Source organism: Streptomyces sp. NBC_00448 (genome assembly GCF_036014115.1).
Lineage (GTDB): Bacteria > Actinomycetota > Actinomycetes > Streptomycetales > Streptomycetaceae > Actinacidiphila.
Genome location: NZ_CP107913.1, coordinates 1,088,909 through 1,318,416, shown reverse-complemented (window position 1 = coordinate 1,318,416; position 229,508 = coordinate 1,088,909). Strand labels below are relative to the sequence as shown.

Here is a 229,508-nt window from a genome sequence, read left to right as displayed (position 1 = left end):
GTGCAGCGGTACGTGACGCCGACATGCTAAGCACGCGGTGGCACGCCCACCCACCTGCACAAAGGCCGGGAGCCCACAATTCCCCCGCAGTTCACCCGCGCGTCACCGTAAGGGTGCCCTTACCGACCTTCGCGGCTCGGCGCGGGCCCAGGTGACGTCACTTGCAGTACGGCACGACCGCCAGGTTCTGCACGTAGCGCGCGGAGACGTAACCCGCGCGGCCGTTGCCCAGCTTGTACCAGAGCTTGTTGCCCTCGACGTTCTGGCCGACGACCTTGCAGTGCAGCCAGATCACGGTGCCGGGCTGGAACGAGCCCAGGGAACGCGAGTTGGACGTGGCCATCTCGCGGATGGACAGCGGGAGACGCGAGATGACCTTGCCCTGCGGCTCGGCGGCGGCCTGCGCCTGCTGGCCGTTGGACGTCGGAGCGGCGGCGCTGGTGCCGGCGGCGGGCGTCGAACCCTGCGCGCCCTGTGCGCCCTGTGCGTCCTGCGCGGGCGCGGCCGGGGCGGCGGCCGCGCCGGTGTCCGTACCGGTGCCGGGCTTGGGGTCCGCCGCGTACGCGGACGTCGCGGCGAGCAGGCCCGAGCCCGCGATCAGCAGACCGGCGATACCGGTCGTGACACGGTGCTTGGCATGCGCTGAGTACATTGCTGCCTTCTTTCTGAAAGGTACTGCTCTCCCTCGTGCACCTCCTTCATGGCATGCCGTGCCGTCGAACCGGCCCAGGGAAACGGCTTGTCCACCCGGATGGAGTGTTATGCATCCCCCGGTTGGGTGGCGACGGGCTCGCGTGGCGTCACGTGCGGGGGCCTGGGTCGTTATGGCCCCCGCGTCCTGGGGCGCCGCCAGGAACGCGGTGATCCGGCGCGGTGCGGTGGGAGAAGTCCGGCACGCCTCGCCCGGCGCACCCCGCCCGACGCCCGCGCCCGGCGCCCCCGCCCTCTGCTAACTACAGGTCAGCACACCCGCGTTGTGCTTGGCGGTCAGTACCCGGTGGACGCTGTCGGCCACGTCGGAGCGGAACGAGGAGCTGGCCGTCATCCGGCTGAGCACCGCCGACGTCATCGGGGAGATGTCGCTGGGCTTCACGGTGAGGACCACGTCGCCGCCGGCCGCGACGAAGTCCACCGCGCGCTGGCCGGGAGTGCGGTCGGCGACCGCGGCGGCGTTGCCGAGGTCGTCGGAGATGACCGCGCCCTTGAAGCCGAGCTTGCCGCGCAGCAGCGTGCGGATCACGGCGGGGGAGAAGGCGGCCTGGTTGTGCGGGTCGATCCGGGTGTAGATCGCCGAGGAGACCATCACGAACGGTGTGCCCGCCTGGATGCCGGCCCGGAAGGGCTGAAGGTACGGGTCGGTCGTCGTGGTGACGGAGTCGGTGACGCCCGCGGTGAAGTCGGTGTTGCCGCTGGCCCGGCCAAGACCCGGGAAGTGCTTGATGGTCGGCACGACCTTGGCCTGCAGCATGCCGCGCAGGAACGCGGTGCTGTGCGAGGCGACGGTCGACGGGTTCGTGCCGTACTCCCGGTCCAGCTTGCCGATCGGCGCGTTCACCGTCACCTGGTTCGGCGGGACGGTGTCCGCGACCGGTGCGAGGTTCATGTCGACCCCGGCGGCGGCCAGTTGGCGCCCCCACGTGGCCGCGTTGCTCTGCAGCGTCGACGTGGACCACGTGCCCTGGGTCACCGCGCTCGGGATCGTGCTGAAGCCCGGCCCGTTGAGCACCTGGACCTGGCCGCCCTCCTGGTCGGTGGAGACGAACATCCCCAGCGACACGCCCCGCACCGGCGAGGCGAGGGTGCGGACCTTCGCGGTCACCGCCTTCACGGCGGTGGCGCCTGCCGTCGTGTGGCCCTTGAGGAAGACCGAGCCGGTCTTGCCGGTCGTGATCGCCTGCGACTCGCTGGTGGTCAGCCCGGTGCTGGTGACCGACGTCATGAAGAGCTGGCCGACCCGCTGGGCGTTCGTCATCGCGTTGTACGCCCGGTTCACGCAGTCCGCGGGCGCGGCCGTGGTCGCCTTCGAGGTCTTCGACGCCGGCGGCACCACGGTGGCGCTGTGCGACGCGCTTGCCGAGGTGCTGCTCGACGTCGTCGGCGCGCTGCTCGACTCCGACGCGGACGCGGACGTCGTGCCGGACGATGGCGTCCCCGACGAGTTGTGGCCGTTCCCGCAGGCGGCCACGGCCACCAGCAGGCCCGCCGCGAGCGCCCCCTGGCGGACACGTGCGGCGTACGACGCTCTCTCGGCGGGGGAATGTTGCTGGTGCTTGCGCACTGCGGAACCTCACCTCATGGGGCCGGTCGACGGAACAAGCGATCCCCACCCATGTTCCCCCAGTGACGCCAGTTGTCTCCCGGCGGTTCCCCTGACGAGGGCCACGCGAGTGAAAACGGACAGCTGCCGCAGGTTTTGAGGGTCTTGGGACGGTAGCTCGCGGGGGAGGTGCCGCAGTTGCTCAGGGGTGCGGGGAACGGCGCGAGCAACCGGCCGCCGGGCGGGTGGTCCGGGGACGGGCCGTACGGGGCCGGCGAGCAACCCACCACCGGGGGGTGGCCCGGGGGCGGGTCTTACGGGGCCGGCGGGGAGGTCGGGGCACCCGGCATCCGTTCGGAGTGGAGCGCCCGGTTCTCCAGGAAGCGGCGCTCCGCCGCTGTCGGGGCGAGCCGGAGGGCCTCGCGGTAGGCGGCGGCGGCCTCACCATGGCGGCCGAGCCTGCGCAGCAGATCCGCCCGGGTGGCGGGCAACAGGTGGTAGCCCCGCAGCGCGGGCACCTCCGCCAGCGCCTCGACCAGGGGCAGGCCCGCCGCGGGCCCGTCCGCCATCGCCACGGCCACCGCCCGGTTGAGCTCGACCACGGGCCCGGGCGCGAACCGGGCCAACTCCCCGTAGAGCAAGGCGATCTGCGGCCAGTCCGTATCGTCGGGGCGGGCCGCCGACGCGTGGCACGCGGCGATCGCGGCCTGCACCTGGTACGGCCCGGGGCGGCGTACCGCGAGCGCGGCGTCGAGAGCCGTCAGGCCCTCGTCGATCCGCCGCCGGTCCCAGCGGCTACGGTCCTGCTCCTCCAGGGGGACCAGGTCGCCGCGCGCGTCGGTACGGGCGGCGGCCCGCGCGTCGTGCAGCAGCATCAGCGCCAGCAGCCCGGCCGGCTCCGGGTCGTCCGGCAGCAGCCCCGCCAGCAGCCGCGCCAGCCGGATCGCCTCCGCGGTGACCCGGCGCTGGTCCAGCCCGTCCGCGCCGCCCGCGTACCCGGCGTTGAACAGCAGATACAGCACCGCCAGTACGGCGCCGGTCCGCTCCGGAAGCACCTCGCGCGGCGGCACCCGGAACGGAATGCCCGCGTGCCGGATCTTGCCCTTCGCCCGGGTCAGCCGCTGCGCCATCGTCGACTCCGGCACCAGGAAGGCCCGGGCGATCTCCGCCGTGGTCAGCCCGGTCAGCGAGCGGAGCGTCAACGCGACCTGTGCGGCCCGCGGCAGCGCGGGGTGGCAGCAGGTGAAGATCAGCCGCAGCCGGTCGTCCGGCACCGCGTCAGCGTCCGCCGCCGCGGCCTGGCCGGCCACCACCTCCTCGGCCGGCTCCGCGACGTGCCGCGCGTCCGGTTCCAGCCGGGCCGCCTCGCGCAGCTTGCGCGCTTCGTTGGAGCGGCGGCGCAGCACGTCCAGCGCCCGGTGCCGGGCCGTCGTGGTCAGCCAGGCGCCCGGGCGGTCGGGCACGCCGTCGCGCGGCCAGCGTTCGAGGGCCCGTTCGAAGGCGTCCTGCGCGCACTCCTCCGCCAGGTCCCAGTCACCGGTCTGCCCGATCACGGCCGCGACGACCCGGCCCCACTCCTCGGGCCAGGCCGCCGCCACCGCCGCGCGGGCCGCGCGGGACCGGTCGGCCCCGTCGGCCCCGTCGGTCCGGTCGGTCACTCCGTCCAGAACGGCCGCACCTCGATCATCCCGTACCGGGCCACCGGGTGCTTCGAGGCGACCTCGACCGCCTCGTCCAGGTCGGCGCACTCGATCACGTCGAAGCCCGCCATCTGCTCCTTCGTCTCGGCGTACGGGCCGTCGGTGAGCAGCAGGCCGTCGTCGCGGACGCGTACGGTCGTGGCGTCGGACGACTCGCGGGTGCGGTTGCCCATCAGGCGGACACCGCGGCGGTCCATCTCCTCCACCCACGGGGTGGCGTCCATCTGCTCGGGCGTCGCGTCGTATCCGTTGCCGTCGTGGCAGATCAGCAGCAGGTACTTCATGGCACATCTCCTTCGTGGCGCGGGCGCGGGGCCCGTCGGCCGTGTCGCGCGGGCGGGGTTCCGCCCGGTCACCCACACGACGAACGGCGGCGGCCCGTATCGACATCCGCGGCGACATTCGTGTCGAGTATCGCGTGACGAGCGGTGTCGCGTGCGCGGGCCCGCGTCCACGTCCGCGTCCCGCGCGGCGCCTCACGTGGTCTTCGGCGCCGCCCACGGCAGGGTCGAGTGCCGGTGCGGGAGAAGGCCGACGGCCACCACGACCAGCAGGACCGCCACGATCGGCAGCGGCACCGTCGGATGTCCGTGCACGATCAGCGCCGCGCCCGCCAGCGCCCCCAGGAACATGGCCAGCGCGGAGAGCAACCGCCGCCCCGCCTTGCTGTCGGCACCTCCGGCGAGCCGCGAGTCCGCCGCGATCCCGGTGAGCGTCATGGTCAGGACCGTGGTGGTCAGATCGGGCACCGCCAGACGGCGTACCACGGCGTTCTGCGACCCCATCGCGAGCCCGAGCAGCACCACCAGCACCGCCCGCTGCCCGCCGGTCGCGGGCAGGTCGAAGACCTCGGCAAGCGCCAGCGAGACCAGCACCAGCACCAGCTGGGCCACCGTGGCGACCAGCAGCAGCCGCGCCCGGTGCTCGGAGACCAGCCCGTACAGCCGCCCGCCGATCACCGCGCCCGCCACGAACGCGACCAGCGCCAGCACCGACGCGAGGATCGAGAAGCCCTTGGCACCGGCCAGCGAGAAGGCCAGGAACACCACGTTGCCGGTCATGTTGGCCACGAAGACCCGGCCCAGCGCGAGATAGCTGAACGCGTCCACCAGGCCGGTCACCAGGGTCAGTACGAGCAGCAGCGGCGGCAGCGGACCGTGCGGACCGGTGAGCGGCGGCGCGACGATCGCACGGATCTGACGGAGCGTGGTGCGCACGGCGTGAATCCTCCCGGGAGGCGTACCCGCCGCCCGCCGGGACAGACGGATCACGCGGGCAATGGCGCTCCCCAGCATGGTGGCCGCCCCGACCCGCCGGAAGTGGCGAGCGCGCGTGTCGTGCTCGCCGATGTGAAACTGACCGGCAAGGAGGTGATCTTCCATGGCGACGTCCGCTCCGGACCCGTCCCCGACCGACGGCCCCACCATCACCACCGACGTGCCGGCGAGACTCGACCGGCTGCCGTGGTCGCGCTGGCACTGGATGATCGTGATCGGCCTCGGCACCGTGTGGATTCTCGACGGGCTGGAAGTCACCATCGTCGGCAACATCGCCGGCCGCCTGTCGGAGCCCGGCTCCGGTCTGGCCGTCACCTCGTCGGAGATCACCGGACTCGCCGCCGCCCTGTACGTGACCGGCGCGTGCGTCGGCGCGCTCTTCTTCGGCTGGCTCACCGACCGGTTCGGCCGCAAGAAGCTCTTCATGGTCACCCTCGCGGTGTACCTGAGCGCCACCGCGATGACCGCGCTGTCCTTCGCGCCGTGGTGGTTCTTCACCTTCCGCTTCCTGACCGGCTTCGGCATCGGCGGCGAGTACGCGGCGATCAACTCGGCGATCGACGAACTGATCCCGTCGAAGTACCGCGGCCGGGTGGACCTGACCATCAACGGCAGTTACTGGCTCGGCGCGATCGGCGGCTCGCTGCTGTCCATCGTCGCGTTGAACACGAGCATCTTCGCCAAGGACGTCGGCTGGCGGCTGACCTTCGCGCTGGGCGTGGTGCTCGGCCTGGTCATCCTGCTGGTGCGCCGGCACGTGCCGGAGAGCCCGCGCTGGCAGTTCATCCACGGCTACGGCGACGAGGCGAAGGAACTGGTCGGCCAGGTCGAAGAGCGGGTCGAGGCGGAGAAGGGCACCCGACTGCCGCCCGCCGACCGCGAGATGACCATCCACCAGCGCAGGAGCATCGGCTTCGGCCTGATCGCCAGGACCGTGTTCCTGAAGTACCCCAAGCGCGCGACGCTCGGCCTGTCCCTCTTCATCGGCCAGGCGTTCCTCTACAACGCCATCACCTTCGGCTTCGGCGCGATCCTGATCAAGTTCTACGGTGTCAACTCCGGCCACACCGGCTACTACTTCGCGGTGATCGCGGCCGGCAACCTGTTCGGCGCGGTGCTGCTCAGCCCGCTCTTCGACATCGTCGGCCGGCGGATCATGATCAGCGGGACGTATCTGCTGTCGGGTCTGCTGCTCTTCGGTACCGCGTGGCTCTTCAACCGCGGCTCGCTGGACGCCACCACGCTCACCGCGTGCTGGTGCGTGGTGCTCTTCTTCGCCTCGGCCGGCGCCAGCAGCGCGTACCTCACGGTGTCGGAGATCTTCCCGATGGAGACCCGGGCGATGGCGATCGCCTTCTTCTACGCCATCGGTACGGCGGCCGGCGGCATCACCGGCCCGCTGGTCTTCTCCGACCTCACCTCCTCCGGGAAGGTCGGCGACACCGTGCTGGCGTTCTGCATCGGCGCGGCCCTGATGTGCGCCGGCGGCCTGGTCGCGGCGGTCTTCGCGGTCAACGCCGAGCAGAAGTCCCTGGAGGACATCGCCACACCGCTGTCCTCCGCGGGCCCGGCCACGCCGACGTCCACCGCCGGGCCGAAACCGTCGCACGGCGCGGCCTGACCCGGCCCCGTCCTACCTGATCGGCCCGGCCCGATTCCGCCTGACCTGACCGGCCGGGCCCGTACGGACGCGCGGCCACCCCTGCGCGGCTACTCCTGCGGGGCCTCCTGCCCGACCGGCAGCAGGCCCCGCTCGCCGAACACCTTCTTCGCCACGAACGTGGCGTTCAGTGCCTTCGGGAAGCCGCAGTACCCGGCGGAGTGCAGCAGTGCCTCGACGATCTCCTCCGGGGTGAGGCCGACGTTGAGCGCGGCGTTGACGTGCACGTCGAGTTGCGGCTCGCAGCCGCCGAGCGCGGTGAGCATGCCGAGCGTGACGAGTTGCCGGTCGCGGGGCGCCAGTTGGGGACGGCAGTAGATCTCACCGAAGCCCCAGGCGACCACCTGGTGGCCGAGTTCGGGGGAGATGTCCGCGAGGGAGTCGATCACCTTGGGGCCGGCCTCGCCGTCGATCCGCGACAGCGTCTCCATCCCGCGCTCGAAGCGCGCCTCGCGGCTCTCGGCCGGGGCTTCGGCCGGCGGGTTCGCGGTCGGGTTCGCGGTCGGGGACGCGGGCTTCGATCGGCTGTCCTGGTTCATGACCGGAAACCTAGGAGTTGGAGCACACTCCAGGTCGAGCGCAACACGGGAGCGCCGGAACCGGGGGCAACCGGGAACTTCGTGCACGGTCCCTTGTGGGCACCGTGGGCCCGTGCTAATTTCACGGCCAATCGAGCTCGTCGAATCAGTTCGATACTCGGCAGGTCGTCGAATCAGTTCGACGATCCGACTCGACGCCCGGTTCGCCGTACCGCCGGGCGCCACCCGCCGGGGCATCATCGGTCGAGCACCACCGGTCGAGCACGACCCCGTTCACCACCCGCCCTCACTCGCCCTCACCCGTCGAGCAGCACCCAGGAGCCGGCCCATGACGGTCACCATCGCGGACGTGGCACGCCACGCCGGCGTGTCCCGCAGCACCGTCTCGTACGTGCTCAGCGGCAACCGGACCATCTCCGCGGAGACCACCAAGCGGGTCGAGCGCAGCATCAAGGCGCTCGGGTTCCGGCCGCACGCCGGGGCCCGCTCGATCCGCACCCGCCGCACCGGCGTGATCGCCATGGCGCTGCCGATGGTGTACGGCCCGCACAACCAGGTGCAGATGCCGTACGTGTGGGCCGCGTTGACCGCGGCCCAGGACTGCGGGCTGAAGGTGCTGATGCTCACCGACGACGACGGCGAGGCGGCGATCCGCGACACCGTCGCCGGCGCGCTCGTCGACGGGGTGATGCTGATGGAGGTGCAGCGCAGCGACCCGCGCGTCCCGCTGCTGAACGAGCTGAAGTGTCCGGCGGTGCTGGTCGGGACCCCGGACGACCCCCACGGACTGCCGCGCGCCGACTTCGACTTCGCACTGGCCGCACGGGCCTGCGCGGAGCACCTGCGGGAGGCCGGCCACACCTCGGTCGGTTACCTCGGGCAGGCACCGGAGGCGTTCGGCCGGGACGTGGCGTACGCGATCCACGCGCAGGAGAGCGTCACGCACGCGCTGCACTCGCGCGGGCAGCGCAGCGTGTGGGCGGCGTGCGAGCCCGCGCCCGGGGGAGTGGTGCGGGCGCTGGACGACCTGCTCGCCCGGCAGCCCGACCTGACCGCGCTGATCGTCTACAACGAGCGGGTGCTGCCGCTGGTGATGGACCGGCTGGCCGGGCTGGGCGCCCGGGTGCCGGCGGACATCTCGGTGATCGCGATCTGCACCGACGACGAGGCCGAGCGGTGCAGCCCGCCGCTGACCTCGGTGTCGCTGCCCGCGGAGGAGCTGGCCCGGGCCGCGGTCCGGCTGCTGGCCCGCCGGATCGAGGGCGAGGAACTGCCGGGGGCGACCCTGCTGGCACCCGCGCTCAAGGTCAGGGCGAGTACCGGGCCCCGGCGCGACCGCGCCGTGGGGCCCTGGGGCGGAGCGCCCGATGTCCTGCCGGACGTGTCGCCGCGCGCGTCGTCGTCGCGGCTCCCGCCGGACGCCTCCTCGCACGTACCGCCGCACGACGCGGCCGGGTAGCGCCCGCCCCCTGCCGGCCCGCGCCGCCCGTACCGCACCGACCCGCCGCGGTCCACGGGCCGCGGCGCCGGGACCACCGCACCTCCGTACGATCGCGTCGCTCCGTCGCCGCGTCACCTGTCCGTGCGTCACCGCACCACCGCCTCCGCGCCACCGCCTGCCGGTGACGTACCGGAAGCCGCCGGTCCGTCACCTTTGTCGCTGTCGAATCAATTCGACAACCTGCCACCCTCTCGCGTCCTCCTCGCGCCGCGCCACGGGCTCGCAACAGAGCTGCCGGCCGAGCCGCCGAACAGTCGAAAGGCACGTCATGAGCCGCACCGTCCGCCTTCCCCGTACCTCCCGCGCGCCGGCCGGACCAGGCACGCTGGCCGCGCTCACCGCCGCCGCGGCCCTGGTGCTCACCGCCTGCGGCACCGGCACCGGCTCCGGCGGGTCGGGCGGCGGCTCCGACACGCTCACCGAGATCGACTACTACGACGCCGCCCCGCAGAACACCCAACTCCCCGCGATCCTCGACGAGTGCGGCAAGCAGGTCGGCGTCACCATCAAGCACCAGCAGGTGCCGCGCGCCCAGTTCCTGCCCAAGCTGCTCCAGCAGGCGTCGGCCCGCTCGCTGCCCGACCTCGCCCTCGTCGACAACCCCGACCTCCAGCAACTCGCCGCCACCGGGGGCCTGGTGTCGCTGTCGAAGGCCGGCCTGAGCACCGCCGGACTGTACCCGTCGATCGTCCAGGCCGGCCAGTACCAGGGCCAGACGTACGGCATCGCGCCGGGCGTCAACGGGCTCGCGCTGTACTACAACACCGACATGTTCAAGGCGGCCGGGCTCACCCCGCCCAAGACCTGGGACGAACTCACCGCGGACGCGAGGAAGTTGACGCACGGCTCGCGCTACGGAGTGGCGTTCAGCGCGATCGGCACCGAGGAGGGCGCGTTCCAGTTCGAGCCGTTCTTCTGGACCGCGGGCGCCGACCTGAAGAAGCTCGACTCGCCGCAGGCCGAACAGGCGCTGACGCTGTGGCAGAAGCTGGTCTCGGCCGGGTCCGCGTCGAAGTCCGTGGTCACCTGGACCCAGGCCGACGTCAACGACCAGTTCGGCGCGGGCAACGCGGCCATGATGGTGAACGGCCCCTGGCAACTCCCCACGCTCGACGCGAACAAGAAGCTGCACTTCGGCATCGTGCCCATCCCGGTGCCGAACGCCGCCGCGAAGCCGGTCACCCCGCTCGGCGGCGAGACCTGGACCGTCGGCCACAGCAACGCCGCACGCGAGGCGAAGGCCGTGAAGGTGGTCAAGTGCCTGCTCGGCCACGACGAGAGCGCCAAGTGGTCGAAGGACGCCGGCTACATACCCAGCAACCAGCAGGCCGCCGCCCAACTCGCCCACTCCGACCCACAGATGGCGGCGTTCGTGCAGGAGATCGGCACCGCGAAGGCGCGTACCACCGAACTCGGCACCGGCTACCCGAAGGTGAGCCAGGCGCTCGCCGACGCCATCCAGGCCGCACTGGCCGGCGGCACCAGCCCCGCATCGGCCCTGTCCCAGGCCCAGCGCACCGCCCAGAACTGAGGACGGCACCCATGTCCACCACCCTCCACCACGCCGGGGCCCGCCCCGCCGGTCCGGGCGCGGACCGGCCGCCGAAGCCGCGGCCGCGCACCGCGGGACCGGCCAGGGCCCGGCTGGCCGCGCTCGCCTTCACCGCGCCCGCCTGGCTCTACGTCGCCGGGTTCTACCTCTACCCGCTGGCCGGCAGCGTCCGGATGGGCTTCCAGAACTACACCGTCTCCTCCTTCTACACCGGTGTCGCGCCCTACGTCGGCTGGGCCAACTACCGCGCGGTCCTCCACGACAGCCACTTCGTCCGCACCGTGACCAACACGCTCCTGTTCACGGCCGGTTCGCTGCTCTTCCAGTTCTGCGTCGGGTTGGCGCTCGCGGTGTTCTTCAACCGCGCGTTCCCGCTCGGCGGGCCGCTGCGCTCGCTGCTGCTGGTGCCGTGGCTGCTGCCTCTGGTGGTCTCCGGCACCGCGTGGCGGTGGATACTCGACACCGACTCAGGGGTGCTCAACCACGCTCTGCTCGGCGCGCACCTGATCGGCCACCCGGTGCCCTGGCTGGCCAGCACCCATGACTCGCTGATCGCGGTCACCCTGGTCAACATCTGGGTGGGCATCCCGTTCAACATGGTCATCCTCTACGGCGGACTGCAGTCCATACCACGCGAGTTGTACGAGGCGGCCGCGCTGGACGGCGCGAACGCGTGGCGCAGGTTCCGGCACATCACGCTGCCGCTGCTGCGCCCGGTCACCGCCGTGGTGCTCACGCTCGGCCTGATCTACACCGTCAAGGTCTTCGACGTGATCATGATCCTCACCCAGGGCGGGCCCGCGGGTTCCTCGCAGACCCTGACCACGTTCGCGTACAACCTGTCCTTCCAGCAACTGGAGTTCGGCCGCGGGGCGGCCGTCGGGAACCTGCTGGTGCTGGTCGCGGTGGTCTTCGCCGCGGTCTATCTGCGGGCCACCCGCGAGCAGCGCAGGGCCGGCCGGTGAGCGCCGTGACGGGCCGCCGGGCCGCCCGCGCGCACCGCGTCCAGCCTACCCGCCGGGTGCCGGCGGCGGTCAACACGCTGGCCGCCGTGGTCATCCTGGGCGTGATGCTCTTCCCGCTGTACTGGCTGCTGAACGCGTCGCTGCTGCCCTCCACCGACCTGGTGAAGAGCTCGCCGACGTGGCTGCCGGTGCACGGCACCCTCCAGGGCTACCGGCGGGCGCTGTCCAGCCAGGGCGGCCACCTTCTGGTCAGCCTCGGGGTGTCCGCGGGCACGGTGCTGCTGGTGCTGCTGATCGCGGTGCCGGCGGCGTACGGCCTGGCGAAGCTGCGCGCCCCCGGCGGGCGGCCGCTCACCTTCGCCCTGCTGATCGCGCAGATGATCCCCGGCGTGGTGATGGCCAACTCCTTCTACACCGCGGCCAACCACCTGCGCCTGCTCAACTCGCCGCTGGCGCTGGTGCTCGCCGACTCCACGCTGTGCGTGCCGTTCGCGACGCTGATCCTCCAGACCGCGATGCGCGGGGTGCCGGCCGAGTTGAGCGAGGCCGCCGTCCTGGACGGCGCGGGCCGGATCAGGACGCTGCTGTCGGTGGTCCTGCCGGTCAGCCGCAACGCGGTGGTCACCGCGAGCCTGTTCTCGTTCCTCTTCGCCTGGGCGGACTTCCTGTTCGCGGTGACCCTCACGACCCAGGACGACCGGGCGCCGGTCACCGTGGGCATCTACCGCTTCATCGGCGCGCACCTGAGCGACTGGAACAGCGTGATGGCCACCGGGATCATCGCGTCGCTGCCCGCCGCCGTGCTGCTGGTCGTCGCCCAGCGCTATGTCGCGGCCGGCGTGACCAGCGGCGCCGTCAAGGACTGAGCCGCCGCCCCGCCACCACGCCGCCCCGCCGAGCACGTCACGCCCCGCCGCCCCGCCGAGCCCCGCCGTCTCGCAGAGCCCCCGCCCGACCCGTACCTGCGCCACCCCGAGGAGAACACCTTGCCGCCCGCGTTCACCCGCACCCCGCACCGCCTCCAGTGGCGACACGGCCACCACGTGCTGGAGATCGAGCCCTGGGGCCAGGACAGCGTCCGCGTCCGGGCGGGCATGCACCGCGTCGTGGACGGGCTGCCCGGCGCGCTCGACGAGCAGCCCGCGCCCGCCCCCGAGCCCTGCCGGATCACGATCCACGCCACCCACGCGACCCTCGTCAACGGCCTGCTCACGGTGGTCGTCAGCACCGGCGACGGCCTGGTCACCGCGCTCCGCACCGACACCGGCGAGGAACTGCTGCGCGAGCAGCCGCCGCACTTCTGGTGGCCCGGCGCCCGGCACTTCGAGGCCGCCGGCGCGGGCACCTACCGTATCGAGCAGCGCTTCGCCGCCTACGACGGGGAGCGGGTGCACGGCCTGGGCCAGCACGGCCACGGCCGGTTCGACAACAAGGGCACCGTGCTCGAACTCCAGCAGCGCAACGGGGAGGTGACCGTGCCGCTGGCGGTCTCCAGCCGCGGGTACGGCTTCCTGTGGAACAACCCGGCCGTCGGGCGGGTCGAGTTCGCCGCCAACGGCACCCGCTGGGTCGCCGACCGGGCCCGCCAGCTCGACTACTGGCTCACCGCGGGCCGCACCCCCGCCGACATCCTCGCCCGCTACGCCGACGCGACCGGCCGGGCGCCGGCCTTCCCGCGCTGGGCCTCGGGGCTGTGGCAGAGCAAGCTGCGCTACCGCGACCAGGCCGAACTCCTCAACGTGGCGAGGGAGTACGCCCGCCGCGGGCTGCCGCTCGGCGTGATCGTGGTGGACTACCTGCACTGGCGCAACCTCGGCGACTGGGACTTCGACCGCCGCGACTGGCCGGACCCGCGCGCCATGGTCGACGAACTGCGCGGCCTCGGCGTGGAGTTGGCCGTGTCGGTGTGGCCGTCGGTCAGCCCGCTGTCCGCGACGTACGCCGAACTGCGGGACGCCGGGATGCTGGTGGCCACCAACAGCGGCTTCGACGTGCACGGCGACTGGCCCGACCTGGAGGGCGCCCCCGAGGGCATCGGGGTCGCCTTCTACGACGCGACCGACCCGGCCGCCCGCGCCGTGCTGTGGAGCCGGCTGCAGGAGCACTACTACAAGCTCGGCATCCGGGCGTTCTGGCTGGACGCCTGCGAGCCGGAGATGCGCCCCGGCCACCCGCACAACCTCGCCTACGCGGCGGGAGCCGGCTCGGAGGTCGCCAACCTCTACCCGCGCGAGCACGCCCGAGGGGTCCACGAGCACCTCACCGAGCAGGGCGAGACGGAGGTGCTGACCCTGGTCAGGTCCGCGTGGGCGGGCTCCCAGCGGTACGGCGCCGCGCTGTGGTCCGGCGACATCCCCGCGACCTTCGCGGCGCTCGCCGACTCGGTACGGGCCGGGCTCAACGTCGCGATGAGCGGCATCCCGTGGTGGACCACCGACATCGGCGGCTTCCACGGCGGCCACCCCGACGACGACGACTACCGCGAACTGACGGTCCGCTGGTTCCAGTTCGCGGTGTTCTGCCCGCTGCTGCGGCTGCACGGCCACCGCGAGCCGCGCGAGTTCTCCGGCCCGATCGGCACCGGCGGCGGCCCCAACGAGATCTGGTCCTACGGCGAGCGGGCCGAGGCGGCGATGACCGCGGGGCTGCGGCTGCGCGAGCGGCTACGGCCCTACCTGCACGCGCAGTTGGAGGACGGCCGGGCGAGCGGGCTGCCGCTGATGCGGCCGCTGCTGCTGGAGTTCCCCGGCGACGCGACCTGCTGGGACGTCGACGACCAGTTCCTGTGCGGGCGGGACGTGCTGGTCGCGCCGGTGCTGCGGTCCGGCGAGCGCTCCCGCCGGGTCTACCTGCCGGCCGGCGCGGTGTGGACCCACCACGCGACCGGCGTCCGCCACCCCGGCGGAGCGTGGGTCACCGTGCCGGCCGCCCTGGAGTCCGTCCCGTTCTTCCTGCGCGACGACGCCGACCCCTTCGCCGACCCCTTGGACGCCGCAGGCTCCTTCGCGGAGCCCGTCACCGACCCCGTCACCGAGCCGGCCGGCCCGCCCGGGCCCGCCTGAGCGGCCGGCGCCCCCCTACCCACGCGGCGGGCCCGGACGCCCGGGCCCGCCGGGTGCGCACCTCACCGAACCGCCCACCCCCCACCGGGAGGACCGTATGCACCGCTCGACCGCACCTCGTCCGCCGACCGATCCGCGCCGCCGCCGTCGCCGCCCGCGCGGCCGGGTCCGGCTGCTCGCCGCGCTCGCCGTCCTGGCCGCGAGCGTGCTGGCCGCCGCCGCACTGAGCCCGGCCGGGGCGTCCGCCGCGCCGGCCGCCGACAGCACCGTCGGCGTCGACCTGTCCGCCCAGGGCGCCGCCCCCAACGGCGCCGGCGCCGGCTTCCTCTACGGGCTCAGCCAGGACGGCTCGGGCCCCGCGGACAACCTGCTGCAACCGCTGAAGCCCACGCTGTTCCGCGGCGGCGGCGCACGGATCGACGGCGGCGGCTGGCTCGGCGACGGCTACCGGGCCGGCAGCGGCTACCAGGTCCGACTGGACTCCGCCCTCGACCAGGCCCGCCGGGTCACGGCTGCCCCCTACCACGCCACGTACCACCTGCTCGTCTCCGACGTGTGGGGCGCCGACACCACCCAGCCGGCCTCCACCGTCTACCCGTGCGACAACGGCGACTGCTCCAACTGGGCTTCGTTCATCGACACGTTGGTCACGGACGTGCAGGCGTCCGGGGTGAACGTGTCGTACGACATCTGGAACGAGCCGGACGGCACCGGGTTCTGGCAGCGCGGCGTCAACAGCGAGCAGTACTACCAGATGTGGGACACCGCGGTCCGCGAGATCCGCCGGCTCCAGCCGTCGGCGCAGATCGTCGGGCCGTCCTACAGCGGCTACAACCACGGCTGGCTGGACGACTTCCTCGGCCGTACCAAGGCGGACGGCACCGTTCCCGACGTGGTGAACTGGCACTTCGGCGACGACCCCGCCGCGGACGCCGCCGACGCCCGCGCGCTGCTGGCCGCGCACGGCGTCAGCGGGCTGCCGCTGACCATCAACGAGTACCTGTTCTCGCAGCAGCAGAACTCCGGCTACACCGCGTGGTTCCTCGACCGGCTCGCCGCCTCCGGGGTCAGCGCGGCAGCCCACGCGATCTGGACCGACTGCTGCGGTGCCGGCACCCTCGACTCGGTGCTGTCCGGCGGTCAGCCCACCGGACAGTGGTGGGTCTACCAGGCGTACGCCCAGCTCAGCGGGAAGCTGCTGAGCACCACCGGCAGTGGCGGCATCGCGGTCGCGGCGAGCGCGGACGCGGGCGCGCAGCGGGCGTTCGCACTGATCGGCAACAACTCCGGTCAGGGCGGCAGCACCACCGTGGACTTCACGAACCTGTCCGCGACGCCGTACCTGGTCGGCAACGGCGCCGTGCACGTGACGGTGCGGCGCATCCCGGACCAGACCGCGCTGAGCGCGCCCGCCACGGTCTTCGACGGCGACGTCACCCCGGACGGCGGCACGCTGCACGTGCCGGTCACGCTGCTCGCCGGCACCGACGCGTACACCGTCACCCTCACCCCGGGCAACGGCTCCACCGGGCCGGTCACCGGCACCGTGACCGTGGACGGCAACGACACGGCGGCCGGCGACGTCGACCACTTCGGGTACGGGCCGAACTGGGGTGTCACCAACGGCGTCGCCGACATGTACGACTCCACCGCCAACTGGACCTACACCGCGGGCGCTTCGGCGACGCTGTACTTCACCGGCAGCAAGGTCGCGCTGCACGCGGTGCGCGATGTCGACCAGGGGCAGATGTCCCTGGCGGTGGACGGCGGCACCCCGGTGAGCGTCGACGACTACGCGCCGAGTCGCAACGCGTCGGGGGTGGTGTGGACCAGCCCGCAACTCGCCTCCGGCGCACACACGTTGACGATCATCAACACCGGTGGCCGCAACCCGGCGTCCAGCGGGACCAACATCGCGGTGGACAGCGCCGACATCAGCACGCCGTAGGGCGGGCGCTCAGATCCGGCGGGCGCTCGATCCGGCGGACGTGTGACGGCGTGCCGCGCGGATACGGCGGCCGCGGCCCGGACGGGGGGAAGTGCCGGGTCGCGGCCGCCGTGCCGCGTGGAAGGGGCCACGCGGCCTGTCGCGGTCGGTTCGGGGGATGCCACATGGGCTGCTCACTGCTGGACGAGCAGTCCCGCGCGCAGCTTCGCCACGATGCGGCTGAGCAGCCGGGAGACGTGCATCTGCGAGTACCCCAGCACCTCGCCGATCTGGGACTGGGTCATCTCCTCGCCGAAGCGCATCCGCAGGAGGGTGCGGTCGCGGTCGGAGAGCCGGGCGATCAGCGGGGCCAGGCTGCCGAGGTTCTCCACGAGTTCCATCGACGGGTCGCACTCGCCGATGGTGTCGGCCAGGGTGCGGCCCTCGCCGTCGGGGCCGGCGTCGGCGTCCGACCACGGCACGTCGAGCGACCCGGCGGTGTAGCCGTTGGCGGCGACCAGGCCGTCCAGCACCTCGGACTCGCCGATGTCGAGGTAGCCGGCCAGCTCGGCCACGGTCGGGTCGCGGTCGAGCAGCAGCGACAGGTGGTCCTTCGCCTTGCTCAGCTCGACCCGCAACTCCTGCAGCCGGCGCGGCACGTGCACCGCCCACGAGGTGTCGCGGAAGAACCGCTTCATCTCGCCGACGATGTACGGGATCGCGAAGGTGGTGAACTCCGTCTCGCGGGACAGGTCGAACCGGTCGATCGCCTTGATCAGCCCGATCGTGCCGACCTGGACGATCTCCTCGCGGTCGGTGGCCGGGCGGTTGCGGTAGCGGCCGGCGACGAAGTGCACCAGCGCGAGGTTCATCTCGATCAGGGTGTTGCGCGCGTAGCTGTAGGCGGGAGTGCCCTCCTCCAACTCCTGGAGGCGGTCGAAGAAGAGCTTCGACAGCACCCGTGCGTCCTTCGGCGCGACCCGGGTCGCGTGCTCGATCCACGGGAGGCCGCCGGGCGCCTGCCGCTGCGGCTCACCGGCCTGCCGGACGCAGGTCGCGGTCCCGTTGGTGCTGCTCGACTGCTGCGTGTTCGCGGTCACGTCATCGCCTCGCACTCCAAGGACGGTCAACCGCGCGCCTGCCCGCCGACCGCCGCCGTATTCCTGCTTTTTCCGGGGCGGTTCACCGACGAGGGCCGGCCGGGCCGCGGGTCCGGTCCGGCCGCGCCGCTCAAAGGTACTTCGGCAGCCACTCCAGACGGAGGGCCTCCTGGTGGGCGCCGCCGCCCTCATGGCCGTTGAAGTCGTAGACCTCGATGGTCTTGTCGTGGTGCCCGTAGGCGTTGAACGCCGCGAACACCGTGGAAGGCGGGCAGGTCATGTCCAGCAGCGCGGTCGAGAACAGCGCGGGCGCCCGGCCGCGGGCGGCGAAGTGCACGTTGTCGAAGTAGGCGAGGGTGGCGAACACCCGCTCGCGCTCCGGGCGGTGGGTGGACAGGTAGACGGCGATCTCGCGGTACGGCGGCGCGTCGGTGATCCGCGCCGCGCGCGGCAGGTCGCACAGGAACGGCACGTCGGGCGCGGTCGCGACGAGGTCGGGCACGAGGCCGCCGACCGCGATCGTGAGCGCGCCGCCCTGGCTGACCCCCGTCACCACCGTGCGGGCGGCGTCGGCCAGCGGGTGGGTGCGGGCCGCCTCCACCGCGCGTACGCCGTCGGTGATCACCCGCCGGTAGTAGAAGTCGTCGCGGTCGGTGATGCCCCGGGTGAGGAAACCGGGCGTGGCCGAGCCCGAGCCCACCGGGTCGGGGGTGTCGCCCGTGGACCAACTGCCGCCCTGCCCGCGGGTGTCCATCAGGAAGTGCGCGTATCCCGCCGACGCCCACGTCAGACGCTCGTGCGGCAGGCCGCGCCCGCCGCCGTATCCGATGAACTCCACGACCAGCGGGAGCGGTTCGCTCGTCCCGGCCGGCACGGTGAACCAGCCCTTGATCCGGTGGCCGCCGAAGCCGGAGAACTCCACGTCGTACGTCTCGACGGTCCGCAGCGCGGTCGCGACCGGCTCGAAGCGCGCGTCGAGGTCATGGGTGCGGGCCTGCGCCAGCGTGTCCGCCCAGAACCGGTCGAAGTCCGGCGGCTCGACCGCGTCGCTGCGATAGGTCCTGAGCTGTTCCATCGGCAGGTCGAACTGGGCCATTGGTACGTTCCCCTCCGCGGCTGGGCACCACACGTCCCGGATACGGTACTTGGCAGGGCCGGCCGTGTCCGCCCCGGGTCGTCGCACGTCAGAGGGTGCGGGCGGGCCGCGCGGGCGGGGCGCGTGCAGGGGCGGCCGCGGTGACCGCGGTGGCCGCGGTGGCCGTGAAACGGGCCGTACCCCCGGCGAGCGGGGGTACGGCAGGTGATGAGCGGGTCATGCCTTGGGACCGCGCTCAGGGGCGGGCCGGCCTTGGCCGGGGTCGGTGGTGCAGCCGCCCTTGCGGCAGTTCACGTCGGGGCAGGACATCTCGGATCACCTCTTTTCTGCCAGGTCGTCGGGCACACAGTCCAGGAGCAGTTTGTCCACCCGCCGGCCGCGCCACAGCGCGGCGCTGCGCAGCCGTCCGGCGGTGTGGAAGCCGGCCTTCAGGTAGGCGTTGACCGCGGTGGTGTGCGGGGCCAGCACCTCCAACCACACCGCGCTCAGCGACGCGATGGAGAACGCCCAGTCGAGAGTGAGTGCGGTGGCTTCGGTCGCGTAGCCCCGGCCGCGGTGCTCCGGGGCGATCACGAGGGTGAGTTCGGCGGTGTTGACCGCCTGGTCGACACTGAGCGCGGTGGTGCCGACCGGCACCGCGCCCTCGGTGGTGACCACCTCGAACAGCTGGTAGTGCCTCGAGGTGTGACTGCTCAGGAATCGGGCCTGGAACACCTCCCAGGACACCGGCCAGCGGGCACCGAAGCCGACGACCGTCGCCGGGTCGGTCTCCCACCGGTGGTAGTCCTGCATCATCTCTTCCCTCGCCAATGCCAGTGCCAACCGCTCTCCGGCGCGCAGTGGCAGAGGTGCGAGGGAGTGGGGGGTGGTCATCACGTGTCGTCTCTCCCATACGTGTGCCCGGAACCGGGGGGTGGCAGCCGTCCATAAAGCGTCATTCCGCAGCCGGTCCGCCGGGGCGGGATCTGCCGTATTGCCGCGGGCGCAGCGGGGTTGTGCTTGCCTGTGGGCACGTCCCAGTGGACCCACGAATACGCCGGCGCCCCATTCGTCAGTAAACGGCCGTTACGGTGATTGCGGGCGGTCATGGGTGGCAAACGGGTGGCAACCAGGGGCAAGAGGTGACAACGGGTCGACTGTGGCCGAATACGGGTCAACCGACACCCACCCGCACCGCGTCCGTGCGCCGGTTCACGTGCGGGCGCTCCCCCGGGCCTTCGCCGAACGGCGCGGGCGCCCCCGGAACCCGACCCGTCCACCGGGATAGCTCCGCCCGTTACCGGGGAAGGCAAGGAGCACGGTTGCCAACGGTCGGAGGTCCCCATGAAGGTCGCACTGCTGACCCGGGAGTATCCCCCGGACGTCTACGGCGGCGCGGGCGTGCACGTCGAGTTCCTGGCCCGCGAACTGCGCGCCCTGCTCGACCTCGAAGTGCACTGCTGGGGCGAGGGAAGCGCCGCCGGAGTGGTCCGCCACCGCGCGCCCACCACCCTCGACGGCGCCAACGACGCGCTGCGCACCTTCGCCGTCGACCTGCAGATGTCCGCCGCCCTCCAGGGACGCGACCTGGTGCACTCCCACACCTGGTACGCCAACCTCGCCGGCCACCTCGGCAAGCTCCTGCACGGCATCCCGCACGTGCTGACCGCGCACTCGCTGGAGCCGCTGCGCCCCTGGAAGGCCGAGCAACTCGGCGGCGGCTACGCCCTGTCGAGCTGGGCCGAGCGCACCGCGATGGAGTCCGCCGACGCCGTCGTGGCCGTCTCCGACGGCATGCGCGGCGACATCCTCGCCTGCTATCCGGCGCTCGACCCCGACCGGGTGCACGTGGTGCGCAACGGCATCGACACCACCACCTACCGGGCCGACCCGCGCACCGACGCCCTCACCCGGGTCGGCATCGACCCCGACCGCCCCTACGTGCTGTTCGTCGGCCGGATCACCCGGCAGAAGGGCGTGCCGCACCTGCTGCGCGCCGCCCGCGCGATCGACCCGGCCGCGCAGCTCGTGCTGTGCGCGGGTGCCCCCGACACCCCCGCCCTGGACCGGGAGTTCAGGTCGCTGTTCGACGAACTCAGCTCGGTGCGCGACGGCGTGCACTGGATACCGGCGATGCTGCCGCGCCCTGCCGTGGTGCAACTGCTCACCCATGCCGCGGTGTTCGTCTGCCCGTCGGTGTACGAGCCGCTGGGCATCGTCAACCTGGAGGCGATGGCGTGCGGCACCGCGGTGGTCGCCTCCGCGGTCGGCGGCATCCCCGAGGTCGTCGACGACGGCGAGACCGGACTGCTGGTGCCCTACCGGGAAGGCCACGCCGAGGAGTTCGAGGCCGGGCTGGCCCGGGCCCTGGACCGGGTGCTCGGCGACCCCGCGGCCGCGGCCCGGATGGGCGAGGCGGGACGGCAGCGCGCGGTCCGCGAGTTCGGCTGGGACACCGTCGCCCGCCGCACCGCCGACCTGTACGAGGCGGTCGTCAAGGCCGGCGCGGCGCCGTAACACGTGCCGCCGTAACGCGTGCCGCCGCGGACGAGGACGCGGCGCGCGAGGAGCGGTCGTACGGAGGCACAGGGTACGGCGAACGGTCGTAGGGAGAGCAGGCGTACGCGGGCACGGCGTACGCGGACACGGCGTACGGAATCGACTCATCACGACGAACAAAGGGGGCGCCGATGCGCGGTGGTGGACCTTCGGTCCTTGGCATAGTGCTGGCCGGCGGCGCGGGGAAGCGGCTGATGCCGCTCACCGCCGACCGGGCGAAACCGGCCGTGACGTTCGGCGGGACGTACCGCCTGGTCGACTTCGTGTTGTCCAACCTGGTCAACGGCGGCATCCTGCGGATCTGCGTGCTGACCCAGTACAAGTCGCACAGCCTGGACCGCCATGTCACGACCACCTGGCGGATGTCCAGCCTGCTGGGCAACTACGTGACGCCGGTGCCCGCCCAGCAGCGGCTCGGCCCGCGCTGGTACCTCGGCAGCGCCGACGCTATCCTCCAGTCGCTCAACCTCATCCATGACGAACAGCCCGACTACGTCGCGGTGTTCGGCGCCGACCACGTCTACCGGATGGACCCGCGGCAGATGCTGGACCAGCACGCCGAGCACGGCGCGGGCGTCACCGTCGCCGGGATCAAGGTGCCCAGGGCCGAGGCGTCCGGGTTCGGTGTGATCACCCCCGGCGCCGACGGGGTGCAGGTGGAGCGCTTCCTGGAGAAGCCGGCCGACCCGCCCGGCCTGCCCGGCGACCCCGGTCATGTCTTCGCCTCGATGGGCAACTACGTCTTCACCACCAAGGCGCTGCTGGAGGCGCTGCGCGAGGACGCGGAGGACCCGCAGTCCGTGCACGACATGGGCGGCAGCATCCTGCCCCGGCTCACCTCCCAAGGCGCCGCGCACGTCTACGACTTCGACGCCAACCACGTCCCCGGCGAGACCGCCCGCGACCACGGCTACTGGCGGGACGTCGGCACCCTGGACGCGTACTACGAGGCGCACATGGACCTCATCTCCGACCGGCCCGCCTTCAGCCTCTACAACCGTGACTGGCCGATCCACACCAACCCCGGGTCGCTGCCGCCCGCGAAGATCGGCGCCGGCGGCATCGTGGGGGAGTCCGTGATCAGCCCGGGCTGCGTGGTCCGCGGGCAGGTCACCCGCTCCGTGCTGTCACCGGGCGTCATCGTGGACTCCGGCGCCGTCGTCCAGGGCTCGGTTCTCCACCACAACGTGCGGGTCGGCCGCGGCGCCATCGTCCGCGGGGCCGTGCTCGACAAGAACGTGGACGTCCCGCCCGGCGCCACCATCGGCGTCAACCCCGAGCGCGACCGAGAGCTGTACACCGTCTCCGACGCGGGCGTGATCGCGCTGGGCAAGGGCAGCCAGGTGGGCTGACGGCAGGCCGCTCACGCGCTGCCGCCGACGGGAGCCGGCTCAGCCGGTCCGCGGGCCGGCGCCGTCCGCGTCGGAGCGGGGGGCGCCGGGCACGCCGGAGCCGCCGGAGCCGCCGGGTCCGCTCCCGGCGTCCCGGCGGCTGACGTCCACCGCGTGGCGGACGCGGCGGCGGACGTCGGCGACGGCGGGCGAGCCGGTGAAGGCGGCGGTCACCTCCAGCAGCCAGGCGGTCTCCGCCGCCACCGTCCCCGGCACCGGGGGCGGCACGGGTGCCGCGGGCGTCGGCCGCGGGGCGCCCGCCGCGTCGCACCGCCGTCCGGCCCGCTTGTTCTCCAGCGCCGCCGCGATGGTGGCCGCTTCGAGCACCGCGTGCCGGTCGCGGTCGCGGTCCTCGGCTTCGGCCTCGGCCGTCCACCGGGCGACATCGGAGTCGAAGTACGGGCGCAGCGCCAGATGGCCGTCGTGGATCTCGATCACCCGCCGGTAGAGGGCGAACTCGGCACGTGGCAGGCCAGGACGGCGGTCGGTCACCGACGGGTCGAGGGCGATCTGCGGCAGTTCGCGGTGCAGGGCCGACCACAGTGGTTCCAGCGCCCGGTAGCGGTGGTAGGCGCGCAGCCACCGCACGGGGGCGCCGAGGGCGTCGCCCCACAGCGTGGCGGTGGCGCCGCCGGTGGCGAGCAGCGCGGTGATCGCGCCCAGCGCGGAGGACACCATGTCCTCGCCGATGTCCTGGTTGCCGGTGCTCAGATCGGAGATCACGTCGTCCAGCGTCCACGCGGTCCAGGCGGCACCGAACGCGGCGGCGAGCATCATCAGCCGCAGCCCCGTCCGCAGCAGCCCCGGGGCGGTGCGCTCGACGTGGTCGGCGAGTTCCCTCGCCAGGACCAGCAGGCACCAGGCGCCGTAGGCGGCGAAGAGCGCGCTGTACGACGCCAGGGCCCACCGGTGGCCGGGGGAGACCGAGAGCTGCTCGCTCGTGGTGGCGGGGCGGGCCGCGAGGAAGAGGGCCACGGACGCCGCCAGGGTCGCACCGGCGGCCCAGACCTGGCGGCGCACCGCACGCCGTCCGGCTGTCGGGGACCTGAGGGCGTAGGCCACCAGCACGAGGAAGGCGAAGGCGGCCAGTTTCAGGTCGTGGGTGATCAGCCCGACCAGCGTGTCGAGGGTCGGATCACGCGACAACCTGTCAGTGACGGAAGGGGCGTTGAAGACCAGCGCCAGGCCCATGCACAGCGCGAATCCAGAGACGTGGCGCTGCGCGGAGTCCGCCCGCGCGCCGCGGGTGATCGCCAGCCGGTGGGCGCCGAAGACCAGGAAGAACGCGGCCCCGAGGAACGACAGCAGGTCAGCCATCGGCGCGGCCCGGCGCCGGGGCCTCCGGGATGCCGAACAGCCGCTCCAGCCGCGCCCGTTGGGGGTGGGGCGGCGGCGCCGGGCGGGTGCTGCCGGCCGCCTGGGCGGTGCGGGTCAGGATCAGGGAGGCGACCAACTCGGCCTCCTGCTCCTGCGGTTCGGTGTACACGGTGCGGCCGAGCACCCGCTGGACCAGGGACGCCGATAAGTGCGGCAGCAGGACCTGGGCGGCGGCCGACGCGGCGGGCGCGGTCTCGTGGTGGCCGCAGATCAGGTGGGCCGCCTCGTGCAGCAGGATGTGCTGCTGGTGCAGGGCGGTGGTGTCGGCCGCGTACACGATGCAGTCGGCGCGGTCGGTGGTGACCAGTAGGCCGCACGGGGTGTCCCGCGCGGAGGAGACCGGCACCAGCTCGATCGGACGGCCGCGGGTGCCGGCGAGCATCCCGACGAAGACGGTCGCGTCGAACGGGCTGGGCAGGTCGAGCGCGTCCACCGTCCGCCGGCAGCGCTGCCACATGGCCCGACTTCCGTCACTTCTGGTATGTCTCACACGCTGTCCCTTTGTCCGCCGGCCGGAACCGCGAGATCTCACGGAGGAGTTCGAGCACGCTCAGAGTTCGCGACTCGGTGAACCGCGCTCCCTGCGGGCGAGCACGTCGATCATGTCGCTGATCGTGGCCGCGTCTTCGGGGGAGAGGTTGACCGCGCGCAGCGCCATGCTGCGCACGCCGGCGTCGCGCAGCGCGCCGAGCAGCTCCAGCTCCTTGGTGATGGCGGCGCCCTGCTCGTCGTCGAAGAAGTATCCGACGGGGACGTCGAAGAACTGTGCCAGGGCTTCCAGATGGCGCTTGGTGGGATTGTCACGGCGCCCGGTGCGCAACTGCCACAGGTACGTCGCGGAGAAGCTCTCGCCGGTGGCCTCACGGCAGGCGCGGGCGACTTCCTCGTGGCTGTACGGCTCGCGGGTCGGGCGCCGGATGACCTGGAAGAGCGCGTCGATCTTGCCGGCAAGCGTGGAGGTGGAGTCGGAGCCGGAGTCAGCGGACGTGGCGGCCGGACCGCTCGTGGAACCCGCCGCCGAACTGCCCCTGGAATCGGCCGCGGTGGGAGTGTTCTCGCCCATCATCCGCCTCCCCCACGTCGTGCCGGCCAGGCTGGGGTACCCCCGCACCCGGGTTCATCCTAGCTGGTGCCCCCACGATCCCGGAATGGCCGGCAGGCGTGTGCCGGCCCATCGGCGGCGGTGCACCCGCTCCCGGCACCGCCGCCGACTGCCGTACGTGACAAGGGAGTCGCTGTCCGTCCGCCTTCCGGCGGCGGCCCGCTCAGACCGGCGCGGGCGCCGGCTCCGGCGCGCTCTCGGTGCGCCGCGCGGCGCGCAGCGCGGACGGCAGGCTCAGCGCGATGCCGGCCAGGGCGATCAGCCCCATGGTCCACAGCGCCCCGCGCACCCCGATCCAGTCGCCGAGCACACCGCACCCCAGCGCGCCGACCAGGCCGGCCGCCGCCAGGCACACCTGGAGCGCGGCCATCGCCCGGCCGAGCGTCTCCTCCGACATGTCGGAGACCAGTACGGAGCTGACGGCCACGTTGGCGATCGCGCCGAAGAAGATCGGCAGTCCGATGCCCATCGCCGCGCAGAACGCGGCCAGCGGCAGCGGCCCGGCGGCCAGCGGCAGCAGCATGCTGCAGACCATGCCGGCGGTGAAGGCGCCCAGCATCACCCGGCGGGCGTTGCGCCCCGGCGTCAGCACCCGTCCGGCGACGGCGGAGCCGGCCAGGCCCATCAGCCCCGACAGCGCGAAGAGGGAGCCGTACGCGGCGGTCGGCAGGTGGATCACCCGTAGCAGGAACGGTCCGGTGAGGGTGGTGACGCCGGCCAGCGTCGCGGCCGGCACGATGATGAACACGCCCAGCGCGCGGTGGAAGGCGTCCCCGGTGAAGACCCGCATGCCGGCCATGGCGCCGCGCAGCATGGTCAGCACCGAGGGCGCGGGGCCGCGTGGCACGAGATCGGGGGCGCGCATGGTCAGCAGGGCGGCGGCGCTGAGCGCGTAGCTCGCCACGTCGACCGACAGCGCGGCGGCCGCGCCGAGCACCGCGATCGCGGGTCCGGCCAGCAGGCGGCCGACGAGCGCGGCGCCGTACTGTCCGGCCTGGAGTCTGGCGCGGGCGCCCCCGATGCCGTCGGGGCCGACGAGTTGGCGCAGGTGCAGGAAGTACACGGCCGTGGAGAGGGTGGACGCGCCGCCCATGACGGCGCAGAGCAGGCCCAGCCAGAGCAGCGAGACGGCGCCGGCGGCCAGCCCCAGGGCGACCACGCCGACGGCCACCGCGCAGACCAGGTCGAGCAGGATCAGCGCGCGGCGCGGGTGGACGAGGCGGTCGGCGAGCGCGCCCGCGGGGAAACCGAAGAGCAGGATCGGGGCGGTGGCGGCGGCGCTGATCAGGCCGATTGCTCCCGCGGAGGCGTTGAGGTGCACCACGGCCACGACCGGCAGCGCGATCGCCGTGAAGACGGAGCCGAAGGCGGAGGCGGTCTGGCCGCACCAGTAGAGGTTGACGTCGCGGTCGACGGCCCAGCCCGAGCCGCCCGCCTTCGCGCTGTCCGTCTTCGTGCCGCCCGGGTCCGTGCCGCCTGTGTCCGTACCGGCGGCGCTCACGCCGTCCGTCGCCTCGCCCGCCGGCCCGGCGGCTCTCTCACGGCTCATCGGTGCACCTCACCGGGTCACGACGGGACGGGCGTACGCGCCGGCCAGCGCGTCCACGGTGAACAGCGGATCGGGCGCGGGGTCCAGGAGTTGGGTCAGGAAGAGCAGCACGCCCGCCGAGCCGCTCCACAGGTCGGCGCTGAACCGCATGAGCTGGTCGCCGAGGAAGCGGACGCCGGTCTCGTGCGGCACGGCGAACTTGAACAGCCCGCGCGCGCTGCGGATCGCGTCGGCCCTGGCCGCTTCGTCGCCCGTCGCCTCCGCGTACTCGGCGAGGCCGAAACCGAGGCCGGACAGCCCCTGGCACAGGCCGGGCATCACGGTGTACGTGGTGCGCATCGGGACCAGCAGCAGCGGCAGCGCCCGCGCGAGCCGGTCGTCGTCCACCACCCGCGCGTAGCGGACGGCGGTGTGCGCGACCGACGCGGAGCCGCAGTAGAGGTACGGCAGGCTGCGCTGGTCGGTGGCGGAGACCGGGAAGGCCAGGCCGGGCGCCTCGGGGTCGGTGGCGCGGTCGAGTTCGGCGTGCAGCAGCCGTACGCCGCGGCTCAACCCGTCGGCCGACCCGGTGACGGCGGCGAGCTGCTGGAGCATCAGGGCGATGCCGGTCCGGCCGTGCATGACGCCGGTGGCGTCGTCGGGGCCGAGGCACTCGGTGAGGTCGGCGTCGGAGGGCAGCGCCTCCGCCAGCTCCAGAGCCCGCTCGATGTGCGACGCGTCGCGGGTGCGGCCGTACATCGCCAGGTGGGCGAGGGCGACGCCGGAGGTGCCGCCGAAGAGCGTCGCCGACGACCCCGAGGTGATGAGGGGGTGCTGGTCCGCGACGGCGAGCAGGTCCCGCGCCTCGTCCAGCATGCCGTGGTCGGCGAGCACCCAGGCGATGCCCGCGGCGCCGGCGAACAGCCCCGGGGCCAGGCGCTCGACGCCGCCGAACGCGTCGTCGCGCAGCCGCTCCAGCGCCCCTTGCGGCAGTGCGCGGCCGGCCCGGGTCAGGGCGTGCAGGACGCCCGCGGAACCGTAGGCGAGGCACTGGGTGTTGCTGTGGTAGCCGTCGGCGATGGTGGGGAACACCCGGTCGGGGTGGGTCGGGTCGGCCATGGCGATCAGCGCGTCCGCGGTACGGTCCCGCAGCTCGGCGAGGTGCCGCAGCGGGTCGGCGGCCACCTCTGCGGGCGACGGGAGGGGCGTGACGCCCTTCACCGCGGCGCGCGGCTGGTGGAACCTGACGGCCTTGCGCCACAGCGGCTCCGGCAGCGGCGCCCGCTCCAGCAGGTCGGCGCGCAGGTGGGCGAGGGTGTCGGGGTTGCGCTGCGCCACCTGGTGGTAGGGCCCGACGAGCAGCAGGGCCAGGCCGGCCAGCCCGTACTCGTCGTGGATCAGCCGGTCGTCGCCGACGAGGTCGGTGGGGACCGCGTAGCCGGGGGTGCCCATCACCAGGATCTCGTCGGCGTCCGCGCGCTGGGCGGCCTCGAAGTCGACCAGCCGGATGCCGTCGTCCTCGTCGACCATCACGTTGCCGGGACTGACGTCGACGAAGAGGTAGCCGGCCGCGTGCAGTTGCTCCAGCGCGCTCTCGATCCGCGCGAGCACCTTCTCGCAGCGGGCGTAGTAGTCGCCGTACTCGTGGGGTGCGCGACCGACGCCGAGCATGGCGTGGTGGGCGACCATCCAGCGCTGGAGCGTCTCGCCCTCGATGAACTCGGTGACGAGGAAGTCGTGCTCCCACTCGCGGAAGTAGGCCAGCGGTTGCGGGGCCAGGCCGGGCGCCGTCTCGTGCAGCGCGGTCAACGTCGCCCACTCGGAGCGCAGTTGGTCGGGCGCGGTGGTCTCGCCGTGGGCGATGCCGGTGTGCGCGCGGGCCTCCTTGATGAACACCTGGCGGCCGGTGGCCTGTTCCAGGCCGCGGTAGGCGCCGCCGGAGTTGGTGAACTGCAGGGCCTCCTCGAAGACGTATCCGTGGAAGCTCACCGAACCCGCCTTGCGGGCCGACCCCGTCCTGCGTGCTGACCCCGCCTTGCGGGCCGGCTTCGCGCCGGCGGGGCGGCGCTCGGCGAAGGGGTCGGTGATGCCGGGCGGGAGGTGGAAGGACACGCCGCGGCGGTCCTCCCGGAGCTCGCCGTCGGCGCCGCGGACCAGCAGGGTGTGCGTGCCGTCGGCGTTGACCCGCTCGCGCGGCAGGAAGGCGCCGTAGCGGTAGTGGACGGTGCGTGAGTCCCGGTAGCGCCGGTCGGTGAGGATGAACGGGCCTTCCTCGTCGGCGAGTTCCGTGCGCAGCCGCTCCATGAGGGCGCGGGCTGCGGGGACGCTGGTGGGATACGCGGCGATGAACTTGCCGCTCTGCTGCCGGGCGGCCTGCTTCTGGTGCGTCCACCAGTAGAAGAGCTGGCCGGCCAGGTGCTTGAAGGCGACGTCCTGCGCGAAGCAGACGGCGGCGACGGTGTCGAGGACGTGCTGCTGGCGGCCGGGTCGCGCGGACACGTGCACCTTCCAGCCGTCCTCGACACCGCGCAACTGCCTTCCCCGGTGCCACATCGTCCAGATGCCGGACTCGGTCTCGGTCCAGCCGTCCGGTACCCGCTCGGGACGGTAGATCTCCCCGCGGTCGCGGGTGGTCTCCAGCGGTGCGTAGAAGTCTCGGTCCGCGACGACGAACGGGAACGGGATCATGGGCCTCTCCGGTACGGATCGACGGATCGACGGGGCGGATCGACGGGGCGGCCGGCCGGGGCGGCGGGCCGGCTTCGCGCCGGCGGGGCGACCTCGGGCGGGCGTCGGGCGGGCGTCAGCAGCAGACGATGACGCTGGTCGCGCTGAGCGAGGTGGGGACTGGGGCGGTCACGGACGTCTTGACGTCCATCCCCTGGAGGTCGAGCGGCCCCGCGAGGTGTGCCTCCACCTCGAACTCGCCCCCGTCGGCGGCTGGTTCGGGCGCGCTCTGCCCGTCGTCGGGCGTAGCGGAACTGGGCACTGCGGAACTGGGTTCTGCGGCATCGGCCATGGTCGACTCCTGTCGGTTCCGGGCCTCCGGACGGCCCGGGCGGGCCGCACCGGCACAACGCGTGTGTGGGTGGCGCGCCGCGAGGGCGCGCCACCCACATCGTCCGGTCAGGCGCAGGCAGCCAGGCTGACCGTGCTGCCGGGGGCCACCACCGGCGAGTTCACACCCATCTCCTGGAGGTCCAGCGGGGCCTCGGAGTGCGCCTCGACCTCGTTGTCGGTCTCGGTCTCGGCGGCGTTGTCCTCGTTGGTCGGGTCGACGGCGTCAGCCATGATCGTCTCCTCGTCTCGGCGGATGTGAAGCGTTGCTGGGAACGTCTCAGAAGGTAGGACCGGCGAATTCGGAACCGGTCTATCCGCGGTATGAGGTCGGTATCGCCGCAGTTCGGCGGGGGTTGGCGGCAACAGCCCCGAACGATGGGGACGTTGCCCTGTTCACCTGGGCGACATCGTCTGATATAAGTCATCCGGCTGATGTCATTCATCTCAGCTCACGATCCGCTGTCCGGATCAGCCGGTGGGAAAGGTGAAACCAGAAATGGCCGAACCAGCGCAAACCGCGCACGACAGCCTGCGGCTCACCGTCCTCGGTCCACTGTCCGTCGGCACGGCCGGCGGCCCTCTCCCGCTCGGTCCGCTCAAGCAGCGGTTGCTGCTGGCGATGCTGCTGTGCCGCCCCAACACCCCGGTGTCGCTCGACCTGTTGACCGACACCCTGTGGGACGGCAGGCCGCCGCGCACCGCGCGCAAGAACATCCAGGTGTACATCTCCGCGCTGCGCAAGCTGCTGGACCGGGTCGGGGCCGGCGAGCGGCTCGCCCATCACGCGGGCGGCTATCTGTTACGGGTGCGCGACGACGAGCTGGACGCCCTGCGCTTCCAGCGGCTGGCCAGGTCCGCCCGCGAGGCCACCGCGCAGGGCGCGTTAGGACCGGCGTCCCGGATGCTGCGCGAGGCGCTCGGTCTGTGGCAGGAACTCCCGCTGCGCGAGCTGCGCTTCTCGCCCGCCGTCAGATCCGAGGCGGAACGCCTCGACAGCCGCCACCTCCAGGTCTACGAGGACTGGGCCGAGGTCGAGCTGCGGCTCGGCCGCGCCACCGAGGTCGCCGAGACCGTGGGGGACCTGGTCGAACGCCACCCCGAGCGTGAACGGCTCCGCGCGGTCCAGATGACCGCGCTGTTCGACCAGGGCCGGCAGACGGAGGCGCTCGCCGCGTACGCCGGACTGCGCCAACTGCTCGCCGTCGAGTACGGACTTCAGCCCAGCGCCGCGCTGGAGACGCTCTACCGGTCGATCCTCGGCGGCGGTCCGCACGAGCCCGGCGGCCCCTTCGCCGCCTCCGGCGGGCGGACCGCGCCGCGCCGCGCGGGCGGCGCGCTGGGCACCCTCCTCCCGCAGGACCTGGCGGACTTCACCGGCCGCGACCGGCATCTGCGGTCGCTGCGCGGCCTGTTGGACGGCGAGCGGCGCCTCACCGTCCTCACCGGTCCGGTCGGCACCGGCAAGACCGCGCTCGCGGTGCACACCGCGCACGGTCTGGCGGCGGAGTTCCCCGACGGCCGGGTGCTGCTGCGGATGCGCGACGCGACCGGCCATCCGCGCCCGGCCGCCTCGCTGGTGACCGAACTGGCCCGGATGGCCGACCTCCCCGAACAGCGGGACGAGAGCGACGCCGACGAGGTCGCCGCCGCGTGGCGGGCCTGGCTGGCACCCCGCCGGGTCCTGCTGGTGCTGGACGACGCGGCCGACGAGGCGTCCGTGCGGCCGCTCGTCCCCGACACCGGCGCCAGCGCCGTACTGGTCACCGCACGCGCCCAGTTGGCGGGACTGGTGGCGGCGAACCGGCTGGAGCTGGCCGCGTTCGACCAGGCCGAGAGCCTCGAACTGCTGGGCCGGATCGTCGGGCACGAGCGGCTACGGTCGTGTCCGGAGGCGGCCGAAGGGATCGTGGCCGCGACCGGGATGCTGCCGCTCGCGGTCAGGGTGAGCGGCCTGAAACTCGCGGTGCGGCGGTACCTGCCGCTGTGCGAGTACGCCGAGCGGCTGGCCGACAGCAGGGCCGTCCTGGACGAACTGGTCGCGGGCGACGCCGACGTGCGGCCGCGGCTGGCGAGCGGATGGAGGGAGCTCGCCGCGGCGGACCAGGCCACGCTCTGCCTGCTGGCGGAGCTGCCCGAGGGGCCCTTCACGCTCCGCCAGGCCGCCGAGGCGCTCACCTGCGACCAGGACGACGCCCTGCACAAGCTGGAGTCGCTGATGGACGCGGGCGCGCTGCCGGCGCCGGACTGCGAGGTCACCGCGCACGCGGCGCTGTACGAACTTCCGCGGTTGGCGAAGGTCTACGCGCGTGAACAATCCCTTCGGCAGGCGCTGCACGTGCGACCGCTGCCCCGCGCCACCGCCTGAGGCCCGGGCGGCGGGCACCCGCTTCCGGACCGGCGGAGGTGGTCGGGAAGCGGGGGCCCGCAAGCGTGCTCCGGAAGCGGTGCCCCGCAAACGGTGGCCGCCGCCCGGTCGCCCACGGCTCCGAGCTGCGGACATACCGTTTCCATACCGTTTCCGACCTTGCCTCGAACCGCACCCGCCGACACTTCGGGAGGACGATGAGGGAGCGTGTGATGGAACTCGCCGAACTGATGACACTGCGTCCGCTGCCGGGCGCGGGACTGCTTCTGACCGTCACCGGCCGTTGCCCCCTGCACTGCGCGCACTGCTCCACCTCCGCCACCATGGCCTCGGGCGAGCCGGACGCCGCTCAACTCCGCTCCTTCGTCGGCACCTTCACCCCCGAGCAGCATCCCTCGGTGCTGATGATGACCGGCGGAGAGCCTTTGCTGCGGCCCGAGTTGGTCGCCGCGATCGCCAAGTCCGCGCGTACGGCGGGCACCAGGACCGCGCTGCTCACTGGCGCCTTCTTCGCCGGCCGCGTTGACCGCCCCGGGCAGGCCGCGGCCGTGCCGGAGCGGATCTGGCGGGCCGTCACCTCCGTCGACCACTTCTCGGTGAGCCTCGACGCCTTCCACGAGCGCGAGACCGGCCGCGCCCCCGTGTTCGCCCTCGTCCGGCGGGTGTTGGACGCCGGCATCGCCACCAGCTTCCACCTGGTCGGCGCCGGCACCGACGACCCGTACCTCGCCGACGTCACCGCGGACATCCGCCGCACCTTCGGCGACCGCGTCCCGATGCTCGTCAACTCGCTGCGCCGGGTGGGGCGCGCCGCCTCCTGGGCCACCGCCGACACCGCGCTGCCCGATCCGGAGCGGGCGCTGCCCTGCTCGATGGCCGCCTGGCCGGTCGTCGCGGCCGACGGCACGGTCGTCGCCTGCTGCAACCAGGACGTCGTCGACCGCAGACCCGCCCCCGTCCACCTGACGCTCGGCCACATCGGCACGGACGGCTGGCCGGCGATCCGGACCCGGGTGCTCGGCTCGCCGGTGCTACGGATGATCAGGACCGTCGGCCCGGCCAACCTCCAGCACCGGTACGGCGCCGCCGGGTCGGCCGCGGTGCGCCGCGGCTACTGCGAGGGCTGCCGCGCGGTCGGCGACGACCCCGCCGTGCTGGCCGCCGTGACCGCGGCCGGCGGCGGGCCGGCGGGCGCGCTACTGGACCGGTACGCCGCCCGCGGCCAGGCCGAGGCGGGCGCGGTCGCGCTGGTGCGGCGGCACGGCTGCGCGCCGTACGCCGACCTGGTCGCGCTGTTCGGAGCGGAGCGATGAGCGCCGGTACGGCGGTGTCCGCGAGCACGGCGCTGCGGGCCCGGCTGCGGCTGACCGCGCCCGCGGTGCGGTCCGCCACCGCCGCCATGTGGCGCTCGCCCGGACTCGTCCCGCGCTACGGCGGCTACCTGGCGGCGATGCACGGCGTGATCCGCGCGTCGGTGCCGCTGATGGAACGGGCGGTGCTGCGCTGCGCCGAAGTCGGTCCCGCGGAAACGGTGTTCGGCCCGGCCGACCCGGTGTGCGGGCCGCTCGCGGAGTACCTGCGGGGGCACATCGAGGAGGAACGCGGCCACGACGACTGGCTGCTGGCCGACATCGCCGCGCTGGGCGGGGACCCCGCGGTGGTCCTGGACCGGCAGCCGCCGCCCGTCGTCGCCCGGCTGGCCGGCGCGCAGCACTACTGGATCGAGTACCACCATCCCGTCGCGCTGCTCGGCTACATCGCCGTACTGGAGGGCAACGCGCCCGCGCCCTGGCTGGCGGACCGGATCGCCGCCGCCGGGGTGCCCGAGGCGGCGCTGCGCACCGTACGCGGCCATGCCGAGCTGGACACCGGACACACGGCGGCGCTCTTCGCCCTGCTCGACGAGCTGCCGTTGGACCCGTCCCTGGTGAACGCGGTCGTGATGAGCGCGCTGCACACCGTGGACGGCCTCGTCGAGCTGTTCGCGCACATCGGCCGGGCAGCGGAGCCGGATCACTCCAGGGAGAGGACGCACACGTCATGAGCGACGGGGCGGCGCAGGACCGGAACGGCAACGGCAACGGCAGCGGCAGCGGGACCGGGCGGGGCGCGGTCGGCGGCCACCCGGCCGACGACACCCTCGACGTGCTGGAGTCACACGGCTTCGGCGTCTCCGAACTCACCGAGGAGCAGCGGGACGTGCTGCGCGCGCTGAGTTCCGAGGAGCTGTCGATGATGCTCGACATCAAGGCGCGGCTGGACGAGGTGGGCCCCGAGGTGCAGGCCCACAGCGAGATCGCCGGAGGCGCGCTCTTCTGAGCCGCTCCACGACCAGCGGGAAGGGACCCGACCATGCGCTGCGCTGCGTGCGATGCCGAGCTTCCGTCCGAGGCGCGTTTCTGCCCGTCCTGCGGCACCCCGGCCGCCGTGCGGGCCCCGGGAGTACCGCAGGAGGAGCGCAAGGTCGTGACCGTGGTCTTCTGCGACCTGGTCGGATCGACGGCGCTGTCCGGCGTGCTCGATCCGGAGACGCTGCGCACCGTGGTGCTGCGCTACTTCGAGCGGATGCGGGAGTGCCTGGAGGAGTTCGGCGGGACGGTCGAGAAGTTCATCGGCGACGCCGTGATGGCCGTCTTCGGCGTCCCGGTGACCCACGAGGACGACGCGGCGCGGGCGCTGGCCGCCGGGCTGGCCATGCTGGACGCCGTGCAGCGGCTCAACGACACCGAGTTGGGGCCGTCGCTCGGCATCAGGATCGGCGTCCGGATCGGCATCAACACCGGCCCCGTGGTAACGGCGTCGGACGTCTCGTCCCGGCAGGCGCTGGTGTCGGGGGAGACGGTCAACGTCGCGGCGCGGCTGGAGCAGAACGCCGCCGAGGGCGAGGTGCTGATCGGCCCGGAGAGCCGCCGGGCCGCGGGGGCGAGCGCCCTGACCGAACGCGTCGGCCCGCTGCGGTTGAAGGGCAAGGAGGACGCGGTCACCGCGTACCGGCTCGTCGCCGTGGTCGAGGAGGAGCCGGAGGTCACCCGCCGCTTCGACGTGCCCTTCGTCGGCCGGACCCGCGAACTGGCAGTTCTGCGGCAGGCGTTGGGCACCGTCGCGGCCCGGGACGGCCGTGGCCCGAACCTGGTGACGGTGTTCGGCGAGGCCGGCATGGGCAAGACCCGGCTGATCCACGAGTGGCGCAAGCGGTCCGGCCGCGCCTTCAACTACGGCTCGGGGCGCTGCCGTCCGTACGGCGAGCGCGGCAGCCTGGCGCCGCTGGCCGACGCCGTACGCCAACTCCTCGACGAGTTCCCGGACCTGTGGCCGGTGCGGGCCGACGACTCCGGGGCGGTACGGGAGTTGGGCGGCGCCCGGTGCGCCGCGGCCGGCGCCGCCTCGTCCGATCCGGCCGCCGCGGAACGCGACGAGGTCGGCGCCGCGCTGGCCGTGCTGTCGGCCGGGCTGCTGGAGGACGGCACGCCGAACCCGTCGACGGACGACACCTGCGCGGCACTGACCGGCCTGCTGGGCGTGCTCGCGCGCAGCCGCCCGGTCGTGCTGGTGCTGGACGACCTGCACTGGGCGAGCGATCCGCTGCTTGCGGTGGTCGCCACGCTGTGCGCCGAACTCGCCGCCGCCGGCGTGCTGTTCGTCTGCGCGGCGCGTCCCGACCTGGCCGACCGCCGCACCGGATGGGGCGGCGGCGGGGCGCGGTCGCTGACCCTGCCCGGCCTGACCACGGCGGAGGCCGAGGCGGTGGCCGACGCGCTGACCGAGGTCGGCGCGCACTGGGACGGCGGGAGGAGCCCGGCCGGGACCGCTACGGCGGCCGGTGCCGGGGCCGGCCCTGGCGCCCTGGCCGGCTCCGCCCGGGGCGGCCGGGGTACGCGTGTGCCGCCGCAGGTCCTGGAGTCCGCCGGCGGCAACCCCTTCTACCTGGAGATGCTCATCGCCGCCCTCACCCAGCCGGACTCCGGGTACCGCCCCGACGGCGGCGGCGACCTGCCGACCACCCTTCAGGCGCTGCTCGGCGCGCGGATCGGCGCGCTCGGCCGCGCGGAGCGCGCCGCGCTGGACATCGCGGCCGTCGCGGGGCGGGAGTTCACCGCCGACGAGGTCGCCGACCTGGTGGCCGGCGACCGGGAGGGCGCACCCGGCGGCGCGCTGCACGCCACGGAAGCGCCGGCGGCGGAACCGGAGTCGCCGGCTCCGGTACCGGGGCCGGTCGGCGCGGCCCTCGCCCGGCTCGGCCGGCACCGCCTGCTGCGGCCCGCGGACCGGCCGCGGCCGGGCACGTACCCGCTGCGCTTCAGCAGCGGTCTCGTGCACGAGGTCACCTACCAGTCGATGGCCAAGCGGACCCGGGCGGAGCGGCACGAGCACGCCGCGCGGGCGTTGGCCGACCGGCTCGCGGGCGGGGCCACGCCAAGCGGCGGCGCGTCGGACAGCGGCGCCACGGGCACCGGACCTTCGGGCAGCGGCCCGTCGGGCGGCGCGCAGGACGCACCGCCCCGCGGCACCCGGCGCCTGCCGTCCGCCGAGGCGACCGCCGCCGTCGCCGGGCACCTGGAGCACGCCTACCGCTACCGCGCCGAGCTCGGCGTCCTCGGCGCCCACACCGACGAACTGCGGCTGGACGCCGTCCGGTTGCTGATCGACAGCGGTTCCAGGGCGCTTGCCCGCTCGGACCTGGCCTGGGCGGCGGGGCTGCTGGAGCGGGCCGTGGAGCTGGCCGCCGACGGCGAGCCCGAGTGGGCGGCGGCGGCCCGGCGGCTCGGCGACGTACTGCTGGCGACCGGCCGTACGGACGAGGGCCGGGCGCTGCTGCTGGGAGTGCTCGCCGCGGCGGACGCCGAACCGCGCGAGGCGGTGCGCCCGGTGGAGGCCGCGCACGCGCGGCTGGCCCTGGCCGCCGTGTCCGCGGCCCCCGACGGGAGCAGCGCGGGAACCGTCGCCCAATGGGCGCTGCCGGTCTTCGAGAGTGCGGGAGACGACCTCGGACAGGCGCGGGCGTGCATCCGGATCGCGCAGGAGCGGCAGTCGCACGGCCGGCACGTGGCGGCCGACGGCCTGCTGTCCCGGGCCCTGACGCACGCCCGCCGGGCAGGTGCGGAACCCGAACGGGCCCTGGCGCTGGGCGCGATCGGCGTCTCGCTGTGGCGCGGCCCGCAGCCGGTCCCCTCGGCGGTCGCCCGCAGCCGCGCGCTGCTGGCCGAGCACGGGGAGCAGCGCCCCACCGTACGGCTCACGCTCAACTGCCCGCTCGCCGTGCTGCTCGCGCTCCAGGAGCGGTGGGACGACGCGCACGCCTGCCTGGCCAGGGCCCGGCGGCTGGCCGGTGAACTCGCTTACGCCGAGGGCCGCGTGGTGCTGCCGCTGTTCGCCGCCGCCGTGGCGGCGCTGGCGGGTGAGGGCGGCCGGGCGCTGGACCTGCTCGACGAGGCCGACGGCGCCGCCGCGAGCCTCCAGGCCGACGGCCTGCGCGGGGTGGTGGCCCGGGAGTCGGCCCGGCTGCTGCTGGACGCCGGCCGCTACGGCGACGCGGCCACGCGGCTGGCGCGGGCCCCGGGCACGGCGGCGGCCGAGCCGGCGGACGGCGACCAGGCCGCCTCGGACACCGCCGACCTCGACGGCCTCCAGGCCAGGATCGCCGCCGCGCGCGGCAGCGCCGAGGAGGCCGAGGCGCTGGCCGCCCGCGCGGTGCGCACCGCGGCCGGCACCGACTCGCCCGTCCTGCTGGCGACCGCCTGGCTGGACCGGGCCGACGTCCTGCGCCAGGCCGGCCGCGCGGACGACGCGCGTCAGGCCGCCGCCCAGGCCGCCCGGCAGTTCGAGGCCAAGGGCCACCTGCCCGGGGCGCGGCACGCCGCCGGATGGCACCGGGTCCCGACATGAGCCGCCCGCCGCCGGGCCGCCGCACCCCGGCCCGCCGGACCCCCGGCCACCCCCGCACCGGAACGTGACACCGCCAGAACGCGAGAGGCTGCTGAATGACAACCGCCGAGCAGGGCGCCGGTCCCCGACTCACCTGGAGTCTGCGCGGCAAGCGCCCCGAGGACGTACTGGTCGCCGCGGACGGCGAGCGGCCGGCGCCCGACCGGGACTGGGCCGGCGCGCTGGGCACCGGCGTGCGGGTGTGCGTCGTCGACTCCGGGGTGGAGGACGGCCATCCGCTGATCGGCAGGGTCGACGGGGCCTGGACGGTCCGCAAGGACGAGACGGGGACCAGCGTCGTGGAAACCGACGCCACCGACACCTGCGGCCACGGCACGGCCTGCGCGGGCATCATCCGCAGAACCGCTCCGGAGTGCGAGCTGTACAGCGTGCAGGTGCTCGGCAAGGGGTTCGGCGGCACCGGCGACGTCCTGCTCGCGGGCCTGCGCTGGGCGATCCGGCAGGGCTTCGACGTGATCAACCTGAGCCTGTCCACCACCCGGCCGCAGTTCGCCGAGGAACTGCGGGTGCTCGCCGACGAGGCGTACTTCCGCGGCACCGCGATCGTCGCCTCCGCGCACAACACGCCGGTGGAGAGCTTCCCTTGGCGCTTCGCCTCGGTGATCTCGGTGGGCAGCCACCAGGAGGACGACCCGGAGCTGCACCTGTACAACCCGAGCCCCCCGGTGGAGTTCTTCGCCCCGGGCCAGAACGTGCAGGTGGCGTGGCTCGGCGGGGCGACGATCAGGACCACGGGCAACAGCTTCGCCACGCCCTACATCGCCGGGCTCTGCGCCCGCATCCTGTCCCGGCACCGCCGGATGACGACCTTCCAGCTCAAGAACGCGCTCTACCTTTCCGCGGCCAACGTCCAACTGGGCATCAGGGGTGCTTCGTGACACAGAGCAACGCAGAGACCGATCCGCTGTCGCAGGAGTTGATGCAGTCGGTGGTCGACACGGCCCGGGCCATCTTCGGCGCCCAGGCCAGTTCGGTGTTCCTGCTGGACGAGTCGAGCCACGAGCTGGTCTTCCAGGCCGTCTCGGGCCAGGGCGAGAGCTTTCTGGTGGGGCGGCGCTTCCCGGCCGAGAGCGGGATCGCCGGCTGGGTGGTCTCCTCGGGCGAGCCCATGGTCGTGGACGACCTGTCCCGCAGCGCCTCCTTCGACCGGGACTTCGCCGAGTCCACCGAGTACGTGCCCGACTCGCTGATGGCCGCGCCGCTGACGCACGGTGACCGGGTGCTGGGCGTGCTGGAGGTGCTCGACCCGGTGCCCCAGGCCAGGTCGAGCCTGAGCGAGCTGGACCTGCTGGCGCTGTTCGCCCGGCACGCGGCGGCCGCGCTGCGGGTGGTCGTGGACCGGGCGCGGCCCGCGGACGCCGGCTCCCTCGGCGGAGACGGGCGCGCGGCCGCGCTGCGGATGGCGGAGGACCTGCGGCGGCTGCTGGAGACCTCCGCCTGACCTGGACCGAGAGGTCAGCGCGCTGCGCGCCGACCGAGAGGTCAGCGCGCTGCGCGCCGCGCGGGACCGGTCACGGCACCCAGTTGAACGTGTCCGGGTCCGGGCCGGTCCGCTCGCCGCGGTCCAGCGCGCTGATCTGCGCCATGTCGTCGGGTGTCAGCTCGAAGTCGAAGAGCCGGAAGTTCTCCTCGACCCGGGAGCGCGTCACCGACTTCGGGAAGACGATGTCGCCGCGCTGCAGGTGCCAGCGCAGCGTCACCTGGGCCGGGGTGCGCTCCACCCGCGCGGCGATCGCGGTGATCACCGGGTCGCCGAGGACCTTGCCCTGGGCGATCGGGGACCACGCCTCGGTGGCGATGCCGTGGTCGGCGTCGAACGCGCGCAGCTCGTCCTGCGTGAGGTAGGGGTGCACCTCGATCTGGTTGACCGCGGGCACCACCGAGGTCTCCTGGAAGAGCCGGTTCAGGTGGGTGGTCTGGAAGTTCGACACACCGATCGCCCTGACCCGGCCGGACCGGTAGATCTCCTCCATCGCCCGCCAGGTCTCGGTGTAGTCGCCGACCGCGGGCAGCGGCCAGTGCACGAGGAACAGGTCCAGGTACTCCATGCCGAGGTCGTCCAGGCTGCGGGTGAACGCAGTGAGCGCGTCCCCGTAGGCGTGGAAGCCGTTGTTGAGCTTGCTGGTGACGAAGACGTCGGAGCGCTCCAGGCCGAACGCGCGGACGGCCTGTCCGACCTCCTTCTCGTTGCCGTACATCTCGGCGGTGTCGATGTGCCGGTAGCCGGTCTCCAGCGCGGCGAGCACCGCTTTCTTGGTGTCCTTCGGCTCGATCAGGTAGGTGCCGAATCCGAGCTGCGGGATCACCACACCGTTGTTGAGCGTGACATCGGGGATCGTGGGCGCTGAGGTCATGGTGCGCGACTTCCTTGCGTGGTCGGCGGTGCCGCGGGTGCTCTTCGGTTGTCCCCCCAAGGTCCCCCAAGGTCCCCGAAGGGCCCTCGCGGGTCCTCGAAGTCCTGGTGGCTCTGCGATGGCCCCCGGAAGTCCCCGAGGCCGCCGTCCGCCCGTCGCGGCGCCGGGCCGGCGTGCCGCCCCCGGTACCCACCGTAACGGCAGCGGCCCGGCCCGGCCCGCCGACGGCCGCCCGGCCGCCCGAGCCGCGGGGCAGTGCTCCCCTGGGCGCCGTAGCCGGTCACATGTGCGAACGCCCGGCCCTTTCGGCGCGCCCGGTGGGCCGTGGCGAGCGATGATCGGAGGATGAGGCGGATCGGCGGCGAAACGGGCGTGCCCGAGCTCGAACCAGAGGTGTTCGACCGTGCCATCGTTGCCGTTGCCCTGACCGCCGGTGACGAGCACCGGCTGGTGTACATCAACGAGGCGTTCCGCGCCCTGTTCGGGCCTCGGGAACTGGGCGCCCGGTCCGCGGACGTGTTCACCGAGCCCAGGGCCGCCCGCTTCCTGAAGATGCTCGACCAGGTGTACCGGGACCGGGCCGCCCGCCAGGTCACCGATACCCGCACCACCGACGGCACCGCGCCCGGCGCGCCCGGCCGCCGCCACTTCGTCTACAGCTGCTCCCCGGTGGTCTCCCGGTTCGGTCCCGGCGTGCTGGCCGTGGCGGTCGACACCACCCCGCAGGTCGACGCGGTGGAGGCCGCGCAGCTGCTCTCCGAGCAGCGGCAGAAGGCGTTGCAGCGGTACGAGGCGCTGATGTCCGCCGTCACGCAGATCGTCTGGCTGATGAAGCCCAACGGCGACATCACCGAGCTGGTCGGCGGCTTCGAGGACTTCACCGGCAGCCCGTGGCGGCCGGTGATCGACCAGGAGTGGCTCAGGGCGGTGCACCCGCACGACCGGACCCGGCTGGTGCGCACCTGGATCGACGCGTCCGAGGGGACCCCGTCCCTGTTCGTGTGCACGTTCCGGCTGCGCACCGCCTCCGGCGAGTACCGGCACGTGCAGTCCCGCGCCGTGCCGATCGAGCGCGGCGGGGTGCTGGTGGAGTGGATCGGCGCCACCGCGGACATCGAGGACCAGTGGCGCAACCGGCTGCGCGAGCGGCTGCTGGCACGGGTGGCCACCGTCACCGGCACCGACGACGTGCCCGACGCGTTCGCCGCCGTCGCCGCGGCGGTGGTGCCGGACCTGACCGACGCGTGCGCGGTCTTCATGCTGCCCTCGGCCGGCATCGGCGGCCCGCTCACCGCGGTCCGGGTGGCGTCCACCGCCCGCTCCGGCCTGCCGGACATGCCCCCGCTGAGCAACCAGCCCTACATCGTGGGCTCGGTCGCCCAGCAGGTGATCGAGAGCAGCCGCCCCAAGCTGCTGGTCTTCCCCGCCGGCGAGCCGCCCGACGGCGTGCTGTCGGAGATGTCCAGGAAGTGGCTGCGCGCGGCGCGGGCCACCAGCCTGACCTTGGTGCCGATCGTGATCGACTCGGCCGTGGTCGCGTTCGCCTGCGCGGCCGGCTGCGCGGACAGCCCGCCGCCCGGTTCCGCGGACCTCGCGCTGCTCGGCGAGATCCTGCACGAGGTGCGCGAGCCGCTGCGGCAGGCGGTGGAGCTGCAACGCACCCGGCACACCGCGCTGACCCTCCAGCGCGCCCTGCTGTCGGCGACCCCGCGGGTGCCCGGCGCCGAGCTGGCCGCGCACTACCAGCCGGCCAGCAAGACCGCGGAGATCGGCGGCGACTGGTACGACGCGCTGCTGCTGCCCGACGGCACCGTCACCCTCACCATCGGCGACATCGCCGGCCACGACCTGGACGCCGCCACTTCGATGAGCCAACTGCGCAGCATGCTGCGGGTGATCGCCTACGACCAGGACCATCCGAACAGCCCGGCCGAGAGCCTGTCCCAGCTGGACCGGGTGGTGGACGGCCTGAACATCGCGCCGCTGGTCACGGTGGTGCACGCCAACCTGGTGCCGCGGGCCGGCGGCCGCTGGCACGTGGCCTGGTCCAACGCCGGCCACCCGCCGCCACTGCTGCTGCCCGCCGATGGCGAGCCGCGCTACCTGCACGGCGCGGGCCCGGACCTGCCGCTGTGCGTGGCACCGTCGATGCCGCGCACCACCTGGCACCACGAACTGAAGAACGGCGACACCCTGCTGCTCTACACCGACGGCCTGATCGAGGTGCCCGGCACGGACCTCGGCGAGGGCATGGCGACGCTCGCCCGGATCGCCGAAACCGCCCGCGCGGAGGGGCTGACCCTCGCGGAGATCTGCGCCCAGCTGCTGTCGGGCGTCGGCAACCGCCGCGACGACGCCGCCGTGATCGGCTTCCGCCCGGTCCACCAGGGCGGCACCACCCCCGGCGCCGCGTGGGGCGGACCCCTTCTCGGCTGAACCGCCGCGCGGAACAGGGGCGTTGGGGCCGTGTCGGGCGGCGGCCGGCCAAGCGCGATCCCGGCCCGGTTCGTACGGTCGCGGCGGCGCCGTCTCACGCCCGGGTCGCCATCAGGACGCCCAGGCAGACCATGCTCACGGCGATCACGGCGTCGAGCACCCGCCAGGACCCGGGCCGGGCGAACGGGCGGCGCAGCAGCCGCGCGCCGAAGCCGAGGCCGCTGAACCACAGCACGCTCGCCGTGACCGCGCCCGCCCCGAACGGCCAGCGCGCGCCGCCGTAGGAGTTGGCGACCGAGCCGAGCAGCAGCAGCGTGTCCAGGTAGACGTGCGGGTTGAGCCAGGTCAGCGCCAGGCAGGTGAGGACGGCGGTGCGGGCGGAGGCGCCCGCGCCCTCGGCGGCGGAGAGCCGCTGCGGCCGCAGCGCCCGGCGGGCGGCCAGCACGCCGTACGTCACCAGGAACGCGCCGCCGATCCACCCGGTGGCGGTCACTGCGGCCGGCCAGCGGCGTACGACGGTGCCGACGCCGCCGATGCCCGCCGCGATCAGCACGGCGTCGGAGGCGGCGCAGATCCCGACCACCGCGGGCACGTGCTCCCGGCGGATGCCCTGGCGCAGCACGAACGCGTTCTGGGCGCCGATGGCCACGATGAGGGTCAGACCGGTACCGAGGCCCGCCAGGGCGGCGAGGAGAGCTGCGTGCATGGACCGAGGCTAGGAGCGGGCGGATCGTACAGGCCAGCTAATGATTCTTAGGTAGCATGAGGATTCCTTAACACCCTCCGTACGGCTTCCGGGCCGGACGGCGGCGGTGGCGGGCGGCGCCGACGAAGGCGCCGGCGCGGGCGGCAGGAAGTGGGGTGCGGGTCGATGGCGGGGCTTCCGCTGGACCAGGTGCGTACGCTGCTGGCCGCCGTGGACGAGGGCACGTTCGAGGCGGCGGCCGAGGCCCTGCACGTCACGCCGTCCGCGGTGAGCCAGCGGATCAAGGCGCTGGAGCAGCGCACCGGCCGGGTGCTGCTGCTGCGGACGAAGCCGGTGCGGCTGACGGCGTCGGGCGAGGTCGTGGTCCGGTTCGGCCGGCAGCTCGCGCGGCTGGAGCAGGACGCCGGCGCCGAACTCGGCCTCGGCGACGCACTCGGCCCCGCCACGTTGCCGATCGCGGTCAACGCCGACTCGCTGGCGACCTGGTTCCTGCCCGCGCTCGCCGAGGCCGCCGCCGACCGCGGCATCCTCTTCGACCTGCACCGCGACGACGAGGACCACACCGCGGCGCTGCTGCGCCAGGGCCGGGTGATGGCCGCGGTCACCTCCTCGCCGCAGGCCGTGCAGGGCTGCTCGGTGCGGGCGCTCGGCCGGATGCGCTACCGGGCCAGGGCCGCGCCCCGGTTCGCCGCCCGCTGGATCGCCGACCGTCCGCTGCGCGAGGCGCTGCCGGCCGCCCCCGTCATCGTCTTCGACCGCAAGGACGAACTCCAGGACCGGTTCCTGCGCGGGCTCGCACCCCGGCAGGCCCGCGCGGCCACCCGCGCCCGGCACTACATGCCTTCGTCCGAGGCGTATCTCGACGCGGTCGCCGCCGGGCTGGGCTGGGGCATGATCCCGGACCTGCAGGCCGGTCCCCATCTGGCGGCGGGCACCCTCGTCGAACTCGCCGCCCGCCGGCCGATCGACGTGCCGCTGTACTGGCAGCAGTGGAAGCTCGACTCCCCTGACCTGGCCGTCGTCGCGGACGCGGTGGGCCGGGCGGCCGCCCGCGAACTCTCCCCGACGACGGCAGCAGCGACGGCACCTGTGAAGGCGACGGCGACGCCGACGGCGGGCTGACCCGGGCCGGGCGGCACGGCCGTACGGCCCGGCCCGCGGACCCCTCGATCACCGCCGGGTCACGCGACGGCGCGGCCCCCGTCGACCGGGACCGTGGCGCCGGTGATGTACGTGGCGCGGGGCGAGGCGAGGAAGACCACCGCCGCGGCGATCTCCTCGGTGCTCGCGTGCCGGCTCAGCAGCGTCGTGGAGCCGAGCGCGTCGACCATCTCCAGCGGAGCGCTCTCGGTGAGCGTGGGGCCGGGGGAGACGCTGTTGACGCGCACCCCGGACGTGCCGAACTCCCCGGCCCAGGTGCGGGTCAGCGAGTTCACCGCGGCCTTGGTGGCGGCGTAGACGGAACTGCCGGGGAGCGAGATGGTCGCGGCCATCGTGCTGATGTTGACCACGCTGCCCTCGCCGCGCTCGGCCATCCGCGGCGCGATCGCGGCGGTGAGGAAGTACAGCGCCCGCACGTTGACCTGGAACATCGCGTCGAACGACGCCACGGTCTGCTCGGCGGTCGGGCTGAAGTCGAAGATGCCGGCGTTGTTGACGAGGATGTCGACATCGGCGGCCTCCTCGGCGAGCCGCCGGACCGAGTCGAGGTCGGTCATGTCGGCGGCGAAGAAGCGCGCCTTGCCGCCCGCGTCCTCGATCGCGGCGACCGTCGCCGCGCCGCGTTCCGCGTTGCGCCCGGTGACGATGACCTCGGCGCCCCCGGTGGCGAGTTGCAGGGCGACCTCCCGGCCGATGCCGGCGGTGCCGCCGGTGACCAGTGCCTTGCGGCCTTCGAACTCCATGGTGATCCGCCTGGTTTCTGTAGTGGTGTGCGCTGCGCGGTGCGCGGCCCGCGTGGACGTACGGGGTGCCCGCCGCCGAAGTCGTCGCCGCCGGTAAAGATTGGAGCGATGACTCCATTCTTGGCACAGAAGGATTGGAGTGTCAACTCCAGAAACCGGCGTGGCGCGCTACGCTGAGCGCATGAGCATCGACTCGCCTCCCGGGTCCGACCCGACGGCCCCCCAGCGGCTGACCCGCAAGGGCGCCGCCACCCGGGGACGCATCGTGGCCGCCGCGGCCGGGCTGATGCTGGAGCGCGGCGTGGCGGGTACCAGCACCGACGACGTGCGTGCCGCGGCCGGGGTCAGCACCTCGCAGATCTACCACTACTTCGCGGACAAGAACGCCCTGGTCCGCGCGGTGATAGCGCACCAGACGCAGGCCGTGCTGGACGCCCAGGAGCCGCTGCTGAGCAGCCTGGACTCCCTGCCGGCGCTGCGGGCCTGGCGTGATCTCGTGGTCGACCTGCAGCGGGAGCGGCACTGCCAGGGCGGCTGCCCGATCGGGTCGCTGGCCAGCGAACTCGCCGAGAGCGACGACGTGGCGCGCGGCGACCTCGTGGACGGTTTCGCCCGCTGGGAGGCGGCGATCCGGGCCGGTATCCACGCGATGCACGACCGCGGGGAGCTACGGCGCGACGCCGACCCGGACCAGCTCGCACTGGCTCTGCTCGCCGCTCTGCAGGGCGGGCTCCTGCTCACCCAGACCCGGCGCGAGACCGCCCCGCTGGAGGCGGCACTCGACGCGATGCTCGCGCACATCGCCGACCTGACGGTCCGGACCGACCGTCTGGGCTGAGGGCTGACGCTGACGGACGACGGTGATGGTCGACGGCTGGCGACGAGGGCTGACGCCCTTCGCGGGTGCGAGCCGGATCATGCGAGCGCCCCGCCCGCACCGGGGGCCGGGCAGGCAGGGCGGAAGGCTCGGCCGAGGCTCAGTGGTCCTCGGGGTCGTCGATCGGGCCGGGGCTGGTGAAGTCCGGACTGGAGAAGCCGGGGCTGGAGAACCCCGCCTCCTCGGGCACGAGGTCGTCGGCGTCCTCGGCCTCGTAGTCGGGGCCCTTGAACGGCGGCACTTCGTAGTCGGGCGGGGTGAAGTCGCCGATCCGGTCGCCGCCGGGGCTGGTGAAGTCCGGGCTGGAGAAGTCGGGACTGGAGAAACCCGGGCTGGAGAAGTCCGGGCCGTCGTCGTCCTCGGCTCCTCCCGCGCGCTTCGTCGCGTCGGTGCCCTCGGTGCCGTCCTGCGGTGCGTCGGTCATGGCCTCGGCCGTCCCCTCCTGGGCCGCCCGCCCGCGCGGAATGAACGCGCGTGCGCCGCGGTTGTCGCCCCTGCACCGTAGAGACTACGAGCAGAAAGGCGCCGCCATGAAGGTTCGCAACTCGCTTCGCTCCCTGAAGGGCCGGCCGGGCGCCCAGATCGTCCGCCGCCGCGGCAAGGTCTACGTGATCAACCGCAAGGACCCGCGCGGCAAGGCCCGCCAGGGCTGACCCCGGCACGTCCATCCGGCCGCGGCCGCCGCACCCGATCCGGGTCCCGGCGGCCGCGGCCGCGTGCTGCCCGGGCGCGCTGCCCCGAGCCCGCCCGGCCGCCTCCGCACGGTGCCGCGCGGCCGTGGGAGGTGGGTCGTCAGTGCCTGGTGATGGGGGTGGGAGGAGCGGGGCGCGGTGGGGCGTTCGGGGCCGCGGACAGGGGCGCCCGGAGGCCCCCGGATGTGGGAAAGTATGCCTGCCTGCGGTGCCGGACCGGCCCGCAGAACCGGGAGGACGTACGGGGCGTCCCTTGCCGGTGGGGGACGACCGGCGGGTACGGGCCCGGCCGGAGACTGCTCGGGGAGGGCGACCGGTGACCGCGGAGATCTACTTCAGCAACAACTACCGCGATCTGTGCCAGGAACAGGGCACGGGCGCGGGGTTCCAGTTCGAGTTCTCCTGCAACCGGTGCAACGACACCTGGCGTTCGCGGTTCGAGGCGTACACCGGCGGACGGATGGCCAGTTGGGTCGGCAAGGGCGTCAACGCGGCCTGGGGGATGCTCGGTCGGGCCGGCAGCGGCATGTCCACGGCGGCCGACGGCCTCGCCGGAGCCGGCTACGGCAGCGCCCGCGACGCGGCGTTCCAGCGCGCGATCAGCAACGCGGAGGGCCACTTCAACCGCTGCCCGCGCTGCACCGGTTACGTCTGCAACCGCTGCTGGAACGCCGGCCAGGGCATCTGCCTGACCTGCGCGCCCGACACCGCCGCCGAGGCGGTCGCCGCCCAGCAGCGCGGCCTCAACGACATGGTCTCCGAGCGCGCCTACGCCGCCGGCCAGAACTCCGGGCAGTCGTTCGCGGTGAACACCCCGCGCCAGCTGGTCTGTCCGCAGTGCAGCGCCGAGACCCACGGTTCGGCCTTCTGCCCCGGCTGCGGCCACCAGCTCGCGCAGCAGGACACCTGCGGTTCGTGCAGCGCCCAGCTCCCCGCGGGCGCGGCCTTCTGCCCGGACTGCGGCACCCGCCGCTGACGCGTTCCGCCCGCACCGCTCCGGCGTCGCACCGTACCGCCCCGGCGGTGCGGTGTCCTGGCGTACCGGGAGCGGCTCGGGGCCCCTGCACTGGTCCTGACCTGCGACGTGTGATGCTGGCGGCATGACTGATCGACACGAGGTCGCCGTCGTCCGCTGGCCTGACCGGGACCCGGGCGCGCAACCCCAGGAGGGGCCGGCCGAGCTGCTGGCGGCCTACCATCTGCGGACGCAGGCCGAGAAGGGCGAGGCCGTCGCCGGAGTGGACAACCTGCCGGAGCGCTACCGCGCCGAGATCGCCGACCCGGAGGCCGCCTTCGCCGCCGACGTCGTGCTGCTGGCACTGGGCGGCGACGCGGGGAACGCGGGCGACGCGGCGGTGGGCTGCCTGGTGGTGACCGACCCCGTCGAGGGCAGGGCCGAGATCAAGAGGCTCTGGACCGATCCGGCGTACCGCGGGCGGGGCGTCGCGTCCGGCCTGGTCCGCGCCGCCCTCGCGTGGGCCGCGCGGAGCGGTGTGCGCACCCTGCGGCTGTCGGTGTGGGAGTGGCGGACCGACGCGATCGCGCTGTACGAGCGGCTCGGATTCACCGTCACCGCGTCGTGGGACGAGCGGGAGCGGCTGGTCTGCATGGAACGCGCCGTCTGAGGACCGCCGCGGGCCGCCGCCGTGACGGTCCCGCCGTGGCCGTCCCGTCGTGACGGTCCGGCCGCGCACCGCGCCCACTACGCTCGGCGCCGTGACGAAGACGCCCGCGTACCACCTGGACCGGACCAGTGCGCTCTCCTTCGGCTCCGTCAGCGAGCAGTACGACCGGTTCCGGCCCTCCCCGCCGCCCGGACTCGTGGACGACCTGGTCGCGCGTGCGCCCCGCGACGCGCTGGACGTCGGCTGCGGCACCGGCAAGGTCGCCGTCGCACTGGCCGGCCGCGGGACGCGGGTGCTCGGAGTGGAGATCGACGCGCGGATGGCCGCCGTGGCGCGGGGACACGGACTGCCGGTCGAGCTCGGGGCGTTCGAGGCATGGGAGGCCGCGGGCCGCACCTTCGACCTGATCACCTGCGGCGACGCGTGGCACTGGATCGACCCGGCCCGCGGCGCCGGGAAGGCCGCGTCGCTGCTGCGGCCGGGCGGCACGCTCGCCCTGTTCTGGAGCTACCTGCTCCTCGCCGACGACGACGCGGCGCTCTTCCAGCGGCTCTACGACGAGCACGCGCCGCGGGCGAGGACGCACAGCTACCTCCCGCACCAGACACGGAGCGAACCCTTCGAGCCGATCGGGGAGTTCGAGCCGTTCGAGGTGCGGCAGTACCGCTGGGAGGCGACGGTGAGCGCCGACGACTGGGTCGGGCTCATCGCCACCTTCAGTGACCACCAGGCCCTGGACCCAGGGCAGTTGGCGGCCCTCCAGCGGGCGCTGCACGACGCGATCGAGGGGCTGGGCGGCGGCGTCAGGGTGTCGCGCGGGGTGCACGCGGCGTTCGCGCGGCGGCGATGACGGGGCGTACGCCCGAGCGCCGTGGCCCGCCGCCGGGGGCCGCGCCGGTGCCGGGGCCGAAGCCCCGGCGGCCGTCAGCCGCCCGCGTTGATGCGGGTCAACTCCTCGCGGGTGACGGCGGAGCGCGTGCTCGGGGCGCCCGGCGCGCGCATCCCGGCCAGGTGGATGTCCGTGTAGCGCTGCCAGGCGTCGGGCGTCACGGTGCCGCTGGTCTCCACCACCCCGCGCATCCCCCAGATCAGCGTCATCACGTCGCCGAGTTCGATGTGCGGGTCGATCCGGCCGGACGCCTTCGCCTGGTCGAGGAGCCGGTCGATCAGGTCACGCAGCTGCTCCACGCACGCGGCCTCGGTGCGCCCGATCAACTTGTGGGCGTAGCCGCGGTGTTCGCTCAGCCAGCGGCCGAAGACCCGTACGAACGCCTCGAATCCGGTGCCGCCGGGGTGGGAGAGCGAGGTGCGGGCCTGGCCGACCAGCTCGCCGAGGAGTTGCGCGGCGATCTCGTCGACCAGCGCCTCCTTGTTCGGGAAGCGCCGGTAGAGCGTGCCGACCCCGACCCCGGCGCGGGACGCGATGAGTTCCATGCTGGCGTCGGTGCCGTACTCGGTGAGGACCTCGCGGGCCGCGGCGATCACCAGCTGGTGGTTGCGCGCGGCGTCGCGCCGCATCGGCCGGTGCTGCGTGACGTGGTCGGCGCCGGCCGACGGGCCGGCCGCGGCCGGCGGCGCCGGGTGCTCGCCGCACTCGGCGTCGCGCGCGGCGCTGTCCGGTACGGAACCGTGCCCCGACTCGTGCACGGGGTGCTGCGCTGCCATCGTCCACTTCCGATCGTGCGACTCGTCCCGGTGCCGGCCCCTCCGGTGAGGGTGGCACCGGGTCCGCCGGCGCCGGACCTCACTCCGACGTGTCGCTCATGACCGTACCGCCAGGTACCGCCGTGAGCGGCGCGTGCGCCGGCTCGTTCTCCTCCGTCGAGCCCGCCACCAGCGTGCCGCGCCGGCTCACCGGGATCAGCAGCGCGGCGAGCGCGCCCACCAGCAGCGCGACGCCGAGCATCGCGAAGCCGTGGGTGTAGCCGGCCTCGCGCGGCAGGCCGTCGGCCGCCGGGTTGGAGGTGACGACGCTGGCCATCAGGGCCGCGCCGATCGAGCCGCCGATGGTGCGGATGTTGGCGTTCATGCCGCTGGCCACACCGGTCTGCTCGGCCGGCACCGCGCTCACGATCAGGCTCGACATCGCCGCGAAGGCCAGGCCGAAGCCGACGCCCATCACCGCGGTGGCGATGTACAGCTCCCAGGTCGCGGTGTGCGCGAAGGCGAGCAGCGCCATCGACACCGCGCTGATCACCGAGCCGAGCAGCACCACGGTCTTGCCGCCGATCCGGGCGGCCAGGGTGTTGGCGCCCAGGCCCACCAGGAACATCGCCACCGACATCGGCAGCAGGATCAGCCCGGACTGGGTGATGGACGAACCGAAGCCGTAGCCGGTGGACTTGGGGCTCTGCACGAACTCCGGCAGGAACGCGAAGACCGAGTACATGCCGACGCCGAAGAGCAGCGCCACCGTGTTGTTGGTCCACACCGCGGGGCGGCTCATCATCCGCATGTCGATCAGCGGCGTCGCCGAGCGGCGCTCGGTCTCGACCCACGCGACCGCGAGCACCACGGCGGCGACGATCAGGCCGATCACCTTGCCCGAGCCCCAGCCCCACACCGACGCCTGGCTGAGCGCGACGAGCAGTGCCACCAGCCACGCCGACAGCAGCAGCGCCGGCGCCCAGCTGATCCGGCCCGGGGTGCGGGTGCGGGTGGGCGGCACGAAGAAGAGCGAGGCCGCGGCCGCCACGATGGTCAGCACCATCGGCAGCCAGAACAGCCAGTGGTAGTCGAGCGCGTTCACGATCGGGCCGGCCAGCACGATGCCCAGACCGCCGCCAACCGCGACGAGCGAGGCGATCGCCCCGACCGCGCCGCTCATCTTGTCGCGGGGGAACTCGTCGCGGACGATGCCGAAGGCGAGCGGCAGCACGCCGCCGCCGACGCCCTGGATCGCCCGGGCGATGATCATCACCGTCACGTTGGTGGCCAGCGCCGCCAGCAGCGAGCCCGCGGCCAGCGCGACCAGGGTGGCCACGAAGACCGGCTTCTTGCCGACCATGTCGCCGATCCGGCCCATGATCGGGGTGAATATCGAAGCGGACAGCAGGTACGCGGTCAGTACCCAGGTGACCGTGTTCTGCGAGGTGTGCAGGGATGCCTGGATCGTCGGCAGGACCGGGGTGACCAGCGACTGGAGCAGCGCGTAGACGCTGACACTGGCCGCAAGCACCGCGAACGTCACCTGATGGTGCGTGCGCCGGGTCTCGGACGCCATGGAACTCCTTTGAACTGAAGAAAGAGAGTGCCTGAGTTCAGGAGAGCTCAGAAGAGGGCGCGGAACCGGAACTGGGGTTCCGCTAAAGACAGGATAAGCCAACGGGAATGACGGTTCCGTTTCGTTCCGGTGAGATCTCGCGCACATCGCGCCCCATCTGCCCCCTACGCTGGGCCGGGTGTTCTCCTCCCAGGGCCCCTCCGCGCGTGAACTCGCCGTCCAGGCACTGTCATCCGTCGAGCACGGCTACGACCTGCTCGCGCCGACCTTCGACCACACGCCCTTCCGCACCCCGGACCGCTTCCTCGACGCGACCGAGGCCGCGCTGAGGGCGTACGGGCCGTTCAGGACCGGGCTCGACGTGTGCTGCGGCACCGGCGCGGGCGTACGGGTGCTGGACGGGCTGTGCCCCAACGGCGTGACGGGGACGGACTTCAGCGCGGGCATGCTCGACCGGGCCCGGGCCGCGCACCCGGAACACGGCTGGGTTCGGGCCGACGCGCGGGCGCTGCCGTTCGAGACCGAGTTCGACCTCGCCGTCAGCTTCGGGGCGTTCGGGCACTTCCTGCCCGGAGAGCGGCCCGCGCTGTTCGCCGGGGTGCACCGCGCGCTGCGGCCCGGCGGCCTGTTCGCCTTCCCGATCGCCGCGCCGCCCCCGATCCGCTCGCCCTGGCACTGGGCGCTGACCGGCTTCGACGCCGCCATGCGGCTGCGCAACGCGCTGTGGCGGCCGCCCTTCGTGATGTACTACCGCACCTTCCCGCTGGAACCGGTACGGGCCGACCTCGCCGCCGCGGGCTTCTCGGTCGCCACCCTCGCGCTGGAGGAGTTCGGCCGGCGCCCCGACGGCAGCCCGCGCTGCCGGCTGGTGCTGGCCCGCAGGCTCGGATAGCCGGCGTACGGGCGGCTGCGTACCGGCGGCTGCGGGCGGGCGTTTTCCGGCGGCCGCGAGGGGTGCGGGGCGTGTGGGTGCGCCCCCGCCCCGCACCCGTCCGTCGTCCTGCGCTCAGGCCCGGCGGCCGCCGTCGACCGACAGGGCGGTGCCGGTGACGTAGGAGGCGTCCGGCGAGCACAGCCACACCGCCGCGGCGGCGACCTCCTCGGGCTCCGCCGGCCTGCCCAGCGGGGTCGCGGCCACCTGCCGCTCGGCAATCCGCGCACCGGCCGACGCGACGACACCGTCGAGCATGGGGGTCTTCGTCATCGCCGGGCACAGCGCGTTGACCCGGATGCCGTCCGGCCCGTAGTCCACGGCAGCCGCCTTGGACAGGCCGACGACGCCGTGCTTGCCGGCCACGTACGCCGGGGCGCCGGGGATCGCGTACAGGCCGCCGTTGGAGGCGACGTTGACGATCGCCCCGCCGCCGCGCCGCTTCATGGCGGGCAGTTCGTACTTCATGCACAGCCAGGTGCCGATCACGTTGACCCGCAGCACGTGCTCCCACTCCTGGACCGTCATCTCCGTCAGGACCCGTTGGTGTGAGGGGACTCCGGCGTTGTTGACCGCGAAGTCGAGCCCGCCGAACGTCGCCACGACCTGGGCCACGGCCCGCCGCACGGACTCCTCGTCGCCGATGTCGACGGCCACGGCCTCGGCCCGACCGCCCTCCCGCGCGATCAGCTCCACGGTCCTGCGGGCACCGTCCTCGTCGAGGTCGAGTACGGCGACCGCGGCCCCGCGCCGGGCGAACTCCAGCGCGCCGGCCCGCCCGATCCCGCTGCCGGCGCCGGTGACCAGCCCCGCCTTGCCCGCGTAGCCGCTCCCGCTCATGCCAGCGGCTCGTGGTTGGCCCAGATCGCCTTGTACGGATAGCGGCTCTGCCAGCGCCTGATGAGATCGACCGTCCCGGGCAGGGTGAAGGTCGCGTTGAGGGCGTCGAGGTCGGCCACGCGCAGTTGCAGGATGGCGCTGGCGACGGCCACCGGGGCATGGTCGTCGCCCGGGACACGGATGTGGTGCCGGGCCGCGACCGACTCGACCGTGCCGGAACTCGTCACGAGTTCCTCGAACTCCTTGATGTACGCGTCCAGCTCGCTCGCGGGAATCGGACTGTCGAACGCAACGATCATCGTGTGGTGAATCATGCCCCGAGTGAACAGGCACTTCTCGCGCGCGTCCAAGATCCATCCGTTCCCGATCCATGCCTGGTGGGAATGGATCGGGCGGTAGGCTTGCGGCATGGCCGAACTGGAGACACGCGAGCTGGAGTACTTCGTCGCCGTGGCCGAGGAACTGCACTTCGGGCATGCCGCGGCCCGCCTGGCGATCGCGCAGCCGGCGCTGTCCAAAGCTCTCCGGCGGCTGGAGTCCCGGCTCGGCGTGAAGCTGCTGGAGCGCTCCAGCAGGCACGTCGCTCTCACCCCCGCCGGTGAAGCGCTCCTGCACCACGGCCGACACGCGCTGAACGCCGTCAGCGCGGCTGCCGAGAAGGCCCGCCGGGCCGGCGACCGGCACGACCACCTGCGCCTGGTGATCAAACCCGGCGGCGACGGCAACCTCCTGTCCGGCATCCTGGCCTCCTACGCCGGCCGGCCCGACGCCCGCCAGGTGGACATCCTCTTCGGCGGAGCCACCGACCGCGCCGACCACGTCCGCGACGGCCGCGCCGATGTCGCCCTGCTGTACGCGCCGTTCGACGACATGACCGGCCTGGACCACGAAACCCTGGCGGTCGAGGGACGGGTCGCGATCCTGCCGCCGGGCCATCGGCTCGCCTCCCGCTCGGAGGTCACCCTCGCCGACCTCGCGCAGGAGTCACTGCCCCGCTGGAAGGGTGTGCGCTGGACCGGAGCGCCCGAGGCCCGGCCGGGGCCCGAGGTCGCGGACGCGGCCGAAGCCCTGCAGATGATCAGGCTGGGACGCACCATCGCGCTGCTGCCGCGCTCGCTGGCCCAGCCCCTGCACCCCGACCTCGTCTACCGGCCGGTGACGGACGCGCCCACGAGCGAACTCGTCCTCGCGTGGGCGCAGGACGACCGCCGCCAGCTGGTCGCCTCCTTCGTCGCCGCCGCGGCGGACGCGGCGAGGACGGCGTGAACCGGTGCGGGTCGCTGCGCGGGCGTTCCGGGGTCGGTCGGGCCGTCCTCAACGGGCTTCGCCCGTGCCCTCGTTCGGCCGGGCCGGGCGGCTGTGCCCCCGCTGATCCGGACGGATGGACAGCGGCGGACCGGCGCACAGCGCGTCGACGTCGGGAGAGATGACCTCCCGGGTGCGGCGGTCGAGGATGCCGTCGGCGGTCAGGCCCCGGCCGGTCCGGAAGGCGGAGACCGCCCTCCGCGTCGCCGGGCCGGAGTCGCCGTCCACCGAGCGGGTGGAGTCGTGTGCGGTGAGCAGGTACCGGGTGGCGGTCGTGGCACCGCCGCGGTGTGCGGGGCGGGATGGGCAGCGGGCGGTGCTGTGATGTGCCGTGGGCGGGCTGATCGGTGCGGGGGAACGCGGGCTGATTCGTGCGGGGGAACCGGGTCGGCTCCGGTGCCGGTTCCGGGACCGCTCGCCGTGTCGCCGGGCCGGAGTCGCCGTGCACCGAGCGGGTGGAGTCGTGTGCGGTGGGCAGGTACCGGGTGGCGGTCGTGGCACCGCCGCGGTGTGCGGGGCGGGATGGGCAGTGGGCGGTGCTGTGATGTGCCGTGGGCGGGCTGATCGGTGCGGGGGAACGCGGGCTGATTCGTGCGGGGGAACCGGGTCGGCTCCGGTGCCAGTTCCGGGACCGCTCGCCGTGTCGCCGGGCCGAATGCGCCGTCACCGAGCGGGTGGAGTCGTGTGCGGTGGGCAGGTACCGGGTGGCGGTCGTGGCACCGCCGCGGTGTGCGGGGCGGGATGGGCAGCGGGCGGTGCTGTGATGTGCCGTGGGCGGGCTGATCGGTGCGGGAGAACCGCGTCGGCTCCGGTGCCGGTTCCGGCAGGCCGGTCCGCAGCAGGTCCGGCCGCACCGCGTCCCCCGTGCGTGGGCAGGTCCCGAGGCGTTGGCTCGGCGCGCAGCGTGCCGTGCTCGGTCTTGCGGACGGCACGGGCGGGGCGGGGCGGCTCGGCGGCCCGGTCGTGCCGGCCCTCGCTCGTGCCGGGGCCGGCCGCCGTCTCCGCCAGGATCGCGCGGGCATGGTCGTGCGCGACCGGCCATCCCCTCCGTCCGGGCCGGAACGCGTCCGTGGCGCGCGGCCGGGATGCGTGAACCGGGTGGGGTGAACGGGGCCGTAGGGCCTGGTGTTTCGCCGGTCGGGCGGCCCGGTCGGGGCGGTCGCGCGCGGCGGACGGCGGGGCCGGGGGTTCGGCGCACACGTGTGCGGACCTGCGCGCATAATGCCCGGGTGACGACGAGTTCGCCGCTTCTCGCGGACATACCCGCCCGGCCGTGGCTCACCCCGGACACCGCGCGGTGGGCGGGCGCACGGGCGGGGCGGTGGGCGCATCCGCTGGGGCCCGCGCTGCTGCTCGTCGTCGGCGTGGTGGCGGCGATGGCGAACGCCCCCGATCCGGTGTGCACGCCGCAGGCGCCCTGCGGCGAGCAGTGGACCGACGCCATCATCACCATGCTGTTCTGGCCGCAGTTGTGGTGGCTGTTCGTGCTGCCCGAGGCGGCGGTGCTGTGCGGGCTGCTGCTCGTCGGCTGCATGGCCGACCCCAGCATCTGGGAGGGCGGCACCTCCCTGCGGATCGCCGACGCGGTCGTGGTCGCCGGGCTGTGCTGGGGACTGGCCGTGTCGGTAAGGAAGTTGGTGCTGCGGCGGGCCCAGCGGCGCCGGTTCCGCGAGGCGGCCGGAGGCATCACCGCCCGGGCCCCCGTCCTGGCGTGGACCGCGCGCCCGAAACGCGGCGCCGTGCGGTGGGTGGTGGGCGCGGCGATGTGCGCTGCGGCCGCCGCCTTGACGGTATCGATCGTCCAGGCCGACCGGGCGGACGACCGCGCCGCGCGCACCGCCCCGGCCGTGGACGCGCGTGTCGTGGCGTTCCACTCCGGCGAGGGCACCCTGGTGGTGCGGCTGCCCGGCCGGCGCCGGCACCACTTCGACGTCGAGGGCGACTACCGGAACCTCAGTACCGTACGGGTACTGCTGCCCGGCGGCGGCCGCGTCCTGCTGGCGGCCGAACCGTACGGGGACCGCGCCGACCGGCAGTTGCTCGCGCTCGTACTCGGCGGCCTCGGGGTGGTCGCCGTCAGCTCCGGGCTGGTGGCCGCCGGCCGCGCGGCCCGGCTGCGGCGCGGACCCGTGCCCGTGCTGCGGGTACTGGCCCGGGTGCGCGGCGGCAGCACGGAGGTCTTCGCCCACGACGACACGGCCGGCGCGCACGCGGTGCTCCACTACGCCCCGCACCACGACCCGCCCGCGCCGCTGCGCCAGGCGCTGATGTTCGCCGACGGCGCCGAGGGCGGCGAGTTGCTGCTGGCGGTCCGTACGGAGAACGGCCGTTGGTACGTCGACGCCTCGGCGGGGCCGATCCGGATCGGCGCGGAGGACGACCCCGACGAGGACGACGAGGACGAGAACGGCGCCGGCGACGCGGGAGCGGCCACGGCGGGCGGGGGCGACGGCGACGGCGACGGCTTGACGGTGAAGGAGCGCTGGGCCGCCGAGGCCCGCATCCAGGACGCGCTGGCCGCGATGCGGCGGCCGGGCGCGGCCCTTCCCACCCGGTGGCACGCGAGCGGGCTGTCCCTGACCGGTGCGATCACCATGTTCGCGGTGGTGCCGGCCGTCGGCTTCGGTTTCCTCGAGCACTCAACGTCGTGGCGGATCGTGTGGGCGGCTCCCGTCGCCCTGGCCGGGCTGGCGGGCCCGTTCGCCGTCCTGACCTGGCGGATCAGCGCCGACCCCGCGGGCCTGCGGGTGCGGCGCCACGTCGTCAGCCGCCAGGTGCCCTGGGAGCGGCTCGTCGGCGCCGACTATTCCGGCGGCGTGCTCACGCTCCGCCTGCGGCCGGCCGAAGGCCCGCTCCACGCGGGGCAGTTCCTCGACAGCAGCGGGGCGCACCAGGACGTCACCCTCGACCAGGTCGGCCTCGGCCGGCTGACCGCCCGGGCCGGCCGCCAACCGGCCGCCGAGCGCGCCGCGGCCGAGATCAGCGCGATGATCCGCGACCCGTCGCTCCGCCCCGCCGCCGCCTCCGACCGGCCGGCCGGCGGGCGTTGACCGGCGGGCGCCTCGAAACCGGCCCGCGGGCACGCCGGTCGGGCACGGCCGGGCGGCCGGGCGGCGGCCGGCCCGTCCACGGAAGGCGCCGGTCCTGACCGGTTCTGACCGTTCGCGGGCGGGCGGGGTCCGTATGCTGCCGCGATGCTGCATGTGGAGATCGACGGCGCGGTGCCCACCACGGCGCAGCTCCATCGGGTGGCGGTCGTCAACTACGGCCACTTCACCTCGATGCAGGTGCGGGGGAGCCGGGTCCACGGGTGGGAGCTGCACCTGCGGCGGCTACACGAGGCGTCGCGGGAGATGTTCGGGGCGTCGCCGGGCGCGGAACGCGTCGGCGAACTGCTGCGCCACGCGCTGGCCGGGGCGCCGCGCGAGGTGTCCGCACGGATCGCCGTCTTCGCCCGCGGCGGCGACGTCTCCGTGCCCACGGACACCCCCGACCTCGGCGTGATGGTGTCGCTGACCGACCCGGTCGCCGAGACGCGCCGGCCGCCCTGGCGGGTGCGCGCCGTGCCCTACCTGCGGGACGCTCCGCACCTGAAGCACACCGCGACCACGGGGCTCAGCCACACCCGGCGTGCGGCCAGGGCGGAAGGCTTCGACGACGCGCTCTTCACCGGGCCGGACCGGCTCGTCCTGGAGGGTTCCCTCTGGAACCTCGGCCTGTGGGACGGCGAGACCGTCACCTGGCCGCAGGGCCCGAAACTGCCGGGCATCACCGAGCAGCTCCTGACGGCGGGGCTGGGCCGCATCGGCGCGCCCGCCCGCACCCGGCCGGTGCGGGTGGACGAACTCGCCGGATTCCAGACCGCGTTCGCCTGCTACTCCTGGTGCCCGTCGCAACCGCTCGCGACCGTGGACGACATCGCCTTCGCGAACCCGCCGGCGGCGTACGCGCGGCTCGACGAGGCATGGGCCGCGGTGCCCTGGGATACGGTCTGACCTCCCCCCGAACGGCAGGGCCCCGCGGCGCCGCCCACCCGGCCCAGCGGCACGCTCATCCGCCCGACCGGGTCAGGCGCACCTCCTCCACGCGGGACGGCCGCAGCAGCACCGGGCCGAGCAGACCGGACATCTGCGGGTCGCCGTGGACGTTGGCGCCGGTGTTCGTCACCCGTACCCGTACGGAGTTCGCGCCGGCGTGCAGCGCGTCGGTCACGTCGAACCGGTAGGGCGCCCACAGCCGGGACGGCAGCGCGACGCCGTTCACCTCGACCTCCGCGACATCGCGTACGGCGCCGAGGTCGAGCGCCCACCGCCGTCCGGACAGCGTGGCCGCGGGAAGCGTGAAGGTCCGCTCGTACGACGCCGCGCCCGACCACGACGGGTCCAGCTCCGTCCACGAACCCAGCGGGCGGTCCGCCGCCGGTGCCCCGCCGGTGTCGAAGCGGAAGCTCCAGTCGCCGTCCAGCGCCACCGCCGCGAGCGGGTCGGTGACGTCCAGGCTTCCCGCGAAGCGGCGGCCCCCGTCCTGCGCGGTGACCCGGACCGTGCCCGGCGCCGTCACCTGGACCGTCGCCACCGCGGCCGCGCCGCGCACCCGCACCTGCCGCACCGGGACGTTCGCCGCGACCGCGTGCGCCGGATCACCCCCGGACGGCTGCCGGAAGACCACCAGCACCGCCTGCCCGGCCTCCAGCGCGAGCGGCACCGCCGTACCCCCGCCGCTCCGGCCGGGGAACGCCGCCGGGTGCCACACCCCGGCGGGCGCCGCCGCGCCGGTGTCCGGGTCGCAGACCAGCGGCACCCCGATCGCCGGGAAGACCGCGGTCGACTCCACCGCCGCCGCGTGCTCGTTGTTCACCAGGAACGACTCCTCGCCGCCCTGCGCCAGCCGCAGCACCCGCACCTCCGGCACCGCCGGCGTCAGGACGGCCGCCGCAGCGCCCGCCGCCACCACCCGTGCCGCCGCGGCCGGGGCGTCCGCCGCCCGCAGCGCCCGCTTCGCGCGGCGGCCCGAGAACAGCGCGGACAGCGCTCCGGCCAGGTCCGCGTCACGACCGGCGGCCTCCTTCGCCGGCAACTCGCCCACGGCCACCAGCGTGCCGCCGCCGTCCACGAACGCCGTCAGCGCCGCCACGGCCGCCAGCGACAGCAGGGGAGTCTCCGGCAGCACCGCCACCGTGTAGCGCCCGTGCCCGACGGTGAGCGCGCCGCCCGATGTCCGCGCGTGCTCGATCAGCGCCGGGTCGCCGGTCAGCGCACCCTCGTCCACGAAGTCGAAGTCGATCTGGCGGTCCTCCAGGGCGTGCACCGCGCCGATGAACGCGTCGTCGATCGCGGTCCGCTCCGGGCGGTCCTGGTACGCCTCGGCGGCCCGCTGCGGCTGGAGCAGCGCGGTCCGCGCCGCCGGGGTGCCGCGCGCGGCCTGCACCAGCCGGCCGATCCACTCGTTGAGCGGCGCCGACACGTTCCACCACGGGTTCTCCGGCTGGAACGGCGGCGCGAAGACGATGTCGCCGGAGTCGGAGAACCGCGCGTGCAGCAGCACCTTGTTGATGCCGCGCACCACGAACGCCCCGATCACCTGGCGGGTGAAGGACGGCGTCACCTGCCAGCCCGCGGCGCCCATCGCCTCCAGGTAGACCCGCTCCCGGCCCACCTGGTGGGCCGCCGACGCCGGCCAGCGCGGCAGGGTGCGGTAGTAGCCGCGCTGGAACTGGTCGGAGATCAGGTCGGTGCCCGGCACCTGCGCCCACTGGTGCGCGGTGTTGAGGTTGCCGGTGCTCTTGATCTGCTCGGCCGGACCGTACTCGTCCCACAGCGGATTGGAGATCAGCTCCAGGCCGTGCCGGCCGGTCCAGGTGCCGATCCCCTTGTAGTAGGAGTCGGAGAAGCGGTTGGACACGGCCCGCCAGAACAGCCCGCGCAACTCGCCGCCGTGCTCGCCGAGATCGGTGAACACGGCCGACAACACGGTGCCGATCCCGGCGGGTCGGGGCTTCCCGCCATCCTTTCCGGCGCCCTTTCCGCTGCCGTGCCCGGTGCCGCCGTGCCCGGCGCTGCCGGCGCCTGCCGCCGCGTCGCGGGCGAGCTCGCCGGCCAGCCGGTCGATCTCCGGGGCCAGCGTCGGCGACCACGGCACCTGCGCCCACTCCGCGGACGCGGACGCCACGAACGGCTCGTCGTCGGCGAAGCCGCGCAGCACCCCGCCGACCGCCCACGGGAAGCGCCGGACGTACTCGCCCGGCACGGCGTCCATGAACAGGCCCACCGCCTCGTCGTCCATCAGGTCCAGGTAGTCGCGCCGGCTGCCGCCGGAGTCGGCCAGCGTGCGCACGCTGAACACGTCGAGCTGCCACCGGCCTTCCGGTACCGTCCACACGGCTCCCGCGCCCACCGAGCCGGTCAGCTCCACCGTCCGCGCCACCGGGTCGCCGTCCGCGTCCAGCGGGCGGGCCGAGGCGGCGAACGTCTCGCCCAGGTCGGAGGGCACCGCGAAGTCCAGGACGGCGGAGGGGTCGTCGAACGCACCCGCGTACCACCGGCCGCCGTCCGCGCCCGTCACGGTCAGCGCGGCCCAGGACGAGCGCTGCGTCGCCGTCGCCCGCACCCCGACCGTCCCGGCGGGATGCGAACCGTCGGTGACCGGACCCAGATCGGTGCCGTCCAGCGACGGCGTGATCCGCTGCCCCTCGACGGTGACCTGGAGCCGGTGGTCGGCGCCGGGGTCGAACCCGGCCACCGCGGTGCCGGCGCGCAGCAGCGAGAACGCGCCGCCGGTCTGCCGCCACACGTCCACCCCGCCGTCGGCCCGCAGGTCCGCGAGGTAGCCGTTGTACGCGTCGGCGCAGCGGACCATCAGCCCCGCGGTGCCCGACTCGACGCGGACCGTGCCGGACACCGTGTAATCGCCCCAGCCGGCACCGTCCTTGAGCACGCGCACGCCGTCGTACGCGGCAGCGTCCACCACGAGCCGGCCGCCGGCGACACTGAGCGCGGCGGCGGCCAGCGGCACCCGGGCGCCTCCGGTCACCTGACTGCCGGTGTGCACCACGCACTTGGTGCGCAGGTCGGGGCGCGGCCGGTAGGTGCGGGTGCCGACCGTACCGCCCTCGGCCACGAGACCGCCGGCCCGGCCGCTGGGGAAGAAGTCGTCGTTGAAGAGCCAGATCCGCATGCCGTGCCGCTGGGCCTCGCGCAGGGTGTGCTCGACCACCGCGAACCAGTCCTCGGTGAAGAACGCCGGCTGGAGCGCGCCGGTGTCGAACGGGAAGACCAGCACCTCGCTGATGCCCTTGGCACGCAGATCGGCGAGCGTGGAGTCGATCAGGTCGTCGGTGACGGTGCCGTTCCAGAACCACAGGACCAGCGGCATGCTGTCCGCCGGCGGATCGGCGAACCGCCCCGTGGAGAACGCTCCGTGGGCGGCGCCGGGCGCGGTGCCGGGTGCGCTCGCGTAGGCGGGCTGCCAGAAGCTCCCCACGGTGCCGGCGGCCGCGGCGGCCGCCGCGACCTGCAGCACACGGCGCCGGGAGACGGGTGGACGGGCACTGCCGCCGGACGTCGGACAGCCGTCGTCGTTCATCGGATTCCCTCCGTGGAGCATGCGTCCGACACACCGGCCCCGCTCACCTGCGGCCCCGGATGTCCTCCGCCGGGCCGCCCTTCCCGGAGGACGGAATGAAATGATTCAAACGAATCGTCAGGGACGCTAGGGCAGCCGCCGGGTGGGCGTCAATGCTCGTGCGCGGATCGGTCGATCGGGTCGGTGCAGTTGGAGGCGTGTCGAGTGGTGTACGCCGCCCCGGTCCGGGCCGCCCGCTGCTGGACCGGGGCGGGGTGTGGTGGCGGTGGGAAGAAGGGTGAGGAATTGAACGATTCAGTGCGGTGGTGGGGGTGAGGTCCCGACGGGTGTGGGGCGCAGGGCGCGGGGGGAAGCGCGTGCGGGGGCGCCGCGTACGCGTCACGCCGGCGCCGTCCGGCCCGCGTTGCTCGGTCAGCCGCGGGCGGCGCGGGCGCGGAAGGCGTCGGCGATGTCCTGGCGCAGCAGGTGGCCGAATCCGGCGGTGCGCAGGCGCTGCGCCAACTCGGCTACGGTGAGGCCGAGTTCGGTGGCGGTGGCGCCGAATTGCCAGTCGCTGGCGGCCAGCCGGCTGAGCAGGTGGCCGCGCCGCACCTGGGCCTCGGACAGCCGGAACGTCTTGAGGTAGGCGACGCGCCCGTCACGCGTCGTGATCGCCTCGCCGATGTGGTTCTCCCGGCGCGGCAGGAAGGCCGGCAGGAACCGTTGGAGCGTGAACGGGCCCGCCCGGTAGACCCGTTGGGCGGTGTACTCCGCGTCCAGCAGCCCCGCGGCCATGGTGCCGTCGTGGAACTCCCGCCAGCCGCGCTCCTCGCGGGCGACGGCGGCGCGCAGTTCCGGCAGAGACCCGGGCTCGCCGAGCGCGGGCGTGAACTCGGGCACCGGCGAGCCGAACAGGGCGTACTGGTGGACGAGTTCGCCGTACAGGTCGAGCAGGAGGGTGTCGTGCAGGGCCCGGTAGTCCTCCGGGTGGGGCACCGCGAACACGGCGGCCGGCGCGTCCGCGACGTAGACCGCCGTCCCGCACTGCCCGGGGTGCACCTCGAAGATCCGCAGCGCGTCCTCGAGTCCGCTCACCTCGGCGCCGCGGTACGCCTCCTCCGCCCGCGGCGACAGCCCGCGCCGCAGCGCCTGCCGGGACCACTCCGCCCAGGCGATGGACGGACCGCCGAAGTGCAGGCTCAGATAGCCCTCCAGCGCCAGGTGCAGCGGCAGGAACCGCAGCCGGTGCTTCGCCTCGCGGCGGGCCGTCCGCCGGTGCAGGGTGAGCGGCACGCAGGAGACCGGCGGCTCGCCGCGGCCCTTGCCGCCCTCGCGCTCGCCCCGGCCCGGTGCGCCGCCGCCGTCGGGCCCGCCGCGCAACTGCGTGCCGTACGCGGCGGCCGGACCGGTGTGCCCGGTGTCGGCGCCCCAGTCCGCGACGAAGCCGTGCGGGATGTAGGAGGTGTACGCGGTGCGCGGGCCGACGGCCACCACGCCGTACCCGTCGCGGTACAGCTCGGCGTGCAGCCGCAGCCCCTCGACCGGCTCGGCGCGCAGCAGCGGTACGAGCCGGACGCCGCCCCACACCTGGGCGGGGCCGGGTTCGAGGCCGGCCAGGTCCAGCCGGAAGGTGCCGCTCATGCCGTGCCCCCGGCGGTCCCGGTCGCCCCGACGGCGGGCGCGGGCGGGACGCGCTCGGGCGCCGCCGCCAGGAACTCCGCGACCCTCGCGTCCAGGTGCGCCCGCAGCCGCGGCAACCCGGTGCGCCCGGTGGCGAACGCGGCCAGCTCGACCAGCGCCGGCAGGTCCTCCGCGTCGCGAATGCCCGCGGTCGGCACGGCGGGGGACAGCCGGCGCACCTCGAACTCCCGCGCGTCGTACACCGGGTTGAGGTGGACCACGTCGGTACGGCCGGCCGGGTCGATACGGGTGCGCCACACCCGCAGCACCTCCGCGGCCAGGCCCGGCGGCGCGTTGTCGAAACCGTCGGAGACCACCAGCAGCAGGTCGGGCCCGGTCTCCAGCGCGTCCAGCAGCCGGGCGCCGAGCGGGGTGGGCCCCTGCGGCCGGGCCAGCAGCGCGTCCGTACGGCCCGAGGTCCACAGCGCCCGGTACGAACCGGCCAGCGCCGCCAGCAGGAAGTGCGCGGCGAGCGCGACCGCCAGCGGCCGGCGCCGCTTCTGGCCGGACGCGTACGCGGAGTACGAGTCGTCGAGCACCGCCGTCACCCGGCCCCAACTCCCGGCCCGCGCACCGGCGGTACGGCGCGCGGCGGCGGTCAGGGCGGCGGTCAGCTCGGCCCGCCGCTCCACCCGGTCCGGGGCCGGCAGCCCCAGGACGTAGGAGGCGAGCCGGGTCAGCGGCATCCGGGCCAGGTCGGTGCGGACCGCCTCGGCGCCGGCGCGCCTGGCCGACTCCTGCAGGCGCAGCCGCTCCAGGCGGGTCAGCCTTGGCGCGATCCGCTCCAGGAACACCTCCCGGGCGATGCCGTGCCGCGCCGCGAACCCCTCCGCGACGGTGAACGGCAGCTCGTAGAGTGCCGCCTGCTCGTAGCGGGCCCGGCGGCGCGCGTCCAGCAGCGGGTGGCCGAATCGGGCGCGGCTGCGCGGCGCGAACAGGAACGGCCCCAACTCCTCGGTGGCCGAAGGCAGATGGGCGTGGCGCAGGGCGCTCTTCACCCCCGCGCGGTACTTCACCGCGTCGAACGCCGGGTCGGGCCGCGTGGCGAGCCAGTCCCGGATGATCGCCCGGGTACGGCGGTTGTTCACCCGGGCCGCGCGCAGCTCGGCGAACAGGGCGTACACCCGCTGCGGCGGGAGCAGTTCGAGCCGCCGGGCAATCAACGCGCCTTCGGTACGGCGCTGTTCGGGGCCCGCCTCGCCCGCGGTCTCCAGCAGGTGCCGGACGATCAGCGCCGCGTTGTGGTCGTTGACGCCCAGCGCGAGGGCGGCCGCGTACAACTCCCGGTAGTTGCCGAGCATGTACGCGTGCAGGAAGTCCAGGGACATCCGCTGCCGGTCCGCTCCGCTGTGGAACTCGCGCTGGCCGGTCGCCGTGACCGCCGCGTTCACGAACAGCAGCACGTCCTCGGCGGCCACCAGGCCCTCCGGCGCAGCCGGCACCGCGCACCCCCTCCATGGCGACGGACGCCGGCCGGGGTGTGAGGGCGCGAGCTGCGAATCATTGCTTTACAGGCAGGTTCCGGAAGTCGCACCGGAGTCCCGCGGCCGGCCCTCGTACGGTAACAGCAGGGGTCCGCGCGGCTCTCCCGCATTTCGCCCGGCTCCCGCGCCGGGTCCGCCCCGGGTCCGCGACCGCCGCACCGCCGCCGCACGACCGCCGGGGTCGTACGGGCGCCCGGGTGCGGGCTACTCGGCGATGAGCGGTGCGGGGGCCGGCGGGAACTCGGCCTTGCGCAGGCGGTACACCTGGAGCCGCAGGTCGTAGTACTTCTCGGTCTCGCCGACCCACTCCATGCCGACCCGCCGGGCGGTGGCGGCACCGCGCTCGTTGCGGGGGCGGACGACGGCGAAGATCTCGTCGGCGCCCGCCTCGAACGCGTAGTGCGCCACGGCGTGCCCGGCCTCCGAGGCGTACCCCTGGCCCCACGCGGTGGGGGCGAGCTGCCAGCCGACCTCCAGGTCCACGCCGTACGGGGGCAGCGGGAGCAGGGCCGCGCCGCCCACCAGCTCGCCGGTGTCGCGGCGGGTGACGGCCCAGCGCCCTGCCGGGGGCTCCATCTCCTCGCAGTTGGCCCGCCAGCAGCCGAGCAGGTCGCGCATCGCCTCGGTGTCCGGGGTGCGGGTCATCGCCGGGGCCAGCCAGCGGGTCACCTCGTCGGCGCCGTACACCGCCAGGGCGCCCGCGGCGTCGTCGTCCTGCCACGGCCGCAGGATCAGCCGCGGGGTCAGCACGCGTGCGCCGTCGACCTCGACGCGGTATTCGCTGTCGGCCACGTAACGCCTCCTGCGTGGGTGGGCCAGGGGTGGGTGGGCCGCCGTCCACCCGGCCGCCCACCGCGGATCGTAGTTCACCGCGCCGTGCGTGGTGGTGTGCCGTACAAGCAGCGTGTCGGGTGACCCCGAGCGTGCCACCCGGGCGGACCGTGCCGCCCGGGTGGACCGGGTGCCGTCAGCGACGTGCGTCGGACCGCTTGCGGTGCAGCGTGAACTTCTCGAAGACCGAGAGCTCGCCGGCGGGCTTGTCCACGTTGTAGTACGTGACGTGCAGGCGGGTGGTGTCGCCGGGGAAGCGGCCCGGGTCGACGGTGAAGGCCGCGAAACCGTACGGGTGCTCGATGTCGCGCACGCCCGTCCAGACCGCCTCCTCCTTGACGTAGGTCGGCGCGCGCTTGCCGCCTTCAGGACGGCTGTCGGCCACCGCCGTCAGGACCTTCGCGGTGCCGTCCTTGAAGAAGGACTGGTTGGTGGTGCCGGAGACACCGCCGCCGCCGAGCACCATGTGCACGGTGCCCAGGCCCGTGTCGATGTCGTCGGTGCGGGTGGACGCCGGGTTCGGGGTCAGCGTCTCGCTGCCGCTGACGACGCCGCGCACGGCGAGCGACCGCTCGTAGTTGTGCTCGTGCCCACAGACGACCAGGTCGACCTGGTAGCGGTCGAAGAGCGGGCCGTACTTGGCGCGCAGGCCCAGGTCGGCGCCGTTGGCGTCGGAGGAGGAGATCATCACCTGGTGCATGGCGACGACCACCCAGTCGATCTCGCGGTCCGCCCGGGCGGCCTTCAACTCCCGCTCCAGGAAAGCGAGCTGGCGTCCGCCGGAGTAGCCGTTGATGTAGAGGTCGCCGCCGTCCTGGAGGCAGTTGTCGTCGTTCTGGAGCACGATGACCCGCACCGAGCCGGCGGTGAACGCGTACCACAGGCCGGCGAGTTCGGCGTCGGTCTCGGTCGACGGCAGCGCGAAGTACGTCTGGTAGGCACCCAGTCCGATCGGGCCGTTGCCCGACTCGATCTCGTGGTTGCCCGCGGCGGGCATCCACGGCCGGAAGCGGGCCGAACGCGTGTTGTTGGTGAAGAAGTTGTTCCAGGTCCGCACCCGGTCCAGGTCCAGGTTGGCGTAGCACAGGTCGCCGTTGAGCAGGTGGAACAGCGGCGCGACCTGCTCGATGCCGGTGACGATGTCCTTCGTGGCGGGCGTGGAGTTGGCGTCCAGCGCCACGGTGCCGTCGGCCGCCCAGGTGACCTGCGGCGCCGACTGGTCGCCGAAGCTGGTGAAGGTCAGCGGCTGCCGGCCGCGCGGCGCGGTGGCGAAGGTGCCGCTGTCGGGGGTGGCACCGTCGTGCGAGACGACGTAGAAGTACTGCTTGCCGGGGGAGAGCCGGTTCAGTGCCGCGTGGTGGACGTAGACCTTCCGGCCGGACTTGCCGTCGGCGTAGACGCGGGTGACCGCGTCGGCGCCCGAGCCGAGGCCGTGGTCGAGCGTGCCGTACATCACCCGGGGCCGCTTCACCGGGGCGTCGGTCAGCCAGGAGACCACCATCTGGGTGGACGGGTCCTTGCCGAACGTCAGGTGCAGGCCCTGCACCGGCGGCGCGCCGCCTGCGTCCGGCGACGGGTGGAAGGCCGGGGCACCCGCCGGGGCACCTGCCGGCGCGCTGCCCGGGGCCGACGCGGCGGCCGGCGTCGCGGTCAGCAGCGGTGCGGCCACCGCGGCGGCACCCGCGGTGCCGAGCAGGCCGACCGCGGTCCGGCGGCCGATGCGCGGACCGGACGAGGACTCCGACGAGGACTCGGACGACGACGGCTCGGACGGGTCCAGCGGGTCCAACTGTGCGACCATCATGGCTCCTTGGCGCGGATGCGGTGCGTGGAGGTGCTGAGCGGTGCCGGTGCCACCGGTACGGCGCGGTGACATCGGGCAGACTCCCGCCCGGCGGCGACGGGCAGTTGAACGGCGCCTTGCCGGACGGCGACGGAACCCACGGTGACGGGCCGGTCGCGGCGCCCGGGGCGGGCTGTTCAGGACGTGGACGTGGTCACGGTGGCGGTGCGGTGGACGTGGACGCGGTCGCGTTGGTGGTGCGGAGGGCGTGGAGGTGGGTGAGGGTCTGGGTGGGGGTCAGGGCGGTGTCGCGTAGGTTGTCGTAGCTCTGGCGGAGTTGTTCGACGTCGTCGGGGTCGTCGGTGAGGTGGCCGGTGAGCGTGCTGTGGGCGTGGGCGAGGGGACGGCCGACGCGGAAGGAGAGGAGTTGGAGGGGGCCGTGGAGGACGCGCGGACCGCCGCCCAGCGGGAGGATGTGGAGGGCGACGGCGGGGTGTTGGGCGGCGGTGATCAGGTGGTCGAGCTGATCGGCCCAGGTGGTGGGGTGGTGAACCGCGTGCTGGAGCACGATCTCGTCGAGGATGGCGCGGTAGTGGACCGGCGGGGACGCGGTGGCGGTCAACCGGGCCTGCCGCAGCCGGAGTTCTTCGAGGCGGGCGTTGAGTGCCCGGAGGTGGTGGGGGCCGGTGGCGGCGAGTTGCTCCTTGGCGTAGGCGGGGGCCAGGAGGAGGTCGGGGATGGCGGTGAGGGCGTATTCCTGGATGGTGGTGGCGGTGGCTTCGAGGCTGGCGATGCCGCCGGCCGCGACCTGTTTGGCTTCACGTTTGGCCAGGTGCCACAGTCGGACCAGGAGGTCGCCGGTGTGGTAAAAGCGGTCCAGGGCGAGGGCGACGTCGAGGGTGCCCAGTCGTCCCCCGGTCTCCAGTCGGTGCAGGTAGGACTGTTCGTAGTGGCACTGGTCGGACAGTTCGGTGAGAGTGAGTCCGGCCTTCGCGCGCAGCACGGCGAGTTGGTGGGCGTACAGGGCGCGGGCGGTCGCCTCGCTGTTCGCGAACAGCGGCGCCGGAGTGCTGGGTTTCGTCACGTGGGCCTTCACCGGTGGGTGCCTGTGGAGCGGGACTGGTAGCCGGTCCAGTCGGAGCGGGCGGCGATGAGTGTGGGGCGGACCTGGTGATCGAGGCGGTCGGCCAGGGCGCGGAGACCGTCTGCGAGGTGGCCGAGTTCTTCGGGGCCGAGATCGGTGAGCCAGTACTCTCCGGCCAGGTGGAGGTTGGCGATGGGGATACAGGGTTCGGGGTCGGGTGCGTAGGGGTTGCAGTCGATGCTGGTGTGGAGGACTTCCACGGGCGTCGGGTGCCGTTCGGGGTTGGCGGGGGAGTAGACGCGCAGGATCTCTCCGGGGAAGCGGACGTGGTGGTTGATGTCGGCCAGGCGCGCGGCCAACTGGTTTGGGGGCACGTCGTGTTCGCTGGGGTCGGTGCTGGCCCAGGCCGGCAGATGGCCGATGGCGGTTTCGCCGGTGGTGGTGGTGATCGCCCACCGCCGGGTCGGCGTCGACTTCTGCGGGGTAGCGGGGTCGGGTAAGGCGCTGGATGAGGGGACCGCGTTCATGGTGCGGGGTTCCTGTTCGTGGTCGGGCGGTGGAATCGGAGGGTGGCGCGGCGCGGTCAGGCGTCGGCCGGCCTGGCCGGGGGTGCCGGATCGGGGGCGGTGAAGCGGCAACGGTCCTCACGCGCTCACCGCCACGACGAAGCTCGCGATGGCGAGCTGTCCCGTGCCGTGGGACGGCGATACCCAGTGGGGAGAGGGAGCGCGGCCCACACGAACTTTCCTTCGGGCCGGGTCAGCGCGGTGCCCCACTGCCCCTCGGAGAGACCGGCCACCACCTGGAGGCCGCGTCCGCCCTCGGCTTCGAGGGAGATGGGCTGCAGCACCGGGCGGGCAAGGCTCTGATCCCACACTCCCAGGTACAGGCGCGTGTTGGTCAGCCACAGGGTCAGGGCGCACCGCCGTACGGTCGACGGGCGGACCTGCCCGGCGTCGAACGGATCGGCGCAACTCCCCGCGTGGCGAACGGCGTTGCTCGTCAGCTCGGTGACCACGGTCGCAGCGTCGAACACCACGTCTTTGGGGAGCCGCCAGCGCGTGAGCGTGTCTCCGACGTGGCTCCGAGCGCGGCCGACGGCGGAGGGTTCGCACGCCAAGTCCAGCCTGCTTCGACGGAAACTGGGCGCCATGGCCAACACCTCTCACCGGTTCACGAGTTGAGGGGCGCACGCGGTGGTAACAGGAAATGACGATTACCGTACGCTGAGTTGCGAGCGCCTGGATGCAACTGTGAAGTATGAGCAACGTTTCTGGCAACCTGATCCGGAAAAGTTGGTTTCCGACTTGAAAATTGGCATATGCCAGCAACGTTGGCGGCGCTACCCTGCAACCGACACAAGAGAGGCAGGCCGATGGCGGAAGCAAGGCCCAACGTGCACCGACGCAGGCTCGGATCGGCCCTGCGGTCGCTGCGGACAGCCGCGGGACTCGGGATGGAGGAGGCCGCGGACCGGCTTGGCCTCGCGGGGAAGCCTGCGCTGAGCAAGATCGAGAACGGCAAGCAACGTGTCTCCGGCCTCGGTCTGACCGCCTTCTTCGAGATCTACGGCGTCGACTCGGAAGAGACTCGCACGAAGATCAAGGTGATGGCGTCCCTCGCGGCCTCGGGCAAGCGGACGAACCTGCTGGACGAGTACAAGGAAGCGATCCAGACCGACGAGTTCGAGGACTTTCTGCACCTCGAAGGGATGGCGTCGAAGGCCGAGTCCTACCTGACCATGGTGCCCGGCCTGCTCCAGACCAGGGACTACGCGGCCTCTGTCGTCGAGCAGAGTCAGCAGTGGCCGTCGAAGCGGGAGATCGCCCGCTTCGTGGATCTCCGCATGGCGAGGCAAGCGGTGCTCGCGCGCGAGACACCACTCAGCGTGTCCTGTGTCCTTGACGAGGCGGCGCTGCGACGCGTGATCGGCGACCCGGACGTGATGCGCGCGCAGCTCCAACGGCTCCTGGATGTGACCGAGGAGCACGCCCACGTAGTGATACAGGTGCTCCCCTTCGGGTCTGGCGCACACGCAGGCATGAACGGTCCGTTCCAGCTCCTACACTTCCCGGTGGGACCGCCGGTTGCCGTCATTGAGACGATGACAACCTCCGTCTACCTGGAGGAGGATGGGGACGTGGGCAGGTACGAGTCGGCCCTCGAATACCTCCGCTCCCGGTCCCTCGACGGCCCGGCCTCGCGCCGCTTCATCCACGAGTTGATCAAGGACTACTACGCATGAACAAGCAGGTCGATCTCACCAACGCCACCTGGGCCAAGAGCGACATGTCCAATGCTGGCAACAACTGCCTGGAGGTCGCCTTCGTGGACGGGGTGGTGGCGCTGCGCGACTCCGTGGACGTGGGTGACCCCGACGCCAAGGTCCTGATCGTCTCCCGTCGGGACTACGAGCTGTTCACAGCAAGCGTGCAGGCCGGACAGAAGGACCTGCTCGCCTGAGCACATGTCGGAGGCGCCGGCCCCCGGTTGTCCAACGGGGCCGGCGCTCACGTTCCGGCCCGAGCAGTGGCAGACCTTCGTGGACGCGGTCGTTGAAGGTCGCTTCCCGACCCTGGGAGTCTGACACCCCAAAGAAGCGTTGCCGGCTGTGCGTCGCACGTAGGCCCCTTCCTTTGGAGGGGGCCTCTTTGGCGGATGGGGGCGACGTGGACGGCGGAGGGGCCGCACGCCAGGTCGAGTCTGCTGTGACGCAACCGTCCTCCCGCACCCACCGCCGCACCTCCCGACGTGGTTGTGGAGCCCGAAGAACGTCCGGTTCGCGCCCGGACCGAACCGTCCCGTACCCCCGTAACTCGCCCCGACGCCCGGACACCCCCGTGCCCGCGCGCCCCATCAGCCGCCGCGGGCAGGGCTGTTCGCGGTCCGTACCTCGGCGCGCCACGCGGGCGACACCCGCCCTTCGCCGGCGCTCGGTGGTCTGGGACGGACCCGACCGGGCTGCCGCGACCGGATACCGCGGCACACCTCCGCCCCGAGCCAAAGAGGTCTCGCGAGCCATGACCGAACTCAACCGGCGCCGCTTCCTTCAGATCGCGGGCGCCACCGCCGGCTTCTCCGCGCTGTCCGGCAGCATCACCCGGGCTGCCGCCATCCCGGCCGGCCGCCGCACCGGCACCCTCGAGGACGTCGAGCACATCGTCGTCCTCATGCAGGAGAACCGCTCCTTCGACCACTACTTCGGCTCGCTGCGCGGGGTCCGCGGCTTCGGCGACCCCCGCCCGGTCACGCTGCCCAGCGGCAAGTCGGTGTGGCACCAGCCGGACGGCACCGGCGCCGGCGCGGGCGAGGTCCTGCCGTACCACCCGGACGCGGGGGACCTGGGGATGAAGTTCATCGAGGGCCTCAACCACGAGTGGACCGGCAGCCACGCCGCGGTCAACGGCGGCCGCTACGACCAGTGGATCGCGGCCAAGTCCGCCGCCACGATGGCCCATCTGACCCGCGAGGACATCCCGTTCCACTACGCGCTCGCCGACGCGTTCACCGTCTGCGACGCCTACCACTGCTCGCTGATCGGCGGCACCGACCCCAACCGCTACTACCTGTGGAGCGGTTGGACCGGCAACGACGGCAAGGGCGGCGGCCCGGTCGTCGACAACTCCGAACTCGGCTACGGCTGGACCACCTACCCCGAGCGGCTGGAGCAGGCCGGCGTCTCCTGGAAGATCTACCAGGACGTCGGCGACGGCCTCGACGCGGCCGGCGGCTGGGGCTGGATCGAGGACGCCTACCGCGGCAACTACGGCGACAACTCGCTGCTCTACTTCGACCAGTACCGCGACGCGAAGCCCGGCGACCCCCTGTACGACAAGGCCCGCACCGGCACGAACGCCAAGGCGGGCGACGGCTTCTTCGACGTGCTGCGCGCCGACGTCAAGGCCGGCCGGCTGCCGCAGGTGTCCTGGATCGCCGCCCCCGAGGCGTTCTCCGAGCACCCCAACTGGCCCGCGAACTACGGCGCCTGGTACATCTCCCAGGTGCTCGACGCGCTCACCTCCGACCCCGAGGTGTGGAGCAGGACCGCGCTGCTGATCACCTACGACGAGAACGACGGCTACTTCGACCACGTCGTGCCGCCGTACGCCGCCGCGCCCGGGCAGGGCGCCTCCACCGTCGACACCTCGCTCGAACTCTTCCCGGGCGACGCCACCTACGCGCCCGGCCCGTACGGCCTCGGCCAGCGGGTGCCGATGATCGTGGTCTCGCCGTGGAGCACCGGCGGCTACGTCTGCTCCGAGACGTTCGACCACACCTCGGTCCTCCGCTTCATCGAGCGGCGGTTCGGCGTGCGCGAGCCGCAGATCTCGCCCTGGCGGCGCGCCGTCTGCGGCGACCTCACCTCCGCGTTCGATTTCTCCCTCACGCACGACCGGCCCGCGCACCTGCCCGGCACCGACGGCTACCAGCCGCCGGACTCCGACCGGCACGACTCCTACGTACCGGTGCCGCCCGCCCACCAGGCGCTGCCCCGCCAGGAGAAGGGCTCCCGGCCGACCAGGCCGCTGCCCTACGCGCCGCGCACCGACGCCGCCGTGACCGCGTCCGACGCGCGGATCACCCTCACCTTCGGCGGCGGCACCGGCGCGGGCGCCTGCTTCCACGTCACCTCCGGCAACCGCACCGACGGGCCCTGGACGTACACCACCGGCGCGGGGCACACCGTCTCCGGGCACTGGGACACCGGCACCTCCGGCGGGGAGTACGACCTCACCGTGCACGGTCCGGCCGGCTTCCTGCGCGCCTTCGGCGGCTCCGCGCACCGCACCGGCGCCGAGGTGACCGCCCGGCACGACGCCCTCACCGGGCAGGTCGAGCTGACCCTCACCAACTCCGGGCACACCGACCTCCGCTTCACGGTCCGCAACGCGTACGACGGGAAGCAGCGGATGCTCGTGGTCCGGGCCGGGCGCCGCGAGAGCCACCGGCTGGACCTCGCGCGCTCCGGCCGCTGGTACGACGTGACGGTGCTGTCCGACCACGACCCCGCGTTCACCCGCCGTTTCGCCGGGCACGTGGAGAACGGCCGCCCGGGTGTGAGCGACCCGGCGATCGCGACGGTGTAGCCGGCCGCGCCGGTGCCGGGCCCGCCCCGTAAGGAGCCGGCCCGGCGGCTCTAGCGCCCGACCGGTCCGGCCTGCCCGGCGGGCTCGGCGCCCTGGGTGGCCGCCGCCGAGGGTTTCGGCCCGGCCGGGCGCAGGACGGTGAGGGCGATCAGGACCGCGGCGGCCAGCAGCGCGGCACCGAGCGTCAGACCGAGCGCGTAGCCGCGGTTGAGGGCTTCGGGTGCGACGCTCCCGCCGGTACGTTGCTGGGCCGCGGTGCCGAGCGAGGCCAGGCCGAGCGAGGCGCCGATCTGACGCGAGCTGTTGAGCAGGCCCGCCGCGGTGCCGGCCTCGCGGGGCGCGACGCCCGCGGTCGCGGTGGAGACCACCGGCCCGAGGCAGAGCCCGAAGCCGACGCTGGCGACGATCGACGGCCCGAGGACGTCGGTGACGAAGGCGCCGCCCGGGCTGATCAGGCCGAACCAGGCGAACCCTGTCGCGGTCAGCGCCGCGCCGGCGATCAGCAGGGTGCGTGGCGTGAACCGGTACCCGAGCTTGACGGCGAGCACCGAGCCGGCCACCACGCCGAGCGCGAACGGCAGGAAGTCCAGCCCGGTTCTCGCCGGTCCGGCGCCGAGCACGCGTTGCAGGTAGAGGGACATGAAGTAGAAGGCCGAGGACATCGCGGCGCCGACCAGGAGGTTGTACGCGTTCGCGCCGGCCACCGAGCGGTTGGCGAACAGGCCGAGCCGGATGAGCGGTTCGCGGGTGGTGCTCCGCTCGACCCGGAGGAAGGCGGCCAGCAGTACGGCGGCGACGGCCAGGGTCGTGACGGTCACCGGCGAGGACCACGCGTAGCGGTCGGTGCGGACCACGCCGAACACCGTCAGGCTCAGGCCGGTCGTGGCCAGCATGGCGCCGAGCACGTCCGGGCGGCCGCCGCGGGCCGCGGGGCGGTCGGCGGGGACGCCCCGCCAGGCCAGGGCCAGCGCGCCGGCGGCCATCGGCACGTTGACGAACACCACCCAGCGCCAGCCGGCGTACTGGGTGAGCACGCCGCCGACCAGGACACCGAAGGCGCCGCCCGCGGCGTTCGTCGCGCTCCACACCCCGAAGGCGCGGACCCGGGCCCGCCCGGTGGGGAACGTGGCGGTCAGCAGTGCCAGCGCGGCCGGCGCCAGGGCGGCGGCCCCGATCCCCTGGACGACGCGGGCTGCGACCAACTGGCCGGGGTTCTGCGCGAAGCCGCCGAAGAGGGAGGCGAGTCCGAACAGGCCGAGGCCGAGCATCAGGACGCGCTTGCGGCCGTACCGGTCGGCGGCCTTGCCGCCCAGCAGGAGCAGCCCGCCGAACGCGAGGGCGTACGCGTTGACCACCCAGGTCAGGCCGAGCGCGCCGAAGCCGAGGCCGGTGCCGATCCGCGGGAGCGCGACGTTCACGACCGACAGGTCGAGCGACACCATGAACTGCACGACGGCGACCACGGCGAGGGTGCGGCCTGGGCTCACCTCGGCGCCGGTGCGCGGTTTCGTGGGCCGCGCCGTTCCGGTGGCCGTCATGCGTCGGCCCGCCGGGTCGCTCGGCCGCGGGCGGTGCGGCGTGCCGCGGGAGGCAGCGGTGCGTCCGGTACGGCGGGCGCGTCCTGGACATCCGGGAGGGCCGGGCCGGTGCGCCCGGTGATCGGTGTGCGGGTCATGCCATGTCCGTCCGTCTCGCTCGTGGCGCCCGACCGCGGGTGGACGCCGCAGGGGTGTCGCGGCAGGGGTTCCGCGATATTTAGGAACATGTTCCGAAAGTACTCCGGACGGACCTCGGCTGTCGAGTTCGCTGGTGCGGGTCCGCGGACCCGCGGGTCGGAACCGCCGTTTCGCGGTGCGGGATCGTGGGGCGGCATGATGGGGCAGTGCCCCGAACCAACGCATCGCCCGGCCGTACAGGTCGGCCACCCGTCACCTCACGAGCGGAGATCCTGGCGGCGGCCCGCCGGCTCATCGAGCGGGACGGCTGGGAGAAGCTGACCGTCCGCCGGCTGGCGGCGGAGATCGGCATCGGGACCACGACCCTCTACCACCACGTGCGGGACCGCGAGGACCTGCTGGTCCAGCTCCTCAACGAGCACGTCGACCAGACCCTGCCGCCCGATCTGACCGGCGATCCGCAGGAGCGGATCGTCGCGGCGGCCACCGCGATCCACGACTCCCTCGCCGATTGGCCGTGGGCGGCCGAGATCCTCACCGTCGACGGCTTCCTCGGGCGCCTCGGCGAGCCGGCCCTGCGGGTGGTGGAGACCGTCGTCGCCGGGGCGATCGACTGCGGCTGCTCCCCGGTTCAGGCCGTCGACCTCTTCCGCGGCGTCTGGTACTACACCGTCGGCGAGATCCTCGTCCGGGCGCACTCCGCCCACCGGCGCGCGGACGGCGACCAGGCCGTCCGCCGCGACATCTTCTTCGGCGGTGTCGACACCTCCCGGCTGCCCCGGCTTGCCGCCGTCGGCGACCAGTGGCCGGCGCTGGCCGAGCGCGACACCTACCCCCAGGGCCTGAGGGCGTTCGTCGACGGCCTCCTCGCCCAGGCTGCGGCGGGCCCCGTGCCCAGGGCCTAGGAGGCTAGCGCGACCGGCCGTTGCGGCGGGCGTAGGCGACCGGGGTGACGCCGAGGTGGCGTTTGAAGTGGCGGTTGAGGTGGGCCTGGTCGTAGAAGCCGACGGCCGAGGCGACCGCGACCGGCCGCTCGCCGGCGAGGAGCAGCCGCCGGGCGCGGTCGATCCGCAGCCCGGTGAGGTACGTGTGCGGCGGCAGGCCGTAGGTGCGGGAGAAGCTGCGGATCAGGTGGGTGGGGTGGGCGTGCAGGAGCGTGGTGGCCTCGTCGAGGGTGAGGCCGTCGGCGATCCGGGCGTCGAGGAGTTCCCGCAGCCGAGCGGCGAGGCGGTCCCCCTCGCGGCCCGGGGGCCGTACCCGGTGGGCGTCGAGGTGGACCAGCAGCCGCTCCCGGACGAAGGCGAGCCGTGACTGCGCTTCGAGCGCGTCGTCCTGGTCGCGCAGGGTCCCGTGCAGCCGGTGCACCCTGGCGCGCAGCGCCGGGTCGCCGAGGATCGGGCCGGCCACGGCCTTTCCGGCCAGCCGGGCGGGCAGCACATCCGTGCTCAGGTACAGCACGCGCTTGCGGAAGCCCGCCGGGTTGACCGTCCGGCCGTCGTGCGGGACGCCGGGTGGAAGGAGGACGACCCGGCTGGCGTCCGTCGCGCCGTGGCGGGTGCGGTCCAGCGCGAAGTCGACCACGCCGTCGTCCAGCAGCATCAGGTCCCACGTGGTGTGGGTGTGCACGGGGTAGGCGTGGTCCGTGAAGTGCGCGTGCAGCACCTCCGTGATGCCCGGCACCCCCGGGCGCCACGCGTCCACCTGATGGATCTCGGGGCCGTCCACGGCACCCCCTCTCCGCCACACGGGTCAGGAACGTACAAGACCCCCACCGGCCGGTTCGGCCACCCTCAGCCCATGACCGACCCCACCAACCCTGCCACGTCCGGGCACGCAGCCGTGAACCTCGCGGCCAAGCTCGCTTCGTTCGACGAGCTGTGGGCGCAGCGGACCGTCGCCGACGTCAACGACTACGAGGTGAAGCTCGCGAAGCTGCACGGCGAGTTCGTCTGGCATCGCCACGACGACACCGACGAGCTGTTTTTCGTGATCAGCGGCCGGCTGACCATCCAGCTGCGCGACGGCGACGTGGTCCTCGGGCCCGGCGAGCTGTTCGTCGTGCCCAAGGGCGCGGAGCACTGCCCCCGCGCCGACGAGGAGACCGCCGTCCTCCTCCTCGAACCCGCGGGCACCTCCAACACGGGCAGCGCCCCCGGCCCCCGCACGAAGCTCCCGCTCCGGCTCTGACCCTCCCCCCGCCGACCTGCCCCGGCTCCCGGTCGAAGGACCCCCGCCGGTGGGTTTCAAGGGCCGCCGACGCCGAGCTCCTGACCGTCCCCGAGGTCATGGCACGCCTGAAGATCAGCCGTTCCACCGTCTACGACCTCATCCGCACCCACAGCTCGCCTCCAACACCATCGGCCGCGCCCGCCGCATCCCCACCCACGCCCTGTGTACACCCTCGTCCACACCAACTCGAACAGGCAGCCTGATGACCGCCCCCGACACCAACCCCGCCCCCAGCACCAGTTCTCGCAGGGCCCGCGCCAACGGCACCGTCTATCAGCGCAAGGACGCCGCTGGGAAGCCGCCGGCTACCTGCTGGCCGTCGGCGACACCCGCAAGTGTGTCCGCGTCTACGGCACCACCCGCAAAGACGCCCTGGCCAAGCTCACCGAGAAGATCGCCGCCAGCAACCGCGGCCTCCCCGCGCCCTCCGCGCAGGGCAGCCTGGCCGCGTACCTGACGTACTGGCTGGAGAACGTCGCCGTGCACCATCTGCGGGAGAACACCCACACCCGCTACACCGCCGTCGTCCGGCTGTACGTCCTCCCCGGCCTGGGCAAGAAGAAGCTCGCCAAGCTCACCGCCAAGGACGTCCGCACCCGGCTCAACCAGCTCCGCACCATCTGCCAGTGCTGCACACGCGGCACCGACACCAACCGCGACCAACCCCAGTGCTGCGCCGTCGGGAGGTGCTGCCGCAAGCGGCTCTCCCCGCTGACACTGGCCTACGTGCGCTCCATCCTCAAGTCCGCCCTGGAACACGCAGTCCGCGAAGAGGAGATCCCCCGCAACGTGGCCCGCAACGTCCGCACCGGCACTCCCCGCCCCCGCCGCTTCGAACCCCTCACCGCCGACGAGGCCCGCCAGTTCCTCACCGCCGTACGCGGACACCGGCTGCACGCCTTGTTCGAACTCGCTTTCCACACCGGACTCCGCAAGGGCGAACTCCTCGGCCTGCGCTGGGAAGACCTCGATCTGGCCAGCGGAACCGCCACCATCCACCGTTCCCTCCAGCGCACCCGCAGCCAGGGCCTGACCGTCCTGAACACCAAGACCCTCGCCTCCGAACGGCGCATCGCCCTCCCCACCGAATGCATCAACTCCCTCAAGATCCACCAGGAACGGCAGCAGGAAGAGCGTCAGGTACCCGGGACGGGCTGGACGGACAACGGGCTCGTCTTCACCACCTCGAAGGGCGGGCCGCTCGACCCCACCAACCTCACCCGCCGCTTCCGTCGCCTTCTCCACAGCGCAGGACTCCGAACGATCCGCTTCCATGATCTCCGCCACTCGACAGCCACCCTGCTCCTGGAACAGGGCGTCGACCTCGTCGTCGTCAAGGAACTCCTCGGCCGCGCCCACATCGGCGTTACCGCCGGCGTCTACGCCCACGTCCGACTCCGCCTCCAGCGAGACGCCATCAACACCCTCGGCAGAGCCCTCGACGGCCCGACGACCACCAAGGCCGAGAGGTCCGACGGCGACGAACCGCCACCTTGCGCTGCTGGCATCCGCTGACGTTGCCGTCAACTACTGCCGTCAGACACCGCACAGGCCCCACCGGAAGGTTCCGGTCGGGCCTGTAGTTCGCTATCGCTCACGACGCGATCACGGGCAGCGAGCCAACCTCACTCCCCCTCCGGGCGCCAAGACCCCCAGTAGAAGAATTCCAGCTGCCACTCACCGCCACCTTCAGACTCGATCGTTTCTGTCGCGTTCTGAAGATGCCACGACGTATTGACGAACAGGCGCAAATCCCGACCTGCAAGAACATCCGAGTTCAGAAGCCCCACGATCAATCGGCGCGGCTTCTCCTGGAACTCGGCAGACAGCAAGTCGAAGAACCCATCCCAGCCGCCACGAAAGTAGCCCGGGAAGTCAAGCTCTCGCCCAACAGCTAGAGAGGCGTCACGCTCCGATTGGAAGCGTGAGGCATCGACGCATCGGACCTGGAACCCCTGGCCCTCTATGCGACGTCCGACCGCGTCTCGGCCAGTCTCTGGAAGCAGATAGGGTGGGGCAGACATCCCTGGGATTACGCTAGAGATCGGTCGCCACTGCACGTTTCCTCAACCTTTCGCCAACTCCTCATCGAAGCCGGATGAAATTGTCGTAGTGATTGGAGGTGTAGTACACCTCACCCTTTCGCCCGAATACGAGACGCTCCGCCCCTCGATTTCCCGTCCCTCTACCGGAAGGCCAAACATCGCTCTCCGTGTAGTAGCCGAGCGGTCTATCTGGAAGCTGCCCATTTCCGTTGCCGTACTCTCCGGCCGGTCGACCTCTCCTGCCGCCCTGATGCGTCATGGCAGGCGGTCGCCCGTTCATGTCGTAGAAGTCAACAACCTCTTGGATTCGGCTCTGGGTTGCGGCCTTACTCTGCCCGAAAATCCCTTCCTTGAGCGGGGAGCCGAAGAGGCAGTTGCTGTTGTGAACCAGGACCGGCGTGGCTCCCGCCAGCACATAGTACGTGTGCAGGTCCGCGACGGTCAGGTTATAGGGTGACCGTGTGGCCGGTGTAGTTGCGGACCGTGTGGATTCGGGTGGTGGTGCCGTCCGGGAGGCGGAGGAGGTCGCCGGGGTGGAGGTCGGCGGCGTTGGCCCAGCGGTGGAGGGCGACGTCCCAGTAGGGGTGGTGCTGCGTCGAGGTGATGGTGTGGTTGGCGATGCCGACATCGGTGAAGTCGGTGTCGGTGAGGGTCTTGATGACCGCTGTGACCTTTTCAGGCTGTGTCTTCCCGGTGAGCGGGTTCGTGGCGACGACCTTGTCGCCGACCTTGACGTGGTCGATCCGCTCGCTGTTCCCGTCGGCCGACAGCACCTTGGTCTCGCCCGGGAAACTGTTGACAGTTACACAGCCCTCACCCTCCTTACCCGCTAGCGTCTCGGCCTCGTCACGGCCGAGATTCGCCTGCGCCTCCTCGATATCAGAAATGCCGGCATCGGGGCCGAGCATCTTCGCCACCGTTTCGACGGCCTTGGTCGCGAGAATATCCTCCACGACATCGGCAAGCGTGGGGATCTTCAGATCGACTTTGACGAGGTATTCGATCTGTTCCAACCGTGCAAGCCAGCCCATCACCTGGGCCGCCGCCGGCGGTTCGCCTAGGTGGGCGGTGGGGTCGTAGCAGTTGTAACTGCCGTCGATGCAGTCCTGCTGGATCATCTTGTAGAACTCGGCGCGGAAGCGGGAGAAGTCCTTGGTGTCGTTGCGGATCACGACGTTCGGGTAGATCTCCGTGTACCCGCTCTTCGTGAGAGGGTCCGACTTTCCCATGTCGAGGCAGGTGCGGTCACACTTCGCCGCAGGCGCGCACACACTGGCGATGTTGCAGGGCCAAGACTTTCCGGAGCTGCCGCCCGTGGCAGAGGTGGAGGCCGGGTTGCAGGGGGCGTCGCCGTTCTGGCCGCACTCCGAGCGCTGACCTGTGGGGTCGCTCTGGTTGACGGGATCGTTCGCGCCGTAGGCGTAGCCGTTCCACTGCTGGGGATCGGATGGGTCCAGTAGCGGGTCGGGGTCGAGGAACCGGCCGGTCAGCGGCTGGTATTCCCGGGCACCGAGGTTCGTCAGACCGGTGGCGTCGTCCTTGGTGCCGCCGACGAACCCGTGGTCGCCGGCCCAACTGGTGGGCTGTGTACCGCGCGGCACACCGAAGGGGTCGGCGGGGCGGCGCGATTCGGTCAGCGTGGTGGCATCCAGCGCGAGCGTCGCTGTGCCTTGGTCATCGGCAACCTGCCAGGTGCGCGAACCGGCTTGCACCACGGCGGTCAGGCCGTTCGGGAGACTGTATGTACGGGTGTCGGTGACGGAGCCGGTAGCGGTGTCGAGGACCAGTTCGTCGTCGCCGAGGTTGAGGGTGGTCTTTCCCGGGTCGTGACGGAGCAGTTGGTTGCCGTCGGCGTCGTAGACGTACGTCGTCCCGCCGCTCGTGCCGGTCTTGGTGTCGGAGGCGAGTCGACCCTCTGTGTCCCAGGTAAGTGTGGTGGTTCCGGAGGTGTCAGTGACCGCCGTCGTGTCACCGACGGCGTCGTACTGGAAGGCCGACGTGCCCGGGTTCCCCGGCCCGGTGCTGGTGGTGGACAGCAGGGCGTGGGGTCCGCCGGTACCGCCGCCGCTGTTCGCTGCCGTGGTCGGGGTGTTCTGCCGTCCGATGGCGAAGGCCTGAGTGGTGGAGATGTCTTTGGCGGTGTCGCCCGAGATGTCGTGCTGGACCTGACCCGTGCGGTTTCCGGTCTCATCATAGGAGTACGAGGTCCAGTAGGGCGCGGGGCCGCCGACCGTGGTCTTGCCCGTCGCCGCGCCGCTGGTAGGCGAGTTGTTCTTGCAGCTTCCCAGACCCGAGACCTTCGGCTGGGGCTCGGTGGATACCCCGCCGTTGTCGGTCCACGCGGTGGTCAGCCGGCCGAGGTAGTCGTAGCTGAAGCACTGCAGATCGGTCAGGGACGGGGTGTTGTCCGCGATGTTCTGGATCGCGGTCAGCTTCCCGGCCGGGTCCCGGGTGTAGGTGATCTGCTGGACCGCACCGGTACCCGCGGACTGCTTGTCCAGATAGGAGGAGAGCAGGTTGCCGGTGGACTGATCGTAGTTATCGGTGGCCACGATCTCGGTGCCCCACGGGTTGACCGTGGTGCGCACCGGTCGGCCGAACGCGTCGTAGTCCGTGGACAGGTCGTACTCGGTGGCGGTCGAACCGTAGCTGAGCAGGGCGCCGTTGACGTCGTAGCTGTAGTTGAGGGTCTCGGCAGGCAGGTCGCCACGGGCGTCCGTGTGGGTCGCCGAGACGTTGCCGGTGATCGGGTCGTAGATGGCCTGTGTCTTGTAGGTGCCGGCGAGCTTTCCCTCTGTCGAGGGGATGGTGACCGAAGTCCCCGTGGAGCGCCCGCCGATGTCGTACCCGAGCACCGTGCTGGAATACGGGTGTGCGGTGTCCCCACCGGTGTAGCTGTTGGACTCGGCCGGCTGCCCCTTACCGCCAGGGGCCGTGTCGTACGTCCAGGTGGCTTCCGGGACCTTCGTGGTCGACGGCGCGGTGGTGCTGTACTCAGCCGTCTGGCGTCCGAGGAGGTCGTAGTCGTAGGACAGCGTGATCTTGCGGGCGTCGGTGGTGGCGGCGAGTCGCCCGTCGGCGTCGTAACTCTTGGTGGTGGTGCCCATGTCGGGGTCGGTCTGGCTCGTCGGGCGGCCGCGCTGGTCGTACCGGTAGGACCAGGTGTCCTTGGTGGTGGAGTCGGTCTGCGTGTCGGGGTTGCCGGCCGGGGTGTAGGTGTAGGTGGTGACGTCGGCGTCGGATGACTTGCCGGTGGCCGTGGAGGTCTTGTACTGCCACGCCTGGGTGGTCCGGCCCGCGGCATCCGTGATGACCGTGGTCGGCGTCCCACCTGCGGGAGGAGTGGTGTCGGTCTCGTCCACGCCCGGGTAGGCGGTCGCGGTACGCCACTGCTCCTGCGCGTACGCGGAGAACACCGAGGCGACGGAACGGTCCTGGCCGTCGTAGATCGTGGCGGTCTCACCCGGCACTTCGTCGTCGTCGACGGCGAACAACGTGCTACCGGGCGGGGCGGAGTCGTCGTAGTAGGGAGAGTGGGTCTCCAAGGGCCGGCCGTGGGAGTCGTAGAGGGTATCGGTGAGTACTCGGCCGTGGTAGGCGGAGATGCCCGGGGTCGCCTGGGTCTGACGGGGACGTCCGAAACCGTCGAAGATCTGAACGGACTGCGTGTATCTCGCTCCGGCATCCACGGAGAGCGTGGAGGTCGTGACGGCAGAGGGGGCGTCGGTACCGTTCACCGCGTAGGTGTAGGTGATGTTGGGGTGGTCGGCCGTGGTCCGTCCGGGAGCCCAGACCTTGACCAGGCGGCCGAGGGGGTCGTACTCCTCGGTTGCCGTGTTTCCGTTGATGTCCTTGGAGGTCAACGGCAGGCCCCGCGCGGGGTCCATGGTGGTGATGGCCTGCCAGTCGGTGGTGCTCCCCGGGGCTGGGCTCTTCACCGTGATCGTGGTGGGCAGTTCACCGGTGTGCGCGGCGTCGTACTCCGTCGTGGTCGTGGCTCCGTGCGGGTGCTGCGTGTCAGTCGCGTTCGGGTCCGTGGCCGAGACGACGCGGCCGTAGTCGTCGTAGGTGGTGGCCGACGTGGTGACGTACACGGGTGTGCCCGAGTCGTCGTAGTGGTCCAACTCCTGTGCCGAGGAGATGTTGCCGCTCGCCGCGGCCGACCCGAAGCCTTTCGCGTCGTACAAGCTGCGTGAGTCGCTGACCGTGTTGTCCTTGGTGGCCGTAGCCGTGCACGCACCGGTGCCGGAGATGACCTTCTTCTCGTCCACCAGAGTGGTCAGCAGAGGGTTCGCGGAGGTGGCGTATGAGGTGAGGGTGCACTGCTCCGGTTCGCCGTCGGCCTTGGCGTCGACGCTGACAGCGAGGTTGCCGTGACTGGGGTCGGTCCGGGTCGTCGTCGTCGCGGTACGCCAGGTGCCGTCAGCCTTGAGGCCCCTGGTGGTCTGGACCGACGCGGTGGAGTCGTATCGGGCGACGAGGTCGGGCAGGTCTGAACCCCGCGCGTGTGTGGCGGTGGTGACAGGTTGAGAGCTGGTGTTGACCTGGTAGGTGGCGATGCTGCCGCCTGCCTTGTCGTAGGTGTCGGTCTCCAGAGTCTGGCCGGCCAGCCAGTCGGAGTCCGTGACGTGGTCTCCGAGCGAGTCGGTGAGCGACACCGATCGGCTGCCCCCGGAAGCGTTCCGGTCGCCTTCCATGCCGAGGTAATACACGGTCTTCGTCTGCGACTCGGGACCGTCCTGCCCGGAACCGGTCGTGGCCGTGACGTAGGCGTAGCCTCGGAAGTCACTCCAGGTGCGCGTTGCGGAGTCGGTCAGCTCGCTGTCGTCGTAGTGCCACGCGGCCGGGCCGTAGTCGTAGTGGGTGACCACTGCCGGCGAATCGGCCACCTTGTCGTTCTCGGTGACGGAGTCGACCTGGTAGCGGTTGAACCAGTCCGACTCGGGGCCTTCGGCCTCGTCCCGACCCGGCGGATACCATTTCACGTTGTAGCAGGGCATGGTGTCGGTGGCCGCGCTGGCAGGCATCTTGCCGCTGATCCTGGAGCAGGCCGCCGGCCTGAAGACGACCTGGATCTGCTCGCCGGTCTCGGTCGTGATGGTCTTCATGCGCGGGCGGTTGAAGATGGTGGGCGCGGGTATGAGGTTTGTTCCGTCGACGCGGTTGGGCAGTTCCTGCCACTCGAAACTGACCTTCGGCATCTGCTGGTCCGTCGCGCCGTCCTTCCCGGTTCGCTCGATGGAATCGAGCCACATCGACGGCTTGTTGCCGTCGTACGGGTCCGGAAAACTCTGGTTGAGCTGGTAGCTGTCGACGTCCTTCCACTTGCCTGCGGAAGCGACCTGGGTCGTGATCGTCTGCAGCCTGGTGGTGGTCCAGAACTCCACTCCGTAGTTCTTGCAGGTGGTGGAGCCCTTGTCGCAGTTCTCGTCGTACGGGACGTCCGGCCAGTGGGCCGCGTTGGAGGCGCCCAGGGTGGCGCCCAGACAGGTGAAACCGCCGGCGACAGAGCAGCGACCCTCCGGAGCAGGTGTGAAAGCCACTCGGTCGGCGGGCATCAGCGCGCCCTTCGCGGCCACCTGGTCCGCCAGCCGCTGGCCATAGTCGATCGTCTTGAGCGTGCCGCCCCGGACGTAGGAGGTGGGAGCCCCGTTACCGTTGTTCTGGCCGGCGCCGCGCTCGTAGTAGTTGGTCTCCGCCTGGTAGGTGTACGTGGTGAGATTCCCGTGGGCATCGACGGCATAGTCCAGGTTCAGGCGCCAGGCCATCTGGCACCAGGACGCGTCACCCTTGGTCTTGTCGTAGCAGGGGTCGCCGGAATTGGGCGAGTAGACCGGCTCGGTCCAGGCGGAGTTGGTCGCCGGGTCGCTCTGATCGCCGCCGGGCAGGTGGTTCAGGCCGAAGTAGTAGGCAGCCCCGGAGGACGTGCTCACCTTGACGTACTCGCCGTTCGAGGTGCCATTGGACGCCCCGGTGAGGAACTCCACCTTCGAACCGTTGTCGTCCCGTAGCCGCCAGGTTCCCGTTTTGTCGTCGCGCACCAGTTGGCTCGACTCGCCACCGAGGAGGATGGTCGCGTTGTAGCCGCCCCAGCACACATCGCTCGACCCGGCGATGCCGTCCTTGTCACAGGACTTGTAGGAACGCTCGATGTATCCGGGGCTGTAGTCCCACCCGTCACCGATCCAGGAAGCCTGCGCGTTCGTGGACGACGTCAGACCGTCCACGGACGAGGAGTCGTACGACAGCGCCACCGCGGGCGTGCCGCCGCCGATCGAGGGCGGCACCTGGATCGGATAGCTGTACGTGAAGCCGCCGTTGCTGGAGCCCGAGGTCCAACCGCTGCTCGGGTTCAGACTGGTCGCCGCGTAAGTACCTCCGCCGCCGGCCGGCGTGGTGTCGGCGGTGAGCACGACGTTCTCGGACGCTGGGGCACTGGAACCGGCTGTGGTACCGCTGCCTGCCGGTACCACCACATCAGCGACCAGGCGGTGCGTCGCCGGGTCGTAGTGCGACTCGACGGGTGTCTGCCGGGCGCACTCAGGTGAACCCGGAGTGGTCAAGGCGCACGACGGCAGTTCGACCAACCGGGACCGGGACGCCGCGTCACCGCCGAACTCGGCATCGAGACTGCTCACGTCGACACCGACCTCGACCGAGCCGGACGAACCCTTGGCATTGCGCGAGAGTGCCACCACCGGCCCTCGCTCGCCGAGTTCGGCCGCAGTGCCCTTCGGCAGGACGTCGATCCTGTAGGGCGTGCCTGCCGGAGCGCTCGCCGCGTCGGCCGCCGATCCTCCCGCCCTGGCCGACGACTTCGCCGACCAGCGCCGCCCCCTACAACCAGTGGCCCGGCTCCATCGCCGACGTCCGCACCTACCCCGCAGCACTGACCGCGGGAGAGGTCAACCACCTCTACACCACATCCTGAGACGCCAGGTCCCAGGGGTCTGTCGAAGGCGAGCGGATCGTGGTGCGCGTACAGATGCTGGTCTCCGAGTAGGCCCGCGTTGCAGCGCGGGTCGGGAGGACCCGCCCGTGCTCAGCCGCAGAGGTGCTGGGTGCGCAGGCCCGCAACGTCAAACAACTGCCTCCCCAAGTCCGCCCAGCCCGGTGCGACGAAGGCGATGCGGGCGATCTACAGCGCCGAGTACCGCGGACACGCCGAGAAAGGCGATCGAGGCGTTCGCGGTGACCCGACCCAGGGCGGACCACCCCGGGGGGTCGGGTCACCGGGGAGGCGCCTCGGAGAGGATGACCTGCTGGAGCACCCGCGCGGCCCGCGGCGGAGCCACATCGCTGCGGTGCGCGAGCGCGACGGTGCGCCGTAGGCCGGGGCGGGCCAGCGGCGTGACGCGCAGGCCGTCGCCGGCCCGGGCGGCCACCATGGAGGGCACCACCCCGATCCCGAGCCCGGCCCGTACGAACCCCAGCACCGCGTCCATCTCGCCGCCCTCGACCGTGAAGGTCGGCTCGAAACCGGCGGCGCGGCACGCGCCGAGCGTCAGGTCCCGCAGGTCGTACCCGTGCCGGAACATCACCATCGGCTGCCCGCGCAGATCCTCGATCCGCAGCGGCGTGGGCGGCGGGTCCGCGCCGACCGCGGAGACGGCGACCAGGTCCTCCTGGAACAGCTCGACCGTGGTGAGCGCGGGGGAGGGGCTGGGCAGCGGCAGCACCACCAGCGCGAGGTCCAGCGCCCCGCGGGCCAGCTCGCGGACCAGGTCGTGGGAGCCGCCCTCCTCCAGCAGCAGCCGGATTCCGGGGTGCCGGTCGTGGAAGGCGCGCAGCACCACCGGCAGCAGCCCGGTGCACAGGCTGGGCGTGGCGCCCAGCCGCACCCGGCCGCTGCGCAACTGCGCCAGCTCCAGCACCTCGTGCCGCGCGGTGTCCGCGTCGGCGAGGATGCGCACCGCCAGCGGCAGCAGCGCCTCCCCGGCGTCGGTGAGCGCGATGTTGCCGCGCGCCCGGCTGAACAGCGGCGCCCCCAGCTCCTTCTCCAGCGCCCTGATCTGCTGGGACAACGACGGCTGGGAGACGTGCACGGCCTCCGCGGCGCGGGTGAAGTGCCGCGCCTCCGCGACCGCCACGAAGTACGCAAGCTGCTGGAACTGCATGCCCTCAGCGTACGCCTTCATAGGCGTTCACTATGGAAACGAGCCAGATCATGTCTTGGACCACTCATCGGTCGGCGCCCTACCGTCGTGTCCATGGCATTGGCAACGCGGACATACCGGCGGCCGCCCACGCTGAAAACGGCCTGGGACTCCACCGTCGGCAAGAAAGCGGTCATGGCGGTGAGCGGGCTGGTCATGCTGCTCTACCTGGTCGCCCACATGCTCGGCAACCTCAAGATCTTCTTCGGCGCCGACGACTACAACGGGTACGCGCACTGGCTGCGCACCCTCGGCGAGCCCGCGCTGCACTACGAGTGGGCGCTGTGGATCATCCGGGTCCTCCTCGTCGTCGCGGTCGTCGCGCACGGCGTGAGCGCCTACCAGCTCAGCCGCCGCGACCTGCGGGCCCGTCCGGTCGGCTACGCCCACCGCAAGGCCCGCTCCAGCTACGCCACCCGCACCATGCGCTGGGGCGGAGTGATCCTCGCGCTGTTCATCGTCTGGCACCTGCTGGACCTGACCACGCTCACCGTCAACCGCAACGCCCAACCCGGGCACCCGTACCAGAACGTCGAGGCGACCTTCCACACCTGGTACGGCGACGTCATCTACATCGTGGCGATGCTCGCGCTCGGCCTGCACATCCAGCACGGCTTCTGGAGCGCCGCGCAGACGCTCGGCGCGGGCAACCACCGCCGTGACCGTGCGCTGAAGGTCACCGCCACCGGCCTCGCGGTCCTGCTGACGGCCGGCTTCATCGCCGTACCGGTCGGCGTCATGACCGGAACCGTCCACTGAGGGAGCCGAGTTGACCGACTACACCCGCTACGGCACCGGCGCGCCCATCGCCGACAGCAAGGCCCCCGACGGGCCGATCGAGGACCGCTGGGACACCCGCCGCTTCACCGCGAAGCTGGTCAACCCCGCCAACCGCCGCAAGCACACCGTGATCGTGGTCGGCACCGGGCTGGCCGGCGGCTCCGCGGGCGCCACCCTCGCCGAACAGGGCTACCACGTCGTGCAGTTCTGCTACCAGGACTCCCCGCGCCGGGCCCACTCCATCGCCGCGCAGGGCGGCATCAACGCCGCGAAGAACTACCGCAACGACGGCGACTCCATCCACCGGCTCTTCTACGACACCGTCAAGGGCGGCGACTTCCGCGCCCGCGAGTCCAACGTCCGGCGGCTGGCGCAGATCTCGGTGGAGATCATCGACCAGTGCGTCGCGCAGGGCGTGCCGTTCGCCCGCGAGTACGGCGGCCTGCTCGACACCCGCTCCTTCGGCGGCGTCCAGGTCTCCCGCACCTTCTACGCCCGCGGCCAGACCGGCCAGCAACTCCTGCTCGGTGCCTACCAGGCGCTGTCCCGGCAGATCGCGGCCGGCAACGTGGAGATCCATCCGCGCACCGAGATGCTGGACCTGGTGGTCGTGGACGGGCGGGCCCGCGGCATCGTCGCCCGCGACCTGGTCACCGGCGAGGTCACCACCCACCTCGCCGACGCCGTCGTGCTCGCCTCCGGCGGCTACGGCAACGTCTTCTACCTGTCGACCAACGCGATGAACTCCAACGCCACCGCGATCTGGCGGGCCCACCGCCGCGGCGCGTACTTCGCCAACCCGTGCTTCACCCAGATCCACCCCACCTGCATCCCGCGCACCGGCGACCACCAGTCGAAACTCACGCTGATGAGCGAGTCGCTGCGCAACGACGGCCGGATCTGGGTGCCGAAGGCCCAGGGCGACACCCGCCCGCCCGCCGCGATCCCCGAGGCCGAACGCGACTACTACCTGGAGCGGATCTACCCCTCGTTCGGCAACCTCGTGCCGCGCGACATCGCCTCCCGCGCCGCGAAGAACGTCTGCGACGAGGGCCGCGGCGTCGGCCCCGGCGGCCAGGGCGTCTACCTCGACTTCGCCGACGCCATCGCCCGGCTGGGCCGGCGCGCGGTGGAGGAGAAGTACGGCAACCTCTTCGAGATGTACGAGCGGATCACCGCGGAGAACCCGTACGAGGTGCCGATGCGGATCTACCCGGCCGTGCACTACACGATGGGCGGGCTGTGGGTGGACTACGACCTGCAGACCACCGTGCCCGGGCTGTTCGCGATCGGCGAGGCCAACTTCTCCGACCACGGCGCGAACCGGCTCGGCGCGTCCGCGCTCATGCAGGGCCTGGCCGACGGCTACTTCGTGCTGCCCGCCACCCTCAACGACTACCTCGCCCGCCACCCGGCCGCCGACCCCGTCGACGCCGAACACCCCGCCGTGGTCGAGGCGATGGCCGGCACCAAGGAGCGGCTGCACCGGCTGGTGAGCGTCGACGGCGACCGCACCGCCGACTCCTTCCACCGTGAACTCGGCGAGCTGATGTGGGAGTTCTGCGGGATGTCCCGCACCGAGCAGGGCCTGCGCAAGGCCCTGGAACGCATCCCGCAGATCCGGGAGGAGTTCTGGCGCCGGATCAAGGTGCCCGGCACAGAGGCAGAGTTCAACCAGTCCCTGGAGCGCGCCAACCGCGTCGTGGACTACCTCGAACTCGCCGAACTCATGTGCCTGGACGCCCTGCACCGCGCCGAGTCCTGCGGCGGCCACTTCCGCGAGGAGTCGCAGACCCCCGACGGCGAGGCCGCCCGCCGCGACGACGAGTTCAGCTACGCCGCCGGCTGGGAGTACACCGGCACCGGAGCGCCGCCCGTGCTGCACCGCGAAGAGCTCGTCTTCACCGAAGTCCACCCCACCCAGCGGAGCTACGCATGAGGCTCACCCTGCGCATCTGGCGGCAGAAGAACGCCGACGCCCCCGGTGCCATGACCGCCTACGAGGTCGACGGCGTCTCGCCCGACATGTCCTTCCTCGAAGTCCTCGACACCCTCAACGAACGCCTCACCCTCGACGGCGAGGACCCCGTCGCCTTCGACCACGACTGCCGCGAGGGCATCTGTGGCGCGTGCGGCGTCGTCATCAACGGCGACGCGCACGGCCCCGAGCGCACCACCAGCTGCCAGCTGCACATGAGGTCCTTCCGCGACGGCGACACCATCGACGTCGAACCCTGGCGCGCGGCCGCCTTCCCGGTCGTCCGCGACCTCGTGGTGGACCGCTCCGCCTTCGACCGGATCATCTCCGCGGGCGGCTACGTCTCGGTGCCCACCGGCGCCGCGCCCGAGGCACACGCCACGCCCGTGCCCAAGCCCGACGCCGACCGGGCCTTCGAGCACGCCGAGTGCATCGGCTGCGGCGCCTGCGTCGCGGCCTGCCCCAACGGCTCCGCGATGCTCTTCACCTCCGCGAAGGTCAACCACCTCGCCGCGCTCCCGCAGGGCGGACCGGAGCGCGAGAGCCGCGTGCTGGACATGGTCGGGCAGATGGACGCCGAGGGCTTCGGCGGCTGCACGCTCACCGGCGAGTGCGCCACCGCCTGCCCCAAGGGCATCCCGCTGCTCTCGATCACCTCGATGAACAAGGAGTGGCTGCGCGCCAACCGCCGTGCGGCGCGCAGCCGTTGATCCCGGCCGCCAGCGGCTGACCCCGGCGGTCAGCCGTTGATCCCGGCGGTCAGCCGCTGACGCTCGGCAGCCCGGTCTCCAAGTGGCCGCTGAACCGCTGCGACCAGCTCGGGTCGCTGCTGACCGTCACCGTCATGTCGTACCAGCCGTTGAAGTAGGCCACCGCGTTGAAGTAGTCGGCCACGTGCCCGCCGGCCGGGACCTGGTACGTCCAGGGGCCGTCGGTGCGGTAGTTGCCGCTGGTGATGGTGAACGTGACCGGTGCGGAGCCGTTGTTGGCGAGGTCGAACCAGAGCGCGAGCTTGCCGGTGCTGCTGGTGACGGCGTAGGAGGACGTGACGGCGACGTCCTTGCCCGGCGCGGTGGTGTCGCCCTGGAAGCGGCGCAGGAAGCGGTTGGGGCCGACCACGCTGAGGTCGTACTTCCCGTCGCCGTAGCCGGGGCCGCAGTTGAAGAAGTCGCTGGTGGCGCTGCCCGCGGCGACGGTGTACTGCCAGGGGCCGCCGCCGCGGTGGGCGTTGGCGTATGCGGCGAAGTGCACCGTGCGGGTCGAGCGGGCGTCGGTGTTGTCCATCGCCAGCCAGACCTGGGTCACGCCGCCGGAGTCGAACTCGATGTGGTCGAGGTTGGCGCCCGGCTGGTACGGCAGCGCGCGGGCCGGTCGGGTGCCGGACTCCTGCGCGGGCAGCGCGTTGGTCACCGGCGCCGGGTTGGGCAGCGGCGAGCAGGTGGACTCGCCGATCACGGCCGAGGTGTCGGGCAGCGAGGGCAACCCGGGCACCGGATGGGCGAAGTCGAACGCCGAGGTGAGGTCGCCGCAGACCGCGCGGCGCCAGGCGCTGATGTTCGGGCACGTGGCGGGGGTGCCCAGGGCCGCGGTCCAGGTCTCCAGGAAGCGCAGCACCGAGGTGTGGTCGAAGACCTCGGAGTCGACCCAACCGCCCCTGCTCCAGGGGGATATCGCGATCATCGGAACCCGGACACCGAGCCCGACGGGGGTGCCGGTCCAGAACTCGCCGGCGGTGCCGTCCACCGGGACCGGCGGCGGCACATGGTCGAAGAAGCCGTCGTTCTCGTCGTAGTTGAGGAAGAGGATCGAGGAGTTGTAGACGGCCGGGTCGGCGCCCAGCGCGTCGACGACCATGTGCACGAAGTGCGCGCCGTCGGCCGGTGTCGCGTACGGGTGCTCGGAGGAGCCCTCGTCGGCCACCACCCAGGAGACCTGGGGGAGGGTGCCCGCCAGGACGTCGGCCTTGATCGCTGCGGCGATGTCGTCCGGGGTCTTCCCGGTCACCTTGGGCACCGAGCCCATGCCCCGGTCGTGCAGCGGGGTGCCGGCGGCCGCGGAGGTGAACTGGGTGAAGTAGGCGAGGGCGTTGTCGGTGAAGTTGTCCGCCGCGTTCTGGTAGACCTTCCAGCTCACCCCGGCGTCCTGGAGCGCCTCGGCGTAGGTCTGCCAGCGCAGCCCCGACTCCGAGCCGCCGTCGTAGGCGGGGCCGCCGCTCCGGCCGTCCGGGTCGATCTGGCCACTCCAGTGGAAGGTGCGGTTGGGGCCGGTGGCGCTGAGCGTGGAGCTGAAGTAGGCGTCGCAGACGGTGTAGTTGTCGGCGAGGGCGTAGTGGAAGGGGATGTCGTCGCGGTTGAGGTAGCCGAGGGTGCGGACGTTGCCCTTGGCGGCGACCCAGCCGTCCATCCGGCCGCCGTTCCACGCCGCGTGCTGGTCCGCCCAGCCGTGCGCGAGGTCGCCGCTGCACTGCGCCAGCCGCTCGGGGTCGGCGCCGCCGGCCGGCTCGGTGGCGCTGAACTGCCACGGGTACTGCCGGCCGGCGCCGTTGGGCTGGTTGAAGACGCTGTAGCCGCCCGCGACCTGGATCGCGCTGCGGTCGGCGAAGCCGCGGACGCCCTTCAGCGTGCCGAAGTAGTGGTCGAAGGAGCGGTTCTCCTGCATGAGGATCACGATGTGCTTGGCGTCGGTCAGCGTGCCGGTGGCCGCCGGTGCCGCGGCCGGCGCGTCGCCGGGGGCGGCCGCGGCGGTGGCGTCCGCCGCGCCGCCGACGGTCGCCGCCGCGGCCGCTGCCGCCGACAGGGCCATGAACTTCCTGCGACTGACGTCATTCATGTGATCCGCCGTTCCGTTGGGTTGTGGGGTGCCTGGGACAGGGTGCATCACGTGGGACGGCGCCGAACAGGGTGCGTCGAACACGATGTCGGACCGCGGGCGCCCGACCGCGTGCGCCGGGCCGCCGGCGCCGGACCCGCGTGCCCCGGCCGCTACTGCGGCGTCACATAGGCCCCCGAGATCCCGCCGTCGACCAGGAAGGTGGACGCCGTGATGAACGACGAGTCGTCGCTCGCCAGGAACGCCACCGAGGCGGCCACTTCCTCCGGTTCGGCGAACCGGCCGAGCGGGATGTGCACCAGGCGGCGGGCGGCCCGCTCCGGGTCCTTGGCGAACAGCTCACGCAGCAGCGGGGTGTTGACCGGCCCCGGGCACAGCGCGTTGACCCGGATACCCTCGCGGGCGAACTGCACCCCCAGCTCCCGACTCATCGACAGCACGGCGCCCTTGGACGCGGAGTACGAGATCTGCGAGGTCGCCGCGCCCATCACCGCCACGAACGACGCCGTGTTGATGACCGAGCCCTTGCCCTGCCGCTGCATGTGCGGGATGGCGTACTTGCAGCACAGGTAGACGCTGGTCAGGTTCACCTCCTGGACCCGGCGCCAGGCGTCCAGGCCGGTGGTGAGGATGGAGTCGTCCTCCGGCGGCGAGATGCCCGCGTTGTTGAACGCGATGTCGAGCCGCCCGTACGTGGCGACCGCCGTCTCGTACATCCCGCGTACCGCGTCCTCGTCGGTGACGTCGGCCCGGACGAACAGGCCGCCGACCTCCTGCGCGGCGGCGGCGCCGGTGTCCGCGTCCACGTCGACGCAGACCACCTTGGCTCCCTCGGCGGCCATCCGGCGGGCGCTGGCCAGCCCGATGCCGCTGCCGGCTCCGGTGATCACGGCGACGCGGCCGTCCAGGCGTGGTGCGAGCGTCATGGGTTCATTCCTCCGTGGCGATGAAGACGTTCTTGGTCTCGGTGAAGGCGTCGAGTGCGTCCGGGCCCAGCTCGCGGCCGAGGCCGGACTGCTTGAACCCGCCGAACGGGGTCGAATAGCGCACCGAGGAGTGCGAGTTGACCGACAGGTTGCCCGCGTCGACGGCGCGCGCCACCCGGATCGCCCGCCCCACGTCGCGGGTCCAGATCGAACCCGACAGGCCGTAGGACGTGTCGTTGGCGATGCGTACGGCGTCCTCCTCGTCGGTGAACGGGACCACGGTCACCACCGGCCCGAAGATCTCCTCGGTGAACGCGCGGTCGTCGGGCCGTACCGGCGCCAGCACGGTCGGCGGGAACCAGAAGCCCGGGCCGTCCGGGGCGCTGCCGCGGAAGGCGACCGGGGCGTCCTCGGGCACGTACGCGGCGACCGCGGCGCGCCGGGCGGCCGAGATCAACGGACCCATCTCGGTGGCCGGATCGGCCGGGTCACCGACCCGCACCGCCCGCACCGCCGGTTCCAGTCGTGCCATGAAGTCGTCGAACACCGAGCGCTGGACGAGAATCCGCGACCGCGCGCAGCAGTCCTGCCCGGCGTTGTCGAAGACGGCGGACGGCGCGGTCGCGGCGGCCTTCGCCAGGTCCGCGTCCGCGAAGACGATGTTGGCGCTCTTCCCGCCCAACTCCAGCGTCACCGGCTTCACCTGGGCCGCGCAGCCCGCCATGATCTCCTTGCCGACCCGGGTGGAGCCGGTGAAGACGACCTTGCGGACGTCCGGGTGGGTGACGAAGCGCCGCCCCACGACGTCGCCCCGGCCGGGCAGCACCTCCAGCACGCCCGGCGGCAGGCCCGCCTCCAGCGCCAACCGGCCCAGCCGCAGCGCGGTCAGCGGGGTCAGCTCGGCCGGCTTGAGCACCACGGTGTTGCCGGCCGCCAGCGCGGGGGCCAGCGCCCACCCGGCGATCGGCATCGGGAAGTTCCACGGCACGATGACGCCGACCACGCCGAGCGGCTCGTGGAAGGTGACGTCCAGGCCCCCGGCCACCGGGATCTGGCGACCGGAGTGCCGTTCGGGCGCGGCGGCGTAGTACTCGATGACGTCGCGGACGTTGGCCGCCTCCCACCGCGCGTTGCCCAGCGTGTGGCCGGAGTTGGCGACCTCCAGATCCGCCAGGTGTGCGCGGTCGGCGTCCACGGCGGCGGCGAACGCCCGCAGCAGCCGGGCCCGGTCGGCCGGTGCCACCCGGCGCCAGGTCGCGAACGCGGCGCGGCTGCGGGCGATCACCGCGTCCGTCCCGGCCAGGTCGGCCATCGGCACGGTGCTGAGGATCTCCTCGGTGGCCGGGTTCACCACCGGCCACGGCTCGGCGGCCACGTCCGGTGCGGTGGTGTCTGGTCGGGGCATCAGCTGTCCACCCTGTCCTGGGAGCGGTCGATACGGTGAGCCGTGCGGGTGCGGGTGCGGGTGCGGCTCCGAGTACGGCGAGGCGTGCGGGTCCGGGCCCGGTGCCCGGAGCCGGCGGGACGACCGGCCGGACCGTACGCCCGAGCGGCCGGCGTCATGGCGCGCTTCCCCGGACTCCCCGGACCGCCGCCACGAACGCGGTGAACAGGCGCGGGTCGGCCGCGTCCGCCTCCGGGTGCCACTGGACGCCGACGGTGAACCCGCCGCCGGGCCGTTCGAGTGCCTCGACGGTCTCGTCCTCGCTCCAGGCCGCGGGCAGCAGCCCCGCACCGAGGGCGCCGACCGCCTGGTGGTGGTAGCAGGACACCTCGGCCGTCGCGCCGAGGACGCCGTGCAGGAAGCTGCCCGGCCGGGTGCGTACCGTCCGCCGCCCGAACGTCGCCGGGGCCGGCTGGTGCGCGCTGTCGCCGACCCGGTCCGGCAGGTGCTGGACCAGCGCGCCGCCGAGCGCGACGTTGAGCACCTGCATCCCGCGGCACACCGCGAGCACCGGCAGGTCCCGGTCGAGCGCGCCGGCCAGCAGGCCGAACTCCCAGGCGTCGCGAGCCTCGTGCGGTGAACCCGTGCGCGGGTGCGGCGCCGCGCCGTACCGCGCCGGGTCCACGTCGGGCCCGCCCGCGAGCAGCAGCCCGTCGATCCGGTCGAGCACGTCGCCGGCGCCGTCGGTCTGCGGCGGCAGCACGACCGCGGTGCCGCCCGCGCGGGTGACGGACTCGACGTAGGTGTGCGGGACGAGGGCGGCGGGCTGCCGCCAGACGCCCCAGGCGGCGTCGTCCAGGTAGCCGGTGATGCCGATCAGCGGGCGGCGGGGGCAGCGGGTCACAGCCGCTCGAATCCGCGGCGCCGCTCCCAGTCGGTCACCGCCCGGTCGAAGGCGGCCAGTTCGGTGCGGCCGGCGTGTACGTAGTGGCCGACCACGTCCGGGCCGAAGGCCGACTCGGCGCGCTCACTGCGCTCGAAGGCGTCGACCGCGTCGCGCAGGGTGGCCGGGACCCGCGGAGCTGCGGAGGCGTACGCGTTGCCGGTGAACTCCGGTTCCAGCGGCAGCTCGTGCTCGACGCCGTACAGCCCGGCCGCGACGAGCGCGGCCACCGCCAGATACGGGTTGACGTCCCCGCCCGGCACCCGGTTCTCGAACCGCAGCGACGACCCGTGGCCGACCACCCGCAGCGCGCAGGTGCGGTTGTCGCGGCCCCAGGCGATCGCGGTGGGCGCGAAACTGCCCTCGACGTAGCGCTTGTAGGAGTTGACGTTCGGCGCGAGCAGCAGCGCGAAGTCGGCCAGGCAGGCGAGCTGTCCGGCCAGGAAGTGCTCCATCACCGTCGAGAAGCCGTGCGGGCGCTCGCCCGCCAGCACCGGCCGGCCCTCGTCGTCGCGCAGGCTCAGGTGGATGTGGCAGGAGTTGCCCTCCCGCTCGTCGTACTTGGCCATGAAGGTGAGGCTCACGCCGTCCTGCGCGGCGATCTCCTTCGCCCCGGTCTTGTACACCGCGTGGTCGTCGCAAGTCGCAAGCGCCGGGCCGTACTTGAAGGCGATCTCGTGCTGCCCGGGGTTGCACTCGCCCTTCGCCGACTCGACGGTCAGGCCCGCGCCGGCCATCCCGTTGCGGATACGGCGCAGCAGCGGCTCGATCCGGGAGGTGCCGAGGATGGAGTAGTCGACGTTGTACTGGTTGACCGGGGTCAGCCGGTGGTAGTCGCGATCCCACGCCTGCTCGTAGGTGTCGCGGAAGGCGATGAACTCCAGTTCCGTGCCCGCGTAGGCGTGCCAGCCGTGCTCGGCGAGGCGGTCGAGCTGGCGGCGCAGCACCTGCCGGGGCGAGACGCCGACCGCGGTGCCGTCGTGGTGGGTGACGTCGCACTGGACCATGGCGGTCGCCGGGTGCCAGGGCACCATCCGCAGGGTGTCGAGGTCCGGCGCGAGCACGAGGTCGCCGTAGCCGCCCTCCCAGGAGGAGAGGGCGTAGCCGTCGACGGTGTTCATGTCGACGTCGACGGCCAGCAGGTAGCCGCAGCCGTCCGCCGCGTTCGGCACCACGTCGGACAGGAAGAAGTCGGCGGCGACGCGCTTGCCCTGGAGGCGGCCCTGCATGTCGGTCATCGCCAGCACGACGGTGTCGACGGCGCCGGCCGCGACGCGCTCGCGCAGTTCGTCGAAGGTGAGGCGGACGCTGCTCAACTTTTCTCCACATCGCTTGCGACGAGGTCGGACTCCTGGAGGCTGCTCTGCACCCGGGGGCCGGTGAACCAGCGCCGGGCCGAGACCAGCCACCACACCCCCGCGAAGCCCAGCACGACGGCCACCGCGACCGGGGTGTAGTTGAAGCTGAGGGCGGTGATCGGGCTGACGGTGGGAAGCATGAACAGCACGGTGATCAGTGCCGTCCAGCCCACCGCCACGGTACCGATCGGACGGCTCCAGCGCCCCAGATGCCACGGCCCGCGCACGAACGTGTCGCCCTGCCGGAGCCGGAGGTACACCGGGATGACGTAGGCGATGTAGAGGCCGATCACCGAGACCGAGGTGACCGCGGCGTAGGCGGTGGAGTTCCACAGCGCCGGCAGGCCGAGTAGGAACGCCCCGCCCGCGGCCAGCCACACGGCGCTGGTCGGCGTCTGGGTGCGCGGGTTGATCCGGTGCCACAGCCGCGACCCGGGCAGCGCGCCGTCCCGCGAGAACGCGTAGATCATCCGGGAGTTGGCGGTGACCGAGGCCATCCCGCAGAAGAACTGGGCGCCGATCACGATCAGCAGCAGGAGCTTGGCGCCGGTGTGCCCGATGGCGTCGATGAAGATCTGGGCCGGCGGCACCCCGCTGCCGCTGGTCCGCTCGCCGTCGTAGTCCTGGATGGCGAAGGTGAGGCCGAGCAGCAGGACCCAGCCGGCCACCAGCGAGACCACGATCGCGTTGACGATGCCGCGCGGGCCGGAGCGGGCGGCGTCGTGGGTCTCCTCGGTCATGTGCGCGGAGGCGTCGTAGCCGGTGAGGGTGTACTGCGCCAGCAGCAGGCCGAGCATCGCGACGTAGAACGGGCTGTGGAAGCCGGTGTCGTTGACGAACTTGCCGAAGACGAAGGACGCGGAGGAGTGGTGGTCGGGCACGAACACCAGCACGCCGACGATGATCAGCACGCCGAGCAGGTGCCACCAGACGCTGACGTCGTTGAAGAGCGCGACCAGCCGCACGCCCAGGGTGTTGAGCAGGCCGTGCGCCACGAGGATCACCGCGAAGATCTCCACGGTGTGGGCGGGCGTGGCCGACAGGCCGAACTGGAGGTCCAGCAGGGCGTTGAGGAAGGTGGCGGCGCCGTAGTCGATGCCCGCGGTGACCGCGACCTGGCCGAGGAAGTTGAACCAGCCGGTGAACCAGCTCCACGCCGGTGCCCGGGAGGGGGCCAGCTTCGCCGCCCAGTAGTACAGGCCACCGGCGGTCGGGTAGCTGGAGCAGATCTCGGCCATGGACAGGCCCACGCACAGGGTCATCAGCCCGACGACCGGCCAGCCCCAGGTGATGAGCGCGGGGCCGCCGGTGTTCATGCCGAAGCCGTACAGGGTCAGGCAGCCGGAGAGGATCGAGACGATGGAGAAGGAGACGGCGAAGTTGGAGAAGCCCGACATGGAGCGGGCCAGCTCCTGGACGTAGCCGAGTTCGCGCAGCCGCTGCTCGTCGGAGGAGGGGGTCGCGTCGCGGGGCGCGGGAATGTCGGAGGGCGCGGGGACGGCGGCGTCGGAGGGTGTGGGGGAGGCGTCGGTGTCGTCTGGTGGGCGGGGAACAGACATGGGCACCTTCTGGGGAGGTTGGCGTGGTCGGAGCACCGCGGGTGCGGCCGGGGCATCTCCCGAGCTGGTCAATGGAATGAAGCTGGTCCATTAGGTGGGAGACCGTCTCACTCCGCCAGGTACGCCGTCAAGAGCCTTGTCCGCGCCGGGTGTTGAACGGCCGGGACGCTCTCAGCCGAGGAAGCCGCGCAGCAGCGACGCGGTGGCGGCCAGGTGCTCCTCGGCCGCCCGGCGGGCCGTGGCCGGGTCGCCGCCGAGTATCGCCGCCACGATCCGGGCGTGCTGGGCCTGGGAGTGCTCGATGTTCCGCTCCAGCAGCGGGATCGCGTTGAGCAGGTCGTTGAGCCGCATCCGGGTGTCGGCGATGCTCGCGGCCAGCGACCGTGAACCGCTCAGCTCGGCGATCGCCAGGTGGAAGCGCGAGTCCATCTGCCGGTAGTCGACCGGGTCGCAACTGTGCGTGTCCCGCAGCCGGTTGTCCAGGTGGCGGCGCTCCTCGGGGCTGAGCGTGCGGCCGGCGGCGAGTTCGGCCGCGCCGATCTCCAGCGCCTGGCGGTAGGCGAGGGTGTCCTCCAGCTCGTCCGGCGCGCGCTCGGCCATCCGCCCCGGCCCCGGGCCGTCCTGGCCGCCGGCCCGGTGCAGGACGAAGGTCCCGCCGGTACGGCCGCGCCGCGACTCCACGTAACCGGCCTGCTCCAGCGAGCCCAGCGCCTCGCGCAGGGTCACCCGGCTGACGTTGAAGCGCTCCGCCAACTCCCTTTGCGGCGGCAGCCGTTCGCCCTGCGCGACCACCCCCAGCTTGATCACCTGGAGCAGCCGCTCGACGGTCTCCTCGAACGCGTTGCCGGCCCGTACGGGCCGGAAGAACGCGGCACCGCTCAGCGTGCCGGCACCGGCCGGCTCGGGCATCTCGCTCATGCGTCCCATTCTCCGCCCATCCGCCGCCCACGTGCCGCACCCCGGAACCGCCCGCAGTCGGCCGGGCCCGGCACCCGCCGCACCCCGAAGTTGCCCGCCGCCGGCCCGGCCGCGCGTCCGCGGGTACCGACCGTAATGGATCTTTTGCGGGCCATTGACGCCGGCTGGTGGCGCCTGGCCGGAAAAGCGGGAGAGTGCGGCCGGGCCGGATGCCATGATCTCCGCGTGGCGATACTCGACATCCTGGCCGGCAGCGCCGCCAGCGTCTCGCGGTTGTGCGCGTGCAGCGCGTCGAGCGACGGCACACCGGAAAGCCCGGTCGTCATCAGGTCGTTGGCGCCGCGATCGGCGGCCAGCATGCCGAAGACCGCGTCGAGGTAGCCGCACAGCCCGGCCCAGGCGTCCTCGGCGGTCCTGGCCCGCTCGCCCTGCTCCCGGATGCGCCCCAGCGCCTCTCGGAAGACCTCCTCCACCAGCGCGCCGTCCGGCCGCGGCGGAGGCGGGCCGGGCGCAGGGAGTCGCCCGAGCGGGTGACGTCGCCGCGGTGCTGCTGGGCGGTGCGGGCAGCGCGGGTGGTGAGAGCGGCGCGGGGGTGTGAGCGGCGGGAGCGGTACGGGCCGATGAGCCGCGCCGCGGACGGGGCTCCGCGGCGCCCGGAAAACACGTTGCCGCCGTCCGGCGGCTCTGCTGTGATCGGCCGGTAACCGAAACAGCACACCGACCCCAGGAGCGATGATCATGCGCGGTTCCGTCATGCCGGCTCAGTCAGGACACACCCCCGACCTCGAGGACATGACGCTTCGTGCAATCGCTCCCCTCGCTCAACCTCGGCATCTTGGCGCACATCGATGCCGGTAAGACCAGCCTGACCGAACGGCTGCTGTACGCCGCCGGTGTCATCGACGAGATCGGCAGCGTCGACCAGGGCAGCACCACCACCGACTCCCTCGCCCTGGAGAAGCAGCGCGGCATCACCATCAAGTCCGCCGTGGTGTCGTTCACGCTGCCCGGCGCGCTCGGCGGCACCGACGTCAACCTGATCGACACCCCCGGCCACCCCGACTTCATCGCCGAGGTGGAGCGGGTGCTCGGCGTGCTCGACGGGGCGGTGCTGGTGGTCTCCGCGGTCGAGGGCGTCCAGCCGCAGACCCGCATCCTGATGCGCACCCTGCGCCGGCTGCGCATCCCCACGCTGATCTTCGTCAACAAGCTCGACCGGCGCGGCGCCGACCTCGACCGGACCCTCGACGCCGTCGCGCACCGCCTCACCTCCGACATCGTCCCGATGGCCGGCGCCCGCGACCAGGGCACGCGGCAGGCCGCCGCGCTGCCGTACACCGCCGCCGACCCCGGCTTCGACGCCCGGCTGGCCGACCTGCTCTCCCGCCGCGACGACCGGCTGCTCGCGGCGTACGTCCGCGACGAGACGGCCGTCGACCACGCCCGGCTGCGCGCCGCGCTCGCCGAGCAGACCGCCGCCGCCGAGGTGCACCCGGTGTACGCCGGCTCCGCGGTCACGGGCGCCGGCACCGACGCGCTGATCGCCGGCATCGCCGAACTGCTGCCCGCCCGGCGCCCCGACCCGGCCGCACCGGTGGCCGGCACCGTCTTCAAGATGGAGCGCGGCGCGGCCGGCGAACGGATCGCCTACGTCCAGGTGACGGCCGGCACCGTCCGCACCCGCGACCGGCTGCCGGTGCACCGCGCGGGAGACGAGGGCGGTGAGGGCGGTGAGGTCGGCGCGGGCAAGGTCACCGCGATCAGCGTCTTCGACGCGGGCACCGACACCCGGCACGACAGCGTCCCGGCCGGCCGGATCGCCCGGATCTGGGGCCTGGGCGAGGTACGGATCGGTGACACCGTCGGCGCGGCGCCCGCCGGCCACGAGCGGCAGCGGCACTTCTCGCCGCCGTCGCTGGAGACCGTCGTCAGCGCCCGGTGCCCCGCCGAGCGCGGCGCGCTGCACGCCGCGCTGGCCCAACTCGCCGAGCAGGACCCGCTGATCGACCTGCGCCGGGACGAACAGCGCGAGGAGATCGCGGTGTCGCTCTACGGCGAGGTGCAGAAGGAGGTCATCCAGGCCACGTTGGCCGACGAGTTCGGGCTCGCCGTCGACTTCCGGCAGACCACCACCCTGCACATCGAGCGCCCGGTCGGCACCGGCGAGGCCGTCGAGTACAACGGGAAGGACGGCAACCCGTTCCTGGCCACGGTCGGCCTGCGGGTCGAGCTCGCACCGGTCGGCAGCGGGGTGAGGTTCCGGCTCGGCGTGGAACTGGGCGCGATGCCGTACGCGTTCTTCGCCGCGGTCGAGGAGACCGTGCGCCGGACGCTGGAGCAGGGGCTGTACGGCTGGCGGGTCACCGACTGCGTGGTCACCATGACGCACTCCGGCTACAGCCCGCGGCAGAGCCACGCCCACGCCACGTTCGACAAGAGCATGTCCAGCACCGGCGCGGACTTCCGCGGCGTGACCCCGCTGGTGCTGCTGGCGGCGCTGCGGCAGGCGGGCACCACCGTGCACGAGCCGATGCACCGCTTCCGCCTCGACCTGCCCGCCGACGCGCTCGGCACGATGCTGCCCGCGCTCGCCCGGCTCGGGGCCGCGCCCCACACCCCCACGGCGCGCGACGGCGGATACGAGCTGGAGGGCGACATCCCCGCCGCCCGGGTGCACGACCTGGAGCAGCAGTTGCCGACCCTGACCCGCGGCGAAGGGGCCCTGGAGAGCGCCTTCCACCACTACCGGCCGGTCACCGGCCGGGTGCCCGAGCGGCCGCGCACCGACCACAACCCGCTGAACCGCAAGGAGTACCTGCTCCAGGTGCAGCGCCGGCTGTCCGGGTTCGGCGGGAATGGCGGCTGACCGCCCGGGGTTGTCGAGAGAAGAAGCCCGGTCCATCCGTCTGGAGTTCTGGAGTCCTCATGGCACGCCCCGTCAAGACGCCCGGCCCCGACCACCCCATCACCGTCGAGCCGACGGCCGCCCGCGTCGTGGTGCGCGCCGGCGGCAAGGTCGTCGCCGACACCACCCGCGCCCTCACCCTTCAGGAGGCCGACTACCCCGCCGTCCAGTACATCCCGCTCGCCGACGTGGCAGCCGACGCGCTGACCCCCACCGACAGCAGCACGTACTGCCCGTACAAGGGCGACGCGTCCTACTACTCACTGGTCACCGGTGACGACACGATCGCCGACGCCGTGTGGACCTACCGCGAGCCGTACGACGCGGTCGGTGCGATCGCCGGGCACGTGGCGTTCTACCCGAAGCACGTCGAGGTCGAGCAGCTTCAGGACGCCTGAGCCGGCTCACACCGGAGCCGGCTCACGCCCGAGCGCGGTCAGGACGCCCGGGCGGAGGCCGCGCCCTCGGCGGTCGAGGTCCCCTGCTCTCCCTGCTGCCCGGTGCCGGGCTCCTCGCGGCCACCGCGCAGCAGGGAGGCGATCGCGGCCAGCACGGCCAGAGCCGCGCCGAAGAGGAAGACGATCGTCAGTCCGGAGTGGAACGGCCCGGAGATCAGATGCGGGAAGAACTCGCGGCCGGTCAGCGCGCGCCGCTGCTCCGGGGTGAGCTTCGGCGGCACCCCGCTCGGGCCGAGCAGGTGGGCGACCGGGTTCACCCCCAACTGGGCGGCGAACAGCGACGCGACCGGCGGCAGCGAGCCCGCCTGCGCGGCGGCGGCGTGCGGCACCCCGTTCTGCTGGAGGTGGGCGGTCAGGGTGTGCGGCAGGTTGCCGGCCAGGCCGGCGATCATCAGGGAGAAGAACACCCCGATCGACACGGCGGTGCCGGAGTTCTGGAAGGTCGCGCGCATACCGGAGGCGACGCCGCGCAGGTGCGCGGGCACGCTGCCCATGATCGAGGAGGAGTTCGGCGAGCCGAACATCCCGCTCGCGATCCCGTTGAGGGCGATCAGCAGCGCGAACACCCAGTAGTCGAAGTCGATCGGCACGCACATCAGCCCGACGAAGCTCGCCCCGAACAGCAGCGCGCCGGACGTGGCGAGCCCGCGTGAGCCGAACCGGTCCGACAGGTACCCCGACACCGGCCCGGCGAGGAGGAAACCCGCGGTCAGCGGCAGCATGAAGATGCCGGCCCACAGCGGGGTGCGGGAGTAGTCGTAGCCGTGCAGCGGCAGCCAGATGCCCTGCAGCCAGATGATCAGCACGAACAGCATGCCGCCGCGGCCGATGGAGATGGCCAGCCCGGCGAGGTTGCCCGCGGTGAACGCGCGCAGTCGGAACAGGCTGAGCTGGATCATCGGGGACGCGACCCGGTTCTCGACCAGCACGAAGGCCGCGAGCAGCACCACCCCGCCGATGATCAGGGCCAGCACCATCGGGTTCGCCCAGCCCATGGTGCGACCGCGGTAGGGCTGGAGGCCGTAGGTGACGCCGACCAGCACCGCGCTCAGGCCCACGGCGAAGGTGACGTTGCCCCACCAGTCGATCCGTCCGCCGCCGCGCCCGGCGGTCTCGCGCAGCCTGCGCCGCGCCCACAGGGTGCCGAAGACACCGACGGGTACGTTCACCCAGAACACCGCGCGCCAGTCCCACGTCGCGAGCAGCCCGCCGGCCACCAGCCCGATGAACATCCCGGCCAGCCCGGCGACCTGGTTGATGCCCAGTGCGAAGCCGCGCTGCTCGCGCGGGAAGGCGTCGGTGAGGATCGCGGCGGAGTTCGCGGTGAGCATCGAGCCGCCCGCGGCCTGCAGCAGCCGCCAGCCGATCAGCCACATCGCGCCGTGCTCGGCGTCGAACGGATCGAAGGACAGCAGCACGGAGGCGAAGGTGAAGAGCGTGAAGCCCGCGTTGTAGATCCGTACCCGCCCGTACATGTCGCCGAGCCGGCCGACGGTGACGACCAGGACCGCCTGCACCAGGCGATAGCCCATGATCATCCACAGCAGGTAGGCGATGTTGCCGGGGGCCAGCGGGTCCAGGTGGATGCCGTTGAAGATCGCGGGCAGCGCGATGAGGACGATCGAGCCGTCGAGGGAGGACATGAAGACGGCGGCGGTGGTGTTGGTGAGTGCCGCCCACTTGTAGCGGTCGCCCTCCGGTTTGGCGGCGGGCGCGGGCGCGGCGGCGCTCATCGGGCCGTCCCGTGGGTGCCGGTGCCGGTGCCGGTGCCGGTGCCAGTGCCGGTGGGGGTGGTGGAGCTGGTGTCCGCGTCGCCCGGCGGGTCCGCGTCGGGCGGTGTGACATGCTCGGCCAGCCGGAGCAACAGCGGTGCGGCCGTGGCGAGTTGGGCCAGCTCGGTGCGGTCGAACCGCGCGTCGAGGACGCCCGCGACCAGCTCCGTGCGCGCGCTGCGCTTGTCGCGCAGCACCTGCAGCCCGTCCTCGGTGACGGAGTACACCTTGCGCCGCCCGTCCTGCGGGTCGGCCGTCACTTCGACCAGGCCGCGGGCCTGGAGCGCCGCGAGGGTCGCGCCCATGGACTGCGGTGAGATCTGCTCCCGCCGGGCGAGTTCCGCGGAGGTCGCCGGTCCGCCGCGGTCCAGCCGCGCCAGGGCGGTGCGCTCGGGGCCGCTGGGCTCGCCCGGGCCCATCCGTATCTGGCGCATCCGCCGCAGCAGCAGGCCGAGTCCGTCCAGCAGGGCGGCGGCCGTGTCATGGGAGTTCGGTTCCTCGGTCACGAAAGTAAGGGTAACTGATAAGCCTGATTGATGAATATCCCCATCGGCGACCGATCCGGTCCGGGCGCGCCCAGGAGGAAGCCGGCCGGCGCCGAACGAAAGGGAGCCGAATGGAGCAGACCGGTCAGGAATCGAGAAGCGGGGGTCGGCGGACCGCGGATAGCTTCGCATCATGACTTCCATCGAATCCGTGATCATCGAGGCGGAGGACCCCGCCGCCGCCGAGAACTTCTACGCCACCGCCTTCGGCCTGGGCGACCGCATCCGCGTCAGGGCCGCCGAAGCCCCCACGACCGGCTTCCGTGGGTTCACGCTGTCGCTCACGGTGGCGCGGCCGGCCACCGTCGACGGCTTCGTCGATGCCGCGGTCGGCGCCGGCGCCACGGCGGTGAAGCCGGCCGCCAAGTCGTTCTGGGGCTATGGCGGCGTCGTCCAGGCCCCCGACGGGACGCTGTGGAAGATCGCGACCTCGGAGAAGAAGGACAAGGGCCCGGCCACCCGGGACGTCGACCAGGTCGTGCTCCTGCTCGGCGTCGAGGACGTGAAGGCGACCAAGGAGTTCTACGTCGAGCACGGCCTGACCGTCGGCAAGAGCTTCGGCCGCAAGTACGTCGAGTTCGCGGCGCCGTCGAGTCCGGTCAAGCTCGGGCTGTACGGCAGGGGCGCCCTCGCCAAGGACGCCGGCGTCGCCCCCGACGGCACCGGATCGCACCGCCTCGCCGTCGTCGGCGGTGACCGCGGCGCCTTCACCGACCCCGACGGCTTCGTCTGGGAGCAGGCCGCCTCGCGCTGAGGCGGCGGCCCGGCATCGAAGCCCCAAACCCCTGGAGCGCACGGGACGGGGGAAGGCAGACTGGGGCCCATGGGTGAGAACAAGAAGCTGATGCTGGCCGGCGAGTGGTACATCGCGGACGACGAGGAACTGGGCGCGGACTCCAGGCGGCGCGAGGAGCTGTGCCGGGTGTTCAACACGGCGACCGACCCCGAGCGGCGGCAGGAGGCGCTGCGCGAGATGCTCGGCTCCGTCGGCGAAGGGGTGGGCATCCGCCCGCCGTTCCAGTGCGACTACGGCAGCTACATCAGCATCGGCGCGCGTACCTTCGTCAACTTCAACGCGGTCTTCCTCGACGCGGCCCCGATCACCGTCGGCGCCGACGTGCAGATCGGCCCCAACGTCCAACTGCTCACCCCCACCCACGAGTTGGACACCGATCGGCGCCGCGCCGGATGGGAGAAGGCACTGCCGATCACCATCGGCGACAACGTCTGGCTCGGCGGCGGGGTGATCGTCTGCCCGGGCGTCACGATCGGCGCCGACACCGTGGTCGGCGCCGGCTCGGTCGTCACCAAGGACCTCCCGTCCGGCGTCCTCGCGGTCGGCAGCCCGGCCCGCGTCATACGCCGCCTGGCCGGCACCGTCGAGGCGTGAGCCGGGGCCGCGGCGAGGGCGCCCGCTGATGGACATCGAGGAGCAGGAGCTGACCGACCCGTACGAAGGGGTGCTGGTCGGCCCGCGCGGAGGCAGCGACGTCGGCGTCGTGGTCCTGGGCGGTTCCAGCGGGCGCGTCGAGCGGGAGCGGGCGCGGGTGCTGGCCCGGCAGGGCGTGCGGGCGCTGGCGTTGCGCTGGTTCGGCGGCCCGGGGCAGCCGCCGGGGATCTGCGAGATCCCGCTGGAGACGTTCACCGCGGCCGTCGGCCTGCTCCGGGCCGGCGGCGCGCGGCGCGTCGGCGTCCTGGGCCTGTCCAAGGGCGCCGAAGCGGCCCTGCTGACCGCGGTGTACGAACCCCAGGTGGACGTGGTCGTCGCGCTGTCGCCCACCTCGCGGGTCTGGTGCAACGTCGGCCCCGGCGCCGACGGCCGCCAGCAGCCGTACCGCTCGTCCTGGACGTGGCGGGGGCGCCCGCTGCCGTTCGTCCCGATGGACGACAACTGGGCTCCCCCCGAAGGGAGTTCAGGACCCGTCGCGGTCAGGGGCTGGTACGAGCTCAGCGAGCGTACGTATCCGCACCTGCTCCCGGCGGCCGACATCCCGGTGGAGCGCGCCCGGGCCGACGTGCTGCTCGTGGCCGGTGGGGACGACGCGATGTGGCCCTCCCTGCCCTTCGCGGAACGGCTGGCCGTGCGGCGCCGCGCGGCAGGCGCCACGGTGCGCCTGGTCGCCCGGCCGGACGCGGGCCATCGCCCGGTCTTCCCGGGCGAGCTCCCCGCCCGGCCCTCCCCGCACTTCGCCTACGGCGGCACCCCGCAGGCCGACGCGCTGCTGGGCGCTGTCGCCTGGCCGCACATCCTCGACGCCCTCCACGGCCCGCGCCCGGGTCACTCCAGGGCGCAGCGGTAGGACGTGGCCGGTTTGCCGTTGAGGGTCAGGGCGGCGACGGGGACGAAGCCGTTGTGTTCGAGGACGGCGCGCGAGGCCGGGTTGTCGTGGGTGACCCGGGCGCGCAGCGTGACGAGTCCGTAGGAGGTGGCGGCGAGGTCGCGTACCTCGCGCACCGCCGCGGTGGCCAGGCCCTGCCCGGCGGCCTTCTGCGCGATCCGGTAGCCCAGCTCCGCCGAGCCGTCGGCGTCCACCTCGATCAGGTTCACCCGGCCGACCACCTCGCCGTCCGCGGTCACCAGCACGTGCGGGTAGTCGGTTCCGGCGGCCTGGTAGGCGAGCAGTTGCGCGAACCGCGCGTCGAACTCGGCGAAGAACGCGTCCCCCCGGTCGGGCACCGATGTCGCGAAGTACGCGCGGTTCTCCCGCTCGAAGGCGAGCACCGCGGGGGCGTGGTCGGGGCGGAGCAACTGGAGTCGTGGGATGGGCATGGGTGGATGGGGGTGCGGCGCCGTGTCCGGCCCGGCCCCCGGCCTCCTCTCGTCTCAACGCGCCGGGCTGTCCGGGGTGTTCGGGTGCTCGGTGCTGGTCGTGCTGTCGGTGGTGTCTGCGCTCGACGTGCTGTCGGTGCTGTCGGTGCTGCCCGCGCCGCCCGTGTCTCCGGGGCTGTCGGGGCTTCGGGCACTTCCCGGGTTTGGGGGTGCCGGCCCGGTGGAGCCGCGCAGGACGAGTTGGGTGGCCAGTTCCACGTGCAGCGTGTCCACGGTGTGCTGCTCCAGCAGCCGCATCAGCAGGGAGACCGCCATCCGCCCCATCTCCTCCAGGGGTTGGCGGACGGTGGTCAGGCGCGGCACGGTGCTGCGGCTCAGATCGATGTCGTCGAAGCCGGTGATCGACAGGTCCTCCGGTACCCGCAGACCCCGCTCGTACGCCGCCCGCAGCGCGCCGACCGCGGCCTTGTCGTTGAACGCGACCAGGGCGGTGGGGCGTTCGGGAAGGTCGAGGAGTTCGCAGGCGGCGGCGTAACCCCAGTCGGCGGTGGGCTCGATGGAGCGGATCAGCTCGGGGGCAGGCAGCACCCCCGCGTCCGCGAGCGCCGAAGTGTGCCCGGCGAGACGGGACTTGCCGGCCAGCCAGTCGCCCGGCCCGCCGATCACCCCGATCCTGCGGTGCCCCAACTCCACCAGGTGCGCGGAGACGCTGCGGGCTGCGGTGAGGTTCGCCGCCGACACCGACGCGATGTCCCGGGGCAGCGGGGTGCGCGGGTCGATCACCACGAACGGGAAGTCCTTCGCGCGCAGCGCCTCCAACTCCCGCTCGGGCTCGGGCGGCACGATCAGTATCGCGCCGGCGATGCCCGGGTCGTCCGGCAGCCCGGGCAGGACCTGGGCGGTCCGCGCCGCGTCTCCCGCGCTGAGCACCAGGCGGCGCCCGTGCAGGTCCAGCGTCTCGGCGACCGAGGAGACGATCACCCCGAAGTAGTCGGTCAGGACGTACGGGCAGCGGACGTAGATCGCGCCGGTCGCGCTGCCGCGCCGGGCCGGGGCCTGCGCGCCCAGCCGGGCCACTGCCCGCCGCACCCGGCTCTCGGTGTCGGGCGCGACCCGTACATGTCCGTTCATCACCCGCGAGACCGTCGCGATCGACACGCCCGCCTCGGCGGCGATCGCCCGGACCGTCGCCTTGCCCCCGCTCGCGCTAGCCACGCGTTACACCCTCCCGTTTCACCCGCGCAGCCTAACGCCGTCCCGTATCAGCCCACCAGGCCTACGGCGGCGTTTCAACGCGTTACACGCGGCGGCGCACCGGGCGCCCCGTGGGCCCGTGCCGTGACCCTGGTCGTCCGGGGCTACGGGGAGGGGGGAGGGCCGGCCTGGCTGAGGTACGTGTGGATGCGGTCGCGCTCCCAGGCGCCGGCGTCGCCGTCAGGGTAGTGCTGGGGTTCGAGCCATTGCCAGAGCAGCGTGAGGACGTCGCGGACCGGGGTGCCGGGCCAGGGGGAGCGGAGCAGCACGTAAGGGTCGGTGAGCCGGTCCGGGCGGGTGTCGGTGAGGGTGCGGCGGTGGGCGGCCGGCCACGCCTGCGGCACCGTCGGGCTGCCGGTCAGCTCCTCCGCGGGGGCGAACCCCTGGGCGATGAGTTCGGCGGCGCCGGGCGGCAGCCAGCGCGAGCGGTGGACGGGGTCGCCGAGGTCGGCCCGGCGCAGGGCGGCCAGGGGCGCGCGGACCCCTTCGTCGACATCCTGGGCCGTGCGCTGCCAGGTCCGTTCGTGGGCCTCGACCAGCGCCTCGTCCGCACCCGCGAGGAACAGCTCCTCGCACCGCTCGCACAGCGCCAGCTCCTGCGCCCAGATGTGCTCCTTGCCGTACACCCGGTGCCGGGAGCGGTCCGGGTCCAACCGGTGCACCCACACGCCGGGCGACGCGGCGCACCACGCGCACCGCGGACCGTCGCCGTCGGGTTCGTACGCTCCGTGATCACCCATGTACCGACCCTACGACGCACCACCGACAGCCACCCGGCCGCCGCGGCGGCACGGCTGTCAGGCCGGTCGGGCCGGCTCCGCCGCCCAGCGGTCGGTGCGGGCGGTGACGTCCGCGAAGTGCTCGGCGATGGCGTCCGCGGCGGCGCCCGGGTCGCGGGAGCGCAGCGCGTCCAGGACCCTGCGGTGCTGGCGGACGACCTGGTCGTGGTCGGTGCGCGGCTTGCCGACCTCGTGTTCGAGCTGCCGGTACACCCCCCAGAACAGCGCGATGAGCTGGAGCGCGAGCGTGTTGCCGAGGGGCTCGTAGAGCAGTTCGTGGAAGCGCCGGTCGTGGTCGGCGCGGCCGGGCGCCCCGTCGGCGGCCAGCGCGTCCAACTCGGCCTGGAGGCGGTCGAGATCGGCGGCGGTCAGCTCCAGGGCCGAGCGCCTGATCAGCCCGCTCTCCAGCATCGCGCGGACCTCCACGATGTCGCGCAGCGCGCCGGGGTTCTCGCGGCGCACCGCGAGCCGGGAGTGGAAGAGCAGTCCGGGCGCCATGGACAGCACCTGCGCGGTGCCGACGTACGTGCCGTAGCCGTGCCGGATGTCGACGATGCCGAGCGCCTGGAGGCCCTTGAGCGCCTCGCGTACGGAGTTCCGGCTGACCCCGAGGGTGCGCATCAGCTCGGGCTCGGCGGGCAGCGGGTCACCCGGGTCGAGGTCCAGTTCGACGATCAGATCGGTGATCTGGTCCTGCACGGTGGGTCGCCGGCCTCGGGTCGGCGGCGAGATCTCCGGTACGGGGGGCTTGCGCTGCGCTGCCATGGCGCCTAGGTTACCTGGACCGTAGGACGTCGGACGTCCCACGTCCAACCTCACCGTTCACCCGCTCCCGAGGATGCGAGCCGCATGAGCTACTCACAAGCACCACCGCTGCGTTGGCGTGCGGAACTGTCCCGTCAGGACTGGAAGGCGTTCTCCGCGGCCTGGCTGGGCTACGCGATGGACGGCTTCGACTTCGTCCTCATCACGCTGGTCCTCACCGAGATCTCCCACGACTTCCACCTCTCCACGGTCACGGCCGCGACCCTGGTGTCCGCGGCCTTCGTCTCCCGCTGGTTCGGCGGCCTGGCCATCGGCGCGCTGGGCGACCGCTTCGGCCGCCGCCCGGCGATGGTGCTCAGCATCGCCCTGTACGCCGTGGGCTCGGTGCTCTGCGGCTTCTCCTGGGGCTACTGGTCGCTGTTCGCGTTCCGCATGGTCGTCGGCCTCGGCATGGCCGGCGAGTACGGCACCAGCGTCACCTACCTCATCGAGAGCTGGCCGAAGAAGCTCCGCAACACCGCCAGCGGCATGATCCTGTCCGGCTACCCGCTCGGCGGTGTGCTCGCCGCCAAGGTCTACGCGTGGGTCGTGCCGCACAGCAGTTGGCGGGTGCTGTTCTGGATCGGCGTCCTGCCCGTCGTCCTCGCCATCTACCTGCGCCGCAGGCTCCCGGAAGCCACCGAGTGGAAGGAGGCCGCCGACTCCGGCCGGCGCCCGGTCAGCGCCACCGCCGTCCTGTTCTCCGGCGGCCGCAGACGGCTGGTCAACGTGGTGCTGTGCCTCGCCGTCGCCGTCGCCCTCGTGGTGGTGCTGCGCGGCCAGAACATGCCGGTCACCCTCGCGCTGGTCGCCGTGATCACCGCCTGCTTCGTCGCGCTGACCGTCCAGTTCGCCGGACGCCTGTGGCCGGTGGTGGTCGCGCTGATGGTCACCGTGTTCTGCGCGTTCCTGTACTCCTGGCCGCTCCAGGCGCTGCTGCCGACCTACCTCAAGACCTCGCTGCACTACAGCCCGGACCAGGTGTCCAACGCGCTGCTGTACGCCGGTTGCGGCTACGCGGTCGGCTGCGTGCTCAGCGGCTACCTCGGCGACCGGTTCGGCACCCGGATCGCGTACACCGGGATGCTGACCGCCTCGCTCGTCTTCGTCGTGCCCGTCTTCGCGCTCGGCTCCGGCCACACCGTGTGGATGTGGGTGCTGCTGTTCATGCTGGTCGGCACCGGCTCGGGCGGTTCCGGGGTGCTGCCGAAGTACGTCAGCGACCACTACCCGCTGAACATGCGGGCCGCCGCGCTCGGCTTCAGCTACAACGTCGGCGCGCTCGGCGGCGCCGCCGCCCCCGTCCTCGGCGCCAAGCTCGCCAAGCCGCTCAGTCTCGGCACCTCCATCGCCGTGCTCGGCGTGGCGCTCACCGCCCTGGTCGTCCTGCTGGTCGGATTCAACGTGCCGGTCCGCGTCCAGCGCGCCGCCGACCGTCGAGCCGGACGCGCCGGGCTGCCGCCGCGTGAGGGGCAGCAGGAAGGGGTGTTCGCGCCGAACCCGGCTGCGGGTCCGGACCCGGGCGCCGCATCCGACGTGGGTCCCACATCCGGCCCCGGTACGGCCCCGGGCCCGGGCCCGGGCCTGGGGCACCAATCCGGCGCGCCCGCCGCACCGGCCCAACCCAACACCGCGAAGAGGACCTGATGTTCCACGGAGTCGTCCCTCCCCTGTGCACCCCGCTGACCGACGACGGGGAGGTGGACACCGCGTCGCTGGAACGCCTCACCGCGTTCCAGCTCGACGCCGGCGTGCACGGCCTGTTCGTCGGCGGCTCCACCGGGGAGATCGCCCAACTGACCGACACCGCACGGGACACCGCCCTGCGTACGGTGGTCGCCACCGCCGCCGGGCAGGTCCCCGTGCTGGCCGGCGCGATCGACACCGGGACCCTGCGGGTGCTGGACCACGCCCGGCGCGCCAAGGCGATCGGCGCCGACGCGGTGGTGGTCACCGCGCCCTTCTACGTCGGCGTCGCCGAGCCCGAGGTGCGTGCCCACTACGAACTCCTGCACGCGGCCCTCGACCTGCCGCTGGTCGCGTACGACATCCCCGCCAACACCGGCTTCAAGCTGCCCTCCGCGCTGCTGGTGAGCCTCGCGCAGGACAAGGTGATCGCGGCCGTCAAGGACTCCTCCGGCGACCTCGAAGGCTTCCAGCGGGTGCTGGACGGCACCGCAGGCAGCGGCGCGGGCTGCCTGACCGGCTCCGAGACGCTCGCCGACCTCGCGATGGCGCGCGGCGCGGACGGGATCGTGCCCGGGCTCGGCAACGTCGACCCGCACGGATACGTGCGGCTGTACGAAGCGGCCCGGCGCGGCGACCATGCCGCCGCGCGGGCCGAACAGCGGCGGCTCACCGAGCTGTTCGGCATCATCGGGATTCCCGACCAAGGGCGGATCGGGCGGATGTCCGCGGCGCTCGGCGCCTTCAAGGCGGCGCTCGCCTCCCGCGGCGTCATCCGGTCCGGCCGCACCCAGGCGCCCTTGCTCCCCCTCACCCTGGAGGAGGCCCAAGCGATCACGGCCCACCTCGCCGCCGCGGGCCTGGGGGCCGTCCGGTAACGGGACCGCCCGCTCGCACAATTCCGCCTCGGTGAGTGCCCCTTGGGGTAGTCCGGTCACCTTGCGGTGCGCTGTGGCTTGTCACGCAGTTCCCCGCCCCCCTTGAGGGGTGCCGTTCTCCCGCGGAGTGACCGGCAAACCGGCCACCGGGCGCCAGGAAACGTCATCACGTCAGTGACACCTACAACAGGAGGCCGTCAGCATGCCGTTCAGCCGTCGCAGACTCATCGTGTTGCCGCTCGCCGCGGGAGCGCTCAGCCTGGCCGGAGTGTCCACGAAGGCGGTGGCCGCCTCGGAAGGCGGCGCGACCGCACCGGCGCCGGAGACGACCGTGTTCACCTCGGGCGCCGACGGCTACGCCGTGTACCGCATCCCGGCCGTGGTCCGCACCGCGCACGGCACCCTCGTGGCGTTCGCCGAGGCGAGAAGCGGTAGTTCGGACAGCGCGACGACCGTGGTCGTGGCGAAGCGTTCGGCGGACGGGGGCCGCACCTGGGCCGCGCAGGCGGTGGTCGCCGGCGACGGCACGAACACGCACGGGAACCCCGCCCCCGTGGTCGACCCGCGCACCGGCCACATCACCCTGCTGACCTGCACGAACGGTGCCGGAGTGACGGAAGCGGAGATCATGTCCGGCCAGGCGTCCGCGGCGGACGGCCGCCGGGTGTGGGTGCAGCACAGTACGGACGACGGGCAGACGTTCAGCCCGCCGCGGGAGATCACCGCGACCACGAAGCACCCGGACTGGCGCTGGTACGCCACCGGCCCCGGCCACGCGATCGCGCTGGAGACCGGGCGGTACCGCGGCCGGCTGGTGGCGCCCGCCAACCACTCGACGGCGCCCCCGGCCGGCTCCACGGACGTCGGCACCGAGGCGAAGTACTACGGCGGCCACTGCCTGCTGAGCGACGACGGCGGCACCACCTGGCGGATCGGCTTCGTGGACGACACCCCGGACGGCGTGGTCAACGCCAACGAGACCGCGGTCGCCCAACTTCCCGACGGCACCTTGTACTTCAACGCCCGCGACCAGAACGGCACCGCCCCCGGCGTCCGGGTCGACGCCCGCAGCCGTGACGGCGGCGCGCAACTGGAACAGCCGTACGCGCCCCAAGTCGAACTGGCCGGACCGGTCGTGCAGGGCAGCCTGCTGCAACCGGCCGCCGGGCCACTGCTGTTCGCCGGGCCCGCCGACCCCGACGCCCGCGCGGACATGGCGGTCCGCGCGAGCACCGACGGCGGCCGCACCTGGACATCCGTCCACACCCTCAGCGGGCTCCCGGCCGGCTACAGCGACCTGGTGCAGACCGGCCCCGACGAGGTCGGCCTGCTCTACGAGACCGGCACGGCCACCGCGTACGACCGGATCGCCTTCGCCCGGCTGCCGCTGCGCGCGCTGCGGCCGTAACCGGGCGGGAGACCCGCGCGCCCGTATCCGGACGCGGACCTGCCCCGTATCCGGACGCGGGCCGGTCCGCGCTCCTCAGCGCCGTGACAGGTAGGCGTCGAGCGCGCGGTGCAGCACGCGGTTGACCGGGAAGTCCCACTCGCCGATGTTCTCGCATGCCTCGCCGCCCGCACCGGACTTGAAGCGCAGCAGCCCCAGGTGCGGGTCGGACTCCGCCACGGTGTCCGTGATGCCGCGGAAGTCGTAGACGGACGCGCCCAGTTCGCAGGCGTCCCGCACCATCTGCCACTGGATCGCGTTGTTCGGCTGCACCTCGCGGCGCATGACCGTGGAGGCCCCGTAGGAGTACCAGACGTGCCCGCCGACCGTCAGCATCGTGGCGGCCGACAGCACGTCGCCGTCGTGCGAGGCGAGGTACAGCCGCATCCGGTCCGGGTCCTCCGCCGTCAGTGCGCCCCACATCCGTTCGAAGTAGGTCAGCGGGCGCGGCACGAAGCCGTCGCGCTCCGCGGTCTCGACGTAGAGCCGGTGGAACTCCGGCAGGTCGGAGGCGTCGCCGCGGACCACCTTCACGCCGGCGTTCTCGGCCTTCTTCACGTTGCGCCGCCACTGCTGGCTGAAGCCGCGCAGGATGTCCTCCGGCGCCCGGCCCTCGACCGGCAGCCGCCACACGAACCGCGGCTGGCCCGCCCCGAAGCCGTCCGCGCCGGTCCGGGCCGGCCGCCAGCGCGCCGCCCGCAGCCGCGCCTGCACCTCGCCCGCCCGCGGGTCCTGCCACGTCGGCTCGGCCTCGCCCAACCGGGTGACGCCGGGGTCGGCGATCGCCGCCTTGACCGCCTCCGCGTCCCAGCTCCGCGCCTCGACCCGCGGGCCCACCCGCACCGCGAACGCGCCCTGCGCCTTGCAGTGCGCCACCAGCGGCTCCAGCCACCGGTCCAGGTCGTCGGCGTGCCAGTCGATCACCGGGCCCTCCGGCAGGTACGCCAGCGACCGCCGTACTCTCGGCAACGGCCGGTACAGCACCAGGCCCACCCCGACCAGCCGTCCCTGGTCGTCGCTCCACCCCAGGCTCTCCGCCCGCCAGTCCGGCTTCACCCCGCCCCACGACGGCACCTGCATATGGCTCGCGGTGCCCCGCTCCGCCACGAAGTCCAGGTGCTGCCGTGCGCTGATCGGTGCAACGGTGTAGGTCGTCGATGCCATCGGAAAGTCAGCCGCCCTTCGCCTGCGCGGCCTCGAAGAAGGGCCGCGCGTGAACGTGTCGCGCCGGTGCTCGCAGCGTACGACGGCCAGGACCGGTCGGCCCGGCGGCGGCCCGGGCGCAATCGAACGGTTGATCGGCGCGGGGTGGCCGGGCGGCGGGCGCCGTTCCGCGGTCGGGTGGCGGCATGAACCGGCCATGAGCCTCACCGCGCGACAGCTCACCCTGGCCACCTTGGACCGCCAACTCCTGCTCGAACGGCGGCACATGGACGTGGCTGAAGCGGTCCGCCGGATCTGTGCCGTGCAGGCGCGGACGGCCGCGTCGCCGTAAGTCCCGCTGTGGAACCGGGTACGGGACTTCGCCCCCGAGGACCTTTACGCGGTGTTCGCGGACCGCCGGATCGTCAAGGCGAGCCTGATGCGGATCACCCTGCACGCCGTCCACGCCGAGGACTACGCGGCCTGCCACGCCGCCATGCGCGACAGCCCGCGGGCGAGCCGCCGGGGCCGACCACACGGTGGTGAAGGCCTGGGCCCGCGGGCGTGCGGGTGCGCGCCCGCGGGGTCAGGGTTGCGCTCCTCCGCTACCAGGTGAGCAGCAGCACCGCGATGTCGTCGAGGTGCCTGCCCGCGTCCATCTCCTGGGCGGTGGTGGCGAGATGGTCGACGAACGGGCGGCCCGCGAGCGGGGGAGCGGCGTCCACCAACGCCACCAGGCCCTCGGTGCCGAGGCGTTCGCCGCCGGCGCCGACATGGCCTTCGGTGAGACCGTCGGTGAACAGCAGCAGGGAACCGCTGCCGGGCAGCTCCGACTCGGTGGTCCGCCAGTCCGCGAGACCCGGTACCAGGCCGAGCGCGATGCCCGGGAGCGCGGCCATCTGGCTGGTACGGCGCGGGAGCCGGGCACCTGCCGTGCCCGCACCGGCCTCGCCGTCCCCGTCCCCGCCTGCCTCGATGAGCAGCGGCGCGTCGTGCCCGGCGAGCGTCACCTCCACCCGGCAGCCGGCGCCGCCCGTGGCGGGCGTCAGCGACAGCGTCGCGACCGTCGCGAACATCGACGACGTGGTCCGTTCCGCGACGAGGATCTGCTCGATCACCCCGAGCAGGTCCGCGTCCCGGTGCCCGCTCAGCACCAGCGTGCGCCACGCGATACGCAGGCACACCCCGATCGCGGCCGCGTCCGGCCCGTGCCCGCTGACGTCGCCGATCACCGCGTGCACGGTCCCGTCGGGCGTCTCCACCACATCGAGGAAGTCCCCGGCCAGCAGGGCGCCTTCGCGGCCCGGCAGGTAGCAGGACGCCGTGCTCACCGCGGTCCCGGTACGCATCGGCACCGGCAGCAGGCCCCGCTCCAGCCGCTGGTTCTCCTGCGCGCGCTGCTCGTTGAGCCGCAGTCGCGCGGCGGTCTGCTCGGCGTGCTTGCGGTGCACGGCGTACCGGATCGCGCGGTCCAGCAGCTCGCCGGTGACCGTGCCCTTCACCAGGTAGTCCTGCGCCCCGGCGGCGACCGCGTCCGCGCCGGCCCGGCTCTCGGCGAGTCCGGTCAGCACGATGATCGCCGACGACGGGCAGGCCGCCTGGGCCTGGTGCACGGCGCCGATCCCGGAGGCGTCCGGCAGGTGCAGGTCGAGCAGGATGCACTCGGGTGCCTCCTGCGCCATCCGCCCCATCGCGTCGGCGAGGGTCTGCGCCCAGTGCAGCCGTACGTTCAGCGTGGTGTCGGAGAGGTACTCCTCGACCAGCAGGGCGTCCCCGGGGTCGTCCTCGACGAGCAGCACGCGGTACGTGTCGGCGGACTGCGGTGCTCTGGACGCGGCGTCCACGGCCGCGTTGTCACCGGTCACAGCCCCGCTCCCGACGTTCCCGCGTCCTTGTCGCCGTCCGGCTCCGGCTCCGACTCCGGCTGCGGCTCCGGCGCCGGCAGCGAGGCCCGCACCGACCGCGCCTCCGGACCCGCCTGCGTCTCCGCTGCCGGTTGCGTCTCCGCTGCCGGTTGCGGCGCTGGTTGTTCCGCGCGGCGCGGGAGCGTGAAGACGATCCGCGTGCCGGGGGAGTGGTCGGCGTCGATCCGGACGTCGCCGCCGTGGAAGTCGACGATCTTCTTGCACAGCGCCAGGCCGATGCCGTTGCCGGGATAGGCGTCGCGGGTGTGCAACCGCTGGAAGATCACGAACACCCGCTCGGCGAACTCCGGCGCGATACCGATCCCGTTGTCGGTCACCGCGAACTCCCACCGCTCCTCGCCGTCCGGCGCCACCGACAGGTGGATACGCGGCGGCCGGTCCGGGGCGCGGAACTTGACCGCGTTGGAGAGCAGGTTCTGCAGCAGCATGCCCAGTTGGGTGGCGTCGCCGCTGACCACCGGCAGCGGGTCGTGGGTCAGCTCGGCACCCGACTCCTCGACCGCGAGGCTCAGCGAGTCGGTGGTCCTGGTGTACAGCGTCTCCAGGTCCACCGCGGTGGAGTCGGCGTGCACCCGGCCCACCCGGGAGAACGCGAGCAGGTCGTTGATGAGCGTCTGCATCCGGTTGGCGCCGTCGACCGCGAACTCGATGTACTGCCCGGCGCGGTCGTCGAGTTGGTCGGCGTAGCGGCGCTGGAGGAGCTGGCAGAAGCTCGCCACCTTCCGCAGCGGCTCCTGGAGGTCGTGCGAGGCGACATACGCGAACTGCTCCAACTCCGCGTTGGAGCGCCGCAGATCGGTCGCCTGCTCGTCCAGCCGGTCGCGCACGGTGTCGCTGAACGCCAGCGTCTCCACCAGGCGCACGCGCATCGACTCCACGTCCACCGCCAGCGCGCGGACGTCGGCCGGGCCGGTCGCCGCCACCCGGTGGCCGAAGTCGCCGTCGGCCACCGTCCTGACGTCGCGGGAGAGTCGACCCAGCGGACCGGTCACGCCACGGCGCAGCCCGACGAAGATCAGCGCGGTGAGCGCGGTGATCACGGCCGCGATGAAGCCGAAGATCCAGTCGCGCTCGGCGTCCACCCGCCGCAGGTCCGCACGGGCCTTGTCGTGCCGCTCGGCGAGCGTCCGCTCCAGCCGGCCGGCGGCCGCCCGTACCGCGTCGAACTCGTGCTTGCCCTCCTCGGCCCGCTGCGCCGCCAGCGCCACCGGGGCGCCCGGTGCGGCCGCCGCGATCGGGCGGGCGATCCGGGACTGCCACACCTCGGTGCGGGCCAGCATCGCGTCCAGGTCGGCGTTCGCCCCCTTGTCGTGCGCGAGCAACCTACGCAGGACAGCGGTGTGTTCGCGCTGGTCGGCCAGACCGTCGGTGTAGGGCTGCAGGAAGGACCGCTGCCCGGTGATGCCGTAGCCGCGTACGCCGGTCTCCTGGCTGATCAGCGTGTCCTCCAGCTGCGCCGCGGCCACCAGGGCGGGCGTGTCGGAGTCGGCCAGGTTGTCGGTGAGGCGGGAGGAGCGGGCGAAGACCCAGCCGCCGGCGAGTGCGAGCGCCAGCAGCACGGTGAGCGCGGCGCAGGTGCCGACCACCAGCCACCGGCGCGTGGTCCAGCCGTCCTGGACCGGCCGGCGGACGCGGGCCCGCAGGCCCGGTGTCCCGGGCTCGGCGGGCGGGTCGGGTTCGGCAGGTGGATCAGGCTCGGCGGTCGGGTCGGGCCCGGCCTCCTGCCGCGACTGCTGCGGCTGTGGCGGTGAACTCTCGGTGTGCACCGCCCGATCCTGCCCGTCGTCGCGTATCGGCACAACGCCGGTCACGGCTGCTCCTCGAACACGTCGACCGCCGCGGGTCGCGGCGGGTCAGCGAAAAACTTAGCACCACGAACAGTCGCAGTGCGGCAACAGTACACTGGTGGGACAACATGGGTTGTCCGATCGCGGTCATGCCCGTATAGAGTGCACCAGTGCCCAGCGAGCGAACCTCCCTGCCACCCGAACACGACCGGCTCACCGAGCTGGCAGAGCGCGCCGTGGAGGACCTCGCCCGCAGACTCGCCGAGGAGGAGTTCGTACCGCTCCGGCGGGGCGCACGCCGCCTGGTTGACGCCCGAACCGGATCGACCCGGGCCGCCCCGCGCGGCCCGGCCCACCCCCAGACCGCCGAAGGCCGGGCCGTCGAACCGCTGGCCCGGCTGCACGCCCTGTCGTACCTGCTACGAGCCGTCGACTCCTGCGCCATGCAAGCGGCTTCGGCCGCCGCCCGGCAGGGAGCCGGCTACCCCGAACTCGGCAGCGCCTGGGGCATCACCCGCCAGGGCGCGCGCCGACGCTGGCCCGGTCTTGTCTTCGTCGCCGACCAACCCACCCGGCCCTTGCCCGCCCGGACCTCCAGGAGCGCATCCGTGAACGCCCTCATGCCCGACCGCTCCTACCACGTCCTGCTCGTCGAGGACGACGCCGCCGACGCGCTGCTGATCGAGGAGGCCATGAACGACAAGGGCATGGTCCGCTCCATCGCCCGTGCCACGGACGGCATCACCGCGCTGGAGTACCTGCGCTCGCCGGACAACCCGCGCCCCGACCTGATCGTCCTGGACCTGAACATGCCCCGGATGAACGGCCGCGAGTTGCTCGGCGTGCTCAAGGACGACCCGCAGCTCGGCCCCATCCCTGTGGTCGTGCTGACCACCTCCTCCACCCCCGACGACATCACCGCCGCCTACAGCCGGCACGCCAACGCCTACGTCACCAAGCCGGTCAACCTGGACGACTTCCTCCAGGCGGTGCGCCGCATCGACGAGTTCTTCCTGGAGACCGCGACCGTGCCGAGCCGCGAGGAGGAGTAGCCGCGAGGCCGGGGAGCGGCTGCGGGACCGGGGTGCCGACCCGCGTCCCACGGTCACTCCGTCGCTGCCGCCGCCCCGCGCAGGGCCGCCGCCGCGCCGTGCGCGATCGGGTCGCCGTGACCGAAGACCGCGGTGGTGGCCTCCAGTTCGGCGATCCGGTGCAGTGACGCGACGGCCCGGGCGCGGTCGGTGTTGAAGACGCCCAGCATCGTCCGGCCGGCGTTGGCGACCGCGTCGCCGGTGAACAGCACGCCGGGGCCGGGTAGATGGAGCGCGATCGACCCGTCCGTGTGCCCGGGCACCGCCACGACCACCGCCCCGCCGCCGAACTCCAGCACGTCCCCGTCATCGACCTCACGGTCCACCCGGCACGGCGGGGCCGGCGGCAGCGGCGGGACGGCCGCCCGGATGGGCACCTCGAACTCCTCCAGCACGGGCGGCGATCCGGCCGCCCGCCCCCGGATCACCGGTGCCTCCAGACGGTGCGCCACCACCTCCGCGCCGTGCCGGGCGGCCAGTTCGGCGGCCGCACCCGTATGGTCCTCGTGCCAGTGCGTCAGCACGATCCGCCGCAACCCGCCGTCCAGCACCTCCTCGATCCGCTCCGCGCAGTCCGCGGCCCCGGCGTCGACCAGGGTCAGCCCGCCGTCGTCGTCGCGCCACAAGTAGGCCGCGCCCACCGGGAAACGGAGCATGCGCAGCCTCGGCAGTACCTCGATCACATCCATGCGTCCAGCCTGCACGGCCGCCCCGGCGGGCGCGTCGCCGTTCGCCGACGGCTCACCGGGAACTGCGTGCGGACCCGTAGGCTGGCCGGATGGCGGACGAGCGGGACACGACCGCGGTGGACGCGCTGCGCGCCGCTTACGGGGCGTTCACCGCGGTGCTGGCGGACCTCGGCGAGCGGGAGTCGTGGCAGCCGACCGGCTGCACCGGCTGGGCGGTCCGCGATCTGGTCTTCCACTGCCTCGCCGACGCCCAGCGCGGCCTTGTCGCCCTGCACACCCCGGCTCCCGGACCCGCGGACCGCGACGCCGTGACGTACTGGCAGGGCTGGCAGCCGGGCACCGCCGGCGCGGCGAACGGCCGCCGTTGGGTGCGGGTCAGCGCGAGCATGTTCCTCGACTTCGGCCAGTTGCGCGAGCTGTACGCGGAGACGGCGGCCGCCGCCGTGCACGCGGCCGCGGCGGCCGATCCCGGCGGGCTGGTGGCCACCCAGGGGCACACGCTGACCGCCGCCGACCTCGTCCGCACCCTGGTGATCGAGGCCACCGTCCACCACCTCGACCTCGTCACGGACCTGCCCGGCGCTGCCGGGCCCTCGGCGGCCGGACTGGCCACCACCCGCACCAGCCTCGACGGTCTGCTCGGCCGCCCGGTGCCCGTCGAGTGGACCGACGCGCACTACGCCCGCGCCGCCACCGGCCGCACCCCCCTCACCCCGGCCGAGCGCCGCCTGCTCGGCCCGGACGCGGACCGCTTCCCCCTCTTCGGCTGACGCGGCGGTTCCCGTTGTGCCGGGCGTCGGGGTTCCGCGCGGCGGAACTTGACAAAGAATGTTGCCGCAATGGCACATACGGGATATGGCCGAACTGCACGAAGTCCTCGCCGGAGTGGGTCCGCGGCTGCGAAGCCTGCGACATGCCCGCGCCTTCACCCTCGCCCAGCTCGCCGAGACCACCGGCATCTCGCTGAGCACGCTGTCCCGGCTGGAGTCGGGCCGGCGCAAACCCACCCTCGAACTGCTGCTGCCACTGGCGAAGGCGTACGGCGTCCCGCTGGACGAGCTCGTCGGCGCGCCCGCCACCGGCGACCCGCGTATCCACCCGCGGCCCTTCACCCGCCACGGCCAGACCTTCGTGCCGCTCACCCACTACCTCGGCGGCCTGCACGCGTACAAGCAGATCATGCCGGTCCAGCCGGGCGGTCCCGACGTGGACGGCCGCCTGGAGCAGCGCACCCACGAGGGCTACGAGTGGCTGTACGTGCTCTCCGGCCGGCTGCGGCTCGCGCTCGGCGACCGCGACGTGATCCTCACCGCCGGGGAGGCCGCCGAGTTCGACACCCGCACCCCGCACGGGTTCGCCAACGCCGGCGACCGACCGGTGGAGTTCCTCGCCCTGTTCGGGCCGCAGGGCGAACGCGTGCATCTCCGGGCCCGTTCCGTCCCCGACCCGAGCTGACCCGGGCCCGAGCCGACCCGGGCCAGGCAGGGCGGCGGCGCCCCCCGGGGCCGGCTCGCGGGCCGGGCCGGGGCGCCCCCGGGTCCCGCGGGTAATCGCGTTGCGCCGCCGGCGGCCGCCGTGGCAGAGTCGGGCCCGCCCGGCGGCCGTTGTGGTCCCGGGTCTCACACACGGTTGGGAATGAAGTCCATGGCTCCGGCGTCCCGCAGCGGCCGCCGTACGCGCTGAGCGGTCCGGTCCTGCTCCCCGTCGAGCAGCGGCCTCCGTTCGTGCCACGCGCTTCGCGTGCGGCGGTCCTTCGCCGCGGTGCTTCCCGCACCGCCGGTCTCCTTCGCGCGGGGGACGGCCCGCCCGGCACCTCGCCGGGCCAGGCGGCAGCACGCGCTTCCCGCCGGCACCGCCGATCGCTCGGTCACGGCCATGCGGGAGAGCGCTTCACCGTGTCTATTTTCGTGAGGTCACATCATCGTGGGCACCAATGTCCAGAACTTCGCCGTCGCCAACCTCCGCCGTCGCCCTGAGGCGGTGGCGGTCGGAGGCTTCGTCGCGGGCTTCGACCCCGCCACCTCCAGCCCGTACGTCAACTACGCCACCCCGCTGCCCGGCGCCGAGCCGACCGCGGCGGACGTCGCCGCTCTCGTCACCGCGTTCCGTGACCGCGGGCTCAAGCCGCGGCTGGAGTTCGCGCCAGACCGCGCACCCGAGGTCGAACCCGCGCTGCGCGCCGCCGGGTTCGGGGTGGAGGCGGTGCACGAGTACCTGGTCTGCGAGCCGGGGATACTGAGCATGCCGCCGTCCGCCGGCAGCCTGCCCGGGCCACTCGTGGCGGCCCCGACCACCGAGCAGCAGTACGCGGCGATCGACGCGGCCCTGTCCGAGGCGTTCGAGGGGGAGTTCGCCGCGTCCGCGGAGGGCGTCGCCCGGTTGCGGCGTACCCAGGAGAACGGGGGAGCGGTGCGGTTCGTCAGCGCCCCCGACGGCGGTTGCGCGGGCGGCGGCTCCTGCTCCGCGCCCGCGGTCGGTACCGCGGAGCTGGCGGGCGTCGGCACCCGGCCCGCCTTCCGCCGCCGCGGCATCGGCGCCGCCGTCACCGCCGCGCTCACCGCGGCGATGTTCGAACAGGGCGCCGAATCGGTCTGGTTGGAGTACTCCGGGGACGGCTCCCGCCGGGTCTACGAGCGGCTCGGCTACTCCCCGCAGGGCACACGGCTCTACATGGCGTTGGAGGCGTAGGCGGGCAGGTTACGGGAACCGCGCGCGGTACCGGCTCCGACGGCGCCGCGCGCAGCCCGAAGGCAAAAGTTCGTGAGCCGAGGGTTCCCGAACCCGCTTGTCCGGCAAGGCGGGCGGCCAGTGCGCCCGGCGCCCGGCGGATCGGCATAGTGGTGACGGTGCCGATCCCGGAGGCGCTCGGGCCCGTTCGGCGGCGGAGGGCCGGGCGACTTCGCGATCACCTACGGCTCCCAGCGGTACGACGGGCCGATCGTGTACATCACGGCGGCGACCATCGCGGTGATCGTGCGGGCCGGGTCGTTCCTCGGCAACCGGCCGGCCCGGCTCGCGCTGCGCCGCCGGGGCCCGCGCCCGCACGGCACACCGGCGCCCCCTGCCCGGCACGGACAGGGGGCGCCGGCGTGCCTTCCGCCTACCCCCGGTCCACCGTGAAGCCCGGGTGCAACCTGCGGGTGTGGTCCACCACGCGGGGCGGCCCGGTCAGGGTGCAGACGACGGTGAGCCGCAGGTCCGTACTGGAGGCGCCCAGGCGCAGTTCGAGGGTGCCGGGTTCCACCACGCGGCGGCCGTCGCGGCCGGTGAACGCGGCCAGGTCGGCGGGCACGGTCAGCTCCACGCGCGCGGAGGCGCCCGGCGCGAGGCGCAGCCGCCGGTAGCCGACCAGCCGTTGCTGCGGCTGGACCACGGAGGCGACCGGGTCGTGCAGATAGACCTGGACCGTCTCGGTGCCCTCGCGCCGCCCGGTGTTGCGGACGGTGAAGGAGCAGGTCACCTCCCCGTCCGTGCCGGCCTGGAAGTCCGCGACGCGCAGGTCCGTCCACTGGAAGGTGGTGTACGTCAGCCCGTGCCCGAAGGCGTACGCCGGGGTCGGGTCGACGTTGGAGACCTCGCTGGCCCGGCCCAGCCGTGCGGCCAGGTACGTGGTCGGCTGGCTGCCCGGCCGGCTCGGCACGCTCACCGGCAGCCGCCCGGACGGCTCGACCTGCCCGGCGAGCACGGCCGCGACGGCCGCGGTGCCCTCCTCACCGGGGAAGAACGCCTGCACGATGGCGGCTGCCTCGTCCACCGCGCGGCCGAGCGCGTACGGCCGTCCGGCGAGCAGGGTGAGGACGACCGGCCGGCCGGTGTCCAGGACCGCGTCGAGGAGTTGCTGCTGCACGCCCGGCAGCGCCAGCGACTCCGCGTCGCACCCCTCGCCGCTGGTGCCCCGGCCGAACAGCCCCGCCCGGTCGCCGAGGGCGAGCACCACCACGTCCGCCTCGGCGGCCGCGCGCACCGCCTCGGCGAACCCGGCGGTGTCCTGGTCGTCCACGCCGCAGCCGGCCGCCGCGACGATCCGGCTGTCGGTGAACTGCGCCGCCAACGCCTCGCGCAGCGTGGGCAGTTCGATGCCGGCCGGCACCTCCGGGTGCTGGACCCCGACGTGCATGGGGAAGGCGTAGCAGCCGAGCACCGCCGTGGGTGTCTCGGCGTTGGGGCCGATGACCGCGATCACGCCCGGCCGGTGGAGCGGCAGGGTGCCGTCGTTGCGCAGCAGCACCACGCTCTCCTCGGCGACCCGGCGGGCGATGTCCCGGTTGGCGGCCGAGTCCAGGTCCACGCTGCCGCGCAGCGCCTCCCGGTACAGCGCGCCCGCGGCCGACACGGACGCGTCCGGGCCGTCGCCGTTGCCGTCGCCGACCGCCGTACCCGCACCCGAATCCGCGCCCGTCTCCGTCTCCGCGCTGTCCTGCGCCGGCGCCCGCCCCGGAGCGGCCACCCCGTCGACGCGCCCGGCCAGCACCTGCGGCACCGGGTCCCATCCCGCGTCCAGCAGCCCGAGTTGGGCCTTCTGCACCAGCACCCGGTGCACCGCCCGGTCCAGCAGCGCCTCCGGCACCCGTCCGCCGGCGACCGCCTTGAGCAGCGGCTCACCGTACGCCTTGACGGTGGGCAGTTCGACATCGACGCCCGCCGCGAGCGCCGCGCCGGCCGCCTCCCCGAGGGTGCCCGCCACGCCGTGCAGGGTCTGGAGGAAGGCGACGCCGAAGTAGTCGGCGACGACGGTCCCGGTGAAGCCCCAGGTGTCGCGGAGCAGCCCGGTCAGCAACTGCTCGTCGGCCGCCGACGGGATGCCGTCGGTGTCGGTGTAGGCGTGCATCACCGAGCGGACGCCGCTCTCGCGCACCGCCATCTCGAACGGCGGCAGGATGACGTCGGCGCGCTCCCGGCCGCCCATGCCGACCGGCGCGAGGTTGCGGCCCGCGCGGGAGGCGGAGTAGCCCGCGAAGTGCTTGAGGGTGGCGACGATCCCGGCCGACTCCAGCCCGCGCACGTAGGCGGTGCCGATCGTGCCGACCAGGTACGGGTCCTCGCCGATGGTCTCCTCGACCCGGCCCCAGCGCGGGTCGCGCACCACGTCCAGCACCGGCGCGAGCCCCTGGTGCACGCCGACCGCCCGCATGTCGCGGCCGATCCGCTCGGCCATGGTGCGCACCAGCGCGGGGTCGAAGGTCGCGCCCCAGGCCAGCGGCACCGGGTAGGCGGTGGCCCCCCAGGCGGCGAAGCCCGCCAGGCACTCCTCGTGGGCGAGCGCGGGGATGCCGAACCGGCCCGCGGCCATGATCCGGCGCTGGGTGCGCAGCAGCGACAGCGCGCCGAGCGCCGGGTCGACCGGTGCGGTGCCGAACGGCCGGGTGAGCTGGCCCAGGCCCTGCGGCAGCAGCTCGTCGAGGGCGACCGGTTCCTCCATCTCGTGCTGGTGGGGGGCGACTTCGCCGCCTTCGGCGGAGGCGCCCACCCAGATGCCGTACAGCTGCGCGGCCTTCTCCGGCAGGGTCATCTCGGCGATCAGGGCGTCGGCCCTGGCCGCGGGCGGCAGGGAGGCGTCCCGCCAGCGGGCGGCGGGCGCGGGTGTGTGTCCCGGGGCGGTCTGTTCGGGCACGGTCTGTTCGGGCACGGTCTGTTCGGGCACGGTGTCGGTCACTTTCCTCCGACGCCCATCAGCCCCTGCACCAGGGCACGGCGGGCGAACAGGTAGACGATGAGGATCGGCAGCATCGACAGCACCACCGCGGCCAGCAGGCCGGGGATGTCCACGCCGTGCTCGGTCTGGAAGTCGTACAGGCCCAGGGTGACCACCTTGGAGGAGTCGGACTGGGTCAGCACCAGTGGGAAGAGGAAGCCGTTCCACGCCTGGAGCGCGGAGAAGACCACGATCGTGGACAGCCCGCCCTTGGACAGCGGCAGCACCAGCTGGACGAACACCCGCCACTGCGGGGCCCCGTCCATCGCCATCGCCTCGTACAGGTCGGGGGTGATGTCGCGCATCACCCCGGTCAGCACCAGGGCGCTCACCGGCAGGCAGAACGCCGCGGTCGGCAGGATCACCCCGGCGAGGTTGTCGTAGAGCCCGGCGCGGTTGATGACGTAGAACATCGGCACGATGACCGCCTGCGCGGGCACCGCGAGGCCGAGCAGGAACAGCCGGAAGACGCCGGTGGTGATCCGGCCGCGGCCGCGCACGATCGCGTACGACAGCGGCGGCACCAGCAGCACCACGATGGCCACCACCGCGGCGGTCACCAGCAGGGTGTGGAAGAAGTACCGGCCGAAGCCGTTGGAGAAGTCCTGCGTGTAGTTGTGCAGCGTGAAGTGCTTCGGGAAGGACAGCGGGCCCTGCTGGGCGTAGTCGTCCCGGCTGCGCAGGGTCGCGGCGAGCATGACGTACAGCGGCAGGCCGACCAGGAACAGCCAGACCAGCGAGCCGAGTCCGGCCAGGAAGTTGGGGCGGCTTCTCATCACAGACCCTCCGAGCTGCTGCGCATCCGGTCGTAGCCGGAGACCCGCACCACGACCAGCGAGATGACTGTGGCGACCAGCACCAGGACCAGCGCGATCGCCGCGCCGCCGCCGAAGTCGAAGCTCTTGAAGGCCTGTTCGTACATGTAGTAGGCGCTGATGGTGGTGTCGGTGCCGGGGCCGCCCTGGGTGAGGATCAGTACCGTGTCGAACGTGGTCAGGCCGCCGACCACCATCAGGATCATCGAGGTGATCATGGTGTTGCGCAGTTGCGGCAGCGTGATGTGGAAGAACTGCCGTACGGTGCCCGCGCCGTCGATCGCCGCGGCCTGGTAGAGGACCTGCGGGATGGCGCGGGTCGCGCCCTGGTAGATGAGGGTGTGGAAGGGCGTGTACTGCCAGGCGCCGACGAAGACCAGCACGCCGATCGCGCCGGACTGCATGCCCAGCAGGTTGCCGTTGCCGAACAGCCAGCGGGCCTGCGCGGGCACCCCGAAGTTCGGGTCGAGCAGGGCCCGCCACAGCACGGACACCGCGGTCGCCGACAGCAGCAGCGGTACGAAGAACACCGCCGACAGCACGGCGCGGTTGCGCTGCTTACCGGCCGCCCACACCCCGAGCAGGATGCTCAGCGGGGTCTGCACGGTGACGCCGAGCACGGTGATCAGGACGCTCAGCCACAGGCTCTGGATCATGGTGTGGTCGTGCAGCAGCGCGCGCCAGTTGTCCAGGCCGGCGAACTCGGGCGCGCCCAGGCCGTCCCAGCTGGTGAAGGAGAGCACCGCCACCAGCACCAGCGGCAGGAGGGCGAACAGGGCGAAGAACAAGGTGGCGGGGACCGCCCAGGCAAGGCCCGGGCGGGTCACGGCGGAGCCGGACCGCCGGGCCGGGCGGCGAGCGGGCCGGGTGGCCCGCCCGCCGCGCGCGGCGGGCGGCGCGGTCGAGGTGGTGGTCATGGCGTGGTCCCTGGGTCAGGACGCCGAAAGGCCCTGCATGGCCTTGATGAAGCCGTCGGCGTTGATCTTGCCGTCGAAGAACTCCTGGACGGCGGTGTGGATGGCCGTGGTCTGCGACGGCGGGTACGCCTGGTCCCACGAGAGCTGGAACGAGGGGGCCTGCTTGACCATGTCGAACTGGTACTTCAGGTAGGCCGGGTTGGACGCGCTGTCCAGGAACTTCGGGGTGTTGGTGGTGGTCGGCAGGTTGCCGATGGCCAGGTGCGCCTTCACGAACTCGTCCGAGTACTGGAGCTTGAGGAACTGAGCGACGGCGTCCGGGTACTTGGTCTTCTTCAGCACCGAGTAGAAGTTGTTGGTGTTGCCGACCACGTCGTCGGGGTTGCCCTTGCCGCCCGGCACGCTCGGGAAGGGGCCGTAGCCGAGGTCGTTCTTGGTGAAGTCCGGGTTGGCGTCCTGCTCGGTGGAGTACTCCCACGAACCCATCAGCTCGAAGCCGGCCTTGCCGGTGGCCAGCAGCGCGGGGGAACCGCCGTCGCTGAACTTCACCGAGTCGTAGTTGCCGCCGAACGCCCCCGCGTCCACGAGCTGCTTGAGCATCGTCAGCGCCTTGCGGCTGTCGGGGGTGTTCCAGACGCTCGTGTCGCCGCCGAGCGCCTTCTCGAACAGGCCGGGGCCGGCGATGCGGTCGTACATGTACTCGAACCACATCTGCGTCGGCCACTGGTCGCCGCCGCCCAGCGCGATCGGTGTCTTGCCCTTGGCCTTGAGCACCTTGACGGCGTTGAGCAGGTCGTCCCAGGTCTTCGGCTCGGACAGGCCCGCGTCGGCGAGCACCTTCTTGTTGTCGAAGAGCAGCACCGGCTGGGTGCCGCGCATCGGGACGCCGTACGGCTTGCCGTCGATGACCGCCGTGTTGAACACCGACGGAAGGAAGTTGGACTTCAGCCCCGGGTCCTTGGCGATGAAGCTGTCCAGCGGCATCAGCAACCCGGCCTTGACGAACGGCTGGATGCTGCCGGCTCCCCAGTTGTAGAAGATGTCGGGGGCCTGCTTGGTGGTGATGATCGTCTGGAGCTTCTGCTGGTAGTCCGCGCCGGGGATGGTGTCCAGTACCGCCTTGACCTTCGACGTCTTGTTGAAGGTGGCGACGATCTGCTTCTCCACCTTGTTCGTCGCGTCGCCGTAGACCAGGACGTGGATGCGGCCGGAGCCGGACCCCGAACTGCTGCCCCCGCATGCCGCCATGGACAGCCCGAGTGCGAGCACCACGCCACCGGCGGCGGCACGAGAGAACCGAGCGCGCTTCATCATGGAGTGCCTTTCGAATGTTTCGGCGGCGATGCCGAAATTTCTGCGCCGCCCAGACGCTAGAGTGCGGCGGGAAAGCCGGTCAACCCTCCGGCCTGCGGTTATCAAAGCGTTACGGTGTGTGGGTCGGGGTGTCACGCCACACAGGTATCGCGGGGTGCGTGAGAAGCGGAGTGGCTGCGGGAGGGGGCGTCGAAAGCTGTAGCCAGCGGGTTCGATCGTTTCGGAATCGAAGCGGTTGGAGCGGGCGGCGGCCGATTACGGGAGCGCCGGTGGGTACCCGAAGGACATGACTTCTGGAGACGACCAGAGAGACCATCAGCGGGGGCGGCGGGACCGACCGGAGTGGCCCGACCCGCACGACCCCCCTGACCCGCTCGCTCCCCGCGGCCCGTACGGCGCCCCCGCCGCACACACGGCGCACCACCCGCACGACCCGCTGCTCACCCCCGACCTTCCCCCCGCCGCCGAAGCCCCGGAGCTGCCGGGCGCGGTACGGACCCGCCCCGAGGACAGCCCGGTCGGCCGGCAGGCGGAACTTCCCCCGCCCTACGGCACACCCGCCTCCGGCGACACCCCGCCCAAGGGCGCGTGACGAAGCGCCCGGCGGTGCGCAGGTGCGTACCGCGCGGGCAGGTCACGTGTCAGCCCGCACCACGCGGGCGGATCATTGCGACGGCCCGCACCGCGCGGGCCGTCAGCCCTCTTCCGGGCCGGCGTCCTCGTGCAGGGCGAACCACACCGTCTTGCCCTCGGACTCCGGCTGCACGCTCCACTCGTCGGAGAGCAGGTCGAGCAGGACCAGACCGCGTCCTGAGGAGGACAGTTCGCCCGGCGCGCGCTGATGGGGCAACTCGTCGCCGCGGTCGGTGACCTCGACCTTCAGGGTGCGCCGACCAGGCTCCCCGGTGACCACGGCGACGAGCGCCGCGGACTGGTCGGTGTGCATCAGCACGTTGCCGACCAGTTCCGAGGAGAGCAGCACGGCCGTGTCCACCTGCTCCGGCCGGGCCCAGTCGTGCAGCAGCGACTCCAGTTCGGCACGGGCCTGCGACAGGCTCTCCGCCCGGCCCTGCTCGATGGTGAGCACCAGGCGCCGCTCCCGCACGTCCGGCCTGGCCGGCCCGGAGTCCCTGCGCACCAGCAGCAGCGCGATGTCGTCCTCGTTGCGCGGCCGGGCGTCCGCGCGGCGCAGGTCCGGCTCGGGCCGGACGCCGCCACCGGGCTGCTGCGGGCCGTTCACCGCCGTGATCAGCCGATCGGCCATGGCCTCCAGGTCCGCGCTCGGCCCCGGCGACATCGCGTCGCGCACCCGCACCCACCCGCTGTACATGTCGTGCCCACCGGTCTCGATCAGGCCGTCCGTGCAGAGCATCAGGACTTCCTGGTCGTGCAGCTCCATGAGCGTCACCGGGTAGTCGTCGTCGCCGGGCATCAGGCCGAGCGGCAGGCCGCCGGGGATGTGCTTGAGCATGCAGGTGCCGTCCGGCATCCGCAGCACCGGGTGCGGATGCCCGGCGCGGGCGAGGTGGAGCAACCCGGTGTCGGGGTCGGCCTCGATGTAGATGCAGGTCGCGAAGCGGTCCTCGTCCAGCGCGGTGAGGAACCGCGAGGCCCGCGCGAGCACCGCGTCCGGGCCGTGCCCCTCGGCGGCGTAGGCGTGGACGGCGGTGCGCAGTTGGGTCATCAGGCTCGCCGCGTGCACGTCGTGGCCCTGCACGTCGCCGATGACCAGGGCGAGCCGGCCGCTGGGCAGTTCGATGCTGTCGAACCAGTCGCCGCCCACCATCAGCCCGCCGCCGGTCGGCACGTAGCGGGTGGCCACGCTCAGCCCCTTGATCGCCGGCCCGGCCCGGCCCATGCTGCTGCGCAGGCCGCGGGAGAGCGCGAGTTCGGCCTCCCCGGTGCGGGTGCGCTCCAGGGCCCGCGCCAGCAGCCGCGCGGTCACCGTGAGCAGCGTCCGCTCGTCGTCGGTGAACGCCACCGGCGAACGGAACGCCGCCAGCCACACCCCGCTCAGCCGCCCCGAGGTCATCAGCGGCAGGAACGCCCACGAGCTGCGCCCCTTCGGCGCGGTCAGCGGGTAGGTGACGGGGAAGCGGCGGCGGTACTCGTCGGCCGTGGCCAGGAACACCGGGCGGCCGGTGCGGACCACCTCGGCGGCCGGATAGCCCGTCGACAGCGGCATGCGGAAGATCCGCTCGGGGCCGGTCGCCCGGAAACCGAGCGTGGCGAGCTTGGTGAGGAAGGCGCCGTTGATACCGAAGACGGCCTGGCCGTCGAGGGGGAAGTCGGGCGCGTACAGGGCGGTGAGGGCCTTGAGCGCCTCGTCCAGGGAGCCGGCGTCGGCGACGGTGGAGCCGGCGTCGACGAGGAGGGCGTCGCGGTGGCGGGAGCGGGTGCCGGGGGAGCCGGTGGCCGTGGGGCGGGCGGAGTGTCCGGCGGGATCGTCGGGGGAGTCGTCGGGGGCGGGGCCTTCGGCGTCCTCTTCGGTGGCGTCCTCCGTGCGGTCGCGCGGGCCGGGGCGCTCGGTCCCGCTCGCCGGTACGGCCTCGATCAGGGGTGCGTCCGGCGCGGGCGGGTCGGGGGCAGGCTCGGCGCCGTCGGGTGCCTCGGGCTCCTGCTCGTCGGGCCCCGCCGGCCCCGTGCGCAACCGGTTGAGCGCGTCGATCTGCCGGAGTTCGGCGTCGTCGTCGCGGTCCTGAGCCGGCCTGTCCGGTTCACCGCCCATCCGCGCCCTTTCGCTCGTGCTCGCTCCTGCCGGGTGCGCGCCGCTCGCCGGCCATGGCCGTACCGTTCGGTAGGTTTGATCCCGATCGTACGCTTACGTCCCATGCTCCGACGGGACCGCGCTCCCCGCACCCGCGCCGCACCGCAGGGCGGCGGCCCGCCGCCGGGGGCGCGTCCCGCGGCGAGCGCGCCCGCGACGCACGTCCGCGCGCCGCTGTCCCGACCGGGCGTGACCGGCGTTGACTGGGAGTAATGGCCGCCATCCTGGAGTGCACCCATGACAGTCCCGCCGTCCGGGGCGCGCCCGGCGCCCGTCGTGTTCGCCGCCCCCTTCACCGACCGCTCGGCTTGGGCGGTCGGCCGTACCTCCGCCTACCCGCCCGACGGCCGCAACCCCGGTGACAACAAGCTCGACCAGATCGGCCCCTCCTACGGCCCCACCGTCGCCGGCGTCTTCCGGGCCCGCGCGGCCGGCGCCGGGCTCTGGCACACCGACCTGGTCTCCACGGAGTACGCCCCCGGTGGCTTCGAACTGCTGCCCGGCGACGAGCTCTCCGCGACCTGCGTCGTGGACGACACGCCGGGCGCCTGGCCCGCGCTGTGGACGTGGGGGCGCGACCTGTCCACCGGCCGCTCGCAGCCCGGCCACGGCGAGGTCGACGCCTTCGAGTACCACTCCACCAATCCGCACCTGCTCGAACTGACCAACCACGTCGGCGGCGCCGGCGACTACGCCGACGGCGTCGTCACCCCCGGCCGTCCCTTCCGGCTGGACGTCGTCCTCGGCGCCGGCAGCGTGCGCTGGCAGGTCGACGGCCGCACGGTCTACGAGGACGGGAAGGGCGTCGGCGCCCGGTGGCGCGCCTGGCTGGTGGTCTGCATCAGCGTCTCGGCGGGCGCGTACGGGCACCCGGCGCCCGGCCCCGGGGTGCGCGAACTGAGCTGGCAGTGCACCGACCTGGAGGTCCGCCGCCCGGGTGCCGGCCGGGGCTGAGTGCAGCGGTCCGGCCCGTATCCGCCAACCCGGCTTTGGTCCAGACCTATTGACGGGTGGTCGAGACCACTTTACGATCCGGGCCACCACGTGATGCCCATGCGTCACACCGGTATCTCCACCTCACTCCGAAGCCCGGGCCGTCACGGCCGCCCCCCACCGGCTCGGTGACCCGCGGTCCGCGGCGAGAGAAGGAGCACACATGCCCGCTACCCACGGCCGCCGGCTGCGCCTGCTCGGCGCCGGCCTCGCGGCGGCCTGCCTGGCGCAACTGCCGCTCGCGGCGGCGACGCACGCCAGCAGCCCGACCCCGACCCGCACCGCCACCGTCAGCACGGCCGCCGCGAAAGCCGCCACGGCCGCCAACACCGCCACCGCCGCTTCCCCGTCGACGCGCGCCGCCGCCGCGCCCGCCGACGACACCTGCGCCACCAAGCCCAGGCCCGCGGGCAAGGTCCTGCAGGGGTACTGGGAGAACTGGGACGGCGCCGCCAACGGCGTCCACCCCGGCATGGGCTGGATACCGATCACCGACAGCCGTATCGCCCAGCACGGCTACAACGTGATCAACGCGGCCTTCCCGGTCATCGACTCCGACGGCACCGTGCTGTGGCAGGACGGCATGGACACCGGCGTCAAGGTGCCCACGCCCGCCGAGATGTGCCAGGCCAAGGCGGCCGGCGCGACCATCCTGATGTCGATCGGCGGCGCCACCGCGGGCATCGACCTCAGTTCCAGCGCGGTCGCGGACCGCTTCGTCGCCACCGTGGTGCCGATCCTGAAGGAGTACAACTTCGACGGCATCGACATCGACATCGAGACCGGCCTGACCAACAGCGGCGACATCGGCACGCTCTCCACCTCGCAGGCGAACCTGGAGCGCATCATCGACGGCGTGCTCTCCCAGATGCCGGCCGGCTTCGGTCTGACCATGGCGCCCGAGACCGCCTACGTCACCGGCGGCAGCATCACCTACGGCTCCATCTGGGGCGCCTACCTGCCGATCGTGAAGAAGTACGCCGACAACGGCCAGCTGTGGTGGCTCAACATGCAGTACTACAACGGCAGCATGTACGGCTGTTCCGGCGACTCCTACGAGGCCGGCACGGTCGCGGGCTTCACCGCGCAGACCACCTGCCTCAACAACGGTCTGACCGTCCAGGGCACCACCATCAAGGTCCCCTACGACAAGCAGGTGCCCGGCCTGCCCGCGCAACCCGGCGCGGGCGGCGGCTACATGGCGCCGGACCTGGTCGGGCAGGCGTGGAACTCCTACGGCGGGGCGCTCAAGGGCCTGATGACCTGGTCGCTGAACTGGGACGGCTCGCAGGGGTGGGCCTTCGGGGACAACGTGAAGTCGCTCCAGGGCCGCTGAACGAGGACCGCCCGGACCCCCGCTCCCGGGTAGGAGCGGCGGTCCGGGCGGTGTGTCGGTGCCGCCCTGTAGCGTGAACGCGCGCCGACCCGCGCACCCCAGTGCCGACCCCGGAAGGAAGGACCGATGGCGACCAGCGCACGCGACGGCCACGGCGACGACGACGGTGCGGACGCCTCCGCGGCCCCGGCGCCGTATCCGCCGGTGGAGCCGGACGCGATCGCCGAGCTCGCCCTCGAACTGCCCGAGACCACCGAGGAGAACCCGTTCGGCCCCGGCGTGGACGTCTACAAGGTCGCGGGCAAGGTCTTCGCGATCCTCAGCCCCGACGCCGACCCGCCGTCCGTCTCCCTCAAGTGCGACCCGGCACTCTCCTTGCACCTGCGGGACCACTACGCGGCCGTCACCCCCGGCTACCACCTGAACAAGAAGCACTGGAACACGGTGGCGCTCGACGGCAGCATCCCCCCGGACGAGATCGACGACCTCGTCGCGCACTCCTACTCCCGCGTCGTGGCCGGCCTGCCCAAGGCCACCCGCGACCGCCTCACGCTCCTCACCCCCGCCGTGACGCCGCTCGTCCCCTGAGCCGCGCGGGAGTTGACCGTAAAGACCCCCCTGGGGCAGGAGTACGCCCGTGCGGCGCATGAAACCGGTGCGGCCCGGCCATCATGTAAAGGTGGCCGGGCGATGTGCAATTGCACGTGCGGCCGAATTCGATCACCCCCACTGCGAGGAGGAGAACGATGACCGGTCGGGACGAAGGCACGAAGCGCCAGGTTGCTCCGCAGCCACGGCCGAACATGGCCGAAACCGTGGTGAGTTGGCGAAAAAGTTCATACAGCAACCATGAGAGCAACTGCGTCGAGGTAGCCGAACTCGACCAGGAAACGGTCGGAATCCGCGACTCGAAGGACAGGAACGGTCCGATTCTGACCTTCAGCCGCAGTGCGGTCCGCGCGTTCGTGGCCGGTACCGCCCGTGGCGAGTTCGCCGTCGAGTAGCGAGATCCAGCCAGATGTGACGTCGGGCCCTCCGCTTTGTGAGCGCTACGGCACGATAGGTGACCCATACGGGGTGCCTCGCCCCGAGAAGGAGACCGACCGTGCCAGCTCAACCGTCTCGCAGTCCGCGTGGGGCCCGTAACGTCCACGACCTGTCCGGTCGGGCGCCGACCGCGCAACGGATGATCTTCGGTGAGACGCTGAGGCAGCGCCGGCAGGCGCTCGGCCTCACCGCCGAGGACGTCGTGCGACAGATCGGCCACTCCGCGTCCAAGATCAGCCGGATGGAGAACGGCCGGCACGACTTCAAGGAGGCCGACCTCCACCGCCTCCTGGACGTCTACGGCGTGCGGGACGAGTCCGAGCGCGACCTGCTGCTCGACCTCGCCCGCGCCGCCAACGAGCGTGGCTGGTGGGACGCGTGGAGCGACGTCTCCACCAAGACCCTCCAGACCCTGGTCAGCCTGGAGGACATGGCCCAGCGCATCCGCAGCTACGAGATCGCCCAACTGCCGGGCCTGGTGCAGACCGCCGAGTACACCCGCGCCCTGATCCGGGCCAACTCGCCCGGCAAGAGCGAGCAGGACATCGACCGGATCATCGAGTTGCGCGCGATGCGGCAGCAGCGGCTGATGCGCTCGCCCGGCAAGAAGCTGCTGTGCGTGCTGGACGAGGTCACCCTGGTCCGCCCGTACGGCTCCCGCGAGGGCATGCGACGCCAGCTCGAACACCTGATATCCCTGGCCGACGACCCCGACATCGGCTTCAACCTGGTGGAGTTGAACCGGCCCAACCTGCCGGTGCAGATCGGTACCACCACGATCTTCGACTTCGCCGACGGTCAACTCCCCGACATCGTCTACATCGAGCGTTCCGGCGGCGGCCTCTACCTCCAGGAGGAGCACGAGGTCGACGAGCACGTCAAGGGCTTCGATCGACTGATGATCGCCTCGCTCGGCCAGCGCGCGACCGTCCGCCGCATCCAGGACCACATCAAGAAGTTCCGCTGACCAGCGAACGCTGGAGCGAAGGCCGTAGCGAAGGCCGGAACGAGAGCGCGGGCGGACGGAACGCGTCGAGCGCCAAGGTCCTTGGCGCTCGACGTGTCGGCCGGTGCGGTCGGCGGTCAGCTCTTGCGGGCCACGCCCGCGTACAGCGACGACTGCGCGTTGGTGACCAGCGAGGGGCCCTCGCCCGCCTCCGGGCGCCACTGGTGGGCGACCTCCACGCCGGGCTCCACGAGCTCCAGACCGTTGAAGAACCGTTCCACCTCGGACTTGGTGCGGACCTGCAGCGGGGTGCCGCCCTGGGTGTAGATCTCCATGATCGTCGCCCAGGCGTCGGGGTCGAAGTCCGGGGTGCAGTGCGACAGGGCCAGGTACGAGCCCGGCGCGAGCCGGCCGACCAGGGCCTCCACCACGCCGTACGCGTCCCGCGTGTCGGGCACGAAGTGCAGCACCGCGTTGAGGCTCAGGCCGATCGGCTCCGAGAAGTCCACGCACTGGGCCGCCTCCACCGCGGCGAGCAGTGCCGTCGGGTCGGTGACGTCGGCCTCGACGTATTCGGTGGCGCCCTGGGGCGAACTGCTCAGCAGGTTGTCGGCGTAGACCAGCACGATCGGGTCGTTGTCCGCGTAGACGATCCGGGCCTGCGGGACCTCGCGCTGCACGACCTCGTGCAGGTTCGGCTGGGTGGGTATGCCGGTGCCGATGTCGACGAACTGGCGTATGCCGCGCTCGCGGGCGAGGAACCGGGCCGAGCGGTGCACGAAGGAGCGGTTGACCCGGGCGACGGTCCTGATCGAGGGGAACCGGCGGATCACGTCCTCGGCGGCGGTCCGGTCCACCGCGTAGTTGGTCTTGCCGCCCAGGTAGTAGTCGTACATCCGCGCGCTGTGCGGGAGGTCCTGCCGTAACCGGTCGGAAAGGTCGGTCTCCTCGGCGAATGTCGCTTCTTCCTCGGCCACGCGCGGCTCCCATTCTTCGCTTCGCTACCACTCTCATCGGGCCGGGCGGCCCTGCCGACGTCGTCGCCGGCCCGTCGAGCCCCTTGCGGCTCCGTGGCACCGGTCATACCCGGTGCCACCCTGTCCTATCCGGTGGTGGGCCCCCCGCGCCACCCCTGAACGGGGGGAGCGGAGGGGCCGCCGTCACGCTGCCGCCTCCTCCAGCGCGAGCAGCAGCCGCTTGGCGTCGGCGCCGCCGGCGTACTGCCCGGGGGAGCCGTCGGAGCGCACCACGCGATGGCAGGGCACCACCACCGGCAGCGGGTTGGTGGCGCACGCGGTACCGACCGCGCGCACCGCGCGAGGGCTGCCGGACGCGGCCGCCACCTGCGCGTAGCTCTCGGTGCGACCGTAGCCGATGGTGGGCAGCAGGCTCAGCACTTCGCGCCGGTAGCCCTTCGACAACCGCCAGTCCAGCGGCAGTTCGAACGTCCTGCGGTGCCCGGCGAAGTACTCGTCGAGCTGCCTCGCCGCGTTGTCCAGCCGCCCGGGCGCGCGCAGCACGCGCGGGCTGACCCGGTCGGCGAGTTGCTGGAGCACCGCGGCGTGGTCCTGCACCGCGTACGCGATCCGCACCACGCCCTCGTCGGTGGCGGCGAGCAGCAGGGTGCCCGCCGGGGTGTCCAGGGTCCGGTAGGCGACGTCCAGCACGCCCGCGCGGACCGCGCGTTCGGCCAGCCGCGCGTGCAGCCGCGCCATCGCCTCGGTGTCGTGCTCGGGCAGCCCGGCGAACGGGTCCCGCCCGGCCGGTTCGGTGGCGGTCATGGTCATCGTCCTTTCGCTCCCGTCTCGTTGCCGGCGGCCGTGCTTCCACGACCGCCCGTGCCTGTGCTCGTGTCCGTCCTGGTCCCGGTGCGGGTGTCCGTTTCCGGATCGGGGTCGGGATGCGCCGGGTAGGTGCGGCGCAGCGTCCGCATGCCGTCGGCGGCGGCCCGGCGTGCCGCGTCGGTGCTGCCGCCCGTCACGGCGGCGATCTCCTTGTAGGGCAGCCCGGCGAGGTAGTGGTACGCCACCGCGTGCCGCTGCCGCTCGGGCAGCGCCTTCAGGGCGCGCCACAGATCGGGGTCCCAGTCCTCGGGGCGGCCGGCGGCGCTCGGCCGCTCGGGCAATTCGCCGGCCGGTACGGGCCGGCGCGCGTTGGCGCGCGTCACGTCGATCGCCTTGCGGTGCGCGACGGTCACCAGCCACGCGGCCACGTTCGCGTCCCCGGGCAGCTCCGGATACGCCCGCAGCGCCGCGAGGAACGTCTCCGACCAGGCGTCCTCCGCGTCGTGCGGGCCCAGGACGGCACGGACGACCCGGAGCACCATCGGCCCGTGCTCGGTCACGATCTGTTCGAACGGTGGCTTGCTCACACCCTGTCAACGCTCCGGGCGGTCGGAACGTGAGCCCGCCGGCCGGGGAAAGTGCGGCCGTCGCGCGCCGGGCGGCCGAGGCCGGCGTCGCCGTGGCACCACGGCCCCGCCGTTCAGAACAGCCGTGCCTCCTTCTCCTCGGCGGGCTCCTCCAGGTCCAGCAGGAACCGCTTGCGCTCCAGCCCGCCGGCGTACCCGGTGAGCTTCCCGCCCGCGCCCACCACGCGGTGGCACGCCACCACCAGCGACAGCGGGTTCGCGCCGACCGCGCCGCCGACCGCCTGCGCCAGCTGCCGGTCGCCCAGGTCGGCGGCGAGTTCCCCGTAGGTACGGGTGCGGCCGTAGGGGATCGCCGCGATGAGGTCCCAGACCCTGCGGTGGAAGTCGTCGCCCTTGGGCGCCAGCGGCAGCCCGAACTCCCGCCGCTCGCCCGCGAAGTACTCCTCGATCTGCTGCCGGGCCGCGTCGAACCCGCTGTCGTCGCGCGCGCCGAATTCCTCGGGCTTCGGCCGCCCCCGGTGCCGGTGCGCGAAGTACAGCCCGCTGAGCGCGCCGTCCTCGGCCACCAGCACCAGTTCCCCGACCGGGGAGTCGACCACGGTGTGCGTCCTCATCGCCGCTCTCCTCCACGTCTCCTGGCGGCCCTCGGTGCGGACCGCCGACACACCGTAGACGCGGCGGGGGCCCGGAACGTGAGATCCGGGCCCCTGGAACCGCTTGAGCTGCTTGAACCGCCTGAACCCTTCGGACCGCTCGCTCAGACCGCGGTGGGTTTGGACGACGGCTGGAGGGCCACCCCCGCCTCCGCGGTGTGCACCAGGAACGTCAGCGACTCCTGGAAGTACAGGTCGACGGTGGTGGCGGTGTGGCCGAGGTAGCCGATCGACACGTCCTGGCCGAGCCGCAGCTCGAAGTCGCCGCCGCGGGTGGCGAGCAGGAACGCCCCGTCGATCGCCGGCGCCCACACGATCTCGCCGTCCAGCAGCCGCGCGAGGTGCTGGTGGATCGGGTAGCCGTGGTCGGAGGTCTCGCTGACCGCGGTGTACGCGTCGGCGCTCAGCGCCAGCGTGTACGCGCCGTCGACACCGGCCAGCCGCAGCGTGGTGACGGCGTGGCTGATCGCGTCCGGGTACTCCCGCACGTCCGCGGGCAGCGTCAGCCCGGGGTTGGACGAGGCCGCCCGGATGCCGGTGATGCCCGCGGCGGAGTACCCCTCGAAGATCGCCCGGTCCTCGGCGTAGGCGAGTTGCTTGGCCGCGTCCTTGACCGGCTGCCAGTCCGCGTCCTTGGCGCCGCGCGCGACGTCGTCGACCTGGCCGCGGTCCACGGTGAACGGCACCCGCAGCTCCACCACGGGCTGCGAGCGGCGGGTGCGCGCGGTCACGCCGTGCCCGGGCGCGGCGATCTCGTCCAGGTGCCCGGTCGCCACCGCGGACAGTTCGAGGCCGCCGGGCTCGGGCACGTCCACGATGCGGCGGGCCGCGACGTTGCGGGCGAAGGTGCGCCGGGCCTCGGCCTCCAGGTCGGCCCACGCGGCGTCGGAGATGGGGGCGAGTTCGCGGTGCAGGTTGTTCACGAGGGCGTGCTCCTTTTCAGGTTGCCGATGCCGAGGCTGCCGTCGGCGGCGGACCGTGCGGGGGCGGATGCCGGCGCGGGTTCCGGTGCGGGCGCCTGCGCGGGTCCGGACGGGGGCCCGGACGCTTGCTGCGTGGCGAACCCGACGGCGGACCCGGCCGTGGACCCGACCGTGGCCCCGGCCGCGGACCCGCTCCCCGGGGCGTCCGGCAGGTCGTCGAGGAAGTCCGCGGACGGCGCGTAGAAGAGAGTGCCGGTGACGGCGGTGGAGAAGTCGAGGATGCGGTCGTGGGAGGCGGCCGAGGTGCCCAGGAACATGTTCCGCAGCATCTGCTCGGTCACGTCGGGGGTGCGGGCGTAGCCGATGAAGTACGTGCCGAACTCCCCGCGGCCCGGGCTGCCGAACGGCATGTTGTCCCGCAGGATGTCCTGCTCCTCGCCGTCCGGGCCGGTGACGGTGTTCAGGGCGACGTGCGAGTCGTCCTCGTCCAGTTCGACGTTGGTCGCCTTCGTCCGGCCGATGATGCGCTCCTGCGCCTCGACCGGGAGCGCGTTCCAGCCGTCCAGGTCGTGCAGGTACTTCTGCACGATCACATAGCTGCCGCCCGCGTGCTGCGGGTCCTCCGCGCCGATCAGCACCGCCTCGCGCGCCGCCGGGCCGACCGGGTTCTCGGTGCCGTCCACGAAGCCCAGCAGGTCGCGTACGTCCAGGTACTTGAAGCCCTGCACCTCGTCCCGCACGACCACCGAGCCGCGCAGCCGGTCCATGATCTGGGCGGCCAGCCCGAAGCACAGGTCGAGGCGGGTGGCCCGCAGGTGGAACAGCAGGTCGCCCGGGGTGGCCACCGCGCGGTGCCGCGGGCCCTCCAGCGGGGTGAACGGGTGCAGGCCCGCGGGCCGCGGGTAGTCGAACAGGCGGTCCCACACCGCCGACCCGACCCCGGCGACGCAGCTCAGCTTGCCGTCGGGCGCGCCGAACCCGATGGCGCGGGTCAACCCGGCGAGGTCCGCGAGCAGTTCGCGCGCGGTCTGCTCGCCGCCGTCCTCGACCGTCACCACGAGGAAGATCGCGGCGGACGTGAGCGGTCCCAGTACGGGCTGCGGTTCCGGCTCGGTGGCCAATCCAACTCTCCCCTGTGCGGGCGGCGTCCGGTGAATCACCTGGACCCTACTGCCCAGGGCCCCCGCTCACCGGGAGTGCCCGGGCGTGTCCCCCGCGGCCGGTGCGTTCTGCCGGCCGAGGGGCCACCGGCGGGTGGCGGGCTCCCGGTGAGTGCCTCCGCGCCCTGGATTCTGGGCTTCTTCCGCGAAAAGCGGGCCGCAAACCAGCCGTGAACCAAGGGGCGCGACCTGTGAGGGGCTAACGTGCGGACCATGACGTTCCGAGACCTGCACCGCGGCCCGCGGCCCCTGGTCCTGCCCAACGCCTGGGACGTGCCGTCGGCGCTGGCCTTCGCCGACGCCGGTTTCGAGGCGATCGGCACCACCAGCTTCGGGGTGGCGTCCGCGCTCGGCCGGCCCGACGGCGGCCGCGCCACGAAGGACGCGAACCTCGCGCTGGCCCGCGCGTTGAGCGGGCTGCCCGCCCACCTCAGCATGGATGTCGAGGACGGCTACAGCGACGACCCCGCCGAGGTCGCGGAGTACGTCGCGCGGCTCGAAGCGGCGGGGGCGAACCTGGCGGGGGTGAACCTGGAGGACAGCACCGCCGAACGGCTGGTCGCGCCGCAGGCGCACGCCGCGAAGGTCGCCGCCGTCAAGGACCGCTGCCCCGACCTGTTCGTCAACGCCCGGGTGGACACGTACTGGCTCGGCACCGAGGCGGAGATCCCCGCCACGCTGGAGCGCGCCGCGGCCTACGTACGGGCGGGCGCCGACGGCGTGTTCGTGCCGGGCGCCACCGACCCGGAGGTGCTGCGCGAGCTGGCCGCGGGCATCCCGGTCCCGCTCAACGTGCTGGTGGTGCCCGACCTCACCCTGGACGACCTGGCCGGGCTCGGGGTCCGCCGGGTCAGCACGGGCTCGCTGCCCTACCGCGCCGCCGTGCACGCGGCGACCGCCGTGGCCGCCGCCGTCCGCGACGGCCGCACCGACCTGCCGGGCGCGACCCCGTACAAGGAACTGCAGGCCCGGCTGGTCGGCTACGAGCGCACCGGCGGCCGTTGAGCGGGGACGCACCCCGCACGGCCGGGCCGACCAGGGCCGTTTCAGGGTCTGTCAGGGCCGATCAGGGGCCGTTCTCCGGCCAGTCGAGCAGGCGCGCGCCGATCACGGCGGTCTGGAGCGCGTAGCGGTGGCGCGGGTCGGCCGGGTCCGAGCCGGTCAGCGCGCGGACGCGCTGCAGCCGGTAGGTCAGCGCGCGGACGCTCAGTGACAGCCGCCGGGCCGCCTCGGCGGTCACGCACCCGGCGTCGAAGTACACCGACAGGGTGCGCAGGAGCGGTCGGGCGCCGCCGCGCGCCTGTTCCAGCGGGCCGAGCATGGTCTGCACGAGATCGGTGAGGGCCTGCCGGTCGCGGGTCAGCACCGGGAAGACCAGCAGGTCGACAGCGTGCAGGACGGGCTCCTCGAACGCCATCCGGTCCGCCACCGACAGCACGCCCAGCGCCTCGCGATAGGAGTGCCCGCACCCTGCGGCGCCCTGCCGCGCGCGGCCGATCGCGACCCGGACCGCACCCGCGGCGACCGCGCGTTCGGCGAAGTGGGCCGGCACGTCGTCCTGCCCGCCCGGTGTCACGCACACCAGCGCGCCGTCCACCGCGGCGAGCAGCACCCCGCGGCTGCCGAACCGGCTGAGCGTGTCGGTGCTGACCTTCCGCGTCACCGCGTGCGTGTCGTCGTACGGTTCGACGCCGACCGCCACCGCGACGCTGTGCGCGTGCGACAGTTGCAGGCCGAAGCGCTCGGCGTCCACGGCCAGCGCCTCCGGGTCGAAGGTGCCGGACAGCAGGCCGCCGATGAACGCCCGCCGGGCCGCGTCATGGGTGTGCGCGGCCGCGCGCTGGGCCCGCTGGTAGCCGTCGGCGAACGCGTCGAGCGCCTGTCCGACGGTGGCCAGCACGCCGTCGAGGTCCGCGGCCGAGCGCGGCCGTACGACCCGCCCGGCCGCGAGGTGTTCGCGCAGGATCTGCCGCCAGTCGTAGCCCGCCTCGGCCGCCCTCGCACCCATCGCCCGGTGGCTGCTGAGTTCCTCCCGGGTGAGTCGGCGTCCGGTGGCCGATGCCTTGAGCAGCACCTCGGCATAGCCGGTGAGGAAGGTCTGCGGCAGGTTGTCCACGGTCATGGTGCCCCCGATCGTCGCCGGTGCCGGTGGGAGTTGGTGCGCGGGGCCGCCGGGCGTGGCGGCGGGTGGGCGGGTGTGGTGTGCGCTGTGCGGTGTGCGGGCCCCGGGTCAGCTCTTCGCGGGAGCGGCCTCCGGCCCTATCTCCGGGCCGATTTCGGGCCCGAGTTCGGCTTCGAGGTCGGACCCGAGCTCCGGTTCGAGGTCGGCGCCGGCCTCGCCGTCGTGCGCCGTATCGGGCGCCGTGTCACCGGTGGATGCGGGCGCGGCCTCGGACGGTCCGGCCGGTGCGGGTTGCGCGGCGGGCGCGAACCGTCGCGGCAGGTGGGGGGTGACGCGGCGGGCCAGGGGCTCGGTGAAGCGGGCGCTGAGCGGGCCGAGGACGACCAGGATCAGCACGTAGGCGGTGGCGAGGGGGCCGATGCGCGGCTCCTTGGCGACCGCGAGCCCGGCGATCACGATGGAGAACTCGCCGCGGGCCACCAGGGTGCCGCCGGCCCGCCATCGTCCCGGGGTCTTGATGCCGGCCCGGCGGGCGGCGAACCAGCCGGTGCCGACCTTGGTCATGGCGGTCACGAGCGCGAGGATCAGCGCGGGCACGAGCACCGGCGGGATGTCGGCGGGGACCGTGGACAGTCCGAAGAAGACGAAGAACACCGCGGCGAACAGGTCGCGCAGTGGGGTGAGGATGTTGCTCGCGCCCTCGGCGACGTCACCCGACAGCGCGATGCCGACCAGGAACGCGCCGACGGCCGCGGAGACCTGGAGGCGTTCGGCGACACCCGCCACCAGCAGGGTCAGGCCGAGCACGACGAGCAGCAGCATCTCGGGGTTGTCCGAGGAGACCGCCCGGCTGATCAAGCGGCCGTGCCGCAGCGCCAGGTAGAGGACCGCGCCGACCGTGCCCAGCGAGATCAGCAGGGTGACGGTGCCGCCGGCCAGACCGGCGCCGGCCAGCAGCGCGGTGAGGATCGGCAGGTAGAGCGCCATCGCCAGGTCCTCGATCACCAACACGCCCAGGATGACCGGGGTTTCCCGGTTGCCGAGCCTGCGCAGGTCGCGCATCACCTTCGCGATGACGCCCGAGGAGGAGATCCAGGTGACACCGGCCAGCGCCACCGCGGCGACCGGGCCCCAGCCCAGCAGCAGCGCGGCGACCGCGCCGGGTACCGCGTTGAGCACGAAGTCCACCGCGCCGGAGGGGTACTGGGTCCTGAGACTGGTGACCAGCTCCGACGCGCTGTACTCCAGGCCCAGCAGGAGAAGCAGCAGGACCACGCCGATCTCCGCGCCGGTGGCGACGAAGTCCTCGCTCGCGTCCAGCGGGAGGATGCCGCCCTGGCCGAAGGCGAGCCCGGCGAGCAGGTAGAGGGGGATCGGGGAGAAACCCACCCGGCCGGCGAACCGGCCGAGCAGGCCCAGGGCGAGGATGATCGCCCCGAGTTCGACGAGCATGGACGTCGTGTTGTGCACGGGCGGCTATCCTCCGGTGATGAGTTCGGCGACGGCGTCCACGCCCTCGCGAGTGCCGACGACGACGAGCGTGTCCCCGAGCGCGAAACGGAAGTCGGGTGCCGGCGACGGATGCGCCGAGGTCCGCCGCAGCACCGCGACGATCGAGGCGCCGGTGCGGGTACGTGCCTGGGTGGCGCCGAGCGTGCGGCCGGCGTACGGCGACCGGCTGTCGATCTCGATCCGCTCGGTGACCAGGTCGATGCCGACCTGCGCGCGGCGCAGCTTCGCCACCGGGTCCGGCAGCAGCAGCCGGGCCAGCGCCCCGGCCTCGGCCTCGGTCAGCGGGACGGCGTCGGTGCACGCGTCGTCGTCCTGCGGGTCGCGCAGCGCGAGCACGCGCCGCCCGTCCTGGTGTACGACGACCGACAGGTGCCCGCCGGCGTCGGTGTCGAGGTCGTAGCGGCTGCCGACACCGGGCAGCGGGGTCTTGCGAACGTGAGCCGACAGGCCCATGGCGTGCTCCAAGGGGCGTACGGGGGTGGGGGACGGAATCCTGCGTGTGTGCGTGTGTGCGTGTGTGCGTGTGTGCGTGTGTGCGTGCGGAGAGGTGTGCGGGGCGTGCGTGTCGCGTCGTGCCCGGTCGCCTGGCGGCGGCCGGGCACGACGCGCCAGGTCACGGTCGCGGGTTGTGCGAACCCGCCACGGACGGCGGAGACGCCACGTGGGGGACAGGGTGCGGGGCGCCGGGTCCGGCGGAGGAACCGCGCGGACCTCAGGCGCCGATATCGGGAACCCGGTCGCGTGGCGCGCACCCGGCGGGCATCGCCCATGCGCTGCCCGCCGGTCCGCCCCGCAGAACGCCGGGAACGACGGGCGAGCACGCGGTGGTCGTTTCGTACCGCACCATGCCGCCATCCCTCCCGCTCACCTGCCCGTTGGTATTGGTCAGGTAAAGAATTGTACCGTATGAGGTAATGGGCGAAATCAGGGGGTCGTGGTCCTTACCCGCCTATTCCGGCCGCGGGCTCCTGCCTTGAGCGCGCCGAGCGCCGGTACGGCCGCGGTCGCCAGGAAGCAGACCGGCAGCGGGGCCGTCGCCACCAGGACGGCGGCGAGCGCGCCGCCCGCCGACGAACCGGCGTTCACCGCCGAGTTGACCCAGCCGGTGGCTCGGGTCGCGGTGCCGTCAGGGGCCAGCCGGGCCGCCGCCAGGTACGCCGTGGACAAGGCGGGCGCCATCAGCGTGCCCGTCGCCGCGACGCACACCGCGAGCAGCGGCAGCGCACCCGAGGCGGCCGCGTCCACGGCGAGCAGCGCGGCCAGCGCCGCCAGCAGCGGCGACAGCCTTCCCGCGGCCGAGCGCCGCCACGTCATCCGCCCGTGCAGCAGCCCCCCGATCGCGCTGCCCGCGGACTGACCGGCCAGCACCCACCCGACCGCGCCCGGGTGGTGCGCCCGGTCCGCGCACGCGATGACGTACAGGTCGATGCCGCCCAGGCACGCACCCACGGCCAGCGCCGCGCCGGCCGCCCGCCGTACGCCCGCGCCCTCCGCGGACAGCAGCCGCAGCCGGCGCCGCACCTGGCCCTTCCGCCCTTCCGGCGCACCGTGGCCCGCCGCCGCCATCAGCCGCGCCGCAGGGGAGGCCGCCAGCGCGCACGAGCCGGCCGCGATCAGCAGGCCCGACAGAGCCAGCGCCGGCACCGGGTGCATCGCCACCGCGATCAGCGGGCCGACCAGGAAGAGCAGTTCCTCCGCGACGGTGTCGAGGCTGAACGCCCTTTGCAGCAAAGCCTCGTCGGGAGCCAGCGCGCTCCACACCGCGCGCATCGTCGGCCCGATCGGAGGGCAGAGCGAGCCCGCGGCCGCCGCGAGCAGCGCGAGCACGGCCGTACCCGGGCGGCCGGCCGCCCCCGAGTACGGGCCCGCGCACCACGCGAGGGCGAGGAGCGCCGTCGCGAACGGCAGGGCCAGCGACGGCAGGGCGCGGCGGGCGCCCCAGCGGTCCACGAGGTCGGCGCGTGCCGGGCCCAGCACGACCGACACCGTCCCGAACACCGTCGACAGCAGCCCGCCGGCCGCCAACGAGCCGGCGGCCGCGGTCAGTGAGAGCACGAGGGCGAGGCCGAGCACCCCGTACCCGAGCCGCCCCGCCAGCGCGGCGCCGAACGTGACACGGGCATGGGGCAGGCGAAACACGGCGGCGTACGACGCCGCCGGATCTGGCGAAGACATGGGTATCCCCTGGAATACGCAGTGGCATGGGCCGTCTCGCGCACCTCACCCGTCAACTCACCGACGGGCGGCGCGCACCCAGCGCCCTACGCACAGAGGAAGAACATCCCCCGAACCTACCATTCGCGCGGCCACGGAAGGCCTCAGCCGACAGGGGAGAGAGCGACTGCGCGACCAGCCCACCACCGAGGGGTGGTCCCGGGACGGGGAAACCCGGGGGGTCAGGGGCGCCGTAGAGCCGCCGGCGCGGCGAGGAGCAGCGCGAGGAACGCGAGAAGCGTGGTCGCGGTCCACCCGGAGAGGTGGTACGCGGAAGCCCCGAGCGTCCCCCCGAGACTGTTCCCGATGTAGTACGCCGTGAGGTAGAGCGCCGACGCCTGCGCCCGCCCGGCCAGGGCCGTACGGCTCACCGCGCCGGACGCGACCGCGTGCCCGATGAAGAACCCCCCGGTGATGAGGACGAGCCCGGCCAGCACAGCCCACAGCGGCCGCGCCCACGTCACGGCCAGCCCGCCCCCGCACAGCACGAGCGCCACCGCGAAGGCACCGCGCCGCCCCACCCGCGCGGTGAGCGCCCCGGACGCGGCGGACGTACCCGTCCCGACCAGGTAGACCAGGAAGACCGCACCGATCGCGGACTGCGACAGCCCGTAGGGCGCAGCGGTGAGCCGGTACCCCAGCACCGTGTACACCGCCCCGAACACGGCCATGAACAGCATCCCCACCGCGTACAGGCGGCGCAGCCGGGCGTCGCGCAGGTGACCGGTGACCGTGCGGCCCAGCGCGGCCGGGGAGATCGATCCGGGGCTGAAGTGGCGTGCGGGCGGGGCGAGCAGGCGGAAGGCGACGGCGCAGACCAGCGCGGTGGCGCCGACCGCGAACAGCGCCGTACGCCACCCGTACGCCTGGGCGAGCGCGCCCCCGGCCACCCGGCTGCTCATGCCGCCGATGGAGTTCCCGGCGACGTACAGGCCGATCGCGGAGGGCACGGCGGAAGGGTGTACCTCCTCGGCGAGGTACGCCATCGCGGTCGCGGGCAGCCCGGCGAGCGCGACGCCCTGGAGGGCGCGCAGGGCGACCAGCACCGCGAGGTTCGGCGCGAAGGGCACCGCGAGGGCGAGCAGGGACGCGGTGAACACCGACACCGTCATCACCCGGGTCCGCCCGTACTTCTCGCTGAGCGCGCTCGCCGGCAGCAAGGTGAGCGCGAGGGCGCCGGTGCTCGCCGAGACGGTCAGGCTCGCCTGGGCGGGGGACAGCCGCAGCCCCGCGGAGAGCGCGGGCAGCAGCGCCTGGGTGGAGTACAGCAGCGCGAACGTGGCCAGGCCGGCCGCGAACAGGGCGAGGTTGGCGCGGCGGTAGGCGGGGGTGCCGGCGCGGAGCCGGTCGTCGGCCGAGTCGGCCGAGTCGGCCGGGGCCGTGTGCACGGGCGCTCCGGCGCCGGTGGGCCGAGCGGCCGGGCCCGCGCTGGGTACGGCCGCTCCCGTATCTGCGGGGTCCATGACAGCGACGCTAGGGGCCCCGGTTCGCATGCGTCCAATGCATGGAAGGGGCAGAATCGATCCGTCACAGCATCAGTGCAGTACGGAGGGGAGTTCCGTGGGCGGCGACGACGAGGAAGAAGGCGCGCGCACGGCGGCGGAGCCGGGTGGGGCTTCCACTCCCGCCCCCGCTCCCGCCCCCGCCGAACTGTCCCCTGGCGCCTGGGCCGTACGGCTCGCCCCGCGCCTCGCCCAGTTCGCCGCCGTCGCCCGCGAGGCCCACATGACCCGGGCCGCCGACCACCTCGGCATGCCGCAGTCCACCCTCAGCCGCGCCGTCGCCCGCCTGGAGGCCGACCTCGGGGTGACCCTCTTCGCCCGCCAGGGCCGCACGCTGCGGCTGACCCGCGCGGGCCTGACCTTCCAGCAGGCCGCCGAACGCGCGCTCGCGGAGGTGGAGCGCTCCGCCGACGAGGTCAGGGTGGACGCCGACCCCGGCAGCGGCCGGGTCGCGTTCGGCTTCCTGCACACCCTCGGCCCCGAGACCGTCCCCGCGCTGCTGCGCGCCTTCCGCGCCGACCACCCGCGGGTCCGCTTCCACCTCGTGCAGACCTACGGCGAGGCCATGCTCGAACGGCTCAGGGCCGGCGCCCTCGACCTGTGCCTGACCTCGCCGCTGCCCGCCGAACCCGGCCTGGTCGTCCGCCGGTTGGACCAGCAGCGGCTGCGGCTGGTGGTGCCGGCCGGGCACCGCCTCGGCCACCGGCGCCGGGTCCACCTCACGGACTTGGCGGCCGAGCCGTTCGTCACCCTGGAGGCGGGGTACGGGCTGCGCCGGATCACCGACGCGCTGTGCGCCGAGGCCGGGTTCGCGCCGCGGATCGCGTTCGAGGGCGAGGAGGCGGAGACGCTGCGCGGGCTGGTCGCGGCCGGCCTCGGCGTGGCGCTGCTGCCGCCCCCCGCGGTGCCCCGCCCCGGCGTCACCGAACTCGACCTCATCGGGCAGCGCGCCGTACGCGAGATCGGCGTGGCGTGGCTGGACGGGCAGCGCGACACCGCGCCGGTCGCGGCGTTCAAGGCGTTCCTGCTCAGCCGCAAGGGCGCGCTGCTGCCGAGGTGACGCCACCCGGGCGCGCCCACCACTCCGGTGTTCTTGCTGGTCAGAGGCATTGTCAGTGGGCGGGCATAGGGTCCGGACATGGGCAAGGTGCGGGCAGGGGATGGACGGCCGGCGGCGCCGGTGACGGTGCGGCTGAGGGAGTGGGAGGAGGGTGACCTGTGGGTGCTGAGGCGCACGAACTCGGCGGAGATGACCGAGCATCTCGGTGGCCCGGAGAGCGAGTCACAGCTGCTCGCTCGCCAGGAGCGCTACCTCCGGCTCGACGGTGACGGCGGCCGGATGTACGTGGTCATGGCGAACACGGGCGAGGGTGTGGGCGCGAGTGCTGGTCCGGGTCCGGCCGAGGAGGTGGTGGGCTCCATCGGGTTCTGGGGGCGGGTCTGGCAGGAGGAGCCGGTCTACGAGACCGGCTGGGGCGTGTTCCCCGAGTTCCAGGGCCACGGCATCGCGGCCGCCGCGGCCAGGGCCGTGGTCGAGCGGGCGGCTGCCGCCGGCACCCGCCGCCACCTGCACGCGTACCCGTCCGTCGACCACCCGGCGTCCAACGCGGTGTGCCGCCGCGCGGGCTTCACCCTGCTCGGCGAGGTCGGCTTCGAGTACCCCAAGGGGAACCCGATCACGTGCAACGACTGGCGGATCGAACTGCCGGCGAGCCCCGCGGCGCCGATACCGCGATAGACGACCGGCTGCCGTGACCGGTGATCCGCTGCCGTGACCGTCGACCCGGGCCTGTCCTGCGGCATGTCGGCGGCACCCGGCACGGGCCGCCGCGGGTAACGTCCTGTCCTGCATGGTCTGCCGGTTCGGCGCTGCCGCTTCGGCGCCGCTTCGATACGGTTATCCGCCCGCGCGCGGAGAACCCGTGAGGGACGCTGCGGGAGGTCCGCCCTGCTGGTGCTGTGTGTGCTCTTCGCGCTGCTCGGTGCCGCCAGCAACGCGGCCGGCACCGTCTTCCAACGCAAGGCCGCGAGGCGGGTGCCCGCCGAGGACGCGATGCGCTTCCGGCTGCTGGTGGACATGCTGCACCAGTCGGTGTGGCTGCTGGGCATCTGCGGGGTGGCCCTCGCCGCGCTCTTCCAGGCGCTCGCGCTGGTCACCGGCCCGCTCGCGCTGGCCCAGCCGGTGTTCGTGCTCGAACTGCCCTTCGCGCTGCTGATCGCCATGCCCGTGCTCCAGCGCACCCTGCCGGGCCGCGGCTGGACCGCGGTGGGCTGCATGGTGGTCGGGCTGGCCATCGCGCTGGCCTGCGCCGCACCCGACGGCGGCACCGACCAGGCGTCACTCGCCCGCTGGGTGCCGGCGGTCGCCGGCGTGGGCGGCTTCACCGTGGCCGCGGTCGCCCTCGCCCGGCACCGCCGGGCCGGCCCGGCCCGCGCCGCGCTGCTCGGCGTTGCCGCCGCCGCGGCCAACGCGCTGACCGCCGCGCTGATGAAGTCCGCCGCCAACACCTTCTCCGCACACGGCTTCGGCGCGTTCCTCGCGGCCTGGCAGACGTACGGCTTCGCGCTGTGCGGGATCGCGGCCGTCTTCCTGCTGGAGAACTCCCTCCAGTCCGGGTCCATCGCCGTCTCGCAGCCCGCGCTGACCCTCGGCGACGCGACCCTCAGCCTGGTGCTGGGGCTGACCGTCTACGCCGAACACATCCGCACCGGCTGGTGGTTCCTTCCCGAACTCCTCGGCGTGGCCATGGTCGTGGCCGGCACCGTCTACCTCTCCAAGTCGGTCGGGCTCACCCGCGAGCTGGGCACGAAGTAGCAGGCACGGCAACGGCACGGGGTGCCGCACGCGGGTCCGGACGCCGCGCGTGGGATGCTGGGCGTGATCGAACACCCGAGGGAACACGACAGTGGCGATGGCAGGGACACGAGGCACACGACGGGCGCTCACGGACCTGTGGGACCGCTACTCGGCCTCCGATCCCGGGCTGCTGCGGCTGATGGCCGGCCTACGCACGGTCGGCTCGATCGGCCTGGCGCTGCTGGTCCTCGCCGTGATGGACACCCCGGTGACCCAGCTCGTGGCCGGCGCGATGGCCGCGATGGTCTCCACGTTCGCCATCCGCGACAAGCGGGTGCCCGACCAGGCCGTCACCCTCGCGCTCGGGCTGCCGGCCGCGCTCGCCTCGGTGTCCCTGGGCTCCCTGCTCAACCCGCACGTCGTCGTCGGCGACATCTTCTTCGTGCTGCTGATCTTCGTCTGCGCCTACGTCCGCCGCTTCGGCGACCGCTACACCGCGATCGGCATGATCAGCTTCCAGGTGTACTTCGTCTCGCTGTTCGTGCACGCCACCCCCTCCGACCTGCCCGGCCTCTGCCTCACCCTGACCATCGCGTTCGCGTGCAGCGCGCTGACCCGATTCGCGTTCGTGCCCGAGACCCCCGAGCGGACCATGCGCCGGCTGCGGCAGGCGTTCCGGGCCCGCACCGTGCAACTCGTCGCCACCCAGCGCGAGGTGCTGGAGTCCCCGGCCGACCACCTCGACAGCGCCGTCGCCGACCTGCGCAAGGACACCGCACGGCTGCACGAGAGCGCCCTGATGATCCAGGCCAGGCTGGAGGACGGCACCTCCGACCCGGCCACCGCCAACCAGCTCCAGCGCCGCGTCGTGGACGCCGAGATCGCCGCCGAGCGGCTCGGCATCCTGCTGCTCAACACCCGCGGCAGCGGCCACGCCGACACCCTCACCCTGCACCTGCCGAACGCCCCGCTGCCCGCGCCGGTGCGCCGGCTCAGCGACGAGGACGAGGCCGTCCGCACCCTGCGCAAGGAGATGCGCGCCCTCCAGTTGCTCGTCGCGCGCCTGTCCGAGGACGGCCGCGGCACCGCCGTCACCCACCTGCGCAACCGCCTGCTCGCCTATCGCGACGACGCGAACCTGCCCCGCGCCACCCCCGCGATCCAGGACGCCTTCCGCGGCATCGGCGAGACCGCCCGCGCCGTCCTCGGCCTGCGGATGGCCCTCGACGGCCCCGGCGACGACTCCGACGACGCGCCCGAGACCGTACGCTCCCGCGAGGAGTTCGACGCCGAGGACCTGGCGCTGGCCGACGACTCCGCCCCCAGTGTGCGCACCGGCCTGGACCGCCCCAGCACCCGCGCCGCCTTCCAGGTCGCCACCGGCTCCGCACTGGCCGTCCTCGGCGGCGAGTTCCTGTCCTCGCAGCGCTGGTACTGGGCCGTACTGACCTGCTGGGTGGTGTTCCTCAACACCTCCTCCACCGCCGAGATCCTGGTCAAGGGCTACCGGCGGCTGATCGGCACCGTCTGCGGCGTCGTCGCCGGCGTCCTGCTCGCCGGCGCGATCGGCCACCACACCTGGACCGCGTTCGCGCTGGTCCTGGTCTTCATCTTCGCGATGTTCTTCACCGCGCCCGTGTCGTACACGCTGATGTCGTTCTTCGTCACCGCCATGCTCGGGCTGCTCTACACCCTGCTGCACACCTACAGCCTGTCCGTGCTGCTGCTGAGGATCGAGGAGACCGCGCTCGGCGCCGCGTGCGGGGTGATCGCCGCCGTGCTGGTCCTGCCGATCCGCACCGACGAGCACACCGACGCCCAACTCGTCACCGTCCTGACCCGGTTGCGCGACGTGTCCGTGGCGGCGGTGGACCAGCTCGGCGGCGGCCCGGCCGTCGACCTCGTCGACATGTCCCGCGACCTCGACACCGCCCTGGATGCCCTGCGCCGCTCCACCAGCCCGCTCACCTACCCCATCACCCCGCTGCGGGTCCGCCGCCGCACCGCCCGCTACCTCGTCGCCCTGCTGGAGACCTGCGCATACCACGCCCGTTCCCTGGCGGCCACCGCCGAACTCGTGCCCTACAGCCGGAGCGTGGCCGCCGACCCCCGGCTCGCCGCGGTCGGTCCGCGCATCGCCCACAACATCGACGCGCTCATCAGCCACGTCGAGGCGCAGGAGTCGACGAAGGAGAGGGCGGTGGCGGTCGCGGTGTCGGGCGCCACGGTCGCCGCGCCGCCCGAGGGGGACACCGACCGGCGCGCGGAGGCCCGCAGAGGGCCCGCGGTGCGGACCGGGCCGAGTATCGCGTCCATGCTGGAGGGTTCCGGGAGCAGCAACCTGCGCTCCGGCACCGTCACCTACCGCGTGCTGCGCCACCTGCAACGCCTCGACGAGGGCATCACCGCGCTGGCCCGGCCGCTGCGGGCGCCGATGGAGGACGACGGCACGAGCCGGCGCGCGGCAGGCGGCACGGGCGGTGCGGGCGGTGCGACGGCGCGGGCCCGGCCCGCGGGCTGAACGGCTGCCCCGCCGCTCACGGTTCCAGCCGGTGCAGCGTGACGCCGGAGAGCTTCCCGCCGTCCGCCTCCGCCGTCATGTACGTGCGGTACGGCTCGCGCCGCCGGTCCGTCGGCGAACCCGGGTTGAGCAGCCGCAGCCCGGTCGCGGCCACCGAGTCCCACGGGATGTGGCTGTGCCCGAAGACCAGCACGTCGGCGTCCTCGTAGAGCGCCGCGCAGCGCTCCTCCCGCCCGCGCGCCGGGCCCGTCTCGTGCACCACCGCGAACCGCACGCCACCCAGCCGTACCCGTGCCACCTCCGGCAGCCGCGCCCGCAGCCCGGGGCCGTCGTTGTTCCCGTACACCGCGACCAGCCGCCGCGCCCGGGCCTCCAGCAGGTCGAGCGTCGCCTCGTCCACCCAGTCGCCCGCGTGCACGACGACGTCGGCGGCGTCGATCCCGGCGAGCAGCGCGGCCGGCAACTCCCGGGCCCGCTTGGGCACGTGCGTGTCGGTGGTGAGCAGCAGGCGCACGGGCGGGGGTCTCCTTCGCGGATCGGGGCGGCCGGCCCCGGGGCGGCGGTCCGGTGGACGGGTCCGGTGGAGATGGCCGGTGGCGGGGCCGCGTCCCCCGATCGTCCCACGCGGCTTCCGCGCGCCGGGCCGGGCACGCGGGCGGGAGCGTGCGCGTACCGCACAATGGGGCGGGCCCGACGTTTCCGACGGAGGCCGACGAACGATGACACATGTACCCGAACTCGCCCGCACGCTCGGCCTCAGCCCGCACCCGGCGGGCGGCTGGTACCGCAGGATCTACACCTCGCCGGTGCCCCTGGCGCACCCCACGGGCACCGGCACCCGCGCCTCCGCGACCATGATCCACTACCTCCTCACGCCCGGCGAGCACTACGAGTGGCACAAGGTCGACTCGGACGAGGTGTGGTTCTGGCAGCAGGGCGGCCCGCTGCTGCTGCGCACCAGCAAGCCCGGGCCCGCGCCCGACGGCGTCACCGAGCACCTGCTGACCGCCGACCCGGCGTCCGGCGCCGACCCCTGCTTCCACGCCGTGGCCCCCGCCGGTTCCTGGCAGCGCGCCGAGCCGGCCACCGACCGCGAGGTGCTGGTCAGCTGCGTGGTCACCCCCGGCTTCGACTTCGCGGACTTCACGCTGCTGCGGCGGCGATAGCGGCGCCCGCGCCGTCGTGTCGCTCCGCGGCCGGATCGGCTGCGACGAGTTCCGCGCGATGCTGTCACCGGGAGAACCGCTCCGGGCGGAAGTCCGCGAGCATCCCGTCCCTCTTCCCGCTGAGGATCTCCGCAGCGAGCAGCCTGCCGATCACCGGCCCGAGCGTGATGCCGCTGTGGGAGACGGCCTCGTAGTAGCCGGGCACCGAAGGCACCGCTCCCACCGAGGGGAACCCGTCGGCCGGGATGGGCCGGTGGGCCACCCGCGTCTGCGCGACACGGGAGTTGCCGAGTTCCGGAACGACCTGCCGCGCCGATTCGTGGAGCAGCCGTGCGAGTTCCGCCGGGTCTTCGCCGGTGTCGATGAGCGCGTCGATCTCGCGGCTGTGGAGGACCACCGACGTATCTCCGTCGGGACGGATCTCGATGTGGGGTGCGTGCATGGCCCGGTGGACCGGGGGGACCTGTGCGCAGTCGATCCGCGTGACGACGCCGGGTTCCCGGCGCATCGGCAACTGCCGTGCGACGAGCTCGGCGACCTGGGAGGCGTGGGGGCCCGCCGCGTTCACGACGACGTCGACATCGAGACGGCTCCCATCCGACAGGGTCACCGTCCGGACGCTCCCGTCGGTGCCGATGCCGATGTCACCGACCGCGGCGCCGGCCCGGCATTCGGCCCCCGACTCGACGGCCTGGCCGACCAGGCGGCCGACGAGACGCCGTCCGTGTACCCACGCTTCGTCGGGGCAGAACAGGACCGGAGTCTTGCCGGGCACCGTGAGCGCAGGTTCGAGGCGGCGGCGCACCTCGGCTCCCGCGCACACCTCGACCTGGTAGTCCCAACCGGCCAGCAGTTCGGCGGTTTCCAGGAGTTTCGCCTCCGCCGCGGGATCGTCCGCCCAGCGCAGGTGACCGCTGGGGTGCCACCATGGGCCCGGCCCGATGGTCCCGGCGAGCTGACGGTATTCCGCCATGCCCGCGACGTTCAGGTCGAAGTAGGACCTGCGCGCCGTCTTGTTGCTGGCGTTGACCCACGAGAAGGACCAGTCGGTGACCCCTTCGCCCGGCCGGCCCGCGTCGATGAAGACCACCTCGGCCCCGTGCCGCGACAGGTTCCAGCCCACGCAGGCGCCGAGAATGCCCACTCCGATGACCGCGACACGTTCAGGCCGCTGCGCGTACCCCATGCTCACCGACGTCCCCTCCCATGATCACGGGCGAACTCCCGTTCCAAGCATGCCCACACCCGTTCCGCGACGAGCGCGTGATGCGGTCGGGAATTCCGTGCCTCGGGTGGGCCGCGTTCGTCTCGGCGGTGTTCGTCCCGGCCGCAACCGGCTGGGCCGACTTCGTCAGCGGGGGGCGTCAGCCGATCGCGTGCGGCCGTTTTCCGTACCGCTCGTCGCTTCGGCGCCGGTGGCCGGGGGGGTCGCGGCGGCGGCCGACGAGGGCGAACGACACGGCCGCGAGTGCCTGGAAGGCAGCGGCGGCCAGGAGCGCGCCGGGCAGGGAGCGGGTGGCGAGGGGGCCGGCGAGGGCGGTGCCGAGGGCGTACCCGGTGGTCTTGAGGCTGGCGCCGGTGGTGAAGACCTGGCCGCGCAGGTGGGCGGGAGCGTCGCGGTGGCGGATCGCGAACAGCGCCGTGAGCTGCGGGCCTTGGCCTGCGCCGGCGAGGATCGCGGCGGCGGCGAGGGCCAACGGGCGTGTCGTCGCGGCGAGCAGGAGCGCGGCGCCGACCAGGACGATGGCCGACCACAGCACGGTGTCCGGGCGCAGGGCGCGCGGACGGCGGGCGAGGAGCGTGTTGGCGACGAGCGCGGACGCGGCGGAGCCGGACAGCAGGTACGCGCCGTGCCCGGCCCCGCCCAGCGACGCCGCGCCGAGCAGCGGGGCGCAGGTGATGAACATGCCGGCGCCGACGCAGGACACCACCGAGGCGGTCGTCGCGCGGGCGAGCGCGGGTGCGCGGTGGATCGCGCGGAACCCGGCGGCGAGGTCGGCGCGGATCGGGGCGCGCGGCGGGCGCCGGACGGCGGGCTTGGCGGGCTCGGCGGGTGCGCGCGGCAGTGCCCACGCGGGTGCCAGCGCCAGGCAGATGAGCGCGGCCGCGACCGCGACGGCGCCCGGCGCCCCCGCCAACCCGGCCACCAGCCCGGCGAGCGCGGGGCCGACCAGGCTCGCCAGGTCGTAGGTCATCGCGTCGAGCGCGTTCGCCCGCGCGAGCGTGCCGGCGGTGACGACGCGGGGGAGTTGCGAGGTCCAGCCGCCGGACAGGGCGGGTCCCAGCGGGCCGGCGAGCACCCCGAGCAGAACGGTCGCAGCGATGGGCATCCGGTCCAGAGTCGCGAGGAGAACCGCAAGGGCGGCCGCGTAGCCGCCGAGCGCGGCGGCCAGCAGACGTCCGGGGCGGGCGGACCGGTCGAGCAGCACGCCGAACAGCGGCCCTCCGGCCGCCGCCGACACCATCAGCGCGGCCGGTACCGCCGCCGCGCGGGACGCCGAACCGGTGGCGGCCAGCCCCGCCAGCAGCAGCGCGGGCCCCGACATCTCGTCGCCGACCCGGGCCGCGGCCGCCCCGCCGAGATACGACCGCAGGGCGCGGCCGCTGTGACGCGTTTCCATGCGAGTGACGTTACGCAGGTAACTCAAACATGCGCCACATGCGTTACAGTGCACAGATGTCATCTCCGGCTCCGTACGACGACCGGTCCACCCGGCACTCCGTGGCGGCCAACGCCAGGCGCACCGCCGACCTCGTCAACGCGCTTGCGGCGGAGGGTAGCTGGGCGGATCAGGGCGCTGATACGTCCGTGGGCGCGGCGGTGAACGAGGCCGCCGACGCCCGTACCCGGGACGCGGTCGCCGCCGTGCTGTGCGCGAACGGCGAGGCCGCACCCCTCACCTTCACCGCCGCCGACCTCGCCGACCTGCGTGCGGCCGCCCGCCTGCTGCGCGAGGTGTTCGCCGCCGGGCATGTCGATGAGGCCGCGGCCCGCCTCAATCGCCTGCTCGCGGCAGGCACCGGCCCGCTCCGCCTCACCTCGCACGCCGGGGGCAGCCCCTGGCACCCGCACCTGGACAGCGACGACGACGCGCCGTGGGCCGAGTGGTTCCTGTCCTCCTCCTGCATGGCGCTCGCCGTCCTGGTCTGGGACCGGCAGCGCCCGCCCGGCGGCGTGTGCGCCTCGCCGCGCTGCCCGAACGTCTACGTCACCGAGGGGCGCGGCCCGAACCGCCGCTACTGCTCGCGCCGTTGCGCCACCCGCGAGCGGGTCGCCGTACACCGGGCGCGCGCGGCGGCAGCATCCGGCCTGCCGCAAGTGCCGTCGCCGGTGCCGCTGTCCGCACGGCGGGCTGTCGGAAGGCGGTCGTCATGACGAAGGGCACGGTGAACGGCCCTGTGAGCGGCCCTGCGAACGGTCCGGCGAGCGGCTCTACGATCGAACTGGCCCCGGTCGCGCCGCCCGACCGGCCCGTGCTGGCCCGCCTCCTCCAGCTCTACCTGTACGACTTCTCCGCCTGGCGTCCTCAAGACGTCACCGCGCAGGGCACGTTCGCCTATCGTTACTTCGACGCGTACTTCACCGAGCCGAGCCGGGAGGCGTGCCTCATCCGGGTGGGCGGGGCCCTGGCCGGATTCACCATGACCCGCGAACTGCCCGACGGTGAGCGGGAGATGAGCGAGTTCTTCGTACTGCGGGGGCACCGCAGGCACGGTACGGGCCGCGTCGCCGCGCTACACACCCTGCGCCGGCACCCCGGCCGGTGGGTCCTCGACTTCGACCACGCCAACCACGTCGCCGCCCGCTTCTGGCCGCTTGTCGCCGCTGAGGCCACCGAGTCCGCCGGCGGTACGGTCAGCCGCGAGGACCACTTCCCGCCGGCCGTCGCGCACGCCGTCACGTGCCTGCGCTTCTCCGTCGCCCCGCCCGCGGACTGACCCCCGTCCCGCCGCTTGCCCGCCTACCCGCTTCCGGGCGTCCCGCGGCGACCGCGTCGCCCCCCCGCGCTCGTCCGCGTGGGCGGTCACTGTCAGTGGTCGCTCCTACGATGGCGGGTATGGAGATCGAGCCGTTCGACATCCGTTCCGCGCTGCCCGCGATGCTCGCCGCGCCGCGCGACCGCGCGCTCGCCTGGTGGTTCATCACCGGCTTCGCCGCGTACTGGGGCCGGCCGCTGGGCGCGGGCGACGGATGGGACCCCGCGGTCGTCGACGCCGCCGAGCGGCGCCTCGACCTGACGCTGCCGGCCGCGCTCCGGGAGGCGTACCAACTGTTCGGCCGGCGCGACGACCTGACCAGCAACCAGGACCGGCTGCTGCCGCCCGACGAGCTGTACGTGTGGGACGGCGCGCTCGTCTACCGGGAGGAGAACCAGGGCTGCGCCCACTGGGGCATACCCCTGGCCGACTTCGACGAGCATGCCGACGCCGTGGGGGAGGACGCGCGGCGCGATGACGCGGTGCGCGACGACCCCCGCACCGTCGCCCGGCCCGACCTCGCGGACAAGTCCCAGGAGCGCTGGGAGCCGTGGATGCCGAGTCTGGCCGCGGCCTGCGTCGAGATCGTCATGGCCGAGGCGCTGATGGACCCGGACGCCCCCACGGACTTCCTGGACACCGACGGGGAGGGGCTCGCGCCGGAGGTGGCGGCGTTGTGCGACCCGCTCCAGCCGTTCGGACCCGGCAGCCGCTGGTTCGCCGGGACCGACGTCCTGATACGCGAGGTCGAGGACGCGTTCGTCTGCGTCAGGGGCCGCACCCCCGAAGCACTCGACCCGATCCGCGACGCGCAGTTCGGCGACTGGCTCGGCGACTGACCGCCCCCGGCCCACGGCCCTTGGCGCCCCCGGGCCCTGGCCCTTCGCGCGCCGCCGCACACCGGGAACGTGACCGGGCGCTTCCGCGTTCGACGTTTGTCGAGTGAGAGTGCGGGGACGCGCGGAAACGAGGGAGGAACCCGATGGATTTCGTCGTCTTCATGACGCTGCCGGGGCTGGTCATCCTGCTGACGGCGGTGGCGTTCGTCGACCAGCTGATGCTGCGCGCCGGCCGGGCCGGGGTGCTGCCCTGGCGCGGTGGCCGGCAGGGCCAGATCACGGCGACCGGCTTCGAGCAGCTGCACGCCACCTTCTCACCCGGCAAGCAGAACGAACTCGACGAGCGGAAGTCCTCGTTGATGCTCCGGGACGAGGAGGGCGACGGTGCGCCGCCACGCTCGAAGGTCGACCTGGACCACGGCACCGCCGTGATCCGGATGACCCCGCGCCCTGACCCGAGCTGACGCCCCGGCTCCTGCCCGTACGGACACCGGTCAGTCGGCGGGCCAGTGCTGTTCGGCCCAGATCGTCTTGCCTGCCGAGGACTGGCGGGTGCCCCACTTCTCGGTGAGGCACGAGACGATGAACAGGCCCCGACCGCCCTCGTCGGTCACGCGTGCGTGGCGCAGGTTGGGGGCGGTGGCACCGGAGTCGCTGACTTCGACGGTGAGGGAGCGGTCGAGGATGAGGCGGAGCGTCACGGGTGGCGTGCCGTAGCGCACGGCGTTGGTCACCAGTTCGCTGACCAGGAGTTCGGCCGAGTCGAGGTCGTCGGGGTCGAGCGGGTGGTGGTACTCGGTGAGCCACTGCCGGGTGAGCTGGCGGGCGCGGTTCGCGGCGCGGTCCTCCGACGGCAGGGCCCAGGAGGAGGTGCGGCGGGCCGGGAGCGGACGGGCGCGGGCCAGCAGCGCGATGCCCTTGTGGACGGGGTGGGCCGCCAGCCTGGTGAAGATGCCGTCGGCCAGGCCCTGTGCCGTGTCGTAGACGGGCAGCACCCGGCTGATGATCTCCGTGCTGAGAGCCGGGTCCAGGTCGTCGCCGGCCAGAATGAGGGTGCAGTCGTCGTCAAGGGGTGCGGTGGCCATGGCGAAGGGCTCGGTGTCCGGGGCACCCAGGCGGGGGCCCACCGGTGCGTCGATCCGGTCGATCCGCCCGTCCGGCCTGATCAGCCGTGGTGCGGGCTGTCCGGCGCAGGCGACGGTGCAGGTGCGGGCGATCGGGTCGTAGAGGGCGTAGACACACGCCGCGGTCAGAGGCGGACCGTCGGAGGTGGAGGTGGCGGTGCGCTCCAGGGCCAGCTGGGTGACGGTGTCGCTGAGCCGGGCGAGGAGCTCGTCCGGTTGGAGCTCCAGTTCGGCCAGCACACGCAGGGCGGTGCGCAGATGCCCCATGGCGGTGACAGTCGCCATTCCCGTGCCGCCCACCTCTCCGACGACCAGCCCGCATCGCGCGCCGGACAGGGGGATGACGTCGAACCACGTGCCGCTGTGAGCGGTCGGGGAGAGCGCGACGAACGCGGTGTCGATGCCCAGTTGCGTACCGGGGACGCGGGAGAGCAGCCTCTGGCGGACCGTGGAGGCGAGGGCCCGGTCATGGGCGACGCGGCGCGCGTTGTCCAGGCACAGGGCCGCGTGGTCGACGGCGGACTCCACTGCCCGCAGGTCGGCCGTGGTGTAGCGCGCGGAGTCACCGCACCGGAAGATCCGCAGCAGCCCCAGCACCCTTCCCCTGACGGTCAGGGAGGCCACGATCGCGCTGTGCGCCTCGGCCCTCCGCAGCGCCTCCTGCCGGAGCTGGTTGTCCGCCAGACCGCCGTCGCGGTCCGACCGCAGCAGCAGGGGCCGTGTTCCCGTCAGGGCCTTGGCGAACGACGACTCGCGATCCACGGTCTCCACCGCGCTGACGCCCTCGTCCGGGTCGGGAGGCCCTGCGGTGCGGATGGCCGCGCGCCGCAGCAGCAGCTTCTCGGGATCGACCGGCTGGAGCGGCGGGTAGTCGCCGCCGGCCAGCTGTTCCGTCACCGACACCACCGCGAGATCGGCGAAACCCGGGCTCAGCGCGTCGGCGAGGTCCTGGCAGGTCTGCATCAGGTCCAGGGAACGCCCGACCCGTTCGCGGACGCGGGAGACGGTCATCGCCCGCTCGCGGTTCCGCTCGCGGCGGGTGACGTCGAGGAGCGTCATGGCCAGCCCGACCACTTCGCCGCCCGGTCGGCACAGCCGGAACGCGGAAACGGAGTAGTACTGCCGCAGCCCGTGCACGGTCAGGACCGTGACCAGCCGGGAGAAGACCGGCTTCCCGGTTTCCAGCACCCCATGGGCGGCGGCCATGTCCTCGACCGGGCTCTCCAGACGGTAGACGTCCTCCAGACGGCGCCCGAGAAGGTCCGCCGGCGCGCTGCCGTGCATGGCCCCTGCCGCCGTGCTGGCCCGGATCAGCCGCAGATCGCGGTCGAGGACGAGCAGGCCCAACTGCGACACCGAGAAGAGCGCGCGCACCAGCGGGCCCTCCACGTCCGCCTCGGCCGTGTCGGAGAGGTACACCGCCCAGCCGCCGCCCTCGCCGTCGGGCCGCGGTACGGCGCACAGCGCGGCGTCCGTGCCGCGGACCGCCTCCACCACGCGGCCCCCCAGCACCGCGTCCGCCGAGCGGCCGAACAACAACACCGCGGCCTCGCTCCACGCGCTGACACGGCCGGCGTCATCAGCGGTGAACAGCGGTTCCGTCGCCTGCCCCATCGCGACCTCCCGTTGATCCGCGCAAGAGCGCGCACGTCGCCGAACCCATGACCTTCATGATGGGCACCGGGCGGGCAACTTTCCTGTCGTCCGACGGGGGAGTGGCGGGGCCGACGGCTTGCCCGCGGAGGGGATCGGGAGGCGAGTCCGGTCGGGGTGCCACGGGCGTGGGCGCTTTTGTCGGTGCCGAACTGGATCACCCGACCCCGCCACCCCGACCCCGCCACCCCGACCCCGACGACGCCCCGGCCCCGGCGACGCCCCGGCCGCAGGTCACCGTCACACCGGGGCACCGCGTCCGCCGGTCACCGGGCGGTGCCCGGGTACGAGGCTCCGGAGCAGACCGATCTGGCCCAGGTGGGCGAAACTGTCGGTGATCAGCCCGCGCAGCCGCTCCTCGACGGTGTGCGCGTTGCCCAGCGTCGGGCTGTCCACCACACGTGTGAGATCGCCGTCGGGCGCGGCGGCGAGGTAGCGCTCCGCCAGTGCGTGGGCGGTGACTTGGTACGCCGGCAGGAGGTTGCTGTTCGGCGTGCGGAAGGCGGCGGCCTGTTGGGCGGAGTGCCCGAAGCCGGTGTCCGACGGGTCCGCCGGGCGGCCGAAACGCGCCGCCCACCCCTCCGCCACCCACAGTTGCGGTGCGCCGGTCAGTTCGGACAGGTTGCGGTCCTGGACGCGCGCGATGTGCCAGGCGAGCCAGCCGATGGTGTTGCTGGTCGGCGACACCTGCCAGGCGAGGGCCGCCGGTCCGATCCCCTCCACCGCGCCGGCGTAGTCCGCTCGCATTCGCCGGAACAGCCCCAGGGACAGCGCCTGCCAGCCCCCTGCGTCCGCCACGTCCGGTCAGCCGGCCAGCCGGGTGAGGGCCAGCGCGTGCGCGCGGTCGAGTGCGTCGGCAGCGGCACAGGGGACGTCGGGCTGTATGCCGGTGCCCTCCCAGTTCGTGCCGGAGACGGGATTGACCGCGCGGCCCACCGGGATCGTGGCTTCCAGGTGCGGGTGCACCGTCCACCCCTCCCGCGGGTGGGCCCCGCCGCCGGTTCGCTCGCCGACGACGACGGCGCGGCCGAGCTGCTGCAGGTCGTACGTCAGCTCCTCGGCACCGGAGAAGGTGCGGTCGCTGGTCAGCACGTACAGCGGCTTGCTGCCGCCGAAGCGCCCGCCGGGAACGTGCGACGCGCTCCAGGACTGCTCGTAGCGCTCGCCGTCGCGCCAGTACATGGTGTTGAGGTGGGTGCGCTCGTCCAACAGGTAGCCGCAGACGAAGGCGACGGTGTTCGGGTCGCCACCCAGGTTGGCGCGAAGATCCACGATCAGCGCCCGGGAGCGGGACGCCAGGGTCAGCGCCGCACTCAGCGGTTCCGCGGCCCACTCCAGCGGAAACAGGATCGGTGCCAGCTCCACCACCGCCACCCCTTCGGAGAGCAACTCCACCCGAGGCGCACCGCCCAGCGAGCTGTCGAAGTCCCGGCGCATCGCCGCCAGGGTGGCCGCCCCCTGCTCCGCGGGCACCGAATCGGCGTGGTACTTCAGCCTCAGATGCCGGTCGCCGTTGACGGACTGCAGGTCCGCGGTGACCAGCCGAGCAAGCTCCTCGGCGCCGCCGACGTCATAGGCGCCCTCGGTGAGGCGCTGCCGCAGCAGGACCGTGAGCTGCTCGGACACCTCGGGGAAGACGTAGTGCTCGATCAGGAGCCGGACGGTCTCGTCGATGACAGGGGCAGGCCGGAACAGTGTCGGAGTCGTCATGGCAGGGAGTAGAGCATCGCCCTTGCGAAAGCGTCAAGAGCATTAGACACTTTCGGTATGCGTGACCAGCCTTCCTGTCCGCCGCCTCCTGAGGACGTCCAGGAGATCGGCTCGCCCGAGCAGTTCGCGGCGCTCGCCCACCCGTTGCGTCAGCGGTTGCTCTTCGCCCTGGGTCACCGGCCCGCCACCATCAGCCAGCTCGCGGTGCAACTCGACGCGAAGAAGGGCAACGTGGCCCACCACCTCAAGGTGCTCCGGGACGCCGGGCTGGTCCACGTCGCCGAGACCCGCCAGGTCCGCGGCGGCACCGAGCAGTACTACCAGCGCACGGCCCGCCGTATGGTCGTCGCCGAACCCCGCGCGGCAGGCACCGCCGCGATGCTGGCCGCGGTCGCCCAGGAGCTGGAGCGCTCGCCCGACGAGACCTGTCTGACGCTGCGTCACCTGCGGCTCAGCCCCGCGAAGGCGAAGGAACTCGGCGAGACCCTTGCCCGGTTGGTCGACGAGGCCGAGGAAGACGCGGAGGACCAGCCCGTGTTCGGCGCGTTGGTGACGCTCTACCAGCACGCCCAGCCGACCGCCGCGAACGGTTCCGCATAGGCCGTGTGGTGAAAGTGGGCTTTGCCCCTCGTCTCGTGAGCCGAAGCACGAGAGCTGTCACAGAGGCGGGCTTGGTTGATGTAGGCGGACGGGGCCTGGGCGATGGAGGTGCCGTCTGGGCGATCGAGCACGGGTGCCGTTCACCCAAACCCCCTACACGTATGGGGAGTTCAGGGAGCCGGCGGATTCGTTGTGGTCTCCCTGGCCTGGGGTTTGTGAGGCTGTGCCCGGCGCGCCGGCCGGGCGCCATCCCGCCATCGCGCACGGTGGTCGCATGCGAACCCAGAGTGCAAGCGAAAGGCGCGCACCTGGCGGACCGCGATCCGTCAAAATGCGCGCCCATGTGATGACCCGTCAATTCGACGTCAGCTTCTCAGTGCTGTGGCCGCGGGCACCAGGATCGTTCGACTCAGTTGCCGGTGAAGACGATCGAGCTCAGATTCGCCCCGTAAGTGGGTGTGCACGCGCCTCGGTAGAAGTTCCAATTGCGTCCCGCGGTGTCATGCACGTATCCCGTGTAGCTGTTCGAGCACACCTGATCGGAATTCACGATGTTCATCCAGCCTGTGTTGGCGCTCCCACCGTCCCAGACGTAGCAGTAGTGGCCGCTCGAGCCGTAAGAGACGTTGACGACGGACGACAGGTTGCACGTGGAATTCACGACCGTGGCGCTGGCCGGGGTCGCAGCGAGGGCGCCGGCGGCGGTGAGGCCGGCCGCGATGGCTCCGGTTGCCAGCTTTCGGGCGAGATTCATGTGGTTCCCCCTGAGGATGCGTGCTTGGCGAGTCGTCTCCCATGCGAGCAGTGTCGCCGAGAGGCGTGCGAGCCCCCGTGACGTGCTTTGGTGCATGACGGCTCGTTACGGGGTCGTTGTGCAAGGTCGAGGCTAAGAGCTGCTGTCCTGGATTCGTCCTAGATCAGTCCTTGCGCACTCCGTTCACATGAGCGCATGTGACAAGTCGCATGCCTTGTTGGTGACAACCAGACTGCTTCGACCGGTCCGAATCGCCGGCTCATCCCTCTCCGCTGGTGACAACTACGGTGCTTCGGCTCATTCCGCATCCGGATGATCCGGGTGTGGGTCGAGGGGATCTTTCCGATGAGCAGTGGGCGATCCTGGAACCGTTGTTGCCGGTGGCGGGGCCGCGAGGACGACAAGGCCCGGCACGCGGTCGAGCGTGGGATCAACCGGCTCAAGCGGAATCCGGGCGGTGGCCACACGGTTCGACAGACTCGCCGTCCGGTCCGAAGCCACCGTCCCGATCGCCTCGATCAGCGAATGGCTGTGACCAGACCGAGGCGACCGCGAACCCATGCCATGCTGACGGCGGCCGGGCGGAACGGAGAAGCTCCTATCTCTTGTCAAGCGGCCTGTGTAAGGTCGGTCTTCGAGATGTTGGTGCAGGTCAGGGCCTTGAAGACCTCGCGGGCTATGTAGCGTTTGAGGCAGCGGATGATGTCCTTCTTCTGCAGTCCCTGCGCCGTGCGTCGGGCCACGTACTCGCGGGTGCGGCTGTCGTGCTGCATGCGGACGACCGCGATGCGGTAGAGGGCCGCGTTGGCGGACCGGTTGCCTCCCCGGTTCAGCCGGTGGCGGTCGCGTCGGCCGGAGGAGGCGGGCAGAGGAGCGGCGCCGCACAGGTGGGCGAAGGCTGCCTCGGAGCGCAGGCGCTCGGGGTTGTCGCCGACTGCCGCCAGGAGGCGGGCGGCAGTCTCGGGCCCGACGCCGTTGACGGCCATCAGCGTCGGTGCGGCCTGAGCCGCCAGCACGGTCAACTCCGCGTCGTAGTCGCAGATTTCGCGCGCCAGGTCCTGGTAGCGGCGGGCGAGGCGGCGCAGGGCGAACTTGGCGGCGGTTGCGGGGTCGGCCAGGTTCGTTGCCGGCCGCAGCCTGGCACACACGCTGATCAGCTCTGCCGCGGGCAGACCGCGCAGCTGGCCGCGCAGTGCGTCGGGCGCGGTGACCAGGAGGCTGCGGATCTGGTTGATGGCCTGCGTACGGGCCTTCACGGCCGAGGTGCGGGCGTTGTGCAGGACGCGCAGCCCCTCAGCAGCCCCGGCGTGGGACTTCGGGACTATGCCCGCGCGTCCGGAGGCGACCGCCTCGGCGGCGGCATAGGCGTCGATGGGATCGGACTTGCCCAGCTGGCGGCGCATACGCCGGTCGGGCCGGTTGATGTCGAACACTTGCAGGCCAGCAGCGGCCAGAACGCGGGCGAGCTGGGTGCCGTACGATCCGGTGCCCTCGACGCCGACGGCGAGCACGGTCCCGAAAGAGCGCAGCCAGGCCAGCAGGGCACAGTAGCCGTCACCCGTGGTGGGGAACTGGGCATCGCCCAGGTGCCGGCCGATGGGGTCGACGACGGCGGCGTGATGCGTGTCGGCGTGGGTGTCCACGCCGCCGAAGACCTCCGGGCGCTGTTCGGTCATGATGGGGGTGCTGTCCTTCCGGCTTGCTTCGGGGGCAGCACACGCCGGTCGGGCGGCGGACAAAGCAGTGACGGGGGCTTCTAGCCCAAGCTCCTATCAGGTCACGAGCGCCCGCCCGGCTGTGTGCACGGTGGTCCTCCGCGGCGAGTCGACAGTTCTCCGACATGACAGCCCTTGGGCGTCAGCTTCGATGTGGGTCAGACCCGGCGGAGGACCACGGCACCATCATCACTGCGAGGGGAGATCGCGCAGATGGGGGCTCAGTACTACGGCGCAGACAGCGAGAACGGCGACCGCATCGACGACCCCTCCGAGGACGCGCTGTTCATGATGATCAGCGACCTCAACGACTCCGACAACACCTTCGTCGTCGTCCAACCCGACGAGGAGGACCCCGTCTGGTTCGCTTCAGTCGCCGTCCTGGACGAAGGCGGCTACGAGGTCGTCCGCCGCGACACCACCCACAACGAACACGAGGTCACCACCTCGACCAGCATCAACGACATCGCACGCGACCTCACCATCTGGATGGCCGCCCGCCACTTCCCCGGACGGCCGGCCAACCAAGTCACCGACTTCTAGAACAGGCCCCAGGCGGTGCGCCGGACCGCCGACTTGGTGGCCGGCGCGAAATGGGGGTGCTGGGCTGGTCCGTCACTTCGCCAGGGCCGTGCGGAGGAAGGCGAGGATCTCCGCCCGGGCGGCCTGGGCCTGTGGCTCCAACCCGGGCAGGGTGAGGAACGCGTGCTTCGCTGCCGGGTATTCGGACAGCCGCACGGGCGTCCCGGCCTCGCGCAAGCGCTCGGCGTAGCGGCGGCCCTGATCGGCGACCGCGTCCTGGGTGGGGACCACCACGAGCGCCGGGGCCAGCCCGCTCAGGTCGTCGGCGTACAGCGGCGAGAGCGCGCGGGCGTCGCTCCCCGGTGGGACGGCGAGCTGCTGGAAGAGCCGCAGTTGGGGCAGCGCGCGGGACGGGGTGTACGCGTACTCGGCGATCGAGGGGTAGTCGTACATCGTCGCGGTCACGTCGACCGCGGGGTTGACCAGCACTTGCGCTTTGAGGTCGATGCCGGCCTCCCGCGCCCGGATCGCGGTCAGCGCACAGATCAGGGCGCCGCAGCTCTCGCCGAACACGGCCGCGCGCGCCGGATCGACGCCCCACCGCGCGGCGTTCCGCACCACGTGCCGCAGCACGTCCCAGCCGTCGTCGGCGGCGTTCGCGAGCGGACTGTCCGGGGCGATGAGACGATGCTCGACCGAGACGACCAGCGCGGGCAGCGCCGCGGCGAGGTGGCTGTTGGTCCAGTCGCACTGCACCGCCGTGCCCACGAAGCTGCCGCCGTGCACATGGACCACGAGAGGCAGGACGGTCCGAGCGGCGGCGGCCTCCCCGTCTCCCGTCGACGCCGGCCGGTAGACCCGGACCGGGAGGTCGCGGCCGGGCAGCGCGACCTCCTGCCAGGCGATCGAGGCGCCGGGGTCCGGCTCCCCGGTGAACGCCCGGGCCGCGCCGGAGGCCCGGAAACGGTTCTCCGCGTCGCGGTAGGCGATCAGTTCCTCGGTCGTGATCGCCGAGAAGTCCGGCTCCGGCGGCCGATTCGCGGTGCTGATCTCGCTCATGTCTCCTGCTCCCCCTCCCGGCCGGATGCCGGGTCCGTCGTTGTCGTCGGGCGGTGCGCGTCGGGCGGTGCGCTGCGTCGTCGGGCGGTGCGCTGGCCATACGGCCGTGCGTCGCCATCGGGCGGGCAGACCGTTGTCCTCATTATGCACGCGGTGCGTGCATCAACAAGTGCATAGGTTATGCTCGGCTCGGACGAGAGGGGCACGATGACGGGCCGACGGCGATGGTCGACCGAGGAGATCCTGGACACGGCGGCGGAGGTGCTGCGTACGAGCGACGCCGAGTCGTTCAGCGTGCGCAAGCTCGCCGCAGCGCTCGGAACCGACTCCTCCAGCCTCTACCGGCACTTCCGCAACAAGACCGAACTGCTGCGCGCGGTCGCCGACCGGATTCTCCTGGCCGCCATGGACGACTACCGCCCCGAGGGCGACTGGAAGCAGCGCATCACCACCCTTGCCCTGCGCCTGCGCGACGCCTTCGGCGAGCAGCCCCAACTCGCCGCGATCTGGGGGCGCTACGCGTCCAGCGGCACCGGGTCCCGGTTGGTCATGGAGGAACTGCTGCAGGCCCTGCGCGCGTCCGGCCTGCCCGACGAGGAGATCCCGGCGCGCTACCACCGCGTCGCGATCCTCCTCGCCGCGCTGATCGCCTCCGAGGCCGGCATCAGCACCATCACCCCCGCGGAGTACGAACAGGGCATGGAACTCTTCCGCGTCGCGGTGCTCGGCGCCGCCCCCGAGCGCTTCCCCGCCCTGGCCCACTTCGCCCGCGACGTCCGCCCCCTGGGAGTGGACCGCCGCGCCGCGTTCGAAGAGATCCTCGCCGCCCAACTCGCCGACATCGAGGCCCAGATCTCCTGACGGCCCGGATCACGAGCGGCTGCGAGCGGCGAAGCGGCCCGCCGTCGCCGTCCGGACCGCGCAACTGCCCTGCCCCCGCTGCGATTTCGGCCGTCCGTCGTCCCTGGGCGGGCCAGTCTCCGCGCCGCCGTGGGTGACCACCCTCCCGGTCCGGTCCCGCGAGGCCCTACTCCCGGCCCGGCTCCGGCCCGTCCGGTCGTACGGTCCCCTCCTCGCCTTGGCTCCACCTCGCCCGGTCGTACGGTCCCACCCTTCGCCCGGCCGCCCCCGTACTCCAACCCCCCACGCCCGCCCCGCCATACGCCCCGCCCCCGCCCCCCCTCCGCCCACCCCGCGCAGCGGCACCCCCACCAACCGCCCGCGTTCAACTCCTTGACGCCCGATCACCGCCGGACCAGACTGCCGACGGCGCAGATGACAACGATGTCAAGCGAGTTATTTTACGGCAGGGGAAGGTTCACTGTGTATCGACGAAGCAGAAGACGGACCAGATTCGGGGTCCTGGCGCTGGCGCTGACGGCGTGCGTGGCGGCGGCGCCGCAGGCGCTCGCGGCGGCCGCGTCCCCCGGCGGGTTCGGCGGCGCCGGCTCGCACACCGCGCTGGTGTCCGACCCGACCTCGTACGTCGATCCGATGATCGGCACGCAGAAGGGGGCCGACTGGGAGAACACCTTCCCGGGTGTGACCGCCCCGTTCGGCATGATGCAGTTCAGCCCGGACACCACCTCCGGCGGCACCGGGTACAACTATGACGACAAAGCGATCCGGGGCTTCAGCCTCGACCACTTCTCGGGCGGCTGCTCGTCCTTCGGCGACATCCCGATCCTGCCGGTGACCGGCGCGGTCGGCGCCGACCCGGCCGGGCGCACCGAGCACTTCTCGCACGACGACGAGCAGGCCGTGCCCGGCTCGTACGCGGTGAAGCTCGCCGACTCCGGCGTGCAGGTGAACCTCGGCGCGACCACCCGCACCGGCATCGCCAAGTTCGACTATCCGGCGGGCAGTCAGGCGCAGGTGCTGGTCAAGTCCGGTACCAGCCTGGGCGGTGACCTGTCCGCCGACGTGCAGGTGGTGAACGACCACGAGCTGTCGGGCACGACCACGCCGCACGGCCTGTGCAACAACAGCAAGTACACGATGTACTTCGACATCACCTTCGACCGGCCGTTCACCGCACACGGCACCTGGCAGGGCGGCAGCGTCACGCCCGGCGCGTCGAGTGCGTCGGGCTCGGGCTCGGGCGCGTACCTGACGTTCGACACCTCCGCGAGCCGCAGCGTGACGGCGAAGGTCGGCATGTCCTACGTCAGCACGGCGGGCGCGGCGAAAAACTCGGCCGCGGAGATCCCGGGGTGGAACGTGGCGCACGTGCAGGCCGACACCCGCGCGGCCTGGCGGAACCTGTTGCGCAAGGTGGACGTGGGAGGGGCGAGCAAGGACGAACTGACCACGTTCTACACGTCGTTGTACCGCTCGTTCCAGTCGCCGAGCGTCTTCAACGACGTCGACGGCCGCTACATCGGCTTCGACGACGCGATCCACACCGTGCCGAAGGGACACACCCAGTACGCGACGTTCTCCGACTGGGACATCTACCGCTCGCTGGCCCCGCTGCAGACGATGCTCTACCCGGACAAGGCCGGCGACATGGCCAACTCGCTGCTGCGCGACGCCCAGCAGCAGGGCGGCTGGTGGCCGAAGTGGCCGTCGCAGAACATGACCGGCAACGTGATGAACGGCGACAACGGCGTGCCGCTGTTCGCTCAGTACGTCGCCTTCGGCGCGAAGGGCGTCGACGTCAAGGACGCCCTGCCGATCATGAAGAAGGCCGCGACGACCTCGCAGAAGGTCGGCTGGGGCTGGGTGGAACGGCCCGGCATCGAGGACTACGTCAAGCTCGGCTACGCGCCCAACGACGCCACCTCGCAAGGCGATCACGGCCTGCAGGGCGCCTCGGAGACCCTGGAGTGGGCCACCGACGACTTCGCGATCTCCCAACTCGCGTCCTCCGTCGGCGATCACCGGACCCAGGCGGAGTACGCCAAGCGCGGCAACAACTGGCAGAACATCTACGACCCCGCCACCGGCTACCTGCGCCCGCGTGACGACAACGGCTCCTTCCCGGCCGGCCCCGGCTACCAGACCCCGTCGGCCGGCGCGTTCGGGCAGGACGGCTACGACGAGGGCAACGCGGCGCAGTACAACTGGTCGGTGCAGCAGGACATCGCCGGACTGGTCGCCGCGATGGGCGGCAAGGACAAGGTGATCCCGCGCCTGGACGACTTCTTCTCCCAGCTCAACGCGGGCGGCAACGCGCCGTACGACTGGGCGGGCAACGAGATCGACACCACCGCGCCGTGGATGTACGACTACGTCGGCCAGCCGTGGAAGACGCAGGAGGTGGCCCGGCGGTTCGAGACCGAGCTGTTCACCACCGCCCCCGACGGGCTGCCCGGCAACGACGACAACGGCGCGCTGTCCTCGGAGTACGTGTGGGCGGCGCTCGGCATGATGCCCGCCACCCCCGGCACCCCGACGCTGGCGCTGAACAGCCCGCTGGTCAAGCGGGCCGTGATCAGCCTCGGCACCGGTCACAAGATCACCATCGACGCTCCGAAGGCCGCCGACAACGCCCCCTACATCACAGGGATGCGGCTGGACGGCCGTACCTTCGCCGCCACCGCGCTGCCCGCGTCGTTCGCCACCCGCGGCGGCGCGCTCGACGTGAGCCTGTCCACCCGGCCCGACACCCACTGGGCCACGGGCGCGCAGGCGGCCCCGCCGTCGTACCGGGACTACGAGGTCCCGGCGGTCGGCTACCTGACCCCGACCGGGACGCAGGTCGCCCCGGGCGGCACCTCGCTGCCGGGCACGGTCGGCGTCTCCGAACTGGCCGGCCACGCCGGCAAGGTGCACTGGAGCGCCGCTTCCGACGTGGCCGGGGTGAGCGTCACCCCGTCGTCGGGCACGCTCGACCTGACCCGCGCCGCGAGCGCGAAGGTGCCGGTCACCATCGCGGTCGCCGGCGGCACCCCGTCCGGCTACCACCCGGTGAAGGTCTCCTTCACCACCGCGAGCGGTCAGTCCCTGCCCGGCGGCGCGTCCGTGATCACCGTGCCGGCCGCCGACGGTGCCGCGACCTCCTGCGACACCCTCGGCGCCACCGACACCGAGTGCGGGCTGCGGCTGCGCGACAACGGCGACGGCCACACCACGCCGGTCACGGTCGGCGGCCGCTCTGGCCGCTCCACCACCGACGGTTCCCCGTTCGAGTACTTCGACGTGGACAACACCACGGTGCCGGGCGGCAGTTACCACGCCACGGTGACCATCGACTACTACGACCACGGCACCGGGAGCTGGAGCCTGCAGTACGACGCGACCGGAAACGCGTACAAGTCGACGGCGCCGGTGGCCAAGACCGGCACCGACACCTGGAAGACCGCCACGTTCACCGTGGACGACGCGGCCTTCCACAACGGCGAGAACGCGGGCACCGACTTCCGCCTCGCCAACAGCGGTGACACCGGCACCATCGGCCGGGTGCACGTCTCGGTCACCGGCGACAACGTCCTGGCGCTGCACCTCTGCCCGGACGACAACTGACCCGCTGAGGCGGTGACTCGCTGAGGCGGTGATCCGGCGACGCGGTGATCCGGCGACGCGGTGACGCCGCCGATCCGGCGACGCGTTGACGCGGTGAACCGTCGGGCGCCGGCGCGTGCGCGTGCCGGTGTTCCCGAGAGGCTGCCGATCGGCCCCAAGGCCGGTCGGCAGCCTCATGTGTGACGGGTCGTCGGGTCTTCGGCCCCCGTGTCGCGGCGGGTGCGCCGTGTGGGTTCGGTGTGTGGGTTCGGTGTGTGTGATGTGACCACTGTGTGCGGGCCGGGCGCCAACTCCTTGACGCTGGGCCGGGGTCGGCTGAGACTGCCTAACGAGCCGCTAGACCCCCGATCCGTAGATTGAGAGCGTTCTCTGCATGAGAAATCGAAGGATCGGTCGCGAATTGAGGCTATGAAATAACGGATACAAGCGCGATCAACCCCCACTATCCGCGCTGACCCGAGCGTTCACTTCATGAACCCGGGTGAAAGGACCCCCCATGCGCAGACCATCCATCAAGGCCCGCACCGCGGCCCGGTGGCGTCACAGGACCCCCCGCCGGCGCGGCTACGCCGTACTCGGTGCCGCCACCTTGCTGCTCGCCGCACTGACGGGCCTGACCGGAACGGCCGGCGCCGCCTCGGCGGCGGAGTCCGCCGGCCACGTCGACACGGCCGCCCGACCCGCGGCCGACGCGGCGGACTGCCCGGCGCAGTCCGACACCCCCGACTTCGGGCCGAACGTGCACATCTTCGACCCGTCGATGGGCGACGCCGCGATCCAGTCCCAACTCGACACCCAGTTCAACCAGATGAAGGACACCCAGACCGCCCAGTTCAGCGAGAACCGGGTGGCCGACCTGTTCAAGCCCGGCAGCTACAGCGTCGAGGACAACGTCGGCTTCTACACGTCCGTGGCCGGACTCGGCCAGAACCCGGACGACGTCACCATCAACGGCGACGTCACCGTGGACGCCTTCAACGCCTCCGACGCCGGCAACGCCACGCAGAACTTCTGGCGCAGCGCGGAGAACCTGGCGATCAACCCCTCCAGCGGCACCGACCGTTGGGCGGTCGCCCAGGCCGCGCCGTTCCGCCGGATCGACGTGCACGGCAACCTGGCGCTCTACCCGGCCAGTTACGGCTACGCCAGCGGCGGCTTCATCGCCGACACCAAGGTCAGCGGCCAGGCGTCGTCGGTGTCGCAGCAGCAGTGGTACACCCGCAACAGCAACCTCGGTAGCTGGGACGGCGGCGTGTGGAACATGGTCTTCTCCGGCGTCAGCGGAGCTCCGGGCAACACCTTCCCCAACCCCCCGGAGACCACCCTCGCCACCACGCCGGTCTCCCGCGACGTGCCGTACCTGTACGTCGACGGCTCGGGCGACTACCGGGTGTTCGAGCCGAGCCTGGAGACGAACTCGTCCGGCGCGAGCTGGGCGAACGGCAGCACCCCCGGCACCTCGCTGCCGATGAGCCAGTTCTACGTGGTGAAGGCCGGCGACACCGCGGCCACCATCAACAACGCGCTCGCCGAGGGCTGCAACCTGTTCGTCACCCCGGGTGTGTACCACCTGAACCAGATGCTCGACGTGACGCGCGCGGACACCACCATCCTGGGCGTGGGCTACCCGACCTTCGTCCCGGACAACGGCGTCAACGCGATGCAGGTCGCCGACGTCGACGGAGTCCGGATCAAGGGGCTGCTCTTCGACGCGGGCACCACCAACTCGCAGGCACTGCTCACCGTTGGGCCGTCCGGCTCCTCCGCGGACCACTCGGCCGACCCCACCACCATCCAGGACGTCTTCTTCCGGATCGGCGGTGAGAACGCCGGCAAGGCGACCGACAGTCTCGTCGTCAACAGCAACAACACCATCATCGACCACATCTGGGCCTGGCGCGCCGACCACGGCAACGCGGGCACCGTCGGCTGGAACACCAACACCGCGGACAACGGGCTGACCGTCAACGGCAACAACGTGCTCGCCGACGGCCTGTTCGTGGAGCACTATCAGAAGTACGAGGTGGTGTGGAACGGCCAGGGCGGCAAGACCATCTTCTTCCAGAACGAGAACCCCTACGACCCGCCGGACCAGGCGTCCTGGATGAGTTCGTCGGGCGTCAACGGCTACGCGGCCTACAAGGTGGCGGACAACGTCACCTCCCACGAAGCGTGGGGCCTGGGCAGCTACTGCTACTTCAACGTCAACCCGGCCGTGAACAACTACCACGCCTTCGAGGTCCCCAACACCCCGGGCGTGAAGTTCCACGACGCGCTGACCGTCTCGCTGGGCGGCGTGGGCACCATCAGCCACGTCATCAACGACACCGGAGCGGTCACCGCCTCCAACACGACGCCCAGCAACGTCGTGAGTTTCCCGTAGATCCGCACCTGCGGACCGCACCACTCGCGCCGGGTGAACGACCCGGACGAGCTGCACGACCCGCACCAATCGCATGACCGCACCACCCGCACCGAGCGCGGCCCCGGACGCCCCCGCCCACGTAGGCGAGGGCCTCCGGGGCCGCGTCCATGCCCCCGGCGTACGGCCTGCGGCGCCGCGCGCCGCGGTCAGCAGCCCGCCCGGCGGTAGATCCGCGCTCCCTGGACGACGGCGACCGGCACGTAGTCGCGGTCCACCAGACGCGCGAGCGGCAGGTAGTCCGCCAGCGGGTACGGGGTGCCGGCGGAGTCGTCGACCACCAAGCACGGGGGAGCGGCGGCCAGTTCGCGGCGGAGGCCGGCCCACGCGCCCGGGACGGCGTAGCGGGCGCCCACGCGGTGGACGTCGGCGCCGCCGCTGAAGTTGGTGAGCAGCCCGGCGGTGAGGTAGCGGCTGCCCGCGGGCCGGCCGGCGAGCCAGTACACCTCCGTGTGCATGCCCCACAGGAAGACGCGCTGCCCGGGCTTGCTGTAGCCGTCCAGCGCCGAGGCCACCGCGAGCGACTTGCCCAGCTCCGGCGGCTGAGCCCGCAGCGCGCCGGCGGTGAAGGCCGCGCAGACCGCCACCGCGCACGCGACCGCGAGGGCGGTGGCGCGGGAGCGGCCGAACCAGGCCGCCACGCCGCCCCGTTGGGAGGGCGCTCGCCCCGACCGCGGGCGACGGGGCGGCGCGCTCACCGCACGCACCGCCAACAGCGCGAGCGGGGGCACCAGTTGCAGGAAGTAGTGGCCGTAGAAACGGAATCCCGCGCTGACGCCGGCCGCGGAGGCGAGCAGCCACAGCAGCAACACGCGGTCGAACGAGCCGAGTCGGCGGCGGGCGAGGAAGCGGGGCAGCAGGCGGGGCAGGAGGGGCGCGCAGCCGGCGAGGACGACGGCGAGCCGCAGCAGGATGCCGGCCGCGTGCCCGCACATCGCGGCCACGCTCTGCGGCGAGTCGGCGTAGGACCCGGAGGAGAGGAAGATCCAGAACACGAAGGGGCGCACGCCCAGCAGGAGCGCGCAGCCGGCGATCGGCAGCAGCAGGCCCGCCGCCAGGGCCGCGCCGTGCCGCAGCCGGCGCCGCCGCGGTGAGGTGAGCACCAGCACGGTCAGCGGCAGGAGCGGGGCGAGGCCGACCTGCTTGGTGAGGGTGGCGACGGCGAGGGCGAGCCCGGCGGCGAGGAAGCGGTGCCGGGCGCCGTAGTACATCGCGGCCGCGGTCGCCGGGAGCATGAAGATCTCGAAGGTCGCCGCCATCGCGTCGGGCGGCGGCAGCGCCGCCGACAGGGCGACGGTCAGCACGCCGGCCGGCAGCGCCGCCCACCGGCCCCACCCGACCGCTGCCAGCCGCGCGACGAACACCGCGGTGACCGCGAGCGCCAGCACCGCGCACACCCGCACCAGCCACAGCGTGCCGGGCCCGGTCAGGGCGAAGCACGCTTCGTACAGCCAGGGCACCAGGGGCGGTTTGCGGTCCACCACGTCGGCGTACATCCGCCCGCCGTGGTGCAGGGCGACCGCTTCGGTGCCGAGATAGCCCTCGTCCGGGCTCCAGAACGGGCGCCGGAAGGAGGGCGCGCGCACCGCGAGGGAGAGCGCGAGCAGGATCGCGGCCTGGGCGACCGGGTGGTGGAGCCACGGCCGGCTCGCGCGCGGGTCGGAGCGCCAGCCGGTGCCGGGACCGGTACGGCGGGAGGGCCGCTCGGGCGCGGGCGCAGGACGCGGGCCGGGTGGCACGACCGTGCCGGCCGTCACGGCGAGCGCCGCCACCGGCCTGCCCCGTGCCACCCTGCCGTTCGCCACGGTCGCCATACCTTCGCCCCTCTCCCGGACCTGGACCCTGGACCGGGCCCGGCCCGGCGCGCGGACATCCGTCATCCGCTGACGCACAGTCACAGGCTCGGCGCGTCGATCCAACGCATCAGTCCACTAGTTAACTAGTGGACTGGATGATGCGTGAGATTTCGGTGGGCTGTCAAACGAGGGATGAACGCCGCAGCTCGGCAGGGTGTGGCGACCTGTGGGGTGTCATGTGGCGGTCCGCACGGCGCCGTAGGTCGCCGTGGGCGGCCGGAAGGAGTGGAGTGCCGAGTGCGACTCGGGTCTAGGTCCACCAGTCCACTAGTGATATAGTGCGCCCGTGGTCACCTACCGTATCGAACGACGAAGCGGTGTCGCCGCCTACCAGCAGATCGTGCGGCAGACCGAACAGGCCCTGCGGCTCGGCCAGTTGGCGCCCGGCGACAAGCTCCCCTCGGCGGCCGAGGTGGTGGCCGCCACCGCGATCAACCCGAACACCGTGCTCAAGGCGTACCGCGAACTGGAGCGCCAGGGGCTGGTCGAGGCCCGCCAGGGCGTGGGGACGTTCGTCCGCAAGTCGCTCGCCCAGCCCGGCTCCGCCGCCGACTCCCCGCTGCACGAGGGCCTGCGGGCCTGGATGGCCGCCGCCCGCGCCGCCGACCTCGGCCGCGAGGACGTCGCCGCCCTGCTGACGTCCGCTCTCGACGAGTCCTTCCCGCGTGCCGCCGACACCCGCGTGCCCGGAACAGGGACGTACGACGCCCACCCGCACGGCTAGCGAGGACCGATGACCGACCACCCCTCGGCCGGTGTCCCGCGCACCGGCACCGAGGCGCCCGCGCTGGAGGCGAGCGGCCTCGGCATCCGCAACCGCGCCGAATGGGCGCTGCGCCACTGCGACTTCCGGGTCCCGGCCGGCCGGGTGGCCGGCCTGGTCGGGCCGAACGGAGACGGCAAGAGCTCCCTGCTCGCGGTCGCCGCCGGACTGCGCGCCCCGACCGAGGGCTCCTTGCGGGTGCTCGGCCACCGGCCCGGCGCCGGCGCCGTCCTGCCCCGCGTCGGCCTGCTGCTCCAGGACCGGCCGCTGCACGCCGCGTTCACCGTCGCCGAGACGCTGCGCTACGGCCGGGAGATGAACCCGCGCTGGAACGACGCCACCGCGCGGAGCGTCGTGGCCGACGCCGACGTGCCGCTGGGCGCCAAGGTCGGCCACCTCTCCGGCGGCCAGCGCACCTGCGTCGCGCTCGCCCTCACCCTCGGCAAACGCCCCGACCTGCTGCTCCTCGACGAACGATGGCCGACCTCGACCCGCTGCGCCGGCACGCCATGATGGCCGCGCTGATGACCACCGCCGCCGAACACGGCACCACCGTGGTGATGTCCTCGCACATCCTCGCCGAGCTGGACCTCGTCTGCGACTACGTACTCCTGCTCGCACACGGCCGGATGCTGGTCGCCGACGACGTGGAGTTCGTCCAGGCCGCGCACACCCTGGTCACCCACACCCTCGACGGCCACGAGCCGTCCGGCGTCCGGGCAGGCGCCGATCCGCGCTCCCACCACCAGTGCGGCGCCGCCCGTCCCGACCCCGCCGCCCTGCTGCCGGACACGCTGCTCGGCCACACCGTCGTGGAAGCGCGCACCACCGGCCGGCAGCTCACCGCGATGATCCAGCTGCCGACCTCCCTCGACCCCGCCGTGAGCGCCGAACCGCCCAGCCTGGAGGAGATCCTGCTGGCCTACCTGCGCAACCCGCAGGCCCCGCCCCTGCTCGCGCCCGCCGACGTGCCGCCGACCCGCCCGGCCGACGAGATACGCGCGCACCACCACCAGGACGACACGGACCCCGACCGATGAGCGCCCTCGCCCGCTACGTGTCCTGGCCGCCGCGCGAGGAGTGCCCGGCCCGGCTGCCGTTCCCGCTGCCCCGCCTCGCCGGCCCCGCCTGGCTGGCCTGGCGGAAGCACCGGGCGGTCTACCGCACGATGGTCGCGTTCGCCGTCCTCGGCGCGCTGTGGTCGGTGTGGGAGCACCACCAACTCGTCTCCGGCGTGCACCACTACGCCGACATCTGCCGAGCCTCACCCCAGCGGTGCGACCCCGGCGACGACGACGCGGTTCCGCCGGCCATCCCGGGCGTCGTGCACATGGTCTTCGACCGGTCGCCGTCCGTGCTGCGCTACCTGCCGCTCGCGGTCGGTGCGCTGCTCGGCGGACCGCTGTTCGCGCAGGACCTGGAGTCCGGAACCCACCGTCTGGCCTGGACGCAGTCCATCGGCCGCCGCGAATGGGCCGCGGTCAGGCTCGGCACGGCAGCCCTGGTCACCACCGCGGCCGCCGCCGTGCTGACCGTGCCGGTCACCTGGTGGTGGTACTCCAGTTGGCGCGGCCACAGCGGCACCGGCCCCGACCGCTCCGCGTGGCGCGCGATCATCTGGTGGAACGGCTGGGACTTCTTCGCCTGGACCGGCCCGGTCGGCGTCGCCCACATCCTGCTCGCCCTGATGATCGGCGCGGCCACCGGCGTGCTGCTGCGCCGCACCCTGCCCGCGGTCGCGGTCGCCGCCGGGCTCAGCGAAGCCGCCCTGCTCGGGTTGGAGAAGCTGCGCCCGCACCTGCTGTCGCCGTACGTCCGCCGCGGCCGCAGCCTCGAAATTATCCCGAGTGCCCCGCGTGACGGCTGGTACCAGGGCATCGGTTACGTCCGGGCGGACGGCACGCTCACCAGCCGCGATCCCTGCACCGGCCCCAAGGTCCACGACTTCCCCGCGTGTCTGCGGCAGCACCACATCGTCGGGCAGTACACCAGTGCCTTCAAGATGAACCAGTTTGTCCCGCTCCAGCTGATCGAGACCGGGATCTGCCTCGCGGTGTGCGCCGCCCTGGCCGCCTTCTGCCTCTGGTACGTCCCCCGCATCACGGCCCGTTGAGCAGTGCGGTGCGCCGGGCACCGCGGCCCGCTGAGCGAGGCTGCCCGGCGGGAGGCCGGCGACTCACCCCGCCGGTGCGGGGAGTTCGCGCGCCGTGAGGATCGCGCGGACGGCTCCGAGCACCGCCCGGCGCTCCCCGGCGAGCTGGTCGACGACGACGCTGCAGCCCAGCCAAGTGGCGCCGCACTCCTCGGCCATGGCGCGGGCGGTCGCGGCCTGGCTGCCGGTCTCGATCCAGTCGTCGACCAGGACGACCCGGTCGCCCGCCCCGAGCGAGCCTCGCTGCATCCGCAGCGTGTGCCGGCGGCGACGGTAGTCGGGCGGTGTGCGCCGCACGACCTTGTCCCCGGGAAACAGGCTGCCCGACTTGCGGATCGGCACGAACCCGGCGCCCAGCGCGACCGCCGCGGCGCCGCCGAGGAGGAACCCGCGCGACTCGATCCCGCAGACCGCGGTGACCCGGGCGTCCCGGAACGGCGCGACGAGCCCGGCGACCACCGCCGCCATCGCCTCCGCGTCCCGGAAGACCGCCCACACGTCGGCGTGCCCTTTGTCCCACCGGAAGTGTTCGAGCACCAGATCACGGGCAAGTACGGTCACACGCCGCAGTGTCGCGGTCCGCGCCGCGCCGCCGCAACGCGATATCGCGCGCGTCCCCGGCCCCGCCCGCCGCTCATCCCGACCGCAGCGCGGCGCACGGCAGCGCCCGTTCGGTCGTCCCGCCCCGCCCGTCCGGCTCGGTGCGGTACAGGCGGGCGGCCGGGGTGCGGGTGACCGCTTCGGTGAGGTGGCCGCCGGTGAACAGGGCGGCGGCGCCGTCGTCGACCGCCCAACCCGGGGGGAGGGCACCGGAGGCGAGCTGACCGAGGCCCAGCAGACCTACCAAGGTCATGAGTACGACCGCACCATCTGAACGATCACACACCGTCGTGATCCCTTACTGGAAAGGGCTCAATGAGTGGTGGAATTTCAGGCATCGCAGACGTCGGTTTCCCGGCCGCGACTTGGGCGGACCCGCTTTGAATCCGTCGACGTGGGCGGCGACCGGAGCGTAAGTGGGTGGTGACCACGCATGTGGACGGACGAGCCGTGCAGTCCACTGGGGGTGAGGGGCCCCGGCCGCTGCGGTTCGGAATCCGGTCCTCGCTGACGAGGGATGAGGGATGGGGAGGCCACGATGCCGTCGGAGGTGGAGACGTCCACGGAGCGAGTGCTCGCGATGCCATGGGAGCGTTGCGACAGGCCCGCCCTGACCGGTGGCTGGTGGGCGCGGGCGCTGCGGCTCGACGAGCGTTGCGGCGCGGGGTGTCCCGACACCGAGCCGGCCGAGGACGATGACGCGACCGTGGTCGCGGGCATCCGGTGGGAGCGTTGGCGGGGGACGTTCTCCCACGTGCCGGAGGACGTGTTCGAGCGTCAGATGGCTGACTACGGTTGCACTCCGGACGGTCTGCGGAAACTGCTGGCCGAGGCGCCGGACCTCCTTGGGCGGCGCGTCGACAAGCCTGTGTGGGCCGCCGACGTCGAGCGGTTGGTCGCGGCGATGCCGGTTCACCCGACGGCGCTGCCGGAGGCGGCGCGCGAGGGCGGGTGGTATCGAGGGTTTGCCCTGATCGTCGACCCTTTCGTCCACGAGGCGCTGCGCCTGTTCGACGAGTTGTCGAGCGGTATCGACGGGTCCGGCATGGTGGATCTCGATGCGTTCCGGGAGGAAGTGCGCCAGGGGGCCGCTCGCCGGCTGGTGCGGCTGGCCAGTCGCGTCCTGGTGCTCGAACTACATGTCCTTCGGGTCACCGGGCGTCTTGACGGTGACTCGCCCGAGGACCGGTTCTGGTCGTTCGTCCGGCATTACCGCCACCGTGACGCACTCGACGGTCTGCTGGACGAGTACGCCGTGCTGGCGCGGCTGCTGATCACCACGGCCGGGCAGGTGGCCCAGGCGTACGCCGAGTTTCTGCACCGGTTCGCCCGGGACCGGGCGGATCTGGTGCGGCACCTGTTCGGCGGCGTCGACCCGGGGACCCTCGCGGTCGTCGAGCTGACCCGAGGCGACACCCACGACCGCGGCCGTTCGGTGGGGATCGCCCGGTTCACTTCGGGGTGGCAGGTGGTCTACAAGCCTCGTGCACTGGGCATTCACCGGTGTTTCAACGAGGTGCTCGACTGGTACAACCAGCGGGTTCCGCAGGCCATGAGGCTGAGAACTCTGCTCCTTGTCGACCGGGAGGACTACGGCTGGGTCGAATTCGTGGATTCGGCTCCGTGCGAGGACTCGGACGGCGCGACGCGGTATTTCCGCCGCCAAGGCGCGCTGTTGGCTGTTCTGTACAGCCTCGGCGGGGTGGACTTCCATTTCGAGAACCTGATAGCGGTTGGCGACCAGCCGGTCCCGGTCGATCTGGAAGCGCTGTTCTGCGCCGACCTGCCGCGGTCGCTCGGAAGCGACGTCGCGGAGCGTGACCCGGCCACGACGGCGTATGTCGAGGCGGTGAGCCGCGTCGGCCTGCTCCCCTCCGTCCTGGTGGGCGAAGACGGGCAGGCCTTCGACATCGGAGGCATGGGGGGCGACCGGGATGCGGTGATTCCTTTTCGGGTCGTGGACTGGGAGGGCGCGGGAACCGACGAGATGAGCCTGACCAGGGTTCAGCCACGTCTTGGCAGCACTCACAACCGGCCCAGCCTCGACGGCGCCGATCTGGACGTCACGCAGTACACGACCCCGCTACTGGACGGATTCCGCGAGGGCTATCGCGTGGTCGCCGCAGGCCGACCGGAGTTGACCGGATCGGACGGGCTGTTCTCCGGATTCTTTGCCGAACAGGTACGGATCATTCCGCGCGCCACTCGCGAGTACGCCGTGCTGCTCAATGAGACCACTCACCCGGATGCCCTCCGGGACGCCCTGGACCGCGATGAGATCTTCGGAGCACTGTGGGCGCGCTCGGCGGCAGATCCGCGCCGCACCCGGCTCGTCCGGCACGAGGTCGAGGACCTGTGGTCGGGCGACGTCCCGCTGTTCACCGCGGCCGTCGGTTCCTGCGATGTCCGGGCCGGCGACGGCGCACTCGTCGAGGGGTTGCTGCCCGAGTCCGGTATCGACCGCGTCGAGCGCGTGCTGACGGCGATGGACGATCAGCACCTGGCGAGACAGGAGTGGATCGTGTCGGCGCACCTGGTCACCCGTACTGCCGGCACCGACCTGACAGGGGCGGACGCCGTGCGGGAGACCGCGCCGGCCGGCAGGGCCTTGCCCGAGCGAGCTCTGGCCGCCGCGAAGGCAGTCGCGGATCAACTGGAGGCGTCGGCGTACCGGAACGGTGGGCACGTCGGCTGGCTCGGACTCGACCTGGTGCGGGAGACGCGATGGCAGGTGACGCCGTTGTCCATGGACCTGTACAACGGGTACCCGGGCATCGCCCTGTTCCTGGCGCAACTCGCCCACGTGACCGGTGAGCACCGATACGCCGAACTCGCCCGAGGTGTACTCGGCCCGATCACGGATTTCGCGGGAGAGCAGTTGAAGCGCGCTGGTCGCCCGACACCGGCACCGGCGGCTTCGGTGGGTGCGTTCTCCGGTCTCACCGGGATGGCTTTGGTTCTCGCTTCGAGTGCCGCGCTGCTCGACGACGCGGATCTCGACAAGCCGGTCGTACCGCTTCTGGAGTACGTCGCGGATCAGATCTCGCAGGACGACGGCTTCGACGTGATCAGCGGCGCCGCGGGATGTCTCGCCGTCGCGGAGGCACTCTCAGCCACCTTCGGCGCGGTACCGCACCGCTTGGCCCAACGCTGCGTCGATGTGCTGCAGGCCGGGGTGATCCCAGCCGGCCGGGGCGTCGGGTGGTCGGTGATGGGGGAACGGCCGTTGCTCGGGTTCTCGCACGGAGCATCCGGGATCGCGTGGGCATTGTGGTCCTACGCGAAGCGGACGGGCGACGCGGAGGCCAGGAGGACCGCCCTGCGCGCCCTGGCTTATGAGCACGGAGAATTCGACGAGCGCATGGGCAACTGGCCGGACTACCGGGAGGAAGAATCTGCCGACCAGTACACGTGGTGCCACGGTGCCCCCGGCGTCGGCCTGGCCAGAGCCGCCATGCTGGCCACGGAACCGGGGTCCGAGGAACTCGTCCGGGACGTGCGGCACGCCCTCGCGGCTACCGAGCGATTCGGTTTGTACCGGAGCCATTGCATCTGCCACGGCGAACTCGGCAACCTCGAACTGTTCGCCGCCGCCGCCCAAACGCTCTCCGACGAGAAGGCCCGGCTCGTGTGGCGCGAACGGGCCACAGCCGTCGTCGCTCAGGTCGAGCAAGGCGGACCGGTGTGCGGGACGCCGTCGGGCATCGAGACGCCCGGTCTCATGAGCGGTCTGGCCGGCATCGGTCACGGACTGCTGCGGATCGCCGCGCCCGAGCAGGTTCCGCCGATTCTGCTCCTCACGCCGTCGCGACGGACTTGAGGTCCGCACCACAGTTCCCTACAGGGAACGTGTATCCGCGAGGCGCGGATACACGGGGGAAACACCGGCGACCGGCTGGAACCCATCCGATCCGGACTGCATGAGGGAGGTGATCCGCAGCGTTCATGGAATGGACGATTCCTATCAGACCACAGGGAAAGGGTCGGATGTCGAACAGGAAGAACGACATGCAGAACGACACCGTGCGCTCCTGGAAGGCGTACACGACGGACCGGACGCGCGAAGCCGGCCCGGTCCAGGCCGTCGATCTCGAAGACGGGATCTACGGCGGCATGATAAAGCCGCAGACATATGCGTCCTGCGCTTTGGGCACGCATTGCACCGAGTGCAGTTATGGCGACATTTGCTGAATCACGCCGGATTGACACCGTACTCGCGGTGAGCATGGTCGCGGGCGTGGCGGTGCTGTTCGGGCTCGTGGATACGCGACAACGATGCAGGGCGACGCCCTGATCGGTGACTCCGCGAGCATGCAAAGTAAATCTCATCAGAACATCGCTGAAAGGGCGGGGAAATGAGCACTGAGAGCAATACCGGCATGCAGAACGACACCGTGCGCTCCTGGAAGGCGTACACGACGGACCGGACGCGCGAAGCCGGCCCGGTCCAGGCCGTCGATCTCGAAGACGGGGTCTACGGCGGTATGCTCCCGCTTCCCACGCACTACCCCTGCACCGTCGAAACGTGGTGCTACGGCGGGTGCACCGCACAGTGCGGGTGAGCAAGATCGCAGGCCGCACGGTCGCCGTCCGGACAGCGGTGATCCGGATGGCGTCGAGGAACCGCTGATCCAGGTCGCCATGGCCTCCGCGTCCCGGAAGGCCGCCCACACGTCGGCGTGCCCTTTGTCCCACCGGAAGTGCTCGAGCACCAGGTCGCGGGCGAGCGCGGTCGTGCGCCGCAGTGTCGCGGCCCGCACCGCGCCGCCGCAACGCGAAATCGCGCGCGTCCCCGGCCCCGCGCGCCGCTCATCCCGACCGCAGCGCGGCGCACGGCAGGGCCCGCTCGGTCGTCCCGCCCCGGCCGTCCGGCTCGACGCGGTACAGGCGGGCGGCGGGGACGCGGGTGACCGCTCCGGTGAGGTGGCCGTCGGTGAAGAGGGCCGCGGCGCCGTCGTCGACCGCCCAACCCGGGGGCAGGGCACCGGAGGCCACGAAGGCGCGGTAGGACTCGCGGCGCCCGGCCTCGGTGTCGTAGTGCGGGCAGACGGAGCCGGGCAGCAGGCCCAACCCGTCGGGCAGGAAGGTGAGCGGGCCGAAGGAGTCGGTGTGGGAGCCCCGGGCCCAGCAGTTGGCGCCCGCGCTGACCCCGCACATCAGGGTCCCGAGGTCGTACGCCTCGCGCAGCAGCCGGTCCAGGCCGTGCACGCGCCATACGGCCAGCAGGTTCGCGGTGTTGCCGCCGCCGACGTAGACGACGTCCTGCGCGAGCACGAACGCACGCAGCGCCTGGTCGTCCAACTCCCGCCGGAACAAGGACAGTACGGTCGCCTCGCAGTCCCCGCGCGGCTCGAACGCGGCACGGAACCGGGCGACGTAGCCCTCGGCGTCGCCGCTGGCGGTGGGCACGAAGCAGACCCGGGGGCGCGGGACCCGGGCGTGCCCGAGCAGCCAGTCGTCGATCAACCCGTCGTCGCCGGCGGAGAAACCCCCGCCGAGCAGGGCGACTTGGCGCGCCGGGGGAGTGGTGGACACGAGTTGCCTCCTCGGACGTGCGGATACGGGGACGGTCCGGCGCCAGCAGACCCGGACCGCGGCGGCGCGACGGCAGCCGGGCCGCGCCACCGGACCCGGACCGCGGCGGACCTGCCGGCAGACCGCGGCCGGCCGCGTGCCGAACCGGAACCCCCACCTCCCCACCGTACAGAGCAAGTTTTGACGCGGACCGCCCTTGACGCCCCCGGCGCGCGGGCTGTTCACTTCCCGGTGCGGGAGAGCGCTCTCCCGTATGTGGGCGGACCGCTGACGCGGTGCCAGGCGCGGACCCGACGGACGGTCCGGGGTTCCGCGGTCGTCTCGTGCCGCCCGCGCACACCCCCCACCAACCCCCCACATCGCGAGGGAGATCCATGTCCTCCACTCATCGGACGGCGGCGCGTGCCGCGGTCCGAAGAATCCGCTTCGCGTGGCTGGTCGCAGTCACCGTCATGGCCATGACCGCGACTCTCTTCGGCGGGACCGGGCCCGCGCACGCCGCCGACGCCGCCCTGCTGTCGCAGGGTAAGCCCGCCACCGCGTCCTCGATCGAGAACGCCGGCACCCCGGCGTCCGCGGCGGTGGACGGTGACACCGGCACCCGCTGGTCCAGCGCGGCCGCCGACCCGCAGTGGCTCCAGGTCGACCTGGGCGCCAACGCGAGCGTCAGCAAGGTCGTCCTGACCTGGGAGACGGCCTACGCCACCGCCTTCCAGATCCAGGTCTCCGACGACGGCTCCACCTGGACCCCGGCCTACTCCACCACCACCGGCGCCGGGGGCACGCAGACGCTGGCCGTAAACGCTTCCGGCCGCTATGTCCGGCTGTACGGCACCAAGCGGGCCACCGGATACGGCTACTCGCTCTGGGAGTTCCAGGTCTACGGCACTCTCACCGGGGGCACGAGCGCGACCTGCGGCTCGGCGAACTCCGCGCTCGACCAGCCCGCTACCGCCTCCTCCACGGAGAACGCCGGCACCCCGGCGTCCGCGGCGGTGGACGGCGACGCCGGCACCCGCTGGTCCAGCGCGGCGGCCGACCCGCAGTGGCTCCAGATCGACCTCGGCGCGAGCGTGCCGATCTGCGAAGTGGTGCTCCAGTGGGAGGCGGCCTACGCCACGGCCTTCCAGATCCAGGTCTCCGACAACGCTTCCACCTGGAGCCCGGTCTACTCCACCACCACCGGCACCGGCGGTACCCAGACGCTCGACGTGACCGGCACCGGCCGCTACATCCGGATGTACGGCACCGCCCGCGCGACCGGATACGGCTACTCGCTGTGGGAGTTCCAGGTCCGCACCGGCGGCAGCGGCGACGGCGGCGGCACCCCGACCGGCGACTGCGGCACCACCGACGCCGCCCTCGGCCACCCGGCCACCGCCTCCTCCGTGCAGGACGACGACCCCGGCTACTCGCCCAACTACGCCGTGGACGGCAGCACCGTGACCCGCTGGGCGAGCGCCTACGCCGACCCGCAGTGGTTCGAGGTGGACCTCGGCGCGAGCCTGCCGATCTGCCAGGTGGTGCTCCAGTGGGAGAACGCCTACGCCACCGGCTTCCAGATCCAGGTCTCCGACGACGGCTCCACCTGGAGCCCGGTCTACTCCACCACCACCGGCACCGGCGGCAAGCAGACCCTCGACGTGACCGGCACCGGCCGCTACATCCGGATGTACGGCACCACGCGCGCGACCGGATACGGCTACGCACTGTGGGAGTTCCAGGTCCACACCGTCGGCGACGTGACCGGCACCGTGCCGCCCCCGCCGAGCCGGCCCGCGCCCGGAGACTGCCCGTGGGTGAACTCCACCGCGCCGGCCGCCACCCGCGTCGCCCAGCTCATGGGCCAGATGTCGCTGGACGAGAAGGTCGCCATGCTGCACGGCACCGACTCGCCCGACTACATCGGCAAGATCATCGGCAACCCGTCGCTGTGCGTCCCCGACGTCAACTTCGAGGACGGCCCGGCCGGTGTCGGCGACGGCCTCGGCGGGGTCACGCAGATGCCCTCGGGGCTGGTGTCGGCCGCGACCTTCGACACCGCCTACGAGCAGGACTACGGCACCGCGGTCGGCCAGGAGTTCGCCGCCAAGGGCGTGAACGTGGCGCTCGGCCCGACCGTCAACATGGTGCGCGACCCGCGCTGGGGCCGCGCGTTCGAGACGTTCGGCGAGGACCCCTACCTGTCCGGGCAGATGGGCGCCGCGGACGTCCAGGGCATCCAGGGCCAGGGCGTGATGGCGGAGGTCAAGCACGCGGCCGCGTACAACATCGAGCAGCCGGCCGGCACCATCGACGTGGACGCGCGCACGCTCCAGGAGATCTACCTGCCCGCGTTCCAGACCGCCATCGAGCAGGGCGGCGCGGCCTCGGTGATGTGCGCGTACAGCAACGTGAACAACGTGCCCTCCTGCCAGAACCCCGACATCCTCAACAAGCCGCTCTACCAGCAGGCCGGCTTCACCGGGTTCGTCACCTCCGACTGGGGCGCGATCCACTCCACCGTCGACTCCGCGAACGCGGGGCTGACCGTGGAGATGCCCGGCGGCTACTACTACGCCGACTACCTGATCCAGGCCGTGCAGGACGGCCAGGTCAGCCAGGCCACCGTGGACACGATGGTCTCCCGGGTGCTCACCCAGATGTTCCGGTTCGGCATGTTCGACAAGGCGCCGTCCGGTTCCAAGACCGCGATCGTCACCACCCCGGCACACGCGCAGGTCGCGCTGAAGGGCGACGAGGAGGGCACGGTGCTGCTGAAGAACAACGGCATCCTGCCGCTGAGCACGTCGAGTACCAAGTCCGTCGCCGTGATCGGCCAGGACGCCGGACCCGGCGCCCAGACCATCGGCGGCGGCAGCGGCACCGTCACCAGCGCGGGCACCTACACCCCGATCATCGGCATCCAGGACCGGTTGCAGGGCACCGGCACCTCGGTGACCTACAACGACGGCACCGACCAGAACTCCGCCGCCGCGCTCGCCAAGTCCTCCGACGTGGCGATCGTCTTCGCCAGTGACAACTACGGCCACGAGGAGGCGGACAACACCTCGCTCAACCTCCCGAACGACCAGGACGCGCTGATCTCCGCGGTGGCGGCGGCCAACCCGCACACCATCGTGGTGCTCAACGACAACGCGGCGATCCTCATGCCGTGGCTGGACCAGGTGGCGGGCGTCTTCGAGGGCTTCTACGACGGGCAGGAGTGGGGCGAGGCGATCGCCGCGCTGCTCTTCGGCGACGCCAACCCCTCCGGACACCTGCCGGTGACCTTCCCGACCTCGCCCGCCCAGGTCCCGGCGAACACCACCGCGCAGTGGCCGGGCACCGACGGCAAGGTCGAGTACTCCGAGGGCCTGGACATCGGCTACCGGTGGTACGACGCGAAGAACGTCGCACCGCTCTTCCCGTTCGGGTACGGCCTGTCGTACACGGACTTCGCCTTCAGCGACCTGCACGTGGGGGCGATCTCCGGCAGCCGGGCCACGGTCACCGCGACCGTCACCAACACCGGGAGCAGGGCCGGCGCGGAGGTCGCGCAGCTGTACGTCGGCGATCCCGGCGCGGCGGGGGAGCCACCGCACCAGTTGAAGGGCTTCCAGCGGATCTCGCTGGACCCGGGCGCCTCCGGGACGGTGACCTTCACCGTCGGCACCCGTGACCTCGCCTCATGGGACACCGGCTCCGGCACCTGGACGGCCGCCGCGGGGAACTACCAGATCCTCGTCGGGGACTCGTCCCGGAACCTGCCGCTGACCGGCACGCTGTTGCTGCCCTCGACGGTCACCGCCACCGGCTGACGGCGGCCGCCGGTGCCGTGGCCCGCCGCGCGCGGGTCACGGCACCACCGGCGCGCGGGCCGCGGTCAGGACTCCTCCTCGCCGGGCCACAGCTCGTCGGCCCGCAGGGCGAGGTCCTGGAGTATGTCCGCGGACGTCACGTCGGTGCGGCCCGCGTCGTGGATGTCCGCGAGTTGGAGGAAGATCAGCGAGAACGCCCCGGTCAGGCGCTCGATCACCGGGCTGAGCTGGATGCTCAGCGCCTCGCCGATCTCGCTCGGGGTGGCGTCGGCGGGGAACTCGATGGTCGGCATGGTCTCGTTGAGCAGCGCGCGTACGTTGTCGCCCGAGATGTCCTGCCGGTCGGGGTCCTCCTCCAGCAGCACCTGCATCTGCCGGGCCTCGGTGAGGATGCCGATGATCCGCCGTACGAAATCGCTGTCCCTCATGCCGGGAGCGTACGCCGTCGGTACACGTGTGTACCGGGCGGACGCGGACGGTTCGGAGGGTGTCGGGGTGTCGGGGCGTCAGTGGATGTCGGGCGGGCCCGGGTGCGCGAGGTCGTCCGGCAGCGGCTGGGCCGGACGGTACTCCGCGGGCGCCGAGCCGTCGGCCAGCGCGGCGGGCGCGTCGGCCAGGCCGAACCGGTCGCGGACCCGGCCGAGGAAGTCGGGGTCGGCCAGTCGGGCCAGCCGCGCCCGCCGCGGCGCCGCGTACACCGACACCCAGTCACCGGGGTCGAGTACCCCGCACAGCCGTCCGTCCACGCTGACCGCGACCCGCCCCGACCGCTCCAGCACCCGCACCGCCACCCGCTCCTCGCGCGCGGACAGCACCAGGCTGCGGTCGAAGACCATGTGCGGGGCCACCGGAGTGAACACCAGCGCGTCCAGGTGCGGCGAGACGATCGGCCCGCCCGCGGCGAAGCTGTACGCGGTGGACCCGGTGGAGGAGGCCACCACGAACGCGTCCGCCGAGTAGAAGCCGAGCAGCCGCCCCGACACGTAGATCGCGACGCTCGCCTGGCGGTCCCTGGCCAGCTTCTCGAAGACCACGTCGTTCAGCCCCAGCACGTCCAGGCGCACGCCCCACCCGGTGTGCCCGGGATCGGCGTCGCGCGGGGTCGGTGGCGGCAGCAGGGGGCCGCGGCCGTACCGCAGCAGGGCCCGCATCCCGGTCGGGATCTCCAGCGGGCGGGAGGCGCGCATGGTGAGCATCAGCCGTTCGTCGACGTGCCCGGTGCCGGCGTGCACCGCGTCCAGCGCCGCCTCCAGGTCCGGCACGCGCACCTCGGTGAGGAACCCCACCCGGCCCACGTCGATCCCGAGCACCAGGGCGTCCACCGCCGCGGCCACCCGCACCCCGCGCAGCAGGGTGCCGTCGCCGCCGACGGTCACCACCAGGTCCGGTAGCCCGGCCTGTTCCGCCTCCTCCAGCGCGGTCAGCCGCCCCATGCCGCCGTCCTTCTCGTCGCCGTCGGCGGCAGGGGTGTTCCACACGTCGATCTCCGCGCACGGGACGCCGCGTGCCCGGGCCCATGCCTTGACGCGTGCCGCGGCCGCCACGGCGGCCTCCTTGCCGCCGTGCACCACCAGCCCGATCCGCTCGATCACCCCCTCACCGTAGGGGCGGTCCGGGTCCGGGGCCCGGTCGGCGCGTGGTCCGGCCCGGGGCGCGGCGGCGCCGGGTCCGCCGTGTGGGGGACGCCGGTCACCCACACGGCCGTTCCATGACGGCGCTGCGGTACGTCTTGCCCGGCCACTGGACGGTCTCGCGCCGGGCGAAGCCCCACGCCGTGTACAGCTCGACCAGGTGCGCCGCGGGTTCCGCGGTGTCCACGCCGAGGTGGGAGGCGCCCGCGTCGCCGGCCCACCGGCGGCCCACCGCCCACAGCCGGGAGGCGAGCCCCTGGCCGCGGTCCGCGGGATCGACCGCCATCTGGTTGAGCCAGGCCCGGCCCGGAGCCGCCGCGGTGGGGCTCAGCCGGCGCAGCGTCTCGTGCGGCGGCAGCGTCATCGTCAGGCTCGCCGCGATCCGGGAGCCGTCCACCAGCAGCCACGAGGCGCCCGTCCCGGCCCGCTTCAGCGTGGTCCGCTCCGTCTGGTCCACCGCGGTGAAGTTCAGCCCGCGCCCGCCCAGTTCCGCGTAGGCGCGGTGCAGCATCGCGGTCAGGGCGGGGGCATCGGCGGGTTCGAACGGGCGCAGCCGGTACATGCGCCCCACCGTAGGGGCGGTGGTGCCGGCCGGGACAGGCAGGGGCGCGAGCCGGGGCGCGATGGGGTGCGATGGGGCGTTCGTCCGGGTTGGCCCGTTAGGGTCGTGGGCAGGCGGCCTTGCGGGGGAGCCGCGCAGGATGGATCGGACACAGGGCCACGCGCAAGGGCGGGCCCGGGTGATGAGAGGGAAGCGCGTGGGGCTCGTGCGGTGCGGAAACGGCAGGGCGCGGTGGCTGCGCCGGGGCCGCAACCTGCTGCTCGCAGCCGTACTGATCGCGGTCGCCAGCGCCGCCGGGATCTGGCTGGCGGTGCGGCTCACCCCCATGCAGTCGGTCTCCGCGGCCGGCCAGAACGTGCAGGTCGGCGCCGCCCAGCCGGGTCTGAGCCGGTCCGGCCCCGGCGAGCTGGACCTGTTCGGCGAGGCGATCCCGACCCAGCCGCGCTTCGACGGGCCGATCCGCCCCAAGCTCAAGCTCGCCCACATCACCCTCGACTCGCAGGTGAACCAGGCGTTCCACGCCGACGGCGACAACGCGCTGGTGCCGATGCTCAGCCGGCAGCTCGCGGCGGGCTGGAAGCGCTACTGCATCTGGGAGACCCTCGTCGCGGCCGGCTGCGCGGGCGTGATCACCATCGCCATCGCGGGCGCCGGCCGCACCTCGCACCGCACCATGCTGACGATGCTCGCCGCGACCCTGGTGACGGTGAGCGCGGCGAACGCCGCCGGGGTGTACCTGCTCGCCTCCGGCACCCCCCGCGCGCTGCGCCAGGTGCACACGCTCGACGACCTGGTCGGCCGGACCCGTGCGGAGCCGGTGCCCGCCGCCAAGGGCCCCGCGCTGCCGGGCATCCACGCGGTGGTGATCGGCGACTCGACCGCCGCGGGCATCGGCAACCCGCTGGTGGAGCATCCCACCGCGCTGGACCGCACCTGCGGCCGCAGCTCCGACGCCTACGCGGCCGACCTCGCCGCCGCCAACGGCTGGAAGGTGCTCAACCTCGCCTGCCAGGGCGCCACCGTGTCCGACGGCATCCTCGGGGTGCAAGTGCGCGGCGGCAAGGTGGTGCCGCCGCAGCTCGCGGTCGCCCAGCGTGCGACCGGCGCGTCGACCGTGATCGTCAGCATCGGCGCCAACGACATGAACTGGGGGCTGCTGACCGGGCTCTGCGCGGCGGCGCCGGTCTGCGACGACGACGCGTCCACCGCGTACTTCAAGGAGGAGCTGGCCGGCTTCACCCAGGACTACCTGGACCTGCTCGAACAACTCGCCGCGCTGCCGCACCATCCGGCGGTGCTGGTCAACGAGTACTACGACCCGTTCGGGCCGGACACCGGCTGCCTGAAGAAGGACGGCATCACCCGGGAGAAGGCCGACGTCCTCGGCTCCCGGCTGTCGGACCTCAACGCGGTGCTGGAGAGCGGCGCCGCCACCTTCCACTTCGCCGTCGCCCGGCCGGGCTTCGAGGGGCACGAACTGTGCAGCAAGCAGCCGTTCGTGCAGGACGCCACCGGCAAGGCGCCGCTGCACCCGACCGCGGCCGGGGAACTCGCCATCGCGCTCGCCGACCAGCAGGCGCTCGGCACGATCGAGGCCGACCGCGCCGCCCACCCCGACCGCACGGCCCAGCCCGGCCCGACACCGACCGGCGGCGGCACGCCGGGCACCAACGGTTCGCCGGGGGCCGGGCCAGCCGCGACGGCTGCCGGCGGAGTGGCCGGTGCGGGCGCCCCCGCGAACACGCCCGCGAACACGCCCACGACCGCCCCCGCCCGGGAGCCCTGACCTCCGCTTCCCGCCCCGGCCCCTGACGGTGTCGCAGCCGATGCCGCAGCGATACCGCAGCCATGCCGCGGCGGCGCCGTGCCGGTGCCGTACCGCCGCCATGCCGCCGCCGCACCCGCGCCGCAGTGGTGTCCTGCCGCGGGCTCCGGCATGTGGCCAAGATCACCCACATCACCCAATGTGACGGCGTCCGGGGACGGTTGCGGGTCGGCGGCCAATGCCGCGCCGACCGTCTTCGCCCGCGCCCCCGGGAATCGCGCCGACCTCTCCCGACGCCCGCGCCCCGGCGCCGTACGCACCCCTGCACCGCGGCGGGCGACTTGGCGACCCGCGCCTCGCCAGGTACGCTCCGTGACCGCGCGCATCGAGCAGAGATGTCCGGTCGGTATCGGTAGCCGGACGTTTTGGTGTCCGATGTAGTGTCGGGCGAGTCGCCCGGCTTGTCGCCGGATCGTTCGGGAAGAGAGATCGACCGCATGCTGCTGGCGTATTCGCCGAGCCTGCCGAGCCCGTCACCGCGCGGGCGAAGGCCGGGACCTGTACCGACCCGTCACCGCCGGGGCGGTGCCGAGGCACGTCGGCGGGCCGCGGCCGTACCGGGAGGCGCCCGATGACCGCCACCACCACCGGCTCGGCCGACACCGCGCAGACCCCGGACACCGAGGACCGGCCCGTCGGCCTGCGGCGGTTCCCGCTGCTGCCCGCCCGGATGCGCCCGCGCAACCGGCCCCGGCTGCTGCTGGAACTCGCCTTCACCGTCGCCCTGTACCTGGCCTACAGCCGCACCCGCCGCTACGTCCCGCGGGAGAAGAGCGAGGCACTGCACCGCGCCCGCGAGGTCCTGCACTTCGAGCGGCTGCTGCACGTCGACTTCGAGCTGAGCCTCAACCACGCCGTCGACAAGATCAACTGGCTGACGGTCGGCATGAACTACTACTACGCGACGCTGCACTTCGCGATCACCCCGGCGGTGCTGATCTGGCTCTACGCCCGCCGCCCGCAGTACTACCGGGCGGCCCGCACCGCGCTGTACACCGCGACCTGCCTGGCACTGGTCGGCTTCACGCTCTTCGCGCTCGCCCCGCCGCGCTTCCTGCGCTCCGAGGGGTTCATCGACACCATCGTCAGCCACCACACCCACGGCTCCTGGGACTCCGGGCACGTCTCCACGGTGTCCAACCAGTACGCCGCGATGCCGTCGGTGCACATCGTCTGGTCGGCGTGGTGCGGGCTGACGCTGTTCTTCCTGGCCCGCTGGACCTGGCTGCGGGTGCTCGGCGTGTGCTACCCGCTGGCCACCTTCGTGGTCATCATCTCCACCGCCAACCACTTCTTCGCTGACGCGGTGGCCGGCGCGGCCACCCTCGCCATCGGCTTCCTCCTCCAGCGGCTGCTCTTCGGCCGCCGGGCCTACCCGAAGCTGCGCCGGTCCGCCGGGGACGGCAAGGGCGGGGGAGGGGAGGGCGATCAGGCGTCCGACCCGTCGGCGCGCGACGCCTCCGACGAGCCGTCGGCCACCGCGGCCGCGGTCGAGGGCGCCCCCAGGTGGGGGAAGCGGAACTCGGTCCGGCTGACGTAGACCTCGCCGGGCCGCAGCACCGTCGCCGGGTACTGCGGCCGGTTCGGCGAGTCCGGGAAGTGCTGGGTCTCCAGGCACACCGCGCCGTGCCGCGGGTACGGCCGGCCGGCCGGGCCGGTCAGCGAGCCGTCCAGCGCGTTGCCGGTGTAGACCTGGATGCCCGGCTCGGTGGTCCACACCTCCATGCGCCGCCCGCTGCCCGGGTCGTCGAGCCGGGCGGCCCGGCGCGGTGCCCCTCCCGGCTCCGGTGCGGCCAGCGTCCAGCAGTGGTCGTAGCCGCCGGCGTCGGCGAGTTGCCGGTCCCGGTCGCCGATCCGCTCGCCGATCGTCCGGGCCCGGCCGAAGTCGAAGGCGGTGCCCGCGGTGGGCGCGACCGGGCCGAGCGGCACCGCCTCGGCCGTGACCGGCAGGTAGCCGTCGGAGTCCAGCCGCAAGGTGTGGCCGAGGATGTCGCCGCGTCCGGCGCCCGCCAGGTTGAAGTAGGCGTGGTTGGTGAGGTTCACGTGCGTGGCCCGGTCGGCGCGGGCGCGGTAGTCGACGCTCAGCGTGCCCGCGGCGGTGAGCCGGTAGACCACCTCGACGTCGAGCGCGCCGGGGAAGCCCATGTCGCCGTCCGGGCTGTGCAGGGTCAGCCGCAGCGCGGCGGTGTCCGGGCCGTTGTCCGCGGCGGGGGCGGCCTGCCAGACCCGGCGGTGGAAGCCGTCCGGGCCGCCGTGCAGGGCGTGCCCGCGGTCGTTGGGCGGGATCAGGTGGGCCTGGCCGTCGAGGGTGAACCGGCCGTACGCGATCCGGTTGGCGTACCGGCCGACGACCGCCCCGAGGTAGGGCTGGTCGGCGAGGTAGTCGGCGAGCGCGGGCAGGCCGAGCACGACGTCCTCGGTGCGCCCGGCCGGGTCCGGCACGTGCAGGCCGCGCAAGGTGGCGCCGTGGTCGAGGACTTCGGCGCGCACCCCGGTGCCCGAGTCCAGCGTCCAGCACGCGACGGCGGCGCCGCCCGGTGCGGTGCCGAACGGCGAGCGGCGCAGGGAGACGGCGGGCGCGGGGGACTGAGAGGGCATGGTCATCCTGGGACGAGGGCCGGTGGGAGGGCGTGCCGCGACGGTCGCCGCCCGGCCACGGGGAGGGATACGGGCGCGGGCGCGGCGGCGGTCGGTCGGCGGGTGAGGGGCGCGGCGACGGGGCCGGGGCGGGGGCCGGGGCGGGCCTCGGCCGATCCGCACGCGCGGCCCGGCGTCAGCTTCTTCGCACCGCCGTGGACTCCCTGACCAGCAGCCGGTAGCCGGGCAGGATGCGGCGCGGCTGGGGCGGTTCGGCGCCGCCGGCGACCGCGATCCGCTCCACCAGGCAGTCCACCGCGAGTTGGGCCAGCGCGGCCTTGTCCGGGGCGACGGTGGTCAGCGAGACCATGCCGTAGCGGCTCTCCTCGATGTCGTCGAAGCCCACCACGGCGATGTCCTCCGGCACCCGCAGGCCCCGCTCGACCAAGGTGCGCATCGCGCCCAGGGCGATCAGGTCGTTGTAGGCGAACACCGCGTCGGGCCGGTCCTCGCGGTCCAGCAGCGCGGCCATCGCGGCGGCGCCGTCGGCGCGGTCGTAGCCCTCGGTGGCGGCGACCATCGACTCGTCGGGGACCAGCCCGGCGGCGGTGATCGCCTCCCGCCAGCCGCGCAGCCGCAGGTGGGCCGGCTGGCGCGCGCTCTCCCGGCGGGCGCCGAGGAAGGCGATCCGGCGCCGCCCGATGTCCAGCAGATGCCGTACCGCGGTCCGCGCCGCACCCACGTTGTCGATCATGATGTGGTCGTACGGGGCGTCGTACTCGCGCTCGCCGAGCAGCACCATCGGCGGGCCCTCGGGGCGGGTCAGCAGGTCCTCGCTCTCCAGCCGGATCGGGCTGAGGATCAGCCCGTCGATGACGTGCGAGCGGAACCCCTGCGAGACCAGCACCTCCTTCTCGCGCAGCCCCGCGGTGTGGTCGAGCAGCACCGTCAGCTCGTGCCGGGCCGCCGCGTCGATCACCGCGCCGGCCACCTCCGCGAAGTAGGGGTTGCCGAGCTCGGGCACGGCCAGCGTGATGATGCCGGTACGGCCCTTGCGCAGGTGGCGTGCCGTCAGGTTGGGCCGGTAGCCGAGTTCGTCGATCGCCTGCTGGACCCGCCGGCGCGTGCTCGGCGTGACGTGGGGGTAGTCGTTCACCACGTTGGAGACGGTCTTCACGGACACGCCGGCGCGCAGCGCGACATCCTTGAGGCTGACGCCCACGGAAATCCTCTCTCGGTCGGACCGGTTGCGTCGCGGTCCGGCTCAGGTCTGCGGCCCCCCGGCCCGCGGTGGTGCTGTTGCCTGGTACGGCGGTCACTCCAGCTGCTGGGTACGGCTCAGCAGCGTCTGTAGCAGTACCACGACGGCCAGGAAGCCGCCGTTGACGGTGTCGGTGAACGCCGATCCGTACTGCGAGAAATAGTGGTCGATCAGATTGTGGATCACCGCGAGCAGCAGCACACCGCTGACCGTGCCGCCGATCGAACCGGCACCACCGGTGAGCAGGGTGCCGCCGATCACCACCGCGGCGATCGCGGTCAGTTCGTAGCCGACGCCGATGGTGGTCACGCCCGAGCCGAGCCGGGCACCGCCGAGCGCGCCCGCGCCCGCCGCCAGGGTGCCGGACAGCAGGTACACCAGCACCTTCGCCCGGGCCACCGGCAGGCCCATCAGCCGCGCCGCGTGCTCGTTGCCGCCCAGCGCGGTCAGCGTGGCGCCGAACCGGGTCCGGGTCAGCAGCAGCGCGCCGAGCGCGAAGAGCGCCGCGACGATCAGCACGGGGGTCCAGGTGCCGGCGCCCAGGTTCCGGAACCAGGAGTGGGCCGGCACCAGGTACGTGGTGGCGCCCTCGCTGGTGACGGCCTGCAACAGCCCGCGCAGGCCCAGCAGTCCGACCAGCGTCACGATGAACGGCGCCATCCGCGCGTACGCGATCAGCAGGCCCTGCACGGTGCCCCAGGCCGCGCCGACCGCCAGCGGCAGCACGATCGCCAGCCAGGTGCCGTGCCGCGAGCCGTACGCGCCGAGCACGCCGCCGAGCGCGAACATCGAGCCCACCGACAGGTCGATGCCGCCGGTGATGATGACGAAGGTCATCCCGAGCGCGAGCAGCCACACGAAGGCGTTGCTGCCGAGGATGCTGCTGATGTTGTTCCAGGTCGGGAAGGTCGAGGAGGTCGCCGAGGCGATGGCGACGACGAGGACCAGGACGGCCAGCGCGCCGTGCCGCTGCACCTGGGAGGCGATCCGCTCGCGGACCGAGATCCGCGCGGCCTGCCCGTCGGACGCGGCACCCGGCGATATCGGGGCCGGCTGGAGGGCGGTGGAAGTCATCGGGTCCCTCGCTCCTGGGAGGCGTACACCGCGAAGCAGATGATGGCGGCCTCGACGATCTGAGTGTAGGAGGTGTGCACGTTGTGCTGGGTCAGTACGGCGGTGATGAGCTGCATGAACAGCGCACCGGCGACGGTGCCCAGCACCCGCACCCGGCCGCCGGACAGCGGGGTGCCGCCGACCACGACCGCGGTGATGGCGTCCAGTTCCATGTTCAGGCCCTGGTTGGCCGGGTCGGCCTCCGCGCCGTGGCCGACGATCAGCACGCCGGCGAGCGCGGCGAGCACGCCCGACAGCACGTAGACGGTGATCAGCACCCGGCGGACCGGCAGGCCGGACAGCCGGCTCGCCTGCCGGTTGTCGCCGATCGCGACGAGTTGCCGGCCGAAGGTGGTGCGGCGCACCAGCAGCCCGGTCAGCAGCGCGCAGACGCCGGCGATCCAGGCCATCTCGGGGACGCCGCCGAGGGTGTGCGAGCCGAGGCCGAGCAGGCCGGACTGGGTGATCGGCTTGGCCGAGTTGCCGTTGACGATCTCGGCGAGGCCGCGCACGCCGATCATCAGCGACAGCGTCGCCACGATCGGCTGGACCCGGGCGAAGGCGACCATCGCGCCGCCGACCGCGCCGGTGGCCGCGCCCAGCACCAGCGCCACCGCGAGCGCGGCGAACAGGCCGTACCCGGCGTAGAGCGGCACCACCGACGCGGCGAGCGCGATCGTGGCGCCCACCGACAGGTCGATGCCCTCGGTGCCGATCACCAGGGACATGCCCAGCGCGACCAGCAGCGTCGGAGCGACCTGGTAGAGCTGGACGCGGATGTTGCCCGTCGACAGGAACGACCCGTCCAGGCCGACCGCGACCACGAACAGGATGACCAGCGCGGCGTACACGCCGTACTCCTGGAGCAGGCGCAGCAGCCGGCCGCGGTCCAGGGCCGCGCCCGGCCAGGTGAGGGAGGTCATGGCTGCTTCTCCTTGGCGGGGCGCTCCCGGGGGTGTTCGGGCGCGGCGGGGTCGTCGGGATCAGCGGGGTCTGAGGCTGCGGCGGAGGCGTCGGGTTGAGCGGAGGCGTCGGGTTGGGCGGGCTCGGCCTGCTCCACCGGCTCGGCGGGTGCGGCGGGTTCGGGCGAATCCGGTTCCGCCGGTGCCGCCGACTCGGGCGACTCCGGTGCCGTGGCGAGCGCGTCCAGCAGGCCGGCCTCGCTGACGTCGTCGCCGGCGAGGTGGCCGACGACGTGGCCGTCCTTGAGGATGACCACCCGGTCGGAGCCCTCGATCAGCTCTTCGAGGTCGGAGGAGATCAGCAGCACCCCCAGCCCGTCGCGGGCGAGTTCGTCGACCAGGCCCTGCACCTCCGCCTTGGCGCCGACGTCGATGCCGCGGGTCGGCTCGTCCAGCAGCAGCACCTTGGGGTTGAGGCACAGCCAGCGGGCCAGCAGCACCTTCTGCTGGTTGCCGCCGGACAGGTCGCCGACCTTCTGGTCGGGGCCGGACGCCTTGATCCGCAGCCGCTTCATGAAGAACGTGACGATCTCGTCCTGCTTGGCCTGCGAGACCAGCCCGGCCCGCGACAGCCGGGGCAGCGCGGCCAGCGAGATGTTCTCCCGGACCGACAGGTTCGGGATCACCCCCTCCGCCTTGCGGTCCTCCGGCAGCATCACCACGCCCGCGCGGATCGCGGCGGCCGGGCTGCGGCGGTGCATCGCCCTGCCCTCCACCTCGACCGAGCCCTGCTCGGTGGCGAGCGCCCCGATGATCGCCTTCGCGGTCTCGCTGCGTCCGGCTCCCAACAGGCCGCCCAGCCCGACGACTTCGCCCGGGTGCACGTCGAGCGAGACGCCGTGCAGGCGATGGCGGGCGGTCAAGTCAGTGGCACGAAGGGCGGGTTGGCCGTCATGGCGCTCGTGCCCTTCGGAGTCGAAGGCGGTGCTGCCCTTCTCCCGGACCGCGGACATCTCCCGGCCGAGCATCAGCGACACCAGCTTGAGGCGCTCGAGGCCGGCGATCTGCCCGGTGTGCACCACCCTGCCGTCACGCATGACGGTGACCCGGTCGCACACGGCGTACAGCTCGTCGAGCCGGTGGCTGACGTACACCACCGCGATGCCCTGCTCCTTCAGGCCGCGGATCACCGAGAAGAGGGTCTCGACCTCCTTCGGCTCCAGTGACGAGGTCGGCTCGTCCATGATCACCACGCGGGCGTCGACCTGCACCGCCCGGGCCAGCGCGACCATCTGCTGGGCGCCGAGGCCCAGGGTGCGCAGCGGCCGGGTGACGTCCACCCGGACGCCGAACCGGCCCAGGACGTCGCCTGCTTCGCGGTTCATCCGGCGGTTGTCGACCAGGCCGAAGCGGCGCGGCTCGCGGCCGAGGAACAGGTTGCGGGCCACCGACATCAGCGGGACCAGGTTGACCTCCTGGTAGATGGTGGAGATCCCGGCCGCCTGCGCCTCCAGCGGGTTGCGGAAGTCCCGTGCCTCGCCGCCGAGTCGTACGGTGCCGGCGTCGGGGCGGTGCACGCCGGTCATCACCTTGATCAGGGTGGACTTGCCCGCGCCGTTCTCGCCGATGAGGGCGTGCACTTCGGCGGGCCGCAGCGTGAAGTCCACCTCGCGCAGGGCGTGGACGCCCGCGAAGCTCTTGTCGACCCCCGCCACCTCCAGGATGGCGTCGCTGCGGGGGTCCGGGTCCGGCTGGACCAACGTCTTCCTCCTCTCGCGGAGTCGTGCGCGGTGCTGCGGGGGGAGCGGTGCACGGCGGGGCCGGGTCGCGGGGAGGATGGACCCGGCCCCGCCGTGCGCCGCGCGGGCGTCAGTACACCAGGCCCTGGGAGAGCGCCTGCTTGGCGTTGGCCGAGGTGAAGTGCCCGTCCTTGATGATGACGTCGGCGGGCACCCCCGTGGTCCCGTAGAAGTTCTCCAGCGACTGGATCGCCAGCGGGCCGAACCGCGGGTTGGTCTCGATGTCGGCCACCAGCGCGCCGGACGCCACGTCCTGGACCGCCTGCTGGGTGCCGTCGATGGAGACGACCTTGATGTCCTTGCCCGGGGTCTTTCCGGCCGACTTGATCGCCTGGAGCGCGCCGAGCGCCATCTCGTCGTTCTCGGCGTAGACCGCGTTGATGTCCGAGTGGGCCTGGAGCAACTGCTCCATCACCTTCTGGCCGTCGGTCTGGGTGAAGTTGGCGGTCTGCGAGGCGACCACCTTGATGTTCGGGTACTTCTTCTTGATCTCGTCGTTGAAGCCCTTGGTGCGGTCGGTCGAGACGTTGTTGCCCGGAGTGCCGGTGAGGACCGCGACGTGGGCGGTGCCGTTGGTCGCGGTGCCGAGGTCGTCGGCGGCGATCTGGGCCTGCCCGTAGAAGTCCGAGCCGATGAAGGCGATGAAGTCGCCGCAGGCGGTGCCGGTGACGGTCCGGTCGATGGTGAGCACCGGGATCTTCTTCGACTTGGCCTGCGCCAGCGCGGGGCCGAGCCCGTCGGAGTTCTCCGGCGCCACGATCAGCACCTTCGCGCCCTGCGCGATCATGTCCTCGATCTGCGAGTTCTGCGCGTTGACGTCCGCGTTGGCGTTGCGCTCGATCAGCTTGACGCCCTTGGCCTTCGCCTCGTTCTCGATGCTCTTGGTCTCGGTGGCGCGGAACGGGTTGCTGGTCGACTCCGACTGGGAGAAGCCGACGATGGTCTTCCCGTCGGTGATGTCCAGCTTCGGGACCCCGCCGCCGTAGGTCTGGTAGGTGCAGGCCGGGCCGCTCGCGCTGGCCGTGGGGGAGTCGGTCTGCTGGGCGGCGGCGGAGTTGTCCGCGGACGCCGACTTGTCGGAACCGGCGGAATCGTTGCCGGAGTTGGTGCAGGCGCTCGCGGCCAGGCACAGGCCGGCGGTGAGTACCGCGGCGGCGGTCCTGGCCCGGAGGGAGACGTTCATGCGCCGATCACATCCTCGTCGATGCGGGAAGAAATGGGGGGTGCAAAGCGCAGCGGTGCTGCACGGACGGGGCGAGCACGGGACGCCGGACAGCGCGTCCTTTACAACGATGTAGAGGACCTTGGGGGATTGACGACCACGTGTCAAGAGTCCCGTACAACTCAGTCAGGACCCGGGTTTCTTTGCCGCGTGGACTGGACACGATCCCGCTGTCGTGCTGTCATTTCCCTGCCCGGCTTTACATCGTTGTACGCCCCGGTGCGCCGCCGATGTGTGATCCACTGACGGGCGCCGGCGGTGGTGCCTCCGCCGCCGGCGCTCCCCCCTCCCGTCCCGACCGTTCCTCGCCGCGCTTCCCGCACTCCTCGCGCGGTCGCCGTACCGCTTCGTGCGCCTCCTACAGGAAGCGCCACAGGTGGTCGTCGGTCCGGCTGTCCTCGAACTGCACCACCTGCGCGCTGTCGGCGGTGGACATGCCGTCCACGCCCAGCACCAGCCCGCTGTTGCCGTTGCGGACCCGGAACCAGCCGTCGCCGTTGTCGATCAGATGCCAGTAGTGGTCCGCGGTTCCGTTGTCGTGGTACTGCTGCACCTGGACGCTGTCGGCCTGCGAGGCGCCCGCGACGGCCAGCAGCAGCCCGCTGTTGCGGTTCTTCACCGTGAAGCGGTTGTCGCCCACCTCGGTGAACTGCCAGTCGTGGTCGGCGGTTCCGTTGTCGGTGAACTGCACCACGTTCGCGCTGTCCGCGGTGGACATGCCGTCCACCCCCAGCACCTTGCCGCTGTTCTTGTTCTGCACCCGGTACCAGGTGCCGCCGTCCACGACCGCCTGACGAGCCGTCACATCCCATTGCAGGATGCCCGCGGACACCCCCGGCGCGAGCTGCGCCACCACCCGCACCGCCGCTGTCGTCACCGGCGTGAACGCCACGGAGTTGAAGCCGTCGAGCGCCGTGCCGTACGCGCCCGCGCCGGCCACCTGCTGCCAGGTCCCGTCGCCCGCCTGGTACTCCACATGCCAGGACGCCGGCACCCGGCACTGGCCGTGCCCCGTGTCGTCGTACCAGTAGACCGACGCGCCCGAGACCGTCACCGGCGCGGAGTAGCCGTACTGCACCCACTCGCTGCTGCCGGTGTGGTCCCACCAGGTGAACCGCGGATGCGACTGGTCGTAGGAACTGCTCGGCGTGTACGCGCTGTTGAGGGCGTTCACGGTGTCGCCGGAGAAGCACCAGGAAGCGGTGGGGGTGGCCGGCAGCTGCCAGGGGCGCCCGCCGGCGCCGACCGTCGGGAAGGAGGTGATGCGCAGCGCGGCAGCGCCCATCGGGATCAGCGTCACCGTGGTGGCCGGCTCCGAGGTGTCCACCGGGCTCGGCTGGAGCGTGGTCACCACGTCCTGGGTGTCCGCCTGCCAGTTGGGGATCGCCTTGGCCTGCGCGGTCATCGCCACCGGCGTGCCGTCCGGCGTGAACGGGTTGCCGCTCGCCCCGGTGCTGGTGGCCGTGAACGTGCCCGGCACCAGGCCGTAGTTCCACGCGGAGGTCGGGAAGACCTGGTACTCCGCCCAGTGCGAGGACGGGTCATTGTGCCGCAGGAAGTTCTGGCCGATCTGCAGCGCGTACGTCAGCGGGCCGCGGTGCACCGACAGCGAGTCGTGGTTCTGCGTCCAGGTGGTGGTGGCGACCGCCATCGGGAAGGTGACGGTGACCGTGTCGCCGCCGGTCCAGGTGCGGTTCACCGCCACGTACCCGGCGCCGCCGGACGCGCTCACCGAGGCGCCGTTGACCTTCACCGACGGGTTGTCGCACCAGGCCGGGACCCGCAGGTAGAGCGGGAAGGCGGCGCTGCCGGACATCGCCAGCGCCAGCGAGACGCTGTCGGTGAACGGGTAGTTCGTCGTCTCGGTGACCGTCACCGCGGTGCCGCCCGAGCCGACCTTCGCGGTCACCTTCGTCGGCGCGTAGAGCACCGCGGCCAGGCCGTTGTCCGCCGTCGCCAGCCAGGCGTTCTCGGTGAAGTACGCCCAGCCCTGGCCGTAGTTGTGCGGGCAGCAGCGGTACTTGTCCACGCCGAGCAGGTACGCCTGCATCGAGAAGGTGTTGTCGAACTGGTGCAGGGTCTTGTCGTAGTCGTCCAACTGCACCTGGTTGGCGGCGGTGGCGTAGTGCAGCGCGGTGTGCCCCGGCTCCATCGCGGCCGGCAGCGAGTTGAACGCCAGCGTCTCGGTGCCGTCGGCCCAGCTCGGGTCGCCGGTCATCCGCGCCATCGACTCGAAGCTCTGCATGTACTCGACGATCCCGCAGGTCTCGAAGCCCTGCCGCGGATCGCCGTACCCGGGACGGGCGTTCTCGTCCCCGGCGAACCCGCCGCCGCTGAACTGCCCGTAGGTGCCCTGGATCGTCGCGTAGTCCTGGTACGACGCCTGCGTCAGCGACGCGTCCCCGCGCAGCGCGGCGAAGGCCGGCTCGGTGAAGCCCTGCGCCAGGTTCACGTTGTGCAGCGACGGCAGGTTGTTCACGTAGTTCGCGCTGTACTGGTGGATCTTGTCGGCCAGGTCGAGCAGCATGCCGTCCCCGGTCCGGGCGAACAGCCAGTGCAGCGAGTTCAGTGTCGTCGCCCAACGCACCGAGCCCCAGCTCTGGTTGAACGCCGAGGCGCCGAAGGTGTTCTGGTAGCCGAAGAACTTCGTCAGGAACGGCACGATGCGGCTGTCGCCGGTGAACTCCTGATACGTGCACAGCGCCTGGAGCATCGGCATGAACGGCCAGAAGTCCGGGCCGCCGCCGAGCGAGGTGCGCAGCGACGTCGGGCCGAAGAAGCCGTCCGGCTGCCCGGTGGCCAGCACGCCGTTCACCCACGTGTCGGCCTTCGCGCGCAGGCCGGCGTCCCCGGTCACCCCGGCCAGACCCGTCAACCCCCGTACCCAGTAGGGCACTTCCTCCCAGCCGACCTGATCCGGGTGGAACCATCCGGTGCTGGAGGTGTCCAGGAAGTGCGACACCTCGTCGTAGCGGCCGGCTATCCCGTCGGCCTCCAGGGTGAGTTGCTGCGCCAGCCAGCCCGACGCGGTGACGCTGCCGGTGGGCAGCTTCAGGAACGGCGTGCGGGTCAGACCGGCGGGATACGGGTGGTACAGGCCGCCGCCGGAGGTGTCACCGACCAGCACCACCCCCGGACCGCCGCCGGCGGCGGCCCAGGAGGAGGTGACCATGCGGCCGGCGAACGCCACGGTGCCGAGGGCGACCGCGCCGCCGCGAAGGAAGGTACGACGATCCATGGACGTGCTCCCTGCTGTCGAGGTGGGGGGTGAGGGCGGCCCGGATCAGATCAGGCGCCAGAGGTGGTCGGTGGTGCCGTTGTCCGTCCACTGCGTGACCTGGGCCGCGTCGGCGGTGGAGGCACCGTCCACGGCGAGCAGCTTCCCCGACCGTACGTTCACGATCTTCGACCAGCCGTCGCCGTTGTCGACGATCCGCCAGACGTGGTCGGGCGTGCCGTTGTCCTGGTACTGCTGCACGTGCGCGCCGTCGTCCAGGCTCTGGTCGTGGACGGCCAGCACCTTCCCGCTGTTGCGGTTGGCGATCCGCACCGTGCCGTCGCCGTTGTCCAGCAACGTCCAGACGTGGTCGGCGGTGCCGTTGTCGGAGTACTGCGTGACCTCCGCGGAGTCCGCCAGCGACATGCCGGAAACGGCCAGCACCTTCCCGGAGTTCTGGTTCTGGATACGGCACCAGACCACCGTCGACGCGGCCGGCTGCAGTACCAGCGCGAACATCCCGCCGACCACCGGCCGGCACTGGAAGCCGCGCTGCGCCGCGCTCGCCACGGTGTACCAGTCGCTGAACGGCACCCGCTGCGGCGTGGTGTCGGCGAACCCGTACACCCCCTCGACCAGCGCGTCACGGGTGCCGCCGTGGTCGGCCAGCCACGCGGCCGTCCACAGCTCCCAGTCGCCCTTGGTGTAGTCGTTGCGCGGATCGAGGACCACGCCGTACCCGCCGGCCTGCGAGGCGTACCACGCCGCCTCCCGCGCGGCGGTGCCGGTCGGCACCAGGTCCAGGCCGAGCAGCCGGTCGGGGAAGCCGTTGTACTTCAGGCTCCAGGTGCCGTCCTGGTCGTAGGCGAGCTTGAGGTGCGCGCCGGAGGAGTCCGCGGCCAGCGTCGTCCACTGGCTGACGTAACCGCGCGCGACGGTCGCGTAGTGCGCGGCGTCGGAGCCGTTGCCCGCGGCAGTCGCCACCACGCCCATCGCGCCGATCCCGATGATGCCCTTCAACGCGAGGTTCGCGCTGTGCGCGATGAAGCCGGTGAAGTCGTCGGTCTGGTTCTGGAACCCCGGGTCGAGCGCGTTCGCCGTCAGGTACTCCGCCCACTGCCGCAGGATCGGGTAGTGGGCCGTGGCGAACGACGACGCGTCCGCGGCCGGCAGCCGCTGGATCAGCGCGGCCGCCATGATCAGCGTGTTCGCCGACTCCTCGACCGGCATGTCCTCCTCGTCGCCGTCGTTGTGCCCGGTGGCGTTGGGGTAGGAGGAGCCCAGGTCGTGCTCGGCGAACTCCTTGGGCCAGCCGCCGTGTTCGGGGTAGTCCAGCAGCGGCTCCAGCAGCAGCCGCAGGTAGTCGGGGGACAGGTACAGGTAGGCCGGGAACGCCGGGTAGACCAGGTCGATCGTCGACATGTTGCCGTCGGAGGAGATCTCCTTCAGGAACGCCCACGGGCTGCCGCCCTGGTCCACCAGCTCGGTGCCCGCCACCGCCTGCCGCACTGCCAGCGCGCACACCGCCGCGTAGTGCTCGCCGGTGGTGCCGCCGCCCACCGCCGCGGCCGCGTCGTCGTGCACGCGCTGGTCGAGCGCGGTCGCCGCCGACAGCGCCGCGGCGTGGTCGGCGTCGAACCACTGCACCATGTCCGTCCACGAGGACCAGTAGTGCGTCCACCACGGCTGCAACTGCGTGCCGAGGTAACTCACCGCCGGAGTACGGACATGCCCCAGCGTCGCGGTGAACTCCGCCGACGGCGTGCCGGGTTGGACCGTGCCGAAGTCGCGGTTCAGGCCGAGCACCGGCCAGCGGTCGCTGATCGCCCGCGGCTGCCCGCTGTCGACGGTCCCGGCCAACTGGCCGCCGCCCGCCGACGCGGCCCGCACCACCGTGTCCTGCCCGATCTGCCAGGTCACCCCGGAGCCGGTGGGCGCGGCGAGCACCAACTGCCCCCAGGACGCCTGGTCGCCGTTCTCCTGGAGCACGCCCGGTGTCGCCGGCTGCGCGGTGAGCACGGTCATCGCGCCGGCCTGCTGCTGTGCCCACGTGATCGGCGTGGAGGTGTCGCCGTGCACCCACTCGCCCGACACGTCCAGGTGCACGTCCACCGCGTGCGGCTGCCCGTCGCCGCTCTCGGCCCGCACGGTGACGTACGACAGCGGCACCGACTGGCGCCGCAGGTCGCCGAGGTCGACGGGGGAGAGGAACGTGACGGTCAACGTCACGCCGCCGCCGCTGAGTTGGTACACGGAACGGGTGGCGGTCAGTTCGAGCGAGACCTGCGTCATCGGTGTGAGGGCGGGACCGCCGGGCAGGTTGGGCGCGCCGGCGAAGACGTAGGCGGCGCCGTCGATCCGGGCCAGGCCGCACAGCGCGGTGACGTGGCCGGTCCAGAAGGTGGACCAGGTGCCGGCGAGGTTGTCGGCGGGCAGCCAGGTCGAGAGGTAGGGCGAACGTACTGCCAGCGGCACGGCGGGCGGACGCAGCGGCGCGAACGTGGAGGCGGGCGCGGCGGCTGCCGCGTGCGCGCCGAGCGGGGCCGCGCCGGGTGCGGCGGCGGTGGCGGCCGCGGCGGTGCCTGCGGTCAGCCAGCCTCCGGTCGCGGCGGCCGCGGTCAACGCGCCCGCCCACGCGAGGAGTTCACGGCGTCCGGGGTGGGGGGACCGGGTGTCGTCGGAGGTCACGGTGATCCGTTTCTGCGGGAGGGCGCGGAAGTGGGGGGACGGAGGTGGGGGCACGGAGGAGCACGGAGGTGGGGGGCACGGGACACGCGGAGGGGTGCGCACCGGCCGCTGAGGCCCGGCGTCGTGCTGTTCCAACGTTGCAAAGAAGGGCGCCAACCGGCATGACAGCACTTGAGGTTGGGCCTGTCCATACCCCGCGCAGAAGTCGCCCCGGACGTCTACGCCGTGAGCAGGCGTCACCTCAGCATCACCGCACGTCCGCGCGGGTGCGGTCGCGCGCCGCGGCGAGCGGCGGTCCGGCGGTTTACAACGTGCGCAAAAGCGGGCCCGCGCGGCCGGTGGGCGCCGCCGCCCGGCTCCGGGCTTCGTGCGGCCCTGCGGCCATGGAGTCGTGCCGTCGTGCCCTCGTGCCGCCGTGCCGCCGTGCCGCCGTGCCGCGTGACGGTGCCGGGCGGCTCCCCGGCGCGTCTGCCCGCCGCGAGGTGCCGCCCCCGCCGCGGCGGCCCCGGCCGCGACCTGCGCGGCGACCCCCGCTGTGACCCCTGCCGGGGCGGCCCGGGAATTCGCACGGTTCCGTTGACAAGCGTCGGGCTCACCCCTTTTGCTTGCCCTTGTCGCCGGGCTCCCAGGGGGTCCGGGGTCCCGCAGGGCGAACGATGAGGACTATCCATTTCCGGTGCGGACGGCGTATAGTTTGACAACGTTGTCACGCGGGTGGCGACGGCAGCGTGGTGTGGGGCTGGACGCTGCCCTCATGACCCGTGGGCGGGGCCGATGTCAGGCGGCTCCGCCCACGATTTTCCGGGGCTCCGCGGTAGCCGCGGGTGTTCCGGAGTTCCGGTGTTCCGGTGGGGGCCTGGCGTCACCGCACCCGCTCGGAGAGGAAGTCCTCCCAGCTCCGGGTGCCCTTGTCGGCGTCGAGGTCGAGGTTGTCGCCGGCGCGGTAGGCGCGGCCGGGGCCGCCGGGGACGCGCACGGGGAGCATCGGGCGGCGCTTGCCGCGGGCCTGGAGGTAGCCGCGGGTCAGATCCGCCATCGTGTACACGCGCGGGCCGGCCAGGCCGGCGACGGCCAGCCGCGCCCGGCGCCGGGTACGGGGCGGCACGGCGGCCGAGTCGCCGTCCGAGGCCGAAGCGGCCGCGCGGGCCGGTCAACGGCGGGTGGTCGAGGCGTTCCTGGCCGCTGCCCGCGGCGGCGACCTCCAGGCGCTGGTCGAGCTGCTCGACCCGGAGGTGGTGCTGCGCGCGGACCGCCAGGTGGTGCCGACGCCCGAGCCCGTCGTCCTGCACGGGGCGCGGCACGTCTCCCAGGGGGCGTTCGCGGCGGCGGCCCGGGTGGCGTTCAGCGCGCCGGCGCTCGTCAACGGCTCGGTGGGGCTGGTGATGGCGCCGCTCGGCCGGCTCGTGCTGGCGCTCGCGTTCACCGTCGACGGCGGCCGGATCACCGCGATCGACGTCGTCGCGGACCCGGACCGCCTGCGCGACATCCGGTTCGGGGTCCTGGAGGGGTAGGCCGTGCCGGGGAAATCCCTTGCCGGCGGCCGGTCGGACGGGGCACTCTCGTGCCCGCGGGGCTCTGCGCGTGGGGCTCGCCTCCGGGCATACTTGGACCACCCGTTCAGCCTGGGACAGGGATTCCTGGGCTACCCGCATCCGTCCGAGCACCCGGTGATCGGGTTCCGGGGAGACCGGGCGGACTACCTCCGGAGGCACCGGCCGGCGGCTACCCGGCGGGTGGCCGACTCCGTGTGGCAGCGAGACGTGCTCACGCTGGACGGCTGGTGGATCGAGCCGAACGGGGCCGCGGTGCACGGCTCCTGCGGTCCCCTGGGCTGCGGCCACACCGCGCCGCCGGTCGGGCCGGACACCGAAAGTTACCTCGCCGCGCTGCCGGGCGACACCGTGCTGGTGCGGCTGCGCGGCCACTGCTGACGTCGGGCGGCCGGCCCGGCCCCGCCGGCCTCGCTCTCGCCGGCCTTGTCCGCCGGCCCGCGAGCGTCGACATCGGCGGCCGGGGCGCCGGGTGAGGCGCACCGGACACCGGCCGTAGTTCTGGGCCCCGTTCGCGGCAGTAGCCTGCGACGATGGAACACCTCAGCGATGTGCCCGAGGATCGTGCCCAGCCCGCCGACCCGGTCGTGGTGAACGACTACGACAGCTTCGCCGAGGCGTACGCCGCGGAGAACGAGGACAACCTCGCGAACGCGTACTACGAGCGGCCCGCGATCCTGGATCTCGCCGGAGAGGTGGCCGGCCGCCGGATACTGGACGCCGGCTGCGGCTCGGGGCCCCTGTCCGCCGCACTGCGCGAGCGCGGCGCCCTCGTCACCGGCATCGACTCCAGTGCCGGGATGCTCGCGCTGGCCAGGCGGCGGCTGGGCGACGACGCGGCCCTGCGCGTGGTCGATCTGGCCGGCCCGCTGCCGTTCGCCGACGGCGCGTTCGACGACGTGGTCGCGTCCTTGGTCCTGCACTACCTGGAGGACTGGGGGCCGACGCTGGCCGAGATACGGCGAGTGCTCGGGCCCGGCGGCCGGCTGATCGCGTCGGTGGACCACCCGTTCGTCGCCTACACGCATCGGGAGCCGCGACCCGACTACTTCGCGAGCGGCGTGTACTCCTTCACCTGGGTGCTCGGCGGGCAGCCCGCCCCGATGAGGCTCTGGCGCAAGCCGCTGCACGCCATGACCGACGCCTTCACCGCCGCCGGCTTCCGGCTGTCCGTCATCAGCGAGCCGCAGCCCGACCCGGCCGGCCGCGAACTGTTCCCCGACGGCTTCCAGGGCCTTTCGACCACGCCCGGCTTCCTGTTCTTCGTCGTCGAGGTGCCGTGACGCGAGGTGCCGTGACCCGAGGCGACCTGACGCGGAGGCGACCTGATGCGGAGGTGACGTGATGCGGAGGCGACGTGACGTCCGAATCGTGCCAGCGTCCGCGCCTCCACCCGAGCAGCATGATCCACGAACCGCCCGGAACAGCAGAGGAGCAGGGGCAATCGTGGATCTGGAACTTGTGGACCGAGTCGCCGTCGTCACCGGCGCGTCGAAGGGCATCGGGCTCGCCGTCACGCGGTCGTTGCTGGCGGAGGGTGCGAAGGTGGCGGCGGTCTCCCGCCGGACGTCGCCGGAACTGGAGGAACTCGCGGGGCCCGGCCTCCTCCACGTGCCGGCCGATCTGATGGACCCGCGGGCGCCGGGCCGGGTCGTGGACCGCGCGGTCGGGCACTTCGGCGGGCTGGACATCCTGGTGAACAACGCGGGCGGGCCGCCGCCCGGGATCGCGATGCCCCGCACGGGGTTCTTCGACGGCGACGACGCCGAGTGGCAGGCAATCTTCGAGTTCAACCTGTTCTCGGTCGTACGCATGATCCGCGCCGCGATTCCGCGGTTGGTCGAGCGCGGCGGCGGCTCGGTCGTCAACGTCTCCACCGGGATGGCCCGGCAGCCCGCCAGCGTCAACATCGAGTACGGAGCCGCGAAGGCCGGGCTGTCCAACCTCACGAAGGTGCTGTCGGAGGAGTTCGGTCCCCGGGGAATCCGGTTCAACACGGTCTCCCCGGGTGCGGTGCGGACCGCGTGGTGGACGGAGAAGGGAGGAGCCGCGGACATCATCGCGGGCATGGCCGGCGCCGACCGTGACGCCGTCATGGAGACCGTGGCCCCGCAGATGATGGGGCAGCTGACGGGACGCCTGATCGATCCGCGGGAGGTCGCCGACGCCGTGCTGCTGCTGGCGTCGCCGCGGTCGGCCAGCACGATCGGTGCCGACTTCGCGGTGGACGCGGGGTTCCACAAGAGCGTCTGACGGAAGCGGCCGCCCCCGCCGCCTTTCGGGTCGCGGGTGCTGATCGAGGGCGATTGCCGGGCACGGTGAACGGCTCCGGAGGCTGGGGGAGTCGTTGCTCCTTGCGGGGCGCGGAGCTGGGCGGGAGCCGGTTCCCGGGGGCGAGTCGAGGCGTGATCATTGCGCCCCTACGACGTAGGCGGGTGCCCTGCGAGCCCCCGGCCCTTCGCGCATGCCTTGCGTGAGTGGCGTCCCGTCAACGTTGGCATGCGTCGGGCGATGTGGAAGCTTCATCCGTTCTCTCTGATATGCCAGAGTCGGCGGAAGTTGCAGAATCCGACCCCATCGGCCGATAGAGTGCCAGGTCAGAAACTGTGCTCCCCGCGCCCGCGGGGATGGTCCCCAGCGCGGTCAACTCCAGGTGCTGGGCAACCGGTGCTCCCCGCGCCCGCGGGGATGGTCCCCTGTCGGGGAACGTGGCGTTGCGCGGCTTCGGCGGCGAGTCCGGCCTCATCGAAGTAGGTGATCCACTCGGGTTCGTCGCCCTCGTGGCGTCGCTCCAGGTGCCGGGTGGACTCGACGAGTGCTTGCTCGCACGCCTTGCGGTGGCCGGTACGGGCCAGCGCTCTCGCCTCCATCGCGTGGAACTGTGCCATGAGCGTCGGCGTCGCGACTCCGGAGATCCCCATCCGGGTGGCGCGAGCGAGGGTGGCCGCTTGCGTGAACTGCCCGAGGAACGTGGCCTGGTGGCTCGTCGCGGACAGCACGCTGCCGGCGAGGCGCCGCTTGCCGCTGTCCTGGGCGAAGCGGAGTGCCTGGAGGAAATAGCGCTGCGCCAGCCCGTGGTGGCAGGCGTCGTAGGACATCCACCCGGCGAGGAGGGTGAGTTCGGCGACGGTCGAGAACAGAGCACGGCCGGTGGCGTCGTTGTAGCGGCCGCGCAGCAGCGGCGCCACGTCGCAGCTGAGGTACTGGATCACCGCGTGCCGCGCGTGCTCGCCGCCGAACTGGTCGTCCAGACGGGCGAACGCGTCACCGGTCGACTTGATCACCGCGACATCCGTGAGTCCGATGCGGCGCGCGCTCGACGCGTGGTCGCCGGACAGGGGTGCGGGCTCGGGAGCGACAAGCCAGCGCAAGGAGGCGTCGCTCCAAGCCGGTTGGGACGGAGGCGAGGCGAGCAGGGGCTCGTAGCCGTGGAGATCGGCTCGCCACAGGTGGCTGACAGCGCTGATCGTGGCGTCGGGTGAGAGTGGGTACCGCACGTCGAGCAGCGCGGCATCCTGGCTGCCGTGCCGCGGCAATCCCATTTCCTCCGAGCCGAGTTCGAGGGCTGCCGCGAGCAAGGCGCCGTAGAAGCCTTCGGCAACGCTGGGCCCGTTCTCCCAGCTCGCGATCCGCCGCTTCACACTCGCGTCGGAAGGGAACGCTTGGCGTGATCACCGTCAGACGGCTGCCGCGAGCCGCATCTGGCCGCGCACGTACGAAGACCTCGCACCCAGCGAAGTGGCTGGTGGCGGGGTCTTTCGGCACTTCCTGCGGAGTGCCCCCGGCAGGATTCGAACCTGCGCACACGGCTCCGGAGGCTGGGGGGACGGGGCGCGAGGAGTTCCGTATGGCAGGTGGGGGTGGCCCGGTTATGTGGGCTCGCTGGAGGGTTGGGCCGGTGCGGACGGTGGGCCGAACTCCGCGGCGAGCGTGTCGCGCAGGGCCTCGCTGAACGCCTCGCTCGGCGCGGGGCGCCGTGACTCGGCCGCTGCTGCGGGGAGTTGGTCCGTGGGGGCGACCCAGGCGGCGTGGCCGTCGGGGCGGACCAGGACGGCGGTGGCGCCGGGCAGCGCGTCGGGGGCGGTGGTGGCCGCGGTGACGCGGTCGGACCAGCCGGCGATGGCCGCGCGCAACGGTTCGGCGAGCGGGCCCGGGGCCAGCAGCAGCACGCCGCGTCCGGTGCGCGCGAGCAGGTCGAACAACCCTGCCGGGGCCGCGGGCACGTCGGGCACGGCGCGGCCGTCCCAGGCGTGACCGGAGGGGTGCCGTACCGGATAGCGCGTGCCGACCGCGGTGATCGTCTCGGCGAGCGGTCCGGCCGTCGCCGGCGCGGTGGCGAGTTCGGCGAGCAGGTCCCGTACGGGCACCAACTCCTCGTCGTCCCGGCCGAGTACGGCCTGCGCGCGGGTGTCGCGGATCAACCGGGCGCCGGCGGCGTGGCGTTCGGCGTGGTACGCGTCGAGGACGCCGTCGTCGGCCAGGTCCCGGGCGGCGAGCGCGAGACGCCAGCCGAGCGCCATCGCGTCGTCGATGGCGGCGTTGACGCCGATCGCGCCGGCCGGGGGATGGATGTGCGCGGCGTCCCCGGCGAGGAACACCCTTCCGTGCCGCAGGCGTTCGGCCAGCCGGGCGGCATCGCCGAACCGGGTGAGCCAGCGGGCCTCGGCGATCGCGGCGGGTCGGCCGAGCGCGTGGTCCACCGCCGCTTGGAAGCGGGGGAGCGTGACAGGGTCGTCGCGGTCGGCGGGCGGCTGGGGGTCCGCGGTGATCAGCCGTACGTATCCGGGGCGCGGAATGGCGAAGACGGCGCCGCCCGGTCCGGTGCTCACGCCGAACGGCAGGTCGGCACCGTCCGCGAGGATGACGTCGCCCAGCAGCGTGAACCGGCGCGACGGTGTGCCGGGGAACGCGATGCCCGCGAGTCGGCGGACGGTGCTGCGGCCGCCGTCGCACCCCGCGAGGAAGCGGCACCGCCAGGTCGCCGGGCCGCCCGGGGCCGTGGTCTCGACGGTCACGCCGCCGGCGTCCTGCCGAAGGCCGGTGACGCGGTGGCCGCGCAGGATCGGCACGCCGAGTTCCGCGGCCCGGGCGGTGAGCAGTTCCTCGACGCGGGTCTGCGGTATGCCCAGGACGTACGGGTGCCGGCAGTCCATCGCCGCGAGGTCGAGCCGGGCGCCGCCGACGAACACCGTCGAGGTGACGGTCGGCCCCTCGGCGAGGAAGCGGTCCACCAGGCCGCGCCGGTCGAGCAGTTCGAGGCTGCGGGCGTTGAGGTTGAAGCCCCGGCAGAAGGGCGGCGGCGTCGTGTCCCGTTCGAGTACGGTCACGGGCACTCCGGCCAGGGCCAGTTCGCAGGCCACGGTCAGTCCGGCCGGGCCGGCGCCCACGACGAGCACCGCGGTGCGCGACTCCGGTCCGGTAGCGGCGGTGTTGATGGCGGTGGCGGTGGCGGTGGCGGTGTTGGTGGTGGTGGCCGCTTCCGTGGCCGCCGGCGCCTGAGGGGTCTCACGCATCCGGTGCCACCTCCGGCCACTCCAGGGTGCCGTCCTCGATCTCGGCGGCGACGCGTTCGACCCAGGCGAGTTCGGCGCGGGCGATCGCCTGGGCGTACTCCGCCTCGATGACGAACAGGCGTGGCGCACCGTGTTCTTCGCGGGCGGCGCGGTGTGCGGCCTCGCGCGCGTCCACCTGGGCGCGGAGCGCGGTGGCCCGGGCCCGCAGCGCGTCGGCGGCGCGTTCGGGTCCGAGGGCGCCGAGGTAGCTGACGGCGGACAGGAACCGGGGGAACTCCTGGACCGGTTCGCGGATCAGCTCGTCCAGCCACTCGGTGAAGTGCCCGCGGCCTTGCGGGGTGTGGCGGTAGACCGTGCGGGCCGGGCGGGCGCCGACCTGTTCGGTGCCGTCCGCCTCGATCCAGCCGTCGCGGACGAGCCCGCGCACGGTGTCGTAGAGCGAGCCGGTGGTCAGCTTGAAGTACTGGTCCAACTGCCGCGCGCGCAGTTCCACCGCCATCGCGTGCGGATGCATCGGCTGCTCCAGCAGCAGCCCGAGCAGCGCCAGGGCCAGCGGGTTCGCCGGTCGTTTGGCCGTCATCGGCGCCCTTCCCGTCGTGGTCACGTGGCCCGCCGGACGCTCAGCGCGGACCCGGACGCGGTCGATGTCCATTGATCGTATCCGATTAGTCGGAACCGACTATACGCCCGGTTCGGCTGGAGACGTGCCTGCCCGCCCTCGGAACCCGCGGGAATCGGTGGCCCGCCGCCGTACGGTTCCGCCACCCTGCGAGGATGGCCGTCTTCCATCTGGTGCAGCACGCGGAGAAAGAACGCCGGCCCGGGGACCCGGGGTTGACCGGGCGGGGACGGGCGCGGGCCGCCCGGAACGCCGGCCGGCTGCGGAAGGTCGGGCTGCGCGCGATCGTCAGCAGCCCGCTGCGGCGAGCCCGCGAGACCGCCTCCTTCCTCGCCGCCGCCACCGGTCTGGAGGTCCGGGAGGACGCCCGCCTGCGCGAGCGGATGAACTGGGACGGGGTTCAGCCGCTGGAAGCCTTCCTGGCGGACTGGGCCGCCTCGGTGCGGGACCGGGACCACGTGCCCGACCGCGGTGACTCCTTCCGCGCCACCGCGGCGCGGATGCGCGCGTGCCTGCTGGAACCGGCGGAGGCGGCTGAACTGTCGGCGCGGGCCGAGCCGTTCGAGTCTGCCGACGCCGAGCCCGGCCCGATCGCCGTCGTGACGCATGGCGGCGCCACCGTGGACTTGCTGCGTACGCTGTTCGGCGACCACGCGGTGCCGGCCGCGCTGATGGACGCCGGCGTGCCCTCCTGCGCGATCACCACGCTCGACGTCGTCCCTGCCGTTTCCGGCATCCGCGCCGCCCCCGCCTTCTCCGTCGTCCAGATCGCGTCCGTCGCGCATCTGGAGTGATCCGGGCGGGCGGCCCTTCGGGGCGGGCGGTCAGCCGAACTGGCGGAAGTGGCTGCGGCGTCCGTCGTGGTCGAAGACGCCCATGATCTCGGCCGGGCCGCCGTGCGCGCCGAAGGCGTGCGGGACCATCGTGGAGAACTCGGCGGCCTGGCCCGACTCCACGATGATCGTGCGCTCGCCGAGCAGGAGCATCAGGGTTCCGGACAGCACGGTGAACCAGTCCCGGCCCGGATGGACCCGCAGCACGTCGGTGCCGCGCCGGACCGGCCGGGTGATCCGCATCTTCACGACCGTGGTGCCGTTCGCGCCCGGCTCGCGGCTCAGCATCCAGGTGGTGACGCCCCGATCGGCGTTGTGCTGCGGCCTGATCACCACGTCGCCGTCGTCGGCGGACTCCACCAGCATGTCGATGCTGGCCCCCAACGCCCTTGAGATCGCGTCGAGTTGCTCCAGAGTGATCCGCCGGTGCCCGGTCTCGATCCGGCTCAGGCTGGACGGGCTCAGCTCGCACCGCGCCGCGAGGTCGTCGAGCGACCAGCCCAGGGACGTCCGCAGCCCCCTGATCCGCTGCCGTACGAGGACATCGAGCCCGTGACCGTCTTGCGCCATACGCAAGAGGATATGTCGTCCCCGCAATCCGTACGTAGGGTCGGCGGCATGGCAGGCCACCAGCACCCCGAAAGCCACCCGGACCAGCACCGCCACCGAGACCAGCACCGCCACGCGGACCCGCACGCGCACGCGCACGCGCACGGCCACCATGCCGGCGGCGGCGGCGGTGCGGGCGGATCGGGCAGCGGGGACGGAGGGGACGACGAAGCAGCCCTCGCCGACATGCTCGACCTCGACGCCGAGGTCCTCGCCGCGTACCTGTCCGACCTCACCGCCTGGATCGCCGAACCCGCCGAACCCGCCGAACCCGCCGTACCCGACGGCATCGCGGAATCCCCCGCGCCCCCCGGCGCCTCCCCGGCCACGCGCCGCATCGTCGACGTGGGCAGCGGCACCGGCGCCGGCACCTTCGCGTTGCTGCGGCGGTTCGACGGCGCCGAGGTCACCGCGCTGGACCGCTCGCCGTACATGCTCGGCCGGCTGCGGGACCGGGCCCGCGAACTCGGCGTGGCCGACCGGGTCCGTACGATCGAGGCCGACCTCGACGAGAGGTGGCCGGACGCGGGCCCGGCCGACCTGGTGTGGGCGTCGGCGTCCCTGCACCACATGGCCGATCCCGACCGCGCGCTCGCCGAGGCCGCGGCCCTGCTTCGCCCCGGCGGGCTGCTCGCGGCCGTCGAGCTGGACTCCTTCCCGCTCTTCCTGCCCGACGACATCGGCCTCGGCCGGCCCGGCCTGGAAGCGCGCTGCCGCACGGCGATGGACGAGCGCCGGGCCCACGACGTGCCGCACATGGGCGACGACTGGGGCGCCCGCCTGACCGCGGCCGGCTTCACCGTCCGCGCCGAACGGCACTTCACCATCGACCTCGCGCCGCCGCTCCCCGCCGCCACCGGCCGCTACGCCCACGCCGTACTGGGCCGCACCCGCGACCACCTCGACGGCGCGCTCGACGCCGACGACCTGGCCGTCCTCGCCACGCTCCTCGACGGCGACGGCCCCGACGCGCTCCTGCGCCGCGGCGACCTCACCGTCCGCACCACCCGCACCGTCTGGCTGGCGGAGCGCGGTCAGGACCCCGTCCCGGCGCCCTGACCGGACTGTCGGCGGCCGCCGCTACGATCCCTCCCGATGGCGGGCCGCTCGGCCTGCGGCGGGGGGACGGGGACCACATGGCAGCGGGATCGGGATCGGCATCGGGCGCGGGACCGGGTGGGGGCCGGGACGGGGGTTCCGGGCGGGCCCCGGCGGAAGAGGAAGTGCGGCGCTGCCGGGCGCTCCTGGTCGCCGGGGACCTCCCGCACGCCGCCTTCCACCTCGGCCGGGCGCTGTTCCACGACCCGGGCCTCGCATCGGCGTACACCGTGCTCGGCGAGATCGTGGTGGCCGCCGGATCGTCCGAGGCGGCGCGGGAGCTGTTCAAGGGTGACGGCACCACGGTCTTCCCGGGGAACGCGGCGGCGATCATCGCGCTGATCGCCGAGGAGGGGCGGGTGCCCGACGCGGTGGAGCTGCTCGCTTCCGCGGTCGCCGTCCACCCCGAGCGGCCCTGGGCCGCGGCGCCCTGGTTCAGCCCGGAGCTCGGCGGCTCGCTGCCGCTTCCGGCGGTCGGCGGCGCGGTCAGCGCCGTCTGGGGGGCCGTCGAGGACCCGGCGCCGCCCGAGGTCGCGCCGGCCCTGACCCCGTGGCTGGCGCTGGCCCGCAAGGCGGCGGCCCGGCCGGACTGCGACGCGGGTGGTCTGCGCGCCTTCTCCGCGCTGGCCAGACGGCTCGGGGCGCACCAGGAAGCGGTCACCTGGTGCCTGCGGGCCGAGGAACGCGAGGTACAGGCCGACGGCCGGGCGACTCAACCCACTCTGATCCTGCTCGGCTCCGCCCACCGCGGCGCCGGGCAGCCGGAGCGTGCGATCGAGGTGTGGAAGCGGGCCGTCGCGCTTGCGCCCGGCAACGCCGACGTCCTGCTCGACCTCGCGGACATCACGCTCGACCAGGGTGACGTCGCGCAGTCGTTGCGCTGGGCCGAACGCGCGGTGGCGGCCGGACCCTCGGCGGCCGACCCGTCGGGCGCCAAGTACCGCGCGGCGGTTCTCGCGGCCCGGTACCGCGCCGGCCGGAAGACCCGAAGCGGCGGCGACACCGCGCAGTTGACGACCCTGATCGATCTCGCCGTGGCCCATCCGGAGGTGGGCTACCTCCGCACCTGCGTGGAGCGCGCCTGCGAAGACGGCACGTGGCTGCGGATCGTCCCCCCGCCGACCGAAGCCGTCTGCCGCGCCTACGGGTACCTGGCCGGGATCGAGGAGTCGCACGGCCGGGTGACCGGCGCCACGGCGACGGCGACGGCCCTCGAAGCGCCGACGCCGACAGCCCTCTACCGTGCCCGCTTTCCCGCGCCCACGACGACTCTGGCGCGCTGGCCGCAACCGGACCCGCGCCTTCCCGTCCGTACGGACTTCGGCCCGCCGCTGTGGAGTTACCGGGGCACCGAGCCCGTCGCGGCCGCGGCACCGCCCTCGCCGGCGGCGGTCGCCCTCGTCCACCAGGTCGCCGTCGGCATCTGGGCCGAGCCGCTGATCGCGTACGACCGCGCCGCGGCCTTCGCCGAGCTGGACCGCGCCGACCTGCTGGGCCTGCTCGCCCACATGCCGCCGCCGCGGGACCCGAACTGGAGGGAGCTCCAGCGCGAGCACCCGCTGTACTGGGAGCGGTTCGCCCAGGTGTGGGTGTGCGTCGGCATCCTGCACCAACGACCGGAGGAGCCGTGGGCCGGCTCCACCCGGCGCGCCCTGCTGCTGAGCCTGCTGTTCGGGCCCGACGACTGGACCGTCGACGCGGCCGCGTTCGCCCTGTGCGTCGCCGCGTGGCGCGACCCCGAACAGCGCGCGGAGATCGCCGAAGCCGTCGCCCGGCGCTACCAGGAGGCCGCCGCGGCGCTCGGCAAGCGGCCCACCGGACTCCACGACCCGCTCGCCGCACTGGTGTTGATCTGCCCGGGCATCGATCCCGAGGTGGCGCGCCGCGCGCGGCGGAACCTCCGGGCGACCCCGTGGACGAGGCCCGCGAGGGCGCTGTTCGGGAAGCGGCCGCGGCGTAAGAGCGGGTAGTGCGGGAGCGGGTGCGGGGGCAGAGCGAGCGCGGGAGCCGGTGGCGGTATTGAATGCATCTAATCGGAGTACGGTGGGCCCGCTCGTCCGTACCCCTCTCGGTTGCGGCGGGTATGGGGGCGTACGTCCGGCGCGAGGCTTGACGTCCGCCGGGGCCGGCCCTAGGGTCGGCGACGTGGGTTGAATAGTTTCAATCGGTCGATGCGTCGCGCGGGAGCCACGCTGTGCACCCTTCCGGGCCCGCCGCGGCCCGGCTGGCGGCGCTGGACCCGGGTGGGGGTCGCCCTCTGGTGCGGCGGGGCCGAGTGAACTGTTTCAATGGGGAAACCTCCGACCCGTTCAGTACATTGCGGTCCGGCGGTGCGGAGAGCCCCTTTGAGGAGAACATGGTGCGAATGGTCGGGATCAAGGACGTGGCGCGGCAGGCCGGCGTGTCGGTGGGCACGGTGTCCAACGTGATCAACCGTCCCGACCTGGTCTCCGAGGAGACCAGGGACCGCGTGCAGAGCGTCATCAAGCAACTCGGCTATGTCCGCAGCGAGTCGGCCCGCCAGTTGCGGGCCGGCCAGAGCCGGATCATGGCGCTGCTCGTCCTCGACATGGGCAACCCGTTCTTCGTGGACGTCGCGCGCGGCGCGGAGTCCGCGGCCCGCGAGGCGGGGCTGGGCGTGATGCTCTGCAACAGCGGCCAGAGCGCCTCCGAGGAGGCGACGTACGTCTCGCTCTTCGCGGAGCAGCGGGTGCGCGGGGTGCTGCTCACCCCGGCCGACCCGACCGGCGCCAGCCTGGACCTGCTCCGGCAGCAGAACGTGCCGTTCGTCCTGGTGGACCGGGGCACCGGCGAGGCCGAGGGGTGCTCGGTGTCGGTCGACGACACGATCGGGGGCGCGCTGGCCGGCCGCCACCTGGTCTCCGCCGGGCACCGCACCATCGCCTACATCAGCGGGCCGCCGCACCTGCAGCAGGTCAAGGACCGCCGGGTCGGCATGCTCCAGGCCCTCGCCGAGGCCGGGCTCGGCCCCGAGGCGCTGCTGGAGATCCCCGCGCAGCGGCTCGACGTCGCCGCCGGCCGCGACGCCGCCTCCCGGCTGCTCGGCCTCGCCCAGCGCCCCACCGCGGTGTTCTGCGCCAACGACCTGCTCGCCCTCGGCGTCCTTCAGGTCGTCTACGCCGCCGGTATCGCCGTCCCGCGCGACCTGGCGATCGTCGGCTACGACGACATCGAGTTCGCCGCGGCCGCGGTCGTCCCCCTCACCTCCGTACGGCAGCCGGCCGCCGAGATGGGCCGGATGGCCGCGGAACTCCTGCTGGAGGAGACCGGACCCCGCGCCGCCCAGCACCAGCACCAACGTGCCGTCCTGCTCCCCGAGTTGGTCGTCCGCGGCTCCAGCCTGCCGGTGCGGTGAGCGAGCGCGGCAGCGGCTGGGTCCCGGCGCGGGGGAGCGCGTGACGGTGCCGTCGCGCCGAGGCCGCTGGGTGACGTCGGACCCGGACCGCGGGATCGAGGACGTGGCCCTCCTGATCCTGGAGTGGCTCGGCGAGCAGGGCGTGGGGGCCGGACTGCGCCTCGACGCCGAGCGGCTGCGGGAAGGCCGGCCGGCGTGGACGTTCTTCGCGAGCGGCGGCCCGCTCCCGCACGGCATGCGCGCCGACGGCGACACGGTGGATCGCTGCCTGCGCGCTGCCGTCGAGGGGTTGAGGACGTACGGCGTGGACGTGCCGTGCTGACGCCGGGTCAGTTCGGGGTGGTGCGGGTGAAGAGGGCGGTGGGGTGCGGAGTGGTGCCGTCGGGGGCGGGGGACGTGCGGGTGCCGACACGGCGGAAGCCGCACTTCTCGGCGACCCGCACCGACGCGGCGTTCGCCTCGTCGGCCTCCAGCAGGAGCCGGGTGAGGGCGAGGTCGCGGAAGGCCCAGGCGGTCACGAGGCGGACGGCGCGCGGCGCGATGCCGCGGCCGCGGTGGGCCGGGAAGACGCTGTAGGCGACCGAGGCCACGTCGTCGGCGCGGAACTGGAGGTTCACGATGCCGACCGGCTCGTCGGTGACCGCGTCCGCGATCACCGCCGGAGCCGCCCGCCCGCTGCGCCAGGCCGCCTCGACCCGCGCCACGCCGGTGCGCCGCGCTTCCGCGTCCATCGGGCCGTCGTCCAGCCAGCGGCGCGTCTCGGCGTCGTGGCTCGCCGCCGCGATGGCGTCCATGTCCGACTCCCGCCTGAGCCGTACGGTCACGGTGCCGTCGGTCAGCGGCGTACGCGGCGGCTCGACCGGCGTGGAACGGCCCATCGCGCGGCACTCCCTTCCGCCGCCCCGGGGGCGGCGCGCTCAGGCCCCCGGCTGCTCCGCGTCGTCCGGGGCGACCAGGACGACGTCGAGCGTACGCGGGCCGTGTACGCCTTCCACGCGGTCGAGTTCGATGTCGCTGGTGGCCGAGGGGCCGGAGATCCAGGTCAGCGGGCGGACCGGGTCGAGCCGGGGCAGTGCCTGCGGGACCGAGGCGACCACCTGTTCCGGTACCCGTACGACGCACACGTGGTGGTCCGGCACCAGCGTCAGCACGCGCCGGCCCTGGTCGGGGCTCGCGTCGAGGACGATGGTGCCTGTCTCGGCGATGGCGAGCGCGCAGCCGGTGACGACGCTGTCGATGCGGTCGAGTTCGGCGGCGGTGATGTCGTCGCCGCCGATCGTCGTCGTGACGTCCGCGGCGTCCCGCAGCCATCCGTCGGGCAGTCCGGGTGGCACCACGGCGGTGCGGCTGCCGTGTGCGGTGAGCAGTTCCGCGATCGTACGGGGCAGGTCGGCGGCGGTGCAGCGGTGGACGTGGGCGCGGTAGTCGGCGAGGTGGGTGGCGAGCAGGTCGACGAGGGACGCGGGGTCGTCGGGGACGTGCGCGCGGGCGTAGTCGCGGGGGATGGGCGGGTCGGCGGGCGCGGTGCCCTCGGCGGCCCCGGCGGCCCCGGCGGTGGAGCCGGGGCGGTCGGCGAGGGCGGCTCGGACCCGCGCGAGGATGCGGTCCCGGCTGGAAGGGGTGGCGGGGTCCGAGGAGCCCGCGGGGTCGGCGGGGCGTATCGGGTGTGCCGGGTGCGTCATCGGGGGGTGTCCTTGTCCTTCCGCGGGGCGCCGCCGGCACCCCGGGCCTTCTTCCAGCCGGCGCGGAACGGCTCCGCGGCCACGTCGGGCAGGTCGCGGGCGTCGCTCCACGCTTTCGCGGGGCCGGGCAGCGGCAGCCGGGCGGGGTGCAGTCCGCGCGTGGCGGACGCGGCGCGTTCGACGGCCGACAGGGCGGCCGGATGGTCCAGCAGCCAGGTCGCCGCCCGCATCGCGGCCCGCTCGGCGCGGTGCCCCTCGCCCTGCTCGGCGACGCGTTCGCGGAGGTGGACGAGGATTTCGGGGATGTTGATGGCGACGGGGCAGACGTCGTAGCAGGCGCCGCAGAGGGTGGAGGCGTAGGGGAGGGAGGCGTCGAGGGGGGTGGTGGTGCCGCGGAGTTGGGGGGTGAGGATGGCGCCGATGGGGCCGGGGTAGGGGGAGCCGTAGGCGTGGCCGCCGGCGCGTTCGTAGACGGGGCAGACGTTGAGGCAGGCGGAGCAGCGGATGCAGCGGAGGGCTTGGCGGCCGGTGGTGTCGGCGAGGGTGTCGGTGCGGCCGTTGTCGAGGAGGATGAGGTGGAAGTTTTTGGGGCCGTCGTGGGTGGTGGTGCCGGTCCACATGGTGGTGTAGGGGTTCATGCGTTCGGCGGTGGAGGAGCGGGGGAGTGTTTGGAGGAAGACTTCGAGGTCTTGGAAGGTGGGGATGATTTTTTCGATGCCGACGATGGAGATGAGGGTGTCGGGGAGGGTGAGGCACATGCGGCCGTTGCCTTCGGATTCGACGACGACGAGGGTGCCGGTTTCGGCGATCATGAAGTTGGCGCCGGAGATGCCGATTTTGGTGCGGAGGAATTTTTCGCGGAGGTGGAGGCGGGCGGCTTCGGCGAGGTCGGTGGGGTTGTCGGTGAGGTGGTCGGGGGCGGGGCGGCCCCAGTGGGCCATTTCGTTGTGGAAGATGTCGCGGATTTCGGTGCGGTTTTTGTGGATGGCGGGGACGAGGATGTGGGAGGGCTTGTCGTGGGCGAGTTGGACGATGAGTTCGGCGAGGTCGGTTTCGTAGGCGTGGATGCCGGCGGTGTGGAGGGCTTCGTTGAGGCCGGTTTCCTGGGTGGCCATGGATTTGACTTTGACGACTTCGGTTTCGCCGGTGGTGTGGATGATGTGGGTGGTGATGCGGTTGGCTTCGTCGGCGTCGGTGGCCCAGTGGACGGTGCCGCCGGCGTTGGTGACGGCGGTTTCGAGTTGGAGGAGGTAGTGGTCGAGGTGGTGGAGGGTGTGGTCTTTGATGGCGGCGCCGGCGGTGCGGAGTTGGGGCCAGTCGGGGAGTTCGTTGATGGCGGTGGCGCGTTTGGTGCGGATGGTGTGGGTGGCGTGGGTGAGGTTGGCGCGGAGTTGGGTGTCGTGGGTGGAGGTGTGGGCGGCGTCGGGGAAGGAGGGGAGTCCTAGGTAGGTGCCGCTCATCGGGTGGCTCCTGTGGTGGTGGGTTGGTAGGGGTGTTGTTCGGTGGAGGCGAGGATTTCGGCGAGGTGGAGGGTGTGGAGGGGGGCGTGGTTGCGGCGGAGGATGCCGTCGAGGTGGACGAGGCAGGAGTTGTCGGCGCCGCAGAGGATGGTGGCGCCGGTGTCGAGGGCGTGGCGGACTTTGTCGTGGCCCATGGCGAGGGAGACGTCGGGGTTTTTGACGGCGAAGGTGCCGCCGAAGCCGCAGCATTCCTCGGCGCCGTCCAACTCGCGGAGTTCCAGGCCTTTGACGGCTTGGAGGAGTTTGCGGGGGCGTTCGCCGAGGCCGAGCATGCGCAGGCCGTGGCAGGAGGGGTGGTAGGTGACGGTGTGGGGGAAGTAGGCGCCCACGTCGGTCACTTCGAGCACGTCCACCAGGAACTCGGTCAACTCCAGCGTGCGGTTCTGCAAGGACGCGGCGGCGTCGGCGAGTTCGGGGCCGCGCCCCTCGGCGAGCGCTTTGGCGCCGATCCGCGGGTAGTTGTCGCGGACCATCGCCGCGCACGAGCCCGACGGGGTGACCACGTAGTCGTAGCCGTCGAAGGCGCGGGCCATCCGGC

The 229,508-nt window shown here is 72.9% G+C and carries 193 protein-coding genes and 5 pseudogenes (1 of these 198 cut by a window edge); 92 read left to right on the top strand and 106 right to left on the bottom strand.

What is annotated here, in order from left to right; all coding sequences use genetic code 11:
* Positions 1–157 precede the first annotated feature (157 nt).
* The 5 genes from OG370_RS05600 to OG370_RS05580 all read right to left on the bottom strand — a co-directional run bounded on the left by OG370_RS05600 (position 158) and on the right by OG370_RS05580 (position 5,174).
* Positions 158–652 carry an SH3 domain-containing protein gene (locus OG370_RS05600; protein WP_328461208.1) on the bottom strand — a complete coding sequence of 165 codons (495 nt, stop codon included), beginning with the start codon at positions 650–652 and terminating at the stop codon, positions 158–160.
* Between the two features lie 297 nt (positions 653–949).
* The gene (locus OG370_RS05595) at positions 950–2,278 is read right to left on the bottom strand and encodes a glycoside hydrolase family 3 N-terminal domain-containing protein (protein WP_328461207.1); all 1,329 of its coding nucleotides are present in this window, start codon (positions 2,276–2,278) and stop codon (positions 950–952) included.
* A 293-nt stretch (positions 2,279–2,571) separates the two neighbouring features.
* Positions 2,572–3,915 carry an RNA polymerase sigma factor gene (locus OG370_RS05590; RefSeq protein ID WP_443060618.1) on the bottom strand — a complete coding sequence of 448 codons (1,344 nt, stop codon included), beginning with the start codon at positions 3,913–3,915 and terminating at the stop codon, positions 2,572–2,574.
* A complete protein-coding gene (locus OG370_RS05585; RefSeq protein WP_328461206.1) occupies positions 3,912–4,241 on the bottom strand; it encodes a YciI family protein in 330 nt (109 codons plus the stop codon). Before OG370_RS05585 ends, OG370_RS05590 begins: the two co-directional genes overlap by 4 nt.
* A 192-nt stretch (positions 4,242–4,433) precedes the next feature.
* Entirely contained in the window at positions 4,434–5,174 is a 741-nt protein-coding gene (locus OG370_RS05580; protein ID WP_328461205.1) for a YoaK family protein, read from the bottom strand.
* 163 nt (positions 5,175–5,337) lie between these two features.
* Between OG370_RS05580 and OG370_RS05575 the strand changes: the two genes are divergently transcribed.
* Positions 5,338–6,855 (top strand): MFS transporter, encoded by a 1,518-nt coding sequence (locus tag OG370_RS05575; protein ID WP_328461204.1) that lies wholly within the window; start codon positions 5,338–5,340, stop codon positions 6,853–6,855.
* Positions 6,856–6,944: 89 nt separating this feature from the next.
* Here OG370_RS05575 and OG370_RS05570 read toward each other — a convergent pair whose 3' ends face one another.
* Positions 6,945–7,325 (bottom strand): carboxymuconolactone decarboxylase family protein, encoded by a 381-nt coding sequence (locus tag OG370_RS05570; protein ID WP_328473816.1) that lies wholly within the window; start codon positions 7,323–7,325, stop codon positions 6,945–6,947.
* Positions 7,326–7,761: 436 nt separating this feature from the next.
* On the opposite strand from OG370_RS05570, the gene OG370_RS05565 reads away from it, so the two are divergent.
* The 6 genes from OG370_RS05565 (at position 7,762) to OG370_RS05540 (ending at position 16,461) form a co-directional block, all read left to right on the top strand.
* Entirely contained in the window at positions 7,762–8,892 is a 1,131-nt protein-coding gene (locus tag OG370_RS05565) for a LacI family DNA-binding transcriptional regulator (RefSeq protein ID WP_328461203.1), read from the top strand.
* 310 nt (positions 8,893–9,202) lie between these two features.
* Positions 9,203–10,465: a sugar ABC transporter substrate-binding protein gene (locus OG370_RS05560; RefSeq protein WP_328461201.1), complete on the top strand. Its 1,263-nt coding sequence runs from the start codon at positions 9,203–9,205 to the stop codon at positions 10,463–10,465.
* An 11-nt stretch (positions 10,466–10,476) separates the two neighbouring features.
* Positions 10,477–11,451 (top strand): carbohydrate ABC transporter permease, encoded by a 975-nt coding sequence (locus OG370_RS05555; RefSeq protein ID WP_328461199.1) that lies wholly within the window; start codon positions 10,477–10,479, stop codon positions 11,449–11,451.
* A 104-nt stretch (positions 11,452–11,555) separates the two neighbouring features.
* The gene (locus OG370_RS05550) at positions 11,556–12,317 is read left to right on the top strand and encodes a carbohydrate ABC transporter permease (protein ID WP_328473814.1); all 762 of its coding nucleotides are present in this window, start codon (positions 11,556–11,558) and stop codon (positions 12,315–12,317) included.
* A 120-nt stretch (positions 12,318–12,437) separates the two neighbouring features.
* Complete coding sequence (locus OG370_RS05545) at positions 12,438–14,513, top strand: glycoside hydrolase family 31 protein (RefSeq protein ID WP_328461197.1); 2,076 nt, start codon at positions 12,438–12,440, stop codon at positions 14,511–14,513.
* 97 nt (positions 14,514–14,610) lie between these two features.
* Positions 14,611–16,461, top strand: coding sequence for a GH39 family glycosyl hydrolase (locus OG370_RS05540; RefSeq protein ID WP_328461195.1), 1,851 nt, complete (start codon positions 14,611–14,613; stop codon positions 16,459–16,461).
* Positions 16,462–16,634: 173 nt separating this feature from the next.
* On the opposite strand, the gene OG370_RS05535 is transcribed toward OG370_RS05540, so the two are convergent.
* The 3 genes from OG370_RS05535 to OG370_RS05525 form a co-directional block, all read right to left on the bottom strand.
* Positions 16,635–17,540: a SigB/SigF/SigG family RNA polymerase sigma factor gene (locus tag OG370_RS05535; protein ID WP_328461193.1), complete on the bottom strand. Its 906-nt coding sequence runs from the start codon at positions 17,538–17,540 to the stop codon at positions 16,635–16,637.
* 130 nt (positions 17,541–17,670) lie between these two features.
* Positions 17,671–18,636, bottom strand: coding sequence for an acetylxylan esterase (locus OG370_RS05530; protein ID WP_328461191.1), 966 nt, complete (start codon positions 18,634–18,636; stop codon positions 17,671–17,673).
* A gap of 315 nt (positions 18,637–18,951) precedes the next feature.
* Entirely contained in the window at positions 18,952–19,509 is a 558-nt protein-coding gene (locus OG370_RS05525; protein WP_328461189.1) for a GNAT family N-acetyltransferase, read from the bottom strand.
* Positions 19,510–19,959: 450 nt separating this feature from the next.
* On the opposite strand from OG370_RS05525, the gene glgA reads away from it, so the two are divergent.
* Together glgA and glgC are read left to right on the top strand one after the other, a co-directional pair.
* Positions 19,960–21,132 (top strand): glycogen synthase, encoded by a 1,173-nt coding sequence (gene glgA, locus OG370_RS05520; RefSeq protein ID WP_328461187.1) that lies wholly within the window; start codon positions 19,960–19,962, stop codon positions 21,130–21,132.
* 173 nt (positions 21,133–21,305) lie between these two features.
* Positions 21,306–22,526 carry a glucose-1-phosphate adenylyltransferase gene (gene glgC / locus OG370_RS05515; RefSeq protein ID WP_328461185.1) on the top strand — a complete coding sequence of 407 codons (1,221 nt, stop codon included), beginning with the start codon at positions 21,306–21,308 and terminating at the stop codon, positions 22,524–22,526.
* 39 nt (positions 22,527–22,565) lie between these two features.
* Here glgC and OG370_RS05510 read toward each other — a convergent pair whose 3' ends face one another.
* The 7 genes from OG370_RS05510 to OG370_RS05480 form a co-directional block, all read right to left on the bottom strand.
* Positions 22,566–23,882, bottom strand: a complete 1,317-nt coding sequence (locus OG370_RS05510) for an MAB_1171c family putative transporter (RefSeq protein ID WP_328461183.1) — start codon at positions 23,880–23,882, stop codon at positions 22,566–22,568.
* Positions 23,875–24,399 carry a ParH-like protein gene (locus OG370_RS05505; protein WP_328461181.1) on the bottom strand — a complete coding sequence of 175 codons (525 nt, stop codon included), beginning with the start codon at positions 24,397–24,399 and terminating at the stop codon, positions 23,875–23,877. Before OG370_RS05505 ends, OG370_RS05510 begins: the two co-directional genes overlap by 8 nt.
* Before the next feature lie 93 nt (positions 24,400–24,492).
* Positions 24,493–25,005, bottom strand: a complete 513-nt coding sequence (locus OG370_RS05500) for a helix-turn-helix domain-containing protein (protein WP_328461179.1) — start codon at positions 25,003–25,005, stop codon at positions 24,493–24,495.
* A gap of 202 nt (positions 25,006–25,207) precedes the next feature.
* Entirely contained in the window at positions 25,208–26,593 is a 1,386-nt protein-coding gene (locus OG370_RS05495) for an MFS transporter (RefSeq protein ID WP_328461177.1), read from the bottom strand.
* A gap of 9 nt (positions 26,594–26,602) precedes the next feature.
* The gene (gene lanKC / locus OG370_RS05490) at positions 26,603–29,260 is read right to left on the bottom strand and encodes a class III lanthionine synthetase LanKC (RefSeq protein ID WP_328461175.1); all 2,658 of its coding nucleotides are present in this window, start codon (positions 29,258–29,260) and stop codon (positions 26,603–26,605) included.
* Positions 29,261–29,375: 115 nt separating this feature from the next.
* Positions 29,376–29,591, bottom strand: a complete 216-nt coding sequence (locus tag OG370_RS05485) for a hypothetical protein (protein WP_328461173.1) — start codon at positions 29,589–29,591, stop codon at positions 29,376–29,378.
* Positions 29,592–29,698: 107 nt separating this feature from the next.
* Positions 29,699–29,863 carry a hypothetical protein gene (locus tag OG370_RS05480; protein WP_328461171.1) on the bottom strand — a complete coding sequence of 55 codons (165 nt, stop codon included), beginning with the start codon at positions 29,861–29,863 and terminating at the stop codon, positions 29,699–29,701.
* Positions 29,864–30,128: 265 nt separating this feature from the next.
* Here OG370_RS05480 and OG370_RS05475 point away from each other — a divergent pair, with 265 nt between their 5' ends.
* From OG370_RS05475 to OG370_RS05445, 7 genes are all read left to right on the top strand, one after another.
* A complete protein-coding gene (locus tag OG370_RS05475) occupies positions 30,129–31,997 on the top strand; it encodes a BTAD domain-containing putative transcriptional regulator (RefSeq protein ID WP_328461169.1) in 1,869 nt (622 codons plus the stop codon).
* A 197-nt stretch (positions 31,998–32,194) separates the two neighbouring features.
* A complete protein-coding gene (locus OG370_RS05470; protein WP_328461167.1) occupies positions 32,195–33,310 on the top strand; it encodes a radical SAM protein in 1,116 nt (371 codons plus the stop codon).
* Positions 33,307–34,041 carry an iron-containing redox enzyme family protein gene (locus OG370_RS05465; protein WP_328461165.1) on the top strand — a complete coding sequence of 245 codons (735 nt, stop codon included), beginning with the start codon at positions 33,307–33,309 and terminating at the stop codon, positions 34,039–34,041. Before OG370_RS05470 ends, OG370_RS05465 begins: the two co-directional genes overlap by 4 nt.
* A gap of 101 nt (positions 34,042–34,142) precedes the next feature.
* Positions 34,143–34,316: an aroma-sacti cluster domain-containing protein gene (locus tag OG370_RS05460; RefSeq protein ID WP_328473812.1), complete on the top strand. Its 174-nt coding sequence runs from the start codon at positions 34,143–34,145 to the stop codon at positions 34,314–34,316.
* Between the two features lie 33 nt (positions 34,317–34,349).
* Positions 34,350–37,880, top strand: a complete 3,531-nt coding sequence (locus OG370_RS05455; RefSeq protein ID WP_328461163.1) for an adenylate/guanylate cyclase domain-containing protein — start codon at positions 34,350–34,352, stop codon at positions 37,878–37,880.
* A gap of 95 nt (positions 37,881–37,975) precedes the next feature.
* Positions 37,976–38,818, top strand: coding sequence for a S8 family peptidase (locus OG370_RS05450; RefSeq protein WP_328461161.1), 843 nt, complete (start codon positions 37,976–37,978; stop codon positions 38,816–38,818).
* A gap of 41 nt (positions 38,819–38,859) precedes the next feature.
* Complete coding sequence (locus OG370_RS05445; protein ID WP_328473810.1) at positions 38,860–39,381, top strand: GAF domain-containing protein; 522 nt, start codon at positions 38,860–38,862, stop codon at positions 39,379–39,381.
* Between the two features lie 70 nt (positions 39,382–39,451).
* Here OG370_RS05445 and OG370_RS05440 read toward each other — a convergent pair whose 3' ends face one another.
* Positions 39,452–40,294, bottom strand: coding sequence for an aldo/keto reductase (locus OG370_RS05440; RefSeq protein WP_328461159.1), 843 nt, complete (start codon positions 40,292–40,294; stop codon positions 39,452–39,454).
* 345 nt (positions 40,295–40,639) lie between these two features.
* Here OG370_RS05440 and OG370_RS05435 point away from each other — a divergent pair, with 345 nt between their 5' ends.
* A complete protein-coding gene (locus OG370_RS05435) occupies positions 40,640–42,730 on the top strand; it encodes a SpoIIE family protein phosphatase (RefSeq protein ID WP_328461157.1) in 2,091 nt (696 codons plus the stop codon).
* Positions 42,731–42,824: 94 nt separating this feature from the next.
* Here the strand turns inward: OG370_RS05435 and OG370_RS05430 are convergent, their stop codons facing one another.
* Positions 42,825–43,436 carry a LysE/ArgO family amino acid transporter gene (locus OG370_RS05430; RefSeq protein WP_328461155.1) on the bottom strand — a complete coding sequence of 204 codons (612 nt, stop codon included), beginning with the start codon at positions 43,434–43,436 and terminating at the stop codon, positions 42,825–42,827.
* Positions 43,437–43,601: 165 nt separating this feature from the next.
* On the opposite strand from OG370_RS05430, the gene OG370_RS05425 reads away from it, so the two are divergent.
* Positions 43,602–44,558 carry a LysR family transcriptional regulator ArgP gene (locus tag OG370_RS05425; protein ID WP_328461153.1) on the top strand — a complete coding sequence of 319 codons (957 nt, stop codon included), beginning with the start codon at positions 43,602–43,604 and terminating at the stop codon, positions 44,556–44,558.
* A 59-nt stretch (positions 44,559–44,617) separates the two neighbouring features.
* Here the strand turns inward: OG370_RS05425 and OG370_RS05420 are convergent, their stop codons facing one another.
* Positions 44,618–45,340 carry an SDR family NAD(P)-dependent oxidoreductase gene (locus OG370_RS05420; RefSeq protein ID WP_328461151.1) on the bottom strand — a complete coding sequence of 241 codons (723 nt, stop codon included), beginning with the start codon at positions 45,338–45,340 and terminating at the stop codon, positions 44,618–44,620.
* A 181-nt stretch (positions 45,341–45,521) separates the two neighbouring features.
* On the opposite strand from OG370_RS05420, the gene OG370_RS05415 reads away from it, so the two are divergent.
* Positions 45,522–46,178, top strand: a complete 657-nt coding sequence (locus OG370_RS05415; RefSeq protein ID WP_328461149.1) for a TetR/AcrR family transcriptional regulator — start codon at positions 45,522–45,524, stop codon at positions 46,176–46,178.
* A gap of 139 nt (positions 46,179–46,317) precedes the next feature.
* Here the strand turns inward: OG370_RS05415 and OG370_RS05410 are convergent, their stop codons facing one another.
* Positions 46,318–46,641, bottom strand: a complete 324-nt coding sequence (locus OG370_RS05410; RefSeq protein ID WP_328461147.1) for a hypothetical protein — start codon at positions 46,639–46,641, stop codon at positions 46,318–46,320.
* A 106-nt stretch (positions 46,642–46,747) separates the two neighbouring features.
* Here OG370_RS05410 and ykgO point away from each other — a divergent pair, with 106 nt between their 5' ends.
* The 4 genes from ykgO to OG370_RS05390 all read left to right on the top strand — a co-directional run bounded on the left by ykgO (position 46,748) and on the right by OG370_RS05390 (position 49,384).
* The gene (gene ykgO, locus OG370_RS05405; protein ID WP_328461145.1) at positions 46,748–46,870 is read left to right on the top strand and encodes a type B 50S ribosomal protein L36; all 123 of its coding nucleotides are present in this window, start codon (positions 46,748–46,750) and stop codon (positions 46,868–46,870) included.
* A gap of 355 nt (positions 46,871–47,225) precedes the next feature.
* On the top strand, positions 47,226–47,885 hold the full coding sequence (locus OG370_RS05400) for a double zinc ribbon domain-containing protein (RefSeq protein WP_328461143.1): 660 nt from the start codon (positions 47,226–47,228) through the stop codon (positions 47,883–47,885).
* Between the two features lie 124 nt (positions 47,886–48,009).
* On the top strand, positions 48,010–48,534 hold the full coding sequence (locus OG370_RS05395; protein ID WP_328461140.1) for a GNAT family N-acetyltransferase: 525 nt from the start codon (positions 48,010–48,012) through the stop codon (positions 48,532–48,534).
* Positions 48,535–48,625: 91 nt separating this feature from the next.
* The gene (locus tag OG370_RS05390) at positions 48,626–49,384 is read left to right on the top strand and encodes a class I SAM-dependent methyltransferase (protein WP_328461138.1); all 759 of its coding nucleotides are present in this window, start codon (positions 48,626–48,628) and stop codon (positions 49,382–49,384) included.
* A 74-nt stretch (positions 49,385–49,458) separates the two neighbouring features.
* Here OG370_RS05390 and OG370_RS05385 read toward each other — a convergent pair whose 3' ends face one another.
* Both OG370_RS05385 and OG370_RS05380 read right to left on the bottom strand, forming a co-directional pair.
* The gene (locus tag OG370_RS05385; protein ID WP_328461136.1) at positions 49,459–50,199 is read right to left on the bottom strand and encodes a TetR/AcrR family transcriptional regulator; all 741 of its coding nucleotides are present in this window, start codon (positions 50,197–50,199) and stop codon (positions 49,459–49,461) included.
* Between the two features lie 79 nt (positions 50,200–50,278).
* Positions 50,279–51,757, bottom strand: a complete 1,479-nt coding sequence (locus tag OG370_RS05380) for an MFS transporter (RefSeq protein ID WP_328461134.1) — start codon at positions 51,755–51,757, stop codon at positions 50,279–50,281.
* Positions 51,758–51,935: 178 nt separating this feature from the next.
* Here OG370_RS05380 and OG370_RS05375 point away from each other — a divergent pair, with 178 nt between their 5' ends.
* A complete protein-coding gene (locus OG370_RS05375) occupies positions 51,936–52,649 on the top strand; it encodes a class I SAM-dependent methyltransferase (protein WP_328461132.1) in 714 nt (237 codons plus the stop codon).
* A 114-nt stretch (positions 52,650–52,763) separates the two neighbouring features.
* On the opposite strand, the gene OG370_RS05370 is transcribed toward OG370_RS05375, so the two are convergent.
* Positions 52,764–53,528, bottom strand: coding sequence for an SDR family NAD(P)-dependent oxidoreductase (locus tag OG370_RS05370; protein ID WP_328461130.1), 765 nt, complete (start codon positions 53,526–53,528; stop codon positions 52,764–52,766).
* Entirely contained in the window at positions 53,525–53,842 is a 318-nt protein-coding gene (locus OG370_RS05365; RefSeq protein ID WP_328461128.1) for a hypothetical protein, read from the bottom strand. The genes OG370_RS05370 and OG370_RS05365 overlap by 4 nt, the downstream gene beginning before the upstream one ends.
* A gap of 94 nt (positions 53,843–53,936) precedes the next feature.
* Here OG370_RS05365 and OG370_RS05360 point away from each other — a divergent pair, with 94 nt between their 5' ends.
* Positions 53,937–54,794, top strand: a complete 858-nt coding sequence (locus tag OG370_RS05360) for a LysR family transcriptional regulator (RefSeq protein ID WP_328461126.1) — start codon at positions 53,937–53,939, stop codon at positions 54,792–54,794.
* A 48-nt stretch (positions 54,795–54,842) separates the two neighbouring features.
* Here OG370_RS05360 and OG370_RS05355 read toward each other — a convergent pair whose 3' ends face one another.
* A complete protein-coding gene (locus OG370_RS05355; protein WP_328461124.1) occupies positions 54,843–55,334 on the bottom strand; it encodes a peptidoglycan-binding domain-containing protein in 492 nt (163 codons plus the stop codon).
* 728 nt (positions 55,335–56,062) lie between these two features.
* Here OG370_RS05355 and OG370_RS05350 point away from each other — a divergent pair.
* Positions 56,063–57,883 (top strand): hypothetical protein, encoded by a 1,821-nt coding sequence (locus OG370_RS05350; RefSeq protein ID WP_328461122.1) that lies wholly within the window; start codon positions 56,063–56,065, stop codon positions 57,881–57,883.
* Positions 57,884–58,027: 144 nt separating this feature from the next.
* Positions 58,028–58,828, top strand: a complete 801-nt coding sequence (locus OG370_RS05345) for an aminotransferase class IV (RefSeq protein WP_328461120.1) — start codon at positions 58,028–58,030, stop codon at positions 58,826–58,828.
* Positions 58,829–58,883: 55 nt separating this feature from the next.
* Here the strand turns inward: OG370_RS05345 and OG370_RS05340 are convergent, their stop codons facing one another.
* From OG370_RS05340 to OG370_RS05305, 8 genes are all read right to left on the bottom strand, one after another.
* The gene (locus OG370_RS05340; RefSeq protein ID WP_328461118.1) at positions 58,884–62,414 is read right to left on the bottom strand and encodes a glycosylhydrolase-like jelly roll fold domain-containing protein; all 3,531 of its coding nucleotides are present in this window, start codon (positions 62,412–62,414) and stop codon (positions 58,884–58,886) included.
* Between the two features lie 411 nt (positions 62,415–62,825).
* The gene (locus OG370_RS05335; protein WP_328461116.1) at positions 62,826–64,034 is read right to left on the bottom strand and encodes an ARPP-2 domain-containing protein; all 1,209 of its coding nucleotides are present in this window, start codon (positions 64,032–64,034) and stop codon (positions 62,826–62,828) included.
* Positions 64,031–65,515: a hypothetical protein gene (locus OG370_RS05330; protein WP_328461114.1), complete on the bottom strand. Its 1,485-nt coding sequence runs from the start codon at positions 65,513–65,515 to the stop codon at positions 64,031–64,033. Before OG370_RS05330 ends, OG370_RS05335 begins: the two co-directional genes overlap by 4 nt.
* 246 nt (positions 65,516–65,761) lie before the next feature.
* Positions 65,762–66,349, bottom strand: coding sequence for a GNAT family N-acetyltransferase (locus tag OG370_RS05325; RefSeq protein ID WP_328461112.1), 588 nt, complete (start codon positions 66,347–66,349; stop codon positions 65,762–65,764).
* Positions 66,350–66,524: 175 nt separating this feature from the next.
* Positions 66,525–68,189 (bottom strand): purple acid phosphatase family protein, encoded by a 1,665-nt coding sequence (locus tag OG370_RS05320; protein WP_328461110.1) that lies wholly within the window; start codon positions 68,187–68,189, stop codon positions 66,525–66,527.
* 196 nt (positions 68,190–68,385) lie between these two features.
* Positions 68,386–69,255: a helix-turn-helix domain-containing protein gene (locus OG370_RS05315; protein ID WP_328461108.1), complete on the bottom strand. Its 870-nt coding sequence runs from the start codon at positions 69,253–69,255 to the stop codon at positions 68,386–68,388.
* Between the two features lie 8 nt (positions 69,256–69,263).
* Positions 69,264–69,782, bottom strand: coding sequence for a DUF6907 domain-containing protein (locus OG370_RS05310; protein WP_328461106.1), 519 nt, complete (start codon positions 69,780–69,782; stop codon positions 69,264–69,266).
* Between the two features lie 125 nt (positions 69,783–69,907).
* Positions 69,908–70,408 carry an ATP-binding protein gene (locus OG370_RS05305; protein WP_328461104.1) on the bottom strand — a complete coding sequence of 167 codons (501 nt, stop codon included), beginning with the start codon at positions 70,406–70,408 and terminating at the stop codon, positions 69,908–69,910.
* Positions 70,409–70,576: 168 nt separating this feature from the next.
* Between OG370_RS05305 and OG370_RS05300 the strand changes: the two genes are divergently transcribed.
* From OG370_RS05300 to OG370_RS05290, 3 genes are all read left to right on the top strand, one after another.
* Positions 70,577–71,500 (top strand): helix-turn-helix domain-containing protein, encoded by a 924-nt coding sequence (locus tag OG370_RS05300; RefSeq protein WP_328461102.1) that lies wholly within the window; start codon positions 70,577–70,579, stop codon positions 71,498–71,500.
* Positions 71,497–71,718, top strand: coding sequence for a DUF397 domain-containing protein (locus OG370_RS05295; protein ID WP_328461100.1), 222 nt, complete (start codon positions 71,497–71,499; stop codon positions 71,716–71,718). The genes OG370_RS05300 and OG370_RS05295 overlap by 4 nt, the downstream gene beginning before the upstream one ends.
* A gap of 557 nt (positions 71,719–72,275) precedes the next feature.
* Positions 72,276–74,342 carry a phosphocholine-specific phospholipase C gene (locus tag OG370_RS05290; protein WP_328461098.1) on the top strand — a complete coding sequence of 689 codons (2,067 nt, stop codon included), beginning with the start codon at positions 72,276–72,278 and terminating at the stop codon, positions 74,340–74,342.
* Between the two features lie 50 nt (positions 74,343–74,392).
* Here OG370_RS05290 and OG370_RS05285 read toward each other — a convergent pair whose 3' ends face one another.
* Positions 74,393–75,880, bottom strand: coding sequence for an MFS transporter (locus OG370_RS05285; RefSeq protein ID WP_328461096.1), 1,488 nt, complete (start codon positions 75,878–75,880; stop codon positions 74,393–74,395).
* A gap of 344 nt (positions 75,881–76,224) precedes the next feature.
* Between OG370_RS05285 and OG370_RS05280 the strand changes: the two genes are divergently transcribed.
* Complete coding sequence (locus OG370_RS05280) at positions 76,225–76,923, top strand: TetR/AcrR family transcriptional regulator (RefSeq protein ID WP_328461094.1); 699 nt, start codon at positions 76,225–76,227, stop codon at positions 76,921–76,923.
* A 4-nt stretch (positions 76,924–76,927) separates the two neighbouring features.
* Here the strand turns inward: OG370_RS05280 and OG370_RS05275 are convergent, their stop codons facing one another.
* Positions 76,928–77,743 (bottom strand): helix-turn-helix domain-containing protein, encoded by an 816-nt coding sequence (locus OG370_RS05275; protein WP_328461091.1) that lies wholly within the window; start codon positions 77,741–77,743, stop codon positions 76,928–76,930.
* A 72-nt stretch (positions 77,744–77,815) separates the two neighbouring features.
* Between OG370_RS05275 and OG370_RS05270 the strand changes: the two genes are divergently transcribed.
* The 3 genes and pseudogenes from OG370_RS05270 (at position 77,816) to OG370_RS05260 (ending at position 79,762) form a co-directional block, all read left to right on the top strand.
* Positions 77,816–78,205, top strand: coding sequence for a cupin domain-containing protein (locus tag OG370_RS05270; protein WP_328461089.1), 390 nt, complete (start codon positions 77,816–77,818; stop codon positions 78,203–78,205).
* A gap of 98 nt (positions 78,206–78,303) precedes the next feature.
* Positions 78,304–78,410: pseudogene (locus OG370_RS05265) on the top strand (helix-turn-helix domain-containing protein); the annotation flags it as partial.
* 39 nt (positions 78,411–78,449) lie between these two features.
* A pseudogene (locus tag OG370_RS05260) lies at positions 78,450–79,762 on the top strand (tyrosine-type recombinase/integrase).
* Positions 79,763–79,872: 110 nt separating this feature from the next.
* Here the strand turns inward: OG370_RS05260 and OG370_RS41450 are convergent.
* The 3 genes from OG370_RS41450 to OG370_RS05255 all read right to left on the bottom strand — a co-directional run bounded on the left by OG370_RS41450 (position 79,873) and on the right by OG370_RS05255 (position 86,930).
* Complete coding sequence (locus tag OG370_RS41450; RefSeq protein ID WP_443060617.1) at positions 79,873–80,271, bottom strand: barstar family protein; 399 nt, start codon at positions 80,269–80,271, stop codon at positions 79,873–79,875.
* A gap of 61 nt (positions 80,272–80,332) precedes the next feature.
* Entirely contained in the window at positions 80,333–80,551 is a 219-nt protein-coding gene (locus tag OG370_RS41445; protein ID WP_443060847.1) for a ribonuclease domain-containing protein, read from the bottom strand.
* A 187-nt stretch (positions 80,552–80,738) separates the two neighbouring features.
* Positions 80,739–86,930 (bottom strand): RHS repeat-associated core domain-containing protein, encoded by a 6,192-nt coding sequence (locus tag OG370_RS05255; RefSeq protein WP_328461087.1) that lies wholly within the window; start codon positions 86,928–86,930, stop codon positions 80,739–80,741.
* Between the two features lie 402 nt (positions 86,931–87,332).
* Here OG370_RS05255 and OG370_RS41440 point away from each other — a divergent pair.
* A pseudogene (locus tag OG370_RS41440) lies at positions 87,333–87,489 on the top strand (IS256 family transposase); the annotation flags it as partial.
* A gap of 32 nt (positions 87,490–87,521) precedes the next feature.
* On the opposite strand, the gene OG370_RS05250 reads toward OG370_RS41440, so the two are convergent.
* Positions 87,522–88,409 carry a LysR family transcriptional regulator gene (locus OG370_RS05250; RefSeq protein ID WP_328473808.1) on the bottom strand — a complete coding sequence of 296 codons (888 nt, stop codon included), beginning with the start codon at positions 88,407–88,409 and terminating at the stop codon, positions 87,522–87,524.
* Positions 88,410–88,502: 93 nt separating this feature from the next.
* Here OG370_RS05250 and OG370_RS05245 point away from each other — a divergent pair, with 93 nt between their 5' ends.
* Genes OG370_RS05245 through OG370_RS05235 form a run of 3 tightly spaced genes read left to right on the top strand, consistent with a single transcriptional unit; the run spans position 88,503 to position 91,916 of the window.
* Positions 88,503–89,207, top strand: coding sequence for a succinate dehydrogenase cytochrome b subunit (locus tag OG370_RS05245; protein ID WP_328461085.1), 705 nt, complete (start codon positions 88,503–88,505; stop codon positions 89,205–89,207).
* A gap of 10 nt (positions 89,208–89,217) precedes the next feature.
* Positions 89,218–91,167: a fumarate reductase/succinate dehydrogenase flavoprotein subunit gene (locus OG370_RS05240; protein WP_328461083.1), complete on the top strand. Its 1,950-nt coding sequence runs from the start codon at positions 89,218–89,220 to the stop codon at positions 91,165–91,167.
* Positions 91,164–91,916 (top strand): succinate dehydrogenase/fumarate reductase iron-sulfur subunit, encoded by a 753-nt coding sequence (locus tag OG370_RS05235; RefSeq protein WP_328461081.1) that lies wholly within the window; start codon positions 91,164–91,166, stop codon positions 91,914–91,916. Before OG370_RS05240 ends, OG370_RS05235 begins: the two co-directional genes overlap by 4 nt.
* Positions 91,917–91,965: 49 nt before the next feature.
* Here OG370_RS05235 and OG370_RS05230 read toward each other — a convergent pair whose 3' ends face one another.
* The 8 genes from OG370_RS05230 to OG370_RS41435 all read right to left on the bottom strand — a co-directional run bounded on the left by OG370_RS05230 (position 91,966) and on the right by OG370_RS41435 (position 101,596).
* A complete protein-coding gene (locus OG370_RS05230; protein WP_328461079.1) occupies positions 91,966–94,035 on the bottom strand; it encodes a phosphocholine-specific phospholipase C in 2,070 nt (689 codons plus the stop codon).
* Between the two features lie 152 nt (positions 94,036–94,187).
* Positions 94,188–94,961 carry a 3-oxoacyl-ACP reductase gene (locus OG370_RS05225; protein ID WP_328461077.1) on the bottom strand — a complete coding sequence of 258 codons (774 nt, stop codon included), beginning with the start codon at positions 94,959–94,961 and terminating at the stop codon, positions 94,188–94,190.
* Positions 94,962–94,965: 4 nt separating this feature from the next.
* A complete protein-coding gene (locus tag OG370_RS05220) occupies positions 94,966–96,366 on the bottom strand; it encodes an aldehyde dehydrogenase family protein (RefSeq protein WP_328461075.1) in 1,401 nt (466 codons plus the stop codon).
* Between the two features lie 154 nt (positions 96,367–96,520).
* Entirely contained in the window at positions 96,521–97,249 is a 729-nt protein-coding gene (locus tag OG370_RS05215; protein ID WP_328461073.1) for a gamma-glutamyl-gamma-aminobutyrate hydrolase family protein, read from the bottom strand.
* On the bottom strand, positions 97,246–98,604 hold the full coding sequence (locus OG370_RS05210) for a glutamine synthetase family protein (RefSeq protein WP_328461071.1): 1,359 nt from the start codon (positions 98,602–98,604) through the stop codon (positions 97,246–97,248). Before OG370_RS05210 ends, OG370_RS05215 begins: the two co-directional genes overlap by 4 nt.
* The gene (locus OG370_RS05205) at positions 98,601–100,205 is read right to left on the bottom strand and encodes an amino acid permease (protein WP_328461069.1); all 1,605 of its coding nucleotides are present in this window, start codon (positions 100,203–100,205) and stop codon (positions 98,601–98,603) included. The genes OG370_RS05210 and OG370_RS05205 overlap by 4 nt, the downstream gene beginning before the upstream one ends.
* Before the next feature lie 171 nt (positions 100,206–100,376).
* The gene (locus tag OG370_RS05200) at positions 100,377–101,123 is read right to left on the bottom strand and encodes a FadR/GntR family transcriptional regulator (protein WP_328461067.1); all 747 of its coding nucleotides are present in this window, start codon (positions 101,121–101,123) and stop codon (positions 100,377–100,379) included.
* The gene (locus OG370_RS41435; protein WP_443060616.1) at positions 101,120–101,596 is read right to left on the bottom strand and encodes a hypothetical protein; all 477 of its coding nucleotides are present in this window, start codon (positions 101,594–101,596) and stop codon (positions 101,120–101,122) included. The genes OG370_RS05200 and OG370_RS41435 overlap by 4 nt, the downstream gene beginning before the upstream one ends.
* Before the next feature lie 329 nt (positions 101,597–101,925).
* Here OG370_RS41435 and OG370_RS05190 point away from each other — a divergent pair, with 329 nt between their 5' ends.
* Both OG370_RS05190 and OG370_RS05185 read left to right on the top strand, forming a co-directional pair.
* Positions 101,926–103,989 (top strand): translation factor GTPase family protein, encoded by a 2,064-nt coding sequence (locus OG370_RS05190; protein WP_328461065.1) that lies wholly within the window; start codon positions 101,926–101,928, stop codon positions 103,987–103,989.
* Positions 103,990–104,048: 59 nt separating this feature from the next.
* The gene (locus OG370_RS05185; RefSeq protein WP_328461063.1) at positions 104,049–104,426 is read left to right on the top strand and encodes a DUF427 domain-containing protein; all 378 of its coding nucleotides are present in this window, start codon (positions 104,049–104,051) and stop codon (positions 104,424–104,426) included.
* Positions 104,427–104,464: 38 nt separating this feature from the next.
* Here OG370_RS05185 and OG370_RS05180 read toward each other — a convergent pair whose 3' ends face one another.
* A complete protein-coding gene (locus OG370_RS05180; RefSeq protein WP_328461061.1) occupies positions 104,465–106,219 on the bottom strand; it encodes an MFS transporter in 1,755 nt (584 codons plus the stop codon).
* Positions 106,216–106,764 (bottom strand): MarR family winged helix-turn-helix transcriptional regulator, encoded by a 549-nt coding sequence (locus OG370_RS05175; protein ID WP_328461059.1) that lies wholly within the window; start codon positions 106,762–106,764, stop codon positions 106,216–106,218. The genes OG370_RS05180 and OG370_RS05175 overlap by 4 nt, the downstream gene beginning before the upstream one ends.
* A 172-nt stretch (positions 106,765–106,936) precedes the next feature.
* On the opposite strand from OG370_RS05175, the gene OG370_RS05170 reads away from it, so the two are divergent.
* The 3 genes from OG370_RS05170 to OG370_RS05160 all read left to right on the top strand — a co-directional run bounded on the left by OG370_RS05170 (position 106,937) and on the right by OG370_RS05160 (position 109,103).
* The gene (locus OG370_RS05170; RefSeq protein WP_328461057.1) at positions 106,937–107,557 is read left to right on the top strand and encodes a glyoxalase; all 621 of its coding nucleotides are present in this window, start codon (positions 106,937–106,939) and stop codon (positions 107,555–107,557) included.
* 69 nt (positions 107,558–107,626) lie between these two features.
* Positions 107,627–108,193 (top strand): sugar O-acetyltransferase, encoded by a 567-nt coding sequence (locus tag OG370_RS05165; protein WP_328461055.1) that lies wholly within the window; start codon positions 107,627–107,629, stop codon positions 108,191–108,193.
* A gap of 28 nt (positions 108,194–108,221) precedes the next feature.
* Entirely contained in the window at positions 108,222–109,103 is an 882-nt protein-coding gene (locus OG370_RS05160; protein WP_328461053.1) for an acyl-CoA thioester hydrolase/BAAT C-terminal domain-containing protein, read from the top strand.
* Here the strand turns inward: OG370_RS05160 and OG370_RS05155 are convergent.
* The 4 genes from OG370_RS05155 to OG370_RS05140 all read right to left on the bottom strand — a co-directional run bounded on the left by OG370_RS05155 (position 109,082) and on the right by OG370_RS05140 (position 112,371).
* Positions 109,082–109,567, bottom strand: coding sequence for a GNAT family N-acetyltransferase (locus OG370_RS05155; RefSeq protein ID WP_328473806.1), 486 nt, complete (start codon positions 109,565–109,567; stop codon positions 109,082–109,084). The genes OG370_RS05160 and OG370_RS05155 overlap by 22 nt on opposite strands.
* A 60-nt stretch (positions 109,568–109,627) precedes the next feature.
* Positions 109,628–110,788, bottom strand: a complete 1,161-nt coding sequence (locus OG370_RS05150) for a LacI family DNA-binding transcriptional regulator (protein WP_328461051.1) — start codon at positions 110,786–110,788, stop codon at positions 109,628–109,630.
* A 143-nt stretch (positions 110,789–110,931) separates the two neighbouring features.
* Positions 110,932–111,567 carry a hypothetical protein gene (locus OG370_RS05145; protein WP_328461049.1) on the bottom strand — a complete coding sequence of 212 codons (636 nt, stop codon included), beginning with the start codon at positions 111,565–111,567 and terminating at the stop codon, positions 110,932–110,934.
* A 57-nt stretch (positions 111,568–111,624) separates the two neighbouring features.
* On the bottom strand, positions 111,625–112,371 hold the full coding sequence (locus OG370_RS05140; RefSeq protein WP_328461047.1) for a FadR/GntR family transcriptional regulator: 747 nt from the start codon (positions 112,369–112,371) through the stop codon (positions 111,625–111,627).
* Positions 112,372–112,455: 84 nt separating this feature from the next.
* On the opposite strand from OG370_RS05140, the gene OG370_RS05135 reads away from it, so the two are divergent.
* From OG370_RS05135 to OG370_RS05125, 3 genes are all read left to right on the top strand, one after another.
* Positions 112,456–114,057, top strand: coding sequence for a sialate:H+ symport family MFS transporter (locus OG370_RS05135; RefSeq protein ID WP_328461045.1), 1,602 nt, complete (start codon positions 112,456–112,458; stop codon positions 114,055–114,057).
* Positions 114,057–114,974, top strand: coding sequence for a dihydrodipicolinate synthase family protein (locus tag OG370_RS05130; protein WP_328461043.1), 918 nt, complete (start codon positions 114,057–114,059; stop codon positions 114,972–114,974). The genes OG370_RS05135 and OG370_RS05130 overlap by 1 nt, the downstream gene beginning before the upstream one ends.
* A 202-nt stretch (positions 114,975–115,176) precedes the next feature.
* On the top strand, positions 115,177–116,382 hold the full coding sequence (locus OG370_RS05125; protein ID WP_328461041.1) for a sialidase family protein: 1,206 nt from the start codon (positions 115,177–115,179) through the stop codon (positions 116,380–116,382).
* 75 nt (positions 116,383–116,457) lie between these two features.
* On the opposite strand, the gene OG370_RS05120 is transcribed toward OG370_RS05125, so the two are convergent.
* Complete coding sequence (locus OG370_RS05120; protein ID WP_328461039.1) at positions 116,458–117,585, bottom strand: lipid II:glycine glycyltransferase FemX; 1,128 nt, start codon at positions 117,583–117,585, stop codon at positions 116,458–116,460.
* A gap of 196 nt (positions 117,586–117,781) precedes the next feature.
* On the opposite strand from OG370_RS05120, the gene OG370_RS05115 reads away from it, so the two are divergent.
* Positions 117,782–117,916, top strand: coding sequence for a hypothetical protein (locus tag OG370_RS05115; protein ID WP_328461037.1), 135 nt, complete (start codon positions 117,782–117,784; stop codon positions 117,914–117,916).
* A 6-nt stretch (positions 117,917–117,922) separates the two neighbouring features.
* Positions 117,923–118,180, top strand: a complete 258-nt coding sequence (locus tag OG370_RS05110; protein ID WP_328473804.1) for a DNA glycosylase AlkZ-like family protein — start codon at positions 117,923–117,925, stop codon at positions 118,178–118,180.
* Here OG370_RS05110 and OG370_RS05105 read toward each other — a convergent pair.
* Both OG370_RS05105 and OG370_RS05100 read right to left on the bottom strand, forming a co-directional pair.
* Positions 118,170–119,429 carry a PP2C family protein-serine/threonine phosphatase gene (locus OG370_RS05105; RefSeq protein WP_328461035.1) on the bottom strand — a complete coding sequence of 420 codons (1,260 nt, stop codon included), beginning with the start codon at positions 119,427–119,429 and terminating at the stop codon, positions 118,170–118,172. The genes OG370_RS05110 and OG370_RS05105 overlap by 11 nt on opposite strands.
* A complete protein-coding gene (locus tag OG370_RS05100) occupies positions 119,426–121,132 on the bottom strand; it encodes a sensor histidine kinase (protein WP_443060846.1) in 1,707 nt (568 codons plus the stop codon). The genes OG370_RS05105 and OG370_RS05100 overlap by 4 nt, the downstream gene beginning before the upstream one ends.
* 314 nt (positions 121,133–121,446) lie before the next feature.
* Between OG370_RS05100 and OG370_RS05095 the strand changes: the two genes are divergently transcribed.
* Complete coding sequence (locus OG370_RS05095; RefSeq protein ID WP_328461033.1) at positions 121,447–122,328, top strand: response regulator; 882 nt, start codon at positions 121,447–121,449, stop codon at positions 122,326–122,328.
* A gap of 53 nt (positions 122,329–122,381) precedes the next feature.
* Here OG370_RS05095 and OG370_RS05090 read toward each other — a convergent pair whose 3' ends face one another.
* The gene (locus OG370_RS05090; protein WP_328461031.1) at positions 122,382–123,056 is read right to left on the bottom strand and encodes an MBL fold metallo-hydrolase; all 675 of its coding nucleotides are present in this window, start codon (positions 123,054–123,056) and stop codon (positions 122,382–122,384) included.
* Between the two features lie 89 nt (positions 123,057–123,145).
* On the opposite strand from OG370_RS05090, the gene OG370_RS05085 reads away from it, so the two are divergent.
* The 3 genes from OG370_RS05085 to OG370_RS05075 all read left to right on the top strand — a co-directional run bounded on the left by OG370_RS05085 (position 123,146) and on the right by OG370_RS05075 (position 125,744).
* On the top strand, positions 123,146–123,826 hold the full coding sequence (locus OG370_RS05085) for a maleylpyruvate isomerase N-terminal domain-containing protein (protein ID WP_328461029.1): 681 nt from the start codon (positions 123,146–123,148) through the stop codon (positions 123,824–123,826).
* Between the two features lie 85 nt (positions 123,827–123,911).
* Positions 123,912–124,511, top strand: a complete 600-nt coding sequence (locus OG370_RS05080; RefSeq protein WP_328461027.1) for a helix-turn-helix domain-containing protein — start codon at positions 123,912–123,914, stop codon at positions 124,509–124,511.
* A gap of 468 nt (positions 124,512–124,979) precedes the next feature.
* The gene (locus OG370_RS05075; RefSeq protein ID WP_328461025.1) at positions 124,980–125,744 is read left to right on the top strand and encodes a GNAT family N-acetyltransferase; all 765 of its coding nucleotides are present in this window, start codon (positions 124,980–124,982) and stop codon (positions 125,742–125,744) included.
* A 412-nt stretch (positions 125,745–126,156) separates the two neighbouring features.
* Here the strand turns inward: OG370_RS05075 and OG370_RS05070 are convergent, their stop codons facing one another.
* From OG370_RS05070 to OG370_RS05055, 4 genes are all read right to left on the bottom strand, one after another.
* Entirely contained in the window at positions 126,157–128,565 is a 2,409-nt protein-coding gene (locus tag OG370_RS05070; RefSeq protein WP_328473800.1) for a beta-glucosidase, read from the bottom strand.
* A 140-nt stretch (positions 128,566–128,705) separates the two neighbouring features.
* Entirely contained in the window at positions 128,706–129,524 is an 819-nt protein-coding gene (locus OG370_RS05065; RefSeq protein ID WP_328461023.1) for a carbohydrate ABC transporter permease, read from the bottom strand.
* Entirely contained in the window at positions 129,524–130,480 is a 957-nt protein-coding gene (locus OG370_RS05060) for a carbohydrate ABC transporter permease (RefSeq protein WP_328461021.1), read from the bottom strand. The genes OG370_RS05065 and OG370_RS05060 overlap by 1 nt, the downstream gene beginning before the upstream one ends.
* Positions 130,481–130,495: 15 nt before the next feature.
* Positions 130,496–131,794: an ABC transporter substrate-binding protein gene (locus tag OG370_RS05055; protein ID WP_328461019.1), complete on the bottom strand. Its 1,299-nt coding sequence runs from the start codon at positions 131,792–131,794 to the stop codon at positions 130,496–130,498.
* Positions 131,795–132,080: 286 nt separating this feature from the next.
* Here OG370_RS05055 and OG370_RS05050 point away from each other — a divergent pair, with 286 nt between their 5' ends.
* Positions 132,081–132,386, top strand: coding sequence for a hypothetical protein (locus tag OG370_RS05050; protein WP_328461017.1), 306 nt, complete (start codon positions 132,081–132,083; stop codon positions 132,384–132,386).
* 102 nt (positions 132,387–132,488) lie between these two features.
* Here the strand turns inward: OG370_RS05050 and OG370_RS05045 are convergent, their stop codons facing one another.
* Positions 132,489–134,522, bottom strand: coding sequence for an ATP-binding SpoIIE family protein phosphatase (locus tag OG370_RS05045; RefSeq protein ID WP_328461015.1), 2,034 nt, complete (start codon positions 134,520–134,522; stop codon positions 132,489–132,491).
* 276 nt (positions 134,523–134,798) lie between these two features.
* Between OG370_RS05045 and OG370_RS05040 the strand changes: the two genes are divergently transcribed.
* The 5 genes from OG370_RS05040 (at position 134,799) to OG370_RS05020 (ending at position 138,904) form a co-directional block, all read left to right on the top strand.
* Positions 134,799–135,515, top strand: a complete 717-nt coding sequence (locus OG370_RS05040) for a beta-glucanase (protein WP_328461013.1) — start codon at positions 134,799–134,801, stop codon at positions 135,513–135,515.
* Positions 135,516–135,717: 202 nt separating this feature from the next.
* Complete coding sequence (locus OG370_RS05035) at positions 135,718–136,890, top strand: chitinase (protein ID WP_328461011.1); 1,173 nt, start codon at positions 135,718–135,720, stop codon at positions 136,888–136,890.
* A gap of 126 nt (positions 136,891–137,016) precedes the next feature.
* A complete protein-coding gene (locus OG370_RS05030; RefSeq protein WP_328461009.1) occupies positions 137,017–137,478 on the top strand; it encodes an MmcQ/YjbR family DNA-binding protein in 462 nt (153 codons plus the stop codon).
* A 158-nt stretch (positions 137,479–137,636) separates the two neighbouring features.
* Positions 137,637–137,894, top strand: coding sequence for a DUF397 domain-containing protein (locus OG370_RS05025; protein ID WP_328461007.1), 258 nt, complete (start codon positions 137,637–137,639; stop codon positions 137,892–137,894).
* A 182-nt stretch (positions 137,895–138,076) separates the two neighbouring features.
* Positions 138,077–138,904, top strand: coding sequence for a helix-turn-helix domain-containing protein (locus OG370_RS05020; RefSeq protein ID WP_328461005.1), 828 nt, complete (start codon positions 138,077–138,079; stop codon positions 138,902–138,904).
* A gap of 116 nt (positions 138,905–139,020) precedes the next feature.
* Here the strand turns inward: OG370_RS05020 and OG370_RS05015 are convergent, their stop codons facing one another.
* The 6 genes from OG370_RS05015 to OG370_RS04990 all read right to left on the bottom strand — a co-directional run bounded on the left by OG370_RS05015 (position 139,021) and on the right by OG370_RS04990 (position 143,951).
* Complete coding sequence (locus OG370_RS05015; protein ID WP_328461003.1) at positions 139,021–139,860, bottom strand: SAM-dependent methyltransferase; 840 nt, start codon at positions 139,858–139,860, stop codon at positions 139,021–139,023.
* 183 nt (positions 139,861–140,043) lie between these two features.
* On the bottom strand, positions 140,044–140,664 hold the full coding sequence (locus OG370_RS05010; protein ID WP_328461001.1) for a methylated-DNA--[protein]-cysteine S-methyltransferase: 621 nt from the start codon (positions 140,662–140,664) through the stop codon (positions 140,044–140,046).
* A gap of 2 nt (positions 140,665–140,666) precedes the next feature.
* A complete protein-coding gene (locus OG370_RS05005) occupies positions 140,667–141,254 on the bottom strand; it encodes an RNA polymerase sigma factor (protein WP_328460999.1) in 588 nt (195 codons plus the stop codon).
* 113 nt (positions 141,255–141,367) lie between these two features.
* Positions 141,368–141,868 (bottom strand): methylated-DNA--[protein]-cysteine S-methyltransferase, encoded by a 501-nt coding sequence (locus tag OG370_RS05000; protein ID WP_328460997.1) that lies wholly within the window; start codon positions 141,866–141,868, stop codon positions 141,368–141,370.
* 143 nt (positions 141,869–142,011) lie between these two features.
* The gene (locus OG370_RS04995; RefSeq protein WP_328460995.1) at positions 142,012–142,830 is read right to left on the bottom strand and encodes a family 1 encapsulin nanocompartment shell protein; all 819 of its coding nucleotides are present in this window, start codon (positions 142,828–142,830) and stop codon (positions 142,012–142,014) included.
* On the bottom strand, positions 142,827–143,951 hold the full coding sequence (locus tag OG370_RS04990; protein WP_328460993.1) for a Dyp-type peroxidase: 1,125 nt from the start codon (positions 143,949–143,951) through the stop codon (positions 142,827–142,829). The genes OG370_RS04995 and OG370_RS04990 overlap by 4 nt, the downstream gene beginning before the upstream one ends.
* Before the next feature lie 252 nt (positions 143,952–144,203).
* Between OG370_RS04990 and OG370_RS04985 the strand changes: the two genes are divergently transcribed.
* Positions 144,204–144,995, top strand: a complete 792-nt coding sequence (locus OG370_RS04985; protein WP_328460991.1) for an isocitrate lyase/PEP mutase family protein — start codon at positions 144,204–144,206, stop codon at positions 144,993–144,995.
* Positions 144,996–145,056: 61 nt separating this feature from the next.
* Here OG370_RS04985 and OG370_RS04980 read toward each other — a convergent pair whose 3' ends face one another.
* The 5 genes from OG370_RS04980 to OG370_RS04960 all read right to left on the bottom strand — a co-directional run bounded on the left by OG370_RS04980 (position 145,057) and on the right by OG370_RS04960 (position 151,301).
* A complete protein-coding gene (locus OG370_RS04980) occupies positions 145,057–146,112 on the bottom strand; it encodes a PucR family transcriptional regulator (RefSeq protein ID WP_328460989.1) in 1,056 nt (351 codons plus the stop codon).
* 108 nt (positions 146,113–146,220) lie between these two features.
* Positions 146,221–147,582 carry a cation:proton antiporter gene (locus OG370_RS04975; RefSeq protein ID WP_328460987.1) on the bottom strand — a complete coding sequence of 454 codons (1,362 nt, stop codon included), beginning with the start codon at positions 147,580–147,582 and terminating at the stop codon, positions 146,221–146,223.
* Between the two features lie 6 nt (positions 147,583–147,588).
* Positions 147,589–148,077: a cation:proton antiporter regulatory subunit gene (locus OG370_RS04970; RefSeq protein ID WP_328460985.1), complete on the bottom strand. Its 489-nt coding sequence runs from the start codon at positions 148,075–148,077 to the stop codon at positions 147,589–147,591.
* A gap of 471 nt (positions 148,078–148,548) precedes the next feature.
* On the bottom strand, positions 148,549–149,799 hold the full coding sequence (locus OG370_RS04965; protein WP_328460983.1) for an MFS transporter: 1,251 nt from the start codon (positions 149,797–149,799) through the stop codon (positions 148,549–148,551).
* Between the two features lie 221 nt (positions 149,800–150,020).
* Positions 150,021–151,301 (bottom strand): MFS transporter, encoded by a 1,281-nt coding sequence (locus OG370_RS04960; RefSeq protein WP_328460981.1) that lies wholly within the window; start codon positions 151,299–151,301, stop codon positions 150,021–150,023.
* 37 nt (positions 151,302–151,338) lie between these two features.
* On the opposite strand from OG370_RS04960, the gene OG370_RS04955 reads away from it, so the two are divergent.
* The 4 genes from OG370_RS04955 to OG370_RS04940 all read left to right on the top strand — a co-directional run bounded on the left by OG370_RS04955 (position 151,339) and on the right by OG370_RS04940 (position 156,658).
* Entirely contained in the window at positions 151,339–152,400 is a 1,062-nt protein-coding gene (locus OG370_RS04955; protein ID WP_443060615.1) for a LysR family transcriptional regulator, read from the top strand.
* Between the two features lie 78 nt (positions 152,401–152,478).
* Positions 152,479–153,078: a GNAT family N-acetyltransferase gene (locus OG370_RS04950; RefSeq protein ID WP_328460979.1), complete on the top strand. Its 600-nt coding sequence runs from the start codon at positions 152,479–152,481 to the stop codon at positions 153,076–153,078.
* Between the two features lie 210 nt (positions 153,079–153,288).
* Complete coding sequence (locus tag OG370_RS04945) at positions 153,289–154,155, top strand: DMT family transporter (protein ID WP_328473796.1); 867 nt, start codon at positions 153,289–153,291, stop codon at positions 154,153–154,155.
* A gap of 97 nt (positions 154,156–154,252) precedes the next feature.
* On the top strand, positions 154,253–156,658 hold the full coding sequence (locus OG370_RS04940) for an FUSC family protein (protein ID WP_328460977.1): 2,406 nt from the start codon (positions 154,253–154,255) through the stop codon (positions 156,656–156,658).
* A 16-nt stretch (positions 156,659–156,674) separates the two neighbouring features.
* On the opposite strand, the gene OG370_RS04935 is transcribed toward OG370_RS04940, so the two are convergent.
* Positions 156,675–157,172 carry a metallophosphoesterase family protein gene (locus OG370_RS04935; protein WP_328460975.1) on the bottom strand — a complete coding sequence of 166 codons (498 nt, stop codon included), beginning with the start codon at positions 157,170–157,172 and terminating at the stop codon, positions 156,675–156,677.
* 205 nt (positions 157,173–157,377) lie between these two features.
* On the opposite strand from OG370_RS04935, the gene OG370_RS04930 reads away from it, so the two are divergent.
* Complete coding sequence (locus OG370_RS04930; protein ID WP_328460973.1) at positions 157,378–157,824, top strand: cupin domain-containing protein; 447 nt, start codon at positions 157,378–157,380, stop codon at positions 157,822–157,824.
* A 64-nt stretch (positions 157,825–157,888) separates the two neighbouring features.
* Here the strand turns inward: OG370_RS04930 and OG370_RS04925 are convergent, their stop codons facing one another.
* Complete coding sequence (locus OG370_RS04925; RefSeq protein ID WP_328473794.1) at positions 157,889–159,010, bottom strand: NAD(P)/FAD-dependent oxidoreductase; 1,122 nt, start codon at positions 159,008–159,010, stop codon at positions 157,889–157,891.
* A gap of 178 nt (positions 159,011–159,188) precedes the next feature.
* Positions 159,189–160,445: an MFS transporter gene (locus tag OG370_RS04920; protein WP_328460971.1), complete on the bottom strand. Its 1,257-nt coding sequence runs from the start codon at positions 160,443–160,445 to the stop codon at positions 159,189–159,191.
* Positions 160,446–160,501: 56 nt separating this feature from the next.
* On the opposite strand from OG370_RS04920, the gene OG370_RS04915 reads away from it, so the two are divergent.
* The 4 genes from OG370_RS04915 to OG370_RS04900 all read left to right on the top strand — a co-directional run bounded on the left by OG370_RS04915 (position 160,502) and on the right by OG370_RS04900 (position 163,105).
* Positions 160,502–161,200: a CGNR zinc finger domain-containing protein gene (locus tag OG370_RS04915; RefSeq protein WP_328460968.1), complete on the top strand. Its 699-nt coding sequence runs from the start codon at positions 160,502–160,504 to the stop codon at positions 161,198–161,200.
* Positions 161,197–161,763, top strand: coding sequence for a GNAT family N-acetyltransferase (locus tag OG370_RS04910; RefSeq protein ID WP_328460966.1), 567 nt, complete (start codon positions 161,197–161,199; stop codon positions 161,761–161,763). The genes OG370_RS04915 and OG370_RS04910 overlap by 4 nt, the downstream gene beginning before the upstream one ends.
* 119 nt (positions 161,764–161,882) lie before the next feature.
* Positions 161,883–162,641 (top strand): SMI1/KNR4 family protein, encoded by a 759-nt coding sequence (locus OG370_RS04905; protein ID WP_328460964.1) that lies wholly within the window; start codon positions 161,883–161,885, stop codon positions 162,639–162,641.
* Between the two features lie 143 nt (positions 162,642–162,784).
* Positions 162,785–163,105, top strand: a complete 321-nt coding sequence (locus tag OG370_RS04900; RefSeq protein WP_328460962.1) for a DUF6191 domain-containing protein — start codon at positions 162,785–162,787, stop codon at positions 163,103–163,105.
* A gap of 30 nt (positions 163,106–163,135) precedes the next feature.
* On the opposite strand, the gene OG370_RS04895 is transcribed toward OG370_RS04900, so the two are convergent.
* From OG370_RS04895 to OG370_RS04885, 3 genes are all read right to left on the bottom strand, one after another.
* Complete coding sequence (locus OG370_RS04895) at positions 163,136–165,379, bottom strand: SpoIIE family protein phosphatase (RefSeq protein WP_328460960.1); 2,244 nt, start codon at positions 165,377–165,379, stop codon at positions 163,136–163,138.
* Between the two features lie 279 nt (positions 165,380–165,658).
* Entirely contained in the window at positions 165,659–166,216 is a 558-nt protein-coding gene (locus tag OG370_RS04890; protein WP_328460958.1) for a DinB family protein, read from the bottom strand.
* Positions 166,217–166,222: 6 nt separating this feature from the next.
* Positions 166,223–167,128: a S41 family peptidase gene (locus OG370_RS04885; RefSeq protein WP_328460956.1), complete on the bottom strand. Its 906-nt coding sequence runs from the start codon at positions 167,126–167,128 to the stop codon at positions 166,223–166,225.
* Positions 167,129–167,185: 57 nt separating this feature from the next.
* On the opposite strand from OG370_RS04885, the gene OG370_RS04880 reads away from it, so the two are divergent.
* Positions 167,186–167,728, top strand: coding sequence for an ArsR/SmtB family transcription factor (locus OG370_RS04880; RefSeq protein WP_328460954.1), 543 nt, complete (start codon positions 167,186–167,188; stop codon positions 167,726–167,728).
* Between the two features lie 409 nt (positions 167,729–168,137).
* Here OG370_RS04880 and OG370_RS04875 read toward each other — a convergent pair whose 3' ends face one another.
* Positions 168,138–168,482, bottom strand: a complete 345-nt coding sequence (locus OG370_RS04875; protein ID WP_328460952.1) for a hypothetical protein — start codon at positions 168,480–168,482, stop codon at positions 168,138–168,140.
* A 390-nt stretch (positions 168,483–168,872) separates the two neighbouring features.
* Between OG370_RS04875 and OG370_RS41430 the strand changes: the two are divergent.
* Positions 168,873–169,017, top strand: a pseudogene (locus OG370_RS41430) (IS5 family transposase); the annotation flags it as partial.
* Positions 169,018–169,090: 73 nt separating this feature from the next.
* On the opposite strand, the gene OG370_RS04870 reads toward OG370_RS41430, so the two are convergent.
* The gene (locus OG370_RS04870) at positions 169,091–170,158 is read right to left on the bottom strand and encodes an IS110 family transposase (protein WP_328460950.1); all 1,068 of its coding nucleotides are present in this window, start codon (positions 170,156–170,158) and stop codon (positions 169,091–169,093) included.
* 252 nt (positions 170,159–170,410) lie between these two features.
* Between OG370_RS04870 and OG370_RS04865 the strand changes: the two genes are divergently transcribed.
* Positions 170,411–170,740 (top strand): hypothetical protein, encoded by a 330-nt coding sequence (locus OG370_RS04865; RefSeq protein WP_328460948.1) that lies wholly within the window; start codon positions 170,411–170,413, stop codon positions 170,738–170,740.
* A 72-nt stretch (positions 170,741–170,812) separates the two neighbouring features.
* Here the strand turns inward: OG370_RS04865 and OG370_RS04860 are convergent, their stop codons facing one another.
* Positions 170,813–171,778 (bottom strand): alpha/beta hydrolase, encoded by a 966-nt coding sequence (locus OG370_RS04860; protein WP_328460946.1) that lies wholly within the window; start codon positions 171,776–171,778, stop codon positions 170,813–170,815.
* A gap of 207 nt (positions 171,779–171,985) precedes the next feature.
* Here OG370_RS04860 and OG370_RS04855 point away from each other — a divergent pair, with 207 nt between their 5' ends.
* From OG370_RS04855 to OG370_RS04845, 3 genes are all read left to right on the top strand, one after another.
* On the top strand, positions 171,986–172,639 hold the full coding sequence (locus OG370_RS04855) for a TetR/AcrR family transcriptional regulator (RefSeq protein ID WP_328460944.1): 654 nt from the start codon (positions 171,986–171,988) through the stop codon (positions 172,637–172,639).
* Positions 172,640–173,101: 462 nt separating this feature from the next.
* Positions 173,102–176,245, top strand: coding sequence for a GH92 family glycosyl hydrolase (locus OG370_RS04850; protein ID WP_328460942.1), 3,144 nt, complete (start codon positions 173,102–173,104; stop codon positions 176,243–176,245).
* A 496-nt stretch (positions 176,246–176,741) separates the two neighbouring features.
* A complete protein-coding gene (locus OG370_RS04845) occupies positions 176,742–178,628 on the top strand; it encodes a hypothetical protein (protein ID WP_328460940.1) in 1,887 nt (628 codons plus the stop codon).
* A 188-nt stretch (positions 178,629–178,816) separates the two neighbouring features.
* Here the strand turns inward: OG370_RS04845 and OG370_RS04840 are convergent, their stop codons facing one another.
* A complete protein-coding gene (locus tag OG370_RS04840; RefSeq protein ID WP_328460938.1) occupies positions 178,817–180,481 on the bottom strand; it encodes a glycosyltransferase family 39 protein in 1,665 nt (554 codons plus the stop codon).
* 328 nt (positions 180,482–180,809) lie between these two features.
* On the opposite strand from OG370_RS04840, the gene OG370_RS04835 reads away from it, so the two are divergent.
* The 3 genes and pseudogenes from OG370_RS04835 to OG370_RS04825 all read left to right on the top strand — a co-directional run bounded on the left by OG370_RS04835 (position 180,810) and on the right by OG370_RS04825 (position 183,399).
* Positions 180,810–181,247 (top strand): GntR family transcriptional regulator, encoded by a 438-nt coding sequence (locus tag OG370_RS04835; protein WP_328460936.1) that lies wholly within the window; start codon positions 180,810–180,812, stop codon positions 181,245–181,247.
* Positions 181,248–181,256: 9 nt separating this feature from the next.
* Positions 181,257–182,326: pseudogene (locus tag OG370_RS04830) on the top strand (ATP-binding cassette domain-containing protein).
* Positions 182,323–183,399: a cell wall protein gene (locus OG370_RS04825; RefSeq protein ID WP_328460934.1), complete on the top strand. Its 1,077-nt coding sequence runs from the start codon at positions 182,323–182,325 to the stop codon at positions 183,397–183,399. The pseudogene OG370_RS04830 and the gene OG370_RS04825 overlap by 4 nt, the downstream one beginning before the upstream one ends.
* A 63-nt stretch (positions 183,400–183,462) precedes the next feature.
* On the opposite strand, the gene OG370_RS04820 is transcribed toward OG370_RS04825, so the two are convergent.
* On the bottom strand, positions 183,463–183,999 hold the full coding sequence (locus OG370_RS04820; RefSeq protein ID WP_328460932.1) for a phosphoribosyltransferase family protein: 537 nt from the start codon (positions 183,997–183,999) through the stop codon (positions 183,463–183,465).
* 73 nt (positions 184,000–184,072) lie between these two features.
* A complete protein-coding gene (locus OG370_RS04815; RefSeq protein WP_443060614.1) occupies positions 184,073–184,291 on the bottom strand; it encodes a hypothetical protein in 219 nt (72 codons plus the stop codon).
* 285 nt (positions 184,292–184,576) lie between these two features.
* On the opposite strand from OG370_RS04815, the gene OG370_RS04810 reads away from it, so the two are divergent.
* The 3 genes from OG370_RS04810 to OG370_RS04800 all read left to right on the top strand — a co-directional run bounded on the left by OG370_RS04810 (position 184,577) and on the right by OG370_RS04800 (position 188,600).
* Positions 184,577–187,858, top strand: a complete 3,282-nt coding sequence (locus OG370_RS04810) for a type 2 lanthipeptide synthetase LanM family protein (protein WP_328460930.1) — start codon at positions 184,577–184,579, stop codon at positions 187,856–187,858.
* 188 nt (positions 187,859–188,046) lie between these two features.
* Positions 188,047–188,229 (top strand): hypothetical protein, encoded by a 183-nt coding sequence (locus OG370_RS04805; RefSeq protein WP_328460928.1) that lies wholly within the window; start codon positions 188,047–188,049, stop codon positions 188,227–188,229.
* Positions 188,230–188,393: 164 nt separating this feature from the next.
* Entirely contained in the window at positions 188,394–188,600 is a 207-nt protein-coding gene (locus OG370_RS04800; RefSeq protein WP_328460926.1) for a hypothetical protein, read from the top strand.
* A 247-nt stretch (positions 188,601–188,847) separates the two neighbouring features.
* On the opposite strand, the gene OG370_RS04795 is transcribed toward OG370_RS04800, so the two are convergent.
* Complete coding sequence (locus OG370_RS04795) at positions 188,848–189,573, bottom strand: peptidase E (protein WP_328460924.1); 726 nt, start codon at positions 189,571–189,573, stop codon at positions 188,848–188,850.
* A gap of 458 nt (positions 189,574–190,031) precedes the next feature.
* Between OG370_RS04795 and OG370_RS04790 the strand changes: the two genes are divergently transcribed.
* A complete protein-coding gene (locus OG370_RS04790; protein WP_328460922.1) occupies positions 190,032–193,373 on the top strand; it encodes a discoidin domain-containing protein in 3,342 nt (1,113 codons plus the stop codon).
* A 65-nt stretch (positions 193,374–193,438) separates the two neighbouring features.
* On the opposite strand, the gene OG370_RS04785 is transcribed toward OG370_RS04790, so the two are convergent.
* From OG370_RS04785 to OG370_RS04775, 3 genes are all read right to left on the bottom strand, one after another.
* Positions 193,439–193,801, bottom strand: a complete 363-nt coding sequence (locus tag OG370_RS04785; protein WP_328460920.1) for a hypothetical protein — start codon at positions 193,799–193,801, stop codon at positions 193,439–193,441.
* Positions 193,802–193,879: 78 nt separating this feature from the next.
* Entirely contained in the window at positions 193,880–194,962 is a 1,083-nt protein-coding gene (locus tag OG370_RS04780; protein ID WP_328473792.1) for an NAD(+)/NADH kinase, read from the bottom strand.
* Between the two features lie 100 nt (positions 194,963–195,062).
* On the bottom strand, positions 195,063–195,566 hold the full coding sequence (locus OG370_RS04775; RefSeq protein ID WP_328460918.1) for a GNAT family N-acetyltransferase: 504 nt from the start codon (positions 195,564–195,566) through the stop codon (positions 195,063–195,065).
* Between the two features lie 196 nt (positions 195,567–195,762).
* Between OG370_RS04775 and OG370_RS04770 the strand changes: the two genes are divergently transcribed.
* Together OG370_RS04770 and OG370_RS04765 are read left to right on the top strand one after the other, a co-directional pair.
* Positions 195,763–197,352: a GDSL-type esterase/lipase family protein gene (locus OG370_RS04770; protein WP_328460916.1), complete on the top strand. Its 1,590-nt coding sequence runs from the start codon at positions 195,763–195,765 to the stop codon at positions 197,350–197,352.
* A 610-nt stretch (positions 197,353–197,962) separates the two neighbouring features.
* Complete coding sequence (locus tag OG370_RS04765; protein WP_328460914.1) at positions 197,963–198,931, top strand: phosphatase PAP2 family protein; 969 nt, start codon at positions 197,963–197,965, stop codon at positions 198,929–198,931.
* Here the strand turns inward: OG370_RS04765 and OG370_RS04760 are convergent.
* From OG370_RS04760 to OG370_RS04720, 9 genes are all read right to left on the bottom strand, one after another.
* On the bottom strand, positions 198,820–199,989 hold the full coding sequence (locus OG370_RS04760) for an aldose epimerase family protein (RefSeq protein WP_328460912.1): 1,170 nt from the start codon (positions 199,987–199,989) through the stop codon (positions 198,820–198,822). The two genes, OG370_RS04765 and OG370_RS04760, sit on opposite strands and share 112 nt — an antisense overlap.
* Positions 199,990–200,164: 175 nt before the next feature.
* Positions 200,165–201,190, bottom strand: a complete 1,026-nt coding sequence (locus tag OG370_RS04755) for a LacI family DNA-binding transcriptional regulator (protein ID WP_328460910.1) — start codon at positions 201,188–201,190, stop codon at positions 200,165–200,167.
* Positions 201,191–201,283: 93 nt separating this feature from the next.
* The gene (locus OG370_RS04750; protein WP_328460908.1) at positions 201,284–202,303 is read right to left on the bottom strand and encodes an ABC transporter permease; all 1,020 of its coding nucleotides are present in this window, start codon (positions 202,301–202,303) and stop codon (positions 201,284–201,286) included.
* The gene (locus tag OG370_RS04745) at positions 202,300–203,265 is read right to left on the bottom strand and encodes an ABC transporter permease (RefSeq protein ID WP_328460906.1); all 966 of its coding nucleotides are present in this window, start codon (positions 203,263–203,265) and stop codon (positions 202,300–202,302) included. The genes OG370_RS04750 and OG370_RS04745 overlap by 4 nt, the downstream gene beginning before the upstream one ends.
* The gene (locus tag OG370_RS04740) at positions 203,262–205,004 is read right to left on the bottom strand and encodes a sugar ABC transporter ATP-binding protein (RefSeq protein ID WP_328460904.1); all 1,743 of its coding nucleotides are present in this window, start codon (positions 205,002–205,004) and stop codon (positions 203,262–203,264) included. The genes OG370_RS04745 and OG370_RS04740 overlap by 4 nt, the downstream gene beginning before the upstream one ends.
* 109 nt (positions 205,005–205,113) lie before the next feature.
* The gene (locus OG370_RS04735) at positions 205,114–206,226 is read right to left on the bottom strand and encodes an ABC transporter substrate-binding protein (RefSeq protein ID WP_328460902.1); all 1,113 of its coding nucleotides are present in this window, start codon (positions 206,224–206,226) and stop codon (positions 205,114–205,116) included.
* Positions 206,227–206,623: 397 nt separating this feature from the next.
* Entirely contained in the window at positions 206,624–209,503 is a 2,880-nt protein-coding gene (locus tag OG370_RS04730) for an RICIN domain-containing protein (protein ID WP_328460900.1), read from the bottom strand.
* Positions 209,504–209,548: 45 nt separating this feature from the next.
* The gene (locus OG370_RS04725; RefSeq protein WP_328460898.1) at positions 209,549–212,170 is read right to left on the bottom strand and encodes a glutaminase domain-containing protein; all 2,622 of its coding nucleotides are present in this window, start codon (positions 212,168–212,170) and stop codon (positions 209,549–209,551) included.
* A gap of 862 nt (positions 212,171–213,032) precedes the next feature.
* Positions 213,033–213,206: a hypothetical protein gene (locus tag OG370_RS04720; protein ID WP_328460896.1), complete on the bottom strand. Its 174-nt coding sequence runs from the start codon at positions 213,204–213,206 to the stop codon at positions 213,033–213,035.
* A gap of 1 nt (position 213,207) precedes the next feature.
* Between OG370_RS04720 and OG370_RS04715 the strand changes: the two genes are divergently transcribed.
* From OG370_RS04715 to OG370_RS04700, 4 genes are all read left to right on the top strand, one after another.
* Complete coding sequence (locus OG370_RS04715; RefSeq protein WP_328460894.1) at positions 213,208–213,681, top strand: hypothetical protein; 474 nt, start codon at positions 213,208–213,210, stop codon at positions 213,679–213,681.
* Positions 213,682–213,915: 234 nt separating this feature from the next.
* Positions 213,916–214,101, top strand: coding sequence for a hypothetical protein (locus tag OG370_RS04710; RefSeq protein ID WP_328460892.1), 186 nt, complete (start codon positions 213,916–213,918; stop codon positions 214,099–214,101).
* Positions 214,102–214,253: 152 nt separating this feature from the next.
* Complete coding sequence (locus OG370_RS04705) at positions 214,254–215,003, top strand: class I SAM-dependent methyltransferase (protein WP_328460890.1); 750 nt, start codon at positions 214,254–214,256, stop codon at positions 215,001–215,003.
* Between the two features lie 163 nt (positions 215,004–215,166).
* A complete protein-coding gene (locus tag OG370_RS04700; RefSeq protein WP_328460888.1) occupies positions 215,167–215,973 on the top strand; it encodes an SDR family NAD(P)-dependent oxidoreductase in 807 nt (268 codons plus the stop codon).
* Between the two features lie 344 nt (positions 215,974–216,317).
* Here OG370_RS04700 and OG370_RS04695 read toward each other — a convergent pair whose 3' ends face one another.
* The 3 genes from OG370_RS04695 to OG370_RS04685 form a co-directional block, all read right to left on the bottom strand.
* Complete coding sequence (locus OG370_RS04695) at positions 216,318–217,361, bottom strand: hypothetical protein (protein WP_328460886.1); 1,044 nt, start codon at positions 217,359–217,361, stop codon at positions 216,318–216,320.
* 228 nt (positions 217,362–217,589) lie between these two features.
* Positions 217,590–219,233, bottom strand: a complete 1,644-nt coding sequence (locus OG370_RS04690) for an FAD-dependent monooxygenase (RefSeq protein WP_328460884.1) — start codon at positions 219,231–219,233, stop codon at positions 217,590–217,592.
* Positions 219,226–219,813 carry a PadR family transcriptional regulator gene (locus OG370_RS04685; RefSeq protein WP_328460882.1) on the bottom strand — a complete coding sequence of 196 codons (588 nt, stop codon included), beginning with the start codon at positions 219,811–219,813 and terminating at the stop codon, positions 219,226–219,228. Before OG370_RS04685 ends, OG370_RS04690 begins: the two co-directional genes overlap by 8 nt.
* A gap of 194 nt (positions 219,814–220,007) precedes the next feature.
* On the opposite strand from OG370_RS04685, the gene OG370_RS04680 reads away from it, so the two are divergent.
* Positions 220,008–220,646, top strand: coding sequence for a histidine phosphatase family protein (locus tag OG370_RS04680; protein WP_328460880.1), 639 nt, complete (start codon positions 220,008–220,010; stop codon positions 220,644–220,646).
* 30 nt (positions 220,647–220,676) lie between these two features.
* On the opposite strand, the gene OG370_RS04675 is transcribed toward OG370_RS04680, so the two are convergent.
* Positions 220,677–221,255, bottom strand: coding sequence for a helix-turn-helix domain-containing protein (locus tag OG370_RS04675; RefSeq protein WP_328460878.1), 579 nt, complete (start codon positions 221,253–221,255; stop codon positions 220,677–220,679).
* A gap of 48 nt (positions 221,256–221,303) precedes the next feature.
* Between OG370_RS04675 and OG370_RS04670 the strand changes: the two genes are divergently transcribed.
* From OG370_RS04670 to OG370_RS04655, 4 genes are all read left to right on the top strand, one after another.
* Positions 221,304–222,353, top strand: a complete 1,050-nt coding sequence (locus OG370_RS04670; protein WP_328460876.1) for a class I SAM-dependent methyltransferase — start codon at positions 221,304–221,306, stop codon at positions 222,351–222,353.
* 164 nt (positions 222,354–222,517) lie between these two features.
* On the top strand, positions 222,518–224,362 hold the full coding sequence (locus OG370_RS04665) for a tetratricopeptide repeat protein (RefSeq protein ID WP_328460874.1): 1,845 nt from the start codon (positions 222,518–222,520) through the stop codon (positions 224,360–224,362).
* A gap of 386 nt (positions 224,363–224,748) precedes the next feature.
* Complete coding sequence (locus tag OG370_RS04660) at positions 224,749–225,768, top strand: LacI family DNA-binding transcriptional regulator (protein WP_328460872.1); 1,020 nt, start codon at positions 224,749–224,751, stop codon at positions 225,766–225,768.
* A 46-nt stretch (positions 225,769–225,814) separates the two neighbouring features.
* Positions 225,815–226,090, top strand: a complete 276-nt coding sequence (locus tag OG370_RS04655; protein WP_328460870.1) for a hypothetical protein — start codon at positions 225,815–225,817, stop codon at positions 226,088–226,090.
* 7 nt (positions 226,091–226,097) lie between these two features.
* Here the strand turns inward: OG370_RS04655 and OG370_RS04650 are convergent, their stop codons facing one another.
* The 4 genes in view from OG370_RS04650 to OG370_RS04635 are tightly spaced (at most 39 nt apart) and all read right to left on the bottom strand, a layout consistent with a single transcriptional unit that may run on beyond the window.
* Positions 226,098–226,646: a GNAT family N-acetyltransferase gene (locus OG370_RS04650; RefSeq protein ID WP_328460868.1), complete on the bottom strand. Its 549-nt coding sequence runs from the start codon at positions 226,644–226,646 to the stop codon at positions 226,098–226,100.
* Between the two features lie 39 nt (positions 226,647–226,685).
* Entirely contained in the window at positions 226,686–227,450 is a 765-nt protein-coding gene (locus OG370_RS04645) for a LutC/YkgG family protein (RefSeq protein WP_328460866.1), read from the bottom strand.
* Complete coding sequence (locus OG370_RS04640) at positions 227,447–228,910, bottom strand: LutB/LldF family L-lactate oxidation iron-sulfur protein (RefSeq protein WP_328460864.1); 1,464 nt, start codon at positions 228,908–228,910, stop codon at positions 227,447–227,449. The genes OG370_RS04645 and OG370_RS04640 overlap by 4 nt, the downstream gene beginning before the upstream one ends.
* Positions 228,907–229,508, bottom strand: partial view of a (Fe-S)-binding protein gene (locus tag OG370_RS04635; protein ID WP_328460862.1) — the 3' portion only. The gene runs 178 nt beyond the window's last position; 602 of the gene's 780 nt are visible here — the last part of the coding sequence; the start codon falls outside the window, past its right edge — the gene reads right to left on this strand; its stop codon occupies positions 228,907–228,909. The genes OG370_RS04640 and OG370_RS04635 overlap by 4 nt, the downstream gene beginning before the upstream one ends.

Excerpts from the sequence above, each read along its gene's own strand:
- OG370_RS05205 (WP_328461069.1), bottom strand. The coding sequence starts at position 100,205 with ATGTCTGTTCCCCGCCCACCAGACGACACCGACGCCTCCCCCACACCC.
- OG370_RS04650 (WP_328460868.1), bottom strand. The coding sequence starts at position 226,646 with ATGGGCCGTTCCACGCCGGTCGAGCCGCCGCGTACGCCGCTGACCGAC.
- OG370_RS04925 (WP_328473794.1), bottom strand. The coding sequence starts at position 159,010 with ATGGGGTACGCGCAGCGGCCTGAACGTGTCGCGGTCATCGGAGTGGGC.
- OG370_RS05555 (WP_328461199.1), top strand. The coding sequence starts at position 10,477 with ATGTCCACCACCCTCCACCACGCCGGGGCCCGCCCCGCCGGTCCGGGC.
- OG370_RS05340 (WP_328461118.1), bottom strand. The coding sequence starts at position 62,414 with ATGAACGACGACGGCTGTCCGACGTCCGGCGGCAGTGCCCGTCCACCC.
- OG370_RS05395 (WP_328461140.1), top strand. The coding sequence starts at position 48,010 with ATGACTGATCGACACGAGGTCGCCGTCGTCCGCTGGCCTGACCGGGAC.
- OG370_RS04730 (WP_328460900.1), bottom strand. The coding sequence starts at position 209,503 with ATGGATCGTCGTACCTTCCTTCGCGGCGGCGCGGTCGCCCTCGGCACC.
- OG370_RS05440 (WP_328461159.1), bottom strand. The coding sequence starts at position 40,294 with ATGACCTCAGCGCCCACGATCCCCGATGTCACGCTCAACAACGGTGTG.
- OG370_RS04870 (WP_328460950.1), bottom strand. The coding sequence starts at position 170,158 with ATGACCGAACAGCGCCCGGAGGTCTTCGGCGGCGTGGACACCCACGCC.
- OG370_RS05230 (WP_328461079.1), bottom strand. The coding sequence starts at position 94,035 with ATGAATGACGTCAGTCGCAGGAAGTTCATGGCCCTGTCGGCGGCAGCG.
- OG370_RS05010 (WP_328461001.1), bottom strand. The coding sequence starts at position 140,664 with ATGACCGCCACCGAACCGGCCGGGCGGGACCCGTTCGCCGGGCTGCCC.
- OG370_RS05600 (WP_328461208.1), bottom strand. The coding sequence starts at position 652 with ATGTACTCAGCGCATGCCAAGCACCGTGTCACGACCGGTATCGCCGGT.
- OG370_RS04915 (WP_328460968.1), top strand. The coding sequence starts at position 160,502 with ATGTCATCTCCGGCTCCGTACGACGACCGGTCCACCCGGCACTCCGTG.
- OG370_RS05470 (WP_328461167.1), top strand. The coding sequence starts at position 32,195 with ATGAGGGAGCGTGTGATGGAACTCGCCGAACTGATGACACTGCGTCCG.
- OG370_RS04660 (WP_328460872.1), top strand. The coding sequence starts at position 224,749 with ATGGTGCGAATGGTCGGGATCAAGGACGTGGCGCGGCAGGCCGGCGTG.
- OG370_RS05360 (WP_328461126.1), top strand. The coding sequence starts at position 53,937 with ATGGCCGAACTGGAGACACGCGAGCTGGAGTACTTCGTCGCCGTGGCC.
- OG370_RS05525 (WP_328461189.1), bottom strand. The coding sequence starts at position 19,509 with ATGACCACCCCCCACTCCCTCGCACCTCTGCCACTGCGCGCCGGAGAG.
- OG370_RS05570 (WP_328473816.1), bottom strand. The coding sequence starts at position 7,325 with ATGGAGACGCTGTCGCGGATCGACGGCGAGGCCGGCCCCAAGGTGATC.
- OG370_RS05070 (WP_328473800.1), bottom strand. The coding sequence starts at position 128,565 with ATGACCCTGCCGGAGAAGGCCGCGCAGCTGTACGGCATCTGGGTGGGC.
- OG370_RS05300 (WP_328461102.1), top strand. The coding sequence starts at position 70,577 with ATGCCAGCAACGTTGGCGGCGCTACCCTGCAACCGACACAAGAGAGGC.
- OG370_RS04790 (WP_328460922.1), top strand. The coding sequence starts at position 190,032 with ATGACCGCGACTCTCTTCGGCGGGACCGGGCCCGCGCACGCCGCCGAC.
- OG370_RS05290 (WP_328461098.1), top strand. The coding sequence starts at position 72,276 with ATGACCGAACTCAACCGGCGCCGCTTCCTTCAGATCGCGGGCGCCACC.
- OG370_RS05565 (WP_328461203.1), top strand. The coding sequence starts at position 7,762 with ATGACGGTCACCATCGCGGACGTGGCACGCCACGCCGGCGTGTCCCGC.
- OG370_RS05185 (WP_328461063.1), top strand. The coding sequence starts at position 104,049 with ATGGCACGCCCCGTCAAGACGCCCGGCCCCGACCACCCCATCACCGTC.
- OG370_RS05575 (WP_328461204.1), top strand. The coding sequence starts at position 5,338 with ATGGCGACGTCCGCTCCGGACCCGTCCCCGACCGACGGCCCCACCATC.
- OG370_RS05225 (WP_328461077.1), bottom strand. The coding sequence starts at position 94,961 with ATGACGCTCGCACCACGCCTGGACGGCCGCGTCGCCGTGATCACCGGA.
- OG370_RS04685 (WP_328460882.1), bottom strand. The coding sequence starts at position 219,813 with ATGACGGCCAAACGACCGGCGAACCCGCTGGCCCTGGCGCTGCTCGGG.
- OG370_RS04800 (WP_328460926.1), top strand. The coding sequence starts at position 188,394 with ATGAGCACTGAGAGCAATACCGGCATGCAGAACGACACCGTGCGCTCC.
- OG370_RS05435 (WP_328461157.1), top strand. The coding sequence starts at position 40,640 with ATGAGGCGGATCGGCGGCGAAACGGGCGTGCCCGAGCTCGAACCAGAG.
- OG370_RS05530 (WP_328461191.1), bottom strand. The coding sequence starts at position 18,636 with ATGGCCCAGTTCGACCTGCCGATGGAACAGCTCAGGACCTATCGCAGC.
- OG370_RS05445 (WP_328473810.1), top strand. The coding sequence starts at position 38,860 with ATGCAGTCGGTGGTCGACACGGCCCGGGCCATCTTCGGCGCCCAGGCC.
- OG370_RS05055 (WP_328461019.1), bottom strand. The coding sequence starts at position 131,794 with ATGATGAAGCGCGCTCGGTTCTCTCGTGCCGCCGCCGGTGGCGTGGTG.
- OG370_RS05250 (WP_328473808.1), bottom strand. The coding sequence starts at position 88,409 with ATGCAGTTCCAGCAGCTTGCGTACTTCGTGGCGGTCGCGGAGGCGCGG.
- OG370_RS04845 (WP_328460940.1), top strand. The coding sequence starts at position 176,742 with ATGCGCAGACCATCCATCAAGGCCCGCACCGCGGCCCGGTGGCGTCAC.
- OG370_RS05465 (WP_328461165.1), top strand. The coding sequence starts at position 33,307 with ATGAGCGCCGGTACGGCGGTGTCCGCGAGCACGGCGCTGCGGGCCCGG.
- OG370_RS05380 (WP_328461134.1), bottom strand. The coding sequence starts at position 51,757 with ATGGCGTCCGAGACCCGGCGCACGCACCATCAGGTGACGTTCGCGGTG.
- OG370_RS05495 (WP_328461177.1), bottom strand. The coding sequence starts at position 26,593 with ATGAGCCGTGAGAGAGCCGCCGGGCCGGCGGGCGAGGCGACGGACGGC.
- OG370_RS05060 (WP_328461021.1), bottom strand. The coding sequence starts at position 130,480 with ATGACCACCACCTCGACCGCGCCGCCCGCCGCGCGCGGCGGGCGGGCC.
- OG370_RS04765 (WP_328460914.1), top strand. The coding sequence starts at position 197,963 with ATGACCGCCACCACCACCGGCTCGGCCGACACCGCGCAGACCCCGGAC.
- OG370_RS04970 (WP_328460985.1), bottom strand. The coding sequence starts at position 148,077 with ATGGGCCTGTCGGCTCACGTTCGCAAGACCCCGCTGCCCGGTGTCGGC.
- OG370_RS05410 (WP_328461147.1), bottom strand. The coding sequence starts at position 46,641 with ATGACCGACGCACCGCAGGACGGCACCGAGGGCACCGACGCGACGAAG.
- OG370_RS04805 (WP_328460928.1), top strand. The coding sequence starts at position 188,047 with ATGCAGAACGACACCGTGCGCTCCTGGAAGGCGTACACGACGGACCGG.
- OG370_RS05320 (WP_328461110.1), bottom strand. The coding sequence starts at position 68,189 with ATGGTCGCACAGTTGGACCCGCTGGACCCGTCCGAGCCGTCGTCGTCC.
- OG370_RS05560 (WP_328461201.1), top strand. The coding sequence starts at position 9,203 with ATGAGCCGCACCGTCCGCCTTCCCCGTACCTCCCGCGCGCCGGCCGGA.
- OG370_RS05585 (WP_328461206.1), bottom strand. The coding sequence starts at position 4,241 with ATGAAGTACCTGCTGCTGATCTGCCACGACGGCAACGGATACGACGCG.
- OG370_RS05475 (WP_328461169.1), top strand. The coding sequence starts at position 30,129 with ATGGCCGAACCAGCGCAAACCGCGCACGACAGCCTGCGGCTCACCGTC.
- OG370_RS04865 (WP_328460948.1), top strand. The coding sequence starts at position 170,411 with ATGGGGGCTCAGTACTACGGCGCAGACAGCGAGAACGGCGACCGCATC.
- OG370_RS04895 (WP_328460960.1), bottom strand. The coding sequence starts at position 165,379 with ATGGGGCAGGCGACGGAACCGCTGTTCACCGCTGATGACGCCGGCCGT.
- OG370_RS04885 (WP_328460956.1), bottom strand. The coding sequence starts at position 167,128 with ATGACGACTCCGACACTGTTCCGGCCTGCCCCTGTCATCGACGAGACC.
- OG370_RS05310 (WP_328461106.1), bottom strand. The coding sequence starts at position 69,782 with ATGAACGCGGTCCCCTCATCCAGCGCCTTACCCGACCCCGCTACCCCG.
- OG370_RS04815 (WP_443060614.1), bottom strand. The coding sequence starts at position 184,291 with ATGACCTTGGTAGGTCTGCTGGGCCTCGGTCAGCTCGCCTCCGGTGCC.
- OG370_RS05065 (WP_328461023.1), bottom strand. The coding sequence starts at position 129,524 with ATGAGAAGCCGCCCCAACTTCCTGGCCGGACTCGGCTCGCTGGTCTGG.
- OG370_RS04640 (WP_328460864.1), bottom strand. The coding sequence starts at position 228,910 with ATGAGCGGCACCTACCTAGGACTCCCCTCCTTCCCCGACGCCGCCCAC.
- OG370_RS05000 (WP_328460997.1), bottom strand. The coding sequence starts at position 141,868 with ATGAGGACGCACACCGTGGTCGACTCCCCGGTCGGGGAACTGGTGCTG.
- OG370_RS05335 (WP_328461116.1), bottom strand. The coding sequence starts at position 64,034 with ATGAGCGGCACCTTCCGGCTGGACCTGGCCGGCCTCGAACCCGGCCCC.
- OG370_RS04720 (WP_328460896.1), bottom strand. The coding sequence starts at position 213,206 with ATGGCGGATCTGACCCGCGGCTACCTCCAGGCCCGCGGCAAGCGCCGC.
- OG370_RS05235 (WP_328461081.1), top strand. The coding sequence starts at position 91,164 with ATGAGGCTCACCCTGCGCATCTGGCGGCAGAAGAACGCCGACGCCCCC.
- OG370_RS04980 (WP_328460989.1), bottom strand. The coding sequence starts at position 146,112 with ATGACCGTGGACAACCTGCCGCAGACCTTCCTCACCGGCTATGCCGAG.
- OG370_RS04840 (WP_328460938.1), bottom strand. The coding sequence starts at position 180,481 with ATGGCGACCGTGGCGAACGGCAGGGTGGCACGGGGCAGGCCGGTGGCG.
- OG370_RS05505 (WP_328461181.1), bottom strand. The coding sequence starts at position 24,399 with ATGTGGCAGCGCTGCCGGCGGACGGTGGACGCGCTCGACCTGCCCAGC.
- OG370_RS04950 (WP_328460979.1), top strand. The coding sequence starts at position 152,479 with ATGGGCAAGGTGCGGGCAGGGGATGGACGGCCGGCGGCGCCGGTGACG.
- OG370_RS04760 (WP_328460912.1), bottom strand. The coding sequence starts at position 199,989 with ATGCCCTCTCAGTCCCCCGCGCCCGCCGTCTCCCTGCGCCGCTCGCCG.
- OG370_RS05085 (WP_328461029.1), top strand. The coding sequence starts at position 123,146 with ATGGCGGACGAGCGGGACACGACCGCGGTGGACGCGCTGCGCGCCGCT.
- OG370_RS05140 (WP_328461047.1), bottom strand. The coding sequence starts at position 112,371 with ATGGCAGCGCAGCGCAAGCCCCCCGTACCGGAGATCTCGCCGCCGACC.
- OG370_RS05025 (WP_328461007.1), top strand. The coding sequence starts at position 137,637 with ATGACCGGTCGGGACGAAGGCACGAAGCGCCAGGTTGCTCCGCAGCCA.
- OG370_RS04930 (WP_328460973.1), top strand. The coding sequence starts at position 157,378 with ATGACACATGTACCCGAACTCGCCCGCACGCTCGGCCTCAGCCCGCAC.
- OG370_RS04985 (WP_328460991.1), top strand. The coding sequence starts at position 144,204 with ATGACGTTCCGAGACCTGCACCGCGGCCCGCGGCCCCTGGTCCTGCCC.
- OG370_RS05425 (WP_328461153.1), top strand. The coding sequence starts at position 43,602 with ATGGCGGGGCTTCCGCTGGACCAGGTGCGTACGCTGCTGGCCGCCGTG.
- OG370_RS04670 (WP_328460876.1), top strand. The coding sequence starts at position 221,304 with ATGGCAGGCCACCAGCACCCCGAAAGCCACCCGGACCAGCACCGCCAC.
- OG370_RS05045 (WP_328461015.1), bottom strand. The coding sequence starts at position 134,522 with ATGGGCGGTGAACCGGACAGGCCGGCTCAGGACCGCGACGACGACGCC.
- OG370_RS05020 (WP_328461005.1), top strand. The coding sequence starts at position 138,077 with ATGATCTTCGGTGAGACGCTGAGGCAGCGCCGGCAGGCGCTCGGCCTC.
- OG370_RS04680 (WP_328460880.1), top strand. The coding sequence starts at position 220,008 with ATGGCCGTCTTCCATCTGGTGCAGCACGCGGAGAAAGAACGCCGGCCC.
- lanKC (WP_328461175.1), bottom strand. The coding sequence starts at position 29,260 with ATGATCCCGTTCCCGTTCGTCGTCGCGGACCGAGACTTCTACGCACCG.
- OG370_RS05090 (WP_328461031.1), bottom strand. The coding sequence starts at position 123,056 with ATGGATGTGATCGAGGTACTGCCGAGGCTGCGCATGCTCCGTTTCCCG.
- OG370_RS05035 (WP_328461011.1), top strand. The coding sequence starts at position 135,718 with ATGCCCGCTACCCACGGCCGCCGGCTGCGCCTGCTCGGCGCCGGCCTC.
- OG370_RS04900 (WP_328460962.1), top strand. The coding sequence starts at position 162,785 with ATGGATTTCGTCGTCTTCATGACGCTGCCGGGGCTGGTCATCCTGCTG.
- OG370_RS05165 (WP_328461055.1), top strand. The coding sequence starts at position 107,627 with ATGGGTGAGAACAAGAAGCTGATGCTGGCCGGCGAGTGGTACATCGCG.
- OG370_RS05480 (WP_328461171.1), bottom strand. The coding sequence starts at position 29,863 with ATGGCTGACGCCGTCGACCCGACCAACGAGGACAACGCCGCCGAGACC.
- OG370_RS05200 (WP_328461067.1), bottom strand. The coding sequence starts at position 101,123 with ATGAGCGAGATGCCCGAGCCGGCCGGTGCCGGCACGCTGAGCGGTGCC.
- OG370_RS05285 (WP_328461096.1), bottom strand. The coding sequence starts at position 75,880 with ATGACGGCCACCGGAACGGCGCGGCCCACGAAACCGCGCACCGGCGCC.
- OG370_RS05180 (WP_328461061.1), bottom strand. The coding sequence starts at position 106,219 with ATGAGCGCCGCCGCGCCCGCGCCCGCCGCCAAACCGGAGGGCGACCGC.
- OG370_RS05365 (WP_328461128.1), bottom strand. The coding sequence starts at position 53,842 with ATGATTCACCACACGATGATCGTTGCGTTCGACAGTCCGATTCCCGCG.
- OG370_RS05385 (WP_328461136.1), bottom strand. The coding sequence starts at position 50,199 with ATGGCAGCGCAGCACCCCGTGCACGAGTCGGGGCACGGTTCCGTACCG.
- OG370_RS04785 (WP_328460920.1), bottom strand. The coding sequence starts at position 193,801 with ATGAGGGACAGCGATTTCGTACGGCGGATCATCGGCATCCTCACCGAG.
- OG370_RS04905 (WP_328460964.1), top strand. The coding sequence starts at position 161,883 with ATGGAGATCGAGCCGTTCGACATCCGTTCCGCGCTGCCCGCGATGCTC.
- OG370_RS05030 (WP_328461009.1), top strand. The coding sequence starts at position 137,017 with ATGGCGACCAGCGCACGCGACGGCCACGGCGACGACGACGGTGCGGAC.
- OG370_RS04940 (WP_328460977.1), top strand. The coding sequence starts at position 154,253 with ATGGCAGGGACACGAGGCACACGACGGGCGCTCACGGACCTGTGGGAC.
- OG370_RS05270 (WP_328461089.1), top strand. The coding sequence starts at position 77,816 with ATGACCGACCCCACCAACCCTGCCACGTCCGGGCACGCAGCCGTGAAC.
- OG370_RS04880 (WP_328460954.1), top strand. The coding sequence starts at position 167,186 with ATGCGTGACCAGCCTTCCTGTCCGCCGCCTCCTGAGGACGTCCAGGAG.
- OG370_RS05540 (WP_328461195.1), top strand. The coding sequence starts at position 14,611 with ATGCACCGCTCGACCGCACCTCGTCCGCCGACCGATCCGCGCCGCCGC.
- OG370_RS05305 (WP_328461104.1), bottom strand. The coding sequence starts at position 70,408 with ATGGCGCCCAGTTTCCGTCGAAGCAGGCTGGACTTGGCGTGCGAACCC.
- OG370_RS05415 (WP_328461149.1), top strand. The coding sequence starts at position 45,522 with ATGAGCATCGACTCGCCTCCCGGGTCCGACCCGACGGCCCCCCAGCGG.
- OG370_RS05130 (WP_328461043.1), top strand. The coding sequence starts at position 114,057 with ATGTTCCACGGAGTCGTCCCTCCCCTGTGCACCCCGCTGACCGACGAC.
- OG370_RS05080 (WP_328461027.1), top strand. The coding sequence starts at position 123,912 with ATGGCCGAACTGCACGAAGTCCTCGCCGGAGTGGGTCCGCGGCTGCGA.
- OG370_RS05345 (WP_328461120.1), top strand. The coding sequence starts at position 58,028 with ATGCTGCATGTGGAGATCGACGGCGCGGTGCCCACCACGGCGCAGCTC.
- OG370_RS05040 (WP_328461013.1), top strand. The coding sequence starts at position 134,799 with ATGACAGTCCCGCCGTCCGGGGCGCGCCCGGCGCCCGTCGTGTTCGCC.
- OG370_RS04775 (WP_328460918.1), bottom strand. The coding sequence starts at position 195,566 with ATGTACCGGCTGCGCCCGTTCGAACCCGCCGATGCCCCCGCCCTGACC.
- glgA (WP_328461187.1), top strand. The coding sequence starts at position 19,960 with ATGAAGGTCGCACTGCTGACCCGGGAGTATCCCCCGGACGTCTACGGC.
- OG370_RS05510 (WP_328461183.1), bottom strand. The coding sequence starts at position 23,882 with ATGGCTGACCTGCTGTCGTTCCTCGGGGCCGCGTTCTTCCTGGTCTTC.
- OG370_RS04960 (WP_328460981.1), bottom strand. The coding sequence starts at position 151,301 with ATGGACCCCGCAGATACGGGAGCGGCCGTACCCAGCGCGGGCCCGGCC.
- OG370_RS04965 (WP_328460983.1), bottom strand. The coding sequence starts at position 149,799 with ATGTCTTCGCCAGATCCGGCGGCGTCGTACGCCGCCGTGTTTCGCCTG.
- OG370_RS41445 (WP_443060847.1), bottom strand. The coding sequence starts at position 80,551 with ATGACGCATCAGGGCGGCAGGAGAGGTCGACCGGCCGGAGAGTACGGC.
- OG370_RS04825 (WP_328460934.1), top strand. The coding sequence starts at position 182,323 with ATGAGCGCCCTCGCCCGCTACGTGTCCTGGCCGCCGCGCGAGGAGTGC.
- OG370_RS05370 (WP_328461130.1), bottom strand. The coding sequence starts at position 53,528 with ATGAGCGGGAGCGGCTACGCGGGCAAGGCGGGGCTGGTCACCGGCGCC.
- OG370_RS05125 (WP_328461041.1), top strand. The coding sequence starts at position 115,177 with ATGCCGTTCAGCCGTCGCAGACTCATCGTGTTGCCGCTCGCCGCGGGA.
- OG370_RS04690 (WP_328460884.1), bottom strand. The coding sequence starts at position 219,233 with ATGCGTGAGACCCCTCAGGCGCCGGCGGCCACGGAAGCGGCCACCACC.
- OG370_RS04955 (WP_443060615.1), top strand. The coding sequence starts at position 151,339 with ATGCATGGAAGGGGCAGAATCGATCCGTCACAGCATCAGTGCAGTACG.
- OG370_RS05295 (WP_328461100.1), top strand. The coding sequence starts at position 71,497 with ATGAACAAGCAGGTCGATCTCACCAACGCCACCTGGGCCAAGAGCGAC.
- OG370_RS05455 (WP_328461163.1), top strand. The coding sequence starts at position 34,350 with ATGCGCTGCGCTGCGTGCGATGCCGAGCTTCCGTCCGAGGCGCGTTTC.
- ykgO (WP_328461145.1), top strand. The coding sequence starts at position 46,748 with ATGAAGGTTCGCAACTCGCTTCGCTCCCTGAAGGGCCGGCCGGGCGCC.
- OG370_RS05450 (WP_328461161.1), top strand. The coding sequence starts at position 37,976 with ATGACAACCGCCGAGCAGGGCGCCGGTCCCCGACTCACCTGGAGTCTG.
- OG370_RS05550 (WP_328473814.1), top strand. The coding sequence starts at position 11,556 with ATGCTCTTCCCGCTGTACTGGCTGCTGAACGCGTCGCTGCTGCCCTCC.
- OG370_RS05120 (WP_328461039.1), bottom strand. The coding sequence starts at position 117,585 with ATGGCATCGACGACCTACACCGTTGCACCGATCAGCGCACGGCAGCAC.
- OG370_RS04675 (WP_328460878.1), bottom strand. The coding sequence starts at position 221,255 with ATGGCGCAAGACGGTCACGGGCTCGATGTCCTCGTACGGCAGCGGATC.
- OG370_RS05420 (WP_328461151.1), bottom strand. The coding sequence starts at position 45,340 with ATGGAGTTCGAAGGCCGCAAGGCACTGGTCACCGGCGGCACCGCCGGC.
- OG370_RS05160 (WP_328461053.1), top strand. The coding sequence starts at position 108,222 with ATGGACATCGAGGAGCAGGAGCTGACCGACCCGTACGAAGGGGTGCTG.
- OG370_RS04810 (WP_328460930.1), top strand. The coding sequence starts at position 184,577 with ATGCCGTCGGAGGTGGAGACGTCCACGGAGCGAGTGCTCGCGATGCCA.
- OG370_RS05245 (WP_328461085.1), top strand. The coding sequence starts at position 88,503 with ATGGCATTGGCAACGCGGACATACCGGCGGCCGCCCACGCTGAAAACG.
- OG370_RS04910 (WP_328460966.1), top strand. The coding sequence starts at position 161,197 with ATGACGAAGGGCACGGTGAACGGCCCTGTGAGCGGCCCTGCGAACGGT.
- glgC (WP_328461185.1), top strand. The coding sequence starts at position 21,306 with ATGCGCGGTGGTGGACCTTCGGTCCTTGGCATAGTGCTGGCCGGCGGC.
- OG370_RS04855 (WP_328460944.1), top strand. The coding sequence starts at position 171,986 with ATGACGGGCCGACGGCGATGGTCGACCGAGGAGATCCTGGACACGGCG.
- OG370_RS05170 (WP_328461057.1), top strand. The coding sequence starts at position 106,937 with ATGACTTCCATCGAATCCGTGATCATCGAGGCGGAGGACCCCGCCGCC.
- OG370_RS04735 (WP_328460902.1), bottom strand. The coding sequence starts at position 206,226 with ATGAACGTCTCCCTCCGGGCCAGGACCGCCGCCGCGGTACTCACCGCC.
- OG370_RS04750 (WP_328460908.1), bottom strand. The coding sequence starts at position 202,303 with ATGACTTCCACCGCCCTCCAGCCGGCCCCGATATCGCCGGGTGCCGCG.
- OG370_RS05115 (WP_328461037.1), top strand. The coding sequence starts at position 117,782 with ATGAGCCTCACCGCGCGACAGCTCACCCTGGCCACCTTGGACCGCCAA.
- OG370_RS05135 (WP_328461045.1), top strand. The coding sequence starts at position 112,456 with ATGAGCTACTCACAAGCACCACCGCTGCGTTGGCGTGCGGAACTGTCC.
- OG370_RS04705 (WP_328460890.1), top strand. The coding sequence starts at position 214,254 with ATGGAACACCTCAGCGATGTGCCCGAGGATCGTGCCCAGCCCGCCGAC.
- OG370_RS05500 (WP_328461179.1), bottom strand. The coding sequence starts at position 25,005 with ATGGGCGAGAACACTCCCACCGCGGCCGATTCCAGGGGCAGTTCGGCG.
- OG370_RS05050 (WP_328461017.1), top strand. The coding sequence starts at position 132,081 with ATGACTTCTGGAGACGACCAGAGAGACCATCAGCGGGGGCGGCGGGAC.
- OG370_RS04645 (WP_328460866.1), bottom strand. The coding sequence starts at position 227,450 with ATGACGCACCCGGCACACCCGATACGCCCCGCCGACCCCGCGGGCTCC.
- OG370_RS04860 (WP_328460946.1), bottom strand. The coding sequence starts at position 171,778 with ATGAGCGAGATCAGCACCGCGAATCGGCCGCCGGAGCCGGACTTCTCG.
- OG370_RS41450 (WP_443060617.1), bottom strand. The coding sequence starts at position 80,271 with ATGTCTGCCCCACCCTATCTGCTTCCAGAGACTGGCCGAGACGCGGTC.
- OG370_RS04745 (WP_328460906.1), bottom strand. The coding sequence starts at position 203,265 with ATGACCTCCCTCACCTGGCCGGGCGCGGCCCTGGACCGCGGCCGGCTG.
- OG370_RS04875 (WP_328460952.1), bottom strand. The coding sequence starts at position 168,482 with ATGAATCTCGCCCGAAAGCTGGCAACCGGAGCCATCGCGGCCGGCCTC.
- OG370_RS04920 (WP_328460971.1), bottom strand. The coding sequence starts at position 160,445 with ATGGAAACGCGTCACAGCGGCCGCGCCCTGCGGTCGTATCTCGGCGGG.
- OG370_RS05485 (WP_328461173.1), bottom strand. The coding sequence starts at position 29,591 with ATGGCCGATGCCGCAGAACCCAGTTCCGCAGTGCCCAGTTCCGCTACG.
- OG370_RS05430 (WP_328461155.1), bottom strand. The coding sequence starts at position 43,436 with ATGCACGCAGCTCTCCTCGCCGCCCTGGCGGGCCTCGGTACCGGTCTG.
- OG370_RS05220 (WP_328461075.1), bottom strand. The coding sequence starts at position 96,366 with ATGCCCCGACCAGACACCACCGCACCGGACGTGGCCGCCGAGCCGTGG.
- OG370_RS05145 (WP_328461049.1), bottom strand. The coding sequence starts at position 111,567 with ATGGGTGATCACGGAGCGTACGAACCCGACGGCGACGGTCCGCGGTGC.